Origin of the sequence: Paenibacillus sp. 1781tsa1, from assembly GCF_024159265.1 — a bacterium.
Taxonomy (GTDB): Bacteria; Bacillota; Bacilli; order Paenibacillales; family Paenibacillaceae; genus Paenibacillus.
The window spans coordinates 6,055,501-6,286,186 of sequence record NZ_JAMYWY010000001.1 but is presented as its reverse complement, the minus strand read 5'-3'; the positions used below and the strand labels follow the sequence as shown (position 1 = coordinate 6,286,186).

At 47.0% G+C, this 230,686-nt stretch carries 177 protein-coding genes, 14 tRNA genes, 7 rRNA genes, 2 pseudogenes, 1 riboswitch and 1 other annotated feature (2 of these 202 running past the window's edge); of the genes and pseudogenes, 172 read left to right on the top strand and 28 right to left on the bottom strand.

Annotated features, from left to right (window positions below; all coding sequences use genetic code 11):
- The 3 genes from NKT06_RS28280 to NKT06_RS28270 form a co-directional block, all read left to right on the top strand.
- Window positions 1-1,180, top strand: the 3' portion of a protein-coding gene (locus NKT06_RS28280; protein WP_091013080.1) for a murein hydrolase activator EnvC family protein. The gene continues 101 nt to the left of window position 1, outside the view; 1,180 of the gene's 1,281 nt are visible here — the last part of the coding sequence; its start codon lies beyond the left edge, outside the window; its stop codon occupies window positions 1,178-1,180.
- A gap of 135 nt (window positions 1,181-1,315) precedes the next feature.
- Window positions 1,316-2,788 (top strand): S41 family peptidase, encoded by a 1,473-nt coding sequence (locus tag NKT06_RS28275; protein ID WP_253441236.1) that lies wholly within the window; start codon window positions 1,316-1,318, stop codon window positions 2,786-2,788.
- Window positions 2,789-2,852: 64 nt separating this feature from the next.
- The gene (locus NKT06_RS28270) at window positions 2,853-4,181 is read left to right on the top strand and encodes a PDZ domain-containing protein (protein WP_253441234.1); all 1,329 of its coding nucleotides are present in this window, start codon (window positions 2,853-2,855) and stop codon (window positions 4,179-4,181) included.
- A gap of 90 nt (window positions 4,182-4,271) precedes the next feature.
- Here the strand turns inward: NKT06_RS28270 and NKT06_RS28265 are convergent, their stop codons facing one another.
- Together NKT06_RS28265 and NKT06_RS28260 are read right to left on the bottom strand one after the other, a co-directional pair.
- A complete protein-coding gene (locus NKT06_RS28265) occupies window positions 4,272-4,961 on the bottom strand; it encodes a response regulator transcription factor (RefSeq protein ID WP_253441232.1) in 690 nt (229 codons plus the stop codon).
- A 21-nt stretch (window positions 4,962-4,982) separates the two neighbouring features.
- Entirely contained in the window at window positions 4,983-6,194 is a 1,212-nt protein-coding gene (locus NKT06_RS28260; RefSeq protein WP_253441231.1) for a sensor histidine kinase, read from the bottom strand.
- A 209-nt stretch (window positions 6,195-6,403) separates the two neighbouring features.
- Between NKT06_RS28260 and NKT06_RS28255 the strand changes: the two genes are divergently transcribed.
- From NKT06_RS28255 to NKT06_RS28240, 4 genes are all read left to right on the top strand, one after another.
- Window positions 6,404-7,339, top strand: a complete 936-nt coding sequence (locus NKT06_RS28255) for an ABC transporter ATP-binding protein (RefSeq protein WP_301290180.1) — start codon at window positions 6,404-6,406, stop codon at window positions 7,337-7,339.
- A 12-nt stretch (window positions 7,340-7,351) separates the two neighbouring features.
- Window positions 7,352-8,548 (top strand): ABC transporter permease, encoded by a 1,197-nt coding sequence (locus NKT06_RS28250; RefSeq protein ID WP_253441229.1) that lies wholly within the window; start codon window positions 7,352-7,354, stop codon window positions 8,546-8,548.
- Window positions 8,541-9,719, top strand: a complete 1,179-nt coding sequence (locus NKT06_RS28245) for an ABC transporter permease (RefSeq protein WP_253441227.1) — start codon at window positions 8,541-8,543, stop codon at window positions 9,717-9,719. Before NKT06_RS28250 ends, NKT06_RS28245 begins: the two co-directional genes overlap by 8 nt.
- 291 nt (window positions 9,720-10,010) lie before the next feature.
- Window positions 10,011-11,714 (top strand): molecular chaperone HscC, encoded by a 1,704-nt coding sequence (locus NKT06_RS28240; protein WP_253441224.1) that lies wholly within the window; start codon window positions 10,011-10,013, stop codon window positions 11,712-11,714.
- Between the two features lie 113 nt (window positions 11,715-11,827).
- On the opposite strand, the gene NKT06_RS28235 is transcribed toward NKT06_RS28240, so the two are convergent.
- Window positions 11,828-12,670: a flagellar motor protein MotB gene (locus NKT06_RS28235; protein WP_253441222.1), complete on the bottom strand. Its 843-nt coding sequence runs from the start codon at window positions 12,668-12,670 to the stop codon at window positions 11,828-11,830.
- A complete protein-coding gene (locus NKT06_RS28230; protein ID WP_253441220.1) occupies window positions 12,654-13,451 on the bottom strand; it encodes a flagellar motor protein in 798 nt (265 codons plus the stop codon). The genes NKT06_RS28235 and NKT06_RS28230 overlap by 17 nt, the downstream gene beginning before the upstream one ends.
- A 169-nt stretch (window positions 13,452-13,620) precedes the next feature.
- Between NKT06_RS28230 and uvrB the strand changes: the two genes are divergently transcribed.
- The 15 genes from uvrB (at window position 13,621) to ligA (ending at window position 40,961) form a co-directional block, all read left to right on the top strand.
- Window positions 13,621-15,612 carry an excinuclease ABC subunit UvrB gene (uvrB, locus tag NKT06_RS28225; protein WP_091013102.1) on the top strand — a complete coding sequence of 664 codons (1,992 nt, stop codon included), beginning with the start codon at window positions 13,621-13,623 and terminating at the stop codon, window positions 15,610-15,612.
- 1,021 nt (window positions 15,613-16,633) lie between these two features.
- A complete protein-coding gene (uvrA, locus tag NKT06_RS28220) occupies window positions 16,634-19,492 on the top strand; it encodes an excinuclease ABC subunit UvrA (RefSeq protein ID WP_253441218.1) in 2,859 nt (952 codons plus the stop codon).
- Window positions 19,493-19,825: 333 nt separating this feature from the next.
- Window positions 19,826-20,038 carry a hypothetical protein gene (locus tag NKT06_RS28215; RefSeq protein ID WP_253441215.1) on the top strand — a complete coding sequence of 71 codons (213 nt, stop codon included), beginning with the start codon at window positions 19,826-19,828 and terminating at the stop codon, window positions 20,036-20,038.
- Between the two features lie 460 nt (window positions 20,039-20,498).
- Window positions 20,499-21,668, top strand: a complete 1,170-nt coding sequence (locus tag NKT06_RS28210; protein ID WP_253441213.1) for a S1C family serine protease — start codon at window positions 20,499-20,501, stop codon at window positions 21,666-21,668.
- A gap of 43 nt (window positions 21,669-21,711) precedes the next feature.
- Window positions 21,712-23,607 (top strand): stalk domain-containing protein, encoded by a 1,896-nt coding sequence (locus tag NKT06_RS28205; RefSeq protein WP_253441211.1) that lies wholly within the window; start codon window positions 21,712-21,714, stop codon window positions 23,605-23,607.
- 327 nt (window positions 23,608-23,934) lie between these two features.
- Window positions 23,935-26,448 (top strand): U32 family peptidase, encoded by a 2,514-nt coding sequence (locus NKT06_RS28200; RefSeq protein WP_253441209.1) that lies wholly within the window; start codon window positions 23,935-23,937, stop codon window positions 26,446-26,448.
- Between the two features lie 106 nt (window positions 26,449-26,554).
- Window positions 26,555-30,205, top strand: coding sequence for a DEAD/DEAH box helicase (locus tag NKT06_RS28195; RefSeq protein ID WP_253441207.1), 3,651 nt, complete (start codon window positions 26,555-26,557; stop codon window positions 30,203-30,205).
- Window positions 30,206-30,280: 75 nt separating this feature from the next.
- Complete coding sequence (gene galU / locus NKT06_RS28190; protein ID WP_253441205.1) at window positions 30,281-31,159, top strand: UTP--glucose-1-phosphate uridylyltransferase GalU; 879 nt, start codon at window positions 30,281-30,283, stop codon at window positions 31,157-31,159.
- Between the two features lie 181 nt (window positions 31,160-31,340).
- The gene (rfbC, locus tag NKT06_RS28185; RefSeq protein WP_091036460.1) at window positions 31,341-31,889 is read left to right on the top strand and encodes a dTDP-4-dehydrorhamnose 3,5-epimerase; all 549 of its coding nucleotides are present in this window, start codon (window positions 31,341-31,343) and stop codon (window positions 31,887-31,889) included.
- Between the two features lie 54 nt (window positions 31,890-31,943).
- On the top strand, window positions 31,944-32,969 hold the full coding sequence (gene rfbB, locus NKT06_RS28180) for a dTDP-glucose 4,6-dehydratase (RefSeq protein ID WP_253441204.1): 1,026 nt from the start codon (window positions 31,944-31,946) through the stop codon (window positions 32,967-32,969).
- Entirely contained in the window at window positions 32,966-33,835 is an 870-nt protein-coding gene (gene rfbD, locus NKT06_RS28175) for a dTDP-4-dehydrorhamnose reductase (protein ID WP_253441202.1), read from the top strand. Before rfbB ends, rfbD begins: the two co-directional genes overlap by 4 nt.
- A 147-nt stretch (window positions 33,836-33,982) precedes the next feature.
- Window positions 33,983-34,858, top strand: a complete 876-nt coding sequence (locus NKT06_RS28170) for a phosphatidylinositol-specific phospholipase C/glycerophosphodiester phosphodiesterase family protein (protein ID WP_253441200.1) — start codon at window positions 33,983-33,985, stop codon at window positions 34,856-34,858.
- 178 nt (window positions 34,859-35,036) lie between these two features.
- Window positions 35,037-35,732: a heptaprenylglyceryl phosphate synthase gene (gene pcrB / locus NKT06_RS28165; protein ID WP_253441198.1), complete on the top strand. Its 696-nt coding sequence runs from the start codon at window positions 35,037-35,039 to the stop codon at window positions 35,730-35,732.
- A gap of 636 nt (window positions 35,733-36,368) precedes the next feature.
- Window positions 36,369-38,723, top strand: coding sequence for a DNA helicase PcrA (gene pcrA, locus NKT06_RS28160; protein ID WP_253441196.1), 2,355 nt, complete (start codon window positions 36,369-36,371; stop codon window positions 38,721-38,723).
- Between the two features lie 216 nt (window positions 38,724-38,939).
- Window positions 38,940-40,961 carry an NAD-dependent DNA ligase LigA gene (ligA, locus tag NKT06_RS28155; RefSeq protein ID WP_253441194.1) on the top strand — a complete coding sequence of 674 codons (2,022 nt, stop codon included), beginning with the start codon at window positions 38,940-38,942 and terminating at the stop codon, window positions 40,959-40,961.
- A gap of 127 nt (window positions 40,962-41,088) precedes the next feature.
- Here the strand turns inward: ligA and NKT06_RS28150 are convergent, their stop codons facing one another.
- On the bottom strand, window positions 41,089-42,462 hold the full coding sequence (locus tag NKT06_RS28150) for a molybdopterin-dependent oxidoreductase (protein WP_253441193.1): 1,374 nt from the start codon (window positions 42,460-42,462) through the stop codon (window positions 41,089-41,091).
- A 715-nt stretch (window positions 42,463-43,177) separates the two neighbouring features.
- On the opposite strand from NKT06_RS28150, the gene NKT06_RS28145 reads away from it, so the two are divergent.
- From NKT06_RS28145 to pssA, 12 genes are all read left to right on the top strand, one after another.
- Window positions 43,178-44,729: ribosomal RNA gene (locus NKT06_RS28145) — 16S ribosomal RNA — on the top strand.
- A 108-nt stretch (window positions 44,730-44,837) separates the two neighbouring features.
- Window positions 44,838-44,913: transfer RNA gene (locus NKT06_RS28140), tRNA-Ala, on the top strand.
- A 210-nt stretch (window positions 44,914-45,123) separates the two neighbouring features.
- A 23S ribosomal RNA gene (locus NKT06_RS28135) occupies window positions 45,124-48,050 on the top strand.
- Between the two features lie 138 nt (window positions 48,051-48,188).
- A 5S ribosomal RNA gene (gene rrf, locus NKT06_RS28130) occupies window positions 48,189-48,305 on the top strand.
- Together the 16S, 23S and 5S rRNA genes with 1 tRNA gene alongside form the textbook arrangement of a ribosomal RNA operon.
- A 189-nt stretch (window positions 48,306-48,494) precedes the next feature.
- Window positions 48,495-49,670 (top strand): GNAT family N-acetyltransferase, encoded by a 1,176-nt coding sequence (locus tag NKT06_RS28125; protein WP_253441192.1) that lies wholly within the window; start codon window positions 48,495-48,497, stop codon window positions 49,668-49,670.
- A gap of 461 nt (window positions 49,671-50,131) precedes the next feature.
- A complete protein-coding gene (locus NKT06_RS28120; protein ID WP_253441191.1) occupies window positions 50,132-50,593 on the top strand; it encodes a CtsR family transcriptional regulator in 462 nt (153 codons plus the stop codon).
- 31 nt (window positions 50,594-50,624) lie between these two features.
- Entirely contained in the window at window positions 50,625-51,149 is a 525-nt protein-coding gene (gene mcsA / locus NKT06_RS28115; protein ID WP_253441190.1) for a protein-arginine kinase activator protein McsA, read from the top strand.
- 28 nt (window positions 51,150-51,177) lie between these two features.
- A complete protein-coding gene (gene mcsB / locus NKT06_RS28110; RefSeq protein WP_253441189.1) occupies window positions 51,178-52,248 on the top strand; it encodes a protein-arginine kinase McsB in 1,071 nt (356 codons plus the stop codon).
- 182 nt (window positions 52,249-52,430) lie between these two features.
- Entirely contained in the window at window positions 52,431-54,893 is a 2,463-nt protein-coding gene (locus NKT06_RS28105; RefSeq protein WP_253441187.1) for an ATP-dependent Clp protease ATP-binding subunit, read from the top strand.
- Window positions 54,894-55,153: 260 nt separating this feature from the next.
- Window positions 55,154-56,521, top strand: coding sequence for a DNA repair protein RadA (gene radA / locus NKT06_RS28100; protein WP_036671578.1), 1,368 nt, complete (start codon window positions 55,154-55,156; stop codon window positions 56,519-56,521).
- 13 nt (window positions 56,522-56,534) lie between these two features.
- Entirely contained in the window at window positions 56,535-57,611 is a 1,077-nt protein-coding gene (disA, locus tag NKT06_RS28095; RefSeq protein ID WP_062836168.1) for a DNA integrity scanning diadenylate cyclase DisA, read from the top strand.
- Window positions 57,612-57,656: 45 nt separating this feature from the next.
- Complete coding sequence (pssA, locus tag NKT06_RS28090; RefSeq protein WP_017692048.1) at window positions 57,657-58,388, top strand: CDP-diacylglycerol--serine O-phosphatidyltransferase; 732 nt, start codon at window positions 57,657-57,659, stop codon at window positions 58,386-58,388.
- A 126-nt stretch (window positions 58,389-58,514) separates the two neighbouring features.
- On the opposite strand, the gene NKT06_RS28085 is transcribed toward pssA, so the two are convergent.
- Window positions 58,515-58,910, bottom strand: coding sequence for a nucleoside triphosphate pyrophosphohydrolase family protein (locus NKT06_RS28085; RefSeq protein WP_017692049.1), 396 nt, complete (start codon window positions 58,908-58,910; stop codon window positions 58,515-58,517).
- A 173-nt stretch (window positions 58,911-59,083) separates the two neighbouring features.
- Here NKT06_RS28085 and NKT06_RS28080 point away from each other — a divergent pair, with 173 nt between their 5' ends.
- The 63 genes and pseudogenes from NKT06_RS28080 (at window position 59,084) to NKT06_RS27765 (ending at window position 107,319) form a co-directional block, all read left to right on the top strand.
- Window positions 59,084-60,169: a PIN/TRAM domain-containing protein gene (locus tag NKT06_RS28080; RefSeq protein ID WP_047841132.1), complete on the top strand. Its 1,086-nt coding sequence runs from the start codon at window positions 59,084-59,086 to the stop codon at window positions 60,167-60,169.
- Window positions 60,170-60,251: 82 nt separating this feature from the next.
- Window positions 60,252-60,947 (top strand): 2-C-methyl-D-erythritol 4-phosphate cytidylyltransferase, encoded by a 696-nt coding sequence (ispD, locus tag NKT06_RS28075; RefSeq protein ID WP_253441185.1) that lies wholly within the window; start codon window positions 60,252-60,254, stop codon window positions 60,945-60,947.
- Complete coding sequence (ispF, locus tag NKT06_RS28070) at window positions 60,944-61,420, top strand: 2-C-methyl-D-erythritol 2,4-cyclodiphosphate synthase (protein ID WP_253441183.1); 477 nt, start codon at window positions 60,944-60,946, stop codon at window positions 61,418-61,420. The genes ispD and ispF overlap by 4 nt, the downstream gene beginning before the upstream one ends.
- A gap of 33 nt (window positions 61,421-61,453) precedes the next feature.
- Window positions 61,454-62,911 (top strand): glutamate--tRNA ligase, encoded by a 1,458-nt coding sequence (gltX, locus tag NKT06_RS28065; protein WP_253441181.1) that lies wholly within the window; start codon window positions 61,454-61,456, stop codon window positions 62,909-62,911.
- Window positions 62,912-63,448: 537 nt separating this feature from the next.
- Complete coding sequence (gene cysE, locus NKT06_RS28060) at window positions 63,449-64,108, top strand: serine O-acetyltransferase (RefSeq protein ID WP_253441179.1); 660 nt, start codon at window positions 63,449-63,451, stop codon at window positions 64,106-64,108.
- A gap of 42 nt (window positions 64,109-64,150) precedes the next feature.
- A complete protein-coding gene (cysS, locus tag NKT06_RS28055) occupies window positions 64,151-65,551 on the top strand; it encodes a cysteine--tRNA ligase (RefSeq protein WP_253442852.1) in 1,401 nt (466 codons plus the stop codon).
- Window positions 65,548-66,027 carry a Mini-ribonuclease 3 gene (locus NKT06_RS28050; protein WP_036607160.1) on the top strand — a complete coding sequence of 160 codons (480 nt, stop codon included), beginning with the start codon at window positions 65,548-65,550 and terminating at the stop codon, window positions 66,025-66,027. Before cysS ends, NKT06_RS28050 begins: the two co-directional genes overlap by 4 nt.
- Window positions 66,028-66,070: 43 nt before the next feature.
- Complete coding sequence (gene rlmB, locus NKT06_RS28045) at window positions 66,071-66,817, top strand: 23S rRNA (guanosine(2251)-2'-O)-methyltransferase RlmB (RefSeq protein ID WP_017692057.1); 747 nt, start codon at window positions 66,071-66,073, stop codon at window positions 66,815-66,817.
- Between the two features lie 5 nt (window positions 66,818-66,822).
- Window positions 66,823-67,344, top strand: a complete 522-nt coding sequence (locus tag NKT06_RS28040; RefSeq protein WP_062836174.1) for an NYN domain-containing protein — start codon at window positions 66,823-66,825, stop codon at window positions 67,342-67,344.
- A 171-nt stretch (window positions 67,345-67,515) separates the two neighbouring features.
- Window positions 67,516-68,160, top strand: a complete 645-nt coding sequence (gene sigH, locus NKT06_RS28035) for an RNA polymerase sporulation sigma factor SigH (RefSeq protein WP_017692059.1) — start codon at window positions 67,516-67,518, stop codon at window positions 68,158-68,160.
- A 304-nt stretch (window positions 68,161-68,464) separates the two neighbouring features.
- Entirely contained in the window at window positions 68,465-68,614 is a 150-nt protein-coding gene (gene rpmG, locus NKT06_RS28030) for a 50S ribosomal protein L33 (protein ID WP_072735843.1), read from the top strand.
- A 17-nt stretch (window positions 68,615-68,631) separates the two neighbouring features.
- On the top strand, window positions 68,632-68,823 hold the full coding sequence (gene secE / locus NKT06_RS28025) for a preprotein translocase subunit SecE (RefSeq protein ID WP_017692060.1): 192 nt from the start codon (window positions 68,632-68,634) through the stop codon (window positions 68,821-68,823).
- Between the two features lie 21 nt (window positions 68,824-68,844).
- Entirely contained in the window at window positions 68,845-69,378 is a 534-nt protein-coding gene (gene nusG / locus NKT06_RS28020) for a transcription termination/antitermination protein NusG (RefSeq protein WP_024633599.1), read from the top strand.
- 68 nt (window positions 69,379-69,446) lie between these two features.
- Entirely contained in the window at window positions 69,447-69,872 is a 426-nt protein-coding gene (gene rplK / locus NKT06_RS28015; protein WP_017692062.1) for a 50S ribosomal protein L11, read from the top strand.
- Window positions 69,873-69,966: 94 nt separating this feature from the next.
- Entirely contained in the window at window positions 69,967-70,659 is a 693-nt protein-coding gene (rplA, locus tag NKT06_RS28010) for a 50S ribosomal protein L1 (protein WP_017692063.1), read from the top strand.
- Window positions 70,660-70,726: 67 nt separating this feature from the next.
- Window positions 70,727-70,874 (top strand) — a sequence feature (ribosomal protein L10 leader region).
- A 23-nt stretch (window positions 70,875-70,897) separates the two neighbouring features.
- On the top strand, window positions 70,898-71,401 hold the full coding sequence (rplJ, locus tag NKT06_RS28005; RefSeq protein ID WP_062836175.1) for a 50S ribosomal protein L10: 504 nt from the start codon (window positions 70,898-70,900) through the stop codon (window positions 71,399-71,401).
- Between the two features lie 72 nt (window positions 71,402-71,473).
- Window positions 71,474-71,833, top strand: coding sequence for a 50S ribosomal protein L7/L12 (gene rplL / locus NKT06_RS28000; RefSeq protein WP_062836176.1), 360 nt, complete (start codon window positions 71,474-71,476; stop codon window positions 71,831-71,833).
- 96 nt (window positions 71,834-71,929) lie between these two features.
- Window positions 71,930-72,550, top strand: coding sequence for a class I SAM-dependent methyltransferase (locus NKT06_RS27995; RefSeq protein WP_124118844.1), 621 nt, complete (start codon window positions 71,930-71,932; stop codon window positions 72,548-72,550).
- A 394-nt stretch (window positions 72,551-72,944) separates the two neighbouring features.
- Entirely contained in the window at window positions 72,945-76,490 is a 3,546-nt protein-coding gene (gene rpoB / locus NKT06_RS27990; RefSeq protein WP_091039164.1) for a DNA-directed RNA polymerase subunit beta, read from the top strand.
- 113 nt (window positions 76,491-76,603) lie between these two features.
- A complete protein-coding gene (gene rpoC / locus NKT06_RS27985) occupies window positions 76,604-80,218 on the top strand; it encodes a DNA-directed RNA polymerase subunit beta' (protein ID WP_253441177.1) in 3,615 nt (1,204 codons plus the stop codon).
- 204 nt (window positions 80,219-80,422) lie between these two features.
- Complete coding sequence (locus NKT06_RS27980) at window positions 80,423-80,671, top strand: ribosomal L7Ae/L30e/S12e/Gadd45 family protein (RefSeq protein WP_047841123.1); 249 nt, start codon at window positions 80,423-80,425, stop codon at window positions 80,669-80,671.
- A gap of 153 nt (window positions 80,672-80,824) precedes the next feature.
- A complete protein-coding gene (gene rpsL, locus NKT06_RS27975; RefSeq protein WP_017692070.1) occupies window positions 80,825-81,247 on the top strand; it encodes a 30S ribosomal protein S12 in 423 nt (140 codons plus the stop codon).
- 87 nt (window positions 81,248-81,334) lie between these two features.
- Entirely contained in the window at window positions 81,335-81,805 is a 471-nt protein-coding gene (gene rpsG, locus NKT06_RS27970; RefSeq protein ID WP_018753997.1) for a 30S ribosomal protein S7, read from the top strand.
- A 48-nt stretch (window positions 81,806-81,853) separates the two neighbouring features.
- Window positions 81,854-83,932: an elongation factor G gene (fusA, locus tag NKT06_RS27965; protein ID WP_253441175.1), complete on the top strand. Its 2,079-nt coding sequence runs from the start codon at window positions 81,854-81,856 to the stop codon at window positions 83,930-83,932.
- A gap of 95 nt (window positions 83,933-84,027) precedes the next feature.
- Window positions 84,028-85,218 carry an elongation factor Tu gene (gene tuf / locus NKT06_RS27960; RefSeq protein ID WP_062836181.1) on the top strand — a complete coding sequence of 397 codons (1,191 nt, stop codon included), beginning with the start codon at window positions 84,028-84,030 and terminating at the stop codon, window positions 85,216-85,218.
- A 437-nt stretch (window positions 85,219-85,655) separates the two neighbouring features.
- Window positions 85,656-85,964 (top strand): 30S ribosomal protein S10, encoded by a 309-nt coding sequence (gene rpsJ / locus NKT06_RS27955; protein ID WP_017692074.1) that lies wholly within the window; start codon window positions 85,656-85,658, stop codon window positions 85,962-85,964.
- A gap of 46 nt (window positions 85,965-86,010) precedes the next feature.
- Complete coding sequence (gene rplC / locus NKT06_RS27950; RefSeq protein ID WP_253441174.1) at window positions 86,011-86,634, top strand: 50S ribosomal protein L3; 624 nt, start codon at window positions 86,011-86,013, stop codon at window positions 86,632-86,634.
- A 25-nt stretch (window positions 86,635-86,659) separates the two neighbouring features.
- Window positions 86,660-87,283 (top strand): 50S ribosomal protein L4, encoded by a 624-nt coding sequence (rplD, locus tag NKT06_RS27945; protein ID WP_253441172.1) that lies wholly within the window; start codon window positions 86,660-86,662, stop codon window positions 87,281-87,283.
- A complete protein-coding gene (rplW, locus tag NKT06_RS27940; RefSeq protein ID WP_017692077.1) occupies window positions 87,283-87,573 on the top strand; it encodes a 50S ribosomal protein L23 in 291 nt (96 codons plus the stop codon). Before rplD ends, rplW begins: the two co-directional genes overlap by 1 nt.
- Before the next feature lie 30 nt (window positions 87,574-87,603).
- Window positions 87,604-88,434 (top strand): 50S ribosomal protein L2, encoded by an 831-nt coding sequence (rplB, locus tag NKT06_RS27935; RefSeq protein WP_017692078.1) that lies wholly within the window; start codon window positions 87,604-87,606, stop codon window positions 88,432-88,434.
- Window positions 88,435-88,505: 71 nt separating this feature from the next.
- Window positions 88,506-88,784, top strand: coding sequence for a 30S ribosomal protein S19 (gene rpsS, locus NKT06_RS27930; protein ID WP_062836183.1), 279 nt, complete (start codon window positions 88,506-88,508; stop codon window positions 88,782-88,784).
- Between the two features lie 35 nt (window positions 88,785-88,819).
- Window positions 88,820-89,152: a 50S ribosomal protein L22 gene (gene rplV / locus NKT06_RS27925; protein ID WP_024633583.1), complete on the top strand. Its 333-nt coding sequence runs from the start codon at window positions 88,820-88,822 to the stop codon at window positions 89,150-89,152.
- Window positions 89,153-89,167: 15 nt separating this feature from the next.
- On the top strand, window positions 89,168-89,833 hold the full coding sequence (gene rpsC / locus NKT06_RS27920) for a 30S ribosomal protein S3 (protein ID WP_145326569.1): 666 nt from the start codon (window positions 89,168-89,170) through the stop codon (window positions 89,831-89,833).
- 2 nt (window positions 89,834-89,835) lie between these two features.
- Window positions 89,836-90,270: a 50S ribosomal protein L16 gene (rplP, locus tag NKT06_RS27915; RefSeq protein WP_017692082.1), complete on the top strand. Its 435-nt coding sequence runs from the start codon at window positions 89,836-89,838 to the stop codon at window positions 90,268-90,270.
- A complete protein-coding gene (gene rpmC / locus NKT06_RS27910) occupies window positions 90,260-90,457 on the top strand; it encodes a 50S ribosomal protein L29 (RefSeq protein ID WP_017692083.1) in 198 nt (65 codons plus the stop codon). The genes rplP and rpmC overlap by 11 nt, the downstream gene beginning before the upstream one ends.
- Before the next feature lie 48 nt (window positions 90,458-90,505).
- Window positions 90,506-90,772, top strand: a complete 267-nt coding sequence (gene rpsQ, locus NKT06_RS27905) for a 30S ribosomal protein S17 (protein ID WP_017692084.1) — start codon at window positions 90,506-90,508, stop codon at window positions 90,770-90,772.
- A 34-nt stretch (window positions 90,773-90,806) separates the two neighbouring features.
- Entirely contained in the window at window positions 90,807-91,175 is a 369-nt protein-coding gene (rplN, locus tag NKT06_RS27900) for a 50S ribosomal protein L14 (protein WP_017692085.1), read from the top strand.
- 39 nt (window positions 91,176-91,214) lie between these two features.
- Window positions 91,215-91,568 carry a 50S ribosomal protein L24 gene (gene rplX, locus NKT06_RS27895; protein ID WP_017692086.1) on the top strand — a complete coding sequence of 118 codons (354 nt, stop codon included), beginning with the start codon at window positions 91,215-91,217 and terminating at the stop codon, window positions 91,566-91,568.
- 32 nt (window positions 91,569-91,600) lie between these two features.
- Entirely contained in the window at window positions 91,601-92,143 is a 543-nt protein-coding gene (gene rplE / locus NKT06_RS27890; RefSeq protein ID WP_253441169.1) for a 50S ribosomal protein L5, read from the top strand.
- 73 nt (window positions 92,144-92,216) lie between these two features.
- Complete coding sequence (locus tag NKT06_RS27885; RefSeq protein WP_013312154.1) at window positions 92,217-92,402, top strand: type Z 30S ribosomal protein S14; 186 nt, start codon at window positions 92,217-92,219, stop codon at window positions 92,400-92,402.
- Between the two features lie 32 nt (window positions 92,403-92,434).
- Window positions 92,435-92,833, top strand: a complete 399-nt coding sequence (gene rpsH, locus NKT06_RS27880; RefSeq protein ID WP_017692088.1) for a 30S ribosomal protein S8 — start codon at window positions 92,435-92,437, stop codon at window positions 92,831-92,833.
- A 30-nt stretch (window positions 92,834-92,863) separates the two neighbouring features.
- The gene (gene rplF / locus NKT06_RS27875) at window positions 92,864-93,406 is read left to right on the top strand and encodes a 50S ribosomal protein L6 (RefSeq protein ID WP_017692089.1); all 543 of its coding nucleotides are present in this window, start codon (window positions 92,864-92,866) and stop codon (window positions 93,404-93,406) included.
- Window positions 93,407-93,523: 117 nt separating this feature from the next.
- Complete coding sequence (gene rplR / locus NKT06_RS27870) at window positions 93,524-93,892, top strand: 50S ribosomal protein L18 (protein WP_253441167.1); 369 nt, start codon at window positions 93,524-93,526, stop codon at window positions 93,890-93,892.
- A gap of 27 nt (window positions 93,893-93,919) precedes the next feature.
- Complete coding sequence (gene rpsE, locus NKT06_RS27865; RefSeq protein ID WP_017692091.1) at window positions 93,920-94,417, top strand: 30S ribosomal protein S5; 498 nt, start codon at window positions 93,920-93,922, stop codon at window positions 94,415-94,417.
- 13 nt (window positions 94,418-94,430) lie between these two features.
- Window positions 94,431-94,616 (top strand): 50S ribosomal protein L30, encoded by a 186-nt coding sequence (gene rpmD / locus NKT06_RS27860; protein WP_017692092.1) that lies wholly within the window; start codon window positions 94,431-94,433, stop codon window positions 94,614-94,616.
- Between the two features lie 43 nt (window positions 94,617-94,659).
- Entirely contained in the window at window positions 94,660-95,100 is a 441-nt protein-coding gene (gene rplO, locus NKT06_RS27855; protein ID WP_062836188.1) for a 50S ribosomal protein L15, read from the top strand.
- The gene (gene secY / locus NKT06_RS27850; protein ID WP_047841120.1) at window positions 95,100-96,398 is read left to right on the top strand and encodes a preprotein translocase subunit SecY; all 1,299 of its coding nucleotides are present in this window, start codon (window positions 95,100-95,102) and stop codon (window positions 96,396-96,398) included. Before rplO ends, secY begins: the two co-directional genes overlap by 1 nt.
- 90 nt (window positions 96,399-96,488) lie before the next feature.
- Complete coding sequence (locus tag NKT06_RS27845) at window positions 96,489-97,133, top strand: adenylate kinase (protein ID WP_253441165.1); 645 nt, start codon at window positions 96,489-96,491, stop codon at window positions 97,131-97,133.
- A 3-nt stretch (window positions 97,134-97,136) separates the two neighbouring features.
- Window positions 97,137-97,889, top strand: coding sequence for a type I methionyl aminopeptidase (map, locus tag NKT06_RS27840; RefSeq protein ID WP_036607191.1), 753 nt, complete (start codon window positions 97,137-97,139; stop codon window positions 97,887-97,889).
- Window positions 97,890-97,899: 10 nt separating this feature from the next.
- Window positions 97,900-98,208, top strand: a complete 309-nt coding sequence (locus NKT06_RS27835; protein ID WP_091039171.1) for a KOW domain-containing RNA-binding protein — start codon at window positions 97,900-97,902, stop codon at window positions 98,206-98,208.
- A gap of 3 nt (window positions 98,209-98,211) precedes the next feature.
- The gene (gene infA, locus NKT06_RS27830) at window positions 98,212-98,427 is read left to right on the top strand and encodes a translation initiation factor IF-1 (protein WP_017692098.1); all 216 of its coding nucleotides are present in this window, start codon (window positions 98,212-98,214) and stop codon (window positions 98,425-98,427) included.
- A gap of 152 nt (window positions 98,428-98,579) precedes the next feature.
- Window positions 98,580-98,693 (top strand): 50S ribosomal protein L36, encoded by a 114-nt coding sequence (gene rpmJ, locus NKT06_RS27825; RefSeq protein ID WP_003333770.1) that lies wholly within the window; start codon window positions 98,580-98,582, stop codon window positions 98,691-98,693.
- Window positions 98,694-98,713: 20 nt separating this feature from the next.
- Window positions 98,714-99,082, top strand: coding sequence for a 30S ribosomal protein S13 (rpsM, locus tag NKT06_RS27820; protein ID WP_062329455.1), 369 nt, complete (start codon window positions 98,714-98,716; stop codon window positions 99,080-99,082).
- Between the two features lie 19 nt (window positions 99,083-99,101).
- On the top strand, window positions 99,102-99,497 hold the full coding sequence (rpsK, locus tag NKT06_RS27815; RefSeq protein ID WP_017692100.1) for a 30S ribosomal protein S11: 396 nt from the start codon (window positions 99,102-99,104) through the stop codon (window positions 99,495-99,497).
- Between the two features lie 136 nt (window positions 99,498-99,633).
- A complete protein-coding gene (locus NKT06_RS27810; protein WP_017692101.1) occupies window positions 99,634-100,578 on the top strand; it encodes a DNA-directed RNA polymerase subunit alpha in 945 nt (314 codons plus the stop codon).
- Window positions 100,579-100,612: 34 nt separating this feature from the next.
- Entirely contained in the window at window positions 100,613-100,978 is a 366-nt protein-coding gene (gene rplQ, locus NKT06_RS27805; protein ID WP_017692102.1) for a 50S ribosomal protein L17, read from the top strand.
- Between the two features lie 159 nt (window positions 100,979-101,137).
- Complete coding sequence (gene truA / locus NKT06_RS27800; RefSeq protein WP_253441154.1) at window positions 101,138-101,911, top strand: tRNA pseudouridine(38-40) synthase TruA; 774 nt, start codon at window positions 101,138-101,140, stop codon at window positions 101,909-101,911.
- A gap of 205 nt (window positions 101,912-102,116) precedes the next feature.
- Complete coding sequence (rplM, locus tag NKT06_RS27795; RefSeq protein WP_024633564.1) at window positions 102,117-102,554, top strand: 50S ribosomal protein L13; 438 nt, start codon at window positions 102,117-102,119, stop codon at window positions 102,552-102,554.
- 19 nt (window positions 102,555-102,573) lie between these two features.
- Window positions 102,574-102,966, top strand: coding sequence for a 30S ribosomal protein S9 (gene rpsI, locus NKT06_RS27790; RefSeq protein ID WP_017692105.1), 393 nt, complete (start codon window positions 102,574-102,576; stop codon window positions 102,964-102,966).
- Window positions 102,967-103,764: 798 nt separating this feature from the next.
- The gene (locus NKT06_RS27785) at window positions 103,765-104,457 is read left to right on the top strand and encodes a phosphoadenylyl-sulfate reductase (protein ID WP_253441153.1); all 693 of its coding nucleotides are present in this window, start codon (window positions 103,765-103,767) and stop codon (window positions 104,455-104,457) included.
- Between the two features lie 128 nt (window positions 104,458-104,585).
- Window positions 104,586-105,236, top strand: a pseudogene (gene sat / locus NKT06_RS27780) (sulfate adenylyltransferase); the annotation flags it as partial.
- A gap of 147 nt (window positions 105,237-105,383) precedes the next feature.
- Window positions 105,384-106,139 (top strand): N-acetylmuramoyl-L-alanine amidase CwlD, encoded by a 756-nt coding sequence (gene cwlD, locus NKT06_RS27775; protein ID WP_253441151.1) that lies wholly within the window; start codon window positions 105,384-105,386, stop codon window positions 106,137-106,139.
- Window positions 106,140-106,218: 79 nt separating this feature from the next.
- The gene (locus NKT06_RS27765; RefSeq protein ID WP_301290169.1) at window positions 106,219-107,319 is read left to right on the top strand and encodes an Mrp/NBP35 family ATP-binding protein; all 1,101 of its coding nucleotides are present in this window, start codon (window positions 106,219-106,221) and stop codon (window positions 107,317-107,319) included.
- A gap of 100 nt (window positions 107,320-107,419) precedes the next feature.
- On the opposite strand, the gene gerD is transcribed toward NKT06_RS27765, so the two are convergent.
- A complete protein-coding gene (gerD, locus tag NKT06_RS27760) occupies window positions 107,420-108,172 on the bottom strand; it encodes a spore germination lipoprotein GerD (protein WP_253441149.1) in 753 nt (250 codons plus the stop codon).
- A gap of 125 nt (window positions 108,173-108,297) precedes the next feature.
- On the opposite strand from gerD, the gene NKT06_RS27755 reads away from it, so the two are divergent.
- On the top strand, window positions 108,298-108,930 hold the full coding sequence (locus tag NKT06_RS27755) for a KinB-signaling pathway activation protein (RefSeq protein WP_253441147.1): 633 nt from the start codon (window positions 108,298-108,300) through the stop codon (window positions 108,928-108,930).
- A gap of 98 nt (window positions 108,931-109,028) precedes the next feature.
- On the opposite strand, the gene pdaB is transcribed toward NKT06_RS27755, so the two are convergent.
- Window positions 109,029-109,805 (bottom strand): polysaccharide deacetylase family sporulation protein PdaB, encoded by a 777-nt coding sequence (gene pdaB, locus NKT06_RS27750; RefSeq protein ID WP_091039181.1) that lies wholly within the window; start codon window positions 109,803-109,805, stop codon window positions 109,029-109,031.
- 122 nt (window positions 109,806-109,927) lie between these two features.
- On the opposite strand from pdaB, the gene NKT06_RS27745 reads away from it, so the two are divergent.
- The 19 genes from NKT06_RS27745 to NKT06_RS27655 all read left to right on the top strand — a co-directional run bounded on the left by NKT06_RS27745 (window position 109,928) and on the right by NKT06_RS27655 (window position 117,717).
- Window positions 109,928-110,545: a stage II sporulation protein M gene (locus NKT06_RS27745; RefSeq protein WP_253441145.1), complete on the top strand. Its 618-nt coding sequence runs from the start codon at window positions 109,928-109,930 to the stop codon at window positions 110,543-110,545.
- A 154-nt stretch (window positions 110,546-110,699) separates the two neighbouring features.
- Complete coding sequence (locus tag NKT06_RS27740) at window positions 110,700-110,930, top strand: hypothetical protein (protein WP_017692114.1); 231 nt, start codon at window positions 110,700-110,702, stop codon at window positions 110,928-110,930.
- Window positions 110,931-111,408: 478 nt separating this feature from the next.
- Window positions 111,409-112,960: ribosomal RNA gene (locus tag NKT06_RS27735) — 16S ribosomal RNA — on the top strand.
- A 105-nt stretch (window positions 112,961-113,065) separates the two neighbouring features.
- Window positions 113,066-113,182, top strand: a 5S ribosomal RNA gene (gene rrf / locus NKT06_RS27730).
- A gap of 36 nt (window positions 113,183-113,218) precedes the next feature.
- A tRNA-Ile gene (locus NKT06_RS27725) sits at window positions 113,219-113,295 on the top strand.
- 22 nt (window positions 113,296-113,317) lie between these two features.
- Window positions 113,318-113,393, top strand: a tRNA-Ala gene (locus NKT06_RS27720).
- Between the two features lie 206 nt (window positions 113,394-113,599).
- Window positions 113,600-116,526: ribosomal RNA gene (locus NKT06_RS27715) — 23S ribosomal RNA — on the top strand.
- Between the two features lie 81 nt (window positions 116,527-116,607).
- Window positions 116,608-116,724: ribosomal RNA gene (gene rrf, locus NKT06_RS27710) — 5S ribosomal RNA — on the top strand.
- Between the two features lie 84 nt (window positions 116,725-116,808).
- Window positions 116,809-116,884 (top strand) — tRNA-Asn (locus tag NKT06_RS27705).
- Between the two features lie 3 nt (window positions 116,885-116,887).
- A tRNA-Thr gene (locus NKT06_RS27700) sits at window positions 116,888-116,960 on the top strand.
- A gap of 10 nt (window positions 116,961-116,970) precedes the next feature.
- Window positions 116,971-117,042: transfer RNA gene (locus NKT06_RS27695), tRNA-Glu, on the top strand.
- A 7-nt stretch (window positions 117,043-117,049) separates the two neighbouring features.
- A tRNA-Val gene (locus NKT06_RS27690) sits at window positions 117,050-117,125 on the top strand.
- A gap of 10 nt (window positions 117,126-117,135) precedes the next feature.
- Window positions 117,136-117,210, top strand: a tRNA-Gln gene (locus NKT06_RS27685).
- 6 nt (window positions 117,211-117,216) lie between these two features.
- Window positions 117,217-117,292, top strand: a tRNA-Lys gene (locus NKT06_RS27680).
- Between the two features lie 6 nt (window positions 117,293-117,298).
- Window positions 117,299-117,379: transfer RNA gene (locus tag NKT06_RS27675), tRNA-Leu, on the top strand.
- Between the two features lie 10 nt (window positions 117,380-117,389).
- Window positions 117,390-117,464: transfer RNA gene (locus NKT06_RS27670), tRNA-Gly, on the top strand.
- Between the two features lie 6 nt (window positions 117,465-117,470).
- Window positions 117,471-117,547: transfer RNA gene (locus NKT06_RS27665), tRNA-Arg, on the top strand.
- A gap of 15 nt (window positions 117,548-117,562) precedes the next feature.
- Window positions 117,563-117,636: transfer RNA gene (locus NKT06_RS27660), tRNA-Pro, on the top strand.
- 10 nt (window positions 117,637-117,646) lie between these two features.
- Window positions 117,647-117,717, top strand: a tRNA-Gly gene (locus NKT06_RS27655).
- Window positions 117,718-117,932: 215 nt separating this feature from the next.
- Here the strand turns inward: NKT06_RS27655 and NKT06_RS27650 are convergent.
- Complete coding sequence (locus NKT06_RS27650; protein ID WP_253441143.1) at window positions 117,933-118,274, bottom strand: WGxxGxxG family protein; 342 nt, start codon at window positions 118,272-118,274, stop codon at window positions 117,933-117,935.
- A 580-nt stretch (window positions 118,275-118,854) separates the two neighbouring features.
- Here NKT06_RS27650 and ppc point away from each other — a divergent pair.
- The 8 genes from ppc (at window position 118,855) to NKT06_RS27610 (ending at window position 130,525) form a co-directional block, all read left to right on the top strand.
- The gene (gene ppc / locus NKT06_RS27645) at window positions 118,855-121,647 is read left to right on the top strand and encodes a phosphoenolpyruvate carboxylase (RefSeq protein ID WP_253441141.1); all 2,793 of its coding nucleotides are present in this window, start codon (window positions 118,855-118,857) and stop codon (window positions 121,645-121,647) included.
- 260 nt (window positions 121,648-121,907) lie between these two features.
- Window positions 121,908-122,474 (top strand): RNA polymerase sigma factor SigW, encoded by a 567-nt coding sequence (gene sigW / locus NKT06_RS27640; protein ID WP_017692117.1) that lies wholly within the window; start codon window positions 121,908-121,910, stop codon window positions 122,472-122,474.
- Window positions 122,475-122,610: 136 nt separating this feature from the next.
- Window positions 122,611-123,225 (top strand): zf-HC2 domain-containing protein, encoded by a 615-nt coding sequence (locus tag NKT06_RS27635; RefSeq protein ID WP_253441139.1) that lies wholly within the window; start codon window positions 122,611-122,613, stop codon window positions 123,223-123,225.
- 314 nt (window positions 123,226-123,539) lie between these two features.
- A complete protein-coding gene (gene cdaA, locus NKT06_RS27630; protein WP_017692119.1) occupies window positions 123,540-124,376 on the top strand; it encodes a diadenylate cyclase CdaA in 837 nt (278 codons plus the stop codon).
- Window positions 124,369-125,862, top strand: coding sequence for a CdaR family protein (locus NKT06_RS27625; RefSeq protein WP_253441137.1), 1,494 nt, complete (start codon window positions 124,369-124,371; stop codon window positions 125,860-125,862). Before cdaA ends, NKT06_RS27625 begins: the two co-directional genes overlap by 8 nt.
- Before the next feature lie 72 nt (window positions 125,863-125,934).
- Window positions 125,935-127,275, top strand: coding sequence for a phosphoglucosamine mutase (gene glmM, locus NKT06_RS27620; RefSeq protein ID WP_253441135.1), 1,341 nt, complete (start codon window positions 125,935-125,937; stop codon window positions 127,273-127,275).
- A gap of 740 nt (window positions 127,276-128,015) precedes the next feature.
- Window positions 128,016-129,848, top strand: a complete 1,833-nt coding sequence (glmS, locus tag NKT06_RS27615) for a glutamine--fructose-6-phosphate transaminase (isomerizing) (RefSeq protein WP_076217241.1) — start codon at window positions 128,016-128,018, stop codon at window positions 129,846-129,848.
- A gap of 164 nt (window positions 129,849-130,012) precedes the next feature.
- Window positions 130,013-130,525, top strand: a complete 513-nt coding sequence (locus NKT06_RS27610) for a cysteine hydrolase family protein (RefSeq protein WP_253441134.1) — start codon at window positions 130,013-130,015, stop codon at window positions 130,523-130,525.
- Window positions 130,526-130,732: 207 nt separating this feature from the next.
- On the opposite strand, the gene NKT06_RS27605 is transcribed toward NKT06_RS27610, so the two are convergent.
- Window positions 130,733-131,383, bottom strand: coding sequence for a nitroreductase family protein (locus NKT06_RS27605; protein WP_253441132.1), 651 nt, complete (start codon window positions 131,381-131,383; stop codon window positions 130,733-130,735).
- Window positions 131,384-131,512: 129 nt separating this feature from the next.
- On the opposite strand from NKT06_RS27605, the gene NKT06_RS27600 reads away from it, so the two are divergent.
- The gene (locus tag NKT06_RS27600) at window positions 131,513-131,878 is read left to right on the top strand and encodes a MerR family transcriptional regulator (RefSeq protein WP_253441130.1); all 366 of its coding nucleotides are present in this window, start codon (window positions 131,513-131,515) and stop codon (window positions 131,876-131,878) included.
- Between the two features lie 43 nt (window positions 131,879-131,921).
- On the opposite strand, the gene NKT06_RS27595 is transcribed toward NKT06_RS27600, so the two are convergent.
- Window positions 131,922-132,596 (bottom strand): VOC family protein, encoded by a 675-nt coding sequence (locus NKT06_RS27595; protein WP_253441128.1) that lies wholly within the window; start codon window positions 132,594-132,596, stop codon window positions 131,922-131,924.
- Window positions 132,597-132,616: 20 nt separating this feature from the next.
- Window positions 132,617-133,483, bottom strand: coding sequence for a LysR family transcriptional regulator (locus NKT06_RS27590; RefSeq protein ID WP_253441126.1), 867 nt, complete (start codon window positions 133,481-133,483; stop codon window positions 132,617-132,619).
- Between the two features lie 185 nt (window positions 133,484-133,668).
- On the opposite strand from NKT06_RS27590, the gene NKT06_RS27585 reads away from it, so the two are divergent.
- Complete coding sequence (locus NKT06_RS27585; protein WP_253441124.1) at window positions 133,669-134,853, top strand: MFS transporter; 1,185 nt, start codon at window positions 133,669-133,671, stop codon at window positions 134,851-134,853.
- Between the two features lie 38 nt (window positions 134,854-134,891).
- On the opposite strand, the gene NKT06_RS27580 is transcribed toward NKT06_RS27585, so the two are convergent.
- Window positions 134,892-135,878, bottom strand: a complete 987-nt coding sequence (locus NKT06_RS27580; protein ID WP_253441122.1) for a helix-turn-helix transcriptional regulator — start codon at window positions 135,876-135,878, stop codon at window positions 134,892-134,894.
- Window positions 135,879-135,965: 87 nt separating this feature from the next.
- Here NKT06_RS27580 and NKT06_RS27575 point away from each other — a divergent pair, with 87 nt between their 5' ends.
- From NKT06_RS27575 to mmuM, 8 genes are all read left to right on the top strand, one after another.
- Entirely contained in the window at window positions 135,966-136,409 is a 444-nt protein-coding gene (locus NKT06_RS27575) for a VOC family protein (protein ID WP_253441120.1), read from the top strand.
- A 315-nt stretch (window positions 136,410-136,724) separates the two neighbouring features.
- The gene (locus NKT06_RS27570; protein ID WP_253441117.1) at window positions 136,725-137,252 is read left to right on the top strand and encodes a VOC family protein; all 528 of its coding nucleotides are present in this window, start codon (window positions 136,725-136,727) and stop codon (window positions 137,250-137,252) included.
- A 367-nt stretch (window positions 137,253-137,619) separates the two neighbouring features.
- A complete protein-coding gene (locus tag NKT06_RS27565; RefSeq protein ID WP_253441115.1) occupies window positions 137,620-138,540 on the top strand; it encodes a methyl-accepting chemotaxis protein in 921 nt (306 codons plus the stop codon).
- 149 nt (window positions 138,541-138,689) lie between these two features.
- Entirely contained in the window at window positions 138,690-140,402 is a 1,713-nt protein-coding gene (locus NKT06_RS27560; RefSeq protein ID WP_253441113.1) for a spore germination protein, read from the top strand.
- A 40-nt stretch (window positions 140,403-140,442) separates the two neighbouring features.
- Complete coding sequence (locus NKT06_RS27555) at window positions 140,443-141,543, top strand: GerAB/ArcD/ProY family transporter (RefSeq protein ID WP_253441111.1); 1,101 nt, start codon at window positions 140,443-140,445, stop codon at window positions 141,541-141,543.
- Complete coding sequence (locus tag NKT06_RS27550; RefSeq protein ID WP_253441109.1) at window positions 141,540-142,742, top strand: Ger(x)C family spore germination protein; 1,203 nt, start codon at window positions 141,540-141,542, stop codon at window positions 142,740-142,742. Before NKT06_RS27555 ends, NKT06_RS27550 begins: the two co-directional genes overlap by 4 nt.
- A 70-nt stretch (window positions 142,743-142,812) precedes the next feature.
- Window positions 142,813-142,915: riboswitch (SAM riboswitch) on the top strand.
- Between the two features lie 91 nt (window positions 142,916-143,006).
- Window positions 143,007-144,419: an S-methylmethionine permease gene (gene mmuP, locus NKT06_RS27545; RefSeq protein WP_253441107.1), complete on the top strand. Its 1,413-nt coding sequence runs from the start codon at window positions 143,007-143,009 to the stop codon at window positions 144,417-144,419.
- Window positions 144,397-145,437, top strand: a complete 1,041-nt coding sequence (gene mmuM, locus NKT06_RS27540) for a homocysteine S-methyltransferase (protein ID WP_253441105.1) — start codon at window positions 144,397-144,399, stop codon at window positions 145,435-145,437. Before mmuP ends, mmuM begins: the two co-directional genes overlap by 23 nt.
- Before the next feature lie 91 nt (window positions 145,438-145,528).
- Here the strand turns inward: mmuM and NKT06_RS27535 are convergent, their stop codons facing one another.
- From NKT06_RS27535 to NKT06_RS27515, 5 genes are all read right to left on the bottom strand, one after another.
- Window positions 145,529-146,389: a DUF4097 family beta strand repeat-containing protein gene (locus tag NKT06_RS27535; protein WP_253441103.1), complete on the bottom strand. Its 861-nt coding sequence runs from the start codon at window positions 146,387-146,389 to the stop codon at window positions 145,529-145,531.
- Window positions 146,390-146,411: 22 nt separating this feature from the next.
- Window positions 146,412-148,814: an ABC transporter permease gene (locus NKT06_RS27530; protein ID WP_253441100.1), complete on the bottom strand. Its 2,403-nt coding sequence runs from the start codon at window positions 148,812-148,814 to the stop codon at window positions 146,412-146,414.
- A gap of 3 nt (window positions 148,815-148,817) precedes the next feature.
- On the bottom strand, window positions 148,818-149,576 hold the full coding sequence (locus tag NKT06_RS27525) for an ABC transporter ATP-binding protein (RefSeq protein ID WP_253441098.1): 759 nt from the start codon (window positions 149,574-149,576) through the stop codon (window positions 148,818-148,820).
- A gap of 146 nt (window positions 149,577-149,722) precedes the next feature.
- Window positions 149,723-151,162, bottom strand: coding sequence for a sensor histidine kinase (locus tag NKT06_RS27520; protein WP_253441096.1), 1,440 nt, complete (start codon window positions 151,160-151,162; stop codon window positions 149,723-149,725).
- Between the two features lie 21 nt (window positions 151,163-151,183).
- Complete coding sequence (locus NKT06_RS27515) at window positions 151,184-151,882, bottom strand: response regulator transcription factor (protein ID WP_253441094.1); 699 nt, start codon at window positions 151,880-151,882, stop codon at window positions 151,184-151,186.
- Between the two features lie 394 nt (window positions 151,883-152,276).
- Here NKT06_RS27515 and NKT06_RS27510 point away from each other — a divergent pair, with 394 nt between their 5' ends.
- Genes NKT06_RS27510 through NKT06_RS27475 form a run of 8 tightly spaced genes read left to right on the top strand, consistent with a single transcriptional unit; the run spans window position 152,277 to window position 191,524 of the window.
- Complete coding sequence (locus tag NKT06_RS27510) at window positions 152,277-153,233, top strand: ACP S-malonyltransferase (RefSeq protein ID WP_253441092.1); 957 nt, start codon at window positions 152,277-152,279, stop codon at window positions 153,231-153,233.
- Window positions 153,230-153,955: a thioesterase II family protein gene (locus NKT06_RS27505; RefSeq protein WP_253441090.1), complete on the top strand. Its 726-nt coding sequence runs from the start codon at window positions 153,230-153,232 to the stop codon at window positions 153,953-153,955. The genes NKT06_RS27510 and NKT06_RS27505 overlap by 4 nt, the downstream gene beginning before the upstream one ends.
- Window positions 153,942-155,207 carry a diaminobutyrate--2-oxoglutarate transaminase gene (ectB, locus tag NKT06_RS27500; protein ID WP_253441088.1) on the top strand — a complete coding sequence of 422 codons (1,266 nt, stop codon included), beginning with the start codon at window positions 153,942-153,944 and terminating at the stop codon, window positions 155,205-155,207. Before NKT06_RS27505 ends, ectB begins: the two co-directional genes overlap by 14 nt.
- 15 nt (window positions 155,208-155,222) lie before the next feature.
- Window positions 155,223-159,164 carry a beta-ketoacyl synthase N-terminal-like domain-containing protein gene (locus NKT06_RS27495; protein ID WP_253441085.1) on the top strand — a complete coding sequence of 1,314 codons (3,942 nt, stop codon included), beginning with the start codon at window positions 155,223-155,225 and terminating at the stop codon, window positions 159,162-159,164.
- A 15-nt stretch (window positions 159,165-159,179) separates the two neighbouring features.
- Window positions 159,180-171,050, top strand: coding sequence for a non-ribosomal peptide synthetase (locus tag NKT06_RS27490; RefSeq protein ID WP_253441083.1), 11,871 nt, complete (start codon window positions 159,180-159,182; stop codon window positions 171,048-171,050).
- 40 nt (window positions 171,051-171,090) lie between these two features.
- A complete protein-coding gene (locus tag NKT06_RS27485) occupies window positions 171,091-178,872 on the top strand; it encodes a non-ribosomal peptide synthetase (RefSeq protein ID WP_253441081.1) in 7,782 nt (2,593 codons plus the stop codon).
- Window positions 178,859-180,562 carry an ABC transporter ATP-binding protein gene (locus tag NKT06_RS27480; RefSeq protein WP_253441079.1) on the top strand — a complete coding sequence of 568 codons (1,704 nt, stop codon included), beginning with the start codon at window positions 178,859-178,861 and terminating at the stop codon, window positions 180,560-180,562. The genes NKT06_RS27485 and NKT06_RS27480 overlap by 14 nt, the downstream gene beginning before the upstream one ends.
- 24 nt (window positions 180,563-180,586) lie before the next feature.
- Window positions 180,587-191,524, top strand: coding sequence for a non-ribosomal peptide synthetase (locus NKT06_RS27475; protein WP_253441077.1), 10,938 nt, complete (start codon window positions 180,587-180,589; stop codon window positions 191,522-191,524).
- Between the two features lie 214 nt (window positions 191,525-191,738).
- On the opposite strand, the gene NKT06_RS27470 is transcribed toward NKT06_RS27475, so the two are convergent.
- Window positions 191,739-192,569: an AraC family transcriptional regulator gene (locus tag NKT06_RS27470; RefSeq protein ID WP_253441075.1), complete on the bottom strand. Its 831-nt coding sequence runs from the start codon at window positions 192,567-192,569 to the stop codon at window positions 191,739-191,741.
- Between the two features lie 197 nt (window positions 192,570-192,766).
- Here NKT06_RS27470 and NKT06_RS27465 point away from each other — a divergent pair, with 197 nt between their 5' ends.
- Window positions 192,767-193,543 (top strand): sugar phosphate isomerase/epimerase family protein, encoded by a 777-nt coding sequence (locus NKT06_RS27465; protein WP_253441073.1) that lies wholly within the window; start codon window positions 192,767-192,769, stop codon window positions 193,541-193,543.
- A gap of 87 nt (window positions 193,544-193,630) precedes the next feature.
- Window positions 193,631-194,650, top strand: coding sequence for a Gfo/Idh/MocA family protein (locus tag NKT06_RS27460; protein WP_253441071.1), 1,020 nt, complete (start codon window positions 193,631-193,633; stop codon window positions 194,648-194,650).
- Window positions 194,651-194,936: 286 nt separating this feature from the next.
- On the opposite strand, the gene NKT06_RS27455 is transcribed toward NKT06_RS27460, so the two are convergent.
- Together NKT06_RS27455 and NKT06_RS27450 are read right to left on the bottom strand one after the other, a co-directional pair.
- Complete coding sequence (locus tag NKT06_RS27455; RefSeq protein WP_253441069.1) at window positions 194,937-195,884, bottom strand: aldo/keto reductase; 948 nt, start codon at window positions 195,882-195,884, stop codon at window positions 194,937-194,939.
- 20 nt (window positions 195,885-195,904) lie between these two features.
- On the bottom strand, window positions 195,905-196,909 hold the full coding sequence (locus NKT06_RS27450; RefSeq protein ID WP_253441067.1) for a Gfo/Idh/MocA family protein: 1,005 nt from the start codon (window positions 196,907-196,909) through the stop codon (window positions 195,905-195,907).
- Between the two features lie 118 nt (window positions 196,910-197,027).
- On the opposite strand from NKT06_RS27450, the gene NKT06_RS27445 reads away from it, so the two are divergent.
- The 3 genes from NKT06_RS27445 to NKT06_RS27435 all read left to right on the top strand — a co-directional run bounded on the left by NKT06_RS27445 (window position 197,028) and on the right by NKT06_RS27435 (window position 199,043).
- On the top strand, window positions 197,028-197,867 hold the full coding sequence (locus NKT06_RS27445; RefSeq protein ID WP_253441065.1) for an AraC family transcriptional regulator: 840 nt from the start codon (window positions 197,028-197,030) through the stop codon (window positions 197,865-197,867).
- 106 nt (window positions 197,868-197,973) lie between these two features.
- The gene (locus NKT06_RS27440) at window positions 197,974-198,384 is read left to right on the top strand and encodes an RrF2 family transcriptional regulator (RefSeq protein WP_091019160.1); all 411 of its coding nucleotides are present in this window, start codon (window positions 197,974-197,976) and stop codon (window positions 198,382-198,384) included.
- Between the two features lie 209 nt (window positions 198,385-198,593).
- Window positions 198,594-199,043, top strand: a complete 450-nt coding sequence (locus NKT06_RS27435; RefSeq protein ID WP_074096526.1) for a nuclear transport factor 2 family protein — start codon at window positions 198,594-198,596, stop codon at window positions 199,041-199,043.
- 114 nt (window positions 199,044-199,157) lie between these two features.
- On the opposite strand, the gene NKT06_RS27430 is transcribed toward NKT06_RS27435, so the two are convergent.
- Complete coding sequence (locus NKT06_RS27430) at window positions 199,158-200,537, bottom strand: MFS transporter (RefSeq protein WP_253441063.1); 1,380 nt, start codon at window positions 200,535-200,537, stop codon at window positions 199,158-199,160.
- Between the two features lie 204 nt (window positions 200,538-200,741).
- Here NKT06_RS27430 and NKT06_RS27425 point away from each other — a divergent pair, with 204 nt between their 5' ends.
- The 6 genes from NKT06_RS27425 (at window position 200,742) to NKT06_RS27400 (ending at window position 205,135) form a co-directional block, all read left to right on the top strand.
- On the top strand, window positions 200,742-201,065 hold the full coding sequence (locus tag NKT06_RS27425) for an ArsR/SmtB family transcription factor (protein WP_253441061.1): 324 nt from the start codon (window positions 200,742-200,744) through the stop codon (window positions 201,063-201,065).
- Window positions 201,066-201,381: 316 nt separating this feature from the next.
- A complete protein-coding gene (locus NKT06_RS27420) occupies window positions 201,382-201,570 on the top strand; it encodes a hypothetical protein (RefSeq protein ID WP_076253532.1) in 189 nt (62 codons plus the stop codon).
- 83 nt (window positions 201,571-201,653) lie between these two features.
- Window positions 201,654-202,553 (top strand): helix-turn-helix transcriptional regulator, encoded by a 900-nt coding sequence (locus NKT06_RS27415; RefSeq protein ID WP_253441059.1) that lies wholly within the window; start codon window positions 201,654-201,656, stop codon window positions 202,551-202,553.
- Window positions 202,554-202,651: 98 nt separating this feature from the next.
- Window positions 202,652-203,650, top strand: a complete 999-nt coding sequence (locus tag NKT06_RS27410; RefSeq protein WP_253441057.1) for a cysteine peptidase family C39 domain-containing protein — start codon at window positions 202,652-202,654, stop codon at window positions 203,648-203,650.
- 24 nt (window positions 203,651-203,674) lie between these two features.
- A complete protein-coding gene (locus NKT06_RS27405) occupies window positions 203,675-204,697 on the top strand; it encodes a hypothetical protein (RefSeq protein WP_253441055.1) in 1,023 nt (340 codons plus the stop codon).
- 249 nt (window positions 204,698-204,946) lie between these two features.
- Window positions 204,947-205,135, top strand: coding sequence for an aspartyl-phosphate phosphatase Spo0E family protein (locus NKT06_RS27400; protein ID WP_253441053.1), 189 nt, complete (start codon window positions 204,947-204,949; stop codon window positions 205,133-205,135).
- A 62-nt stretch (window positions 205,136-205,197) separates the two neighbouring features.
- Here the strand turns inward: NKT06_RS27400 and NKT06_RS27395 are convergent, their stop codons facing one another.
- From NKT06_RS27395 to NKT06_RS27385, 3 genes are all read right to left on the bottom strand, one after another.
- The gene (locus tag NKT06_RS27395; protein ID WP_017692164.1) at window positions 205,198-206,076 is read right to left on the bottom strand and encodes a carbohydrate ABC transporter permease; all 879 of its coding nucleotides are present in this window, start codon (window positions 206,074-206,076) and stop codon (window positions 205,198-205,200) included.
- A 34-nt stretch (window positions 206,077-206,110) separates the two neighbouring features.
- Window positions 206,111-207,031, bottom strand: coding sequence for an ABC transporter permease (locus NKT06_RS27390; RefSeq protein WP_124118238.1), 921 nt, complete (start codon window positions 207,029-207,031; stop codon window positions 206,111-206,113).
- A 298-nt stretch (window positions 207,032-207,329) separates the two neighbouring features.
- On the bottom strand, window positions 207,330-207,608 hold the full coding sequence (locus NKT06_RS27385) for a hypothetical protein (protein ID WP_253441051.1): 279 nt from the start codon (window positions 207,606-207,608) through the stop codon (window positions 207,330-207,332).
- A gap of 162 nt (window positions 207,609-207,770) precedes the next feature.
- On the opposite strand from NKT06_RS27385, the gene NKT06_RS27380 reads away from it, so the two are divergent.
- The 4 genes and pseudogenes from NKT06_RS27380 to NKT06_RS27370 all read left to right on the top strand — a co-directional run bounded on the left by NKT06_RS27380 (window position 207,771) and on the right by NKT06_RS27370 (window position 212,990).
- Window positions 207,771-209,531: a sensor histidine kinase gene (locus NKT06_RS27380; RefSeq protein ID WP_253441049.1), complete on the top strand. Its 1,761-nt coding sequence runs from the start codon at window positions 207,771-207,773 to the stop codon at window positions 209,529-209,531.
- Window positions 209,506-209,793: pseudogene (locus NKT06_RS32040) on the top strand (response regulator); the annotation flags it as partial. The gene NKT06_RS27380 and the pseudogene NKT06_RS32040, both read left to right, overlap by 26 nt.
- A 447-nt stretch (window positions 209,794-210,240) precedes the next feature.
- Complete coding sequence (locus NKT06_RS32035; protein WP_483311637.1) at window positions 210,241-211,098, top strand: helix-turn-helix transcriptional regulator; 858 nt, start codon at window positions 210,241-210,243, stop codon at window positions 211,096-211,098.
- A 239-nt stretch (window positions 211,099-211,337) separates the two neighbouring features.
- The gene (locus NKT06_RS27370; RefSeq protein WP_253441045.1) at window positions 211,338-212,990 is read left to right on the top strand and encodes an extracellular solute-binding protein; all 1,653 of its coding nucleotides are present in this window, start codon (window positions 211,338-211,340) and stop codon (window positions 212,988-212,990) included.
- A 67-nt stretch (window positions 212,991-213,057) separates the two neighbouring features.
- Here the strand turns inward: NKT06_RS27370 and NKT06_RS27365 are convergent, their stop codons facing one another.
- Window positions 213,058-213,300 carry a DUF7662 domain-containing protein gene (locus NKT06_RS27365; protein ID WP_253441043.1) on the bottom strand — a complete coding sequence of 81 codons (243 nt, stop codon included), beginning with the start codon at window positions 213,298-213,300 and terminating at the stop codon, window positions 213,058-213,060.
- A gap of 331 nt (window positions 213,301-213,631) precedes the next feature.
- On the opposite strand from NKT06_RS27365, the gene NKT06_RS27360 reads away from it, so the two are divergent.
- From NKT06_RS27360 to NKT06_RS27350, 3 genes are all read left to right on the top strand, one after another.
- The gene (locus tag NKT06_RS27360) at window positions 213,632-215,347 is read left to right on the top strand and encodes a DUF6138 family protein (protein WP_253441041.1); all 1,716 of its coding nucleotides are present in this window, start codon (window positions 213,632-213,634) and stop codon (window positions 215,345-215,347) included.
- An 89-nt stretch (window positions 215,348-215,436) separates the two neighbouring features.
- On the top strand, window positions 215,437-216,489 hold the full coding sequence (locus tag NKT06_RS27355; protein ID WP_253441040.1) for a hypothetical protein: 1,053 nt from the start codon (window positions 215,437-215,439) through the stop codon (window positions 216,487-216,489).
- 33 nt (window positions 216,490-216,522) lie between these two features.
- A complete protein-coding gene (locus tag NKT06_RS27350) occupies window positions 216,523-217,203 on the top strand; it encodes a hypothetical protein (protein ID WP_253441039.1) in 681 nt (226 codons plus the stop codon).
- Between the two features lie 89 nt (window positions 217,204-217,292).
- On the opposite strand, the gene NKT06_RS27345 is transcribed toward NKT06_RS27350, so the two are convergent.
- Window positions 217,293-218,402 carry a stalk domain-containing protein gene (locus NKT06_RS27345; RefSeq protein WP_253441038.1) on the bottom strand — a complete coding sequence of 370 codons (1,110 nt, stop codon included), beginning with the start codon at window positions 218,400-218,402 and terminating at the stop codon, window positions 217,293-217,295.
- A 190-nt stretch (window positions 218,403-218,592) separates the two neighbouring features.
- Between NKT06_RS27345 and NKT06_RS27340 the strand changes: the two genes are divergently transcribed.
- Window positions 218,593-219,483 (top strand): phosphotransferase, encoded by an 891-nt coding sequence (locus NKT06_RS27340; protein ID WP_253441037.1) that lies wholly within the window; start codon window positions 218,593-218,595, stop codon window positions 219,481-219,483.
- Here NKT06_RS27340 and NKT06_RS27335 read toward each other — a convergent pair.
- The gene (locus NKT06_RS27335) at window positions 219,480-219,686 is read right to left on the bottom strand and encodes a hypothetical protein (RefSeq protein ID WP_091019193.1); all 207 of its coding nucleotides are present in this window, start codon (window positions 219,684-219,686) and stop codon (window positions 219,480-219,482) included. The genes NKT06_RS27340 and NKT06_RS27335 overlap by 4 nt on opposite strands.
- A 335-nt stretch (window positions 219,687-220,021) precedes the next feature.
- On the opposite strand from NKT06_RS27335, the gene NKT06_RS27330 reads away from it, so the two are divergent.
- The 10 genes from NKT06_RS27330 to NKT06_RS27285 form a co-directional block, all read left to right on the top strand.
- Entirely contained in the window at window positions 220,022-221,644 is a 1,623-nt protein-coding gene (locus NKT06_RS27330; protein WP_253442846.1) for a copper amine oxidase N-terminal domain-containing protein, read from the top strand.
- A 190-nt stretch (window positions 221,645-221,834) separates the two neighbouring features.
- A complete protein-coding gene (locus NKT06_RS27325) occupies window positions 221,835-222,284 on the top strand; it encodes a disulfide oxidoreductase (protein WP_124118173.1) in 450 nt (149 codons plus the stop codon).
- Window positions 222,285-222,303: 19 nt separating this feature from the next.
- Window positions 222,304-222,747, top strand: coding sequence for a FixH family protein (locus tag NKT06_RS27320; protein WP_253441036.1), 444 nt, complete (start codon window positions 222,304-222,306; stop codon window positions 222,745-222,747).
- A 92-nt stretch (window positions 222,748-222,839) separates the two neighbouring features.
- Entirely contained in the window at window positions 222,840-223,820 is a 981-nt protein-coding gene (locus NKT06_RS27315) for a LacI family DNA-binding transcriptional regulator (RefSeq protein ID WP_253441035.1), read from the top strand.
- 161 nt (window positions 223,821-223,981) lie between these two features.
- The gene (locus NKT06_RS27310) at window positions 223,982-225,310 is read left to right on the top strand and encodes an ABC transporter substrate-binding protein (RefSeq protein ID WP_253441033.1); all 1,329 of its coding nucleotides are present in this window, start codon (window positions 223,982-223,984) and stop codon (window positions 225,308-225,310) included.
- A 147-nt stretch (window positions 225,311-225,457) separates the two neighbouring features.
- On the top strand, window positions 225,458-226,342 hold the full coding sequence (locus NKT06_RS27305) for a carbohydrate ABC transporter permease (protein ID WP_091019202.1): 885 nt from the start codon (window positions 225,458-225,460) through the stop codon (window positions 226,340-226,342).
- The gene (locus NKT06_RS27300; protein ID WP_253442843.1) at window positions 226,342-227,169 is read left to right on the top strand and encodes a carbohydrate ABC transporter permease; all 828 of its coding nucleotides are present in this window, start codon (window positions 226,342-226,344) and stop codon (window positions 227,167-227,169) included. The genes NKT06_RS27305 and NKT06_RS27300 overlap by 1 nt, the downstream gene beginning before the upstream one ends.
- 42 nt (window positions 227,170-227,211) lie before the next feature.
- The gene (locus NKT06_RS27295; RefSeq protein ID WP_253441031.1) at window positions 227,212-228,774 is read left to right on the top strand and encodes a glycoside hydrolase family 32 protein; all 1,563 of its coding nucleotides are present in this window, start codon (window positions 227,212-227,214) and stop codon (window positions 228,772-228,774) included.
- 80 nt (window positions 228,775-228,854) lie between these two features.
- Window positions 228,855-230,351, top strand: coding sequence for an alpha/beta hydrolase family protein (locus tag NKT06_RS27290; RefSeq protein WP_253441029.1), 1,497 nt, complete (start codon window positions 228,855-228,857; stop codon window positions 230,349-230,351).
- Between the two features lie 26 nt (window positions 230,352-230,377).
- A protein-coding gene (locus NKT06_RS27285; RefSeq protein ID WP_253441027.1) for a MerR family transcriptional regulator crosses the window boundary here: on the top strand, window positions 230,378-230,686 show its 5' portion. 93 nt of this gene lie beyond the right edge of the window; only the first 309 of its 402 coding nucleotides appear in the window; the start codon lies at window positions 230,378-230,380; its stop codon lies off the right edge, out of view.

Genomic DNA, 230,686 nt, shown 5'->3' with positions numbered 1-230,686 from the left:
ACAGATTCAGCAACTGGAGAGCAAGGCGGCTTCTGCCAAGCAGGAGCAAAAAAAAGCAGCTTCCAACAAAAAGGAAGCGCAGCATTACAAGAACAAAACCAACGCTTATCTGAAGGTTGTCATGGAACAGATCAATGTCGTTAGTGATGAACTGGCCAGTGTATCCTTGCAAATCGAGAACACGGAGGAAGATCTCCGTACAACGAAGAAAGATCTGCAAGCGGCAGAAGAACGCATCGTTGCAAGGGAAAAATTGTTGGAGTCACGTGTACGCCTGATGTATACAGACGGTGCTGTATCCTATCTGGATGTACTGTTGTCCTCCACCAGCTTCACTGACTTTTTGACCCGTGCGGATTCACTCAAAACGATCGTGGACCAGGATCAGCATCTGCTGGATGAGCACAAAGCGGACAAGCAACTGGTCGTGGACAAAAAGGCAGAATTGGATGTGCAATATGCGGAAGCCAAGAGCCTGTATGCACAGAAGAAACAGCGCAAGTCCCAATTGAATGAAAAAGAAGCGGAAAAGCAAGTGCTTCTCGCTTCATATGATGCTAAAATTGAAGAATCAGAAGAGTTGACACAAGAGCAGGAAGACGTATTGATGCAGATTGCCAGCAAACGTTCGGCCCTTCTTCAAGAGAAAAATAAATTGCGTGAACAGCAGGCAGCCGCAGCGGCCAAAGCAAAAGCCGCAGCTGCTGCCCGGGCGAAAGCTGCAGCCAAGGCACCAACCAGAGTCAGCTCGGATAGCAGCAGTGAGGTTACCTATTCATCCGGTAATGGTATCTTCTCAAAACCAGTATCTGGAGGACGTATTTCTTCTGGATTCGGTCCCCGTACCCATCCAATTACGGGTGTAGTGGGTAAAATGCATGCCGGTGTCGATTTTGCTGTTCCCCAGGGAACTTCAGTTCATGCTGCGTCTGGCGGAATCGTGATCATGGCTGAATGGTATAGCGGTTATGGTTATACGGTTATTGTGGACCATGGCGGTGGACTATGGACTTTATATGGTCACTTGCGTGAGGGTGGATTCAAAGTCAGCAAAGGAGACACTGTAAGCAAAGGGGATACCATTGCTGAGTCAGGAAATACAGGAAACTCCACGGGACCTCACTTGCACTTTGAAGTAAGAGATAACGGTACCGCGGTAAATCCGATGAACTATTTGTAATTATTGCTCCATTGACCGAATGGAAAAAACATATTCCGTACAAGCTAGACATATACTAAGCTGGCATGTTCAGGGAATGGGTCCAAGAAACAATGGAATCGGACACGCTTTAAAACGAAAGGCGGTGACAAACGGATGATGAAAAAAAGATCGGCGCTACTGCTTGTCATTTTGGGTCTTCTGGGTGGTAGTTTGCTAACCCTGGTACTAATGACTTATCCGGGAATAGCGAACCAGACCACAGCTGGTGAGGGTCTGCTAGCCAGTGTAACCGGCAGTACGCAGCAGAAGAGCGATTTGAAGAAGATTGAAACCGCGATGGATTTGATCTCAAGCAACTATTATAAAGACGTGGATCAGACCAAATTGATTGACGGTGCGATCAACGGCATGATGGAATCTCTTGGTGATCCGTACTCCAACTATATGGGGCAGGAAACGGCTGCTCAGTTTGAAGAGTCGATCGAAGGTTCATTTACCGGTATTGGCGCAGAGGTATCCTCACAGGATGGAAATGTTGTTGTTGTTTCCCCCATCAAAGGATCACCTGCCGAAAAAGCGGGTATTCGTGCGAAAGACATGATTATGTCAGTCAACGGCGAATCCCTGCAAGGTTTGGAACTGAACAAGGCTGTCAACAAAATCAGAGGTCCCAAGGGCAGTGAAGCGAAGGTACAGGTCAAACGTGCCGGATCTACAGAACTGATTGAGTTTGTTATTGTACGGGATGACATTGATCTGGAGACCGTATATGCTCACATGGAGGATGGCGGAATTGGTGTCATTGCCATTACTCAATTCTCTTTGAATACAGGCGATCGCTTCAAGGAAGAGTTGGCGAAGCTTGAGAAGCAAAACATGAAAGGTCTGGTCATCGACGTACGGAATGACCCAGGCGGTGTATTGCAAGTCGTGATTGATATTGCTGAACAGTTTGTTCCTAAAGGCAAGGTTATTGTGCAAGTCGAAGACAAGAACGGCAAAAAGGAACAAAGCAAATCCAATGGATCAGCCAAAGCTTATCCAGTCACAGTCCTGATGAACAAAGGCAGTGCGAGTGCGTCGGAGATTTTGGCCGGTGCATTACAACAGTCAGCAGGTGCGAAGTTGATTGGTGAAAATTCCTTCGGTAAAGGAACTGTACAGACGAGTTATGACAAGCAAATGGGTGATGGCAGCTTGCTGAAGATCACTATTGCCAAGTGGCTTACTCCGAACGGGGACTGGATTCATGAAAAAGGAATCAAACCGGATATTGCGGTTGACCAGCCGGACTATTTCTCGGTGGCACCGATTAATAAAGAGAAGTTACCACTTAAATATGACAGCAATAGCGCGGATGTGAAAAGTGCGCAGACGATGCTGAGAGGTCTCGATTTCAAACCGGATCGTGTGGATGGATACTACGACCAGAAGACGGAAGAAGCGGTCAAGGCATTCCAGAAGCAAAAAGGCATTCAGGCCACAGGCCAGATTGACGAGAAAACCGCTGAATCACTGGAAGCGGCTCTGATTGAACGTATTGCCAATCCTCAATATGATGCACAGCTGAAACGCGCGATCGAAAATGTCTCAAAGGATATTTCGTCCGCTGTGTCGAAGCCATAAAGAAGGCTGATTTTCAGCCTTCTTTTTTTCTGAACCGGCTGAAAGAGAGGGGTGAAGAGCCACAATGGAATGGGTATGGCCGTGGTTAACTACATTAGGCGAAGCAGTGTTGCAGTTGTTTATTCAGCCGTTTTATTATATTGCGGTGATCCTGATTGCGCTCATCTATCATCGTCAGTTACTGCAGGAGCGTAAATTGTTTCATGTTCGTTTGCAAAGCTCGATAACACAGACGATTCGTGCCGTACTGGGAGGCATACTCATTGGTACTATCGTCTCGATTGTCTCCCTATTCCTGGGTGCACATCTTACACTGGGAAGCCTGATATGCATATGGGCTGCAACGTTAATTCTATCCTTGTTTCGTATCCGGTATTTGTGCTTTGCTTATGCGGCCGGGTTGCTGGGTGTGTTGCAATTTGGTTTGAATCTGGCTTCAGGCTGGCAACCATCAGGTTGGATGGGTAGTGTAACGGAAACGCTACGTTCCCTGGATATGCCTGCACTGCTTGTCCTGGCGGCCCTTCTACATATGGGTGAAGCCCTGTTGGTACGCATGCAGGGGGTATCGATGGCATCACCGCTTCTCTTCGAGGGAAAACGCGGGAAACTGGTTGGGGGATATCAACTTCAACAGTTCTGGGCCATTCCCCTACTGATTCTTGTCCCGGTCACAGGTAGTGGCGCGGAGCTGGCATGGAATCCACTCATGAATGCAGGTCAGAGTTACATGCTGGTTGCGTTGCCGATTATGCTCGGATTTGGTGAGATCACGCAGAGTATGCTTCCGGGACAAAAGGTGCAGATCTCATCCAAGCGGTTGATGATGTATGGGGCAACTTTGCTTGTGTTCAGTTTGCTTGCTGCATGGTGGTCTCCACTCATGGTGGTTGCTGCACTGATTGCATTTATTGGACATGAATTCCTGGTATGGTACAGCGCGTTTGAAGAGCAAAACCGCAGTCCGGTATTTGTCCATCCGCAGCATGGGTTGAAGGTATTGGCCGTTATACCGGAGAGTCCTGCTGCAGATTTGGGGATTGAAGCAGGGGAGACATTGTACAAGGTGAATGGTAAGTTGGTTCATTCACCGGAAGAGTTGCATCGTGCCCTGCGGATGAACCCGGCTTTTTGCAAGCTCGAGGTACGAAATCACCAGGGAGAAAGCAAGTTCATGCAACGAGCAATTTATGAAGGGGAACATCATCAGCTTGGGGTCATTATGGCACCGGACAATCACGAGGTCTGGGCGATTCGGTTACGTCCACTGACGCTGTTCCATATCATCAACCTCAAATTGCTTGCCCGTCTGAAAAAACCACACAGGGACGAAGCTCCATTGGCGTTACCGCCAGCTCCTGTGGCCAGTGATAAAGGGTCCGTGGAGATGTAACTAAACATAAGTGATGAAGTATGTTGCATAAATCAAGCAATGAAAAAGGTATTTCCGAGCGCCGTCGCAGGCGAGGGAAATACCTTTTTGTTATTTTTTCAACATAAAGATGGCGATCTGAGTCCGATCACGTAAACTCAGCTTGCCCAGAATATCGGTGACGTAGTTTTTGACCGTGCCTTCACTGAGGAACAGTTTGGCGGCAATTTCCTTATTGGATAACCCCTCCGATATGGCCTCGGCAACCGCCAGCTCCATACGGGTCAGTCCATAGGCTTCGATTGAATGATGTGTCTGGGGTGTTGGAGAAGGACGAAGAAGGCCTGTTAGCTTGCGGGCAATATCCGGATGGATTAACATATCGCCGTTATGTACGGTCTTGATGCCTTGAATGATCCGCTCAGGCGGGACGTTTTTGAGCAAATAACCGCTTGCCCCATTCTGTAATGCCTGAATAATATACTCATCATCGTCAAACGTAGTCAGCATGAGCACCTGGATTTCAGGAAAACGTACCTTGATAAGCCCAGTACCTTCGACTCCGTCACATTCGGGCATCCGAATATCCATCAAGACCACGTCCGCAGGTGTCCCTGTTTCAAGTAATGCCAAGGCCTCCTGTCCATTTGAGGCTGTGCCTGTAACGCAAATGCCGGAGTCCAGTTCAAGCAACACTTTAAGGCTTTCGCGAATGAAGTAGTCATCGTCAGCGAGAATCAGCCGAATAAGTGGGGACTGGGCTGCATTATTCTTGTTGTTCACATCATTCCGTTCGGACATGAGAACATTCACTTCCTTTTTTCAAAGTAGATCCATCTGGTTCGTTATTGGAATGCGTGTAATCACGGTATACGGATAAGCCGATTGGATCTCCAAGGTTCCTCCCACCATTTGTGTACGTAGACGCATGCTTTCCTGTCCTATCCCACTTGTCTTAGACGAATGCGGATTAATTTTGCCATCATTACTTACGCTCATACAGACTTCCTGATCCCCGAATACCAACTCCAATGTGATAGAAGAGGCATTTCCGTGCCGTAGTGCATTCGTTACGGCTTCTTTGGCATTTTTATATAAAACGATTTGAATGCTGGGGTACAGCACATGGGATGGGCCCTGAACTTCATATTGTGTCTTCACCCCGGTATCTCTGCCCACTTCCTCAAGAAGACGATCGAGTGCGTAGGCATTGGAACCATAGGAATCCGGTCGCAATTTGTGAAGTGTACTTCGCATATCATCCATACTGGTGGCCAATTGATCACGAATCTGTCTCACCATTTCCGTTCCTTTTTCCCGATCTCGGGGGAGAGTCATCAGAGCGGCTTCCGACATCATTTTGGTACGAATCAGTCGATGTCCGATATCATCATGAAGCTGTCTGGAGATACGAGTACGTTCCTCTGTCTGGGCTACTCCTTCAAGTTGCTTTGTAAATAATAGGAGCTGTGCACGTGCTTCTTGAAGCTCGTAATGTTTACTGCGGAGCTCGTCATAGACTTGTTCCAGTTGTCCACGGCTGCTCGCCGTTCTTGATCCCTGCCAGGAGAGGGCCGCTGTGATGAGCAGAAGCAGGTTGCCAAGAACCATCGCTGTTGCCTCTGCGGATAATAATGTGGCGGTGATTGTATTTGGTGTGGTTAACCCTGGCTGCGTTGCCTGTGGAACAGAATAATACCATCCCAAAGCGACATTGCTTGAGAAAAGCTGAATGGCAAACATCAACCATCTCCGGTTTCCTTCGAGTCTGTATATATACACGTAGAGCACGGATAGAGAAAGGAATACCAGGATTGGTCCATACGAAGCAATCAGCCAACAGCTCCAGAGTATTTCGGTCAGAAGCAACAGCCACTGCTGTGTACTTGAACGGTTGAAATCTTTCCACACGGAGAGTCCAAGGGCGATGATGATATACAGGGTGTAGACGGCTTCGTTTTCCAAGGGCAGCATCAACATGTACAGTACGGCTGGAACGATAATTAATCCGTATTGCAGAAACCGCATCGGCATAGGGCTGTGACATCCTTTATATAAAAAGTGGAGTAAAATCTCTCGGTAATGCGCCCTTGATTATACCATAAGCGGCATTCGAATCAGGAGATGACTTAAGTCACCTTCGATTCATGACTTTTCGTACCTTCGCTAAAGAGTGCGATCCGTTACAATACAGATATGAAATCCAGCGGCGAAAGCCGAAACGGAAGAGGGGCGTAAAAGGGATGGGTATACTTGAAGTGGATCATGTAGTGAAACGATACGGCAGTAAGCTGTCCGTGGATCATTTGAACCTTAGTGTTGGCAAAGGCGAAATTTTTGGATTGCTCGGTCCCAATGGAGCAGGAAAAAGTACCACCATTAGCATGATTGCAGGGCTCCTGAATATGGATCAGGGTGAAATCAGATTAGATGGGATATCGGTCAAGGAGCGACCGCTAGAAGTAAAGCGCAAGATTGGACTGGTTCCGCAGGATCTGGCTTTATACGAAACGATGACGGCTGCGGAGAATGTGACCTTTTTTGCCAGACTGTATGGACTGCGTGGAAAATTGCTTAAGGAAAGAGTGCAGGAGTCTCTTGAATTTGTAGGGTTGCAGGATAAAGCAAAGGATGCCCCCTCGACCTTCTCTGGTGGTATGAAACGCAGGTTAAACATCGCATGTGCGATTACACATCGCCCGGATCTAATTATCATGGATGAACCGACAGTTGGCATTGATCCGCAATCTCGAAATCATATCCTTGAATCGGTACGCACACTCAACAAGATGGGTTCAACGATTATATATACAAGTCATTACATGGAGGAAGTGGCGGCGATTAGTCACCGGGTTGCGATTATGGATCAGGGGCGAATCATTGCCTGTGGCACGGAAGCAGAGCTGAGAGAACGTGTAGCATCGGAGGAAAAAGTAGTGCTCTCCACTTCCGGTATCGGTCCCGACGTTGTGGAAGAACTGAAACTTCACCCTCGCGTTCGAATGGTAGACGTTTCAGAGAATACGCTGACCATTACGCTGCCTTCGGCACAGCAGGATCTCCAGGATCTGCTCTTCATTTGCAGCAAACATGAAATATCCATTCAGTCGCTCAAGGTCGAAGAGCCGGATCTGGAAACGTTGTTCCTCAATCTGACCGGGCGTACGCTGCGGGACTAGGGGGAGCAAGAGATGAATATATGGCATATTTGCATCTTTGAATTGAGGCGTATTCTTAAGATTCGATCTGTGGTGTTAAACCTGTTCATTCTGCCGTTGTTACTGATTTTTATATTGGGCACGGCTCTTTCCAGTACGATGGGGACGGCGGAGGATGTTATTCCAGATGCTGTACGTGTGGGAATCATCCATTTGAGTACTGAATCTGGTGGAGAATCAAGTACGCTTAATCAAGCACTGGATACATTCGTTCATTCCCCGGCGGTAGCTGAGATGGTCAAAGTGCAGGAATTCAAGACAGAAGAAGAGGTTGTCCATTCGCTGCGTACCGGTAAGCTGGACTTTGCTGTCATGATTCCTTCGGATTTTGAGCAGAACGTGATGATGGGGAAAGAGGCCAGGTTACAGTGGATACGTGGAAAGGACAGCACACTCAATACCTTGGGTGAAACCTTGTTCACACGTTTTACGGATGAATGGAACCGACAGATGGCGATTACCAAAGTGCTCGGTCCGGAAGTAATTGCTGCGATGGTCTCTTCTTCGGAAACTGGAGCGGCAAGTTCCACCAACATCACTGTCATCAATCCTGGAAAAACAGGCACGGCCTACAGTGCCACCCAATACTATGCAGCATCCATGCTGGCGATGTTCATGTTGTACTCGGGTATGACAACAAGTAGCAGCCTTTTTGGAGAGCGGGATAACCGAACGTTGATCCGCCTTCAGGCTGCGCCGATAGGTAATGGAGTTATTTTCGCTGGCAAAATTGCAGGCAATAGTCTGCTCGCTTTTTTACAGGCAACGACGATTATCCTTATGACATCTTGGTTCTACGGTGTGGATTGGGGAACCCATCCTTGGTATATTGTGCTGACTTGTGTATTCATTACATTGGCATCCATGACTCTTGGCGTGATCGTGGCATTGGTATGCAAAACCACGGCATCGGCCAGCGCAACCATCCAAGGTATCATCGTTGCAATGACATTCATCAGCGGTGGGTTCATGCCTATCCCGATTGATTTTATGCAACGGATTAGCCAATTTACGGTTAACCACTGGGCGCTCCAGAGTTTTCTGAGAATGATGCTGGATGCACCAGTAGGAGAGATTGTATATAACATTCTGATGTTAGGCGTGGTATGCGCTGTATTACTGTTGATCTCAGGATTGATTTATAGAAAGGCAGGATACCGATATGAATAGTCTACACATTGCCTGGTTGATGATTAGACGTACACTTGGCCGTAAAATGGGCTTTATTACGTTTCTGCTTCTGCCTTGCCTGGTGGTTACAGGAGCGGTTGCTCTCTTTGGAAGCGAGCAGAGTGCACGTACTGTTATTCCCTATGTCAATGAGGATGGAGGGGCAGCAGGAGCGTGGATGATTCAAGAACTTGCTGGCAACGAGGAGTACCTGCTCAAGCCGATGACAAACGAAGCAGAAGTGAAGGAAGCCATCGCTCAGCAAAAAGGAAGTTCTGGCATCATCATTCCGGTACATTATACGGAGGATCTGTTACAAGGAAAGCCAACCGAAATTCAATTGGTGGAACTGCTTATAAGTGAAAGTTCCTATACCCTCCGAGCAGCAGTTGAAGGTTTGACGAGCGGATTGCAACAATCTGCTTCAGCTGTTAAGGTGGCGGCAGGCCCTGTCTCAAGTGAGACTGATATACTGTCAAGCACACAGAAGCCATTTGAACAGCTTTTACAGGAGATCGGAAAACATCAGGTTGCTGGTGAAGTCACCGCTCTGCAGATCTATCCCAAGCCAGGCCTAAACAATGTGACTGGATTTACGATTATGTTTATGATGGGGCTGCTGACCAGTGCAGTGGCTGTGATCATGGAAGATCGCAGGAAACGTACGATGGCCAGAGTATACACGGCACCCGTCCGTGCGTATGAGATTGCGCTTGGTAATTTCCTGGGCAGCTTTGTCATTGGTATGATTCAGATTGTGATCGTTTTGGGAGTCAGCAGGTGGCTGATTCATTATGATGCCGGTATTCCTTTTGGCATTCATTTCCTGATCTTGGCAGCATTCATGTTGGTCTCTATGGGGCTCGCAAGTACCGTGGCAGGATTAATTCGTAATCCCAAAAATGCGAACATGCTGAATTCACTTGTCATTATGCCAACCTGCATGATAGGTGGTTGTTTCTGGCCAATCTCGTTGATGCCGGATTATATGCAAAAGCTCGCCAACTTTGTTCCGCAGAAATGGGCAATTCAGGCGGTGGAGACGATCTCTGCTGGCGGTACATTGTCGGATATCACATTGCCACTATTGATTTTGTTTGGCATGGCTACCATTTTGCTGACCGTAGGCTCTGCGATTCTGCGCCCTAGCCAGCCAGGAGTAGAGGCATAAGGTAAATACTAATTTTGAAGAAGCCGAATGCATAAGGGGGCATTCGGTTCTTTTATATTAAGGGCTCAATGAAACAGATGATTTGACTGAATTTATACACTACACTTGTACTTCATTGTATGGAGTTATACCTATGTTCTGTTGCTTTAAATCTATGGTAGATTATTCGTGTGGGCTGAACTAGACAGGTTACGATCTGTCACGTATGATATGTTGCAGTCGGCGCATAACAGCGCGTGGTTTCTACTATAGCAAGTGTAGATGTTAAACAGAAAGAGGGTTAGAAGCTTTATGACAATAATAGGAATAGATCTTGGAACAACAAATAGTTTGGTATCATGCTGGGTCAACGGGGAATCCGTTATTATCCCGAATGCTCTTGGGAATCGTTTGACACCTTCAGTGGTGAGTGTGGACGACAATGGGGAAATTTTAGTAGGGGAGATTGCCAGAGAGCGATTAATCACGCATCCAGAAAAAACAGCATCTGTATTTAAAAGATATATGGGAACAAACAGAACGTTTAGTTTGGGTACATATCAATTTTTGCCTGAAGAGTTATCCTCCTTTGTCTTGAAATCTTTGAAAGCGGATGCCGAAGCCTATTTAGGTGTTGAAGTAACAGAGGCTGTTATCAGTGTGCCAGCATATTTCAATGATACTCAGCGAAAAGCAACCAAACGTGCTGGACAACTGGCAGGAATTAAAGTCGATCGACTGCTCAGCGAACCAACCGCTGCAGCGATTGCGTATGGCCTGCATCAACAGAAACCAGAGACAAAATTCCTCATTTTTGACCTTGGAGGGGGGACCTTTGATGTATCCATCCTGGAATTGTTTGACGGAATTATGGAAGTGAAGTCAGTAGCAGGGGATAATTTTCTGGGAGGGGAGGATTTTACCGAACTGATTACGCATTGGTTTTTGAATCATTACCAAATTCAGCAGAATGATCTGTCTGACAAGACACAGATGGCGCTTTGGAAACAGGCAGAGCTATGCAAGCAGGCATTGAGCGAAGGGCGTGAAGGAACGATAACCTTGACACTTGAAGATGGTGTGAAAGAGGTGAGCATTGATCGCACCCAATTTGAACAGTTAGCGAAGCCGCTGCTTGCCAGGTTGCAAAAGCCTGTGGAACGTGCGCTCCGTGATGCCGCCGTGCAACTCGATGAATTGGATGCCGTTATTCTTGTTGGAGGAGCAACCCGCATGCCTGTAATCTACTCGTTTACGGGTAAATTGTTTGGCAGACTGCCAGCAAATTACTTGCATCCGGATGAAGCCATCGCCATTGGCGTAGGAATTCAAGCTGCTATGAAAGCCCGCCATGCGGATGTGCAGGAAGTTATTCTGACAGATGTATGTCCATATACTTTGGGGATTTCCATCTCGAAACCTTTAGGTGAAGGTCGATATGAATCGGGCATTTTTGACCCAATCATCGAACGGAATACGGTTGTTCCGGTAAGCAGGGTTCAACGTTACTGTACGTTAAGGGACAACCAAACTAAAATTACAGCTGATGTGTATCAAGGCGAAAGTCGCCTGGTCGAAAACAATATTAAACTTGGTGAACTGACGATTAATGTACCACCTGCACCGGAGGGGGAACAGGCTATAGATGTTCGCTTTACTTACGATATTAATGGCATCTTGGAAGTGGAAGTGTCTTCCGTGGATACGGGTGAAAAGAAAGTGGCGATCATAGAAGAGAAAGAAAGCGGTTTGTCCCACGAAGAGATTGCCCAACGTTTTAAAGAGTTGGAGTCTATCAAAATACATCCTCGTGAGCGGATGGAAAACCGGCATTTAGTGGCGCGTGGAGAACGCTTATACGAAGAATCTCTGGCAGAGCAACGTATGGTAATCTTAGATGCCATGTTGAAGTTTGAAGAGAAGTTAAAACAGCAAGAAGATCGTGAAATTAAGAAGGAAGCAGAAAAATTGAAAGTGACGTTGGATGAGATTGAAAATAGTCACCGATTATGGTGAGAAGTGTAACATCATAACGAAAAGCACGGTCTTGTTCGAAGAGGAACAGAGATCGTGCTTTTTCGATTGTTATAAAAGATGAGATAACATTAGACCATTTTAAGAAGTGAAGATTAAGGTTGGAGTTGACGCAAGACAGTTATTTCGACCCGACGGTTCTTTTGTCTTCCGGCCGCTGTGGTGTTGTCACCCGTTGGGCGAGTATCCGCATATCCAGCATACTGGAAGCTGTCCGGGTTAAGTTTCTCTGTATCCAGAAAAAATCGCAATACAGACAGTGCACGTTCCCCGGAAAGCTGCCAGTTATCGGTATAGGCAGAGTTTGCTCCGACAGGAACGTTATCGGTATGACCCTCAATGCTGACAACGGTATTTAGATCACGGAACAAGCTGGCAAGTTTACTGAGTGTTGGTGCTGCACCGTCCTTCAGAGCGGCCTGTCCCTGATCAAACAGGAAGCGGTCACTAAGTGTAATGGATAGGCCCTGTGGCTTGTCCGCAACAAAAATCTGATTTTCCAGTTTATTATCCTCGATATATTGGGTAATCACATTGAACAGATTTTGCAATTCCTGCTCCTGTGATCTGAATTGTTCTTCCCGTTCTGTGAGGGGCTTGTCATCATCATCTGGCGTTACAGTCCCGGAGTCGGAAGGGTTTCCTTCACCTTTTGAAGAATCTTCCCCTTGAATTCCGGATGGTGGAGTCTCTGTAATCGTCTGTCCAGGTTTCTCACCGAGTCCTTCACCAAGCTCAAGGATAGAGTCGGACGCATTGAATGTATTTTGTAACGATTGGGTAACGACGTCATATTTACCGGAATCCAGATTACTCATGGCGTACATGATGACAAAAAAGATCAAAAGCAGGGTTATGAGATCGGCATAAGTAATCATCCAGCGATCTCGATGATCGATAGTTTCACGTTTTCCGCGCCGTTTACTGCGCCGACTCATCCAATCCCTCCTTTGCTAGGGGGCGTATATGCTGACGATGCGTGAGGGTGAAAGACTCCAGTCTTTTGCGTACAAGCTGGGGATTCTCACCGTTCTGAATGGCAAGTACACCTTCAAGAAGCATTTCCATGGTCTGTACTTCGTCAGCACCTCTGGATTTGATTTTGGAGGCAATGGGCAAAAAGACAAGATTGGCACTGGCGACTCCATACAGGGTTGCTGTAAAGGCAACAGCGATGGCAGGACCGAGTCCGGTTGGATCCGTTAAACTGCCAAGTACCTGAATAAGTCCCATCACGGTTCCGATGATCCCCATGGTTGGGGCATAACCACCAGCAGATTCGAATATTTTGGCATACCCCTCATGTTTCTGTTCAATGGAGTCAATTTCCATCTCCAGGATCTGCCGAACCACATCCTGATCGGTACCATCAACAACCATCTGAATACCGTCTTGCAAAAATGGATGCGGATGATCCATAACCTTGCGTTCTAATGCAAGTACACCTGAGCGGCGTGCGATCGAAGACATCTCGACCAACTCTTCGACCCATATACCGGATTCATTATTGTGACGTCCAAAAGCCATACGCAGGGCAGCAGGAATCGTACGAAGGCGATGCGCCGGGAAACTGGCAACCACAGCAGCAATCGTTCCACCGAATACAATTAAAGCAGCCGTTTTTTGCAGGAGACCGGACAACTGGCCGCCTTCCCACAAAAAACCGCTAATGACTGCGGCAATTCCGGCAATAATACCGATAAGTGTCGCAATATCCATAAATTAACCCACTCCTATCTTCATTTCACGTTTGCATCACTAAAACGAACGAGGTATAATTAAACGGGAACAAATATTCCTATTACTATAAGTTTTCCCATATGAAAATTCGGGGAACTTCGACAATATATAGTGACTATTATTTTAGACGATAGGGTGAGATACGGCAATGAGCGATATTATAATGAGCGACAAAACGTTCGAAATCGAGTCAGAGTTTTCTCCCCAAGGTGATCAGCCTGCAGCCATTAAAGAATTGGTGAAGGGTGTTCAGGAGGGGAAGAGGTACCAGACACTGCTGGGTGCAACGGGTACGGGTAAGACGTTTACGATAGCCCAGACGATAGCCCAACTGCAACGTCCTACGCTGATTATTGCACACAACAAAACGTTGGCAGCGCAGCTTGCAAGTGAGTTCAAAGATTTTTTTCCTAATAACATGGTTGAGTATTTCGTCAGTTATTACGATTATTTTCAGCCAGAAGCATATATCCCGTCTTCCGATACGTATATCGAGAAGGATTCAAGCATTAATGAAGAGATCGACAAACTGCGGCACGCAGCGACAAGTTCGTTGTTTGAGCGCAGGGACGTCATCATTGTAGCGAGTGTTTCTTGCATCTATGGTTTGGGTTCACCGCACTCGTATTCAAGCATGTTGTTGTCACTTCGGGTAGGCATGGAGAAACCGCGGAATCAGATTTTATCCCGTCTGGTAGAAATCCAGTATCAGCGGAACGATATTAACTTTGTACGGGGTACGTTCCGTGTTCGTGGGGATGTTGTTGAGATTTTCCCTGCCTCCAAGGGTGAACATGCCATTCGTGTTGAATTGTTCGGTGATGAGATCGAGAAAATTACGGAGATTGATGTGTTAACCGGAGAACTGATTGGCGAACGTGAACATATTGCCATCTTCCCGGCGTCTCACTTCGTAACGCAAGAAGAGACGATGAAGGTTGCGTTGGTGAACATTGAGCGTGAACTGGAGGAGCGTCTTGAAGTGTTGCGTGAACAGGGGAAACTGCTGGAGGCACAGCGACTGGAGCAGCGCACACGGTATGATATCGAGATGATGAAGGAAGTCGGATTCTGTTCGGGGATTGAGAACTATTCCGGCCCATTGACTTTCCGTGAACGCGGCGATACTCCGTACACACTGATGGATTACTTCCCAGATGACATGTTGATCGTGGTCGATGAGTCTCACGTGACTCTGCCACAAATCCGTGCGATGTATAATGGTGACCAAGCGCGGAAGACAGTATTGGTTGAACATGGTTTCCGCCTGCCGTCAGCGCTGGATAATCGTCCACTCAAATTCGAAGAGTTCGAAGGCAAAATGGATCAGATTATCTATGTATCAGCCACACCGGGCCCATATGAGATTGAGCATACCGATACGATGGTGCAACAGATTATCCGTCCAACCGGATTGCTTGATCCAATCATTGAACTGCGTCCAACCAAGGGGCAGATTGATGACTTGATCGGTGAGATTAATGACCGGATTGCCAAAGACGAGCGTGTGTTAATTACAACATTAACGAAGAAGATGTCCGAGGACCTGACGGATTATCTGAAGGAAGTTGGAATCAAGGTTCGTTATCTGCACTCCGAGATCAAAACGTTGGAACGGATGGCGATTTTACGTGATTTAAGGTTGGGCGTTTTCCATGTCCTGATCGGAATCAACTTGCTCCGGGAAGGTCTCGATCTGCCCGAAGTATCCCTCGTCGCTATATTGGATGCGGATAAGGAAGGATTCCTGCGTTCCGAACGCTCACTGATCCAAACGATTGGTCGTGCAGCGCGGAACAGCGAGGGTCGTGTTATTCTATACGGTGACAAAGTGACGGATTCGATGGATAAGGCGATAAAGGAAACAGAACGTCGTCGTGCGATTCAGATTGAGTACAACGAGAAGCACGGAATTACACCGCAGACGATTCGCAAAAAAGTGCGTGATGTGATTGAGGCAACCAAAGTTGCCGAATCCAAGAAAGACTATCTCACAGGCGCAGCCGAGAAGATGTCGAAGAAAGACCGCCAGGCGCTTATTCAGCGCCTAGAGGTAGAGATGAAAGATGCAGCCAAAAACCTGCAGTTTGAGCGTGCTGCCGAGCTTCGTGATGCGTTGCTGGAACTTCGCGCTGAATAAGATACTGCTCATTCATATGCTCCAGTAAAGATGGATTTGTAACAAGAGAACGGCCAATTGGCCGTTCTCTTGTTGAGTAAGGAAATCATTGATATCTACCGATAAATAAGAGATGTTGAAATCTTGAATTCGGGTCTATACTGATAGAAAAGTTGAAATTGGTTAAAAGGTTTATAGGAAAGTAATTGGGAGTCGTGTCCCCCTGATAGCCAAGATCGCCCCGGTGTTGACCTCGGAGCCGAGCCAAAGGCAATGGCGACCTGACGCGACAAGGCGAAGCCGAGAGCGTCCCGCTCTTGACCTCGGAGCCGAGCCAAAGGCAATGGCGACCTGACGCGACAAGGCGAAGCCGAGAGCGTCCCGCTCTTGACCTTGGAGCCGAGCCAAAGGCAATGGCGACCTGCCGCGATCAATGCGAAGCCGAGAGCGTCCCGGTGTTGACCTTGGAGCCGAGCCGAAGGCAATGGCGACCTGCCGCGATCAAGGCGAAGCTGAGAGCGTCCCGCTCTTGACCTTGGAGCCGAGCCAAAGGCAATGGCGACTTGCCGCGACCAAGGCGAAGCTGAGAGCGTCCCGCTCTTGACCTTGGAGCCGAGCCGAAGGCAATGGCGACCTGCCGCGATCAATGCGAAGCCGAGAGCGTCCCGGTGTTGACCTTGGAGCTGAGCCAAAGGCAATGGCGACTTGCCGCGACCAAGGCGAAGCTGAGAGCGTCCCGCTCTTGATCTTGGAGCCGAGCCGAAGGCAATGGCGACCTGCCGCGATCAAGGCGAAGCTGAGAGCGTCACCTCGCAGTAGAGCGGTCTGATAAGGTTCCGGCAATAGGCTGGAACCTTATCAGAAACCGCGGGCACACGGCAACCCTTCACATAGCAAGACCCGACCCCTCACCGTTGTACCGCTTGTTTCGGGTGTCCAGAGGGCTGCGCCCTCTGGGGCCCTCCCTTGGAAGGGAGGGTTTGGGAGGGATCGAAAAGCCTTTATAAAGGTTGGATTAGAAAATTTGAGAGGATGAATACTATTGGCGAGCGATAACATTGTCATTAAAGGCGCAAGAGCGCATAACCTGAAAAATATCGACATTACCATCCCGCGTGACCGCTTTGTTGTATTGACCGGTCTGAGTGGCTCAGGCAAGTCCTCGCTGGCTTTTGACACCATCTACGCAGAAGGACAGCGACGGTATGTCGAATCATTGTCAGCTTACGCACGGCAGTTTCTGGGACAGATGGAGAAACCGGATGTTGATTCCATTGAAGGATTGTCTCCTGCGATTTCAATAGATCAGAAAACAACAAGCCGTAACCCACGTTCCACGGTAGGAACCGTGACCGAAATTTATGATTATCTGCGTCTGTTATTTGCACGAGTGGGCCATCCACATTGTCCGGACCATGGCGTGGAGATCAGTTCCCAGACCGTAGAACAAATGGTTGACCGTATTATGCAATACCCAGAGCGTACCCGGCTACAAATTTTGGCACCCATTATCTCTGGTCGTAAGGGTGAGCACAAAAGTGTGTTTGCTGATGTATCCAAGCAGGGCTTTGTCCGTGTGCGGGTGAACGGAGAACTGCGTGACCTGTCTGAAGATATTCAATTGGAGAAAAATAAAAAGCATACCATTGAAGTCGTCGTTGACCGGATTGTTGTTAAAGATGATGTACAGGCGCGTCTGGCCGACTCTATTGAAACAGCACTTAATCTGTCTGGTGGACAACTACTCGTAGACATTATGGGCGAAGAAGAATTGCGCTTCAGTTCCAACTTTGCCTGCCCGGTGTGCGGGTTCAGTATTGAAGAACTTGCGCCGCGGATGTTCTCATTTAACAGTCCTTTCGGGGCTTGCCCGGATTGTGACGGGTTAGGTGTCAAAATGATCGTTGACCCTGATCTGCTTGTACCGGATCGCAGCAAGACGATCGAAGATGGTGCTTTTGATGCCTGGACAGGTGGCACATCCACCTATTATCCGCAGTTCTTGAAGTCAGTATGTGAGCACTTCAACATTCCGCAAAATGTACCTGTCGAAGATCTGCCCGCTGAGCAGATGAACAAGTTGTTGCAGGGTACTGGTTCGGAGAAAATCCGTTTCCGATATGAGAATGATTTTGGACAACGCAAGGAAGCACTGGTTACCTTTGAAGGTATCGTGAACAATCTGGAGCGTCGTTACCGTGATACAGCTTCTGAAGGTATCCGTGAATTTATTGAGGGTTACATGAGTGCGAAGCCTTGTGGTACGTGTAAAGGTCAGCGTCTGAAACGCGAGAGTCTTGCGGTTACAATTAATGACCACAACATGGCCTATGTGACTAGTTTGTCCATTGGTGAGGCAGGCCGATTCTTCGATACATTGGAATTGACGGAGAAGGAGCAGACGATTGCCAAACTGATTTTGAAAGAAATCAACAGCCGTCTTGGCTTCCTGGTGAATGTTGGTCTGGATTACCTTACGCTGAGTCGTGCTGCCGGAACATTGTCTGGTGGGGAAGCTCAGCGGATCAGACTGGCTACACAGATCGGTTCCAGCCTGATGGGTGTACTGTATATTCTGGATGAGCCGAGTATTGGTCTGCATCAACGGGATAATGACCGCCTGATCTCAACGCTTGCACATATGCGGGATATTGGTAACACGTTGATCGTGGTAGAACATGATGAGGATACGATGATGGCTGCGGACTATATTATTGATATTGGGCCGGGTGCAGGTATCCACGGAGGTACTGTCATGTCACAGGGTACACCGGAGGAGATCATGAACGATGAGAACTCCTTAACCGGCCAATATCTGAGTGGACGCAAGTTCATTCCTGTACGTACAGAGCGCCGTAGTGTAGGAGACCGCTGGCTGGAAGTACGCGGAGCCAAAGAAAATAACCTTAAGAATCTGAACGTGAAGATTCCAGTGGGTGTATTTACTGCGGTAACGGGCGTGTCTGGTTCAGGTAAATCCACATTGATCAATGAGATTTTGTACAAAACGCTGGCACGTGATTTGAACCGTGCTCGGGTACGTCCGGGTCAGCATAAAGAAATTCGTGGTCTCGAACATATTGATAAAGTCATTGATATTGACCAGTCGCCAATCGGGCGGACACCACGTTCTAACCCGGCTACGTATACTGGAGTCTTTGATGATATCCGGGATCTGTTTGCCCAGACGAACGAAGCCAAGGTACGTGGATATAAGAAAGGCCGATTCAGCTTTAATATCAAAGGTGGACGTTGTGAAGCCTGCCGTGGAGACGGTATTATCAAAATCGAGATGCACTTCTTGCCAGACGTTTATGTTCCTTGTGAAGTCTGCAAAGGCAAACGATACAATCGGGAAACGCTTGAAGTAAAATATAAAAACAGAAACATTGCAGATGTATTGGAAATGACAGTTGAAGATGCAACCCAATTCTTCGAGAACATTCCGAAGATCCATCGCAAAATGCAGACATTAATGGATGTAGGCTTGGGTTATATCAACTTGGGACAACCTGCAACCACATTGTCTGGTGGTGAGGCCCAGCGTGTGAAGCTCGCTTCTGAGCTGTATCGCCGCAGTACAGGGAAAACCATCTACATCCTCGATGAGCCGACAACCGGTTTGCATGTGGATGATATCGACCGTCTGCTGAACGTATTGCACCGTCTGGTGGATTCCGGAGAATCGGTGTTGGTCATTGAGCATAACCTGGATGTTATCAAAACGGCGGACTATATTGTCGATCTGGGTCCGGAAGGTGGTAGCGGTGGAGGAACCATTGTTGCAACTGGAACACCTGAGGATATCATCAAAGTGGAAGCTTCCTATACGGGCAAGTACTTGAAGCCGGTTCTGGAACGGGATACCGAGCGGAGCAAAGCACTGCAATTGGTGGACTAAGATCCTCTAACCAGTAGTTATATTAATATGAATGCCAGTATTAGCCCTTCTTTCGAAAAGGTTGAGACGTTGGATTACGATCTGATGTGCTCTGCTTCCGGGAAGAAGGGCTTTCCATTTTGAATGATGCACAGTTTTTTTAAACTAAAGTTATTTCGTGAAAGTGTTTACATATGCATTATGACGAGCATTACAGGAATATTCGGCCAAATTGGCTTTTTTTCATTTTTATGGATGATAGGGCTTGCATTACAAGCAGGGTACGGATAACATAGAGGAAGATATTAGGGTATGCGTTAGCTGTTCAACTATGGTAAGGAGGTCTGTCTATCCATGCTGTTTGCAGAAGCTGCCACGGCGAGTACATCGAATTTTAATGCATTTGATATTTTTGTCATCTTATTTACAATCCTGATTTTCATCGGAGTCGTTCGGCTTCTTCGGGCACCCAAGAAGAATCTGTTTGCCATTGGATTTGCAGTAGTGAGCCTGCTTGTATTTCTGATGACGGACTATGCGATGATAACGGGTTGGTTTGGTCAGTAGAAAAGGCCACTGAAGTGAATGGAATATAAGCGATTAGTGCATGTCAAAAAGATCGGTTTTCAGTGCCGAGAAGATGGAATGAAGCTAGAAATGGAGTAGCGGAGCGTAGGCAAACTACGTGAGCAACGGACATTTCGGCTGAATTTCAACTTCGATGCTGATGATGCCACTAGGCATCCTTCGTAATCAAAAGCGAACTTATTGAACAACCTCTAAAAGAAGTATGAAGGAACACTTTCCACGGGAGACATGGAGGGTGTTTTTTTCGTTTATATCGAGCTGTTGATCAAGATTCTATCTTCTCTACTAAAATAGGACTTAAAACAATTGTATATCCAGATTCTGTATGATACATTGAGGGATACCGGAATTGCAGATGAGAGAAAGAGAGAATAGATTCAGCGATGAATCCGATGTCGAGTCGCGCAAGAAGGATGTATAGAGAGGGTCAGGTGAGAATATGAGCGTGTTGGGTAAAAAGGGGATAGCCATACTGATGGCTGCTGTACTCTCGATTAGTGTAGCGGCAACGGCCGGTGCAGCAGAATCCAAAGCGGCGATGCAAGCGAAAGTGGTAGACGGTCAAGTCTATGTGAACACCAAGGATCTGCTCAAGGCAGTTGGTGGAAGTGGACAATATGATGCCAAATCTGGAACATTCACGTACAAGGGAAGTGAAGCCATCCCCAAAGTGATCGAAAAGGTATCCCCTTCGGTCGTAGGCATTATTGGGAAATCTACCGAAGTACAGGAAGGTGCATCATCAGACGACCGCTATAATCTTGCACATGGTACAGGTGTCATTATCCGGTCCAATGGATGGATTGTAACGAATGCCCATGTGGTAGATGGATTAACAAACCCTGTGGTCGTAACGACGGATGGCAATACATACAAAATTACGAAAACATACAGTGATGCACTCAGTGATCTGGCGCTAATCAAAATCAATGCCAAATCACTCAAACCGGCGAGCTTTGCCAAAGCTTCACAAACCACTGTTGGAGAAACGGTGATTGCCTTGGGTACGCCGATTTCCTTTTCTTTGCGCAACTCGGCAACGGTAGGGGTCATTAGCGGCTTGAATCGTGGTGTTGAGGCGACCTACCGTTTGATTCAGACCGACACGGCCATTAATCCAGGAAATAGCGGAGGACCGCTGGTCAACCTGAAGGGTGAAGTGGTCGGTATCAATTCCATGAAATTTTCTGCGGTCGGCGTAGAGAGTTTGGGATTTTCGATTCCAGTGGATACCGTTCAATATATCATCGATCAGTTTTTTAAATATGGAAAAATAAAACGTGCAAGTCTGGGACTACAACTGGAAGAAAGCTGGTCTGCGATTGTGGGCCTGCCTACAGATGATCCCTTAACGATAACGGGCGTACTATCTCCTGGAGCAAAGAAAGCCAAAATCAAAGAGGGCGATGTCATCTATAGTGTGGCAGGTACACGTGTCTCCTCTGTAGTAGATATCAACGAGCTGCTCAAAACCTATCTGCCTGGGCAAAAGGTAAAGCTGTTGATGCAAACGGATGGCGATATCGTTACCCGCACGTTGGTGCTTGCTGATCGCGCAGACATCGTAGACGAGGAAGATGAAGCGTTCCTTGCAGATGAAGAACAATAAAGCCCGGCGATCAGCCCGGATGGAGAGAGGACGAAAGAACGGAATGAAAAAGTCATGGATACGTGTGCTAAGCACAGGTGTATTAACCGGGATGCTGACTATTGGAGCGGCATTACCTGTATGGGCATCTGATCTGACGACAAGTGAACTACGGGTCAAAGCGGGCAGCACGAGCGCTTATATTAACGGCGATAAGCAGGCTATAGCCAAACCTTACAAGTTCAAGGGTGTTACGATGGTGCCTGTTGGTGTGTTCAAGAAAGCTTTTGGCAGTGAAATCCGGTTGGAGAAAAATGATATTGTCAAAATCAAGGAAGGTCCGCACACGGTTACCCTAACGATTGGCAGTTCAATTGCCTGGGTAGATGGTGTAAAGAATGAGATGGGTGCTGCTCCCAAGATGGTGAATGGCGTACTTATGGTTCCACTTCGTCCGGTTGCTGCCGGTATCGGAGCGACGCTGGCTCCAAACAGTTCTGGAGAAATGGTCATTCGTCTGTTGCAAACCGATGATTCGATAGACGATGAGGACGACATTCATGCGGATGAAGGTAAGACCAGAATCGGCAACAGCTTTTACGGTTGGTCCATTAACTATCCGGCAGACCTTATGGTTTTCCAGACCGGTGAGCAGGAGCGTATGATGACTTTTGGCGCTGCAGACAACAGTTATTATCTTGAAGTGTATGTCAGCGATCAGGATGTGACTCTGGATGCGGATGATTTGTTGCAGCAACTCGTCCAGGAGGCGAAACAATCGGGAGATACGGTGCTGGATCGTGAAGCGGTGTCGAAAGGCAAAACGCCTCATGCACGGATTATCGTAAAAGATGTAGACGGCATGTTATGGGAGATGCGTCAGTATCTGAACGAAGGTCGTCAATATGATGTGTACCTCGCCGATTACGAAGCCCTGAATTATAAAGATCTGGGCAAACGTGCAGCGTTGCTCAATTCATTCCAGCCAACCTATGCGGAATCGGATCGAACGATCAAGGATCTGTCCACCGTAGATAATGGCATGCGCTCCGCGTGGAATGATGACTATGGTATTGAATTGAAGATTCCTGCCGGCTGGTCGATCGACAACAATCAGATGATCTATGAAGCCAAGGATGGTGCATATCTGCAATGGCGTGTCACTTCGGCGAAGGCAGGTACGACGGTAAAAGACTGGAGCGGCCAACTGGATAAGTGGATGCGCGAGACATTTACACCAGAGAGTTACGAGCCAATTGGCTCATATACGATGGATATCTCGGGAGAGACTGCCGAGGTGAATGAATTCCGTTATAACTTTGGCGGGGGCTGGCAGACCGAGTTCGATGTTCTTTTGCAGAAGAATGGGTATCGATATTATGCAGAGTACACGTTCCCTGAAGAGCAAAGTGCAGATCGGGCATGGTTTGAACGGATTATGAAGAGTGTCGAGATTGATTTTGATACGGTTGCCGATAATTTCGGTCAGCTGGATGAAGATCCTTATTTGACAGACAAAACGAAGACACTTACACGTACGTCCAAACGTTATCATTATAGTGTAGATATTCCGCGTTACTGGACACCTTACAGTGATCGATTCGAATATTCACCTGTGGTGTACACCTTCACGGGCGGAGAATTCTCCATTGCGGCGAGCGAAGACAAGTCGATCGAGATGACGGTCAGCCAACTGAGAGAAGCTTATGCCGAAGCCACCAAAACGCGGAAAAACTTTCAGCTGCTTCGCAGTGAGGAGCTGTCGTTTGCGGGTGTGCCTGCATTTTCCTTTACGTATCATGAGCTGGACAAAGGCGTGCCATATGCGGGTCGCCAGATTGTGTTTGAAAAGGACGGAACAACCTATACGATCACAAGTGGCTTGAATGATGCCAACAAGACAGATGTTCAGGCGGCAGCCTTGGAAAAAGCAGTGAACTCATTTACTTTTATTAAATAATTGTAGTAGAGCCGGAGGGTCAGACGACCTTTCGGTTTTTTCGCTGTGTTGGAAATGAAAATGGTAAACGGTTTTTTCAGGAAAACGTAGAAGAGTCGGTGCAGAAGTGGTACACTATACTAGTTCAGGAGTTATGACTGCTGATCTGGTGAATACGAATGACTGTAAGCTTGGAGTTCAGGCAATACAGACATAATAGATAGATATAGTAAATACCGTGACAATGCAGGTGTACCCGATAAGGTGCAGTCTTAAGCTTGGTATGTTCAGGCGTTTAAGGATATAGGGATGAAATCCGGCGGATAGCCGGCTATGGGGAGGATCTACATGAAAACAGCAACAATACGAAGAGAAGACGTTGAACTTCTGGCACCCGCTGGTGACTGGGATTGTATGCGTTCGGCGGTAGCCAATGGCGCAGATGCAATTTTCTTCGGAGTCGAAAAGTTTAATGCACGGGCACGGGCGAACAATTTCCGCATGGACGAGCTGCCGGAGATTATGGCGTTTTTGCACAGTTATGGCGTAAAAGGTTTTTTGACCTTTAATATATTGATTTTTGAAAATGAATTGACGGATGCCAAAGAACTGATTGATGCATGTGTCGATGCAGGTGTAGACGCTGTAATTGTTCAGGATTTGGGTCTGGTGAAGATGATCCGCGAGATCTCGCCGGATTTCCCGATTCATGGTTCAACACAGATGACGATTACGTCACCGGAAGCGGTCGAGTTTACGAAGCCGTTTGATATGGAACGTGTCGTTCTGGGACGGGAGAACAACCTGAAGCAGATTCAGAAAATCGGTGAACAGGCGAAGCTTCCAATGGAAGTATTCGTTCACGGTGCATTGTGTGTATCCTACTCTGGGCAATGTCTGACTTCCGAAATGTGGGGTGGACGTTCCGCCAACCGTGGGGAGTGTGCACAAGCTTGTCGTCTTCCATACGATCTAATGGTGGATGGAGTGCACAAACCGATGGGTGATGTAGCCTATCTGTTGTCACCGAAGGATCTGGCAGCGATTGATCTGATGCCGGAACTGATCGAAGCAGGAGTGACTTCTTTCAAAATAGAAGGACGTCTCAAAACGCCAGAATACGTAGCAAACGTCGTAAGTAAATATCGTAAAGCGATTGACCGTTATTTTGATGGAGATAACACACCGCCAAGCAAGGAAGAAGTTCGCGAATTGCAGCAAAGCTTCTCCCGTGGATTCACGCATGGTTTCCTGAGCGGTACAAACAACAAAGAACTGGTGGATGGAACGTTCCCGAAAAGCCGTGGTGTTTACCTCGGTCGTGTAGATCAAGTGTTGCGCGATGGTGTGGTCCTGAAGCTGGATGCACCCGTGAAACGTGGAGACGGAATTGTATTTGACGCTGGAGACCCAACGAAGAAGGAAGAAGGCGGACGGGTATACGATGTGCGTCGCAAAGGTGTAAAACTCGAAGGCGAAGCCGAAGAGGGCTGGATCGTTGACGTCGTGCCAGGCCGCAGTGATGTGGATCTGCGCCGCGTGAAAGTTGGCGACAAAGTCTGGAAAACGAATGACCCAGCGCTGGACAAACGTCTGCGTCAAAGCTTCGAGACAGAGAAACCGTTCCGTGTATTCCCGGTGAAGGTGAAAGTTATCGGCAGTCCGGGGCAGCCGCTTAGCACATGGTGGACAGACGTGCAGAAAGGCACAACCGTCCGGATTGATTCCGAGATGGAACTGGACATCGCGCAGAAGCGTCCAATGACACAGGAATTGCTCGAAGAGCAGTTCGGACGTCTGGGAGGCACCGTATTCCAGTTGGAAGGAATGGATGTCAACCTGCACGGTGACGTTATCATCCCGATGCGCGAGTTGAATAACATTCGCCGTCAGGCGGTAGAACAACTCGCGGGCGAACGTCCGAAACCACCCGTCTACGTGAAACGGGCGGTAGATGTGTACGGCGATTCGGTTAAACCGGCATCGCCAGTCGCTCGCGGTCAAGCCGAGTTGACCGCGCTCTGTCGCAGCCTGCCACAAGTGGAGGCAGCGATTGAAGCGGGCATCGGCATGATCTATGCCGACTTCGAGTTTATCAAACAGTTCCCGGCAGCCGTGGAAGCTGTGCATGCCGCTGGTCGCAAGATCGCGCTGGCAACACCGCGTATTCACATGCCTGGGGAGAACGGTTATCACAACAACATCCTGCGTCTGAAGCCGGATGCAGTGTTGGTACGTAATACAGGTGCACTGTACTTCTACCTTCGCCACCGGATGGAGAACCCGGATGCGACGCACCCGGAACTGATCGGTGACTTCTCATTGAACATCGCCAATCACAAAGCCGTTGAATTGTTCCTGGAAGCTGGATGTGACTGGATTACGCCATCCTATGACCTGAACATCCAACAAATGGTTGATTTGCTGGGCCACTCCCGTACAAGTCAGACCGAAGTGGTTATCCATCAGCATTTGCCGATGTTCCACACCGAGCACTGTGTGTATTGTACGTTTATGAGTGAAGGAACGGACTATACGAACTGTGGTCGTCCTTGTGAGGAACAACGTGCATCCCTGCAAGACCGGATCGGCATGTCTCACCCGGTACGTGTGGATGAAGGCTGCCGTAATACGGTATACAACGCAGTAGAACAGTCGGGTGCCGAGTATCTAACCAACTTTATGGATCTGGGTGTATCCCGTTACCGTGTGGAATTCCTGGAAGAGACACCGGAGCAGGTACGCGAAGTCATTGATCTGTACAACCGTGCATTGCGCGGCGAGATCAGTGGTACACAAGTGTGGAAAACACTCAAAGCAACAAATCAACTGGGAGTTACACGTGGTCAATTGGTGAAATAAACAGATTGTATGGTATAACAACAGTTACAAGCATGAAGGAACCCCAATCTCTGCTTCAAGGAGCTCTTGGGGTTTTTTTACATCATGACACAGGAGGCGGAGAAGCGTGGCGCCATTCACAATTATGGATATCAAATTGCTGTGCGGGGTCACGGCATTCAAGCGTGGAGAAGATTATAACCAATCCGGCAGGGTAACCAATCTGGTGGTCAGTAAGGATCAGCTTCATTATGAAGCGCAGGTACGTGGATCGGAGCGCTATCAGGTGACGGTGGATATAGATGAAGCGGGAGAGATTGTGGCAGGCTGCAGTTGTCCGGGTGACGGCAGACACTATGACTACTGCAAACATGTTGCCGCTGTCCTGTTGGCTATTCACGAATGGGGTGAGCAGCAGGAGCGGAATGCCACAGTTGCCTCTGGGAAGCCTCCTCAACCTGCTACAGGCCAAGGAGCCAACACTAGTTCCAACTTAGGTTCCAAGTCCAGGGTCGGGACGTTAGTGGAAGAGAGCGTGTGGGAGCGACCACAGTCTGATTCACAACGAGAGCAACTGAATGATGCTCCAGAGCGTCCTCCAGTTCATTTTGCCCAGGCAGATCGTCCAAGCTCAGCTTCGGGGTGGGGTCGCTCGGCAGATAAACCTTCTTACCGTACGGCGGATCAGATTTTGTCCATGTTTGCCAAGGATCGGAGACCGCTGCATGGAAATGACCGTAAATACACCGCCCCTGTCAACCGATCCTCCCTGCGGGAAGAGTTGCAGGTCCAGTTTATATGCAAGCTGATACAGGTTCATAAGGGTGGGGGGAAACTTGCTCTTGAACTGAAAGTGGGTAACAAACGTCTGTATGTGGTGCAGAAAGTGAAGCAATTCCTGAACTGCATCGAGAAGGGCGAGCCAATGTCATTTACCAAGCTGTTCCACTATGATCCACTGATGCATGTGTTCACTCCGCAGGATCAGGCCATTCTTTCGATGCTTATTCGAATGAGACAGAGTGAGGAGGCCTATCGCCAATCCATCTCCGGTTATCTTGGAGCTTCGGACGGACGGGATATACTGATTGCTCCGCTCGTATGGAAGCCATTGCTGGAATTGCTGCTACAGGCCGACAGTCGGATGGAGGGCACAGGATTTGCCAATGGACCACTCACACTGGGTGAGGGCGTATTGCCTTTATTTTACCGGATCGCCCAGGGAACGAATGAAGGATATCAGCTTGAAATTTCCGGACTGCGTGAACTGATTCTTCTCCCTGCTTATGATGCCGCTGTGGTGGAAGGACAGTTGCATATGTTGGAGCCGATGCAGATGCGAAGTCTGGAGGACTTGAGTGGGGCGCTCACCTCATATGGGATTAAGGAAAGCATCGATATCTCGACTCAGCAGGTGGATGAGTTTGTGCAGCATGTTGTGCCAGAACTGCGTACGCTTGGACATCTGTCCATTGACTCGCAGGTGCGTGAACAGATCGCGGAACCGGAACTAAGACCCAAGTTATACATCGACTTCTATCGTGAACGTATTACAGCACGTCTGGAATTCGACTATGAGGTCATGGTTATTAATCCGCTGGCAGAGTACTTGATAGATGAAGAAGAGAAAAAGGTTATTTTGGTGCGTGATCGATACAAAGAGAGAAACTTGATTGAACGGCTTGATCGATCCTTTCTCGAAAGAGACGGTAGTGTTTGGGCGAGTGAACGCGAAGATGCCATCTATGATGTCATGTACCATCTGTTGCCTGAGCTTGAGAAACAGGTAGATATTTATATGCCAAACGTCGTGAAGGCGATGGTGCAATCCTATCCAACACCGCCGAAAGTACGAGCGGATTTGGGAAGAGGATTGGACTGGCTGGAGATTTCATTCGAGATGGAAGGTGTGGACGAACAGGAACTTCAGGAACTCATGCGCCGCATTGTGGAAAAGAAACCGTATTTCCGTCTCAAGAGCGGTGTCTTTCTCTCGCTTGAAAATGAAGGTGCAGACAGCTTCGCTCACATGGCTGATTCACTGGGAATTGGAGCAGGTGACATCAAGAGCAGCCATATCCGGCTGCCAGCTGTTCGGGCGTTACAGTTGCCGGGCAGGGATGAAGTCTCCGGTCATGTGAAGTGGGGAGGTTCTCTGAAACGTTTCCTCGATGATCTCCGAGATCCCGAGCGGATGGATTTTGCACTGCCGGGATCTCTGACCCCCATCCTGCGGGATTATCAGAATAGCGGATACCAGTGGTTGCGTACCCTCGCTTATTATCGTTTTGGCGGCATTCTGGCGGATGATATGGGACTTGGTAAAACGTTGCAAAGCATCGCCTATATCACAGCGGTTCTTCAGGAGAAGCCTGAGTACAACATTGACCATACGGGCGGTGATAAATACCGGGAGAGCGGATCATTATGGGGTGGTGAAACATTGCCGACTTCCGACATCGATCCCGAAACTGGACTCCCATTGGATAAGATGGCATCAGAGAATACGGATGGTTCATGGTCCACGATGCTGAAGGATGGATTGACGGTCCGAACGAAGGTCATTCATCCTCCGGTACTTGTCGTGGCCCCTGCTTCGCTGACGTATAACTGGGCTAATGAGTTTGCGCGATTCGCCCCGCATTTGAACGTTCTGATCGCAGCCGGTCAGAAAGAAGAACGAGCCAGCATGCTTTCAGGCATGGATGAGGCAGATGTGATTGTGACGTCTTATCCTTTGTTACGCCGGGATCTGGACACCTATCTAGGCCGAACATTCCATACACTCATTCTGGATGAAGCTCAGGCGATCAAAAATGCTTCTTCCCAGACCGCGCAGGCAGTGAAACAAATTCAGGCGCCGCGCCGTTTTGCACTCACAGGAACGCCTGTAGAGAACTCGCTGGATGAATTGTGGTCCATTTTTGAAGCGGTATTCCCTGGTTTGTTTCCAAGCTACAGAAGATTCCGTGACCTTCCTCCAGAACGGATCTCGCGGATGGTGCGTCCGTTTATTCTGCGCCGCCTCAAGAAGGATGTGCTGGAAGAATTGCCTGATCGAATTGAAACGGTACAGCGGTCAGAGCTTACGGTTGAACAGAAGAAACTGTACGCCGCATACCTTTCCCAGCTTCAGGATGAAGCATCGAAGGACATGGAGGATAATGGATTCCAGAAGAATCGTATCAAAATTCTGGCAGGCATCACCCGTTTGCGTCAGTTGTGTTGTCATCCGGCCCTCTTTGTCGAAGGCTATCAAGGCGATTCCGGGAAAATGGAGCAGTTGCTAGAAACGGTCGAGGATTGTTTGGCTTCAGGCAAACGAATTCTGATCTTCTCCCAATTTGCGAGCATGTTGAACCTGATTCGTCAGACGCTGGCGGCACAGGGAAGAAACCTGTTCTACCTCGATGGTCAGACCCCTGCGCAGAGCCGGGTCGAGATGTGCCACAGATTTAACGAGGGTGAAGCTGAACTGTTCTTAATCTCCCTGAAAGCTGGAGGGACAGGGCTAAACTTAACGGGTGCAGATACAGTTATATTATATGATCTGTGGTGGAATCCCGCGGTGGAAGAACAGGCGATTGGCCGTGCCCATCGTATGGGACAGAAACAAGTGGTGCAAGTCATCCGTTTAGTTACCGAAGGTACAATTGAAGAGAAGATTCTGGAGCTACAGCAACGGAAGAAGGACTTGATTGCCGAAGTGATCGAACCGGGAGACGGCGGATCAACAACCTTATCCGAACAGGATATCCGCGAATTGTTGATGGTATAATGGAGTCCAAGCATCGTAGCAATAAGAATCATTAAATATATGAAAATATGTTTCTAGCAAAAGGAGTGGGTTCGTATGCGTATTCGCAAAGCGATTATTCCAGCCGCAGGGCTGGGTACCCGGTTTCTGCCTGCTACCAAGGCGATGCCTAAGGAAATGCTGCCCATCGTGGATAAGCCAACGATCCAGTACATTATTGAAGAAGCTGTCGCTTCTGGTATTGAAGATATCATTATTGTGACAGGTAAAGGGAAGCGGGCTATTGAAGATCACTTCGATTATTCATTTGAGCTGGAGCAGAATCTGGCGGACAAACAGAAGTGGGACTTGCTTAACGAAGTACGCAAACCCTCCGAGATGGCAGATATCCATTATATCCGTCAAAAGGAACCCAAGGGACTTGGTCACGCCATCTGGTGCGCCCGCAAGTTTATTGGCAACGAGCCTTTTGCTGTCCTGTTAGGGGACGACATCGTGGAAGCGAACCATCCCTGCCTGAAGCAGATGATCGATGTCTACGATGAACTTCAATCTCCGATTGTTGGTGTACAGCCTGTTGATTGGAGCGAGGTATCCCGCTACGGGATTGTAGACGGAGAATTGCTGACTCCTACCGATGAACGTGTCTTTCGCGCGCGCCGCTTAATTGAGAAACCAAAGACTGAAGATTCCCCTTCGAACCTTGCTATTATGGGACGATACATTCTTACACCGGATATTTTCGAAATACTAGGTCAGCAATCTGCTGGCGTTGGGGGCGAAATTCAACTCACGGATGCCTTGTCCCGATTGAATGAACAGCGGCAGATTCTTGCATATCATTTTGACGGACTGCGTCATGATGTTGGCGAGAAGTTGGGCTTTATTGAAACGTCCATACATTACGCGTTGCAGCGCCCGGATCTACGGAAGGATCTCTTAAAGTATTTGGAACAGGTCGTAAAGGATCAATAAATGGTTTTCCGCATACCCTTGAAGTCCAGCCGAAGAATGATATCGCGGCTGGGCTTTAATTTATTTTAAGGAAGTGTAAATATGAGGGTTATACAGGCCAATGAACAAACACATGCCCGACACTTTACATATACATAGTCAATATGAAGAAATGATGTCAACAGCAAAACGGAGGGATGTCATGAAGGTACTTCCGCTGTTTATGGATGGTGCTGCCATCTTGGAACCCAAGGTTTATGGTGATCACCGTGGATATTTTATGGAGAGTTATAATGAGCAGGTTCTGCATGAACAGGGGATACAGCACGTCTTTATTCAGGACAATCAATCCTTGTCGGCTGAAGCAGGTGTTCTGCGTGGGCTTCATTACCAGCTTCAGCCCAAAGCACAGACTAAATTGGTGAGGGTTATATCAGGGGCTATATATGATGTGATCGTGGATGTCCGCACGTCATCCCCCACTTTTGGCCAATGGAAAAGTGTCATTCTAAGTGAGTACAACCAGCGGCAACTGCTTGTTCCTCAAGGATTTGCTCATGGATTCTGTACCTTGGTGCCTCATTCCCAGGTAACTTATAAGGTAGACGCCTATTATTCACCTGAACATGACCGTGGAATTCTGTGGAACGATCCGGCGCTCGCCATTGATTGGCCTGTGACGAAACCTATATTATCGGAGAAGGATCAGAAGCATCCTTTATTGAAAGATGCTGAACTGAACTTCGACTAATTAATCAGACTTTTCAGATACTTCTGTATCTGGAGGCAGAGGGAGAGAGACAGCATGAAACTACTGGTTACGGGTGGGGCCGGATTTATCGGCAGCAACTTTGTGCTATATATGCTTCGTGAACATCCGAGTTATGAGATTATCAATGTGGATGCATTAACGTATGCGGGGAACTTGGAGAACTTGCATACGGTAGAGTCCAATCCCCGATATACCTTCATCCAAGCAGATATTGCAGATGTACAGCAGATGGAAGCTGTTTTTTCCCAAGGCATCGATGTGGTTGTGAATTTCGCTGCCGAGTCTCATGTGGATCGAAGTATTCTGTCCCCGGATATCTTTGTGCGTACCAATGTGATGGGTACTCAGGTTCTATTGGATGCGGCAAAGAAATATCAAGTCACCAAATTTGTTCAGGTATCGACAGATGAGGTATATGGATCACTAGGTGCAACAGGTTTATTTACTGAAGATACCCCTCTGATGCCTAACAGTCCTTACTCTGCAAGTAAAGCTGGCGGGGATCTGCTCGTAAGAGCCTATCATGAAACGTTTGGACTGCCTGTAAATATTACACGTTGCTCTAATAACTACGGGCCTTTTCAATTCCCGGAGAAACTGATTCCGCTGATTATATCCCGTGCATTGAATGATGAAGCCATCCCGGTATATGGTGACGGGCTCAATATTCGTGACTGGCTTTATGTCGAAGATCACTGCAGTGCGATTGATCTGGTGATTCATAATGGACAATCTGGAGAAGTATACAACATTGGTGGTAATAATGAACGTACTAATATATACATTGTGGAGAGCGTATTGGAGCAACTGGGTAAGCCAGCGAGTTTGATACAATATGTACAAGATCGGTTGGGACATGACCGACGTTACGGTATAGATCCTACCAAGATACGTACAGAGCTTGGCTGGCAACCTGCACACAATTTTGAGACAGGGATCAAGGAGACGATCCAATGGTATCTGAAACATCAAGATTGGTGGACGAGAATTCAAGCAGGCACATATCAGGACTATGTTCAGCTTCAGTACGGTAAACGGATGGGTGATTCATCCAAATGAACTATAGAGTTATGGTGACTGGCGCAGCGGGACAGCTGGGTTATGATGTGGTGAAGACCTTCCAAGCAGAGGGTCATCAGGTATTGGCCTGTGACAAGAACCAGATGGATATTACCGATCAACAGCAGTGCACAGATATAATTACAACGTTCCGACCGCACATCATTATTCACTGCGCTGCTTACACGGCGGTCGATCAGGCTGAGGTAGATGTAGATACAGCATACGCAATCAATGCATCAGGTACTAGAAATATTGCAGTTGCCGCCGAGAGTGTGAAAGCAAAACTGGTATATATCAGTACCGATTATGTATTTGATGGGAGCGGGACTACACCATACCGAGAATACGATGTAACGAATCCGCAGAGTGTTTATGGCAAGTCGAAGCTTGCCGGGGAACGTCTGGTTCAAAGTTTGTGTACGCAATGGTTTATCATTCGAACATCATGGGTGTTTGGCGTGCATGGCAGTAATTTTGTCAAAACCATGCTGGAACTTATGGCGAAGCGTCCACAACTGCAAGTTGTTCATGACCAACAAGGTTCGCCTACCTACACGGTGGATCTTGCACGATTCATCCATCTCCTTTCCGTAAGTGAAAAGTACGGCATCTATCATGCTTCCAATTCAGGAATTTGCACATGGTACGAGTTTGCACAGGTAATAAGAGAAGAAGCAAGTAAGCAGAGTGGGTTCGAGCCGACAGCTGAACTTACGCCATGCACAACCGATCAGTTTCCGCGTCCAGCCCCTCGTCCTGCATACTCGGTGATGGATCATCTGGCGATTCGAACGAACGATCTGGAACCTCTGAGACATTGGCGTGAGGCGCTGATTGCATTTTTGAAAGAGTTAAGTGTATAGCAAAAGGACTGAGCATCTTGATGGTCCGCGCTTTATCCTAAAAGTCTATCCACCTTTTAACAGCCGCTTTCGAGCGGCTATTTTGTTTTGCACCTCCTCAATTCGGGTAGTTAGCTAACAAAAAGGTACTGAGGATGTGAATGTGATATGAAACGCATTGCTGCCGTGTTAATACTACTGATCGTTACCGTGGGCACACTCTTTTTCGCCTATGAAAGCGAGAGTGAGGAACAACGGGACGGATTTACCGCCTATAGATTAATCGCCCATGCGATGGGCAGCATTCGGGATCAACCATATACCAACGCCTATGAAGCGATGATTGCCAATTACGAGAAAGGCACACGTGTATTTGAGATCGACTTTATGCTGACATCAGATCGCAAAGCCGTAGCCAGACATGAATGGACCGCAAATATGAGCAAAATGTTAGGACAAGACGAAGAACTTTCGGAGGATAAACAGGCCGGGGCGCTGACACATGATGAGTTCATGAATACACCTATTTTGGGTATGTATCAACCCATGGATGCCGATGGCATTATAGATGTACTGGCTAAATACCCGGATATGTATATCGTAACCGACACCAAGGAACAGAAGGATGAGGATATTCAGCAGGTGTTAAGATCCCTCGTGGATGCTGCAAAAGAACATGATCCCTCCGTGCTGGATCGCGTGGTTGTACAGATCTATAACGAACCCATGCTTGAAACGGTGAAAGAAGTCTATGCATTCCCTTCCATTATCTATACGTTATATGCCACACAGGATACAGAAGATCAGGTTGTTGATTTTGTGCAAAAGAATGATATTGATGCCGTGACTATGCCGGAATATAAAGTAAACCAGAATTTCGTCACCAAGCTGAATAGTGCAGGCTCAGTCACCTACGTGCATACCATCAATGACACTGAACAGGTAGCTAACTATGAGAAGTGGGGCGTGTACGGGGTGTACTCGGACGTGCTGACGGAGCAGGAACTGGATGAGATGAATACACGGTTTGCCTGGAAACCGTAAAATGTCGTAATTATAATCATTAAAAAATCAAAATCACAGGCTTTTCCCTACCAGGACCGGGAAATGTCTGTGATTTTCTGTTCCCCTTTTTATACGAACATTGACACTCACTGCCTGCTGACTTAGACTTAGTTTACAAGCTTTCTAGGATGCAGAAGAACCTCTGGAGGAATGTTCGTTGATAGACATGATTAAGCAGTGGAGACACGTATTTAAGCTTGACCCGGATCGGGAGATTACAGACGAAGAACTCGATCTGGTCTGCATGTCGGGGACCGATGCAATTATCGTCGGTGGATCTTCCGGAATTACTTATGATAACACGGTAGACCTGATGTCCCGTGTGCGTCGTTATGAGTTGCCCTGTGTGCTTGAAGTATCCGATCTGGAGGCTGTAGTTCCCGGGTTTGACGGATATCTCATCCCGATGGTCCTGAATGCAACGGACAGCAAATGGATGATTGGGCACCACCAGCAGGCCATAGAGCGTTACGGTTATCTAATCCCATGGGATCTGCTGATTGCCGAGGGTTATATTGTGCTTAATGCAAACTCCACGGTAGCGCGGTTGACCGGTGCAGATACGGATCTGACGACAGGAGCTGCGGTGGCATATGCCCAGGCCGCGGAGCGTCTGCTCCATCTTCCCATTGTATACATGGAGTACAGCGGAACGTTCGGAGATATGGAGCTTGTTGGGGAGACACACAGACAATTGGAGCGGGCACACCTTATCTACGGCGGCGGAATTGATGATCCGGAGAAAGCCGCGCAAGCTGCTCAGGTGGCAGATACCATCGTTGTAGGTAACATCGTGTATAGTGATCTGAACAAAGCACTTGAGACAGTGTTGGCTGTAAAAGGAACCATTTAATCGGTTTAGTTTACCATTCCCCCATTTTCCCCTTATGATCTGTTAAAATAGAACTTTGCCCTTACTAATTAAAGAAGTTATATGACCGTAATGTCGTTTACACGAGAACGAAGAGGAAAGAAGTGAGCTGGAGAAACGGAGTGCTCGTTAAAAGCTTTCTGTAAGAAAGCTAAATCCTAAGCATACTTTTATTACCCGATATTGTTCTTTTTTTACTAAGCAATTCGTATACAGGGACTATGTTTACACAGAAACGGAGAGTACAAAAGCAATCTGAAGAAACGAAGTGTGCTCTCTTGTAATTTCAACTACCCCTAAATATAAGCTAAACTAATTTTTACACGAGAACGAAGAGGACAGAAATAAGCTGGAGAAGCGGAGCGTTCGCCTTTATTACCTGATTTTTACCTCTTACTAACAATTCGTATATAGGCTATGTTTACACGGAAACGGAGAGTGCAGAAGCAATCTGAAGAAACGAAGTGTTCGTATTTATCACCGGATTTTCCCTTTGATAAAGGGAATCAAAAAATCTGGGGATAACGACGATCGGAAGATGCTGCTGCAATCGAAGTCCAAGTGTAACCAATAGCTCCCTTATACCGACTAACCAACCAACGAAAGGAGCATGCATGCATGCAACCTGTAAATATACATGATGCCGTTGCACGGCTTAACACCCCTCAACGGCAAGCCGTCGAGGCGACGGATGGCCCGTTGCTAATTATGGCCGGTGCGGGCTCCGGCAAGACCCGGGTGCTGACACACCGGATTGCCTACCTCATTGCAACACGGAAAGCACCCCCGTGGGGCATTTTAGCGATTACCTTTACGAATAAAGCCGCTCGTGAGATGCAGGACCGGGTTTCCCAACTCGTAGGTGGCTCCCAGGGCCGCGACATTTGGGTATCCACATTCCACTCCATGTGTGTGCGTATTTTGCGCCGTGATATTGAACGTATTGGCTTTACTTCCAACTTCAGTATTTTGGACTCATCGGACCAATTATCTGTTATTCGCAGCTGTATGAAAGACCAGAATATAGACACAAAGAAATTTGAACCCAAAGCAGTTCAGTCGATGATGAGTACAGCCAAGAATGAACTGATTAGTCCGGAGCAATATGAGAAGCAAGCAGGGGACTATTTCGAGGGTATTGTAGCCAAAATATATAAGATGTATCAGAAACGGTTAAGAGCCAACAACTCACTCGATTTCGATGATCTTATTATGCAGACTATTCAACTGTTCAAGGAAGTACCGGAAGTCCTCGACTTTTATCAAAAGAAATTCCAGTACATTCACGTGGACGAGTATCAGGATACGAACCGTGCACAGTACATGCTGTGCCGCATGCTCGCTGACAGCCACCACCGCATCTGCGTTGTAGGGGATAGTGACCAGTCGATCTATCGCTGGCGTGGAGCGGATATCAGCAATATCTTGAACTTTGAGAAAGACTACCCGGAAGCAAATACGATTTTGCTTGAGCAGAACTATCGTTCAACTTCCAATATCCTGAATGCAGCGAATGAAGTGATCGGCCTCAATACAGGGCGTAAACCGAAGAAACTGTGGACGGACAAAGAGGGTGGTTCGAAGATCAAGGTGTACCGTGCGGATTCCGAACATGATGAGGGGTATTTTGTAACCTCCGAGATTAGTAAAAATGTGAAAAACGGCAAATCCTATCAGAACCATGCCATTTTGTACCGTACCAATGCCCAGTCCCGGGTTATAGAGGAAATTTTGATCAAGTCTGATATTCCGTATCAGATTGTCGGCGGCATCAAGTTCTATGATCGTAAAGAGATCAAGGACATTCTGGCGTATCTGCGCCTGTTATCCAACCCCGACGATGATATCAGTCTTACCCGGATCATTAATGTACCGAAGCGTAGCATCGGGGATACAACAGTAGCGAAGCTGGCGGCTGCGGCAGGAGAGCGTGGAATTTCCATTTTCCGAGTACTTCAGGTCGTGGATGATCTTGGTTTTGCTGGTCGTACGCGTAATGCGCTGGTGGAGTTCTATGACATGATCGCTGCGTTGCATCAGATGGTAGAGTATCTGTCTGTAACTGAACTGACCGAGAAGATTCTTGAGATGAGCCAATATCGTCTTGAGATGCAAAATGAAAATACACTCGAATCCCGTGCACGGCTGGAGAACATTGAAGAGTTCCTGTCGGTAACGATGGAATTTGAGAAAAATAATGAAGACAAAACGCTCGTATCGTTCCTCACCGATCTTGCATTGATTGCTGACATCGACAGCATGAACGATGATGAAGAGGATCAAAGCGACGCTGTTACCCTGATGACCATGCATAGCGCCAAAGGTCTGGAGTTCCCGGTTGTCTTTATCGTGGGTATGGAGGAAGGTGTCTTCCCGCACAGCCGTGCCTTTATGGATAATGAAGAGCTGGAGGAAGAACGCCGACTTGCTTATGTGGGGATTACTCGTGCAGAAGAGCAACTTTTCCTGTCGTGTGCCCAAATGCGTACCTTGTTTGGACGTACCACGGCAAATCCACCTTCCCGCTTCCTGGACGAAATTCCGGATGAGCTGAAGGAAGACACCTCCATGGCTCGTGATCGTTACCGTCGTGGCAGTAGCGGAGGTGGCTCTTATGGTGGACGTGGACTAGGTTCCAGTGGAGGAAGTAACTTCGGTGGTGGCACCAAGCTCTTTGATCACCAAAGCAAGAGCGGGTCATCTGCTACCTCATCCACGCCAACTTCGCGTGTGACCACAAGTACTTCCCGCCCAACATACTCTACGCCATCATCTGCTTCCAAGCCTGCAGCTTCGAGTGGTGAAGCGGGATTCAAGGCGGGGGACAAAGTGCAGCATGGCAAATGGGGGACAGGCACGATTGTTGCAGTTAAAGGGACAGGGAATGATACTGAACTGCAGATTGCTTTCCCGGCTCCGGTTGGCGTGAAACGTTTGCTTGCCGGGTTTGCCCCGATTACCAAAGTAGAATAAGAACGAAACCTCCTTTTGTACGATAACGGAGAGTACAGAAACAACTTGAATAAGCAAAGCGTTCGCCTTTATCCCCGGATTTCTACCTTTTAACATGCATTAAAAGAAATCTGGGGATACCAGCGATTGAAAAGTTGTTCTGTCTATCGGAGTTTACGTGCAATAGGAGTGTTCGTTCTACATATATAGATCAAATTAACGGAGGGATGGCCCTGTATGGACCCGATGCACCGGATGGAGCAACTCGTTACCGAGCTGAACCAGCATAATTATCAGTACTACACGATGGATCAGCCACAGATCAGCGATAAGGAGTATGATCTTCTGTATGATGAACTGGTTACGCTGGAACAGGAAAGCGGCATGGTTCTGCCTGATTCTCCAACACAGCGTGTGGGCGGCGAACTGCTCAAAGGGTTTACCCCACATCGCCATTTATCTTCATTATGGAGTCTGGACAAAGCGCAGAATATTGAGCAGCTGCGCAGCTGGAATACCCGTGTACTGAAACTGATTAACGACTATAACAGTAAAAATCCCGATACACCTTTACCGGAACCAGGTTATGTCATTGAATTGAAATTTGACGGATTGACGCTGAACCTGACGTACACCAACGGTGAGTTGGTACAAGCCTCTACACGAGGGAACGGTACCGTAGGCGAAGGTATTTTGGCACAGGTGAGAACAATCAGATCTGTACCGCTCAAAATTCCTTACACAAGCGGCACGATTGAAGTACAGGGCGAAGGTATCATGAATCTGTCTGTCCTGGAGCGATACAACGAGACAGCGGCAGAACCGCTCAAGAATGCGCGGAATGCAGCAGCAGGAGCACTGCGTAACCTGAATCCAAAGGCGACGGCTGAGCGTAGACTGAATGCTTATTTCTATAACGTAGGTTATTCGGATGACATTCAGTTTGCCAATCATCAGCAGATGATGGATTTCCTGCGTGAGAACCGTTTTAAAGTGAATCCATCCATCACCTACTTCCATGAGTTTGATGATGTGATGGAACAATTGGCTGCGATTCAGGAGAACCGGGGTCAGTTAGACTATCTAATCGATGGGGCTGTTATCAAAATTACAGACATGCGTACCCGCGAGGTATTGGGTTATACCGATAAATTCCCTCGCTGGGCGGTAGCATATAAATTCGAGGCAGAAGAGACCACGACAGTTCTTAATGCTGTGGTATGGAACGTGGGCCGTACTGGCAAAGTAACTCCGCTGGCACGTGTAGAACCGGTTGAACTTGCCGGGGTAACGGTACAGAACTGTACCCTGAACAATGTTGGCGATATTGAGCGCAAAAATCTGAAGTTTGCTCTGGGCACTCGGGTCTTTATTCGCCGCTCCAATGATGTCATTCCAGAAATTCTGGGTAAAGTGACTGAGGAAAGTGATGGCGAGGAGATCGTCTTCCCTGAGCAGTGCCCAGCATGTGGATTCCCGCTCGAGCAACGTGGAGCGCACTTGTTCTGTAACAACAGACTGGCATGCAAACCGCAGACGGTGGCACGTATTTCCCATTTTGCTTCCCGTGATGCCATGGACATTGAGACATTCAGTGAGAAAACAGCGATTCAGCTCTACGATGAATTGAACGTGCGTGAGCCTGCTGATCTGTATACGTTACAGTTTGATGATCTGGTGAAGTTGGAACGGTTTGGTGAAAAGAAAGCGAACAACCTTCTCGCTGCGCTAGAGCTCAGTAAAGATCGAGACTTGGCTTCCTTCTTATACTCACTGGGTATTCCGAACACAGGTAAATCCACCACGCGCATGCTTGCGGATCATTACCGGAATCTGCACGCCATTATGAATGCAACCGTGGAAGAACTGGTTGAACTACCCGATGTGGGTGGTATTGTGGCAGAGAGCATCGTAACTTTCTTTGCAGATCCATTTACACAGGCTGCGATTGAGAAAATGCTCAACTTGGGTGTGAAAGCACAGGCACCTGAGGCGTCAGAAGTTGTTGTTGTGGAAGATTCCTTCTTTAGTGGCAAAACCGTCGTCCTGACGGGAACACTGCACCAACTGACGCGGGAAGAGGCTACGCAAAGACTGGAAGCGCTCGGAGCGAAGGTGACAGGCAGTGTGTCGAAAAAGACAGATCTGGTGATTGCCGGAGAGAAAGCAGGTAGCAAATTGACCAAAGCTCATAATCTCGGTATTCCAACGATTGAGGATGAGGACGAACTTGTACGTCTTTTGAATCCACAGGGTTAGAAGATAATCGAACAAAAAAGTTACTAATAAGAAAGCCCCCGAAGACACGGATACGTGGTCGGGGGCTTTTGCTGTTATTTGAATGATTAATACAACGAATGAACGCCACCAGTCTTAACTAAACGGATCATGATCCACTTATATTGTTAGGGATGCGCTGAGATGCGCCTGTAAGCCATGCATCCTTGTCATATCCTCGCTCTTCCCAGTAACCGATATGTTCGCTGGCGATGAGTTCAATGCGATTCAACCATTTTACTGATTTGTATGCATACATTTGAGGAATGACGAGCCGTACCGGACCGCCAAGATCAGCCGGGATGGGTTTGCCATCGTGCATGACAGCCACCATAATATCCTCCATTTGTGCTTGATCCATCGTAATCGCATCTGTATACACACCATCACCGGAATAAAACTTCACACTATGAGCTTCCGGCTTTACCCCCGCTTGTTTCAAAAGCTGTGCAAGTGAGATGCCTTCCCAGGTATTTTTATATACAGACCACCCTGTTACACAGTGGAAATCACTAACCTGTACGGTACGCGCGAGCTTCACGAACTGTTCCCAGTTCCAGACTTGTGCCCGTTCAACCAATCCATCAATTCGGAAAGACCAGTTAGCATTGGAGAAGGACGGTATAGGCGTAACCGTATATACGCGGAAATGACCTTCAGCCCCGCCTCCAATGGGAGGTGAAGAGGCAGACAGCGGTTGTGGCAAAGGAACCATACGGTTAGGATCGTTCTCCAGCATACTATCGATACTGTTATCAATCTTGAGATTTCGTCCTACCCAGGATATAAAAGTAGGTCCAAGCGTGACGGCGAGGCCAACACCTACAGCAGAACGGATGAAAGCTCGGCGTGTATACAGCGGCTGAGGTCGCTCCTCGGGTTTGAGAGAATCTCTCTCGGAACTATGATCAAATTGGGAAGAAGATATAGCAGCCGGAGTTTCTTTTTCATCCGATATTGAATCTGATGGATCAGCTGCATTTTGAGCTTGTGTTGAAGTTGTAGTGGTTTTAACCGCACGACGTGCAGGGTCCTTTAGCCACTTGGTCCGAGTTATTGAGTGATAGATGATATAAGGTAAGCCCACCCAAGTCAGCAGGTCATGGATCAGAAGTGCAGCGTTCGACCATCGAGGTCCAGCTAGCTTGAACTGCCATAACACAATACCCGAGAGTAGCCAGCCTACCAGCAGCGCAAGAACAAAGATGGTGTTCACCCTTTGCCAAGGTCTATTGCGAAGCTGCTTCCAGTGCTTTCCGGCCAAAATCAAGTAATATACCACGGGTGCCAGCATAGCTAGCCCAACGATGATATGTAGCCATTTTAACCAGACACGACCGATCCCGAGTATCTCTCGCCAAAAGCCGCCTACCAGCATAAGACCTGATATAGCAAGGATCACTACAATCCAGGCATTCCAAGCATGGATGGAAACCAACTTTTTGCCGTAACCTTTGCGTCTGTTCTTCAACCATTGTTTCAAGTGCGATCACCCCATATAGGTTAGTAATGAGTTTAACCAGAACTTTGTTATGTAATAGCCAGTTGTGAATGGAGTGCGTGTTATCTGAGTATAGATTCAGGCAGGCGAGATGCTAAACAATACTTCGTAGACTACTTATATAAGTAGAACACTTGATGGCTTAGCCTTATCCCTATATCTATATACCTTATTATAGAGTTTTTGGATCACTTTCTTCAAACCAACAGGAGGGCAGGGCTCATTATCCCCATCGGGGGCTCTAGCTGAGCTTCATCTGGATTCTTATTAATTATGAAATAGAGGTCGTATTATAGAAATAATCTGTTACATTAATATAGGGTAACCTTTAAAGGGTTCCATCTTGGCTTCAGATAAGGTGTTAATATGTCGCATATTGGCCTGAGGGCAAAGGTACCGTTAAGAAGAATTTCATGATAATAGATGGTTGATTAAAAATGCTTGCTAAATAATTCATGACATGATATATTATTTCTTGTCGCTTCAAACGAATGATTGTCATAATCATTTGAAAGGTGACGAAAACAAAGTGTTGACAGTAAGTTAGTTAACATGATACGATAAGATTCCTGTCCGGTTGACAAACGTCAACATATACGGACATACAAGTTCCTTGAAAACTGAACAAATGGATAGTAACTTTTGATTCACAATGAATCGTCAGATTCAAAATGAGCTTATCGCTCTTTTCAATACTTTATTGGAGAGTTTGATCCTGGCTCAGGACGAACGCTGGCGGCATGCCTAATACATGCAAGTCGAGCGGACTTGAAGAGAAGCTTGCTTCTCTGATGGTTAGCGGCGGACGGGTGAGTAACACGTAGGCAACCTGCCCTCAAGTTTGGGACAACTACCGGAAACGGTAGCTAATACCGAATAGTTGTTTTCTTCGCCTGAAGGGAACTGGAAAGACGGAGCAATCTGTCACTTGGGGATGGGCCTGCGGCGCATTAGCTAGTTGGTGGGGTAACGGCTCACCAAGGCGACGATGCGTAGCCGACCTGAGAGGGTGATCGGCCACACTGGGACTGAGACACGGCCCAGACTCCTACGGGAGGCAGCAGTAGGGAATCTTCCGCAATGGGCGAAAGCCTGACGGAGCAATGCCGCGTGAGTGATGAAGGTTTTCGGATCGTAAAGCTCTGTTGCCAGGGAAGAACGCTTGGGAGAGTAACTGCTCTCAAGGTGACGGTACCTGAGAAGAAAGCCCCGGCTAACTACGTGCCAGCAGCCGCGGTAATACGTAGGGGGCAAGCGTTGTCCGGAATTATTGGGCGTAAAGCGCGCGCAGGCGGTCATTTAAGTCTGGTGTTTAATCCCGGGGCTCAACCCCGGATCGCACTGGAAACTGGGTGACTTGAGTGCAGAAGAGGAGAGTGGAATTCCACGTGTAGCGGTGAAATGCGTAGATATGTGGAGGAACACCAGTGGCGAAGGCGACTCTCTGGGCTGTAACTGACGCTGAGGCGCGAAAGCGTGGGGAGCAAACAGGATTAGATACCCTGGTAGTCCACGCCGTAAACGATGAGTGCTAGGTGTTAGGGGTTTCGATACCCTTGGTGCCGAAGTTAACACATTAAGCACTCCGCCTGGGGAGTACGGTCGCAAGACTGAAACTCAAAGGAATTGACGGGGACCCGCACAAGCAGTGGAGTATGTGGTTTAATTCGAAGCAACGCGAAGAACCTTACCAGGTCTTGACATCCCTCTGACCGGTACAGAGATGTATCTTTCCTTCGGGACAGAGGAGACAGGTGGTGCATGGTTGTCGTCAGCTCGTGTCGTGAGATGTTGGGTTAAGTCCCGCAACGAGCGCAACCCTTGATCTTAGTTGCCAGCACTTCGGGTGGGCACTCTAAGGTGACTGCCGGTGACAAACCGGAGGAAGGTGGGGATGACGTCAAATCATCATGCCCCTTATGACCTGGGCTACACACGTACTACAATGGCCGGTACAACGGGCTGTGAAGCCGCGAGGTGGAACGAATCCTAAAAAGCCGGTCTCAGTTCGGATTGCAGGCTGCAACTCGCCTGCATGAAGTCGGAATTGCTAGTAATCGCGGATCAGCATGCCGCGGTGAATACGTTCCCGGGTCTTGTACACACCGCCCGTCACACCACGAGAGTTTATAACACCCGAAGTCGGTGGGGTAACCGCAAGGAGCCAGCCGCCGAAGGTGGGATAGATGATTGGGGTGAAGTCGTAACAAGGTAGCCGTATCGGAAGGTGCGGCTGGATCACCTCCTTTCTATGGAGAATCGTTTCCTGCAACGGAAACATTCAAATATGCAGGTTCATGGAATCTGCAACAGCAACACAGTTACTTATCCATTTGTTCAGTTTTGATGGAATTTGAGGGGCCATAGCTCAGCTGGGAGAGCGCCTGCCTTGCAAGCAGGAGGTCAGCGGTTCGATCCCGCTTGGCTCCACCAAACAATTTCATCTATTTGGCTTGTTCTTTGAAAACTAGATATCGAAACGAAAGTAAATGCGAATTAGAACATTCCTTTTTAGCTGAGCTTGTGTTGAACAAGTTTCAATAAAAACGGTAGATTGCATGAGCGAGTGATCGAAATGGAACGACTTTTGGCTTTGGACGCAGTCCAAAACAAGCGGAGTGACAGCTCGAACACGAGCGATATGGTTAAGCTACTAAGAGCACACGGAGGATGCCTAGGCGCTAGGAGCCGATGAAGGACGTGGCGAACAACGAAACTGCCTCGGGGAGCTGTAAGCAAGCTTTGATCCGGGGGTGTCCGAATGGGGAAACCCAGCTGGGGTAATTTCCAGTTACTCATAACTGAATACATAGGTTATGTAGAGGCATACCAGGGGAACTGAAACATCTAAGTACCCTGAGGAAGAGAAAACAATAGTGATTCCGTCAGTAGCGGCGAGCGAACGCGGAGAAGCCCAAACCAGAGAGCTTGCTCTTTGGGGTTGTGGGACGTCTCACATGGAGTTACAAAGGAACCGGTTAAGCGAAGAGGTCTGGAAAGGCCCGCCAAAGAAGGTAAAAGCCCTGTAGTTGAAAGTCTGTTCCCTCCGAGACGGATCCCGAGTAGTGCGGGGCACGTGAAACCCCGTATGAATCCGGCAGGACCATCTGCCAAGGCTAAATACTTCCTAGCGACCGATAGTGAAGCAGTACCGTGAGGGAAAGGTGAAAAGCACCCCGGAAGGGGAGTGAAATAGAACCTGAAACCGTGTGCTTACAAAAAGTCAGAGCCCGTTTTAGGGGTGATGGCGTGCCTTTTGTAGAATGAACCGGCGAGTTACGTTCCCGTGCAAGGTTAAGGTGAAGAGCCGGAGCCGCAGCGAAAGCGAGTCTGAATAGGGCGATGTAGTACGTGGACGTAGACCCGAAACCGGGTGATCTACCCCTGTCCAGGGTGAAGGTGCGGTAACACGCACTGGAGGCCCGAACCCACGCACGTTGAAAAGTGCGGGGATGAGGTGGGGGTAGCGGAGAAATTCCAATCGAACTCGGAGATAGCTGGTTCTCCCCGAAATAGCTTTAGGGCTAGCCTCGGAAAACAGAGTCGTGGAGGTAGAGCACTGATTGGGTGCGGGGCCCGCAAGGGTTACCAAGCTCAGTCAAACTCCGAATGCCATAGACTTACTTCCGGGAGTCAGACAGTGAGTGCTAAGATCCATTGTCAAAAGGGAAACAGCCCAGACCATCAGCTAAGGTCCCCAAGTGTGTGTTAAGTGGGAAAGGATGTGGAGTTGCACAGACAACCAGGATGTTGGCTTAGAAGCAGCCACCATTGAAAGAGTGCGTAATAGCTCACTGGTCGAGTGACTCTGCGCCGAAAATGTAACGGGGCTAAACACACCACCGAAGCTATGGCTTGATGCTTTGCATCAGGGGTAGGGGAGCGTTGTATAAGGGTTGAAGGTGTACCGTAAGGAGCGCTGGACATTATACAAGTGAGAATGCCGGTATGAGTAACGAAAAGATCAGTGAGAATCTGATCCGCCGAAAGCCTAAGGGTTCCTGAGGAAGGCTCGTCCGCTCAGGGTAAGTCGGGACCTAAGGCGAGGCCGAAAGGCGTAGTCGAAGGACAACAGGTCGAAATTCCTGTACCACCGTAAGCCGTTATGAGCAATGGGGGGACGCAGTAGGGTAGTGACGCGGACTGATGGATGTCCGTCTAAGCAGTGAGGCTGATGTGTAGGCAAATCCGCACATCATTAAGGCTGAGCTGTGATGGGGAGCGAAAATTATAGTAGCGAAGGTCATGATCTCACACTGCCAAGAAAAGCCTCTAGCCAGGTGAAGGTGCCCGTACCGCAAACCGACACAGGTAGGCGAGAAGAGTATTCTAAGGCGCGCGGAAGAACTCTCGTTAAGGAACTCGGCAAAATGACCCCGTAACTTCGGGAGAAGGGGTGCCCCGGTAGTGTGAATAGCACGAGGGGGCCGCAGTGAAAAGGCCCAAGCGACTGTTTAGCAAAAACACAGGTCTGTGCGAAGCCGTAAGGCGAAGTATACGGGCTGACGCCTGCCCGGTGCTGGAAGGTTAAGGGGAGTGGTTAGGAGCAATCCGAAGCTGTGAACCGAAGCCCCAGTAAACGGCGGCCGTAACTATAACGGTCCTAAGGTAGCGAAATTCCTTGTCAGGTAAATTCTGACCCGCACGAATGGCGTAACGACTTGGGCGCTGTCTCAACGAGAGATCCGGTGAAATTTTAATACCTGTGAAGATGCAGGTTACCCGCGACAAGACGGAAAGACCCCATGGAGCTTTACTGCAGCTTGATATTGAATTTGGGTACGATCTGTACAGGATAGGTGGGAGCCTTTGAAGCATGAGCGCCAGCTTGTGTGGAGGCAACGTTGGGATACCACCCTGATCGTATCTAGGTTCTAACCTGGTACCGTAATCCGGTGCGGGGACAGTGTCAGGTGGGCAGTTTGACTGGGGCGGTCGCCTCCTAAAGAGTAACGGAGGCGCCCAAAGGTTCCCTCAGAATGGTTGGAAATCATTCGAAGAGTGCAAAGGCATAAGGGAGCTTGACTGCGAGACCTACAAGTCGAGCAGGGACGAAAGTCGGGCTTAGTGATCCGGTGGTACCGCATGGAAGGGCCATCGCTCAACGGATAAAAGCTACCCTGGGGATAACAGGCTTATCTCCCCCAAGAGTCCACATCGACGGGGAGGTTTGGCACCTCGATGTCGGCTCATCGCATCCTGGGGCTGAAGTAGGTCCCAAGGGTTGGGCTGTTCGCCCATTAAAGCGGTACGCGAGCTGGGTTCAGAACGTCGTGAGACAGTTCGGTCCCTATCTGTCGTGGGCGTAGGAAATTTGAGAGGAGCTGTCCTTAGTACGAGAGGACCGGGATGGACGTACCGCTGGTGTACCAGTTGTTCCGCCAGGAGCACCGCTGGGTAGCTATGTACGGACGGGATAAACGCTGAAAGCATCTAAGCGTGAAGCCCCCCTCAAGATGAGATTTCCCAGTATGTAAGACCCCTTGAAGACGACGAGGTAGATAGGCTGGGGGTGGAAGTGCAGCAATGCATGGAGCTGACCAGTACTAATCGGTCGAGGGCTTATCCAATAGCAAGTGATAATTCGCATGTTTCGTTTCGAATCTAGTTTTCAGAGAACAACAACTCTGAATATGCGCTGAACCATTCATCCACACAGCCGTGTAGGACCGAATGGAACGCGAACGCATTTGTTACACAAATGCTCGTTTGGTGGCGATGGCGGAGGGGTTCCACACGTACCCATCCCGAACACGACCGTTAAGCCCTCTAGCGCCGATGGTACTTGGACCGCAGGGTCCTGGGAGAGTAGGACGCCGCCAAGCGAAGAACCACTGCCGATGTTATTCGGTGGTGGTTTTTATTTATTTATTTATTTATTTATTTTAGGGATGCGAAAGCATCTCTTATTTGACTTTGTAGGAATCCTCTGACACACTCAAAGGGGTACATATATCACATATCAGGCCAGATTTGGATTGATAATAACTCTAGCGAATGGGGTGTAGGGCGGTATGGAAATTCAAAAATTGACGGTAGATGATTTTGAACCGGCGATGGCACTCTCCGAATATGCTTTTCAAGTAGTAATGAGTGAAGAACAAAAAGAAAAACGGCGGAGTCAATTTTCGTCACAGGATATATGGGGTGTATATGAGGAAGGGCAGCTAGGAGCCAAACTTCACATTATTCCTTTTCAAACCTATATTCATGGTAGATCGTTCGAGATGGGCGGTATTGCGGGTGTAGCCACCTGGCCAGAGTATAGACGCAAAGGTTGGGTAGCGGGTCTGCTGAAGCATGCGTTGGAAGAAATGAATCGTAACAAACAAAGTATATCGTTCTTGCATCCATTCTCTTTTGGTTTCTATCGAAAGTATGGATGGGAGACGTATGTTGAATTTAAACGGTATAAAGTACCTACAGCTCATTTGCCTATGAAAAAAGCGACACCTGGAACAATTCGGCGTGGAGATCCGAGCCTCAACATATTAAAGGAAGTATACAGTGCTTATGCTGAGCGTTATAACGGAACTCTGGTTCGGGATGATGCAAGGTGGGAGAATTCAGTTTTGGTTAATGGAAGCAGCCAGAAGGCTGTATATTACGATAAAGCTGATGCAGCACAAGGTTATCTTTTATATGAGGTTAAGGAAAATAAGTTTACCATTAAAGAGATCATCTATCTGAACGAAGAGGCTAGGCAAGGACTGTGGACCTTCATTGCTAACCATGATTCCATGATCCAGGAAGTTACGTTGCAGGCACCTGCAAGTGATACGCTTGCTTTCCAATTGGATAACCCGCGGATTCAGCAGGAGATCGTACCTTATTTTATGGCGCGTATCGTTAGTGTGGAGCAGTTTATATCCCAGTATCCTTTTGCAAGCCAGGACTCACCGGTGCAGATTGTTCTACAGGTAGAGGATTCCCACGCTCCGTGGAATGAAGGAGTATGGCAATTGAACGTAGCAATGAATGGAACAGCATCCATATGGAAAACTTCGGAGCCAGTTACTGATGATCAGACTATTAAGGTAGATATTCAAGCCCTTACTGCGGTGCTGATGGGATATCGCAGACCAACGGAAATGGCACGAATGGGAAGAATTCACGGACCGAACACAGCAATCAAGGCTCTGGAACAAGCGATACCTGAACGGGAAACCTATTTACTCGATTTCTTTTGATGACTACTTCCACTGCTCGATTTAACTGGATTAGCTTATATAGAAATAAGGCGTAATTGAAAGACAAATGGACTTCTCCAGCGGTTTTGGAGAGGTTTTTTTGTGTCTGGGGAATATTTCGTGTAAAATCGTAAAAAATGAATAGTGACCCCACTTGGCAAACCCACAAAATATGCTATAATGTATATAAAGTCAAAGAAAGTCAAAGTCAACTAAAGGTTTAATACTTAAGTAGCTTTCTTTCTACAATCTGATGCATGATCGCCAATATACGGGATTCATTACATCGGAGGATCAAGGGAATATTAAAGGACCTTCGTGCTTCCTTCGCTCTCCTGTTGATACCTGTGGAAGCAAGATTCGCTGTTTTCCTGATTGGTTAAATGGGTAGAGAAGGTGTACTCTGTGGGGGCGTGTGGGTCCTTATTGACTTAACGTTTCAGACAGTGGAGGATGATTGGATGCGTAATATCTCTGATATTATCGAACGATATCTGAAGAGTATTTTGCATGAAAGTCCCGAAGGAATGGTTGAAATTCAGCGTAATGATCTGGCAGATCAGTTCTCATGTGTACCTTCCCAGATCAATTATGTCATCAGCACACGTTTTACACTCGAGAAGGGATACCTGGTAGAGAGTAAACGCGGTGGTGGTGGTTATGTTCGCATACAGCGCATTGAATTACCAGCCCATTCAGCTCTGCATAATCATTTGCACCATAGTATTGGTGATGAGATCGGGCAGACAGCTGCCGAAGGTCTGATTTATCAATTGGAAGAAGCACGTTTCTTGAGCAAGCGTGAAGCTGGGTTGATGCGAGCAGCTGTATCTAGAGAGGTTATATTGGTCAAACTTCCTTACCGGGATCAAATTCGTGCCAGAATGTTAAAGGCGATGTTAATATCTTTGCTCGGTAAATGAAAACTATCGGGGTCAAAGGAGGTACATCATTATGCTGTGCCAAGAATGTAATAAACGTCCGGCGACACTACATTTTACGAAGATTGTAAATGGAGAGAAGACGGAATTCCATATTTGTGAGTCATGTGCCCGCGAAAAAGGGGAAATGATTCCTGGAACAGCAGGTGGGTTTTCCATTCACAACTTGTTGTCCGGGTTGCTTGATTTTGATCCAGCCGGCAAAAGTGGATCGGCAGGAACACCACCTGCAAAAGCACTTCAGTGTGAAGAGTGTGGTATGACGTACGCACAATTCAGCAAGATAGGCCGATTTGGCTGCAGTTCATGTTATAAATATTTTGACAGCCGTCTGGACCCTTTGTTCAAGCGGGTTCATGGTAGTACGTCCCATGTAGGCAAAGTGCCTGCACGAGCTGGTGGTCGCATTAAGGTGAAACGGCAAATCGCTGATCTGAAGCGTGAGCTCCAGGAGAGCATCGCCCAAGAGGAATTTGAAGAGGCGGCTCAGATCCGTGACCAGATCAGAGGACTTGAAAAAGGAATAGCTCAGGAGTAAAGTTTGTCATGAGTAGGAGGGATGCGTAATGCCTAATCTGCGCTTTACAGAGAAGGCGCTCAGCGACTGGATGCGCAGTGATGCGGCTGATTCCGAAATCGTCATTAGCAGCCGTGTCCGGATTGCGCGCAACCTTCAGCATGTTCCGTTTCCGATGCTGGCTTCTAATGAGCAATCGGAAGAGGTGCTGAATAAGCTGAGCGAAGTACTTCAATACGATGACGTTCATGCCTTTGGGGATTTTCATACTTTGGATCTGATCGATATTGACGAACTCGACAAACGGGTGCTGGTGGAGAAACATCTCATCAGTCCAAGTCTTGCGAATGAATCCAGGAATGGTGCGGTTATTCTCAGTGAGGATGAGTCTGTCAGTATTATGATTAATGAAGAAGATCATCTTCGTATCCAGTGCCTCTATCCGGGGTTCCAGGTGAAAGAAGCCTGGGAGAAAGCTTCCGCAATAGATGATGCTTTTGAAGCGCACGTGGATTATGCTTTTGATGATCGCAGAGGATACTTAACCAGCTGTCCTACTAATGTAGGTACAGGTGTCAGAGCATCTGTCATGATGCACCTGCCTGCCTTGGTGATGACGCAGCAGATTGGCCGTATTTTAACCGCAGTTTCCCAAGTGGGATTGACTGTAAGAGGGATATACGGTGAAGGCAGCGAAGCTATGGGTAACCTGTTCCAGATCTCGAATCAGATTACACTGGGGCAGACCGAACAGGAAGTCATTGAGAACCTGCATGGTGTTGTTTTACAGATGATTGGTCATGAACGTACAGCCAGAGAACGGTTAATTACCGACTCCAGACTTCGAATTACGGATCGTGTCATGCGTTCTTACGGCATATTGTCTCATGCAGCTATTGTAGATTCCAAGGAAGCTGCACAACGCTTATCGGATGTACGCCTTGGCGTGGATCTCGGCTTGTTGGATGGACTGTCTATCACGGTAATGAATGAGTTGAATGTGATGACACAGCCGGGATTTTTGCAGAAAACATATGGCGAAGATATGCGGACAGATGAACGTGACATCTATCGTGCTCAGTTGATTCGTGATACGATCAATGCAGCGAAGCAGCCCTAGCTTAGCCTGATATTGTATTGAATTATGGTTTCATGCCGCATTGCGGCTTTTATATAATAAGGCATGTACGAATGCCGAATGACTTTATTCGCAGCACGGCTGCAAACAAAAATGATATGAAGAATACGACGGGGATGGTTTGGAACCCTCGTTTTATCCAAAACCATGGAGGTGCAGGAGATATGATGTTTGGAAGATTTACGGAACGGGCCCAAAAGGTGCTCGCACTCGCGCAGGAAGAAGCTGTCCGTCTCGGTCATAATAACATCGGTACTGAGCATATTTTGCTCGGCCTCATTCGTGAAGGCGAAGGCATCGCAGCCAAAGCACTGATCGGCCTGGGACTCGGATTGGAAAAAATTCAGGATGAAGTAGAAACGCTGATTGGCCGCGGCCAAGAGCAACCTACCAACATTGCATATACGCCACGTGCGAAAAAAGTAATTGAACTGTCTATGGATGAAGCTCGTAAATTGGGCCATACCTATGTAGGCACAGAGCATATCCTGCTCGGATTGATTCGTGAAGGCGAGGGTGTTGCAGCACGTGTGCTCAATAACCTGGGTATCAGCCTGAACAAAGCACGTCAACAAGTGTTACAGTTGCTTGGCAGCAGTGAAGCTGTATCCAGCCATAATGGAACACCTGCCAATGTCAGCACACCAACACTGGACAGTCTGGCACGTGACCTCACGGCATACGCCAGAGAGAATAACCTTGACCCAGTCATTGGGCGTAGCAAAGAAATTGAGCGTGTCATTCAGGTGCTCAGCCGTCGTACCAAGAACAACCCCGTATTGATCGGTGAGCCAGGTGTAGGTAAAACAGCGATTGCTGAAGGACTTGCACAAAAAATCATTGCGAATGAGATTCCGGAAACATTGCGTGACAAACGTGTAATGACTCTGGACATGGGTTCAGTAGTTGCTGGAACCAAATATCGTGGTGAGTTCGAAGATCGTCTGAAAAAAATCATGGATGAGATTCGCCAAGCAGGTAACATTGTCCTGTTCATTGACGAATTGCATACCTTGATTGGCGCAGGCGGAGCTGAAGGTGCCATCGATGCTTCTAATATTTTGAAACCGGCTCTGGCCCGTGGAGAATTGCAATGTATCGGTGCGACAACACTGGATGAATATCGCAAATACATCGAGAAGGATGCAGCGCTTGAGCGTCGTTTCCAACCGATTACTGTAGATCAGCCTTCTCCGGAAGAAGCGATTCAAATTTTGCACGGCTTGCGTGACCGTTATGAGGCGCATCACCGCGTGAAAATTACGGATGAAGCGATTGTGCAGGCGGTTAAGCTGTCTGACCGTTACATCACAGACCGTTTCCTGCCAGACAAAGCGATTGACCTGATTGACGAGGCGGGTTCCAAAGTAAGATTGAACTCTTACACGATCCCACCAAACCTGAAACAACTGGAAAGCCGTCTGGAAGATATTCGCAAGGAAAAAGACGCTGCAGTTCAAAGCCAGGAGTTCGAAAAAGCAGCCGCTCTGCGTGATACGGAACAAAAAATCCGTGAAGAGCTGGATGTAACGAAGAATCAATGGAAAGAAAAACAAGGTCGCACGGATTCCGAAGTAACACCTGAGGATATCGCACAAGTGGTAGCCAACTGGACAGGAATTCCGGTGAACAAGCTGAAAGAAGAAGAGACGCAGCGCCTGATGAATCTGGAATCGATTCTGCATGAACGTGTTATCGGCCAGGATGAGGCTGTGAAGTCGGTCAGTCGTGCGGTTCGTCGTGCACGTGCTGGATTGAAAGATCCAAAACGTCCGATGGGTTCATTTATCTTCCTCGGTCCTACAGGGGTAGGTAAAACAGAACTTGCTCGTGCTCTGGCTGAAGCGATGTTTGGCGATGAAAATGCAGTAATCCGTATTGATATGTCCGAATATGGTGAGAAGCATTCGACTTCCCGACTCGTCGGAGCGCCTCCAGGATATGTTGGATATGAAGAAGGTGGCCAGCTGACAGAGAAAGTTCGTCGCAAACCATATTCCGTTGTCCTGCTCGATGAAATCGAGAAAGCACATCCGGAAGTATTCAATATCTTGCTGCAAGTGCTTGAGGATGGTCGTCTAACGGATTCCAAAGGTCGCGTTGTTGACTTCCGGAATACGCTGATTATCCTGACATCCAACGTGGGTGCTGAAGCGATCAAACGTAACTCTACACTGGGCTTCACAGCAGTTGTGGATGCAGGTGCGGATTATGATAACATGAAGGGTAAAGTCATGGATGAGCTGAAGAAAAGCTTCCGTCCAGAGTTCCTTAACCGGATTGATGAAATTATCGTATTCCACTCTCTGGAACAGAAACACATTGCAGAGATTGTTACCCTCATGAGTGAAGAGCTTCGCAAACGACTGCGTGAATACGAGGTTGACTTCGAACTCACCGACAATGCCAAGGATTTCCTGGCCAAAGCCGGCTTCGATCCAGCTTACGGTGCGCGTCCGCTTCGTCGGGCGATTCAGAAGCATATCGAGGACAAATTGTCTGAAGAGCTGCTTACAGGTAACGTAACCAAGGGCGATTCATTACTCATTGACGAAGAGAACGGAGCACTGTCTGTAACGAAAAAAGACGTGATTGTTCCTTCTAATGAGGAAATCGAAACCAAATAATATGTAGCAAGCTATGGAGATGAACTTCAGCTTGTATTGATTCATAATCCTTCTCGGCTTCGGCCGGGGAGGATTTTTTGCATTTTGGACAGAAGACGGACATGATTATGTCAGGAACATGTGTAAAGTTTGCGATAATCCTTTACGAAAAATCTCAAACAATGGTAAACTTTTAGTAACCCTGCACGTCAGGGAGTTTGGGCAAAATTCGTCGAATAATGCAAAATGCTGTTATAAAACTAAATTATAGGAGTGCTGAAGTGGCCAAAGTTAAAACCAAGTTTCAATGTACGGAATGCGGCTATGAAGCCCCCAAGTGGTACGGCAAGTGTCCGGGTTGTCAGTCATGGAATTCAATGGTGGAAGAAACAGAGACGGTGGTCAAAACACAAGGGAGAAATTCTCCTCTGTTTGACAGTAAAGATAAACCGCTTCCTATCATAGATATAGATAGCGGTCAGGAACCGCGTGTACAGACTGGAATCGGAGAGTTGAACCGGGTATTGGGTGGCGGAATCGTTCCAGGTTCACTCGTTCTGGTGGGTGGAGACCCAGGTATCGGTAAATCAACGTTGATGTTGCAGACGTCCCATGCTTTGACGCATTCGGGTCTACGTGTGTTATATGTTTCAGGTGAGGAATCAGTCAAGCAAACCAAATTGCGGGCGGATCGTCTCGGGGCACTCTCTGCCGAGTTGTATGTGCTGTGTGAAACCAATATGGAACGTGTAGAGGAAGCGGTGGATCAGATCCAGCCGCATTTTCTTGTCATCGACTCCATTCAGACGGTGTATCTTCCCGAAGTTACCAGTGCGCCAGGTAGTGTAGCACAGGTAAGGGAATGTACGTCAAGGTTCATGCGGATTGCCAAAGGCAGAGGCATTGCAACGGTTCTTGTGGGGCATGTTACCAAAGAAGGTGCCATTGCCGGTCCACGTATGTTAGAACATATGGTGGATTGCGTGCTTTATTTTGAAGGCGAACGCCATCATACGTATCGCCTGCTGCGTGCGGTGAAGAACCGTTTTGGTTCCACCAATGAGATTGGCATTTTTGAAATGGGCGAGGATGGACTTCGTGAGGTGGGCAACCCGTCTGAACTGTTTTTGTCGGAACGCCCACTGGGTGTAGCGGGTTCTACGGTAGTTGCCAGTATGGAGGGCACACGTCCTCTGCTCGTGGAATTGCAGGCGTTGATCTCGACCACCCATTTCCCTTCTCCACGCCGTATGGCAACAGGGGTAGACCTGCATCGATTAAATCTGATCATTGCAGTGCTGGAGAAGCGGATGGGCATGTTTTTACAAACCCAGGATGCATATCTTAACGTGGCTGGTGGAGTAAGGCTCGATGAGCCCGCGGTAGATTTGGCGGTTGCGGTCAGCATTGCATCCAGCTTGAGAGATGTACCGACCAAGCCGGATGACGTCATCTTTGGCGAGATCGGTCTCACAGGTGAAGTTCGAGCCGTATCACGAGCCGAACAACGAGTGAAGGAAGCCGCGAAGCTGGGCTTCAAGCGTGTCATTTTACCAGAAAAAAGCTTAAAGGGCTGGAAACATCCTCGCGGGATACAACTGATCGGTGTGAATACCGTGGCAGATGCACTAGCGGTTGCTTTAGATTAGGGGGCATAACAAGATGAAAGATTCGAGCCAACTGGATAATATGAATGAATTATTAAGGCTGATCGCACCAGGTACACCTTTCCGCGAAGGTCTGGAAAATGTGCTGCGCGCCAAGACGGGCGCACTGCTTGTTGTAGGATACAGCCCTGAAGTCATGGAAGTGGTGGATGGGGGATTCTCGATTAACTGTGATTTCTCCCCCAACTATCTGTACGAACTCGCCAAGATGGATGGTGCCATCATTCTTAGCGAAGATCTGAAGCGTATTCTTTACGCCAATACCCAGTTAATCCCGGACTCTTCGATCTCTTCATCAGAGACGGGGATTCGTCACCGGACGGCAGAGCGTGTAGCAAAGCAAACGGGTAAATTGGTCGTATCCATATCACAGCGCCGGAATATCATTACCTTGTATCAGGGAACACTTCGTTATTCCCTCAAGGAAATCGGGGTTATTTTGACCAAAGCGAATCAAGCGATTCAAACCCTGGAGAAATACAAAGCTGTATTAACACAGTCCCTTACAAATCTGAGCGCCTCTGAATTTGAGGAACTGGTGACGATTCCTGAAGTGGTTAATGTGATTCAGCGTACCGAAATGGTGATGCGGATCAAAACGGAGATCAAACGATACATTCATGAACTCGGGAATGAGGGACGACTCATTTCCATGCAAATGGAAGAGCTTGTGGGTACAACGGAAGAAGAAGCCTGGTTGCTGTATAAAGACTATGCCCGTGACGACAGTGATGACAAAATCCGTGAAATTATCGTGGGACTGAAAAGATTGTCGGACGATGAATTGCTGGATGCACACCATATTGTCCGTCTGCTCGGTTATCCTTCATCAGCGGCCACTTCAGAGGATTCGGTTGCACCTCGTGGATTCCGGGTATTAAATAAGATCCCCCGCCTGCCCAATGTCATTATCCATAACCTGGTGGATCAATTCGAACAATTGCCTCATGTTATTATGGCTACAATTGAAGAACTGGACGAAGTGGACGGTATTGGTGAAGTTCGTGCCCGGACCATTAAGGAAGGCCTCAAACGTTTGCAGGAGCAGATGTTTATCGACAGGCAGATGTAAGGGTTTGCCTATATAAAGGCTTGAAATGGATGAGGTGAAACAACGATGCTAACCAGATTCATTCCGAATCTCTTTACCCTGGGTAATCTGTTTCTTGGAATGATGGCAATTTTGCTTGCGATTGATGGAAATTACAGTTTGGCTGCCATTATGGTCATTGTAGCGATGCTGCTGGATGGTCTGGATGGCAGAGTGGCACGTGCACTCAATGCCCAAAGCGAATTCGGCAAAGAACTGGATTCCTTGTCTGATATGGTTTCCTTTGGTGCAGCACCAGCCCTGATCATATTTATGGTGTCGTTTCAAGATTCGATGCCGATTCTCGCCTGGATCGCAACAGCGGCTTTTCCGATCTGTGGAGCCATTCGTCTTGCCCGGTTTAATGTTCGTCCGGGAATCCCCGGGTACTTCACAGGTTTGCCGATTCCGGCAGCCGGCGGAGTGTTGGCCACATTGTCCTTGTTTAACAAGGATATCGGTCCGGTCAGCATGATGATTGCTACGTTGCTGTTATCATACCTGATGGTGAGTTCGCTTAAGTATCCCAATTTCAAAAAGGTTGGTTTGCCGCGTAAGGCAATCTGGATTGCCCCATGGGTTGTGTTATTTGCGATAGCCGTAGCCGTGATTTTCCCGGAGCAGTTATCCAAATTGATTTTTATTCCGCTGGTGTTATACGCCTTGTATGGGATGAAGCATAACGTGCGAACAGCGGCCTCGCGTAGTCGGGCGAAAAAGCGCAAGGATGAGAAATCTTCACGTCCTTCCGATCGTTAAGTAACATTGGTGACAGACAATATACAAAGAAAGCACGTACTCTCCTGAACTGGAGAATGCGTGCTTTTTGTTTATTCAGATCTATTTACGGTAAAAGAAACCCTTGCGAACGACATACATATCTTCTTACGACAGATTAAACATCCCTAACGTTGAACACTTCTGTGATTCGTGATTTACGACCTCTTCCATGTTAATGTCCAGCAGATTGCAGAGAGCCGACATGTAGAACAGGTTCCGCCCTAGCTCAGAGCTAATGACCTCTCTGCAGTTCTCACACAACTCACCCTCCACATGCGTTTCCAGCAAACCCTTGGTTTGAGCGATGTCGCTCTCCGGGGCATATTTCTGCTTGGTGGCGTGCAGCTCGATGCAGCCGCATTCGGTAATGGCTTTGGACACGGCACGGTTAACAGACGCTCCGGCTTGTCCCGTTTTGGACAGTACATCAATCAGGCTGCGATGACGCAGCAACAGTTCAGAAACTTGATCCTGGAAAGCCTGTAAACTTAGCGTACTCATTTTGCCACTCACCTCGGGATATGAATTGAATTCATTATATGCCAATAATTTACCTACTTTCAACTGACGATTGCAACATTTCCAAAAAGTTCTTCCGGAAGGGATTAGCAATTCAGGAATTGGATCATACTGGATATCAAGATCAAGATACATTGAAGGAGGTGCAGGGACTAATGTGGAAAAAAGGCATTTTAACTTTTACAGGATTGTGCGGTGCATGGTTCGGCTACACGGCATATCATCTGGCAGGAAAATCGGTCCCATGGATGGCGGAGTGGATTCAGTCCGCAGGATTACTGGGAGCTGGTATATCGACGCTGCTGGGAGCTGTAATGTTTATGGCTGTATGTAATATTGGTGGAACATTGATGGCAGACAGGCTGCATAGTGGAATCGATTCATTGGCAAAAGTACCTATGAACGAACTGGCTGCAGGTGCCGCAGGTACCGTTGCTGGGTTGCTGGTGGCCTTATTGCTCTACCCTGTTGTGGGATGGATGGGAACGGCAGGAGAAGTGCTGCAAGTGGCGCTAACGGTGATTAGTGCTTATTCCGGCTACACCCTTGCCATGGCGAAGAAAGACGATCTGGGGGCCTTCTGGATGTCTGGGCGATGGGGTCATCCCGAGGTGGACGAGGATAGACGGATGGAAGAACATAAAATTCTGGATACCAGTGTTATTATCGATGGGCGTATCGCTGACATATGCAAAACCGGATTTATTGAAGGTACGATCGTAATCCCGGAATTTGTTCTGGAGGAGCTGCAGCATATTGCCGATTCATCGGATCTGCTCAAGCGGAACAGAGGACGGCGTGGACTGGACATTTTGAACAAAATCCAGAAGGAACTCGATGTAAAAGTCCTCATCTACGAAGGGGATTTCGAGGAAATTTCCGAGGTGGACAGCAAACTTGTCAAACTGGCTAAAGTGCTTCAGGGCAAAGTGGTCACCAATGACTTTAACCTAAACAAAGTGTGCGAACTCCAGGGTGTATCTGTGTTAAACATTAATGATCTCGCCAATGCGGTGAAGCCGGTTGTTCTGCCAGGTGAGGAGATCATGGTGCAGATCATCAAGGATGGCAAGGAGCATGGTCAAGGTGTAGCCTATCTGGATGATGGCACAATGATCGTTGTGGAGGGCGGACGCGAGTATATTGGCATGATGATGGAAGTGTTGGTAACCAGTGTGTTGCAGACTTCAGCGGGACGAATGATTTTTGCCAAGCCTAAACTGTTGGAAAAAGCCCAATAAAGCGGTATGATGGGTAGTGTATCGTTGAATGATATTGTATATCTTTGGACGATAAACTGACAGACAAGGCAGGGATTGCGGCATGGATAAAGGGTGGGGCGTTGTCATTGTGGCAGCAGGTCGCGGAACCCGGATGGGGACGACCGAGAGCAAACAGTTTCTGTTGCTGCAGGACAAGCCCGTTTTCATACATACGCTTGAGGTATTTGCTGCGCTGGACGAGATCCGCGAGATGGTGCTGGTCACAGGAGCTGCAGATGTTGAACGCTGCCAGGATTGGGTAAAAGAATACCAACTGGATTCACGTGTCCGTGTTATCCCCGGAGGGAAAGAGAGACAACATTCTGTCCATAAAGGCCTTGAGGCACTTGGGACGGATTGGGTTCTCGTTCACGACGGGGTACGTCCTTTTGTGAACCATGAGCAGATCAAGGGATGCATGGCGGCTGCCACATCCAGTGGTGGAGCTGCTGTACTGGCGGTTCCCGTGAAGGATACGATCAAACAAGTGAATGCGGAGGGAGTCGTTACGGCGACACCAGATCGTAGCAGTCTGTGGAGCATTCAAACCCCGCAGGCTTTTCGTCTTTCTTCCCTGCTCTCCGCCTACGAATCAGCCGAGCAGGACGGATTTCTGGGAACAGATGACGCCATGCTGGCTGAACGTCAGGGTATGTCGGTCAAGGTTGTGGAAGGCAATTATACGAATATCAAATTAACAACGCCGGAAGATTTGCAATACGCTGCGTTTTTGCTGGGGGGAGAGAAGAAGCGATGATACGTGTAGGACAGGGATTTGATGTTCATCAGCTGGTAGAGGGACGACCGTGTATTATTGGCGGAGTAACGATTCCTTATGAAAAAGGACTGCTGGGTCACTCGGACGCAGACGTGCTGTTGCACGCGATTAGTGATGCCATTTTGGGTGCGCTGGCACTCGGGGATATTGGCAAGCACTTCCCGGATACTGATCCGGAATTCAAGGATGCCGACAGCCTGAAATTGCTGGAGCATGTATGGCAGCTTGTGAAGGATCGCGGATATAAGCTGGGAAATATCGATTCAACGATTATTGCCCAGAAGCCGAAGATGGCTCCTTACATCCCACAGATGGCTGAGTTGATTGCCAAGGCACTGGAAGCGGATGTAACACAGGTGAACGTGAAAGCAACAACAACAGAGCAACTGGGATTCCCGGGACGGGGAGAGGGCATTGCCGCTCAATCCGTTGTTTGCCTTGTTCGTGTGTGATATCATCAATTAATTCGTGACGGAGGGGATCATATGAGCACGGAAATTCGTGTGCGTTACGCGCCGAGCCCAACAGGACACCTGCATATCGGGAATGCCCGTACGGCGCTGTTTAACTATCTATATGCCAAACATAATAACGGTAAATTCATTATTCGTATTGAAGATACGGACGTAAAACGGAATATTGCCGGTGGTGAAGAAAGCCAGCTGAAATACCTGAAATGGCTCGGAATCGAGTGGGATGAAAGTATTGATGTGGGCGGAGAATACGGACCATACCGTCAAACGGAACGTCTGGACCTCTATCGTAAATATACGCAGGAATTGCTGGATAAAGGTCTGGCGTACCCTTGCTTCTGCACGGAAGAAGAATTGGAGCAAGAGCGCGAGGAGCAGTCAGCACGTGGAGAAACGCCGCGTTATTCGGGCAAGCACCGTGATCTGACTCCAGAGCAGATTAGTGCGTTTGAAGCGGAAGGCCGCGTAGCGAGTATTCGTTTCCGGGTGCCGGAAGAGCGGATATATACGTTTGATGACATGGTTAAAGGTACAATCTCGTTCAACAGCAAGGAATCCGGTGACTTCGTCATTGTGAAAAAAGACGGCATTCCCACTTACAACTATGCTGTTGCTGTGGATGATCACTTGATGAAGATCTCCCACGTCCTGCGTGGGGAAGATCACATCTCGAACACGCCACGTCAACTGATGATCTATGAAGCGCTTGGCTGGGAGCCGCCGCAATTCGGTCATATGACGCTGATCGTGAATGAAAATCACAAGAAGCTGAGTAAACGGGATGAATCCGTTATTCAGTTTATTGAGCAGTATGATCAGCTCGGCTATTTGCCTGAAGCGATGTTTAACTTCATTTCCCTGCTCGGCTGGTCGCCGGAAGGGGAGGAAGAGATCTTCTCGCAAGAGCAACTGATCTCCATTTTTGATACGAAACGTCTGTCCAAGAGCCCGGCGGTATTTGATACGCACAAGCTGGCTCACTTGAACAACCACTATATCAAACATGCTGACCCGGAACGGATTGCCGAAATGGCCATTCCGCATCTGCAAAAGGCTGGACTTATTTCTTCCGAGCTGTCTGCTGAACAAAAAGAATGGGCTTATACGCTCGTACATCTCTATCAGGAACAGATGAATGCCGCATCCGATATCGTAGAATTGTCGGAAGTGTTCTTCCGTTCGGAGATTGAGTTGGAAACTGAAGGTGCCGCAGTTCTCGCTGAAGAGCAAGTGCCGACCGTGCTGAAGGCATTTGCGGATAAAGTGCAGGCAAGTGAAGAGTTCACGCCAAGCAAAATGGCTGCATTGATCAAGGAAGTACAGAAAGAAACGGGCTTTAAGGGCAAACAGCTCTTTATGCCAATTCGTGTAGCCTTGACTGGACAGACGCATGGACGGGATCTGAATCAAACGATCGTGCTTCTGGGTCGTGATACGGTGATCGAACGATTGCTCGCGCAAGTAAAATAAGATTATTCGAGGGCATTCCGTTTATTCGGAATCTCAACACAGTCCTATGATGTATGGATTACGTAGGAGGCTGTTGTCAGTCTGAGGCCTTTTCGCTATAATAACAACACAACGAATAATTGATATGATTTATCTAATAGAACAGCAAAGATCGGGAGGAGTAGACTGACCCGGACAGATTCAGAGAGGATGGTCCCGCAGCAAAGAAAGATTTCTTTGGTTGCGGTGGCTGTGAACCATCCGCTGTCCATTAGTCGAAATGCGCCCGTGAGCTGCACAGCCGAATCCAGCCCCGCCTTTGTCGATCATGACATGGGAAAACGTTAGGATAGGTTGTGACGATTGGTTTCCGTTACCAAACCGCTTGAGGGCTCATTCTATTTAAGAATGGACCGAGCAGAGTGGGACCGCGATAAACGCCTCTGCAGCTAAATGCTGCAGAGGCGTTTTTTGTTTAGGCGAGTGTGCAGTACACTACCAAGGAACGCGCCGTCCGGTAAGCCGGAGGACGAGAACCTGAACAAGAGGGGAACGAGCATGTTCAAGAAGATCAGATCAGATATCCAGGCGGTGTTTGAAAACGATCCGGCGGCCCGAGGTTGGTTTGAAGTGGTACTAACCTACTCAGGGCTGCATGCGATATGGGCACACCGGATGGCTCATTTTTTATACAAGCGAAGATGGTTCTCGGTGGCCAGGTTCATTTCGCAGGTTAGCCGTTTTATGACAGGGATTGAGATACATCCTGGAGCTACGATCGGGAATCGGTTGTTTATTGACCATGGAATGGGCGTCGTTATTGGAGAAACATGTGAGATTGGCGATGATGTTGTTATCTATCAGGGGGTTACGCTTGGCGGAACAGGGAAAGAAAAAGGAAAGAGACATCCGACCATTGGTAATAATGTGGTTATCTCATCCGGAGCAAAGGTGCTGGGTTCATTTAGCGTGGGGGATCAATGCAACATTGGTGCGAACTCCGTTGTGCTTAAGGAGGTCCCTTCCAATAGTACCGTGGTAGGTATACCGGGCAGAATTGTTAAACAGGATGGCCGACGGGTAGATCGCCTCAGTCAACAATTGCCCGATCCGGTCGTTGACTCCTTGCGTAGTATGCAAAAAGAACTTGAACGATTGCAGGAAGAAGTACGTACACTGCAGAATGCCCGCGCAAATGAGACTGTGCATGATACGTGATACAATAAATAAAGGCAGTATAGGATGAAAGGATAAGTGACCATGACGCTTCAGATTTATAATACGATGAGTCGTACAAAAGAAGAATTTGTTCCCCAAGAGCCAGGCAAAGTAAAAATGTACGTCTGCGGACCAACGGTATATGACTATATTCATATTGGCAATGCACGCCCGGTTATCTTTTTCGACACGGTTCGTGGATACCTGGAACAGACAGGACATGATGTAAACTATGTGGTGAACTTCACGGATGTGGACGATAAGCTGATTCGCAAAGCGGAACAACTTGGAACGGATGTTCCTCATGTCGCGGAGAAGTTTATTGCAGCCTATTATGAAGACCTTGAGGGATTGGGTATTCCTAAGGCAAGTAGCAACCCGAGAGTAACGGAAAACATGCCGCTCATTATTGAGTTTATCCGTGAGTTGGTTGAAAAAGGTTTCGCATACGAAAATGGCGGTGATGTCTATTACCGTACAGGCAAATTCAGCGAGTATGGCAAGCTCTCGAAACAAAATTTACAGGAGCTGCAATTCGGAATTCGTGTAGGTGTGGACGAGCGCAAAGAGCATCCCGAAGATTTCGTACTGTGGAAGGCTGCAAAACCAGGTGAGATCTATTGGTCCAGTCCTTGGGGCGATGGTCGACCAGGCTGGCATATTGAGTGCTCTGCCATGGCTAGGGAGTACCTTGGGGATACACTGGACATTCACGGGGGTGGACAGGATCTACAGTTCCCGCACCATGAGTGCGAATGCGCCCAATCCGAGGTATTAACAGGTAAACCACTTGCGAACTACTGGATGCATAACGGATTCATCCGGATTGATAACGAGAAGATGTCGAAATCCCTCGGTAATGGTGTTCTTGTTAAAGATTTGCGGAATCAATATAAACGCGAAGCGATTCGTTATTTTATGTTGTCTACCCACTATCGTAATCCGTTGAATTTCACGGATGATACGATGGAGCAGGCACAGAACAGTGTGGACCGGATTGCGAATGCTGTAGGTAACCTGAACCATCGTCTGAACGCAGTAACCGTAGATCAGGATATCACAGCAGAGTTTGCGGCAAGACTCGACCAAATTCGTCAGCAGTATCACGAGAAGATGCAGGATGATTTCAATACTCCTGATGCGATCACTGCTATGTTTGAGTGGGCAGGGGAAGCCAACCAACTGTTGCAGCAAGAAGTTGTCAATGCGGCAGACATTCGTGCGCTCCTCGAATTGTTCAGTGAATTGAATGCTGTGCTGCGCATTTACACGGATGCAGAGCCCGAACTTCTGGATGAGGAAGTCGAACATCTGATTGAAGAGCGTGTAGAAGCGCGCAAGTCCAAAAACTGGGCAAGAGCGGATGAAATTCGCGATGAGTTGTCTGCACGTGGCATTCTGCTTGAAGATACGGCGCAGGGCATGAGATGGCGGCGCAAATGAGCGAAGGACATCCAAATACACCAAAACAACAGGAGCAGGTCACGGAGGGAGGGTGGTTTCCGTATCCTCCATCCAGACCTGCGAGGTTGATTCCACCTATTGCACTGGCCTATATTGGTGATGCGGTATATGAGGTAGCTGTTCGTCAATATCTATTGTCGAAAGCCAACATGCGTCCCAATCATCTGCACCGTAGTGCAACTGGGTTGGTATCAGCGAAGGCGCAGAGCCGCATACTTACAACGATTGAGGCTGAACTGACAGAGGAAGAACGTGATATCGTCCGGCAAGGGCGGAATGCCAAGTCGGGTAGTGTACCCAAAAATGCAGATGTGTTGGAGTACAGACATGCCACAGCTTTTGAATGTCTTATTGGTTATCTCTACAGCAGTGGTCATCATGATCGCATGATTGAACTGATCGGGCTTGGCATTGAGCACGCGGAACAACAATCGCCATCGCCGACAAAAAAATAGAAATTTCAACAAAACAACGCATTACAGAGAGGATCGAACAACGATGGAAGAAGAATGGATCGCCGGTAAACACTCCGTGACGGAGGCGCTGCGTTCAGGCCGGACCATTAATAAAATATGGATTGCCGATACAGCACAGAAACATCTGACTCAACCTATTATCTCGGAAGCTAAAAAACTAGGTATTGTCATTCAACACGTGGACAAGCGTAAGCTGGATCAAACGGTACCAGGCATTCAGCATCAGGGGGTAGTTGCACAAGCTGCACCTTACGCTTATGTGGAGGTAGAAGACATTCTTGCTGCAGCGAAAGCGAAGAACGAGCATCCTTTCCTGATTCTACTGGATGAGATCGAAGATCCTCATAACCTGGGGTCGATTTTGCGGACAGCAGACTGCACGGGTGCGCATGGCGTCATTGTACCCAAACGTCGCTCGGCAGCGGTAACCGTAACGGTATCCAAAACGTCAGCAGGCGCCGTGGAGTATGTGCCAGTGGCTCGTGTAAGTAATCTTGGCCAGACCATCGATCGCCTCAAAGAGGAAGGTGTATGGGTTGTAGGGACAGATGTCACTGCTCATGAAGGTGTCTTTGGTAATGGAGTCTTTACTGGCCCTGTGGCATTGGTAATCGGAAATGAGAACAAGGGAATGGGACGACTTATTCGTGAGAAATGCGACGTACTGATCAAATTACCGATGCAAGGTCAGATTAATTCCCTGAATGCTTCCGTGGCAGCGGGTGTTGTCATGTATGAAGTGCTCCGCTCGCGTCAAGCGCAGGAATAGAAGGTATGGCTGATTCCCGTGATGTGCTTCTTGTAGACGGGTATAACATGATTGGCGACTGGCCGGAATTAACCAGACTGGCGGAAAGTGGACTCGAAGAGGCGCGCAACAGGCTCCTCTTTCGTCTTGCGGACTACCAGGCGTTCTCCGGCCGGCGAGTCATTGTTGTGTTTGACGCCTACCTCGTGCCTGGACTCGGTAAATCCTTTACTCAGAGCAAAGTGCAGATTTATTTTACAAAGGAAAAAGAGACGGCAGACGAATGCATTGAGAGACTCGTTCGGGAACTAAGCATGCGAAGACGCCAAATCTATGTGGCTACGAGCGATATGGTAGAGCAACATGTCATTTTCGGACAGGGAGCGCTACGCGTATCTGCAAGGGAATTGCTAATTGAAGTTGAGCAGAACGAAAAAGAATTAAAAAAACGACTGGAAGAAGATCAGGCGAAGACCACGCGTAACACACTCGGGGGCAAGTTGAGTCCAGATGTATTGAAAGAGTTTGAGCGGTGGCGCCGGGAATAACAGCTCGGTTTTACAAAAATTAGAATATTGAAACTCTTGACATTTATGTTATTGATGTTCTTTTTTAGGCAGAGCGTGGTTGACGGTGTGAGGTACCATCATATATACTGATCCTATATTTCATAGAGTAGAGTAACGGGGTACCTTGCGTTGCAGCCGGAGGGATTGTCTGTGAGTGTCGACCTCAAAGATATCATGTTATCTAAGTATGATTACCAAAGTGACGAAGACATTGTCGAAGCTTTCCGTGAAGGCGAAAGCGAAGCGTTAGAGTTTTTGATTAACAAATATCGTAACTTTGTACGCGCCAAGGCTAGATCTTATTTTCTGATTGGGGCAGACCGGGAAGATATTATTCAAGAAGGAATGATTGGCCTCTATAAATCCATTCGAGATTTCAAAGGGGACAAGCTGGCTTCGTTCAAGGCTTTTGCTGAACTCTGTATTACAAGACAGATTATCACGGCGATTAAGACAGCAACACGTCAGAAGCATATTCCGCTTAATTCTTATGTATCTCTGGACAAGCCTATTTATGACGAAGAGTCTGATCGTACGTTACTCGATGTGATTTGTGGAACCCAGGTCAGTGATCCGGAAGAATTGATCATCAATCAGGAAGAGTTTGTGGGCCTGGAAGATAAAATGTCCGAGATTCTGAGTGATCTGGAGCGTAAAGTATTGATGTTGTATCTGGACGGGAGATCTTATCAAGAGATTGCAGTTGATTTGGACAGACATGTGAAGTCCATTGATAATGCACTTCAGCGCGTTAAGCGCAAACTTGAAAAGTACCTGGAAGTTCGAGATAATTAAACACATGTTGTCGTTGAAGGAAAAGGCTCGGTGTTTGAGTCTTTTTTTACTGTCTCAAGTTTATAAAATCAAAGAATGTTTATACTAGTAATCGCTCGGTCCATGTAGGAGAAGAGAAAAACAGAGATGCGAAACGAATGTACGTTGTACGGAAGTAATACCCAATGAATGAAAGGCTATTCTTTCGTTGACATGGTTATACCCTTGTGATAAAGTGTTTTAGGTAGGCCTAAATTTATGGCTTTTTTTCAGGATCAATTTAGAGACTCTGCTTGAATGTGGAAGTCTTCGGGAGGTGTACATCATGCGGGTAATTATTACTTTGGCTTGTACTAACTGCAAACAAAGAAATTACACTACGACAAAAAACAAGCGTAATCACCCCGACCGCATGGAGATGAAGAAATTTTGCAAGTTTTGTAACGAGCAGACTTCTCATCGCGAAACCAGATAGTTTTTGGAGGTGTCGGCGTGAAACGAAGTTTCAAATCTCTGATTTCCTTTTTCTCAGAAAGCTGGGCTGAACTTAAAAAAGTTCGCTGGCCTAATCGTAAAGAGCTGACCAACTACACATTGATCGTACTTGGTACTGTTGTGGTTATGACGCTGTTTTTTTGGGTCATTGACATTGGCATCTCCTTTGTGATCGAAGCGATTATTTAAGAAGGGTTCCGGTGGCTTGATATGGAAAAAAGATGGTACGTCGTTCATACCTATTCAGGGTATGAGAACAAGGTCAAGGCCAATTTGGAAAAACGCGTCGAGTCTATGGGCATGGAAGACAAGATATTCCGCGTTCTTGTTCCTATGGAAGAAGAAGTGGTAAACAAGGACGGTAAGAAAAAAACCGTTATGCGTAAAGTTTACCCTGGTTATGTCTTGGTGGAAATGGTACAGACGGATGACTCTTGGTATGTTGTTCGCAACACACCAGGTGTTACAGGATTTGTCGGTTCGACAGGTTCTGGGTCCAAACCAACTGCTTTGTTGCCTGAAGAAGTGGAACAAATTCTGAAGCACATGGGTATGGTTGAACCTAAGCCGAAAATTGAGTTCGATATTAAGGAATCCGTACGTATTAAAGTCGGTCCTTTTGCGAATTTCGTAGGCTCCGTGGAAGAAATTTTGGTAGACAAAAGCAAGTTGAAAGTGCACGTGAACATGTTTGGACGGGAAACACCGCTTGAGTTGGAATATACGCAAGTGGAGAAGATATAGTTTCTTCAAGTTTCTTGTGGGAGGGCTGGAAGGCCCGTTAACCACTATTTTGCAAGGAGGTGTCAATCATGGCAAAAAAGGTAATCAAAATGGTAAAACTGCAGATTCCAGCAGGTAAAGCAAATCCAGCGCCACCAGTAGGTCCAGCTTTGGGTCAAGCAGGTGTCAACATCATGGCATTCTGTAAAGAATTCAACGCTCGTACAGCTGATCAAGCAGGATTGATTATTCCAGTTGAAATTTCTGTATTCGAGGACCGTTCCTTTACTTTCATCACTAAAACTCCACCAGCAGCAGTTCTGTTGAAAGTGGCAGCTAAAGTTGAAAAAGGATCCGGCGAACCGAACAAGAAAAAAGTTGCTACTGTTAAACGTGATGCGGTTCGTCAAATCGCAGAAACAAAAATGCCTGACCTGAATGCAGCAGACGTTGAGTCCGCTATGCGTATGGTCGAAGGTACTGCCCGCAGCATGGGTATCACCATCGAAGACTAATTTTCATAAGAAACATGGCTTCGTAAAACCGGTCGATTCGCGACCGGTTGATGTGGGAGGTATATCCGCTAACACCACAAAGGAGGAATAAAACATGGCTAAACACGGTAAAAAATACCTGGAAGCTGCTAAGCTGATTGACAGCGAAGCAACTTACGAGCCTTCAGAAGCTGTAGAGCTTGTGAAAAAGGCAGCTACTGCAAAATTCGATGAAACAATCGAAGCAGCAGTTCGTTTGGGTGTAGACCCTCGTAAGCAAGACCAGGCTGTACGTGGTGTTGTTGTCTTGCCACACGGCACAGGTAAAACACAACGCGTATTGGTATTTGCAAAAGGTGACAAAGCGAAAGAAGCGGAAGCGGCTGGCGCGGACTATGTTGGTGATGCAGACATGATCAACAAAATCCAACAAGGCTGGTTCGAATTCGACGTCTGCGTAGCGACACCAGATATGATGAGTGAAGTAGGTAAATTGGGCCGACTGCTCGGCGGTAAAGGTCTGATGCCTAACCCTAAAGCCGGAACGGTAACTTTCGATGTAACTAAGGCTGTTCAAGAAATTAAAGCCGGTAAAATCGAATATCGTCTGGATCGTGCAGGTCAAATTCATGCACCGATTGGTAAAGCTTCTTTCTCTTCTGAGCAACTTAATGAGAACTTCAAAGCTCTCATGGAAGCTCTGAATCGTGCTAAACCAGCGGCAGCAAAAGGTGTTTATCTGAAGAATGTTAGTCTTTCTTCCACGATGGGCCCTGGCGCACGCGTGAACGCAGCAGCTTTTAGATAATATCTATTGACAGGCTTGTCCTGTTTTGATAAGATATAAAAGTTGTGAGTCCGAGTGACTGACCGTTGACATTTGAATATGCTTGCCGTAGACAGTAGGTGCCAATTGGCTTAATTTCCTGCCGAGGTGTGATTATAGAACTTAGAACGATGCAAATCGGTTGTGAGTATATATCAAGCCTTCGTGATTCTACGGAGGCTTTTCTTAATGGGATAAATTTGATCAGGAGGTGTACAGATTGGCAAACGCAAAAGTGATTCAAGCAAAACAAGAGTCCGTTGATGCAGTAACAGCAAAATTGCGCGAGAGCGTTACAACTGTTGTTGTTGACTATCGCGGATTGAACGTTGCCCAAGTAACTGAGTTGCGTAAGCAACTTCGTGAAGCAGGGATCGAATTCCAAGTGCTGAAAAACTCGTTGCTTCGCCGTGCAGCTGCAGCAGCAGAACTGACAGAACTCGATAGTGTTCTTACAGGTCCTACTGCAATTGCATTCAGCGTAGATGACGTTGTGGCTCCAGCTAAAATTCTGAACGACTTCGCGAAAAAGAACGATGCATTGGAATTGAAAGGTGCTGTCGTAGAAGGTCGCGTAATCGGAGTACAAGAAGTTAAGGCGTTGGCAGAATTGCCATCCCGCGATGGACTCCTTTCCATGCTCCTCAGCGTGCTTCAAGCGCCAGTGCGCAACTTCGCGCTTGCGGTTAAAGCAGTTGCAGAAAAAGAAGAACAAGGCGCGTAAGCAACTTGATCTGAACGCTGCTTAGGCGGCAATTGAATTAAAAAAAATAATATTATATATGGAGGTTCACTCATGAGTAAAGAGCAAATCTTGGAAGCAATCAAAGGCATGACTGTACTGGAATTGAACGATCTTGTTAAAGCAATCGAAGAAGAATTCGGCGTAACTGCTGCAGCTCCAGTAGCTGCTGCAGGTGCAGTAGCTTCTGCTGAAGCTGAGCAATCCGAGTTCGACGTAATCTTGACTAACGCTGGTGCTTCCAAAATCAACGTTATCAAAGCAGTTCGCGAAATCACAGGTCTTGGCCTGAAAGAAGCAAAAGAACTGGTTGACAACGCTCCAAAAGCATTGAAAGAAAAAGTTGCTAAAGAAGAAGCAGAAGCGGTTAAAGCTAAGCTTGAAGAAGCAGGCGCTACAATCGAAGTTAAATAATTTAGCTTTTATAAGCTAGATGAACAAAACAACAAACCCCTTGACTTATATCAAGGGGTTTGTTGCTGTAATTGTAAATGGAAAGTGAGTGAGGGCATGTCCAATCATTATTATTCGGACAAACCGCAAGTAGCACATGATCGTAGAGCAACTGAAGCGGTTCTTCGCGGTTTCAGTCTGCGATTCGTGACGGACGCCGGTGTGTTTTCCAAAAACGGAATCGATTATGGCAGCAGAGTATTGATTGATGCGATAGAGTTGCCATCAGGGGCTCATGTTCTCGATGTGGGTTGTGGATACGGACCGATGGGTCTTACAGCAGCCAAACTTGTACCGGATGGGCATGTCACCATGATCGATATCAACGAGAGAGCCGTTGAACTTTCCAGGGAAAATGCAAAAGCGAACGGAATTAACAATGTTACTGTATTGCAAAGTAATCTACTGGCTGAAGTAAAAAAGCAAGATTTTGACGTTATCTTAACCAATCCGCCTATACGGGCTGGGAAAGAGACAGTTCATACTATTTTCGAACAGGCACATCGCCATCTGAAGGTAGGCGGTTCGTTGTGGATTGTCATTCAGAAAAAACAAGGGGCCCCATCAGCAAAAGCGAAATTGGAATCTTTGTTTGGAAGAGTGGAAGAAGTGACGAAGGATAAAGGCTACCGGATTTTCAAAGCGATGAAATCGGAAGAGGGTTCTACTAAAAGCTGAATCCGAGTTTGTAAAGTAAGCAGGGGATCATTTTTTTTGCAATAGGACTATTGACATGAAATTCAGGCCGTGGTATTATTGTAAAATGTCAGTATTAAGATGCCCTACTTGGCTTTAGCTAACTAAAAATGTCAACCTTTTTTTACGCCGAACGGGCTTATTATGCCTACGTTTGGCGTATAATATGTACATTTTGGGCAAACTGGGGATAAGAATGTTTTGGAAAGACATCCGCCGATCAAAGTTGCTCTTTTTTCGAACGACATTTCGAGTAAGGGCTTTTCTTTATTTGTGGATGCATTGCTTTGCTCTGTATGTGTACCATTATAAGGTTACAAACAGAGGTTCGCAACGAAATTTTTAAAGTGAGTAGACATTGAGGGGTGAGTTTAAGTTGGCAGGACATCTTGTTCAATATGGTCGACGCACTCGGCGCAGTTATGCACGAATTAACGAGATACTCGAAGTTCCTAACCTGATTGAAATCCAACAAAAATCTTATGATTGGTTTTTGGAGGAAGGGTTGCGCGAAATGTTCCAGGATATCTCGCCGATCCAGGATTTTACAGGTAACTTGATTTTGGAATTTATCGATTACAGTCTCGGTGAACCGAAGTATACAGTAGACGACGCGAAAGAGCGTGACGTTACTTATGCAGCACCGCTTCGGGTCAAAGTCCGGCTCATTAATAAGGAAACCGGCGAAGTCAAAGAGCAGGAAGTATTCATGGGAGATTTCCCGCTGATGACCAACACGGGCACATTTATTATTAATGGTGCGGAACGGGTTATTGTCAGCCAGTTGGTTCGCTCTCCTAGCGTTTACTTCAGTACCAAAGTAGATAAAAACGCCAAAAAAACGTATACCGCTACAGTTATTCCTAACCGCGGCGCTTGGTTGGAACTGGAGATGGACGCGAAGGATGTTGTTTACGTCCGGATCGACCGTACACGTAAAATACCGGTTACGGTTCTCCTGCGTTCACTTGGTTTTGGCACAGATGCTGAGATTCTGGATCTGCTCGGTAATGACGAATATATCCGCAACACACTGGACAAAGACAACACGGATTCCACGGAGAAAGCACTCATTGAGATCTATGAGCGTCTTCGTCCGGGCGAGCCACCAACGTTGGATAATGCGAAAAGCTTGCTCGTAGCACGTTTCTTTGATCCAAAACGTTATGACCTGGCTAATGTAGGTCGTTACAAAATGAATAAAAAACTTCACATCAAAAACCGTTTGTTTAACCAACGCTTGGCTGAATCACTTGTTGACGCTGAAACAGGTGAAATCATTGCTGAAGCAGGCCAAATGGTTGATCGTCGTTTATTGGATGAAATCATGCCGTATCTGGAGAAAAGCGTTGGATTCCGCACGTATCACGTGGGTAACGGCGTTTTGGATGCCAATGATATCCCTATGCAAACGATTGATGTGTTCTCACCAACTGAAGATGGTAAAGTGGTCAAACTGATTGCCAATGCAAACATTGACAAGTCCGTTAAAAACGTGACACCGGCGGATATCATTTCGTCCATCAGTTACTTCCTTAACCTTCTGCAGGGAATTGGTAGCACGGATGATATCGATCATCTGGGCAACCGTCGTTTGCGTTCGGTGGGTGAACTCCTGCAGAATCAGTTCCGTATCGGTTTGTCCCGTATGGAGCGTGTGGTTCGTGAGAGAATGTCCATTCAGGATGCCAACGTCATTACACCACAGGCATTGATCAACATACGTCCTGTTATTGCATCAATTAAAGAGTTCTTTGGTAGCTCTCAGTTGTCACAGTTTATGGATCAAACGAACCCACTGGGTGAGTTGACACATAAACGTCGTTTGTCCGCACTCGGACCCGGTGGTTTGACGCGTGAGCGCGCAGGTATGGAAGTGCGTGACGTCCATCCATCCCACTATGGCCGTATGTGTCCAATCGAGACTCCAGAGGGACCAAACATCGGTTTGATCAACTCCTTGTCTACGTTCGCCCGTGTGAATGAATATGGCTTCATTGAAGCTCCATATCGTTGGGTTGATCCGAAGACAGGTATTGTGACCGAGCAAATTGATTACCTGACAGCGGACGAAGAGGACAACTATGTCATCGCGCAAGCGAATGCGAAGTTGAACGAAGACGGTACATTTGAAGAAGAAGCGATCATTGTACGTTACAACAAACAGTCGGATAACATCCTTACGATGCCGAGTGAACGAGTTGACTACATGGACGTATCTCCTAAACAGGTTGTATCCGTCGCTACAGCGCTTATCCCGTTCCTTGAGAACGATGACTCCAACCGTGCACTCATGGGATCTAACATGCAGCGGCAGGCGGTTCCACTCTTGATTCCTAAAGCGCCACTTGTAGGAACAGGTATGGAGCACAAAGCTGCAAAAGACTCTGGTGTATGTATTGTCTCCGATTATGACGGAATTATTGAACGTTCTTCTGCGAACGAAATTTGGCTCCGTCGTGTTGAAGAAGTGGATGGTCAGGAAGTCAAAGGCGATATCGTTAAATATAAATTACACAAATTTATGCGTTCGAACCAAGGAACATGCATTAACCAGCGTCCGATTGTCAAAAGAGGTGCTGCTGTTAAAGCTGGCGATATCCTCGCTGACGGTCCTTCAACGGAAATGGGTGAATTGGCTCTGGGACGTAACGTCGTTGTTGCCTTCATGACTTGGGAAGGTTACAACTACGAGGATGCGATCTTGCTCAGTGAAAAACTCGTTAAAGAAGATGTATACACATCCATCCATATCGAGGAGTATGAGTCAGAAGCACGTGATACCAAGCTCGGACCTGAAGAGATCACACGTGATATCCCTAACGTTGGGGAAGAAGCGTTGCGTAACTTGGATGAGCGCGGTATTATCCGAATCGGTGCTGAGATCAGTGCTGGCGACATTCTGGTAGGTAAAGTAACGCCTAAGGGTGTAACAGAGCTGACAGCAGAAGAACGTCTCCTGCATGCAATCTTTGGTGAGAAAGCACGTGAAGTACGTGATACTTCCTTGCGTGTACCACACGGTACTGACGGTATCGTAGTAGACGTGAAAGTATTTACCCGTGAAAACGGTGATGAACTGCCTCCAGGTGTTAACCAACTCGTTCGTGTATATATCGCTCAAAAACGGAAAATTTCCGAGGGTGATAAAATGGCCGGACGTCACGGTAACAAAGGGGTCGTGGCCCGCATCTTGCCGGAAGAAGATATGCCTTTCCTGCCAGACGGTACACCGGTTCAAATCGTTCTTAACCCACTGGGCGTACCTTCCCGGATGAATATCGGTCAAGTACTTGAGGTTCACTTGGGTATGGCCGCGATGCAACTGGGTATTCACGTAGCAACTCCTGTATTCGACGGAGCGAAGGAGTATGACGTCTTCGATACGATGGAAGAAGCAGGAATGCAACGTAATGGTAAAACTGTCCTGTATGATGGTCGTACAGGTGAAGAGTTCGAACGTGAAGTTACCGTTGGTGTCATGCACATGATCAAATTGGCACACATGGTTGATGATAAAATCCATGCCCGTTCCACGGGTCCTTACTCACTTGTTACGCAACAGCCATTGGGTGGTAAAGCCCAATTTGGTGGACAGCGTTTCGGGGAGATGGAAGTATGGGCGCTTGAGGCGTACGGTGCTGCTTATACGCTGCAAGAAATCTTGACTGTTAAATCCGATGATGTTGTTGGTCGGGTTAAAACATATGAATCCATCGTCAAAGGCGAGAATGTTCCGGAACCAGGTGTTCCTGAATCATTCAAAGTATTGATCAAAGAGCTGCAAAGCTTGGGTATGGACGTTAAGATTTTGAGTGAAGATGAGCAAGAGATTGAAATGAGAGAAATGGACGATGAAGATGACGCTGCGAGCGATAAGCTCAGCCTCAACCTTGAGGGTACAGAGGTCGGAGCGGAATAAACCGCTTCGAGCGCATGATGACCGGCGTTTTTCATCAGGCTCGCGTCTTGCTCCGGCTTCGGCCGGAGAGGGCGTAACCTAGAATACAGGAATTGGTTAAGGAGGGTTGCTCCTTGTTGGACGTCAACAATTTCGAATACATGAAGATCGGGCTTGCTTCCCCAGAGAAAATTCGTTCTTGGTCCCGCGGAGAAGTGAAAAAACCGGAAACGATCAACTATCGTACGTTGAAACCGGAAAAAGAAGGGCTGTTCTGCGAAAAGATTTTTGGCCCTACAAAAGACTGGGAATGTCATTGCGGTAAATACAAACGCGTCCGTTATAAAGGCGTTGTCTGTGATCGTTGTGGCGTTGAAGTAACACGTGCGAAAGTACGCCGCGAACGGATGGGCCATATTGAGCTCGCTGCTCCGGTATCGCATATCTGGTACTTCAAAGGTATTCCGAGCCGTATGGGTCTTGCTCTGGATATGTCTCCAAGATCTCTTGAAGAGATTATTTATTTTGCATCATATGTTGTAACAGATCCAGGAGAAACTCCACTGGAGAAAAAACAGCTGTTGTCCGAGAAAGAATACCGCAGCTACCGTGAAAAATACGGTTATGGTTTCCAGGCTGGCATGGGCGCAGAAGCGGTTAAAAAATTGCTTCAAGACCTTGACATAGACAAAGAGCTCGAGTTCCTGAAAGAAGAGCTCCGGACTGCGCAAGGACAACGTCGTAATCGTGCAATCAAACGTCTGGAAGTTATCGAAGCATTCCGCAACTCCGGCAACAAGCCAGAGTGGATGATCATGGATGTACTTCCTGTTATCCCGCCGGAACTTCGTCCGATGGTACAGTTGGACGGTGGACGTTTTGCAACGTCTGACCTGAATGACTTGTATCGCCGTGTAATCAACCGGAACAACCGTCTGAAACGTCTGCTTGATCTGGGCGCGCCAGATATTATCGTGCAAAATGAAAAACGGATGTTGCAGGAAGCTGTTGACGCATTGATCGATAATGGTCGTCGCGGTCGCCCGGTAACGGGTCCTGGTAACCGTCCATTGAAATCTCTCAGCCACATGCTGAAAGGTAAACAAGGACGTTTCCGTCAGAACTTGCTCGGTAAACGGGTTGACTATTCTGGTCGTTCCGTTATCGTTGTCGGACCTTACCTGAAAATGTATCAGTGTGGTCTGCCGAAAGATATGGCACTTGAATTGTTCAAGCCTTTCGTTATGAAAGAGCTTGTAAATAAAGGGCTTGCCCACAACATCAAGAGCGCGAAACGTAAAGTTGAGCGTGTAAGTCCTGAAGTATGGGATGTTCTTGAAGAAGTAATTAAGGAGCATCCGGTTCTGTTGAACCGTGCCCCTACGCTTCACAGACTCGGTATTCAAGCGTTTGAACCGATTCTCGTTGAAGGTAAAGCAATTCGTCTTCACCCACTCGTATGTACGGCATACAATGCCGACTTTGACGGTGACCAAATGGCCGTGCACGTTCCGTTGTCCGCTGAAGCTCAAGCGGAAGCACGTATCCTGATGCTTGCATCAGGTAACATTTTGAACCCGAAAGACGGTAAACCGGTTGTTACTCCTTCCCAGGATATGGTGCTTGGTTCTTATTACCTCACTATGGACAACAAGGAAGAAAAGGGCACAGGTATGATCTTGCGTACAGTTAACGAAGCTGTATCTGCATACCAACGTGGTACTGCTGGTCTGCATGCTCGTGTAGCTATTCCGGTTAAGGCGCTTGGTAAAACAAGCTTCACGGAAGAACAACAAGAAGGCATGTTGTTGACAACTGTTGGTAAAATTATCTTCAATGAAATTTTCCCGGCAAGCTTCCCGTATATCAATGATGCGACTCGTGCGAACCTGTACCAAGGTACTGCAGATCACTCATTTGTATATGAAAAAGGTGCTGACCTAAGAGAGGCTATTATGAATGCTCCTCTGGCTGGCGGTGTCGGCAAAGAATACCTCGGCTCCATCATTGCGCGTTGTTTTGAAATTTATCACACAACGGAAACTGCCGTTATTTTGGATAAAATCAAACAGCTTGGATTCACCTACTCTACTCGTGCCGGTATCACGGTTGCGGTATCTGATGTTATTGTTCCGCCTGAGAAGTTTGAAATTCTTAGACAGTCTGAGGATAAAGCACAAATCGTTACGAATCAGTACCGTCGTGGTCTGATTACGAATGAAGAGCGCTATGACCGTATCATTGATATCTGGTCAAAATCCAAAGATGACATCACTGAGATTCTGATGAAGTCCATGGATCGTTACAACTCGATCATGATGATGGTAGACTCCAAAGCACGGGGTAACAAATCGCAAATCACCCAATTGGGCGGTATGCGTGGTCTGATGGCCAACCCATCTGGTCGAATCATCGAACTCCCAATCAAATCAAACTTCCGTGAAGGTCTGACGGTACTCGAGTACTTTATCTCCACTCACGGAGCGCGTAAAGGTTTGGCGGATACAGCCCTGCGTACAGCCGATTCAGGTTACCTGACTCGTCGTCTCGTAGACGTAGCCCAAGACGTAATCGTGCGTGATGATGATTGTGGTACAGATAAGGGCTTTACGGTAAGTCGTATCCAGGATGGTAAAGAAGTTATTGAAGATCTCTACGACCGTATTGAAGGCAGATACTGCTTCGAGACAGTTCGTCATCCGGAAACAAAAGAAATCATTGCAGGTCGGAATGAATTGATTGACTCCGATAAAGCAGAAGCGATTATCAAAGCGGGAATCACCAAATTGCAAATCCGCTCCGTACTCAGCTGCCGTGCAAGTCATGGTGTCTGCAAGAAGTGTTATGGTCGTAACCTTGCGACAGGTAAACACGTGGAGATTGGTGAAGCAGTTGGAATTATTGCAGCACAATCCATTGGTGAGCCAGGAACACAGCTTACAATGCGTACGTTCCATACCGGCGGTGTAGCCGGAGACGATATTACGCAAGGTTTGCCGCGTATCCAAGAGTTGTTTGAAGCTCGTAATCCTAAGGGTCAAGCAACGATCAGTGAAATTGATGGTGTAGTTAAAGAGATTCGCGAAGCGAAAGATCGTCGTGAAATTGAAATTCAAGGTGAAGCGGAGTCCAAAGTATACTCTGTTACCTACGGTTCCCGTGTGCGCGTAAGCGAAGGCATGGAAATTGAAGCTGGTGATGAGTTGACAGATGGTTCCATCGATCCAAAAGAAATGCTGCGCATTAAAGGCGTACGTGGCGTACAGAACTACATTTTGCAGGAAGTACAGCGCGTATACCGTAACCAAGGCGTAGAAATCAATGACAAACACGTTGAAGTTATGATCCGTCAAATGCTGCGTAAAATCCGCATCGTAGATGCAGGTGATACAACGCTGTTGCCAGGATCGTTCGTAGATACGCATGAGTACGAAAGAGCTAACAAAATTGCGATTCTTAGTGATAAAGAGCCAGCGGTTGCTAAACCAATCCTGCTCGGTATTACGAAAGCATCCCTGGAAACAGACTCGTTCCTCTCGGCGGCTTCGTTCCAAGAAACTACACGTGTACTGACAGATGCAGCGATCAAAGGTAAAGTCGATCAGTTGCTCGGTCTGAAGGAAAATGTAATCATCGGTAAATTGATTCCTGCAGGTACAGGTATGCACCGTTACCGCAGCATCAAATTTGCTGAGCCAGAAGATGGCCAATCTTCAGTAGAAGAACTCGAGCCAGTTTCGGTTGATTAAATAGATTTCTCCTCATTTAGAGGGAATGAAAGTTTTGTACGTCAGGAGGCGGACGCTTGTATAGTGCAGGCGGACGAATCCTGATGTGCGTAAACTTTTATAAAATCTTTTAGGATTAGCATTGACAATGCTTGCGCTAGATGCTAATATATCAAAGGTGCGTGGGCAGCTGATTGTACATGGTTCTATTCGGAGGAATGCACAATGTCTAATGAAAAAGCCTTGCAAGATGCTCATGTCAAAATAGGTACCAAACAGACCATGCGGATGGTGCAGACAGGTATGGCTTCCGAAGTCTATGTCGCAGAAGATAGTGATCCGCAGCTCACTTCCAAAATCATTGCTTTGTGTGAACAACACAATGTGAAGTACACGAAAGTGGATACAATGAAAAATCTCGGCAAAGCTTGCGGGATTGGAGTGGGAGCAGCTATGGCTGCTGTCGTAAAATGATAGTGTAAGGAACGTTTTTGTCCGAGAACTTTTAGGGATTCTCCAAGGCAAAAACTTTTCATTTGTCTTTTTATGAACCGCCTGGGTCTGTGGACTTAGCGAAAAGAGGTTTATAAAGAAACATGAATATTTGAGGAAGGGGGTGGCAATCACATGCCAACTATCAATCAACTGGTTCGTAAAGGACGTCAAGCAAAAGTTGAGAAGTCAAAATCTCCAGCTTTGCAAAAAGGATTCAACGCTTTGAAACGTGAATCCACTAACATCAGTGCCCCACAAAAACGTGGTGTCTGCACTCGTGTAGGTACAATGACTCCACGTAAACCAAACTCTGCACTTCGTAAGTATGCCCGTGTTCGTTTGACGAACCGTCTCGAGGTAACTGCTTATATCCCGGGAATCGGACATAACCTTCAAGAGCACAGTGTGGTATTGATCCGCGGAGGTAAAGTTAAAGACCTTGCAGGGGTTCGTTATCACATCGTTCGTGGAGCTCTCGATACTGCAGGCGTAAACAACCGTATGCAAGCTCGTTCGAAATACGGTGCAAAACGTCCAAAAGCTAAAAAAGCCTAAACCATTATAAGCGGAGAACCTGAAAGCCTTCTGGCTTAGGTCTGGAAGGTACAGGGTCTGCTGAACAAGAAAGAAAGGGGGATATCCATGCCACGCAAAGGTCCAGTTACGAAAAGAGACGTGTTGCCAGATCCGGTATACAACTCCAAGTTGGTTACTCGTTTGATCAATCGCATCATGCTCGACGGAAAACGCGGTGTTGCTCAAAGCATTCTGTATAATGCGTTCAAGTTGATTCAAGAACGTACGGGTAATGACCCGATGGAAGTATTTGAAGCAGCAATCAAGAATATCATGCCAGTCCTGGAAGTTAAAGCTCGCCGTGTCGGCGGTGCCAACTACCAAGTACCAATCGAGGTAAAACCAGAGAGACGTACAGCTCTGGGACTACGTTGGCTCGTGAACTACTCCCGCAACCGCGGTGAGAAAACAATGGAAGAGCGTTTGGCGGCTGAGATCATCGACGCTTCCAACAACACAGGCGCTTCCGTTAAAAAACGTGAAGATACGCACAAAATGGCTGAAGCGAACAAAGCGTTTGCTCACTACCGTTGGTAGGATTCAGTTCACAATAAAAAACTTCTATTTTGAAGGGAGACCCATTTCATGGCTAGAGAGTTCTCCTTAAAAAATACACGTAATATCGGGATCATGGCTCATATTGATGCGGGTAAAACCACGACAACTGAGCGGATCTTGTTCTACACAGGACGTACGCACAAAATCGGTGAAGTACACGAAGGCGCTGCGACAATGGACTGGATGGAACAGGAACAGGAGCGCGGAATTACGATTACTTCCGCTGCGACTACCGCTGCTTGGAAAGGCCACCGCGTTAATATTATTGATACCCCGGGACACGTTGACTTCACTGTTGAAGTTGAACGTTCCCTTCGTGTATTGGACGGAGCAGTTGGTGTATTCAGTGCGAAAGAAGGCGTTGAGCCTCAGTCTGAAACTGTATGGAGACAGGCTGACAAGTACGGCGTACCTCGTATCGCATATGTAAACAAAATGGATATCATCGGTGCTGACTTCCTGAATGTTGTATCCGACATGCGTGATCGCCTTCAAGCGAACGCTGTTGCGATTCAGCTTCCAATTGGCGCTGAAAATGATTTCATCGGTATTATCGATATCGTTGAACAAAAGGCTCATATGTACAAAGATGACCTTGGTCAAAATATCGAAGAAACAGAAATTCCTGCGGAATTCAAAGAGCAAGTTGAAGAACTCCGTAATGAATTGATTGAGCGTGTTGCAGAACTGGATGAAGAATTGACAATGAAATACCTGGAAGGCGAAGAAATCTCTATTGAAGAGATCAAAGGCGCTCTCCGTAAAGGTGTTGTAGATGTTAAGATCTTCCCGGTTATCTGTGGATCCTCATATCGTAACAAAGGTGTTCAACTGATGTTGGATGCTGTTATCGACTACTTGCCAGCTCCAACAGATGTACCATCAATCACTGGTCATCTTGAAGATGGAACTGAAGCAGTACGTAAGTCCTCTGATGAAGAGCCATTCTCCGCATTGGCATTCAAAATCATGACTGACCCTTACGTTGGTAAATTGACATTCTTCCGCGTATACTCCGGTGTTCTTCAATCCGGTTCATATGTATTGAATGCAACTAAAAACAAACGTGAGCGTATCGGTCGTATCCTTCAAATGCATGCGAACAGCCGTCAAGAGATCACTGAAGTTTACTCCGGTGATATTGCAGCTGCCGTAGGTTTGAAAGATACGGGTACAGGTGATACACTATGTGATGAGAAAAATCCGGTTATCCTGGAGTCAATGAACTTCCCTGATCCGGTTATCGAAATCGCCGTTGAACCTAAAACCAAAGCTGACCAAGATAAAATGGGTGTTGCTCTCGGTAAGTTGACTGAAGAGGATCCAACTCTTCGTGCTCATACTGACGAAGAAACAGGTCAAACAATCTTGGCAGGTATGGGTGAGCTTCACCTTGATATCATCATCGACCGTATGCGTCGTGAGTTCAAGGTTGAAACTACTGTGGGTAAACCACAAGTAGCTTACCGTGAAACATTCCGTGCTCCAGCGCGCGTTGAAGGTAAATTCGTACGTCAATCCGGTGGTCGTGGTCAATACGGTCACGTATGGGTTGAATTCGAACCTCTCGAGCCGGGTACAGGCAGCCAGTTCGAAAGTAAGGTTGTCGGTGGTTCCGTTCCTAGAGAATACATTCAACCTGCACTGTCAGGGATTGAAGAGCAAATGAAAAACGGCGTTATTGCAGGCTTCCCGCTTGTTGACGTTAAGGCTACAATCGTAGACGGATCTTACCATGATGTCGATTCCAATGAGATGGCATTTAAAATTGCCGGATCTATGGCGCTTAAAGCGGCTAAAGACAAGTGTAAACCAGTTCTGCTTGAGCCTATCATGAAAGTAGAAGTAACTGTTCCAGAAGAGTACATGGGTGACGTAATGGGTATGTTGAACTCCCGTCGTGGCCGCATCGAAGGTATGGATTCCCGTAGTGGAGCTCAAATCATCCGTGCGAAGGTACCTCTGTCTGAGATGTTTGGTTACTCTACAACTCTTCGTTCAGGTACTCAAGGACGCGGCGTATTCTCCATGGAACTCTCTCATTATGAAGAAGTTCCTAAGAGCATCGCTGAAGAAATCGTTGCTAAAACAAAAGGCACCGAGTAGTTTTCTCACACTGGATGCAAGTGCATAAGAATTTATTTCGAAGCACTTCATTCAGTGAAAACATAAAATTATAATTTTAAGGAGGCCACGTTCAAATGGCAAAGGCTAAATACGAACGTAATAAACCCCACGTTAACATCGGTACTATCGGTCACGTCGATCATGGTAAAACAACTCTGACTGCTGCAATCACAACTGTATTGTCCAAAACTTACGGTGGTGCTGCTGTAGCATTCGACCAAATCGACAAAGCTCCAGAAGAGCGCGAGCGCGGTATCACTATCTCCACAGCACACGTTGAGTACGAAACTGACACTCGTCACTACGCTCACGTAGACTGCCCAGGTCACGCCGACTATGTTAAAAACATGATCACTGGCGCGGCACAAATGGACGGAGCTATCTTGGTAGTATCCGCAGCTGACGGCCCAATGCCACAAACTCGTGAGCACATCTTGCTCTCCCGTCAAGTAGGCGTACCTTACATTGTTGTATTCTTGAACAAATGTGACATGGTTGAAGACGAAGAGTTGTTGGAATTGGTTGAGATGGAAGTTCGCGACCTTCTTAACGAATATGAGTTCCCAGGTGACGATACTCCAATCACTCGTGGATCTGCTCGTGAAGCACTGGCTAACCCAGATGGCGAATGGGCTCAAAAAATCGTTGAGATGTTCAAAGAGATCGACACTTACATCCCACTGCCTGAGCGTCAAACTGACAAGCCTTTCTTGATGCCTGTCGAGGACGTATTCTCCATCACTGGTCGTGGTACTGTTGCTACTGGCCGTGTAGAGCGTGGTACTGTTAAAGTCGGCGAAGAGATCGAAATCGTTGGTATCACTGAAGAAACTAAAAAATCTGTTGTAACAGGCGTTGAGATGTTCCGCAAATTGCTGGATTCCGCTCAAGCTGGTGACAACATCGGAGCACTTCTTCGTGGTGTTGACCGTAACAACATCGAGCGTGGCCAAGTTTTGGCTAAACCGGGTTCTGTTAAGCCTCATACAGAATTCACAGCTCAAATCTACGTTTTGACTAAAGAAGAGGGCGGACGTCACAAACCATTCTTCACTGGTTACCGTCCACAGTTCTACTTCCGTACAACTGACGTAACAGGCATCATCAACTTGCCTGAAGGTACTGAAATGGTAATGCCTGGTGACAACATCACAGTTACTGTTTCCCTGATCTCCCCAATCGCGATTGAAGAAGGAACTAAGTTCTCCATTCGTGAAGGCGGACGTACAGTAGGTGCCGGTTCCGTAGCATCGATCCAAAAATAGTTCGGCATAACGCTGAATAAACAATAAGCAACAGTGTACTGGAACGAGTAACATTGTATTGTAACGAAGCTTCGGAAGAGTTCTTTATCCGACATCGGATAAAGAACTCTTTTATTATGTGTAAAGTTTCGGAACCTGCGTCATACAAAATGAACATCATTTACGAGTTTAGAAGGATTGGCAAGGCAGCCTGGATATTAAAGATAAACACTGCAATAAACGAAGTCATTTCATTAGAAAAGATAAGTTTAAATGTTTTTCTTAAATATGCTTGCAATACGCCTATCTTTTCTATATAATAATGAATGTTGTTCTGTGACGTTGCGATGATGTGAGAGGTTACTGGCACACCCGGCCCCTTTGCCATGGGACAGTGGCTAGAAAATTTTCACGGAGTATGTCCGATAAAAAATTGGGCGATAGAAGGAGGGACTAAAATGGCAAAGCAAAAAATTCGTATTCGTTTGAAAGCTTACGACCACAGAATTCTTGATCAATCCGCGGAGAAAATTGTTGAAACAGCAAAACGTTCGGGTGCAGGTGTATCCGGTCCGATTCCGCTTCCTACTGAAAAACAAATCATTACTATTCTTCGTGCGGTGCACAAGTACAAGGATTCTCGGGAACAATTCGAACAACGCACACATAAGCGTTTGATCGACATCGTTAACCCGACTCCACAAACTGTGGATGCCTTGATGCGCTTGGATCTGCCGTCCGGTGTAGATATCGAAATTAAATTGTAATACAAGCTACAACAAAGACCATGTATAGAGGAAAAGAGGTGTCAACATGAAAGCAATCTTAGGAAAAAAACTCGGAATGACTCAAGTATTTACTCCTGAAGGTAACGTTGTTCCAGTAACGGTTATCGAAGCAGGCCCTTGTGTTGTTTTGCAAAAGAAAGACATTGAGAACGATGGCTACGAAGCAATTCAAATCGGTTACTCCGATAAGAAAGAGAAAAATGCTAACAAGCCAGAAGCAGGTCACGCCAAAAAAGCGAACACTGCCCCTAAGCGCTACGTTCGTGAAGTTCGCGGTATCAACATCGCTGAATATGAAGTTGGCCAAGAACTGAAAGCTGACATTTTCGCTGAAGGCGAATTCGTTGACGTAACGGGTGTTTCTAAAGGTAAAGGTTTTGCCGGCGTAATCAAACGTTGGGGACAAAGCACTGGACCTATGTCACACGGTTCGCGTTATCACCGTGGCCCGGGTTCGATGGGTTCGATCCAAGCTAACCGCGTTCCTAAAGGCAAACGCCTGCCAGGACACATGGGACATGATACAGTTACAGTACAACGTCTTGAAGTAGTTAAAGTAGACGCTGAACGTAACGTGTTGCTCGTGAAAGGTTCCATTCCTGGACCGAAAAACAGTCTCATTAAAGTTAAAGAAACGGTGAAAAAATAACCACTGAAGAAAGGAGGAACACAAAATGCCAAAAGTATCAGTTTACAATGTAGATGGTAGCCAAGTAGGCGAAGTTGAATTGAACGATGCGGTTTTCGGAATTGAGCCGAACCAACACGTTCTGTACGATGCAGTTCTTATGCAACGCGCTTCCCTTCGTCAAGGTACCCACAAAGTAAAAGGACGTTCTGAAGTACGTGGCGGCGGACGTAAGCCTTGGAAACAAAAAGGTACAGGTCGCGCTCGTCAAGGTTCAATTCGTTCACCACAATGGAAAGGCGGCGGTATCGTATTTGGTCCAACACCACGGAGCTATGCGTATAAACTGCCTAAGAAAGTTCGTCGTTTGGCGATCAAATCAGCCCTTTCATCTAAAGTGCTGGACAATGACATTATCGTTTTGGACGCTCTCACGTTGAGCACGCCTAAAACTAAAGAATTCGCAGCCATCTTGAACAACTTGAAAGTTGGACGCAAAGCTTTGATCGTAGCTCCTAGCTATGATGATAATGTAGCTCTTTCCGCACGGAATATTCCAGGCGTGAAATTCGTAGCTGCTGACGGCATTAATGTTCTTGACGTGCTTTCGCACGACAAATTGATCATTACGAAAGAAGCAGTTCAGAAGGTAGAGGAGGTGCTCGCGTAATGAAGGATCCTCGTGATATTGTAAAACGTCCGATTATTACGGAACGTACTGCTGACATGATGAACGACTTGAAATATGTATTTGAAGTCGATATCCGTGCAAACAAAACCGAGATCAAAAAGGCAGTAGAAGCTATTTTCAACGTAAAAGTGAAAAACGTGAACACGCTTCGTGTTCCAGCTAAGCCAAAACGGTACGGACGTTATTCCGGATATACTAGCGAATGGAAAAAAGCGTTTGTAACGCTGACAAAAGACAGCAAAACGCTTGAGTTCTTTGAAACTGTATAATTGAATTTTTGAAGTAAGGAGGGAAACCCAGTGCCAATCAAAAAGTATAAACCAACATCCCCGGCAAGACGGAACATGTCCGTTTCTACATTTGAGGAAATCACCACAAATCAGCCGGAGAAATCGTTGTTGGCCCCGTTGAGCAAACAAGCAGGCCGCAACAACCAAGGTAAAATTACAGTTCGTCACCATGGTGGTGGACATAAACGTAAATACCGTATCATCGACTTCAAACGTACTAAAGATGGAATACCGGGCCGCGTTGCTACGATTGAGTATGACCCGAACCGTACATCTAACATCGCTCTGATTCATTATGCTGATGGTGAGAAACGTTATATCATCGCTCCTAAAGGTTTGAAAGTTGGAGATCAAGTATTCTCCGGACCTGAATCAGACATCAAAATTGGTAACGCACTGCCACTCGAAAACATTCCAGTAGGTACCGTTATCCACAACATCGAGTTGAAACCAGGTAAAGGCGGACAATTGGTTCGTGCTGCTGGTACAGAAGCTCAACTGCTTGGTAAAGAAGAAAAATACGTTTCCGTTCGTCTCTCTTCCGGAGAAGTTCGCCGTATTTTGAAAGTTTGCCGCGCGACAATCGGATCCGTTGGTAACCAAGACCACGAGCTCATCAAAATCGGTAAAGCCGGTCGTAGCCGTTGGTTGGGTAAACGTCCTGAGGTTCGTGGTGTAGTAATGAACCCTAACGATCACCCACACGGTGGTGGTGAAGGTCGTGCTCCAATCGGACGTAAATCGCCAATGTCACCATGGGGTAAACCTACTCTTGGTTACAAAACGCGTAAGAAAAATAAAGCTTCTGATAAATACATCATTCGCCGCCGCACGAAGTAATACACACTGTGCATAACTTCGTGAGGCATCTGCGGATGCATAATAGCTACGTTTGAAGGGAGGATCTCCACATGGGTCGCAGTTTGAAAAAAGGGCCATTCATTGATGGCTACATGCTCAAAAAGGTAGAAGAGATGGAAGCTTCAGGTAAGAAGAACGTTATCAAAACCTGGTCCCGTCGTTCTACAATTTTCCCACAATTCATCGGACACACATTTGGCGTTTACGATGGTCGTAAACACGTGCCAGTGTATGTAACTGAGGACATGGTCGGACACAAACTGGGTGAGTTCGCTCCAACCCGTACGTACAAAGGCCATACTGATGATGATAAGAAAACAAGAAGATAAATGAACATCTTTAATGTTTGAGAGGAGGTTACACAATGGAAGCAAAAGCACATGCTAAGTTTATCCGGATTGCTCCTCGTAAAGTTCAACTCGTTGTTGACTTGATTCGCGGCAAGCAAGTAGGTGAGGCGGTTGCCATTCTCCGTCACACTCCGAAATCCGCTTCTCCTATCGTTGAGAAGTTGCTTAACTCCGCTATTGCGAATGCGGAACATAACTATTCTTTGGATGTTAATAACTTGGTTATCTCGCAAGCTTACGTGAACCAAGGACCGACAATGAAACGTTTCCGCCCTCGTGCAATGGGACGTGCAAGTCGTATTAACAAACGTACTAGCCACATCACTTTGGTGGTATCTGAGAAGTAGAAGGAGGGGAAATGTGTGGGCCAAAAGGTAAATCCAGTCGGACTCCGTGTCGGAATTATCCGTGACTGGGAATCTAAGTGGTATGCAGGCAAAGACTTCGGTGATCTTTTGATGGAAGACGTGAGAATTCGTGAATTCCTGAAAAATAAATTGAAAGACTCCGCTTTATCTCGTGTGGAAATTGAGAGAGCGGCTAACCGCGTAAACGTAACGATTCACACTGCTAAACCAGGTATGGTTATTGGTAAGGGTGGTTCGGAAGTTGAAAATCTTCGTAATCAAATTACGAAAATTGCTGGCGGTAAAAAAGTACACATCAACATTTCTGAAATTAAGAACCAAGACTTGGACGCTATTCTTGTAGCTGAAAGCATTGCACAACAATTGGAACGTCGTGTTTCTTTCCGTCGTGCTCTGAAACAAGCAATTCAAAGAACTATGCGCTCCGGTGCTAAAGGTATCAAAACTCAAGTAGGCGGACGTCTTGGCGGTGCTGAGATCGCACGTTCTGAAGGCTACAGCGAAGGAACTGTTCCACTGCACACACTGCGTGCTGACATTGACTATGGTACAGCAGAGGCTCATACTACTTACGGACGTATCGGCGTAAAAGTATGGATCTATCGTGGAGAGGTTCTTCCTACGGCTAAGAAACAAGCTGCTAAGGAAGGAGGCAACTAATCATGTTGGTACCAAAACGCGTAAAACACCGTAAGCAACAACGTGGACATATGAAAGGCCAAGCTAAAGGCGGAACGACTCTGAACTTTGGCGAATACGGTCTGCAAGCTACGGAACCGGCTTGGATTACGAACCGTCAGATCGAAGCGGCTCGTATTGCGATGACTCGTTACATCAAACGTGGTGGTAAAGTTTGGATCAAAATTTTCCCAGACAAACCAATCACTCAAAAGCCTCTCGAGGTTCGGATGGGTAGCGGTAAAGGTAACGTAGAAAAATGGGTTGCAGTAGTGAAACCAGGTAAGATCATGTTTGAACTTGCTGGTGTACCGGAGGAAATTGCTCGCGAAGCAATGCGTCTTGCCGCTCACAAACTGCCAATCAAAACGAAGTTCGTGAAACGTGAAGAATTGGGTGGTGAAGCAAATGAAAGCTAGTGAATTTCGCAACCTAACCTCTGCTGAAATCGAGCAAAAGATTGCCGGATTTAAAGAAGAACTCTTTAACCTCCGCTTTCAATTAGCTACCGGTCAGCTGGATAACCCGACTCGCATCCGTGATGTGCGGAAAGAAATAGCTCGTGCTAAAACCATTATCCGTGAGAGAGAATTGGGAATCGGTTAATTAGGGATAGGATGTACAGTCCGTCCGTAATCAGGAAGGAGGCCAACAATGAGCGAAGAACGTAACGCACGTAAAGTGCAAACTGGTAAAGTGGTCAGCGATAAAATGGACAAAACGATTGTTGTTGCTGTAGAAACTTACAAAAAACACAACTTGTACCATAAACGCATTAAGGTTACTAAAAAATTCAAAGCGCATGACGAAGAAAACACTGCGAAAATCGGTGACACGGTGAAAATCATGGAGACTCGTCCGCTTTCGAAAGATAAACGCTGGAGACTTACTGAAATCGTAGAAAAAGCGGTTATCATCTAATGCTCAGCAGCACTGCTGAAAGGAGGAATACTAAATGATTCAACCATTTACACGTTTGACTGTGGCTGACAACTCCGGTGCGAAGGAACTGATGTGTATTCGCGTACTCGGCGGTACGGGACGTCGTACAGCTCAAATCGGTGATCTGATCGTTTGTTCTGTTAAACAAGCAACACCAGGCGGCGTTGTCAAAAAAGGTGATGTAGTTAGAGCGGTTGTCGTTCGTACGAAACGTTCTGTACGTCGTAAAGACGGTTCCTACATCGGTTTTGATGAAAATGCAGCGGTTGTTGTAAAAGACGACAGAAGCCCACGTGGAACACGTATTTTCGGACCAGTTGCTCGCGAACTTCGCGATAAAGACTTCATGAAAATCGTTTCCTTGGCTCCAGAAGTTATCTAAAGCTTAATCTCGTGATGTTAGAAACAGGAGGTGTACGAAATGCCAAGAGTGAAAAAAGTTCTGGAATCCCATAACAACAAACTTCACGTTAAAAAGGAAGATACGGTTATGGTGATCAGCGGTAAAGACAAAGGTAAAAAAGGCCGTGTCATCGCTGCTTATCCTCGTGAGAACCGCGTCCTTGTGGAAGGTGTTAACATGGTGAAAAAACACCAGAAGCCTAACCAGCAAAATCCGCAAGGCGGCATTATCGAGAAGGAAGCTCCGATTCACGTTTCCAACGTAATGCACATCGATCCGAAGAGCGGAAAAGTAACCCGTGTAGGTTACAAAGTTTTGGATAACGGAAAGAAAGTGCGCGTTGCTAAACGTTCCGGAGAAATTATCGACTAATTGAACCGAATGAGAAAGGAGGGCTATGATTCATGGCATCAAGAATGAAAGAACGTTACCTGCAAGAAATCGCTCCTGCTTTGATGCAGAAGTTTAACTATACAACGGTAATGCAAGTGCCGAAAATCGAGAAAATCGTTATCAACATGGGTGTGGGCGACGCTGTCCAAAACTCCAAAGTGTTGGATTCCGCAGTAAACGATTTGCAACTGATCGCAGGTCAAAAACCTGTAATCACTCGTGCAAAAAAATCTATCGCAGGATTCAAACTGCGTGAGAATATGCCTATCGGTGTGAAAGTAACATTGCGCGGCGAGCGTATGTACTTCTTCCTCGATAAACTGTTCAACGTTACGCTTCCTCGTGTCCGCGACTTCCGCGGTGTATCGAGCAAAGCTTTCGACGGACGTGGTAACTACACACTGGGTCTGAAAGAGCAATTGATCTTCCCAGAGATCGAGTATGATAAAGTTGATAAAGTCCGCGGTATGGATATTGTCATCGTAACAACGGCGAAAACAGACGAAGAGTCCCGCGAATTGCTCACGCAAATGGGAATGCCTTTCGTTAAGTAATGTTGGCATAACGTTTCCGGGTGTCTGGAAAGACTCCCTTTTCTCCGAAATTATTTAGGAGGTGTCAGGCTAAGTGGCAAAAACTTCGATGAAAGTTAAACAACAACGTACACCAAAGTTTAAAGTACGTGCATATACACGCTGTGAGCGTTGCGGACGTCCACATTCGGTCCTGCAAAAGTTCAAAATTTGCAGAATTTGCTTCCGTGAATTAGCTTATAAAGGCCAGATCCCTGGCGTGAAAAAAGCAAGCTGGTAAAAAGTCCTGAACGGGAAGGAGGTTAACTCACAATGACTATGTCTGATCCAATTGCAGATATGCTTACTCGTATTCGTAACGCGAACACTGTTCGTCACGAAACGGTAGAAATGCCTGCTTCGACAATGAAAAAACAAATCGCCGACATCCTGAAGCGTGAAGGTTTCATCCGTGACGCTGAAGTTATCGATGATAACAAACAAGGGATTATCCGTGTTTTCCTGAAATACGGTCAAAATAACGAGCGCGTTATCACTGGTCTGAAAAGAATCAGTAAACCTGGTCTTCGTGTTTACACGAAAAGCAACGAAGTACCTCGTGTACTTGGTGGCCTGGGAATCGCGATCATCTCGACATCTAAAGGTATCATGACGGACAAAGAAGCTCGTCAATCGAAATCCGGCGGAGAAGTCGTTTGCTACGTTTGGTAATATAACGTCACAAGATAGGAGGTGCAACATATGTCTCGTATTGGTCGCAAACCAATCACAGTACCAAGTGGTGTAGACATCACCCTGGACAACACCGTTATTACGGTAAAAGGACCAAAAGGAACTTTGACTCGTGAGCTTCATAAAGACATGAAGGTTACAGTTGAAAATAACGAAATCACAGTTGTGCGTCCTTCCGATAACAAAACTCACCGTTCTTTGCACGGCACAACGCGTAGCGTTGTAAACAATATGGTGAGCGGCGTTACTGAAGGATTCGCGAAATCTCTGGAATTGGTTGGGGTCGGATATCGTGCAAGCAAATCCGGAGATAAAATCGTTCTGAACGTTGGTTACTCTCACCCGGTTGAAATTACACCGGAAGCGGGAATTGAATTCGAAGTACCTTCGAATACAAAAATCATCGTTCGCGGAATCGACAAAGAGCGTGTAGGTGCTTACGCTGCTAAAATCCGTTCCGTACGTGAACCTGAGCCGTACAAAGGTAAAGGTATTAAATATGAAGGCGAGCGTATCATCCGTAAGGAAGGTAAAGCCGGTAAGAAGAAATAAGATTTCTCTTACCGCCTTTGCGCGGCTTTCGGCTTGCTTGCTTCGTGTGTTTCTAATATACCCCGTGGCTTCTGTTTTGAAGCCAGCGAGGTAACCTGAAAGGAGTGAATCTTTGAGATGATTACGAAACAAGATAAAAACAAGGCTCGTCTGAAAAGACACCTGCGTGTTCGTAAGAAAATCCAAGGAACGGCAGCACGTCCTCGTTTGAACGTATTCCGTTCTGGTAAACATATGTATGCTCAAATCATCGATGATGTTGCTGGTGTAACAATCGCTTCCGCGTCTACTGTAGACAAAGAATTGAGCACTGACATCAAAAATGGTGCATCTGTTGAATCAGCTCGTAAAGTTGGCGAACTCGTTGCTAAACGTGCGAAAGACAAAGGTGTTTCCAACATCGTATTTGACCGTAGCGGATATCTGTACCATGGTCGTATCGCAGCTTTGGCTGAAGCGGCTCGTGAAGCAGGACTTGAGTTTTAAGATATTTTTCAAAAGGAGGTTAACGACTTGCGTGTAGATCCGAATACTTTGGAACTGACTGAAAGAGTTGTAAATATTAATCGCGTAGCTAAAGTAGTAAAAGGCGGACGCCGTTTCAGCTTTAGCGCACTGGTTGTAGTCGGCGACGGCAACGGCTGGGTTGGAGCTGGTATCGGTAAAGCGGGCGAAGTACCTGATGCAATTCGCAAAGGTATTGAAGACGCTAAGAAAAACCTTGTACACGTTCCACTCGTAGGAACATCGATTCCTCACTTGGTAACAGGTAAGTTCGGCGCAGGACGCGTGCTGTTGAAACCAGCATCTGAAGGTACTGGTGTTATCGCTGGTGGTCCTGTACGTGCGGTTCTCGAACTTGCTGGTGTGGGTGACATTTTGACAAAATCTCTGGGTTCTTCGAATTCCATGAACATGGTCAATGCGACTTTGGAAGGTTTGTCCCGTTTGAAGCGTGCTGAAGACGTGGCTAAACTGCGCGGAAAATCCGTCGAAGAGCTTCTGGGTTAAGGAGGGAATTCTCATGGCTAAATTAGAAATTACCCTCGTCCGCAGCTTGATCGGACGTCCGGAGACGCAAAGAACAACTGTGAAAACATTGGGTTTGCGCAAAATCAATAGCAAAGTGGTACAAAACGATAATCCTGCCATCCGTGGTATGATTAACAAAGTAAGCCACTTGGTTGCTGTTAAAGAAGTAGAAGCTTAAAAACGGGTTAATCCCACAAATCTTTAAGGAGGTGCAACGAACGATGAAGTTACATGAGCTTTCACCATCTCCTGGATCCCGCAAAGAACGTAAACGTCTTGGTCGCGGTCCAAGTAGTGGTACAGGTAAAACATCAGGTCGCGGTCACAAAGGACAAAACGCTCGTTCTGGCGGTGGAGTACGTCCAGGCTTCGAAGGTGGACAAAATCCATTGTATCGTCGCTTGCCAAAACGTGGTTTTGTAAACCCAACTCGCAAAGAATATGCAGTTGTGAATACTGAAGACCTGAACAGTTTTGCTGCGGGTACTGAAGTAACTCCAGAATTCTTGATGACGAATGGCGTAGTTAAAAACGCTAAATCCGGAATCAAAATCCTGGGTAACGGTGATGTCACTGTGAAGCTGACTGTTAAAGCTAATAAGTTTTCTCAATCTGCTATTGAGAAAATTGAAGCTGCCGGCGGTACAACTGAGGTGATTTAATGTTCAAGACCCTAAAGAATATCTGGCGGGTTGAAGATCTGCGCAAAAGGGTATTATTTACCCTTTTTGTACTGATCATTTACCGCATCGGATCCTTTGTTCCCGTACCGGGAGTTAACAAAGATGTGTTCGAAGCGACAAATTCTGCGGGTAAAGAAGTTTTTGGACTTCTCAATACGTTCTCGGGTGGAGCGCTCTTCCAGTTCTCGATATTTGCGCTCGGGATCGTGCCTTACATCACTGCGTCTATCATAGTACAGTTGCTTTCCATGGACGTTATTCCTAAATTAGCGGAATGGGCAAAGCAAGGTGAACAAGGTAAGAAGAAATCTGCACAGTTGACCCGTTATTTAACCATCGGGCTGGCATTGATTCAAGCGTTTGGTACGTCGATCGGATTCAACCGCTTGTACAATACAGAGATGGTGCCTAACGCTACATTTGCAGATTATATCTTGATCGCGATTGTACTTACGGCCGGTACTTCATTCCTGATGTGGCTTGGTGAGCAGATCACCGAGAAGGGCATAGGAAACGGGATATCGATCTTGATCTTTGCGGGTATCCTATCAACGGTGCCTAATATTATCAAACAAACCATCGAATCCGACTTCATTCAACCTGATCAACTGTTTATGAATATTCTTAAAGGTGTAATCATCGCAATTGTTATTGTGCTGATCATCATAGGGGTCATTTACATTCAGCAGGCGATTCGGAAAATTCCGGTACAGTACGCTAAACGTGTCGTAGGTAACAAAATGTACGGTGGACAGAATACACATATCCCGCTGAAAATTAATGCAGCAGGTGTTATCCCTGTCATCTTTGCTTCATCGCTGTTGATGTTCCCAACGATCATCGCCAACTTCTGGGCAGATCGCCTCTGGGCACAGTGGATCGGACAGAATCTGACTACACACAAACCTCTTGGTATGTTACTGTATGTTGTGATGATCTTCGGTTTCACATTCTTCTATACTTTCGTACAGATGAATCCACAGCAGATGGCTGATAATATGAAAAAGAACGGCGGTTACATCCCAGGCATTCGCCCGGGTAAAGCAACCGAGAAATATCTGACCCGTGTCATGACTCGTTTGACAATGGCCGGAGCCATTTTCTTGGCAGTCATTTCCGTTCTGCCTGTATTCTTAGGGGCACTTTCTGGTTTGCCTCAATCTGCGCAAATTGGAGGAACATCCCTCCTGATCGTTATCGGTGTTGCGCTGGATACGATGAAGCAAATCGAAAGCCAATTGATCAAACGCCACTACAAAGGTTTTATCAATAAATAGGCAATAGGTACCGGTCGAGTGAAGATTTACTTGCCGGCACCTATTGTGCTGTTTGTTGATGTAGGGTAGTCTTGGAGGGAGTGACATAACGTGAACATCCTATTCATGGGCCCTCCTGGGGCAGGAAAAGGAACGCAAGCAGACGTCATCGTGAAAGAGTTCGGTATTCCCCATATTTCAACAGGCGATGCATTTCGTCTCGCGATCAAACAGGGAACTCCCATTGGCCTGAAAGCCAAGGAATATATGGATCAAGGATTGCTTGTACCAGATGATGTAACCATTGGCATCGTTGAAGAACGTTTGCAGCAGCCTGACTGCAGAGAAGGTTTCCTCTTGGACGGATTTCCAAGAACTCTTTCGCAAGCAGAAGCGCTCGATGGCATTCTGGATCGATTGAACTCAGGTCTCGATCATGTAATCAACCTGAAAGTGGATCGCAACAAATTGCTCGCTCGTTTGACGGGTCGTCGAATTTGTAAAAACTGTGGTTCCACTTATCATGTGGTATTCAATCCGCCTAAGCAGGAAGGTATTTGTGATAAATGCGCTGGTGAGTTGTATCAACGCTCTGATGATAATGAAGAGAGTGTAGGTACACGACTGGACGAGTATATCAACAAAACAGCACCACTCCTCACGTTCTATGAGACTAAAGGTCTTCTTCGTCAAATGAACGGAGAACAGGATATCGATCAAGTTTCTCAAGAAATCGTGTCCTTACTGAGAGGTTAATTGATGATCATTGGTAAGTCCGAAACGGAACTGGGCTTGATGAGGGAAGCAGGGAGAATTGTTGCGGAAACGCATCGTCTCTTGGCAGAGCATATCGCTCCCGGTATTACGACTGGAGAACTTGACCATATGGCTGATCAATATATCCGCAGTCAAGGAGCTGTGCCGTCTTTCAAAGGTTATAACGGTTTCCCTGCCAGTGTGTGCGCTTCAGTAAATGAAGAGTTGGTACATGGATTTCCCGGCAAACGCAAGTTGAACGAGGGCGATATCGTTACGTTTGACATTGGCGCGCAGTACCAGGGGTATCATGGAGATTCCGCCTGGACTTATCCGGTCGGCCGTATTTCCGAAGAAGCCCGTCGTCTTCTGGACGTTACCGAGGCTTCGTTATACGCAGGTCTGGCGCTGGTAAAACCGGACGTTCGCTTGTTTACAATATCTCATGCGATTCAGAAATATATTGAAGATGAAGGGTTCTCCGTAGTTCGTGAATATGTCGGTCACGGCATAGGCGCAGATCTGCACGAAGAACCACAGATTCCGAACTATGGTCTTCCTGATCGGGGACCACGGCTTAAAGCGGGCATGGTGCTGGCCATAGAGCCGATGGTTAACGTAGGTAGACGGTATGTGAAAACGTTGGAAGATAACTGGACTGTCGTCACGGTTGATGGAAAGTTATGCGCCCACTTTGAACACACCGTAGCAGTTACACCAGATGGTATGGAAATTTTCACGAAACTGAATGCGTAGGTGATGAGGCATGAACAGTCAGTCTAATCCGCAGCTCGGTCAACTTGTGAAGATCCGTAAAGGCCGCAATGCGGACCAAGCCGCAGTAATTGTTGCTATAGCGGACAGTAAGTTCGTATATATCGCGGATGGAGACAAACGAAAGTTTGATCAACCCAAGAAGAAGAATCTTCTTCATCTTGAACTCCAGCCCATGATTAGCAGCGAGGTTGTGAACAGTTTAAACGAGAGTGGTCGGGTGACAAATGGAAAGCTCCGCTATGCGGTTCATTCATTTCTGGAATCCACCAACATTCAAGCTGAAGAGAAAGGAGACTGACTAATGGCCAAGGAAGATGTCATTGAAGTGGAAGGTACGGTTCTTGAACCGCTGCCGAATGCAACATTCAAGGTTGAGCTTGAGAACGGTCATCAAATTCTCGCTCACGTTTCCGGAAAACTACGGATGCACTTTATTCGTATCCTGACTGGAGACAAAGTAGTTGTTCAGTTGTCGCCTTATGATTTAACAAAAGGTCGCATAACTTACCGTAAATAGTAGTAGACAGTTGCAATGAACTGTGAAGCTTATGAAGCGGGTTTTGCCCGGCAAAACTTGCGAAAGCTTCGAAGCCGGTTTTACAATAGTAGAACAAGGTCAATGCTTACGAAGAGGGTTTTGCTTAGCAAAACTTTGAGGAGGTAATTCACATGAAGGTAAGACCTTCGGTCAAGCCGATTTGCGAAAAATGCAAAGTCATTCGCCGCAAAGGGAATGTTATGGTTATCTGTGAAAATCCGAAACACAAACAAAAACAAGGTTAAAGAAGGGGGTGTAGCGTAAAATGGCACGTATAGCTGGTGTGGATTTGCCACGTGATAAGCGCGTTGAGATCGCCTTGACTTATATTTTCGGAATCGGTAAAACGACTTCCCAGAAAATTCTGAGCACAACAGGCATCAATCCGGACACTCGTGTTCGTGATTTGACGGAAGATGAAGTCAGCAAATTGCGTGAAAGTATCGATAAAGAGGTCAAAGTAGAAGGTGACCTGCGTCGAGAAATCTCTTTGAATATTAAACGTTTGACGGAGATCGGTTGTTACCGTGGAGTTCGTCATCGTCGTGGTCTGCCTGTTCGTGGACAACGTACGAAAACGAATGCTCGTACTCGTAAAGGTCCTCGTCGTACAGTAGCGAACAAGAAGAAATAATAAGGGGGGATAAGAGAAAATGGCTAAACCGAAAAAAGTCGTACGTACTAAACGTCGTGACCGTAAGAATATTGAATCTGGCGTGGCGCATATCCGTTCCACTTTCAATAACACTATCGTTACTATTACGGATCCTCACGGAAATGCAATTTCGTGGGCAAGCTCCGGCGGTCTCGGATTCAGAGGTTCCCGTAAATCGACTCCGTTTGCTGCACAAATGGCTGCTGAGACTGCTGCCAAAGCTGCAATGGAACATGGGATGAAAGCCGTTGAGGTTATGGTTAAAGGACCAGGCGCAGGCCGTGAAGCAGCGATCCGCTCTTTGCAAGCTGCTGGTCTTGAAGTTAACCTGATCAAAGACGTAACTCCAGTCCCGCATAACGGATGCCGTCCTCCAAAACGTCGTCGTGTCTAATGAGATTTGCCCCTGCGTGTGGTATATTTCCGGCACAATCTGCTAATAATGGTTGTTTAGGCATACTACTACATGTTTTCGCAAGAGAAGGTAAATGTTTCATAGAGGACCGACGTTTTGAAGGAGGGGTATTGCAGTGATTGAAATCGAAAAGCCGAAAATTGAGACGGTAGACGTCAACGATGATGGCACCTATGGGAAATTCGTAGTAGAACCGCTTGAGCGCGGATACGGTACGACGCTTGGAAACTCGCTTCGCCGAATCTTGCTCTCGTCACTGCCGGGTGCGGCAGTGTCTTCGGTTCAAATCGATGGCGTTCTGCATGAATTTGCTACAGTTCCTGGCGTAATGGAAGATGTTACGGAGGTTATTCTTAACCTGAAAGCTTTGTCGCTTAAGATTCATTCGGATGAGGAGAAAGTGCTCGAGATTGATGCTGAAGGCGAAGGAGCAATTACGGCTGGAGATATCCGTGCTGACTCCGATGTGGAAATCCTTAATCCGGATTTGCACATTGCTACGCTCGGACCAGGTTCGAGACTTCACATGCGTATTTTTGCCAATCGCGGTCGCGGCTACGTCCAGGCAGATCGGAATAAACGCGATGACCAGCCGATCGGCGTCATCCCAGTCGATTCCATCTTCACCCCGATCAGTCGCGTTAACTACGCTGTGGAAAATACGCGTGTCGGTCAAGTGACCAACTATGACAAGCTCACGTTGGAAGTTTGGACTGATGGAAGTATTCGTCCTGAAGAGGCTGTAAGCCTTGGCGCTAAAATTTTGACTGAGCATTTGATGCTCTTCGTGGGTCTTACAGACGAAGCGAAAGATGCAGAGATCATGGTCGAAAAAGAAGAAGACAAAAAAGAAAAAGTACTCGAAATGACGATCGAAGAGCTGGATCTCTCTGTTCGTTCCTACAACTGCCTCAAACGTGCTGGTATTAATACCGTGCAAGAGCTGACTACGAAAACGGAAGAAGACATGATGAAAGTCCGTAACCTCGGACGCAAGTCTTTGGAAGAAGTTCAAGAGAAGCTTGAGGAACTTGGTTTGGGACTCCGTACAGAAGAATAGACAGCCGAGTGCTTGAAGTGAAGGAGGGAAAACAATGGCATACCAAAAGTTGGGCCGTAATTCCAGCGCACGTAAAGCTTTGTTCCGTGACCTGGTAACCGACCTGTTCTTATACGAACGCATTCAGACAACTGAAGCGAAAGCAAAAGAGGTTCGCTCTATTGCTGAAAAACTGATCACTAAAGCGAAAAAGGGAGATCTTCATGCCCGTCGCCAAGTGGCAGCTTATGTTCGCCGCGAAACTATCGATGGTGAGCAAGATGCAATCCAAAAACTGTTTAGCGAATTGTCCGGTCGTTACGCTGAGCGTCCAGGTGGATACACTCGTATCCTGAAACTGGGACCTCGTCGTGGTGACGCAGCGCCAATGGTTTACTTGGAACTGGTAGACCGCGCGTAAAACAGATGAGATGAGGAAAGGGGACAGAATCAACGATTCTGGATTAACCCTTTTTTTCTCTTCATTTCGGAATTCGTGCTGTAATAGAAGCTCCGTAAGGGGCTTCTTTTGCTGTTCGGGATAGGGATATGTATAGTATGGAACAAAGGTGTGGTATTAATGCGGAACTTATGTATGACGTTAACTTATGATGGCACTGCCTATTACGGCTTTCAAGTACAGCCGGGTGGGAATACCATTCAGGATCATCTTGAAGATGCGATTCGTGCTTTAACCGGTGAGAAGGTTAAAATTACAGGTTCAGGCCGAACAGATGCAGGTGTTCACGCTCGCAGACAGATCTTCAATTTTCCTACGGAATCCCAGATCCCGATTGAACGTTGGTGTATTGCGCTCAACTCCAGATTACCCTCCGATATTGTTGTTATTGATGCGATTGAAGTTTCGGCTGATTTTCATTCTCGCTATGCAGCGAAAAAGAAAACATATCGATATACAGTCAATGCGAATCAATTTCCGGATGTATTCAACAGAAGACTGCAGTATCATCATCATGCGAAGCTTGATATTATGGCAATGCAGGAGGGCTTACGGCATTTCATAGGGACGTATGATTTTACCTCTTTTGCTTCACGCAAGTCTCAGAAAGAGAATCATGTCCGTTCGGTATACGAAGCATGGATGGAAGTGGACCGATCAATGTGCAGAGACCATCCGCGCGATCAGGGTGTCATTCACATTTATGTGAGTGGTAACGGCTTTTTGCAGCATATGGTTCGTATTATTGTTGGGACACTGCTGGAGATCGGAGAGGGCAAACGGAAAGCCTCTGATGTACCGAATATGATTGCTGCATGTAATCGATCTGCTGCAGGACCTACTGCAGTTAGCTGCGGTTTAATGCTCTGGGATCTTGAATATACAAAAGATTAAATTTGGTGAGTGAAAAGCTTAATTAACACTTGCGATTTAATCGCCTATCATGTAATATAAAAGTTGTGTTTTCTTAATGGCTTTCCCACAGCCCCAATTAAGAGGTTCACATCAAATTTACAATCCATCAACACCTAAAGTTATAACTTAACGAACGAAGATAAATGAAAATGATGATTTTGAACATTTTAAGGAGGAACTTTTCATGCGTACTACGTACATGGCGAAGCCTAACGAAGTTGAGCGCCAATGGCACATCATTGATGCTGAAGGCAAAACCCTCGGACGTTTGGCGAGCGAAGCAGCTGCTTTGATTCGCGGCAAACACAAGCCACAATTCACTCCACATGTGGACACTGGCGATTTCGTTGTTATCATCAATGCTGAGAAAATTGTATTGACTGGTAAGAAAATGCAAGGTAAAAAATACTACCGTCACTCAATGCACCCAGGTGGTTTGAAAGTAACTACAGCTGAAGAGATGGTTAAAAACAAACCTGAGCGTATGTTGGAATTGGCTGTTCGCGGTATGCTTCCTAAAACTCGCATGGGCGAGAAAATGAAGTTGAGACTTAAAGCGTACAGAGGCACTGAGCATCCACATGCAGCACAAAAACCAGAAGTTTACGAACTTCGCGGTTAATTAAAAGGAGGACAGTTTCATGGCACAAGTACAATACTATGGGACAGGTCGTCGTAAACATTCGGTAGCACGTGTTCGCCTTGTACCGGGTGAAGGACGCATTGTCATCAATAAACGTGATATTAATGAATACTTCGGTTTGGAAACACTCAAACTGATCGTAAAACAACCACTGAACTTGACAGAAACGCTCAACAACTATGACGTTCTTGTTATTGCTCATGGTGGCGGAATTTCCGGTCAAGCCGGCGCAATCCGTCATGGTATCTCCCGCGCTCTGTTGAAAGCAGATCCGGAATACCGTGCATCCCTGAAAAAAGCAGGATTCCTGACTCGTGACCCACGTATGAAAGAGCGTAAAAAATACGGTCTTAAAGCGGCTCGTCGCGCACCTCAGTTCTCCAAACGTTAATATTAAAAGCCTTTGGCCTCGGCCAAAGGCTTTTTTATATATTCATGAAGGTTCCGCATATATATATCCGCTTGTACGATAGCTCTCATATCTCTCCGCATGTTTTTACATTGTCGCTTCATATATGTTAAGTATCTATGCTCTATGCATGTTAAGTATCCTCATTAATGTTCCTCAATACAGTTTTACATATGTGTGTTAATACTTCTTTCGGGACCTCACTAATCGTTTTTGATCATACGATTTGCTCTTTCCCATCGTTTTCCACACGTTCTATAACAAATCCTTATAAAATCATCCATCAGCGCTCACACAAAGTTTCTTGAATGTATTCGGTTTACTGTTTTGTACTGATTTCTTTACTGTAAGTCTCATCAGTATTTCTTATGGAAACGATAAAAGTCCCTTACATATCATTTGTTATATGTTGTCACTCTGATCCCATTATAACTTCTTCTTCTCTTTCGTTATTTTTAATCGATGAGTGATATTTGATGCTTTTCTTGGCGATATAAACTCTCCAAAGCCAGCAGCAGCAAAGCTTTCCGAGGCTAAGATATATATTTTAACTTGCCCAATGACTTGGACCAACATCATTGTTTTTATCTCATGAAGAGAGATATGGATAAATTGAACCAAATTATTGTGTAAGAGCAATGATCAACGAAGGGCAGAAACTGATTTATTTTACCATATGGAAGGCATTGACATACACAATGAAAGATTTATACTAAACATAATTCATATTAGATTAGTCGGCTTTAGGTTCCATTGAAATGCAGAATGGGGGAAACACAGATGAACTTGTTGGAGAAAGAAGAATTGGCACGGACGAAGGCTGAGGAACTGGAGCATGCTAGTCCAGAGGATATTATTCGGTATGCTATTGAAACATTTCCTAATATCACTTTTGCTTGCAGCTTTGGAGCAGAAGATGTTGTACTTGTAGATATGTTGCAGAAGATCAGCCCATCGACAGATATTTTTTATCTGGATACTGATTTTCACTTCAAAGAAACATACGAAACACGTGACAAGATGCAGGAGAACTACAATCTTGAATTTGTACGTGTATCACCTAAGATTACTCCGGAAGAGCAGGCAGCTCAACACGGTGAAGAGTTGTGGAAGTCTGATCCCAATGGCTGCTGTAACATTCGTAAAGTTGAACCCTTAACACGTATTCTTTCTCAGTATGATGCATGGATTACAGGTATTCGTAGAGATCAAGCACCAACTCGTGCTAATTCGAAAAAGGTTGAATACGATTCTAAATTTGGTCTGATGAAGTTTAATCCAATTGCACACTGGACGTCAGATGATGTATGGCAATATATCCGTGACAATAACGTAGTATATAACCCTCTTCATGATCAGAACTACCCGAGTATTGGCTGTGAGCATTGCACACGTCAGGTTATGCCTGGTGAGGACCCTCGTGCTGGACGTTGGTCTGGTAATGATAAAACGGAATGTGGCCTTCATAAATAATAGATACACAAGGAACTGACAAGATGACATCGATTCTGTCACATGTAGGTACGCTGGTTCAGCGTATCGTACAAGGAAAAGAACGGGAGCAATTCTTGCAAGACAGTAGAAACTTATCCTGTTAGCTTATAAATACCTGGACGATATATGATTTGGATCTGATTGGTGTTGGTGCGTTCTCACCACTTCAAGGTTTCTTAAATGAGGAAGATTACCTTTCGGTTGTGTCTCGCATGCGTCTCGCTGATGGAACGGTCTGGAGTATACCAATTACACTTGCTGTTGACGATAAACAAGCCGCACCCCTCCAGATTGGTGAACTTGTGAAACTTGTTGGTGATCAAGATGGAGTAACTTATGGACTGCTCGAAGTCCAAAGTATATACCAGGTGGATCAGGGTGTAGAAGCCCAGCGTGTATTCAAAACAGATGATCTTGAGCACCCTGGTGTTAAAAAACTATTGGAGCGCCCTGCAACATACGTAGGAGGTCCAATCCAAGTCTTGAACCGTCCAAAACCTTCGAAATTCGAGGAGTTCTATTATGATCCTGCAGATACCCGGAAGATTTTTCAGGAGAAGGGTTGGAAGACGGTAGTCGGTTTTCAGACGCGCAATCCGGTCCATCGGGCTCATGAGTACATCCAAAAGAGCGCTATGGAGATTGTAGATGCACTCTTCCTGAATCCGCTCGTTGGAGAGACGAAGTCGGACGATGTTCCTGCAGATGTTCGGATGAAGAGTTATCTGGTATTACTGGAGAACTATTACCCGGCTGATGTGCCCTCCTCCTGAATTTACACGTCCTGAGGTAGCTGAGGTGCTGATTGAAGGAATGGCGGAGCAAGTCCGCTCCTAGCGGTATAATTGTCCATCTTGTCCCATATAGATGATTAGAGTCATTTATAGGGACGAGGTGGTTTTTTTATGCGTAAAAATATGGGGAAACACTTTGTAGTCTGGATTAGGTTAAAAACAATCAAAAGGGTCATGCTGAGCCTCTGTCTGCTGGCCATGTTAGTGGCGGTCATGTCATATGAGCTACCTTCCGCCAAGACGTCAGGCTACTGGAGTTTGCCGATGGCAGGAAAAGTCATTGCTATTGATGCAGGACATGGAGGTCCAGATGGAGGAGCGGTAAGTAAACAGGGGGTTATTGAAAAAGATATCAACCTGGCTATCGCCTTGTATGTGAGAGATTATTTGCAACAGGCAGGGGCCTTAGTGGTGATGACACGAGAAATAGACACTGATTTGGCAGAATCGGACACCAGGGGGTACTCCAAACGCAAGACGGAAGATCTGAAACAAAGAGTACGGCGGATAGAGGATAAGCAAGCGGATCTCTTTATTAGCATTCACATGAACAGTGTCCCATCAAACCGCTGGAGTGGAGCGCAGGTTTTCTATACACCTAACCATCCGGATAACGAAGGTTTGGCTAATCTGCTTCAACAAGAGATGGTTCGTAATCTGGAGAATACAGATCGGATCGCCAAAACGGTAAATACGGTTTATCTGTTACAGGCTCTGAAGATTCCTTCAGCACTGGTAGAAGTGGGCTTCCTTTCTCATCCAGAAGAGGCACGTATGCTTGCCGATGAAGCTTATCAACGCAAGGTAGCTGCATCGATCTATAATGGGATTCTCAGATATTCCTCAGGAGAACGGCCTAAAAGTTAGTCAGAATAAGAAAGGTAATGATATAATTGGATCAGCATACCTAATTACATGCCAATAGATAAAGCTGAGGTGCTGTCTGATGTTATCAAAAGAACAGATACTTGAACTATTACAGCCATTACAAGAACCACAATTGGGAGTAAGTCTGACCGAACTGGAATGGGTTCGAGATATTATGGTGAAAGAAAATCATGTGGCTCTGACCATAGTGACACTGGAAAATCGATCTGAGGATTCAACAGCCTTGAGTGATGCAGCGCGTAATCTATTGTCCCAGCACGGACTGAAGGATGTACATATTCGTGTGCGTGCAGCTTCTGAGCATGATCGTGAGAGCCTGAATATGGGACAACCCGATGAAGAGCAGGATCGGGACGAAGTGCTCGTAAAAGGTCACGCAGCGGGCCTAGATGGACATGAGCTGTTAAGTCCTGAATCAGGTGTTCGTTTTATTGCAGTGGCCAGTGGTAAAGGTGGCGTTGGTAAATCAACGGTGACCGTTAATCTCGCTGCTGCCTTGGCTCGTCAAGGCAAGAAAGTGGGCTTAATTGATGCGGATATCTACGGCTTCAGTGTACCCGACATGATGGGGATTGAAGAATATCCGGTCGTTGAAGATGGCGTTATCCAAACGGTTGAACGTTTTGGAGTCAAAGTCATGTCCATGGGCTTCTTTATTCGGGAGAACAATCCAGTGATCTGGCGAGGACCCATGCTCGGTCGAATGCTGCGTCAATTCTTTACCGATGTCCAGTGGGGCGAATTGGATTATATGTTACTGGATTTGCCACCAGGTACGGGAGATGTCGCTTTGGATGTGCATCAGTTGTTGCCACAGAGTAAGGAAATTATTGTTACCACGCCACATGCAACAGCAGCTTTTGTCGCAGCACGTGCGGGTGCGATGGCCATTCAGACCGATCATGAGTTACTTGGTGTGATTGAGAACATGGCTTACTATGAATGTGGCAGTTGCGGCGAGAAGGATTATGTCTTTGGTCGTGGAGGCGGGGGAAGACTTGCGGAAAGTCTGCATACAAGCTTGCTTGCCCAAATTCCATTAGGCACGCCGGATAACCATCCTTCCGAGCCTGATTTCTCACCTTCTGTTTACAAAGCAGATTCTCGTATAGGGGCTATCTATGATGAAGTTGCCCGGTCCATTGAATCCAAATTCTAATGGTATGAGTGTGATAAATACAAGTAAAGCCTGCGTCCACTTGGATGCAGGCTTTTCAGTATCTGAGGTGTGTATTAACACCTGTATTAACACCTACTGTTTATGATCCTCCGCTGCCCGAATCTCCACTGCTTCCACCATCTCCGCCATCACTACCACCTTGGCCCTGACCGTCCTGCTGTCCGTCTTTCTCTTGCCCTTGTTGCCCGCCGCTTTCTACTTTTGGTTGCAATTCGTCCTGCACAACCTTCTTGAGCAAAGTGAGTACTTCCATGCGGAACAACGGGTTTTGCATCACTTCCTGCATGACAGTCATCGTCTGTTTACGATAATCCGGAGTCTTCGTCATATCCATGAACATTTTGGATACCTCTGGTGACTTCATGATGTCTTCAACAGACTTTTGATATGTGGGATCTTTAATCAATTGCATATGAAGTTGTTTACTTTGTGCGTTGATCACTTTGGCAAATTCACCTGCAAACTGCGGATCAGTCATGATCTTTTCGAATTCCTTCTTATATTCGGGAGCTGTGATGGTATCTTTTACTGCAATACGTATTTGTTCCGAAGATTGCACAGGCATTAACATTTTCATACCAATGGATCCCGAAGCACCACCCGAACCGCCACCTTCTTCCGAACCGCTGCTTCCGCTGGATGAGCTCTGACCTGTAAGAGCTTCCTCCACCGCTTTCTTGCCTTCGTCACTTTTCAAAATATCTACAACCATTGTTTTCATCTCTTTATAACTGCCCTGAGGAGGCGAAGAACTCTGATCTGAACCGCAGCCAGCAAGCATGACGGATAGCCCCAGTACGACACAGCATAGCTGCCACAAAGGCCGTTTCATGTGTACAATCCCTCCTTGATTAGATACTGGATGTAGTATGTGATGGGAAAGGGGGAAATATGTTGAGCAATGATGGTTTTTTGCTGAGAAGGTTGGTAAAATAAACACTCGGGGGTGGAAAACATTTGAATTTACGTAAATGGTTTTTCCTGTTTTGGACAGCCTTGCTTATTGGGGCCGCGGGAGCATTAGGTACAGGATTGATTATGATGCTGGTGAACGGGGAGAAAACAAATGGATTAAATGATTTTCTTCTGTATCTTTTGATCCTATTTGGATCAGGGGTTATGATCAGCGTGTATTCACAAATGGGTTTCTTTGCATATCTGATATTGAATTACATGGGTAAAGGTGTATTTCCTAAGCGTAGTTGGCAGATCGTGCAGATTGTACTAACGGTTCTAGCGCTGCTTGACGTGATGTTTTTACGCCTGTTTGTTGGCGGAGACCGGGAGCGTATGTCGGATATTGTATTGGGTATCATTATTTTGGCAGCTGCAATTGTTACCGCTTACGTTAAAGTAAAGCTGACTCATCTCTCCGCGCTTGTACCTACACTCTTTTTCATGATTGCCGTCACCATAGTTGAGACGATTGGCGTACTGCGTATTGATGTGAATGCGGCAACCATATTTATTGTGGTTCCCTTGCTCTTATGTAATGCATACCAAATGCTGATATTGCACAGGCTTGTGGATGTATCAACGAAGCACAGCGTAAGTGGAAAGGCAGAACAGCTGAAAGAAAGTCGAGCATAAATTTCGTTTAGTATAAAACATACCAAAAAGAGCTAACCTGGTTAGCTCTTTTCAAATTTTAAGCTCGTATAGAGGCTTTAGATCCAGCAATTTGCCAATTATTGACCACTGGCTTGATCACGAACTTCCTTACCTTCCACACTGGAATGGTTAAGCAATTCAGATACAGTTACGAATTCATAGCCCTGATTTTTTAATTTGTCGATAATGACAGGAAGTGCCTCATGAGTTTGTTTGGAAGAATCGCTTGCATGCAGCAGTACGATGTCCCCTGGATGTGCTTTGCTTACTACGCGATCAACAATGGTCTGTACTCCGGGGTTTTTCCAATCCAAAGAGTCGGTATCCCACTGAACAACCTGATAATTCAGACTATTGGCGACCTGAAGCACACGCTTGTCAAAGTCTCCATTGGGCAGACGAAGTAATTTCGGTTCTTTTCCCGTTAAATCGGTTAAAATGCTATGAGCTGTCGAAATTTCTTTGCGAATTTCTTCCTCGGTCAGGCTGCTGTAGTTCTCATGTCTGTGACCATGGCTGCCAATTTCATATCCTGCCTCTTTGATGGCAGTAACAATTTCGGGGTGTGTCTTGCTCCAGGGGGAGGAAAGGAAAAAGGTGGCCTTCTGCACTTTATTCTCCTGAAGAACTTTCAGAATCGGCTCTGTCCGTTTATCTCCCCAGCTAATGTCAAAGGTAAGTGCAATTACCTTCTTCTCGGTTGGAACGCTGTAGACGGCTGATGGTGCTTCCTCCGAGAATACGGAGACATTGCCACTCTCCAGATAAATAATACCGATCGCAAAGATGGCAGCAACGAGGACAATCAGGTACCGTTTAATCTTTTTGCCGCTAAATACATAGAACGAGTTCATTTCAATAAGCGCCCCTCTCCCATAAGAAATGCTTGTTTACTCTCCAATGTATGCTCGTACTCCCCAGTTATTCGTAACGGCAACTTGTTTGTCCATCATTTTAGATTCTACAGGAGGTTATTATGTTAAAATTCAGTACATTTCTTAGAGATCTTGGTTCCATCCGCAGTGCATTAATCTGGTCCGTGGTATTGTTTGCTGTTGGAATAGGGGCAGGATGGGTGAGTACAGGGCCACTGGAAGAACTGTTGTTGAATCAAATCGGAGGATTACGGGAAGTCAGTGAACGGCTGGAGCAGGGGGGCAATGTGCAATGGAACTTCTTCCTGTTTATCTTTTTCAATAATGCCATCAAAAGTGTACTTGTTATCTATGCCGGTATATTCTTCGGTATTCTGCCTGTCATTTTCCTGTTAATCAATGGGATGGTCCTTGGATTTGTAGTGCACACCACCATGAATTATGGCGCAAGTTTCTATGATATTGTGGTTAAAGGCTTGCTTCCGCATGGCATTATTGAGATTCCAGTCATTATTATTGCTTGCGCATTCGGACTGAAGTTTGGTGGTCTGGTTATTAAAAGTCTTGTACAACTTGGAAGTGATAAACGAAACACGTTGGGTACCCGGTGGAAAGCATTCATGAATAGGACGTTAACGGCATCCTTCTGGGTTGTCATCTTGCTTCTTGTTGCAGCAATCATCGAAAGCACACTTACGTATACTCTGGTGAGAGGATAAAATTTTGTCATGGTTGGCATTCATAAATTTTCAGAAAGTTGACCATAACAATAAAACGGGTTCCAGCAGCACTCACAAAAAGCGATTGCACGGGGTGCTGTATGGAACTTGTGTAAGTGTGATAAAGAGGCTATGCACAAAAAGGAGAACTCTAATGCTGGGTATGTTGTTTAACGAGAAGGAATGCAAAGAACTAGACTATGTGCTGCGTAAAGAATTAGATGAAATGCTGTTCGATCTGAGTGATAATCGTCTTGACCAAGAGATCAAATATGCTATCGCGAGCCGATATAAGACTGTGTTCCGCATGTATGCGCGCTTTGCCCCGCCAAAAGAGTTGTCCAAGTATGCAAGAGGTGGGAAGCTGAAAAAGTCGAAGCCTTAGTGCTGAAGCTGGTCATATATTCGATTTACAGTAGTGGAAGTGAGGTGCAGCTCTTCATAGTGGGTGCTGTGCCTCTGAACCATGAAAATGTGAAATTATTGAGGGGTTCATACTTTTTGTCGAAAAAGGGTTGACCTTTCTAAGTTCATATGGTAAATTAATTTTCGTTCCTTTTTTAGGAGCGGTTCACCAAAACAAGCATGAAAATGAAGCGATTGAAAATAATCGAAAAATAATGCTTGCAAAGAGAACTTCAACATGATATATTATAAAAGTCGCCGCTGAAACGACGACAACATGAAAAACAGCACTAAATTGAATGTTTGATCTTTGAAAACTGAACAACGAGTGAGTAAACATTCTGCTTGCAGAATGAACGCGAAAGTTTGAAACAAGCCTTGGCTTGAATCGGCTGGAGCACAAATGAGATTTTTAATCTCGTCAGATTCAAAATGAGCTTATCGCTCTTTTCAATACTTTATTGGAGAGTTTGATCCTGGCTCAGGACGAACGCTGGCGGCATGCCTAATACATGCAAGTCGAGCGGACTTGAAGAGAAGCTTGCTTCTCTGATAGTTAGCGGCGGACGGGTGAGTAACACGTAGGCAACCTGCCCTCAAGTTTGGGACAACTACCGGAAACGGTAGCTAATACCGAATAGTTGTTTTCTTCGCCTGAAGAGAACTGGAAAGACGGAGCAATCTGTCACTTGGGGATGGGCCTGCGGCGCATTAGCTAGTTGGTGGGGTAACGGCTCACCAAGGCGACGATGCGTAGCCGACCTGAGAGGGTGATCGGCCACACTGGGACTGAGACACGGCCCAGACTCCTACGGGAGGCAGCAGTAGGGAATCTTCCGCAATGGGCGAAAGCCTGACGGAGCAATGCCGCGTGAGTGATGAAGGTTTTCGGATCGTAAAGCTCTGTTGCCAGGGAAGAACGCTTGGGAGAGTAACTGCTCTCAAGGTGACGGTACCTGAGAAGAAAGCCCCGGCTAACTACGTGCCAGCAGCCGCGGTAATACGTAGGGGGCAAGCGTTGTCCGGAATTATTGGGCGTAAAGCGCGCGCAGGCGGTCATTTAAGTCTGGTGTTTAATCCCGGGGCTCAACCCCGGATCGCACTGGAAACTGGGTGACTTGAGTGCAGAAGAGGAGAGTGGAATTCCACGTGTAGCGGTGAAATGCGTAGATATGTGGAGGAACACCAGTGGCGAAGGCGACTCTCTGGGCTGTAACTGACGCTGAGGCGCGAAAGCGTGGGGAGCAAACAGGATTAGATACCCTGGTAGTCCACGCCGTAAACGATGAGTGCTAGGTGTTAGGGGTTTCGATACCCTTGGTGCCGAAGTTAACACATTAAGCACTCCGCCTGGGGAGTACGGTCGCAAGACTGAAACTCAAAGGAATTGACGGGGACCCGCACAAGCAGTGGAGTATGTGGTTTAATTCGAAGCAACGCGAAGAACCTTACCAGGTCTTGACATCCCTCTGACCGGTACAGAGATGTACCTTTCCTTCGGGACAGAGGAGACAGGTGGTGCATGGTTGTCGTCAGCTCGTGTCGTGAGATGTTGGGTTAAGTCCCGCAACGAGCGCAACCCTTGATCTTAGTTGCCAGCATTTCGGATGGGCACTCTAAGGTGACTGCCGGTGACAAACCGGAGGAAGGTGGGGATGACGTCAAATCATCATGCCCCTTATGACCTGGGCTACACACGTACTACAATGGCCGGTACAACGGGCTGTGAAGCCGCGAGGTGGAACGAATCCTAAAAAGCCGGTCTCAGTTCGGATTGCAGGCTGCAACTCGCCTGCATGAAGTCGGAATTGCTAGTAATCGCGGATCAGCATGCCGCGGTGAATACGTTCCCGGGTCTTGTACACACCGCCCGTCACACCACGAGAGTTTATAACACCCGAAGTCGGTGGGGTAACCGCAAGGAGCCAGCCGCCGAAGGTGGGATAGATGATTGGGGTGAAGTCGTAACAAGGTAGCCGTATCGGAAGGTGCGGCTGGATCACCTCCTTTCTATGGAGAATCGTTTCCCGCGTGGAAACATTCAAATACAAAATCTAGCCAGGTCGGCTAGTTACTCACTCGTTGCTCAGTTTTGAGAGCTCAAACTCTCAAACGTTTGGTGGCGATAGCGAAGGGGTTCCACACGTTCCCATCCCGAACACGACCGTTAAGCCCTTCAGCGTCAATGGTACTTGGACCGCAGGGTCCTGGGAGAGTAGAACGCCGCCAAGCGTAACCCATTTTGGGTTCAAATAGTATATATAATGTGGGCCCTTAGCTCAGTTGGTTAGAGCGCACCTCTGATAAGGGTGAGGCCGGTGGTTCGAGTCCACCAGGGCCCACCATCTATATCTTTAAATTTCATATGGGGCCATAGCTCAGCTGGGAGAGCGCCTGCCTTGCAAGCAGGAGGTCAGCGGTTCGATCCCGCTTGGCTCCACCAAAAATGATTTACAAGTTTGTTCTTTGAAAACTAGATATCGAAACGAAAGTAAATGCGAATTAGAACATTCCTTTTTAGCTGAGCTTGTGTTGAACAAGTTTCAATAAAAACGGTAGATTGCATGAGCGAGTGATCGAAATGGAACGACTTTTGGCTTTGGACGCAGTCCAAAACAAGCGGAGTGACAGCTCGAACACGAGCGATATGGTTAAGCTACTAAGAGCACACGGAGGATGCCTAGGCGCTAGGAGCCGATGAAGGACGTGGCGAACAACGAAACTGCCTCGGGGAGCTGTAAGCAAGCTTTGATCCGGGGGTGTCCGAATGGGGAAACCCAGCTGGGGTAATTTCCAGTTACTCATAACTGAATACATAGGTTATGTAGAGGCATACCAGGGGAACTGAAACATCTAAGTACCCTGAGGAAGAGAAAACAATAGTGATTCCGTCAGTAGCGGCGAGCGAACGCGGAGAAGCCCAAACCAGAGAGCTTGCTCTTTGGGGTTGTGGGACGTCTCACATGGAGTTACAAAGGAACCGGTTAAGCGAAGAGGTCTGGAAAGGCCCGCCAAAGAAGGTAAAAGCCCTGTAGTTGAAAGTCTGTTCCCTCCGAGACGGATCCCGAGTAGTGCGGGGCACGTGAAACCCCGTATGAATCCGGCAGGACCATCTGCCAAGGCTAAATACTTCCTAGCGACCGATAGTGAAGCAGTACCGTGAGGGAAAGGTGAAAAGCACCCCGGAAGGGGAGTGAAATAGAACCTGAAACCGTGTGCTTACAAAAAGTCAGAGCCCGTTTTAGGGGTGATGGCGTGCCTTTTGTAGAATGAACCGGCGAGTTACGTTCCCGTGCAAGGTTAAGGTGAAGAGCCGGAGCCGCAGCGAAAGCGAGTCTGAATAGGGCGATGTAGTACGTGGACGTAGACCCGAAACCGGGTGATCTACCCCTGTCCAGGGTGAAGGTGCGGTAACACGCACTGGAGGCCCGAACCCACGCACGTTGAAAAGTGCGGGGATGAGGTGGGGGTAGCGGAGAAATTCCAATCGAACTCGGAGATAGCTGGTTCTCCCCGAAATAGCTTTAGGGCTAGCCTCGGAAAACAGAGTCGTGGAGGTAGAGCACTGATTGGGTGCGGGGCCCGCAAGGGTTACCAAGCTCAGTCAAACTCCGAATGCCATAGACTTACTTCCGGGAGTCAGACAGTGAGTGCTAAGATCCATTGTCAAAAGGGAAACAGCCCAGACCATCAGCTAAGGTCCCCAAGTGTGTGTTAAGTGGGAAAGGATGTGGAGTTGCACAGACAACCAGGATGTTGGCTTAGAAGCAGCCACCATTGAAAGAGTGCGTAATAGCTCACTGGTCGAGTGACTCTGCGCCGAAAATGTAACGGGGCTAAACACACCACCGAAGCTATGGCTTGATGCTTTGCATCAGGGGTAGGGGAGCGTTGTATAAGGGTTGAAGGTGTACCGTAAGGAGCGCTGGACATTATACAAGTGAGAATGCCGGTATGAGTAACGAAAAGATCAGTGAGAATCTGATCCGCCGAAAGCCTAAGGGTTCCTGAGGAAGGCTCGTCCGCTCAGGGTAAGTCGGGACCTAAGGCGAGGCCGAAAGGCGTAGTCGAAGGACAACAGGTCGAAATTCCTGTACCACCGTAAGCCGTTATGAGCAATGGGGGGACGCAGTAGGGTAGTGACGCGGACTGATGGATGTCCGTCTAAGCAGTGAGGCTGATGTGTAGGCAAATCCGCACATCATTAAGGCTGAGCTGTGATGGGGAGCGAAAATTATAGTAGCGAAGGTCATGATCTCACACTGCCAAGAAAAGCCTCTAGCCAGGTGAAGGTGCCCGTACCGCAAACCGACACAGGTAGGCGAGAAGAGTATTCTAAGGCGCGCGGAAGAACTCTCGTTAAGGAACTCGGCAAAATGACCCCGTAACTTCGGGAGAAGGGGTGCCCCGGTAGTGTGAATAGCACGAGGGGGCCGCAGTGAAAAGGCCCAAGCGACTGTTTAGCAAAAACACAGGTCTGTGCGAAGCCGTAAGGCGAAGTATACGGGCTGACGCCTGCCCGGTGCTGGAAGGTTAAGGGGAGTGGTTAGGAGCAATCCGAAGCTGTGAACCGAAGCCCCAGTAAACGGCGGCCGTAACTATAACGGTCCTAAGGTAGCGAAATTCCTTGTCAGGTAAATTCTGACCCGCACGAATGGCGTAACGACTTGGGCGCTGTCTCAACGAGAGATCCGGTGAAATTTTAATACCTGTGAAGATGCAGGTTACCCGCGACAAGACGGAAAGACCCCATGGAGCTTTACTGCAGCTTGATATTGAATTTGGGTACGATCTGTACAGGATAGGTGGGAGCCTTTGAAGCAGGAGCGCAAGCTTCTGTGGAGGCAACGTTGGGATACCACCCTGATCGTATCTAGGTTCTAACCTGGTACCGTAATCCGGTGCGGGGACAGTGTCAGGTGGGCAGTTTGACTGGGGCGGTCGCCTCCTAAAGAGTAACGGAGGCGCCCAAAGGTTCCCTCAGAATGGTTGGAAATCATTCGAAGAGTGCAAAGGCATAAGGGAGCTTGACTGCGAGACCTACAAGTCGAGCAGGGACGAAAGTCGGGCTTAGTGATCCGGTGGTACCGCATGGAAGGGCCATCGCTCAACGGATAAAAGCTACCCTGGGGATAACAGGCTTATCTCCCCCAAGAGTCCACATCGACGGGGAGGTTTGGCACCTCGATGTCGGCTCATCGCATCCTGGGGCTGAAGTAGGTCCCAAGGGTTGGGCTGTTCGCCCATTAAAGCGGTACGCGAGCTGGGTTCAGAACGTCGTGAGACAGTTCGGTCCCTATCTGTCGTGGGCGTAGGAAATTTGAGAGGAGCTGTCCTTAGTACGAGAGGACCGGGATGGACGTACCGCTGGTGTACCAGTTGTTCCGCCAGGAGCACCGCTGGGTAGCTATGTACGGACGGGATAAACGCTGAAAGCATCTAAGCGTGAAGCCCCCCTCAAGATGAGATTTCCCAGTATGTAAGACCCCTTGAAGACGACGAGGTAGATAGGCTGGGGGTGGAAGTGCAGCAATGCATGGAGCTGACCAGTACTAATCGGTCGAGGGCTTATCCAATTGCAAGTTTGAATTCGCACACTTTCGTTTCGAATCTAGTTTTCAGAGAACAACACTCTGAAATGTAAGCACAGCTATGCGTTTGGTGGCGATGGCGGAGGGGTTCCACACGTACCCATCCCGAACACGACCGTTAAGCCCTCTAGCGCCGATGGTACTTGGACCGCAGGGTCCTGGGAGAGTAGGACGCCGCCAAGCGAACTCTTTCATCATACATAGAAAACAGGCTCTGCATGTGGACGTTGTACGATGAATTGCATTTGCCCTGCAAATGCATATTATTCCCTGATAGCTCAGTTGGTAGAGCACTCGACTGTTAATCGAGTTGTCACAGGTTCGAGCCCTGTTCGGGGAGCCATTTGCTCTCATAGCTCAGTAGGTAGAGTGCATCCATGGTAAGGATGAGGTCACCGGTTCGATCCCGGTTGAGAGCTTTGGAAATGGGGCCCGTTGGTCAAGGGGTTAAGACACCTCCCTTTCACGGAGGTAACAGGGGTTCGAATCCCCTACGGGTCATATAGATGGAGGCTTAGCTCAGCTGGGAGAGCATCTGCCTTACAAGCAGAGGGTCGGGGGTTCGATCCCCTCAGCCTCCACCATATAATTTATTGGGGATTAGCCAAGCGGTAAGGCAACGGACTTTGACTCCGTCATGCATAGGTTCAAATCCTATATCCCCAGCCATTTTATGAGTCATTAGCTCAGTTGGTAGAGCACCTGACTTTTAATCAGGGTGTCGAAGGTTCGAGCCCTTCATGACTCACCATTATATGCGCGTGTGGCGGAATTGGCAGACGCACTAGACTTAGGATCTAGCGTCTTTGACGTGGGGGTTCAAGTCCCTCCACGCGCATCCTTTATTTGCGGAAGTGGCTCAGCGGTAGAGCATCGCCTTGCCAAGGCGAGGGTCGCGGGTTCGATTCCCGTCTTCCGCTCCAATATTTGCGCCCTTAGCTCAGCTGGATAGAGCGTTTGACTACGAATCAAAAGGCCGGGAGTTCGAATCTCTCAGGGCGCGCCATTATTTTTTTAGTATCGGGATGTAGCTCAGCTTGGTAGAGCACCTGGTTTGGGACCAGGGGGTCGCATGTTCAAATCGTGTCATCCCGATTGTTGTTATGCGGGTGTAGTTCAATGGTAGAACTTTAGCCTTCCAAGCTAATAGCGTGGGTTCGATTCCCATCACCCGCTTACATTATTTAATAAGAAACTCTCCGCACATGTGGGGAGTTTTTTATTTGTTTTTCTATGCGGGAAGTAGCAGTTATATTATGTAGCTTTATAGGATTAAAAAGAGCCAAGACGCCCCTCTGTAAGCTAAATGAGGGGGTCTTGGCTCTTTTGTTTACTCTTTGGGAAGAAGATGCTTTTAGAGGCATCAGCTAAAGTAATGTGATTTGGCCCAATTAGCGCTCGTTGTGATCGGTCACTCTTCTACGCATGCCCGCTAAACCAAGGAGTCCTAGCAGACCGAGCCAGCCCCAATCCATGCCATTATCCCGATCGGTTGTTGCGGCGTTAGCACGAACACTGTTGGTACGATAGTCACCATTGTTGCGGTAGTTCCCGTCCATGTTCATGTTCATGTTGGTATTTGTACGATTCATGTAGTTGCTGTCCTGATAAGACTGGACACGTGAACCGTTGGTGTCCATTCCTTTGGTCATGTGATTATCAGCAGCAGCAGCAGGACCAGCTATAGAAGCGACGAGAAGCACAGAAGCAATAATCGTTGTAGCTTTTTTCATTAGATTTGAGTCCTCCTTTTTTTTAGAGCTATAAATTAATCTGCCCAAGAGGATAAGAAAATTATGTAGGGATGGTCTGTAAAGTTATGCCTTGATTACAGTATGTTAGGAATCATACATAAGAAACTTTTCTAAAAAGCAGACTGTAATGTGAAGAAAATTATATTTACATCTTTAATTTATTGCGTCACTGTGGTAAAGTATACAAAAGCTTGCTTTGCCGGTCATGTTTCTTTGTATGACATCTGGCTTCAAATAATACAATTATGCGGTTTTACCTAATAATCATGTACGGATACTCATGTCTAAATTAACTGTATATTTATGAGTTTTTAAGTATAGGTATGAGACATTAGATTTATCTAAAGTATGTGAAAAAGGTATCATGCGGCAGCATATGACCATTAATTGAAGCAGAACAAGAAAATGAATAAAAAAGCGTGTTTTTGTGCTGTAAATCGGGGATAATCCCCATTTTTTCTAGTAGAAAAATAAAGATTTTCGTACCATTTTATTGTATGATGTTATGAAGGTGTCAAATTTGCGTGTACGAATGGAACGATCAGATGGGAGGATAAGCATGACTGAAACTATGGTAACCGCCAGCAAAAGCCAATCCAACAACCTGCTTCGGCGAGACGTGCGGTTCCTGGGCAATATACTCGGAGAAGTTCTTGTCCATCAAGGCGGCACGGAGCTTCTAGATATCGTTGAGAAGATTCGGGAAACGAGCAAATCGTTGCGTGCAGAATTTCTGCCAGAACTCTATGCAGAGTTCAAAACGATGATCCAGGAATTAGACTCGGACAATCGTCATCAGGTTATTCGGGCATTCGCTATTTATTTTCAATTAGTTAATATTGCTGAACAAAACCATCGGATCCGGCGTAAACGGGATTATGAACGTTCTGCAGGGGACGCTGTGCAGCCAGGATCGATTGAGAAAGCAGTACAGGATCTTAAGGAACGTGGGTTGTCTCATACAGAGGTGGAAGAGATTCTCGACGATTTGTCGCTTGAACTCGTTATGACAGCTCACCCAACCGAAGCCATGCGCCGGGTTATTCTGGACATCCACAAACGGATATCCGAAGATGTCATGCTACTTGATAATCCTACGCTGACGTTACGTGAACGTGAACAGTTGCGTGAGAAACTGCTGAATGAGGTTATTACACTCTGGCAGACAGATGAACTTCGCGACCGCAAACCGACTGTACTCGATGAAGTGCGGAACGGGATGTACTACTTTCATGAAACGTTGTTCCACGTACTTCCGGATGTATACCAGGAGCTGGAACGCTGCCTGAACAAATTTTATCCTGACCATGACTGGCATGTGCCGACGTATTTGCGGTTCGGTTCCTGGATCGGTGGAGACCGGGATGGAAATCCTTCGGTAACTTCAGATGTAACATGGCAGACGTTGTTGATGCAACGCAAGCTCGCTTTGCGTGAATACCAACGGATTATGATTGAACTTATGGGCCATCTCAGCTTCAGCACGAACATCATCCATGTATCGGATGAGCTGGTGCAGTCGATTGAGCAGGACCGCAATTCTGTTACATTGAAAAAAGTGGATATCTGGCGGAATGAAAAAGAGCCATACCGCATCAAATTGGCCTATATGATTGCCAAGTTGAACAATGTACTGGATGAGAACAAATTAGGTCAGGCTGACCGTTATCATAGCGCTCAGGATTTGATTGATGATCTGATGATTATTGATCGAAGTCTGCGCCATCATTTTGCCGATTACGTAGCGGATACAACTATTCGCAAAATGATTCGTCAAGTCGAGTTGTTTGGTTTCCATACTGCAGCATTGGATGTGCGTCAGCACAGTCAGGAACATGAAAATGCGATGTCGGAGATTTTGGCAAAAATGAACATTGTAGAAGATTATGCGCGTCTGACTGAAGACGGTAAAATCGATCTGCTTGCTCGTTTGCTGGATGATCCGCGTCCGCTTACTTCTCCTTATCACCAATACACGGAGGGAACCAAAGAGTGTCTGGATGTCTTCCGTACCATTAAGCGTGCCCAGAACGAATTTGGGACCGGCTGTATCACAAGTTACCTGATCAGTATGACGCAGGGCGCAAGTGACTTGCTGGAGGTTATGGTATTTGCCAAGGAAGTAGGCTTATTCACCAAAGGAAACAATGGTGAGGTTGTATCTACACTTCAAGCGGTACCGCTGTTTGAAACGATTGATGACCTTCATGCGGCTTCGGACATTATGCAGAAGCTATTTAACCTTCCTGTATACCGCGCAAGCGTAAAAGGACGGAACGAACTACATGAAATCATGCTAGGTTATTCCGACAGTAACAAGGATGGCGGAGTGGTTACAGCCAACTGGGAACTGCGTGTAGCAATGAATGCGATCACGGCTGTAGGTAATGAACACGGCGTTAAGCTGAAGTTCTTCCATGGACGTGGCGGAGCTCTTGGACGTGGCGGCATGCCACTCAATCGCAGTATTCTTGCTCAACCACCGCATACCATTGGTGGAGGCATCAAGATTACAGAGCAGGGAGAGGTTATTTCTTCTCGTTACTCCCTTCAGGGAATTGCATACCGTAGTCTGGAGCAGGCAACTTCTGCACTGATTACAGCAGCACTGAATGGTCTTGAGCCGCAAGAATCAGAATCCGAGCGTCATTGGGACAGCATCATCAAAGATATTTCACAAGTATCTTTGACGAAATATCAGGATTTGATTTTCCGTGATCCGGACTTCTTTACCTTCTTCAAGGAATCCACACCGCTTCCAGAGGTGGGTGAACTGAATATTGGTTCGCGACCGTCCAAACGGAAAGGTAGCGACAAGTTCGAAGATCTGAGAGCAATTCCTTGGGTATTTGCATGGACGCAAAGTCGTTATCTGCTTCCGGCATGGTATGCGGCAGGAACAGGGCTGCAAAGTTTCTATCAGGATAAAGAGGAAAATCTGGTTGTCCTGAAAGAAATGTATGCAAGCTTCCCATTCTTCCGCACGCTGATTGATACGGTTCAGATGGCTGTAGCCAAGGCAGATCTGGTGATTGCCAAAGAGTACTCAGCCATGACTTCCAACAAGGAAGCACGGGATCGCATATACGGTCAAATTGAATCGGAATTCAAGCTTACAAAAGAGCTAATCCTGAAAATTACCGGAGAAGCTGAAATTCTGGATGATGTACCGGTTATTCAAGAATCTATCCGTCTTCGTAACCCTTATGTGGATCCATTGTCCTACATGCAGGTTCAACTTCTGAGCGAGCTCAGAGATATGCGTGAACGTGGTGAGGACGATACGGAACTACTCAGAGAAGTGTTGCTGACCATCAATGGCATCGCTGCAGGGCTGCGTAATACAGGTTGATTATTGAACTGCTGCATCAGAATAATTATATGTAACAAAGTACTCATTATTTTGTTGAATAAAAGCTCTATTCTCTGCTCTACGGAGTGAGAGATGAAACGGGACTCCTGCGGGAGTTCCCGTTTTTACTGTTTTTGGCGGATATTTGTCATACAGTCTTGATTTTTGACCAAAGTTGATTTACGATTTGATTGGTGAATTACAAGTGTGGACGGGTATCAGAAGACGGAAGACCCATCAGCATGTCTGGGGGAATAAGGGTGGACAATTTGGAGAATAGGCTTGTGAAACTGGTGCTCAAGGGTGACCAGAGAGCCTTCGCAGAAATCGTTGAACTATATAAGGACAAGCTATTTCATTTGGCATATCGGATGCTGAACAATCGTCATGAAGCTGAAGACGTTGTGCAGGAGACGTTTTTACGTGTGTTTCGTAATATGGAGAAGTATGATCCGAACCAGAAGTTTTCAACCTGGATCTACCGGATCGCGACCAATCTGTGTATTGACCGACTGCGCAGAAAGAAACCTTCGTATTCTTTGGATGCTGAACTGAATGATCAGGAAGGATCTGATGGTTATGCGATGCTCCCGAGTGATGATCGTACACCGGAGAGTGAAGCACTCCTGTCAGAGACGCAGACGCTCATTCGTGAAGCCATTGACAGTTTGCCAGCCAAGTATAAGTCCGTTATGATTCTGAGATATTTACAAGACTTGTCGCTACAGGAAATCAGTGACGTGACAGGTATGCCCGTAACAACGATCAAGACACGCGTTCATCGGGGCCGTGATTTTCTACGTAAAAAATTGGAGTATAAGTTATAAATGTTAAACGCCTTGAAATATGGGCGAAATTATTTGAAACATATCCGAAACGGATGCGTATGTAATGTATGCAAGTCTTATGCGTGCTTTTTAATGGCTCATGGACTAAGTGATTTAAGAAAGGATTGGCTCTCATATGGATTGCAACTCGGCCGTCTCTTTAATGCATGAATGTTTGGATGAGTCGTTGTCCCCGGCCCAGAAGGTTGAATTAAAAAGTCACCTTGTGATCTGTCCGGATTGTCGCATGCGCTTTAAAGAGTTGGAACAGACGGAAATGCTACTCTTTGCCATGAAACACTATTCACCGTCTGCCTCTGATGAGCTGACCAATCGAATTATGAATGCTCTGCCCCAGCCCAAGAGACAGCAAGTATGGCTCAAATGGGTCAAAGGACATCCCGCGCTGACGGCGGCAGCCTTCTTTTTGATCGTGATGCTCTTTAGCGCCTTGAATTTCTGGAATCAGAATAACGAAATGGTCGTTAAAGGAAATAATCTGGACCAGATCGTGATTCAGGGTAACACGGTTATTGTTCCTGAAGGTAAGTCAATTGCTGGCGATCTTACGATAGAAAATGGAACCGCGCAAGTATATGGTGATGTGAACGGCAATCTGACGGTTATCGACGGACAACTGTTTCAGGCTTCAACAGCGCATATTTCAGGTCAAGTGAAAAGTATTGATCAGGCGCTGGACTGGTTCTGGTACAAAATAACCAATATGGTAAATGAAGTGGCTTATCGCTAGAACAGGGTAAATTCTTCAATGGTATATACCAAGCAGGGTACCTCCAGATTGCATGGGGTACTCTTTTTTTATACGTAAACTTTGTAATTCATGGTAAATGTGATGTTTATGTGCAGTTTGAGACTGCCGTAACTTGCAACCTGAACGTTAACGTTATAACCTAGATACTAAAGAGAACATACTACTACATATAGATACGCATTTTGCACAAATCGAATGATGCAAAAATGCGGAGACAAAGGATTATATAAAATCCTAATGGGTTAATATGAGATCAGGGTTTACTCATCAATGGGGATAGCGGGGGCTGGCTTATGAATTATTTTGCTGACTTAACGTGGACAGAGTCCATTAAGGACGTTATCGATATATTGATCGTTACCTATATTATGTACAAACTGATTTTGCTTGTGCGGGGTACACGTGCTGTTCAGCTCCTGAAAGGAATTCTGTTCCTTGTGCTGATCTGGGCATTAAGTACGTGGCTAAACCTGTATACGCTCAAATGGTTAATGAACCAGATGTTTACGTTTGGTGTCGTTGCGGTGTTCATTATCTTTCAGCCGGAACTGCGTCGTGGTCTGGAGCAATTGGGACGCGGTAAGCTGTTTGGACGTTCAGCGGCAGCGAGTGATGAAGAATTAACGGTGTTAATTGGTGAGATTATTAAGTCTGTTAATTACCTGTCACGGCGTAAAATCGGCGCATTGGTCGTATTTGAACGTGAAACGGGTCTGAACGATTACACGGAATCGGGCATTAAGATGCACTCTCTGGTCAGCTCGGAGCTGATGATTAACATCTTTATTCCAAATACACCGCTCCATGATGGAGCCGTCATTATACAAGGAAAACAGATTTCGGCGGCAGCTTGTTATTTGCCATTATCAGAAAATCCGTTTATCAGTAAGGAATTGGGAACACGTCATCGTGCAGCAATCGGGATTACCGAAGTTGCAGATGCGATCTGTTTGGTTGTCTCCGAGGAGACAGGACAAGTGTCACTTGCAATGAATGGACAGGTCGTTCGTGATATTAAGGAAGAATCGCTGATTGCCAAACTGTATGAGGAGTTGCGCCCTACATCCAATCTGAAAAAGAATGGTTGGACAACCTTCTGGAAACGGAAGGGAGGACGTAACAATGGATAAGTGGTTTAACAATAATAACTTTGCCAAAATACTTGCGCTTGCGGTAAGCCTACTGCTCTGGTTCATGATTCATCTGGATGAAGTACCAACAACCCCTACGATTACAACAGGGACAACCAATAAGGTTGTGGAACGTACAGTGCCTGTTCAACCTTATGGATTAGACAGCAACAGCTATGTGCTTACTTCATTAAGTACAGATGAGGTCCGGCTGGAGATCAAAGGGCAGCGCTCGATGCTAACATCGATTTTTACCAATGACGATTACAAGGTACTGGTCGATCTGAGTCAGGTGAAAGATGGGTCGAATACACTGCCGCTGGTGCCTGATTTGCCTTCCGGGGTAGAAGTGGTCAGTATGGAGCCTTCTATGGTTACTGTGAATGTAGAAAAATTGGGCACCAAATCCTTCAATGTGAATATTGTACCCGAAGGGGAACCATCCGCCGGATACAGCGCTGGAACGCCCGTAATGGAACCTTCGACGCCGGTTAAGGTAACTCTGCCCGAAGGGCAACTCGAAGCTGTAGCGAAGGTCCAGGGCAGTGTGAGCGTGAAAGATGCCAAGGAAGACGTCATACAGAAAAAAGTGAAACTTCAAGCATACGATGCTGAAGGTAAGGTCATTGAAAACGCGATTATAACGCCTCAAACGGTTGAAGTCCGGGTTCCGGTCAATCAGCCCTATACATCTATACCCTTAAGAATCAAATATTCGGGACAGCTACCAGAAGGCCTGGTTCTCTCCACAGTAGAGCCTAGCGTGAAAGAAGTCTCGGTTTATGGATCTGAGGATGCGCTTGCGGGTATACAGTCCTACGACCAAGTGACCCTTGATCTTACACAGTTTGATCAGTCGGGTACATCGACAGTTAACGTGGACTTGACGCCGCCTTCCGGTTTTGAGAAAATCGAGCCTAGTTCGATTCAGATCAAGGTAACCATATCACCATTTGACGAGGCAGAGGAGACAACCAAAGTCTTTCCGAACGTCCCCATCACACTTACCGGTGCGGGGAATGGACTGGAAGGGACGCTTGTTACGCCTCGAAGCGGCGGTCTGAACCTTACACTCACAGGTTCACCAAGTATGCTTGAGGGTCTGAGTAGTGAGGATATCAAGTTGACAGGTGATCTTGCTGGACTTGCGGTTGGAACGCATGAGATCAAGCTTGAAGCCGACCTGCCCCGTTTTGCCAAGCTGGATGAATCATCCAATGCTCTGAGTGCAACGGTCAAAATTAGCGAAAAGGCCGAAGACACAACGACTACTCCTAGCGAAGATCCGACTGACGAGGGAACGGTAGCACCTGACCCTACACCAGCCGAGGTCGAAAATGGGGGAACTGAGCCTGTTCCTGATGAAGAAGAAACGGAATCGAATACGGATACTCAGGATCAGGGCCAACAGGGGAGCACAAGCAGTCGAGGTAATTTAAATAATAATAACAGCGGTACTGGCAGTAAAAGTGGCGCGAATCCGTAAACGTTCTAATTTTAAAATTCTCAAAAAATAATAATAGTGCTCGTATATGATGCGAATAGAAGGAGTTAAATCATGGGGAAATATTTTGGTACAGACGGTGTAAGAGGGGTTGCCAATAAAGAATTAACGGCAGAGCTGGCTTACAGCATTGGACGTTGTGGTGGTTACGTGCTTGCAGGTGGTGTGGAAAGACCAAAAGTGGTTATCGGCATGGATACTCGTATCTCGGGATTGATGTTGGAATCGGCACTGGTTGCAGGTCTGTTGTCCATTGGCGCTGATGTGATTCGTCTGGGCGTTGTATCCACTCCGGGAGTGGCGTATATTGCACGTTTGTTGAAAGCTGACGCGGGCGTCATGATCTCGGCTTCCCATAATCCGGTTGAGGATAACGGAATTAAGTTCTTTGGCGGAGATGGCTTCAAGTTGTCTGATGAGACAGAGAACCGGATTGAAGAGCTGATGGATGCGGAGACAGATCAATTGCCACGACCAGTTGGTGGCGGTCTAGGTACCGTAACGACGGATGAGGAATCTCGTTATCGTTACCTCGACTTCCTGAAAACGACTGTTAATGAGTCATTCTCTGGTCTTAAAATTGTTTTGGACTGTGCAAATGGAGCAGCTTATGAGCTGGCACCAAAATTGTTCAGTGAACTTGGTGCAGAAGTCATTGCCATTGGTGCTGAGCCTAATGGCCTGAATATTAATGAGCAATGTGGATCAACTCATCCAGAGAACCTGAAAAAAGAAGTGCTCAAACATAAAGCGGATCTGGGTCTTGCATTTGACGGGGATGCGGATCGACTGATTGCTATTGATGAGACAGGCGCTGAGGTGGATGGAGACTTCATTCTGTGTATCTGTGGTGATGCCATGAATCGTGCAGGCAAGTTGAAGGACAGCACCGTTGTATCAACGGTTATGAGTAACATCGGATTCTACAAAGCAACAGAGAAACTTGCACTGAAAACAGCTAAAACTGCAGTAGGTGATCGTTATGTGATGGAGGAAATGCGTCGCGGCGGTTACAACCTGGGCGGAGAGCAATCTGGCCATGTTATTTTCCTGGATTACAATACAACGGGAGATGGCATGCTGACTGCGATTCAACTCGTGGATACGCTCAAGGCTTCCGGTAAAAAACTGAGTGAGCTTAAAGCGCTAATGACTCAGTACCCACAAGTATTGGTGAATGTGCGTGTTGAAGATAAGAGCAAATACGAGGGAAATTCTGCAATCGAGCAAGCTATTGCTACAGTAGAACAACAACTTGGCGATAATGGACGTGTACTCGTTCGTGCTTCTGGTACAGAATCCCTGATCCGTGTTATGGCGGAAGGACCAGATAAAGACGAACTTGAACAATTTGTGTCTCAAATCGCAGATGTGGTGCAAAAAGAACTGGTGTAGGACTTGATCGATAGGCCTTCCAAACACAGTTGTTTCAAGGGAATCAATGTCTCATAAGGTTTAATCTAACAGGGTTTATGCCATACAAACCCATATTCCTACGTCCCGGCCTAGTGAGACCATGGGTCTGTTTATAAGGTCGGGATTGTGGGTAAATATGCCGAAATTGTCACAGGTACTTTGCTCCATTGCAAAATGAACCTAACGTGCATATAATGAGTGGAGTCGTCATTCAGACACAGAAAGTGAGGAACGTAAGGTTACAGTTACACAAGCGCCAGAGCTTGGAGTTGCGCGGGAAGATGTTGATCAGGATTTCTTCGATGCTGAAGGAAAGTTGACTAACATCAACGGCAATCAAGCTGACGAGGTGGAGGTGTTCGGATTGTTCGGCGGGGACCTCCCGGTGAAGCACCAGAGCCGTAAACCGGATTGCGGAAAATGGATAGGTGACTGTCCACACAACGCGCCGGTGCAGGTGCAAGAGTTAAACTAAAATTCAAATGAATGTGCGTGAAGAGCGTAAACAGTACGCGGACGGGAAAATGATGTACATTCATGATTGCATTCATAACAGCTTATGATGACAGCGGGGCGACACGAGGTCGCTCTGATCATTGATAATTGAATAGGTAACAGTATTCATGAAACGTTAGGCAATCACTCATTTTTCCGATATGCCGCCTCTGCCTGTTTCTCTTCGTGACACAGTATTCATATACAAACGGAGGAAATAAACTATGTGCGGTATTGTTGGATATATTGGTAATAAGAACACTCAATCGGTATTGGTCGAAGGATTGAAGAAACTCGAGTATCGTGGTTATGATTCTGCAGGTATCGCTGTATTCACACCGGAAGGTCTGCAAATCACGAAAGCGCTGGGTCGTCTTGCGAACCTTGAAGCCAAACTGGATGGCGCACCATTGGTAGGTAATGCCGGAATTGGACACACACGTTGGGCAACTCATGGTAAACCATCGGATGAGAACTCTCATCCACACACGGATGGAAGTCAGAAGTTCTCCGTTGTGCATAACGGTATTATTGAGAACTACCTGGATCTGAAAGACGAATTGATGGCTCAAGGTCACACATTCACTTCCGAGACAGATACTGAGGTTATCTCTCACCTGATCGCACGTGAATACAATGGTGATATCGTTAAAACAGTGCAAAAAGTGATCACGTTGTTGCGTGGCGCATTCGCACTGGGCGTATTGACAGAGCATGAGCCTGAGAAACTCGTAGCTGTGCGTCAAGCAAGCCCATTGATTATTGGTATTGGTGAAGGGGAGAACTTCATTGGTTCCGACATCCCGGCAATTCTGGAACATACACGTAACGTGTACATTCTGAATGATGGTGAGATGGCTGTATTGACACATGATGCTGTCGAATTGATGACGATTGAAGGCAACTTTATTTCTCGGGAAATGATTCGTGTCGATTGGGATGCTGTAACTGCAGAAAAAGGCGGATTCGAGCACTTCATGCTGAAAGAAATTCATGAGCAACCAAAAGCATATCGTGATACAATGCTGGGTCGCATCGATAATGAAGGCAAAAAGGTTCAACTTCCTGAGTTGAAAATGACTGAAGAACAAATTAAAAATATCCGTAACGTTCAAATCATTGCATGTGGTACAGCGTACCATGCAGGTCTGGTTGGACGTACAGTGATTGAGCAATTGGTGCGTATTCCGGTTGAAACAGATGTGGCTTCCGAGTACCGTTACCGTTCCCCAATCGTGCACAAAGATACACTCGTAATCGTAGTGAGCCAATCCGGTGAAACTGCCGATACGCTTGCTGCATTGCGTGAAGCACAATCCAATGGCGCACATGTACTGGCAATCACAAACGTAGTGGGCAGCTCCATTGCACGTGATGCAGATGATGTTATCGCAACATTGGCAGGTCCTGAAATTGCAGTAGCTTCTACCAAAGCGTATACTTCACAGTTGATCGCGTTCAACTTGCTTGGTCTGTACCTTGCACAAGTTCGTGGTACACAATCTGCTGAAGAGATTGCACACACGCTGGCTGCAATGCAAGCATTGCCTGAGCAAGTAGAATCCATGTTGGAGCAAGCAGAAGCAATCAAAGGATATGCAGAGCAAATCTCCAAACATGAACATCTCTTCTTCATCGGCCGCGGTCTTGACTATGCAGTAGCTCAAGAAGGATCGTTGAAACTGAAAGAGATCTCTTATATTCACTCTGAAGCTTATGCTGCAGGGGAGTTGAAACACGGTACGCTTGCATTAATCGAAGACGGTATCCCTGTTATTGCCTTGGCAACGCAGGAGAACGTACTTGAGAAAACAGTGAGCAATATCAAAGAAGTGAAAGCACGTGGTGCGGATGTACTGGCAATTACGTACGAAGAGCACGTAGCACCATTGCTGAAATCCGTAGACCAAGCGTTTGCGATTCCTAAGACGCTGCCACTCTTGAGCCCGGCTCTGTCTGTAGTTGCGCTGCAATTGCTGGCATACTATGCTTCTCTGGCACTGGGTCACGATGTGGATAAACCACGTAACCTTGCGAAAAGCGTAACGGTTGAGTAAGGTTGAATCTGAATTTATTTTTTAACAAGTAAATAGTTATTCGAAAAGATGATATGACCTGGTCATATCATCTTTTTTTGTTATCCAGTATACTGATCATAGGAATTTTCACATCAATAGATCTAAGTTGAATGGACATATCGCAAACGAAGAGAGGTGAAAGGATGGAGACTTGTATGGATGTATTGATCGTGGTCGATCTACAAAATGGCGTTTGTTATGATGGAAATCATTTGTATGATTTGAATAATCTACTCAATAGAGTAAATAGAAGAATTGCTTTGTATAGAGAACTACGTAAACCGATCATTTTTGTCCAACATTGTGATGAATCATTAGTGCCAGGAGAAGAACCATGGGCTATCCATGCTGATCTTGATGTTCAAGAGCAAGATTTTTTAGTGCGTAAAACACATGCGAATTCGTTTTACGAAACCAATCTGAAAAGTCTCTTGGACCAATTAGCTGTACGTCGTATCGAGTTTTGTGGTGCGCAAACAGAATACTGTATGGATGCTACAATAAAATATGCTCACGGATTGGGATACGACAACAATATGATACAGGATGGAACTTCCACTTTAGATAATCCATGGATGTCGGCAAAAGAGACGATTTCTTTTTATGAAAACATATGGAACCATAGATTCTTGAAATGGATAGATGGTGAATCGTAGAAAAACGGATCGTACAAACCCACCACATGAGAATTTTGAAAATAAAACCAAACATCTGTATGGTATTAACATAACATTGAAGGCATGTAGAGAGGGTCCTAATGACATAAAATATTGTCATAGGACCTCTTTTTATTATTTAAATACAAGTACGCGTTTTCTATATTAACAGTGGTTTAGATAAGAAAGAATGTGTAAAGTTATTGGTTACGCCCAAGTTGTAGTCGTTTCAACCGGGAGACGATACGAGAGGTAGCCTTCCTTGGCTGCTTTCCCTATGGAGATCAACATCACGGGCTGGAAACGCTCTTTATCCAGACCGAAGGTTTCAGCAATCTGGGCTTTATCATAGCCAGCCATAGGGTTTGTATCATAACCATGAGCACGGGCAACGAGCATGAGTTGCATGGATATGAGGCCAGAGTCAATGAGGTTCATATCACGCAGTTCGGCTGGAGTTATGTTCGCATAGTAAGGTTGTACCTGCTGCATCTGCATGTCCATAATGTCTTGTGGCATGTATCCAAGTTCCACCGATTTGCTGAAAATCTCCTCCATGTATTCAACATTGTTAGCATCGTAAAATACGGCAATGACAGCGGAAGACGTTAGTGCCTGTGTCTGGTTAAAAGATGCCAGTGGTGCAAGCTTTTCTTTGCCTTCAGCACTGTCGATGACAAGAAAACGCCACGGTTGCATGTTAATCGCCGAAGGGGCACGTGAAGCTTTTGCCAGTATTTCGGTCATCTCTTCGCGGCTGATTTTCACTTTAGGGTCGTAGGCTTTAACGGAATGGCGCTCCAAGACAATGGTATCAAAATCATTGGTTTTGTTGAATTGGCCGGTAATTGTATTCATATGGATATCTCTCCTCATATCTAATATTAGTGAGATTGGGGTATGGATTATACCTCCATCCGTCTCACTATGAGGATTGTAAACTATGAAGTATACTTTATAGCAAGAAGAAGAAACGGGGCGATTCAGATGAAGATTAGTGAAGTAGCGAACAGTGTAAATCTACCAATATCCACGATTCGGTACTATGAGAAAATAGGTATTATCACGGATGAACATGTGCTGAGAGATCAAAATAACTATCGGATCTATACGCAGAGCATTATTCAGCATCTGGAAGTAGTCAAACAATGTGTAGCTGTAGGTTTTACGATTCATGAGATCCAGTCTATGGTCTCTAAACAGGGACATTCAAGTAATGAACAAGCAAGCATTATCCAAGCGAAAATATCAGAAATAGAAGAGGCGCAAAAGAAATTAGAGAATTCCAAACAGAATCTGTACGAAATTCTTAAAGCGGATATCACGTGTGAAGATGGTTTTGGTAAGTATTGAGTTGCACGTTCCTCTTGAGCTTTTCAGTCAGTAGGTTTGTACTTCAAATGGAAACAATAGAGTACAGACCCTCTTGTATACGTAGATTACCGAGCTGCCCCGTTTCCACCTTAACCTCCGTGACAAATACACCAGGCATACGGCCATCAGGGAACCAGGGCATCTGTTTATCAATGACAATAAACATGCCTTCTGCGTCACCCGTAGGGGAGAATTGTTTTCCGTCTCCGGCAAAGGGTTCAAGTTGAAAATGCCCATTCAATGTGCTCATCGTCTCAGGAACATCATCCACAGGCAAGCCGATTTCACTAATACATAACAGATGCTTTGCTTCAAAAGCTTCATCGACTGCATTATCGAGTGAATGGTGAGCGATGAATTCCATCAAGTTGCCGTTTGGATCATAGAAATAGAAGGCTGTTGCATCCCAGTAGGGGAAATAAAATTCATCCTGTCCATCTTTGGAGAGCAATGAAATGTTACGGTATTGGGCCCATCTTTTCGCATCAGCGAGTTTATTCGTTGGAATCGTAAACGCTACATGATAGTAGGGACGCTCTTGTTCTGGCGCCTTCTTGAAAGCTAGGACCGAGTTGCCCGCAGTGAAAGAAACGAATGTTGTATTATCCTCCGCAAGTTCCAATTCCAGTAGTGTACCGTAAAACTCTCTCATGGCCTCGATCTGATGTGTGAACAAACCAACTTCTCTTATTATCATTACAATCTCCCCTTTTAAACTCACCTTTGATTGAAATACTCGATTGTCTTCTCAATAAATGCCTTGGCGGATTGCGTCAGGTAACGGTCGGAGCGATGGATGATCTCAAAGTGTCGGTATGGCGGATCGTCTGTAATTCGAATGCATCGTAACGAGGGTTCATTCATGGCTTGGATCAGAGGATAAGGCAGCAGTGTTCCTCCAACGTTGGCTTTGACCAGACTAATGATCGAGGTTGCCGAACTGGTCTCCATGATGGTATTGAGGGTGAATCCGTATTTACGGCAATAACCGTCAACCAATTCTCTACCCGTAAATCCTTCGGGGAACATCACCGTTTGAATATCACGCAGTTCCTGGATTCCAATCGTACCTCGTTCTGCCCAATCATGATTCTCGGAAACGACTAGTACATATTCTTCACTGCACAAAGGAATGCGTACAAGCCGATCATCAGGGGCAGATGTGATCTCAATGCCGATGTCAACTTCATTTTCCAACACTTGATTCACGACATAGATCGAAGATATAACCTTCAATTGCACCTTAGGGAATCGGGCATGAAAATCAACGAGCAATGGAGTGATACGGTAATCCAAATCGGATGGAAGAACACCAATGACTAACCGACCTCGCTGATCATTGCGGAATTCTGCTAGCGCATCTTGAGTATTCTGTAAATGCCGGATCATCTGTACACAGTGCTCCAGAAACAGAGTTCCTGCCTGGGTCATTACAATCTTTTTGCCGACACGGTCAAACAAAGGTACACCAAGTTCATCCTCCAACCCACGTATTTGTTGACTCAACGTAGGTTGAGATATGCCAAGTTTCTCAGCCGCCCGAGTAAAATGAAGCTCCTCACACACCGCAATAAAGTTTTCCATCTGACGAATCTCGATGGGGAATCACCTCACATCATTGGTTTTAGTAATCATTTTAATAGAAATAATAGTATTGTTCAATCATTCTAATGATTTTATACTTAATCCTATACCACTCGAAGATCATGTCATTAATGAATTGGATCTTGGATGAGGGCAAAGATATTACTACCATGAGGTGATTCATAATGAAACTTTTTTATATTGTATTGGCACTGATTCTGGCTTCACTAAACTTAAGACCACCCATTACCTCCATATCTCCTCTGATGAGCACCATACAAAATGATCTGGGTTTGAGTGGCATGATGGCCAGTCTGTTAACTACACTGCCGGTATTATGTATGGGCATATTCGCTCCGTTCTCCGTAAGATTAAGTCGAAGGTGGGGGAACGAAGGTGCCATTGTACTGGCTATAATCCTTATTGGGATAGGTACAGGATTACGATTGTTCGTGGGTGCAACTCCGTTAATGATGTTTACTTCTTTTTTGTCCGGTGTAGGGATTGCACTGGCAGGGCCGCTGTTATCCAGTTTCATTAAGCAGTATTTCCCTAACCGAGTGGCAGCCATGGTAGGCATCTACTCTACAGCGATGGTGATGGGGGCCAGCATTAGTGTGGGGTTATCGGTTCCGCTCCAGCATACGCTGGGTGGGTCTTGGAGAGGGTCTTTGGCCACATGGGCATTACTCGCAGCCATTGCATTGCCGATCTGGTTAAAGTTAGCCTGTTCTGCGCGTACAGATCGACAATCCGGACAAACTTCGTCTGTCATTCATGTACCACTTCCGGTGAAGAACAGGCGTGCATGGGTGCTGACATTGTTCTTTGGACTGATGGCAGCGATCTTCTATTCATTAACCGCTTGGCTTGCACCAGCCATTCAAAGTCAGGGATATAGCCAAGAGACTGCTGGCAACATTCAAACGTTATTCACATTGATATCGCTGCCCTCAACGTTATTCATTCCCATGCTTGTACACCGATACCAAAGACGTGTATTCTGGCTTGTTGGATGTGCGTTGTTGGAATTGATAGGTGTCCTGATGCTCAATCTCTCTGTCAGCCCGTGGCTCGCGGCGATTCCGCTTGGTATTGGTGCAGGTGGACTATTCCCGATCGCACTGATGTTGCCGATTGATGAGACAAGCAATGCTCAGGAAGCCAGCAGCTGGTCTGCCATGACGCAATCTGGTGGTTATATTCTTGGAGCCCTTGGGCCGCTGGCAATTGGTTGGCTTCACGATCTGACAGGCAGCTTCGTGCAAGCTTTCTACGGTTTGGCTATCATTATTGTGCTGCAGATGATCGTTCAGATAGCTATTGGCAATAAAAAAAGTTTAAAAGTTGTTGGCCAGGAGCGGAGCTAATAGTCATGTAAAGTTAAATGGGTGTAGAAATATAATCTTTATACATGATCTAACAAGTCCATATAGTACTGCCGCAATGATTCCTTTAACGTGTCGGGTTCCATAATTCGAATGGATTTACCGAATCCTGCGAGGTATCGAACAATGAAATCAAGTTCATGAGTCTCATACGAACCCACAAGAAGCATGTGTGCCGATTCATTATCCGATTCTTTGACTTGTAAGATCTGCATGGATGGAAAATGTTCTTGCTGGAAAAGTTCAACCCCGGCTTCGTCAATCCGACATTGAAATGGAATAGCATCTGGTGATGGTTCCCATAACGAATGGGTATCCTGTGGATGAAGTTCAATAACGTGAGCCAAAGGTTCAATGTAGGACACTTCGGCTGAAATGATCCGGTCGCAACGGAATACTCGGTACGCTTGTTTATGCAGATCATAGGCCTGGCAATACCAGTAGCCTTTCCTCGCATAGAGTGCGATGGGTTGAATGGTGCGGATATTGGTGTATGCAGAAGATGGCCTTTGATCATGGGATCTACGTTGATGAGCATATGTAATCTGGATCACTATATTCTGCACAGCAGCCATCAACAGAAGTTCCAAATGTGCACTATCTCGGATCTGCTCCGTATGTTGGAAGGAAACCCGGTGTTGGATGTTCTCAATATCCTGTCGCTGCTTGTCGGATAATGCGCTCATAAATTTTTCATGAATTGTACGGAAAGATACCTGAAAGGGTAAGCTGGAGAAGCTGCGGAGGGCCTGCATCGCAAAATAAAGGGCATGAAGCTCACCCGTATTGAACGAAATGGGAGGCAGCTGCATCTGTTGCAGCAGTCGATATCCGCCGTAGCGCCCATATTCGACATAGATGGGTGCACCCATCTCTTCCAATGAAGCGATATCTCTTATCGCGGTTCGTTTGGAGATCTGGAACTCCTGCATAAGATCTTGCAGGGTGAACTGTTGTTTTTGATTAATATAGCGCAGCATCTGATTTATACGTTCTGATTTTTTCATATCAAACCCTCTTAATGGTGCCATAGTTTGGCACCTTTCGTCGTTATAGTGATAAGTGTAATCCAATAGGAACGAGGAGGCAATAACATGAATTTTGAAGTGATACCATTTTTGTCGATGAACGGGGATGCGGCGCCAGCCATTGCTTTTTATGAGGAGTTTCTGGGCGCTAAAGTCATATTCAAGAAAAGTTATAAAGAGATGAAGGAGATGAACCCAGGCTTCGAGTACCCTGCCGGTCAAGATGAGTATATTACACATTCGGTACTTGAGATTGGGGTTAATAAAGTCATGATTGCGGAAGAAGCAATGGACACAGAGAGAGCATGGCAGCTGGGGAATAGCACGTCACTATGTATTCAATCCAAGGACAAACATACAATTGATCAACTTTATCATTCCCTGATGCAGCATGAGGGCGTGAAGGTACTGGTACCTTACGAGCAAAATGAATTTAGTCCAGGTTATGGCATTGTGCGGGACCCGTTTGGCATTGCGATTCAGCTATGTGTGACGGTGCATGATTTTTAAATTAAAAACATAAAAAAGAAGAGCCATGGATATCATGCGCTCTTCTTTGTTCGTTTCTATACAAGGTCGTTTGAGCAGCCAGAAGGTTTTGTAAGTCCAAACGTTACTTCATATCAAGGATCAGGCACTACCGTTCATTTATTTGCTAGGCGTCACCGCTTGAGCTAGTCATTTTTTCGCATCTGGAAATGTCAACCTTGATGGTGCATATAGGGTAATGGGTAATGGTTACAGCGACACTTTTTGTGTAAATCATATAGGTATGGATTTTGCAGTGTACAAATAAGTCAGTGGATAAAGGAAAGAAGGGATAACATGATTACGAGAGGTATCGACCATATTGGAATAACTGTACCGGACATGGAGCAGGCGACCCTATTTCTACAAGAGGCTTTTGGAGCTCAACTTGCCTATGACCATATAACGCCGGATGATCCGCCACAGGAAGGGCCTGAGGCAGAGCGTAAATTAGGACTGCGTTCAGGAGCAAAGGTTATTCATATTCGGATGTTATCGCTTGGAGAGAGCGCCAGTATGGAGTTATTTCAGTACGCGAATACAGCGCAATCAGAGCCAGTCAGGGCATCGGATTACGGATTGCAGCATATGGCGTTGTATGTGGACGATATGCAAGAAGCTGCACAACGCTTCAAGGAAGCAGGCGGGGTATTGCTGACAGAGCCTGGAGCACTGTCCGATCATATTGAAGGCGGGGAAGGTAATCAGTTTGTGTATGGAAGGGCGCCGTGGGGGATGCTGATCGAGCTGATCTCCTACCCTGCGGGCATAAAGTATCCGAATCACAGTGAAGCGAAGCGCTGGACACCACGAAAAAAGGAATAAAGATGAGAATAATTAAGAAACAGGGCGATGCGCGGTGAATCGTCCTGTTTTCCTAGTATATAACGGCCAGGCGGTTACTAAAAAACAGAAAAAATGTTAGAAATACAGAAGTGTATGCTGCTTTGCTTTATGTTACGATACGTAAAAGTAGATACAGAGACATATTACGGATGGGATAAGCCATTGTCAGCGGATATAGTGCAGCAGTTTCTCTTTTAAAAAATAAATGACAACAGGTGATCCAAAATGCTGCAAATCGGGTATCAATAGTAGAGTCATTAGAACCTGATGGGTACATATGTTGTTGCAATTGTTGTTTTGCTAGTTAAAGGCTGTCTATTATGGAATGAACTGTGGGGGTTATCAAGTGCCTATATTAGCTATGGAAAAGAAAGATGTTGTCACCGATGCACTGGTCATCAAGGCGATGGAGAAAAGTCTGGCTATTATTCGATTCGATCTGAATCGACGGGTAACTTATGTGAATGAAGTTTTTGCCCAGACCATGGGATATACGGTAGATGAAATGTATGGAATGAAGCATCAGCAACTATGCTTCGGCAATTTTGCAAATACCCCGGAATATGATGCTTTTTGGAATAGTATATTAAATGGTGTCAGCTTCCAAGATAAGGTTGAACGCAAGGATGCAAAGGGGAATTCCGTATGGCTTGAGGCGACGTATATGCCGGTGTACGATGAGATGAATCAGAAGATACTGGGTGTCTCCAAAATCGCCACCAACATCACCAACCGTCAGAACAACATTTCGGTCGTAGTGAATGAGCTGAAAACGATGTCACATGAGCTGAATGGGCAGGCAGATGTAGGCATTGAACGGAGCCAGGAATTAATGTCCAGTATCTCCTATATCTCAGAGGTGTCGGCTACTAATCGTGCAACACTGACTCATCTTCAGGAACAAGCGGGATCGATTCAGGGCGTGGTACGAACTATACGCGAGATTTCATCACAGACACAGTTGCTTGCATTAAATGCCGCCATTGAGGCTGCACATGCAGGGGAATACGGACGAGGATTCGATATCGTGGCTAAGGAAGTCAAGAAATTATCCGCAATGGTGGAGAGTTCGATCAATGAGATTCGTGATAGTGTGACTGGAATAACCAAGGAAATTGGTAATATTACAGGTGGCACGCAAAAAGTAGAGGAATACGTCGAGCGGAGCCAGAAGCAGATTGAGATCGCATTGAATGACTTTATGGCAATTGCTGCATCGGCTCACTTGCTGGATGCCAAGGCGGAGCATGTAACCAGAATCGTATAAGAATATATAGTGATGGCGGTTCCTTACACAAGGAACCGCTTTTTTTGTCGTTCAGCACACAAAAAAACGGGAATTATTGTGATCAAACGGGGACACAATACTTGGGAATACCTGCAGCTTCACATGCAGAGAAATGTAGGGGTGGGAACATGTGGTCAACAATTCTATCCTACGTGCCAGAAGGGCCCATATGGATTCAGGCATTCTTGGTTTTCATTATTCCGATTGCGATTACCATGACTACGCGCTGGATCAATGCCGCCATTAAGCGTGGAAGCTTCTCTCGTTCGAAGCAACCTACTATATCCTCGAAGGATATCTCGCCAGCAGCCAAAGGACAGGGCCAAGGAACCGAGACAGGCCATTATGCCAATATTAAATTAACGGAGAAGTATAATACAAATTTGATTAGCGTAAAAGAAAGCTTTGGCAAAAATGCAGATGTGCATATTCGGGAATTTACGATTAGGGGAACGAATACACGGGCTGCGGTCATCTACACCGAAGGCCTGGTAGATCAGGACTTAGTAGATGATCACTTAATTACACCGTTAATGTTAGAAGGTGTTCCCCTACTTAAGCAGGAGGGGTTCCTTCATCCAGACAACGCACACCTACTGTCGGCATACCTGAAGGATCAATTACTTCCTGTCAGCCTGGTTGAGGAGACCAAGTCTCTCCAAGAGCTCTCAATTGGGGTGCTTTTCGGAAAAAATGCACTGTTGGTTGATGGTTTACCAGGTGCTTTATTAATTGGAGGCCACAAGATCAAATCACGAGGCGTGAATGAACCTGTGTCCGAAGGATTAATCCGTGGACCTCGGATTGGTTTCACAGAGCAATTAAGCGATAATACAGGCATTTTACGTCGTTACGGAAGTGATCAGAGCCTGTTCATTCAGAAGTATGAAGTGGGTTCACGGATCAAAAAAGATTTGGCGATAGCCTATATTCAGGATATTGCCGATCCGAATCTCGTAACGGAGGTCTGCAAGCGAATCGAAGAGATGGATATGGATTCGATGCTGGAATCAGGTTATGTGGAGCAGCTCATTGAAGATAGTACCCTAAGTCCTTTTCAGCAGGTACTAAATACGGAAAGGCCTGACCGGGTAATCGGTGCTTTGCTGGAAGGTCGGGTGGCTATTCTGTTGGATGGGACGCCATTTGTGCTCGTTGTACCCGTGACCTTTAGCATGTTGCTCCAATCTCCCGAAGATTATTATGAACGCTGGATTCCAGGAACTTTTTTACGTGTGCTGCGTTTTATGGCTGCGATGTTGGCATTGCTCGCTCCTGCACTCTATATTTCGTTTATTTCGTTCCACCCTGGTCTTATCCCGACCAAGCTGGTTTTGACGATTATTGAAACGCGGACAGGAGTACCGTTTCCTTCGATCATTGAAGTACTGATCATGGAAATTTCTATTGAGATTCTGAGGGAGGCAGGGATACGGCTGCCTAAACCGATTGCGCCAGCGATGGGTATCGTTGGAGGTCTGATTATTGGGCAAGCAGCGGTACAGGCAGGAATCATAAGCCAATTCCTGGTTATTGTCGTTGCGGTTACCGCGATCTCTTCCTTTACGATTCCTGTCTATAGTGCAGGGTTAACGCTGCGAATTCTGCGATTTGCCGCGATGTTTAGTGCAGCCATTCTTGGTCTTTATGGTGTGGTTATGTTTTTCCTGCTTGTATGCACGCATTTGGCACGACTCTCCAGTTTCGGCGTACCTTATGTTGCACCAGCGGTTCCTTATCATTTGAATGACTGGAAGGATTTCGTTATACGTGCTCCGTTAAACATGATGAGAATGCGTCCCGATATGAATAAACCAATCGACAAGGATCGAAAAGAATAATTTGAATTCTTATGGACAAGAGGTCTGGAGGTGAAATGAAGTGAATGGCTCCCCACAAAAGATAACCACGACACAGGCCGTTGTCATTATTGTCAATTACATGCTTGGTGCCGGGATCTTGACGTTACCTCGAACGACCAGTAAGGCTGTCGGAACACCGGATGTCTGGATATCCATTATTCTGTCGGGACTGATTATTGCAGGTGTCGGAATTGTACTGGTAACCTTGTGTCGCAGATTTCCAGGGAAAACGGTATTCCAGTTCACCCGTGAAATTACGGGGAGCTGGATTGCTTACATATTAGGATTTGCCATGATTATGTACTTTATGGTGATTGCCGCATTCGAAATTAGAGTTATGGCTGAAGTAACAGGGATGTATCTGCTTGAACGCACCCCCACATGGGCGATTATTATGGTCTTCATGTGGATCGGTATATATATGATCTCAGGCGGGCTTGGTGTCATTGTACGTGTGTTCGAGATTATTCTGCCGATTACAATCATTATCTTTGTGATTGAAATTCTGCTGAGTAATCAGCTATTCGAGATTGGGAATCTAAGACCGGTGCTCGGGGAGGGGCTTATGCCCGTTTTCAAAGGACTGAAGCCATCTCTATTGTCATATACGGGGTATGAGGTGATGCTAATCATGACTGCTTATATGAAAAATCCGAAGAAGAGCAATATGGCAATGAGCTGGGGGATATTCATAACGACCGCAATCTATTTGATTACTGTTGTCATGGTTGTAGGTAGTCTATCCCTCGATGGAATCAAAACACGGACTTGGCCAACGCTGGATTTGGTAAGAAGCTTCGAGATACAAGGTTTGATATTTGAACGGTTCGAATCTTTATTGTTGGTCATCTGGATTATGCAAATCTTTTCGACTACAGCGATTACACATTATTGCGCGTCGGTGGGCATTCGTGATTTGTTCCGTTCAAAAAAAATCAAGGGCATTATGTATGGTCTGCTTCCGTTCATTTATGTGACAGCAATGATGCCTAAAACGGTGGATGATACCTTTACACTCGGGGATATGCTCGGCAATGTATCCGTGATACTATTCGCCATTTTACCTCTGGTCCTACTGTTGTTAAGTCTGATTCGCAAAAAAGGAGGCAAGCATGCATGATACCATTCCGTATTCTCTTACGTGTAGCTTCTGCCTTGTGCATTCTGTTATTGATATCCGGATGCTGGAGCAGTCGGGAAATAGAGGATCTAAGTCTTTATGTCGGTCTTGGAATTGATGTCGGTAAAGAGACAGCATTCGAAAAAGACATCGCTGAACAGGGAGGAACATATCCTAAGAAGAACTATGTAACCGCTACGGTGCAAATTGCTCCAGGCTTCACCAATAGTCAATCGAGCCAACAATCCGGTTCGCCTTCTTCCGGCAAAACATCCTACTCCAATGAACAGCTCAGTGGAGATTCCATGTTGCAAATCTTCCGTCAGTTTGCGTTAAGACGCGATCGCCCCCTCATTGGACATCATCTGAAGGTAATCGTTGTCTCCAAGGATATTGCCAAAAAATATGGTCTGGACCAATTACTTGATTTTGTACTACGGGATAATGATATTCGACCGAACTGCCTGGTGCTGATCAGTCATCATTCTGCATTAGATGTGTTGACTTCACAGGACCCGTCTCGGATTCCGGCTTTTTATCTCACAGGAATTACGAACAATTCGTACTTGTCCAACAAAATATTGGATCCTGTATTACTGTCTAAGTTAGATGCACAGATGCAGTCCGGTTCCAGCTTTCTGCTTCAAAATGTGTTGAATTCCCATGGAGAGGACAAGTTCTCTGGAGGCAGCATTTTTGATGGGAAAACAACCAAATTCATCGGAGAACTTAGTCAAACAGATCTTGAGGGTTTGTCATGGCTCAATTCCAAAAAAAAAGGAGGTGTCTTAAAGACACATAACAAGCAAGGATTCACCGTGGTATATGAAATCAAGAAGAAAAAGGTGAAAATTATTCCCAAGGTGGTTGGCAATGATATTTCATTCCATGTGAAGACTGAATCCGAAGGCTGGCTGATGGAGGATTGGCGCTCTCCGGAGGAAGAGGAAAAAGGTGAATATCTCAGAGAATTGGAAAAGGATTTTGCTGAGCTTGCCGAACAACAGATTCGACAGGTGTTATACAAACTTCAGCATACCTACAAAGTTGATGTTGCGGATTTTCGGGATAGCTTGCGTATCAAAGAACCTAAAACATGGAAAAAAGTTAAAGACGATTGGGATAAAATTTTTAGCACCGTGCCGATCACGTACGAGGTAAAGACCACCATTACCAATCCGGGGTCTTCTACCGAATAGCGAGGTGTGCCATTTATGATTTAAATGTTGACACATTCATGATAGATCGATATATTAGTAAAAAATCATTTTCTTATCCAGAGAGGTGGAGGGACTGGCCCTTAGAAACCTCAGCAACAGATCTGAAGGATACTGTGCTAATTCCAGCGGGTGAACAGCCTGATAGATAGGAGCGTTTGTTTTTATTTGTCAGTAACGGCGCACTCTTTAGGAAGAGTGGGTCTTTTTTGTTTTTTCTGGATGAAGAAGTAGGGAGCAGCAGGTATGGAGAACAACAACGACAAAGGGCATTTTCAGCGGAAAATGCAGGCACGGCATGTGGTCATGCTCTCTCTGGGTGGAGTCATTGGAACGGGATTATTCCTGAGCTCGGGCTACACAATCCAGCAGGCGGGGCCACTGGGAACCATTCTTTCCTACCTGATTGGAGCCATCGTAGTATATTTGGTCATGCTCTGTCTTGGTGAACTGTCTGTTCATATGCCGGAGACGGGAGCATTTCATAGTTATGCAGCTAAATATATCGGACCAGCAACAGGTTACACGGTGGCTTGGTTGTACTGGTTAACCTGGACTGTTGCGCTTGGCTCCGAATTCACAGCCGCCGGTCTGTTGATGCAGCGCTGGTTCCCATCGGTAAACGTATGGATATGGAGCGCGCTTTTTGCACTGATGATCTTTTTGTTCAATGCTTTAACGGTAAAATTATTTGCAGAATCCGAGTTCTGGTTCTCTTCTGTGAAAGTAGTTACCATCGTAGTCTTCATTATTATTGGTGGTGCAGCCATGTTTGGGTTCATCCCCATGGCGGATTCTGAACCGGCTCCATTCCTTTCCAATATTACAGCATCCGGGTGGTTCCCTCATGGGGCTACAGCGATATTGATGACCATGCTTGCTGTTAACTTTGCATTCTCAGGCACCGAGTTAATCGGTATTGCCGCTGGAGAAACGGAGAATCCGGAAAAGACAATTCCCAAAGCTATTCATACCACGCTGTGGCGGTTGGTCATTTTTTTCATCGGAACGATTATTATCTTGTCGGCTTTGCTGCCCATGTCGGATGCCAGTGTACTGGAAAGTCCGTTTGTAGCGGTAATGGAGCGGGTGGGTGTACCCTATGCAGCAGACATTATGAACTTTGTTATTCTGACGGCGATTCTCTCTGCTGCGAATTCAGGTCTGTATGCTTCGTCACGAATGCTCTGGTCTCTGGCAGATAAAAAGACAATCTCCCCTTGGTTTGCCAAACTGACCAAGCGCGGGGTGCCGCTGAATGCACTTCTGATCAGTATGGTGGGTGGTGCCTTGGCTTTGCTGTCCAGCATCATTGCACCTGGTACAGTGTATATTACGCTGGTCTCCATCTCAGGTCTGGCTGTTGTTGCCGTATGGATGAGCATCAGCGCTTCCCAGTACTTGTTCCGCAGACAGTATATCCGGGAAGGACATGCCGTCAAAAATCTGGTCTACCGCACACCACTGTATCCAGTGGTACCGATTGTTTCATTTATATTATGCCTGGCTTCATGCATAGGTATTGCCTTCGACCCAACACAGCGAATTGCGCTGTATTGTGGGGTTCCATTTATCGTAGTATGTTACGCAGCCTATTATCTAACAGAACGTGTGAATAAGAAAAGAGGACAAGTAGATGACGCAAACACAACAGACTAACCCCATAGAACAGATCCTGCGTGAACATCCGGTCATGATTCTGGATGGAGCGCTGGCAACAGAACTCGAACAGCATGGATGTGATCTGGATGATCCATTATGGTCGGCTCTTGTGTTGCTTGAGAATCCGGATGTTATTGTTCAGGTCCATGCGGATTATTTCAGGGCAGGAGCCGACTGTGCGATTACATCCAGTTATCAAGCCACGGTAGATGGCTTCCGCAAGAGAGGAATCGGTGAGCAAGAAGCGTTGGACCTGATTCGCAAGACGGTGGAGCTGGCTGTACAGGCGAGAGATGACGTATGGGCAGAAGTGCAGGAAGGCGGAGTAAATAATACGGAAGCCAAACTGGAGGGCAATCTGGTCCTCGGAACGGCACAACAAACGTCTGATGTCCTAGAGACAGTGGTCTTAGCTCGGCCACGACCGATGGTTGCTGCATCCGTTGGACCCTACGGCGCTTATCTAGCTGATGGATCGGAGTATATTGGTCACTACGGTGTGTCAGATGAGACTTTGACTGCATTCCATCGTCCGCGGATGGCCGCATTGCTTGAAGCGGGTGCTGATATTCTGGCTTTTGAGACCATTCCATCCTTGCAGGAAGCACAGGTGCTGATTGATTTGCTAAAGGAGTTTCCTCATGCGTATGCCTGGCTATCTTTCTCCTTGAAAGATGGGACGGCAATCAGTGAGGGCACGCCGATTGAAACATGTGCACAATTGTTTGGTTCCGAGCCGCAGATTGCTGCAATTGGCCTGAACTGTGCTCCCATGGAAGTGGTGACGGAAGCAGTGAGTATTCTCAGCCGTACCAGCGATAAACCTGTTATTGTGTATCCTAACTCGGGAGAAGTATACGATGCAGCAACGAAGACGTGGAGTGGACAGGGTACATGTGGCAGTATGAGTGATGCTTCGGAACAGTGGGTTGCTGCGGGGGCAAAAATTATTGGCGGCTGCTGCCGCACGACTCCACATCAGATTGGAGAGCTTGCGAAGAAGTGGCGGGGTTAAAGTATATCCAGCCGAGCCAGAACTGCATGGAAAAGCCCTTTCGTATCTTATAAAGGATACGAAAGGGCTTTTTGGATACTTCTTTTAATATTTACTTATTCTCTACCTTAATGGTTCCTACAGATGTGCTCAGGGAAAGCAGAGGTCCACCGCCATTGATATCACTCTTTCCCTTTGAAGCACCCGAGACCTTGCCCAGATCCGTTTCCGCTTTTAGTGTGTAAGCCAGATTGGAAGGCAGCAGGGCAGTGATAGTACCCAACTCAGTTGAAGCTTTGAGCTGGCTTCCATCATGCAGCTGATTCAGATCAAGACGGATGGTACCTGCATCGGATTTGATGCTGGATTTGCCTTGGGCTTGAATGTTCTTAAGATCAATGGAGCCTGTATTATTGGCAAGCTTATAGCTTCCTGTTAAACCTGCAAGTGAAATATTGCCAACTTCTGTAGAGATCTCATATTCAACGATATTGGCGGGAGCCTCAATCACATAGTTTACGATGAAATGGGAATTTCCTATATTTTTGTCGGCCCATGACCAAAGATCGGTTCCCGCCTTATCCTTGGGGTGGATCTCTACGGTGGTTGTTTTCCCTTTGGTCGTTAAGGAGACTTCGGCATTTTGAGCCAGTTCCTCCAATGTGGATTCACCGGTACGATTATTCAAAGCCTGAATGTACGTACGGACTTGAAGTTCACCATCTTCACTGCTCCGCACCTCGATATTACCTACAGGATGATCAACAACCAAGAGACTGGATGCGGATTTCTCGCTGACTTGATCAAGTTCCTTATCTATAGCATTATTGCTAATCAGCTTCATCCATTGGGACTCGGCGCCCTGGGCATTTCCGCTCTCTGATGAGGAGTTGAGAGGATTATTCGTACAGGCCGCAAGTAAGCCAACGGAGCCTAGAGCGGCGACCAGAAGCTTTTTGTATACGCTATGCATGAGTACTCCTTCTTTCTACATGTTATTCGACGACAAGAATACGCGGCGATGCCTGGCGAATCACCTTGGACGATACCCACGATCCTAGAGCTGCGGCAATAATACTCAGACAAGCAAAGAGTATAATGCCTCCCCAGTTCAAAATAAGAGGAATCTGTACGATACCGTATCCCGATAGGACTTTTTCAAGTAACAGGGGGAGAAGGTATACGCCTACAATGACTCCAAGCATTGAACCAATCAGAGCTAAAGCAGCTACTCCAGTAGCAATGGAGAAACGGATTTTTCCAGATGTCATTCCTATCGACTTATATATGCCATACGTCTTGCTCTCTTTGCGAATACTGATCCGGCAGGTGCTGAAGATAATGATAAATGTAACCAAAATGAACAGCAGACCAATTAGAGCCATGGGGTACACAAGAATGCTTGCAGCTTCTGCATAAACGGAATCCAGCAGCGTTTTTTGCGTGACGATGGAAGCAGAGTCTTTGAACTGTTCATTCAATTGGTTAGCAATGGCTCCCGCCTGAGAAGGATCGTTGACATTGATAAACGCGACATCTACATCTCCGTAATTCGGATTCACGCTTCGAAGCGCTTGAGCTGTGATTCTTCCGGATACCGACATGTCGGAGATGGCCTGATAGATGCCCGAGATCATGAACGTGCGTTTCTCTCCTTCAATGTAGAGATCAATGAGATCTCCCATATCCTTGTTTAACATCTTGGCAACACTAACCCCGATTGAAATTTCATTTTCGCGTTCCGGATTGTTTCCTCTCAACGTCTCAAAACCAAGATCTTGATAGCTTCCATCCAGTACTCTTAGATAAAGACTGGTAGATTGGCTGGCCACGTCGGTTGAATCATCTGGAAGGATAACTCCGGTGATGTTCCCTTGCCAGCCCACATTTTTGATGCGAGGATCTTCTTCCAATACGTTCTGCAGCTCTGCTCTCGGAAACGTAGCTTTGTTTACAACGACTGCGGCAATGTTAGCATTGTCATAACCCCATTTGGCCGCCGTCTGATAGATTCCGGTAATGCTGGTCAGTACAACATACCCGAGGACAAGTACGGAAGCAGCCATCGTTGTTAGCAATAACATCAGAACCGAGCTTTTGCTGTTTTTGATCAGATTGCGTATGCCGATGACAAAAGATACGGGCAATCGTCCAAACAAGGCCCGGTTTGCGAGAGGTGAATTCATTCGTCGCGCCATGCGTACATTGTCGCTCTCCGACATACCGTACCGAATGGCCTGAACAGGCTCGATCGTGCGAGCTTTTCTGGCGTATAACACGACGAATGCAATAACCAAGACGAGTAACAGTAGCCCTACAACAATAGCAGCTCCAATGCCCTCAATTGGAAGATCACCCTGGCCAGTCCGCAGGGACGATACGGAGATGTTGATGATGAATTTGGAGACGAATACGCTCAGTACCAGCCCGGGAAGAACGGCGATGATAGACAGCAGGGCATATTGAATGACGTAGGTACCAATGGTGCCCCGGGAAGTGAGTCCCAGCGATTTAAGGATACCTATCGTTTTGTAGTTGGCCAGAATGGCATCGGATATGGTGAAGCCAATCGTAATGAGGGCAATAATCATCATGACGGCCCCTAAGAATATCATAATGAACCCGACGATCTGATTGATGATCAAATAAAAGGATGAGATACTTTCAAATTCCATTTTGGTTTCCAGAAATGGGGCACCCGTCTCCCTTGTATAACGATCCCAGTAGCTGGAGTTCGTACTGTAATCATCAAAATGGATGCCCATCATGTGAATATCTTTTCCTGCAAGCGTACTTAAATCATTTTGGTAATCCGTACTGTTCATCCAAATTCTTGCCGTATTAGTGAACGGTGCTCCATAAGGAACATCCACAACAATAGCTGAGACTGCGAGGTCAAGTGTGGTTGATCCGGTTTTGAATTGAATGGTATCACCGACAGCGATGTTATAGCCATTCGCCATGGAGGTTGGGATCCATACGCTTCCTTGTTCAGGAGCCGAATGTTGTGTACCACTTGCAAATACAAGTTCATCTACACTCCACGGAGGAGGCGGGGTATTCATCATGTATAGATAAAGGTTAGGGATGTCAGTGCCCCCAAAAGTGATACCCGACAAGGTGCGGTAAGTAAGTAAAGGTGAGACTTGAACACCGTTCTGGGCAGCCCACCAGTCATGCACAGTTTGGGGATCATTCAGTCCTTTGTCGAACGTCAAGATCTGATGGGACCCGTTGGTCCGACTATGCATCTCCTCGAACTGGTTACCCGTATTGGCCAGAATGATGACAGATGTGGACACCAGAAGTGTAGACAGCAGAATGAGCAGGGTGATGAACAGGTTTTGAATTTTATTTTTACTCAGATAAGAGAAACTCAGCTTTAGAATGGCGGCCATAGGTTACTCCTTCCCCGACACAAAGGCGAAGACCATGGATTCCCGATTCTGAATCTGGGTTTCGTCATATTTATCGAACTCGAGAATACCTCCGACTTTACCATCTCGGACAAAGATCAGGCGGTCGGCCCGGCAAGCGGCCTTGATGTCATGTGTCACCATGACCACCGATTGTCCTTTCCGGTTAATATCTGTGAGGATGTCCAGCACCGCTTTCCCATGATCATAGTTCAAACTTCCGGTAGGTTCGTCGGCAAATATAATATCCGGTGAATTGATGAGTGCGCGTGCAATAGCCGCCCGCTGCTGCTGTCCCCCGGAAGTTTGGGAGGGCAGGCGATTGTTCTGACTGTCGATGTCCATAGCCTTCATAAGATGGGCTGCTCGAGCTTTTACTTCATTTTTTTTGTTCCCAGCAATATATCCTGGAAGAGCAATATTATCCTGAATGGAAAGGTCCGGAACAAGGTTGATGCTTTGATAGATGTAGCCAATTCGGCGGGTGCGGAAATCAGACATCTCCCGCTCACCGTAGGCATCAATGCGTTGATCCTGAAAATAAACCTCTCCAGCTGTCACGTGATCGAGTCCGCTAAGCAAATATAAAAGTGTGGATTTGCCTGAACCGGAATTACCCATGATCACTGTGAAGTCTCCTTCATAGATATCAAGATCGACATTACGAATAGCGTGATACTGTTCACTTCCGGTATTGTATGTCTTGCATAAGTTTTGAGCACGAATGATAGATGTTCTGGTCAAGTGGATCACTCCTCGTTGCAGTATACCATTCATATTAAAGGGAGGATGTTGAGGAAGAATTATCAAATTATGAATAAAGTATTACACCATTCCGGATATATCCGAAAACAGGAAGGTTCCCATAAAATGACGTGAGAGAGTGCGACTTAACATATGGGCAGGCTGAACTGAAAGAGGGTGCCCTGACCTACCTTGCTGGAAAAACTGATCTGCCCTCCATGTGCTTCAATGATGCTTTTGCAGATGGAGAGGCCAAGTCCCGTTCCTTCATGTATACCGGAAGACAAGGATGAGCTTCCCCGGAAATATCGTTCAAACACAAAAGGCATATCCTGAGCACGTATGCCTTGACCGGAATCGGCGATCGTAAGCTTGAATTGTCCCGAATCCAGTTCTGCACGAATGCGAATGTAATCCCCGGGAGCGGTGTGTTTAAGCGCGTTGGATACGAGATTGGAGACAACCTGTTCGATACGTACAGGATCCATTCGTATGAGCACATTTGGAATAACTTCGGACTCTTCGTATGTCAGTCCATTGATTCTTACGATATGTCTAATGGGCCTGAGCATGTTTTCAAATACGGCACGACTGTATACCTCTCGGGGCTCAACCGAAATCTGCCCAAGCTCCTGAAGCGCATGAACCAGCAAATCTTCAACGAGCCGTGCCGTTTTATCTGTATGAGTTCGCATAATTTCCATGTATTCCATCAGTGTTTCCTCATCCGCGCAAAGCCCTTCCGATATGGCTTCTATGTATGCTTTTACCGTTGTGATTGGGGTTTTGAGTTCATGAGATATGTTGGTGATGAGTTCTTTTTGGGCTTTCTCCTGCCGTATGCGCTGTTCACTCAAATGCATGATCTCCGTCCGCATCAAGTCAAGCATAGCGTAAAGGCCGCCCATCTCGTCGTTACGGTTATATTGAATCTGTTCATCATATTGTCCTTTGAGTATCAATTCGGCATGCTGTTTCAATTGGTTAACAGGAGTAAGCATACGTTCTCTGACCCTGCGAGTCATGATGATCAGAAGAAGCATCAGCATGAGGGATATGATGATCAGGCTGCCCAGGATGAATAACGGAAAAGTGACAGGCTGCTGAGCAAAAACAAGTGATTTGGGTACGGTAAAAATGGCGTTTCCGATCTGGCTGCCACCCGGGCCATCCATTATGGGAAATGCAATGCCCAGTGAATCATCTCCATCTGCGAGCTGCAATGCATCTTTCAGATTATAATGAAGGGCAGATCTAAGGTTCACTTGGGTGCCTTCGGACGAAGAAGCGGAGGACAGCAAAATCACCCCATCCAGTCCGACATAGGAAAATTGAATGTTCTTATCAATGGCTGCAGAACGCAGTTTGTCCCGAATCACCGGATCACGCAGCCTATGGCGGTTTTGCTCCAGTTCAAGCAGAAGCGGGTTAACCTTGAGCCGAACCTGATTGATGGTTGGGTTGGATTCATCTGCAGTTCGGCCGGCAAGCAGATCGAGAAACAAAACAACGCTGCAGATCATGACCATTATGAGAAGCGTCAAGGATGTCTTCAGCCAACGTGTGGACCAGGTGTGAAGTGACATGAAGTAGTCTCCATTCTAGCTTTATTCGTGATTGAATTTGTATCCGACCCCCCAGACGGTTCTTAGTAACGTGGGATGAGAGGGGTCTTCCTCGATTTTTTCCCGCAGTCTGCGTATATACACCGTTACCGTATTTTCGTCTCCATAAGCAGCATAGCCCCAAATGGCATCTAGCAATTGGGATTTTGAGAAAACCTGATTTTTGTTGCTGGCCAGATAATGCAGAAGTTCAAATTCCTTCGCAGAGAGAGAGACCTCGAAGCCCTTTAACGTAACTTTGTATGCTTTTTTGTCAATTTCGAGATCACCCAGACGCAGCGAATCAGAGGGAGCACGTTCCGAACCAAGGCTGTCATATCTTCTGAAATGCGCATGGATCCGGGCGAGCAACTCACTGAGTGAGAAGGGCTTGGTCATATAGTCATCTGCACCGAAGCCAAGTCCAAGCACTTTGTCCGTGTCACTTCCTCTTGCACTCAGGATGAGGATGGGAATGTTGTTCCGACGCCGAATCTCGCGGCATACATCGATGCCGTCCATATCCGGAAGCATAATATCGAGAATGATGTAATCCGGATGAATAAGCTCCATGATCTGAAGGCCATCCTGTCCGGTGGCAGCGACGGCAGCGTCATAATCATTTTTGATCAGGTAGTCTCGCAAAATGCGAGAAATATCATGTTCATCCTCGATGATGAGGACTTTGCGTTTAGAGTTCATTGTGATCGCTCCATGTATAAGATGCCAGAATGCAAGAATTTTAGAGATTCTAGTTTCTTCCTTATTTTATGTCATTTTTCACCATAATAATAGAGGAATCAAAGAATAAGAAATTGAATTGAAATATTGACTAAATATATTTGTATTGGTACTATTTTACTAAGTTTTGAATTGTAATTGTATGTACTATATTGAATTATATGATTTTAAAGTAAAAGTTTACATAAAAGTAGAGGTATTTTACATGAATAAAATACTAGTTTTACATTTATGTGATTCTATTTTCCCATTTATTTTCCAAGATTCGTGTTAACTCGATATTTATACGAATTGTTAGTTGCCGTCAGCCATCGTTTAGGAAAGAATTCATCCATTTGTGACGAGAGGTGAAAGCATGAACAAGTGTGCATTTATTTTCCCGGGGCAGTCTTCCCAGCGAAAAGGCATGTTACAGGCTCTGTACGACGAAAGTTCCACGGTCAGGCGAACATTCGAAGAAGCTTCCGACGTGCTCGGTTACGATGTAGCCGATATTTGTTTTTATGACCCCAAACAACAACTAACGGATATAACAATTAACGCTCCTCTTATCGTCACAGCCAGTCTCTCATGTTATAGACACATGCAGGAGAAATACGGATACTACCCTTCAGTCTTGGCAGGGCACAGTTTAGGAGAATATGCTGCCCTTACCTGTTCAGGTGCAATCGCATTTGAGGAAGTGCTGCCTTTGGTTGCTTTTCGCTCCAAACTGGCAGTGCAAGTCATGCAGGAGCAGGATGCTGTGATGAGTGTAGTGAACGGAATCAGCCATGTGATCAGCGAAGAATTATGCAGGAATATTAGAGCGAAGGGAGGCTCTGTATGGATCAGCTGTTATAACTCTCCCAATCAAGTCGCCATTGCGGGCAAACAACACGATATTGCCACTGTTGAAATGCAGGCTGTCCGACGAGGTGCTTACTGCAAGCGTCTTATCGGCAATGCCCCATACCACACACCACTTATGCAGGATGCTGTCAGAGAATTACATGCTCAGTTAAGACAATGCTCCATTGCATCACCTCAGGTTCCCGTCATCTCCAACGTATCAGCACAACCCTACACCAAGTACTCCATCATCGACAATTTACTCTTACAGCTTTGTATGCCTGTACGGTGGCATCAAAGTATCCAATCCATCCAAAAGCAAAATATTAATACCTTGATTGAACTCGGAAGTGGTCGGATCCTGACAAGGATTCTGCAAAAAAACGAGCCACATCTGCACACTTTCAGCTATGAATCTACAGATGAGAGATCCCAACTTGTTGCCTTTATGCCGACTACAAGCCGGGAGGCTGGAGCATGAAACTGTATACCATCCCTTACGCGGGCGGATTTTCCTTTACATATTTGAAATGGAAGAAATATCTTAACCCGGCAATCGAACTCATTGCAATTGAATTGCCTGGACGTAGCACACAGAATCGAAGCCTTCCATGCTCTACCATTCATCAGATGGCCGAAGATGTAGTGAGGCAGATCGATGATTCCGATGACTATTGCATCTTTGGGCACAGCATGGGGGCACTTGTTCTGCTAGAGGTATATGTGAAATTAATACAAACAAAACGGCGGTTGCCCAAACATGTCATTTTGTCCGGGATGAGACCCCCGCACTTGTATCAATCGAAAGGTCTCCATCTGCTGGACTCAGTCCGTTTTCGTGCCAAAATGTATGAGATGGGTGGCATCCCAGTAGCGTTAGTCCACGATCGGGAGTTCTCGGATTTTGTATTTGATCTTCTCCGCAATGATATTCGGGCTGTAGAGGAATATCGTCATGAAGGAGAGGCTCCGGTGTTTAGGAGTCAGGTCAGCCTTTTTAATAGTGAATCAGATATACCCGGCAGCGATATGCTGGAGTGGCAAAACTATGCCTTTTTACCCTGTTCCTATCATTCATTTCAGGGTTCCCATTTCTTTGTCAACGAACATACGGCGGAGATTGTGAACGAAATCAATCAAATTCTGATGTACTCCATAACTAATCTGATCGCTGGGGGAACTAATCATTATGCTGACTTTTGAAAAGCATGAGTCCAATGTTCGTTCGTATTGCAGAGTGTTTGAAGATGTTTTCGCGAAAGCGAAAAATGACAGAATTTATGCGGAATCCGGTAAGGCTTACATTGATTTCTTTGCAGGCGCGGGTGCGCTCAACTACGGACACAATAATGACTATATTAAAGCCGCTCTGTTGGACTATATCGAAAAGGACGGCTTAACACATGGTTTAGATATGTATACGGAAGCCAAAAGAATGTTTATTGACCAATTTGTCAGCAGCATACTGGAACCCCGAGGTTTGGACTACAAACTGCAATTTTGCGGGTCTACGGGGACCAATGCAGTAGAAGCCGCTCTCAAACTAGCAAGAAAGGTTAAAGGACGAACGAATGTGTTTTCCTTTATGGGAGCTTACCACGGTATGTCTATAGGCAGCTTGGCGGCTACAAGTGATGCCGGAAGCCGCAAAGGGGCGGGCTTGCCGCTGCAAAATGTGACATTTATGCCTTATTCTGACGGATGGATGGACAATTTCGATACGATTGAATACATCGAACGTATTCTGAACGATGATCATTCAGGCATTGATCAACCCGCCGCGATAATTCTTGAAACGGTGCAGGCAGAGGGCGGTGTGGTTCCAGCATCACCACTTTGGCTTAAACGGCTGGAACAGCTTTGCCGAGCACATGATATTCTCCTGATATGTGATGACATTCAGGTTGGATGCGGACGAACAGGCAATTTCTTCTCCTTTGAGAGAGCAGGCATCGTCCCGGACATTGTGGCATTATCCAAATCTATTAGCGGTTACGGTCTGCCCATGTCGATGCTTCTTCTGAAACCGGAATTGGACATTTGGGGAGCGGGCGAGCATAACGGTACATTCCGCGGCAATCAGTTGGCATTTGTAACGGCTAAGGCTGCTCTTCAATTCAGGGAAGACATACATATGGACGATCTTGTTCGGAAGCATGAGGGGATGATTGAGCAGACGCTGAGAAAGAACATTGCTGTCATTCATGAGCAGATTGAAATTCGCGGCCTTGGCATGATCTGGGGAATTGATCTGTCGAAGGTGGGAGGAAGCGATCAGGTTGAGCGGATTATTAAGGGATGTTTTCAAGCAGGGTTGATTATCGAAAGTGCTGGAAGAAATAATTCGGTCATCAAAATTCAGCCGCCGTTAACGATTAAACAGGAAAATTTGCAGGAGGGTCTTCGGATTCTGGAACAAGTGATGTTGGAGAATCTGGTCAGTGTAGTCTGCTAACAGGGAGTGAAAACTATGGAAAGTCTGTTCAAGCTGAGTGCGGTTACGTTGACGGAACTGTTTGTGGAGAAGAAGGACGAACAGTCCAGAGGTATTTATTTTGTCAGAAACCGATCCGAACAAATCTATCATTCTTATCAAGACATCTATAGGCGTTCAATAACATTGCTTGGATATCTGCAGAGCCATCATATGAAGCCGGGCGATCCGCTCGTGTTCCAATTGGAAGATAATATGGAATTCATACATATGTTCTGGGCTTGCGTTCTGGGAGGGATCATTCCTGTTCCTCTTGCTGCCGAAGGCAAGGAGGAGAATATGCGCAAGGTGTGCAGCATCCTGGGTGTGCTGAACAAGGCTGCAATTATAGGAAAGCAGAATGGTCTCGACAAGCTTATCTCATTTAGTGAAGACATCGGTCAAGGAGTGTCAGGGCTCATCAGCAGGAAGCTGGATATTGATGAAGCCTTCGGGTACTGCGGTAACGATGGGTGCATTCATGTCTCCCAACCGGATGATACGGTATTCATACAATTTTCCTCCGGTTCAACTGGGTTGCCAAAAGGCGTGGTTCTCACGCATCGAAACCTCCTAACCAACATCGATGCCATTATTGAGGGAGCTGCACTTGTCCCGGAGGATGTCATTGTATCCTGGATGCCGCTAACCCATGACATGGGATTAATCGGATGCCACTTGGCTGTAACTGCGGCCAATATGACGCAGTGCAGCATGGAAACCCGGCTATTTATTATGCGACCTGCTCTTTGGCTGGACAAAGTTACGGAACACAAGGCAACGATTCTGACCTCTCCCAACTTTGGTCTCAAGTATTCACTTATGGCCATGGAAAGGAACAAAAATAAGGTGTTTGATTTTTCTTCGGTGCGGTTGATCTTCAATGGCGCGGAACCAATCTCCGTTCAAATATGTGATGAATTCCTGACAGCCACGGCGAAGTATGGTATGAAGCCCAACGTCATGTTTCCGGTCTATGGCATGGCTGAGGCTTCTCTGGCTATTGCTTTTCCCGGATTACATGAACAGGATATTCACCGGATTATTGTGGACCGACATCAGTTGGTAGTGGGGCAAAAAATTGCCTATCTGACTGATGAAAAGCAGGAACAGGCAGCTTGTTATGTGGATGAAGGCTATGCTGTGAAACATTGCGAATTCAGATTAACGGATGAGACGGATCAGACTGTGGAAGAGGATACACTGGGTTTGATCCAGATCAGAGGCGGGAATGTAACAAAAGGATACTACAATAATGAACTGGCGAGTGCAAAAAGCTTTACCACGGATGGCTGGTTCAGAACGGGTGATATCGGATTTATGCATCATGGACGCCTGGTTGTCGTGGGGCGAATGCAGGATGTAGTCATCATTAACGGCCAGAATTACTTTTCAAATGATCTGGAGCGCGTAGCCAGTGAAGTGAAACAAGTTACCTTGAATAAGGTGGCTGCCTGTGCGGTACGAGATGACCTGAATCAGGAAAAACTCGCTGTATTCGTCGTTCATAAGGGGGATATGTTGAAATTCATCCCTACTGTACGGGCATTGAGGGAACAATTCTCCCGGAGCCTTGGCCTGGCGCTCGATTACATCATTCCCGTCCAGCAGATTCCAAAAACTTCAAGCGGTAAATTGATGAGATATGTTTTAATCCAGAAGTTTGAACAGCGGGAGTACACCGAGGTGTTGGAACATCTCCGCCAACTTGAACTGGAGCTGCGCCAATCTTCTGATCCGACTGAAGTTTTGCAGCCGGGTAAACACCCAGAATTGATTCATTATCAGCGAGACGAGACAGAACTGCATATTTTGAAAATATGCCATGAAGTGGCACCTGAATGGAATTTGGGCTTGCATGATAACTTTTTTGAACATGGAATTCATTCTTTGTTGCTGAATCAGATTGCCGCACAGGTAGAGGAACAGTATCCGGCTCGAATTCAAATCGAAGATATGTTTACATACTCAAGCGTTAGCAAACTGGCTGCCCATATATGCGGACTTTCAACTGTAGACAAGAAGAAGGACCTGCTTCCTGTGTCTGCTGGTGGAGTGAAGACAGAAAGTATACCCAATCAGACTATGCATTTTGCGATTATCGGTATAGCCGCTCATTTACCGGGGGCAAGCAATATTCATCAATTTTGGGCTAATCTGTGCGGTGATGTCGAAAGTGTCGGGCCGTTGTCGTCCTCAAGAAAGAAGGATGTCGATGAATATCTTGTTGAGAAAGGCGAGTCGGCTCCTTACTCTGTTCGAGACGGAGGATACTTGCATGAGATCGACAAGTTTGATCATGAGTTTTTCCGAATCATGAAGCGTGAAGCCATCGCCATGTCACCCTCGCAACGTCTTTTTATGCAGACGGCCTATACCTCTCTTGAAGATGCAGGTTATGGAGGAGACAGTCTTCGATCCACCAGAACAGGTGTATATGTCGGGTATATCTCCGATCTGGATGGTAGGCAGTACCAGGACATGTTGCGTCATTCCAGTGATAAACAGACGGCTACCGGAGCACTTGCGGCCAACATTAGTGGAAGAATGTCCTATTTCATGGATTTTAAAGGGCCCAGCATACTGGTCGACAGTGCCTGTTCTTCCTCCATGTCCGCCTTGAATCTCGCTTGCCAGGGGATAAGTAACGGGGATTGTGAGCAAGCCATCGTTGGTGGGGTTCAGCTTAAAGTACTACCTGTGATCGATCATGAGGATGTGGGAATTGAATCATCGGATGGACATACACGTCCTTTTGCAGAAGATGCCGATGGTACTGGTGAGGGCGAAGGGGTTGTATCCATTCTGGTCAAGCCTTACGATCAGGCAATTCGGGATAAAGATCAGATCTATTGCATCATCCGCTCGATTCATTCCAATCAGGATGGGAATTCGGTGGGCTTGTCTGCTCCAAATCCGGAGGCACAGGCCGAATTGGTCACACACGCTTTGCAGAAAGCAAGCGTACAGGCTGATGATATTTCATACATTGAAGCGCATGGAACCGGAACAAGTCTGGGTGACCCGATTGAGATCAGAGCTTTAACTAAAGCTTTTGATACAGCCCAGAATGAAGGGCAATTTTGTGCCATCGGGTCTGTGAAGTCAAACATTGGACATCTCTATGCCGCGTCCGGATTAGTCAGTGTGGTCAAATGCGCCTTGATGCTAAAAAGCAAAATGATGCCTGCAACGGTCAATGTGACTGCACTTAATCCCAAAATTCCGTTTGCCCAATCTCCGTTCAAGGTGAATCTGCACTATCAGCCGTGGGAGACAGAACGACTGCCGAGACGATGCGGCGTCAGTAATTTTGGATTTTCCGGAACCAATGTTCATTCCATTCTGGAAGAATATGTGGCGGAAGAACGTTCAGGTCATACGGAACCGTTCTATCCATTTGTTCTATCTGCGACAAGCCGAGCAGAGTTGTATCAAGCGGTTCAGTCGTATCATGAATATCTGGTCCTCAACCCGTCAACCCCAATATCAGATATCTGTTATACGAACTCTGTCGGAAGAGGGCATTATGCATATCGGCTAGCGATCCTGGTACAGAGCACCGGCGATCTGATCCACAAGCTCGGCCAGTTCCATTGGGCTAACGATACCGAGCAGCATATTTTCATCGGAATATCGAAAGTGGTGTCCGGATTACGCAATAAGAATCGTTGGGGAGAATGGACGGCAGATGAGAAGGATTCATTGGACCAAGCTATGCGGGACTGTATTCAAGAATGCTGGAATCCGGTTTCCAGCAAGGAACAACGACTCGTCCTGTTAAAAAGAATATGTTCACTTTATGTCAGAGGGGCAGCGCCGGAGTGGGAGGAATGGTTCAAGCAGGGAGATGTGCAAAGAATCAGCCTTCCAACCTATAGGTTTCAGTCGAATCGCTGCTGGCCGGAGTTTTTGAGTGTACATCAATATACCAACTGAGTATGGGGTGAAGGAATGGATTCCAGGAATTATGAGATGGTGTTGGAGAGACTGACGCAATTGATTGCAACGACAGCAAGAATGGACGTACAGGCGATTAACCCGGATGAGAATCTGATTGAATTGGGTGCGGACTCCATCATACTGACAGATGTGAATGGTTATATCCGTGAAGAATTTAATGTTGAGATTCCGTTAACCCTGTTCTTTGAACAGCTGACTTCTGTCGCTGATATCGCCGACTACTTGTATCCCTTATTGACTCCTGAGTATTTCACTGGACAGGTTGCACAGCATCTGGAAGAGGCAATCGTGGAAAAAATTGAGGAAAGTGCTGCTTACATTGTGAACGAATACAATCAGTCCCGAAGTGAGTTGGGGGCCATTGAACCGGAAGCATTCAATTTGCTGAAAGAGTCAGATGCCGGAATTGCCCAGCTTTTTGCTCAGCAATTGCAAATTATGAACAACCAAATTTTGCTGTTGTCCGGCAATCAGATCGCTGCGACTTCATCCTATACCTCTCCACCAACAGCTCCCAAACTTCCCGAGAAACAGAAGGATGATACGTATTCAGTTCAACCTGAGGGTATTCCGGTACGAGATTCAAGAATTGCTGACTCCCCTGTTCAAACGCTGTTAAAAGGGAATTCAACGGACGTTCAGCCCTACATAGCTTACAAACGTCTTGAAATGACCTCTAAACAAGTGGATGAGCAGCAGCAGAAACACATCCTTGAGCTGATGGAGAGATACACAGCCAAAACGAAACGATCAAAAGAATTTGCCTCCCGTTATCGATTGCCCTATGCGGATTGGCGAAATATTTCCGGGTTTCGCCCAGGCATCAAAGAAATGGTGTATCAGTTGGTATTCAGCCACAGTGAAGGCGCACATATCACGGATCTGGACGGAAATGATTACATTGACCTAACCATGGACTTTGGAGTCAGCCTGTTTGGGCACAACGCGGAATTCATCAAGGAAGCCATTCATGCAGAGATGGAGAAGGGATTTCCTTTAAGTTTAATCACTGAACTGTCTGGTGAAGTAGCGGCATATATCTCTGAGATGACTGGTGTGGAGCGGGTGTCCTTCTTCAACTCGGGTACAGAGGCGGTTATGGTCGCGATGCGTCTTGCCCGTGCAGCGACAGGTCGCAAGAAGATCGTTATCTTCTCGGGGGCATACCATGGGACGTTTGACGGAGTTTTGGGTATGCATCCCATGAACCGCGAGCCTGAAGCTGTATCGCCTATTGCTGGCGGTATCCTGCAACATTACGTAGATGATCTGTTTATTCTGGATTATGACGATCCGGCAGCACTCGATTTTATATCGAAGCATGCGGGGGATATCGCAGCGGTAATGGTAGAACCGGTTCAAAGTCGCAGACCGGATGTACAGCCGAGACAATTCCTGCATCAACTGCGGGAACTGACGCAACAGCTGGATATCAAGCTTATTTTTGATGAGATGATTCTTGGTTTCCGATTAGGTAAGGGCGGAGCACAGGCGTATTTCGGAGTGCAGGCTGACCTGGTCACCTATGGAAAGATTGTCGGTGGAGGTATGCCGATTGGAATTGTGGCTGGCAAGCAGGACGTTATGAATTGCATCGATGGCGGTGTATGGAATTATGGGGATGACTCTTTGCCACCCTATGAGGACAAACGTACCTTTGCTGGTGGAACTTTCTGTCACCATCCGTTAGCGATGGCTGCCGCCAAGGCAGTTCTCATGAAGATTAGAGATGAAGCAGACACCATCTATCCGTTAATTAATCAACGGACGCGCTATCTGGCGGAGGAACTCAATGCATTTTTCGCGGAGCATCAAGTCCCTGCCCAGATTGTGTATTGCGGATCGCTGTTCCGGTTTGTACTTAAGGGAAATATGGAAATGTTCTATTATCATCTTCTGGATCAGGGAATCTACATTTGGGAGGGGCGAAACTGTTTTCTCTCGGTTAGTCATACGGATGCCGATATGGATCGGATTATCACGGCTGTAAAGGAGACCTGCTTGGCAATGAAACATATCTTCTTCGCCAAACAAGATAGGCCTTCGGAGCAGGATCTAAAAAAAAAGACGATTGAGCTGACTGTGGAACAACAGAAAATGATCGCTTCCGATCTAATGCAACAGGGAACGAGTGCATTCCATCAACGAATATTGCTGCAAATCTCGGGCCGCCTTGACATTACGGATCTGCAAAAGGCTGCCGCAAAAGTTGCATCAAGACACGAGGCTCTTCGGTATACCTTTGCTGAAGATATGTCCGGGCTGGTTCTGAATGAAAAGATGAAGAGTGCTGTTTCGGTTATACGTACAACTCCCGACACGGAGTCCGAGCTCATCTCTGATCTGACGAACAAAGAGTTTGATTACATACAAGGGCCATTATATCGGGTCGTATGGCTTGAGCAGGATACTGTGCATAACGAAGCAAAGCTGCTTATTGTATTTCATCATTACGTTGCCGATGGGTGGTCCATGTCTCTTTTCTGCGAAGAGTTGATCGAGATTTATAACGAACTGCGTACTGGCACACAGGCCAAGTTAGGCGAGGTTATGGGGTATGGAGAATACACCCTGTACAAGGAAAACGTTATGAGAAAGATCAAGTTGGAGGATGCCGCTCAGTTCTGGAAAGCGTACTTATACGGATCTGACCAGGAACTGGCATTGCCAAGACAGCAAATGATGGCTCCTGAAACAGCAAGTGTAGGAAAGCGATTGACCCATATTACTGATGAGTTATGGCTAAAAAAGGTTAGGAAAGCTGCGGCTGTGGCCAAAAGCAGTCCTTTTATGCTTCTATTATCCTCCTATCAGGCTTTGCTTCATCAGATTACGGGCCAAACGCAGTTTGCAATTGGCATTCCTATGGCCGGGCAAGCTTTGGTTGCACCCAAAACAGTTATGGGGAACTGCGCCTCCATTCTGCCCATTGTAGCAACCTTTAATGAGAGCGCAACGTTAGCCACGCTGGCAGACGACAACAGGGAGATTTTTAGAAGAGTACATTCGTTTCATCAACTGATGCCAGAAGATGTAGGGATGGAACAGGATCATATTCCCCGTCTAAACATCATGTTCAATATGGACCGAATGCCGCAAAGTCATACTTTTGTGGATACACAAGTGCAAGTACTGCCCGTTGAAGTGGACAGTTCCATGTATGATCTGTTCTTAAATATTATTGAACATGAAGGTAAAGCGATTCTGGATATCGATTACAACCAGACGTTATTCACAGAAAGACTGGTTCGACGATGGCTTGAATCGTATCTGGAATTGGTTCAACAGTGGAGTGACCAACCCAATCAGTATCTGGAAGATATGCATCATTTCACTTCCAAAGATGAGCAAATGACAACAACGTTGATGAATGCATTGGATATAACCAAGCTTGAGAACCTGCTCGGTTTCCGAAAGGAAGACTTCGGAATAAGCAATGCGCCTGTTCACGGATTAATCATGGATCAAAAGGGGAGCCCTGTACTACCTGAGAGTCCGGGCGAGTTATATATAGGAAGAAACAGAATTGAACTATATCCTACCGGATGGACAGCAAGAATCAGAATACATGGAGAACTTGAAATTTTGGGTCCCTGCAGCCATTGCTATATAGAAAATGGAAGATTCCGCAGTCTGTGGCTTACGGAACAAGCGATCCTCGAGCATCCATCAGTTAAATCCGTCCGCGTTCGCTTAGATTCTGTAACGAAAGAACTTGAAGCGGTGATTGAATCAGTATCAGCATCACCTGAATTGTCTGCCAACGCTCTTTCCGAATGGTGCTTTCAGCGCATGCCGACCCAATGGATTCCAAGGCGGTTCTACCTTCAGGATGAAACACAGGAAGTCACCACGTTGCTGCACTATCAAACTGAAAGAATGACGGCTACGGAGAGAACCGTGTACGACACCATTTGCTCCTTATTAGGTTACGAGACATTTGGTCTTACGGATAACATTATTTCTCTTGGAATGAATTCGCTGAAACTGTTGCAGCTCTTATCTGCGATCCAGCATCAGCACCAGGGTTTAAGGTTGTCTATTACCATGTTCATGGATGCGCTTAACGTGTACGAGATCGCATCAGTTATTGATAAAGCTTCCATTACGGAGGATTCACTTGTTCCGGTGATGAGAAGGGCGGCAGAAGGGCAACGCGAATACGAGACTTCGGCTGTTCAAAAAAGAATGTACGTGCTGAACCAATTACAGCCGGAAACGTTGAACTATAACATGCCGTCGGTGGTGAAGATTCAGGGACGGTTTGATCCAGAACGATTTAAACTAGCATTGCAGAAATGTGTAGAACGGCATGAAAATCTGAGAACTTGTTTTAAAGAGACAGATGGTGAAGTTGTTCAACAGATTATACCTTCTAGTGAGCTGAATATAGCTTTAGATCATATAAATCTGAACGTGAATTTGAATGAGGATGAGATTATTGCGCTGCTAAAGGATGAATATATTCTGCCCTTTAGAATGGATCAGGCCCCATTAATGCGGGTGAGCGTACTGGAGTATGGACTTGAGAAAACCATGGTCTTCATGGATTTTCATCATATTATTTTTGACGGATCAAGTGCATTGGTCTTCGCGAGGGAGATCGTTTCGCTCTATCATCAGATCGAATTGACACCACTTTTATATCAGTATAAGGACTTTGTGTTATGGCAAAAAGATTGTTCTGCATCTGAAAGCATGTTGAGTCAAGAACGATACTGGAAGGAACAATTCGAGGATCTTCCGACGCCAAGCCATATCCCTTTTGACCACACTCGTCCGGTTGAGCGTACGTACGAAGGCAGACTGCTGGTGCAGCCTATTGGAGCAGAGTTGAAATCTCAGATCATTGCATTGTGCAAGTCGGCAGGCGTGACCGGTTATTCCTTCTTTCTAGCAGCGTTTAACTTGTTGTTATCCATGTACTCCATGCAAAAGGAAATCGTATTGGGCACGTTGGTGGAAGGAAGGAACCATGCAGAGCTTCAACCATTAATCGGTATGTTCGTTAATACGCTTCCTCTCAGACAAGTGATTATACCGGAACAATCCTTTGTTGATTGGATGAAAAATGTTCAACAAGAGGCCATGCGTTCGTTTGCTCATTCCGAAGTTCCTTTTGACCGCATCGTTGAATTATCAGGATCGCAGCGGGAGAGAGGCCGAAATCCGATGTTTGATATCCTGTTCTCTTATCAGGATTTTGGTCCTATTCAATTTGCAGACGGGGATCTTTCCTTTGAATACGAGGAACTTTGGACGAACGATTGTAAGTTTGATCTGGAGTTTGAGATTGTGGACAATCCAGACCATTATGAGATTGTTGTTCAATATGCCGCCGAATTGTATGAAGAGAGAACCATGAACTCTTTGATTGAACATTTCATGGCCTTGCTGAAATCCATTGTGGTTAACCCCGACAGCCAATTGTCCGAACTGTCGATGCTGACTGAGCCAGAGAAAACACAAATATTGACGGAGTTTAATCGCCCGGCTCAATCGTGGAAGGGAAAGGAAAAGGAGAATCTTGTTCAACTGTTCGAAGGATGGGCTAAACGGACACCTGATCGAACCGCAGTGCGGTATGAGGAGCAGGTGATGACGTATGGGGAGCTTAACGAACAGGCAAATCAGTTGGCACACTATCTTGTAAGTCTTGGTCTGACAGAGGAGGAGCCGGTCGGCATTATGCTGCAAAGGTCTCCACTAATGATTCAAAGTATTATGGGCATCTGGAAGGCAGGTGCTGCTTATTTGCCGCTTGATCTGGAGCATCCGGTTTCCCGACGCATGCACGTATTAAATGAAGCAGGGGTTAAGTGGCTGCTGACTTCTTCCGACTGTGTCAGCGAGGAGTTCCTCGACAGTTACGGGGGGACGGTTCTTTGTCTGGACACATTAGGCGATGCTTTGAGAATACAAAGCCAAGTTAATCCAAACAGGAACATAACATCTTACCAATTGGCTTATATTCTGTTTACTTCAGGTTCTACGGGTGTTCCCAAAGGAGTCATGATTGAACATGGAGGCATGCTGAACCATATTTTTGCTGAGCAGGAACTGCTCCAATTGGATGAACATTTGGTTTTTGCCCAGAATGCCAACCAATGTTTCGATATTTCCGTATGGCAAATGGCCGGGCCTTTGGCACTGGGAGGAACAACGGCGATCTATTCGGATGCATGTGTGTTTGAACCAGAACGGTTTATAGATCAGATGATGAAGGATGGAGTCACCTTGTTGGAAGTTGTTCCTTCGTATATGGCCGTGATGATGGACTGCGCTGTACGGCGTCACTGTGATTTGCGTTCAATCAGGCATCTGATTGTTACCGGGGAAACGGTAAGTCCTCATTTATTAAAAACATGGTTCGAACGGTTTCCACATATTCCAGTGGTTAATGCATACGGACCTGCCGAAGCATCTGACGATATTGCCCAATATATGATGCTTTCGTATCCAGAAGAACTTGCACGTGTACCCATTGGGAGGCCGCTTGCCAATATTCGGATTTATGTTCTGGACAATGAGGACAGGCTCTGCCCAGTGGGACTTGTAGGTGAACTCTGTGTGGCAGGGATAAGTGTTGGCCGCGGTTATGTGAATGATCCTGATAAAACCCAAAAGGCTTTTGTACGCGACCCCTTTGCGAATGGGTCAGACACAGTCAAGGGGCATGCACGAATGTATCGCACGGGAGATTTGGCTCGGTGGCTGCCGGATGGGACGCTGGAATATATGGGGCGGTCCGATGAGCAGGTGAAGATCAGAGGATATCGAATCGAACTCGGTGAGATTGAAAGTGCACTTCGAAAACAGGCAGGCGTGCTCGACGCCGCCGTAATTGCCAGAGGAGAGGCAGAGGGAGAGAAGTATCTTTGCGCTTATATTGTCAAGGAAAATCACGAGCATTGGAATGCTGGCGAAGCTCGTCTTCAGTTGGCGCAAAATCTGCCGGAGTATATGGTTCCAGCGTATTTCGTTTTGCTGAATGAGCTGCCAGTGACTCGTAACGGCAAACTGGACAGGAAAGCGCTACCTGAACCTGATCGCAAGTCCGTTCTTCCCGATAAGGTGGATCCACGTAATGAAACGGAAGCTTTGCTTGTTCAGGCCTTCAGCACAGTGCTGAATCTGGAAGATGTGGGCATCCATGATCACTTTTTTGAGCATGGAGGACACTCGCTGCGAGCCATTCGTGTCATAAATCTGATTGAAGGCGAGACGGGAATACGAGTGCCACTGAGGATTCTGTTTGAACATCCAACGCCTGCTGAACTTGGTCTATGGATAGGACAATCTTCGCAAGCAAAGGTGAAGCGAATTCCATTGGCTGAGCCTCAGGAAGTCTATCCAATGTCGTCAGCGCAGCAACGTCTGTATTTTATCCATGAGATGGATCCTTCAAGTACGGTATACAACATGCCAGGCTGGGTGGAGCTTCCTCCGGGAGATGTGGATATGCCGCGATTGACCGCTGTTGTCCATGAGCTGATGAATCGGCACGAAAGTCTGCGTACGAGTTTTCATATGGAGGCAGGCGAACCCATTCAGCGTATTCACGAACAGGTGAATCTGAGGATAGAGCACGAACAATCGCCGGTTTCTGGTGAAAACGAGTGGAACGTTCTGTTATCCCAATTCATTCGTCCGTTCGATGTCAGCCAGGCACCCTTGTTGCGAATGAAAGTGGTACAAATGAGTGCCAATCAACCTGTGTTGTTGTTTGACATGCATCATCTGATCTCGGACGGGACAACAATCAATATCATCACAAGGGAGTTCTCGGATCTGTACAATGGTGCAACTTTGCCACCCGTAACGGTACAGTACAAAGATTACAGCGAATGGCTGCGTATGCAGGACCGTGAGGCTGAGCGCTCCTATTGGTTGAATGCATATGCGGGAGAACTGCCCGTTCTGGATTTGCCGCTGGACTACCCGAGACCTCAGATCCAGCGTTTTGACGGCGAAGCGTTCGTAATGGAACTGGACAATGAACTCCGCAATCAGGTGCAAAAGCTGTGCCACCAAACTGGGGCGACAGAATACATGGTGCTTCTGTCAGGATTGATGATTTTACTTGGTCAGTACAGCAGGCAAGAGGATATCATCATCGGCAGTCCCGTATCCGGACGGGTGCACTCGGACACGGAATCAACAGTGGGCCTTTTTGTCAATACATTAGCGCTTCGAGGATATCCGGAAGTGTCCAAGCTGTACTTGGATTTCCTGACGGAAATCCAGGAAACCAGTCTCAAAGCCTATGAATACCAGACATACCCGTTTGAGGAACTGGTGGAGCAATTGCAGTTAGAGCGTGATCTATCGCGAAATCCGCTGTTTGATGTAGTGATGGTCATGCAAAATCAGGAAGAGGAACGTTCACATACAAGTGGATCCATATGGAGTGAGCATGAGGCAGAGGTGCAGACAGCAAAGTTTGATCTCACTCTAAATATTACTCCTGTTGCAGAAGGATATCATGCACAATGGGAATTTGCCCGGGGGCTGTTCAAGCAAGCTACAGTCGAGCGTTTGGCTTCCCATTATAAGCAGATACTTTCGGAACTGACCGAAAATCCGCAACGATCTTTGGGCGAATTCAGCATGGTTACGCCTCAGGAAAGAAAGTGGTTGCTGGACAACATTCATGTGACCCCTGCACGTTATCCCGAACAGGAAACACTGAAAAGTTTGTTTGAGGCGCAGGTGAGGCAGACCCCGGACCGGATTGCAGCAGTGGACGGGAACATCAGTTGGAGCTATACCGAGTTGAACCGGCAAGCAAATCGCATTGCCCATCAATTGCTGAAACACAAAGGGCAGGGTGAGACGGTTGTGGCCCTGTTATTGGAACGTAATGTGAAGATGCTTGCGGGTATTCTTGGTGTGGTCAAAGCAGGTGGAATCTATCTGCCCATGGACCCGGAAGCTCCGGTGGATCGAATTCAGTATATGCTTCAGGATAGCCAGGCTCAGATATTGCTGTCGGGAAGTGTGAACGAGGGCAAAGAAGAGTACTCTTTTGACGGGGTACGTCTGTGTATGGAGGACTTGCTGGAGGAGTCACATCAGACATCAACCTTGGCTGAATTAAATGATACTGAAGATCCAGAGGTGATGATTCAACCAACGGATGCCCTCTACATCATATACACATCGGGGACTACCGGACAGCCGAAAGGTACATTGGTAGAGCATCGAAATGTGGTGCGGCTGCTGATCAATGATCAGATGCCTTATGATTTTTCGGAAAATGATGTGTGGAGTTTGTTCCATGCGTATAATTTTGACTTTTCTGTCTGGGAAATGTACGGTGCATTACTTTATGGCGGGAAAGCAGTTGTAGTATCAAAAGAAACGGCCAGGGATAGTCAAGCATTCCTGTCCCTGCTGCGTGACGAGAAAGTCACTGTGCTGAATCAGGTGCCGTCCTCTTTCTATGAACTGATGCATGCAGAGAGGGCAGGCTCTTGGGAAGAAGAATTGTATGTTCGCTTGGTCATTTTTGGCGGAGAGGCCCTGAATACCCGGAAGCTGAAAGTTTGGCAGGAGAAGTATCCGCAGATTGCCCTGGTGAACATGTATGGCATTACAGAAACGACCGTTCATGTGACGTACAAACGTATTGAGAGCGAAGATATCGAAAGAGGCATCAGCAATATCGGAAAGGCGATTCCGACCCTGAAGTTATACATTATGAACGGAAATCGCCTGTGTGGTGTTGGCGTGCCGGGTGAATTGTGCATTGCCGGAGCGGGTGTAGCCAGAGGTTATGTGAATCGGCCGGAACTCACGGAGTCCAAATTTACGGAAAATCCGTTTGAATCCGGTGAGCGGATGTACCGGTCAGGCGATATCGCACGCTGGCTTCCCGATGGAAATGTAGAATATCTGGGACGGATGGACGATCAGGTGAAGATCCGTGGATACCGAATTGAACTGCAGGAGATCGAAAATGTGCTTATGAAACAGCCTGGTGTTCAAGATGCAGCGGTTATCGTCCTTAAGGATGCAGCGGGAGATTCTTATCTGAGCGGTTATGTGGTTGGTAAGCCTGAGAGAGAAGAAGAGGCACTGGATCTTGCATCAGTCAAAAAGGGACTTGCTCAGGCAGTACCCGGGTACATGGTCCCTGCGAGCCTGATAACGCTGGACAAGCTTCCGGTCACGAGCAACGGAAAGCTCGATCGCAGAAGTCTGCCTGAGCCTGATTTCACGGGTGCGCAGGTGTATGTGGCGCCAAGAGATGAGCGTGAGGCCCAGTTGGCAGAGATCTTTGGCCAGGTGTTGGGAATACAACAGGTGGGGATTGATGATAACTTCTTTGAACTGGGTGGAGATTCCATCAAAGCCATTCGGGTCATCTCCAAAATCAGGGAGGTTGGCTATGAGCTGAGTGTTAAAAACCTCATGCTGGGGCACACCATCCGCTGGATTTCGCCAAAAATGGAGAATGCAGATAGCATACGCACATATACACAGGAAGAGATTCAAGGAGAAGTGCTGCTGACGCCAATACAACAGGAATTCTACCAGTGGAATTTGGAGCAGCCAAACCATTTTAATCAAACCTTACTATTGAAATCGGCACTGCCATTAAACGAAGAAACATTGCGACAGGCACTGAAGGCCTGTGTCTCACATCATGACATGTTAAGAGCGATATATCCTGATCGTAATCGACAACTCATCCGAAGTTCAGCGGAGAGCGAAGGCTTTGATTTTACTTTTATTGCTGTGAAAGAAGAGCAGGACCTGGAGGAAGTTATTCTTACTACAGGAAACCAAATACAGGCAAGTATAGATCTCTCCGAAGGGCCGTTGTTAAAAGTTGTGCTTTTCCATTCAGGTGAGGGCGACTTTATATGGATCTGTCTGCATCATCTCGTGGTAGATGGGGTGTCATGGCGCATTCTGCTGGAGGATCTCCAAACTGCTTATGAGCAAACGGAGAAAGGTCTGAACATCAGTCTGCCAGCAAAGACAGCCTCTTATCAGGAATGGGCTGTGGCCCTAAGAGAGTATGCTCTCAGTGAAGAGTTGGAGCGTGAAATTCCTTACTGGATGACGGTTCTCCAACAGGCTGGAGGACACAAGACTGAGCTGCTGCTGACCGGAGTTGAAGGTTATGAGACGGATACCTTTGAACTGGATAACACCTTAACTTCACAGTTGATGTATGAGGCGAATCAGGCCTACCATACCGAAATGAATGATCTGTTGTTGTCTGCGTTTGTGAGAAGTCTGGCTCCTTGGACCGGTTACGCCGACGTGACGATAGATCTCGAAGGTCATGGAAGGGAGAGCATACACCAGCCTATGGATATTGATCGCACCGTGGGGTGGTTCACAAGCATCTATCCTGTTCATCTGCCTTACGATGCAGACATGGAACAGCAGGTGTGCCTGATTAAGGAACACATTCGGAAGATACCAAACCATGGCATGGGATACGGGGTCATTCGTCATTTCCGTGAGCAGACAATGCCCGAGTTTCATCCGGATTATTGTTTCAACTATTTAGGGCAGCTGGAACATGAAGGGGATTCAGACCCATTGTTTGAAATTTCAGAGTTGCCGACCGGAGACAGTACAGCTAAAGAAAATCACCATCCGCATTCCTTGACGGTCAACGCTAGTGTCGTGCAGGGCAGATTGATACTTGAAATCACGTATGATCAACGCTTTTATGCGGCCGAGCAGATCAAAGCATTTAAAGAGCGTTTCCTAACAAGTGCTGCTGAGATTGCAGCATTCTGTACAGCAGTTGAGTCTGGCAAGCATACAGCTTCCGATTACGGAGATCTGGATTTGGAATTCGACGAGTTGGACGAAATCATGAAAAGTTATTCCTGAACATGTAACGAGTCCTAGTTAGATTGGAGAGCAGCAAAACATGAACAGTAATGTAGAGAGAATCTACCCTTTGACGTCCATGCAGGAAGGCATGCTGTACCATAAACTTGTGGAAGACGCTTCAACCAGCTATGTGGTGCAAAATATGGTCCGAATGAAGGGATCGCTTGATCTCGATAAAGTGGAAGCTTGCCTGATGCTGCTTACACGCAAACACGCTGTATTAAGAACATCCATCTTCTATCGCAAGATCAGACAACCGAGACAGATTGTACTGAAAGAACGTGCCCTGGAGCTTTCGTTTATGGATATCAGTGATTGTAGTTTAGAGGAACAGCAGATCCGTCAGAAGGGTTGGAAGAGGGATGACCTGAACAGAGGGTTTGACCTTGAGAAAGATCCGCTGATGAGAGTTACCGTGATGAAGCTAAGCGAGTCCGAGTTCAAAATGTTGTGGAGTTTTCACCATATCATTATGGATGGCTGGTGCATGTCCATCATTGTTAAGGACTTCATGGCAAGTTATAACGCGATTAATCAGGGAAGAGCAATAAGCGACTTGACTGCCGAAGCTGAGGAAATGTCTAGGTTAAGTACCCAATATGAAGATTATGTAAAATGGTTGTCCGTACAAAATAAAAATAAGGCCATGGAGTATTGGACGCGATTGCTGGATGACTATGACTTACAGACGGGGTTCCATGCTTCTCGGCAACCAGAGAGAACACTGAAACAAGTGGACGTATGTCGACTGGATCTTGGTAAAGAAAACAGTCAGGCGGTTGCCCGCCTTGCTTCACGTCTGAATGTTACTGTCAATACGATTGTTGAAACCGCGTGGGGAGTACTGCTTCAGGCATATAACGGCACTGATGATGCGGTCTTTGGCAAAGTGGTATCAGGAAGAAATGCAAATCTGTCAGGTATTGAAGAAACAGTGGGATTATTCATCAACACCGTACCCGTTCGCGTTCAGTGTCCAGAAGGACAACTGATGACAGAGGTGATTCGGCGTGTTCAGGAACAAGCGATTGAAACGGGGCAATATGATTATTGTCCATTAACAGAAATACAGGATCAGAGCCTGCTTAAAGGTCGATTAATCCAGACGCTGGTGGCGTTTGAAAACTATCATTCCGACTTGGACTCTAGCAATATGGACGGTATTACAATGGAGATTGAAAGTCTTGAAGAGCAGACCAGTTATCCGGTCTCACTAGTAGTTTATCTGGATGACCTGCTTCAGATGGAACTCATGTATGATCCCAATCAGTTTATCCGCAGCGAGATGGAACAAGTCATGCGAGTACTTCAGATGATCCTGATTGGTATGGCCGAAAATGCTGAACGTAAAAAGTGGGAATTCAGTCTGCTTTCACCCGAAGAAGAACAGCAGATATTGTATGCATTCAATGATACACATCGGGCTTATCCTTCCGAACAAACGATTCATGGGTTGTTTGAAGAACAGGTGAGAGCGACACCGGATGCTCTCGCCGTCATCTGCCCGCAGGGGTCCATGACCTATAGCGAGCTGGATCAAGCGGCGAACCGGATTCGGGAGGCGCTCCGTCAGCAAGGGGTTCAGCCGGGCGAACGGGTCGGCATGCTGGGACAGAAGAGCATCTACACGATCGCGGGTCTGCTCGGGATTCTGAAGAGTGGTTGCGGATATGTGCCGCTCAGCAGCGAAGATCCGCCTGCCCGGCTGCAGTTCATGCTGGACGACGGCGGGATTGGCACGGTGCTGCACAGCGAGGCTTATCGTGATATCTTGACCGCTCCCGGCCTGGATACAGACCGGTTCCAGCGGGTTGAACTGGAGCAAGCCTGCGCGAATGGGGCGGTGGACTTCGGCTTCCGGGATAGGGGGCCGGTCCATGCCCATGAAGAGCTGGTAGCGGATGAAGCGGATGTTCGTCCAGAACCGGATGCGGCCAGTATCGCCTATGTGATCTATACCTCGGGGACGACGGGACAGCCCAAAGGGGTGATGGTGGAGCATCGGAATGTCGTCCGTTTGGTGCGAAATACGACCTATGTGCAGTTGGAGGGCGTACGGATGCTGCAAACGGGGGCGCTGAGCTTTGATGCGTCTACCTTCGAAATCTGGGGCGCCCTGCTGAACGGCGGCCGGCTGGTGCTGGCGGAGCAGGAGACCGTCACCGATGGCGAACGTTTGGCTCAGGTGATTCAGGAACAGGACATCCAGATGATGTGGATGACTGCCCAGCTGTTCAACCACCTTACCGATACCTATCTGGATGCTTTTCAAGGCTTGGTCCATGTGTTGGTCGGCGGAGAAACGTTGTCGGCCAAACATGTCCAGCAGGTACGAACGCGGTATCCGCAACTTCGCCTGACCAACGGGTACGGTCCGACGGAGAATACGACCTTTTCCCTCACGTACGAGATCCATACGGTCGAGGCCAACATTCCGATTGGTCAGCCGATCAGCCACAGCACCGCCTATATCATGCAAGGGCAACAGCTGTGTGGCATCGGCATGCCGGGTGAATTGGTGGTTGGTGGTGACGGGGTGGCACGCGGTTATCTGAATCTGCCGGCCTTGACGAAGGAGCGGTTTGGACCGGATCCGTATCTCCCGGGAGGGCGTGTGTACCGGACCGGAGATTTGGCCCGCTGGCGGCCGGACGGCACTGTCGAATATCTGGGCCGGCTGGACGAGCAAGTGAAGATTCGGGGCTACCGCATCGAACTGGGAGAGATTGAGCGAGCCCTTCGTGACCTGCCGGGGCTGGACGATGCCGTAGTGCTGGCCCGCGAAGATATGCCCGGGGAGAAGGAGCTTTGTGCGTATGTGGTGCCCACAGCAATCACCGGATGGGATGCCGCTGAAGGTCGTCAGCAGCTGAGGGCGCGGCTGCCCGTGTACATGCTGCCGGCAGATTGGGTGGTGCTGGAACGGCTGCCGATGACACGCAACGGCAAACTGGACCGGCGGGCCTTGCCTGCCCCGGATCGGAATGAGCGACACACGCTACGCGTGGCCCCGCGGAATGAGACCGAAGCGGAGGTCGTGGCGGTATTTCAGGAGGTGCTGGGCCTGGAGGAGGTTGGGATTCATGACCACTTCTTCGAACGTGGTGGACATTCGCTGCGTGCGATCCGGGCAGTGAATCAACTTGAAACCCGGACGGGGATGCGGTTACCCCTGCGGAGCCTGTTCGAACATCCGACCGCTGCGGCGCTGAGTATGTGCTTGGGCGGCGGTGCGGAAGCGGCTTATGAACCGCTGCCACGGGCCCCACTGCAGGAGACCTACCCGATGTCATCCGCCCAGCAACGGCTGTTTGTGATCCAGCAGATGGACCCAGCGAGTACGGTGTACAATATGCCGGGACGTCTGGATCTGCCGGGTTCTCTGGACCTGGCGCGGCTCCAACACGCGCTGCAGACCTTGGTGCAGCGCCATGAAAGCCTGCGAACCAGCTTCCATCTGGAGGCGGGGCAGGCTGTACAGCGGATTCATCCGGAGGTATCCGTGGCGATCGAATACCGCGACTGGAAGGAAGAGCCGGGTTCCGCCAGTGCTTCGGAGGTGGAGAACAATGAAGCTGTGCAGGAGGCGCTGTTGACGCAGTTCGTTCGACCGTTTGATGTGGGGAAGGCCCCGCTGCTGCGGCTGAACGTGGTGAAGACCGGAGCTGAAGAGCACGCCTTGTTGTTTGATATGCACCATCTGATCTCGGATGGGACCACCATGAATATCATGACCCGGGAATTGTCCCAATTGTATGCGGGGGAGAGCCTTCCACCGGTGATGGTGCAATACAAGGATTACAGCGAATGGTTGCGAGTGCAGGACCGGGAAGCGGCGCGTGCGTATTGGGTTGGAGAGTTTGCCGGTGAGCTGCCCATCCTGGATTTGCCGCTGGACTATCCGCGGCCGCAGATGCAGCGTTTCCGGGGCGGAGTGGTTTCAGTGGAACTGGGGGCGGACCTGCGCAGCCGGGTGCAGCGGCTGTGCCGTCAGACAGGAGCAACGGAATACATGGTGCTGCTGTCCGGGTTGATGATTCTGCTCAGTCAATACAGCCGCCAAGCGGATATTATTGTGGGCAGTCCGGTATCTGGACGCGTGCATCCGGATACGGAGTCCACAGTAGGACTGTTCGTGAACACCCTGGCTCTGCGAGGGAGGCCGGAAAGTTCGAAGCGTTATCTCGATTTTCTGCACGAGATTAAGGAAACCAGCCTGAAAGCACTGGAACACCAGACATATCCATTCGAAGAACTGGTGGAACAGGTGCAGGTCCAGCGCGATTTGTCCCGCAATCCGCTTTTTGACGTCATGTTTATCTTGCAGAATCAAGGGCAGGAGAACCTGATGGTTGATCATGTGCTTTCGAAGGAGCGAGATGAAGACCTGCAGAGCGTCAAGTTTGATTTAACTTTGAACATGAGTTTCTCTGCTGAAGGATATCTAGTCCAGTGGGAATTCGTTAGGGATCTGTTTGCAGAAGAGACGATCCAGCGGATGTCCGTTCACTATCAGCGCATCCTTCATGTATTGACTGAATGGCCCGAACAACCATTAGGACAGATGAGTCTGATGACACCGGAGGAATGCGCCGCAATGGTCGCTGATTTCAACCCGGCTCCTGTGCCGTATCCTTCGGAACAACCTGTTCATATCCAATTTGAGGAACGTGTTCGACTTACGCCTGAACGTATTGCACTTATATATAAGGAAGAGGAAATGACTTACGGTGATCTGAATCGCAGAGTTAATCAATTGGCCAGATCCATTCAGGATGCGACTAGTGAGCAGAACGAATTTGTGGGCATTCTGGTAAGCCGAAATATGGAGATGATCATCTCCATATTGGCTGTACTGAAGGCGGGTGCGGCTTATCTTCCGATTGATCCGGAATATCCGGCTGATCGAATAATGTACATGATGGAAGACAGTGGTGCTCGTGTTCTTTTAACTGAACCTGCTTATCGCTCTGCCTATCTTGGAGAATTCCAGGGCCATATGATTGATGTAACTTCAGCCTCCAATTATGGGGCGGATTGCACAAATCTCGAAATCCAGGTCGGGTCCGGGGACCGTGCGTATCTCATCTATACATCTGGTTCTACTGGCAAGCCGAAAGGTGTCGTGCTGGAACAACGTTCCGTCAGTAACCTGATCGCAGGGATGGACCAGATCATTCCGTTTCATGAGCGTCGAACCATATTGAATGTGACCAATATTTCATTTGATATTTTTGTGATTGAATCCATCGTTGCCCTAATCAAGGGACTGCGTATCGTCATTACAGACGAAAATGAACAGAAGAACCCGTTTGCGCTTCGAGCTTTAATTGAACAACATGCCGTCGATCTTATTCAGACGACACCTTCCAGAATGAAGATGATGCTTGAAGGCATGAACGACTACTCCGCGTTTCGGCAGGTGAAGGATATTATTTTAGCAGGTGAACCTTTGCCTGATCACTTGGCGGAGAACATTCTCAAACACATGAACTGTAGATTACTCAATATGTATGGTCCAACGGAAACAACGGTATACGCTACAGTGAAAGAGATCCAACTTGGGGAGCGGATCAGCATTGGAAAGCCTACACCCAACACAAGACTCTATATTATGAACGAGCAACGTCAGATGCTTCCTGCTGGGGTGCAGGGAGAATTGTTCATCAGCGGAGCAGGTGTGGCTCAAGGTTATTGGAACCGCCCGGATTTAAATCAACAAAAATTCATCTCGGACCCTTACGTTCCAGGAGCCAAGATGTACGCTACAGGTGACTTGGCCCGATGGCTGCCGAATGGCGATGTAGAGTATCTCGGCAGGCTTGATGATCAGGTCAAAATACGCGGATATCGAATGGAGCTTGGTGAGATTGAAGCAGCTATTCGCAGACAAGCCATGATTGACGATGCCGCTGTCATGGCCCGTACCGATCATGTGGGAGAACGATACATCTGTGCTTATGTGGTTACAAAAGCCAACGAGCCGTTGGACTCGGATCAATTCAAAGCTTTACTTCGACAAGAATTACCCGACTTTATGGTCCCTCCGTTTATCGTCAAACTGGATCGATTGCCTGTGAACCAGAACGGAAAGTTGGATCGCCATACTCTTCCCGAACCCGAACGTAAGACAAGCCGGGTACACGTTGCACCTCGTAATGAAACAGAAGAGTTGCTGGTTCAAGCTTTTCAGGATGTTTTGGGTGCCGCTGCAGTCGGAATAGACGATAATTTCTTCGAACTGGGAGGAGATTCGATTAAGGCCATTCGGATCATATCCAAAGCGAGGGAACAGGGAATTGTCATTGAAAACCGTATGCTGCTTCAGCATGGCGATATTCGGACGCTCAGCAGTATGCTGGAGATCGCATCCATTAGCCAGATGCAGCAGTATCAAGTGGAGGTAGAGGGTCCGGTCCAGTTAACCCCGATCCAAAAGGAGTTTTGGGAATGGAATCTGGCGGAGCCCGCTCATTTTAATCAGGCTGTCTTGATGCATTCATTGGAAAGACTGCACGATCAATATGTTGATGCAGCCCTGAGCCAACTGGTAATCCACCATGATGCTTTGCGTACCGTTTTTGAAACGGGCCAATTGCCAAGAGTTCGTCCTGTTACGGAAGGTTCAGGGCATGAGTTGGAGATTTATGAATATGCTGGCATGGCTGAAAACCAATTGGCAAGCTTGATTGAACAGAGCTGCAATCAGATTCAGCAAAGCATGGACTTGCATGCCGGTCCACTGATGAAGGCAGCCATCTTCCATACATCCAATGGCTCCCATATGTTCATCTGTATTCATCATCTGGTTGTCGACGGGGTATCATGGCGTATCTTGCTGGAGGATTTCAACTCCCTATACTTCGGTAGTCTAGCCGGTGAACGTGTGGAATTGCCAGCCAAGACGGCATCCATGCAGCTCTGGTCAGAACAATTGACAGCCTACGCGGCAAGTCATCACTTGAAAAGGGAAGTTCCATTCTGGAGCGACCTGATACAACAGATTAAGCAGGCGGAGGAGCTAGCTCCTGAAGGTCAGGAAGCAAATGCTTCTTCCATCAAGGTTTTAAATGAACAGGTTGAACTTACTGCAGAGCAAACCTACACCTTGGTACATGAATGCAGCAAGGCATACAACACGGAGATTAATGATCTGCTGCTTGTTTCTCTCGGCATGGCAATGAGAAATGGCTTTGGCAAGGAACGTATGGCCGTTGAACTGGAAAGTCACGGTAGACATCCGATTCACGTCGAGATCCTGACGGACCGTACAGTTGGATGGTTCACGAATATGTATCCAATTTTGCTGGAAGCTGAGCATGGTGCAGATATAGGGACCATTATTGCATCTACCAAAGATCAATTAAGAAAAGTACCTAATGGCGGGCTTGGTTATGGGTTACTCAAACACATGGACGAACCTGAGGTTTTTCTGAATGCAGAAGATTTGAATGTTCAAGTAAGTTTCAACTATCTGGGAGATATGGATCAGGAAGCAGGAGCTTTCACATTCTCCCGATTAAGCTCAGGCCTCATGAATGCAGCAGAAAATGTGATCCCCAAGCTGCTGACAATTGACGGTCTGATCGAAGGCGGGCAGTTGAAATTCACAGTTGGTTATGACTGTAATGCGTTGAGACAGGAAGCCATCCGGCATTTCTGTACATGCTTCCAAGCGGCTCTGATCGAAGTCATGAATCATTGTTCCGGCAGCAATGAGACCCGGTACACGCTCACGGACTATGGAGATGAACTGGAATGGGATGAGAGTGAGCTGGAGGGTGTGTTGCAGTTATATAACGGAGGTGAGGAGCATTAAGACTACTACGCTTAAACATTATTTATTTAAGAACAAACATCTGTTTGTTGGAGCTATTGTCCTGTCTTTAATTATAGCTGCGATGAACGTGGGGCTCGCCTTTATCCTCAAAATTCTGATTGACACCGGGGTATCCGGGGGGACAGGTGAATTAGTTCGAATGATGTGGATTACCGGAGGGCTTCTTGCCCTCTATCTTCTTCTCAATGTGGCCCATTATCATTTGAAAAACAAATATATTACCCGAGCCCTTTTTGGTTATAAGGATGCCATCCTACAAAGGATCATTCAAAAGGATCTGGCTGATTTTCGCAAAAAGAATACAGGTAGTTATATCTCTGTGATTAACAATGACGTGAAAACCATTGAAGTTGATTATGTTGGTGGAAATCTGATTATCATCTCTCAGATTGCATTGTTCATTATGGGGCTGTCAGCCATGTTCTATCTAAACGCGGCCATAGCAATCGTGGTCATCGTACTGAGCATTTTGCCCATTTTGGCAACGGTTTGTTTCAACGGAAAGGTAGAGCGAAGTCAGACAGAAGTATCTCATCGTAACGAAGGATTTACGACCTCCATCAAGGATATATTCAATGGCTTTACCGTAATTAAAAGCTTTGGGGTTGAGCGGGAGGTAGCCAAAGCTCTCTCTGTCATGAACGGTGAGCTGGAAGGCAAAAAAAGAAAGCTGTATGATGTCCAGGGCCTGATTCAGACGCTCACAGAAGTGACCGGATTTATCATGTTTATCGGAACGATCGCTTTCGGGGTGCTGCTGGCTATTCAGGGCAACATTACCGTTGGTGAGGTGATGGCATACATTCAATTGATCAATTATATGCTTGGCCCCATTATCATTCTCTCGGAAGCTGTGAACAAGCGAAAAGCAGGGGCTGTGCTCATCGACAAGATCGACAGTATGATGCTGAATACCGAAGAGAAGGAGCAAGGGCTTGCGATGGAACGTTTTAACAACAAAATTACATTTGAGAACGTGTCTTATTCGTTTGATGGTGAGAAGAATGTATTGTCCGATTTGAATTTTGTTATTGATAAAAACAAATCTTACGCAGTCGTCGGGCTAAGCGGGAGCGGTAAATCTACCCTGCTAAATCTGCTGATGGGATATTACGATGCTTACCAGGGCTCTATCCAGTTTGATGATGTTGAACTTAAATCCATTGCTCCTGCGAGCCTTTACGAGAATGTATCCGTCATTCAGCAAGAGGTATTTATGTTTGATGCTCCGTTGAAGAGCAACATTCTGTTATATAAGGATTATTCCGAGGAACGTTTGGCGAAGGCTATCTCCATGTCCGGATTGAACGAGTTCATTGAGCGGAGAGGGGCAGATTTCGATTGTGGGGAGAACGGTATTCATCTATCGGGCGGAGAAAAGCAACGTGTATCCATTGCACGGGCATTGATCAAGGATACGCCCGTACTTCTTCTGGATGAAGCGACTTCATCACTCGATAACGAAACATCACGTGCCATTGAGAATTCGATTCTGAAACTGGAGAACACAACGAGGGTCGTGGTCACCCACAAGTTGAATGCCACAACGCTGGTCATGTATGACGAAATTCTGATGATGAAAAACGGGCGTTTGGTGGAGAAAGGTTCCTTTGAAGAACTTTTGGAAAAACAAGGCGTATTCTACTCCTTGTACAATGTTACGTTCTAATCCGTTGATGAAGGAAGGTCGAACATGCAGAAAACAAAAAATAGGGTTATTGAGCGCGTGTACCCTTTAACTTCAACGCAAGAAGGTATGCTTTTCCATAAGATCTGGGATGAGCAGTCTACAAGCTATGTCGTACAGGAAGTGATGACCCTTCAATCCGATTTTCAATCTGAATGGGCGAGACAGGCACTGGATTTGTTGGCTGAGCGCCATGCCATGCTTCGTACCGCGATTGTGTACCGTAAGGTATCCAAGCCGCAGCAGGTTCTCTTTTATCAGCGGAAAATCGAATTCGAGGAAATGGACCTGAGTGCTCTGAGCCAAGAAGAACAGCACCGTGCAATTCAGGAGTGGAAAGAAGCCGATGTAAGACGTGGTTTTGACCTGGAGCAGGATTCGCTTTTGCGAATAAAAGTGCTTGCCTGCGGAGAACGACATTTCAAAATGATCTGGAGTTTTCATCATATCATTATGGATGGCTGGTGCCTGTCGATCGTATGTTCTGACTTTGTTCAATACTATACGGCATTGCGGAACGGAACATCCTACGCTGCTCTGTTGGCGGCTGTCCAGGAAGAGAAGGTCCGTTCCGGGAGTTATGAGGATTATGTAAAGTGGATCAAACGACAAAATAAAGAGGAAAGCTTGGCATACTGGAAGTCGTTGCTATCTGATTATGAAACCGTTGCTGAAGTAGGCTCCAACGGCAGTGACCCGTCCACGAGTCTGGACGTCCAACGAATTTCAGTGCCATTGACACAGGAGATTAGTGAGCAGATTGCGCGATTGTCCGCACAGCATCAGGTAACTGCCAACATCTTCTTTGAAACGGTATGGGGAACGCTGCTTCAGCGTCATACAGGTACCAAAGATGTTGTATTTGGTAAAGTGGTTTCCGGCCGGAATGCGCCCCTTAGAGGGATTGAAGAGATGGTGGGTCTGTTTATTAATACCATCCCGGTAAGAGTGAAAAGTGAACAAGGCTACAGCTTCACCCGCTTGGCCAAACAGCTTCAATGGCAGGCCGTTGAGTCAGGCAAACATGACTATTGTTCTTTAGGCGAGGTTCAGACATACAGCGAAGTGGGTTCGGACACCATTCGCACGTTGATGATTTTTGAGAATTTTCATGAGAAATCAGAGGCCGAACAACTGGAATCCATCTTCCAGATTGAAACGGACGTTTACCGGGAACAGACAAACTATGCTGTTAATTTAATGATTAGCTTTACGGATGTGTTCTCGTTAGATTTGATGTACGATCCATCCCGTTACACGGAACAGAACATGGAGCAGCTTATGGAACAGTTGCTTCGACTTATTGATGGGATAGTACAAAAGCCGGACCAAGCTTTGGATGAGATTGCTTTAATTTCGGATCAGGAACTGAAACGGATTGAAGAAATGAATAGGGAGACTGTCACACCCTATGCGCAAGATCAGACAGTCCATGCCCTGTTTGAGCAACAAGTTAGCCGCTCACCCGAAGCTATTGCACTTGTTGACAGTGACCATTCATTGTCCTATGTGCAGTTGAACGAAAAGGCTAATCAACTGGCAAGGGCGTTACAGCTTCAAGGGTTGAAGCCTGGAGAAGTGGTTGGGATTCTGGTCGGACGCACCGCAGACATGCTGGTTTCCATGCTGGCTGTTCTGAAGACGGGAGCAGCATATCTGCCCATTGATCCGGAGCACCCTGCAGATCGGGTTCAATATATGCTGGAGGACAGTGGTACTCGTTTTTTACTAGTGAATCAGGAAAAATCGGATGCCATAGAGCTTCATTTTGCGGGAAAGTGTCTGAATCCTGGTGAGTCATTATACGCCGATTTCAGTCCTTTCAATTTAGATACAAAAGTATCAGCTGATGATCTGGCGTATCTGATCTATACATCCGGGTCAACGGGCAAGCCAAAAGGAGTTATGCTGGAGCACAGATCCGTACATAACTTTATCGTTGGAATGAATCAAGAGATTGGTTTTGAAGCCGGAAAGACCATGCTTAATTCAACGAGTATGGGATTTGATATTTTTGTCGTCGAGTCTCTTCTGTCACTAATTAAAGGATTGCGTATCATCATTGCAAGCGAGAATGAGCAGAAAGATCCTGCTCTAATGAGGAAGTTGATTGAGAAGCATGCCATCGATATGATGCAAATGACACCCTCTAGGCTGAAAATGCTCATCAGCGGCATCACAGACTTTTCACAGCTACAATCACTGCAACAGATTTTGGTGGGTGGTGAGGCACTTCCCGGACATTTGGCAGCGACCCTGCTCAGTCAATGGAAGGGGCAGCTGTACAATATGTATGGCCCGACCGAAACGACGGTGTGGTCCACCATTCAACTTGTTCATGAGGGTGAACCGATAAGTATTGGCAAGCCAATAGTGAATACGCGGATATTTATTCTGGATTCGAATCTTAATGTACAACCGGAAGGGCTTCGAGGAGAATTATGCATCGGCGGCGATGGGCTTGCCCGTGGATATTTGAACCTGACAGAGTTGACAGAGGAAAGATTTATTCAAGACCCATACAAACCAGGAGAGCGTCTATATCGAACCGGTGACCTGGCTAGATGGCTGCCAAATGGCACCATTGAGTATTTAGGACGGATGGATGAGCAAGTTAAAATTCGCGGATATCGTATTGAATTGGGAGAAATAGAGAGTGTGCTCCGCCTGCAGAGCGAAGTGGCCGATGCTGCCGTGGTAGCCCGGGAGGACAGTTCAGGGGACAAATATCTTTGTGCTTATGTTGTGCCCGTTAAGTCTATTGCCTGGGATTCATTCTCCTGCCGCAGCCTTTTGGGGGAAGTGCTGCCTGATTATATGATCCCAACATACATTATCGCGCTTGATCAACTTCCCCTTAACCGAAATGGCAAGTTGGACCGCAAAGCACTTCCTGAACCGCAGTGGGCTACTGCAGCAAAGGAATGGATTCCACCACGTAATGAGACTGAACGACAAGTGGTTGAAGTGTTCCAGGAGATATTGGGTGTACCCAGCTTAGGAATCCACGATAACTTTTTTGAGTGTGGAGGGCATTCTTTGCGGGCCATCCGTGTGATGAATCTAATTGAAAGTCGTGTGGGTATTCGTCTGCCTCTTCAAGCTATATTTGATCATCCTACACCAGAAGAATTAAGCCGACTTCTCATCCATAAGCCTGAAAATGAATACCAGTCCATTCCCGTCGCACCACAGTGGGAAGACTATCCTATGACGCCAGCACAAAAGCGTCTGTTCTTCATACATGAAATGGATCCTTCAAATACGGCATATCATATGCCCGGCAGCATAGAGCTGAACAGCAGTGTAGATGTACCGCGTTTAAGACATACGTTAAATCAGTTGATAGAGCGGCACGAAATTTTGCGTACCAGTTTTCATCTAAAAGATGGCGAACCAGTACAGCGCATCAGTCCTGCAGTAGACATTGAACTGGAGATCGTTGACCGGACCACGCAAGCAAAAGATAGTAAACGAAGCAACGATATGTTATTGGATTTTGTTCGTCCATTTAATGTAAGCCGGGCTCCATTATTTCGCCTTCGGCTGGTGAAATGGGATGAAACCAAACATGTATTGTTGTTTGACATGCACCACCTGATCTCTGACGGTACAACTATTCATCTCATCACCCGTGATTTCTCCATGTTGTATAACGGGGAAGCATTACCTCCAATTACACGGCATTACAAGGACTATAGTGAATGGTTGCGCGGGCGTGATCTCAGTCAGGAAAAGACGTATTGGCTAAAGCGTTTTGAAGGCGAACTACCTGTGTTGGACCTGCCACTCGATTACACTCGACCGCAGATACAAAGTCCCCGCGGGGCGGCAATTACCTGGAACATGGATAGTCACTTGCGGAATCGTATACAGGAGCTGTGCCGCAAAACAGGGACAACAGAGTATATGGTTCTTTTATCGGGTTTGATGATTTTGCTCCGGCAGTACAGTAGACAGGAAGACATTATCGTTGGCAGCCCTGCATCGGGTCGGATACATCAGGATACGGAGCAGATGGTTGGTTTATTTGTTAATACGCTTGCTATGCGTGCACGTCCAGAGGCTGAAAAGACGTATCTTGAATTTCTAACAGAAGTTCAGAAGGCGAGTCTGGAAGCTTACGAACATCAAACCTATCCTTTTGAAGAATTGGCAGATCAGGTTCAGATGGAGCGCGATCTATCACGCCATCCTCTGTTTGATGTCATGTTTGTATTGCAAAATCAGGAAGAAGAGGAACTCACTGCGGAAGGAATGTCATTTGGTGAAAGCGAAGCAGGAGAACGCTCGGTAAAGTTTGATCTGACCCTTCAATTCACATCTTCACTTCAGGGCTATCAAGTCGATTGGGAATATGGACGGGATTTGTTTAAGAAAGAGACTATTCTGCGAATGGCTTCACATTTGGAATTTGTTCTAAAGTCCATTGTAGAGACGCCTTCACAAAAACTGGGGGATGTCTCCTGTTTGAACGATGAGGAGGAGACGCAGATATTGTATCAATTCAATGATACACACCGGCCTTATCCTTCCGAACAAACGATCCATGGGTTGTTTGAAGAACAGGTGAGAGCGACGCCGGATGCTCTCGCCGTCATCTGCCCGCAGGGGTCCATGACCTATAGCAAGCTGGATCAAGCGGCGAACCGGATTCGGGAGGCGCTCCGTCAGCAAGGGGTTCAGCCGGGCCAACGGGTCGGCATGATGGGACAGAAGAGCATCTACACGATCGCGGGTCTGCTCGGGATTCTGAAGAGTGGCTGTGGATATGTGCCGCTCAGCAGCGAAGATCCGCCTGCCCGGCTGCAGTTCATGCTGGACGACGGCGGGATTGGCACGGTGCTGCACAGCGCGGCTTATCGTGATATCTTGGCCGCTCCCGGCCTGGATGCAGACCGGTTCCAGCGGGTTGAACTGGAGCAAGCCTGCGCGAATGGGGCGGTGGACCTCGGCTTCATGGATAGGGGTCCGGTTCATGCCCATGAAGAGCTGGTGGGGGATGAAGCGGATGTTCGTCCAGAGCCGGATGCGGCCAGTATCGCCTATGTGATCTATACCTCGGGGACGACAGGACAGCCCAAAGGGGTGATGGTGGAGCATCGGAATGTCATCCGTTTGGTGCGAAATACGACCTATGTGCAGCTGGAGGGCGTACGGATGCTGCAAACGGGGGCGCTGAGCTTTGATGCGTCCACCTTCGAAATCTGGGGCGCCCTGCTGAACGGCGGCCGGCTGGTGCTGGCGGAGCAGGAGACCGTCACCGATGGCGAACGTTTGGCTCAGGTGATTCAGGAACAGGACATCCAGATGATGTGGATGACTGCCCAGCTGTTCAACCATCTTACCGATACCTATCTGGATGCTTTTCAAGGCTTGGTCCATGTGTTGGTCGGCGGAGAAACGTTGTCGGCCAAACATGTCCAGCAGGTACGAACGCGGTATCCGCAGCTTCGCCTGACCAACGGGTACGGTCCGACGGAGAATACGACCTTTTCCCTTACGTACGAGATCCATACGGTCGAGGCCAACATTCCGATTGGTCAGCCGATCAGCCACAGCACGGCCTATATCATGCAGGGGCAGCAGCTGTGCGGCATCGGCATGCCGGGTGAATTGGTGGTTGGCGGTGACGGGGTGGCACGCGGTTATCTGAATCTGCCGGCCTTGACGAAGGAGCGGTTTGGACCGGATCCGTATCTGCCGGGAGGACGTGTGTACCGGACCGGAGATTTGGCTCGCTGGCGGCCGGACGGCACTGTCGAATATCTGGGCCGGCTGGACGAGCAAGTGAAGATTCGGGGCTACCGCATCGAACTGGGAGAGATTGAGCGAGCCCTTCGTGACCTGCCGGGGCTGGACGATGCCGTGGTGCTGGCCCGCGAAGATATGCCCGGGGAGAAGGAGCTTTGTGCGTATGTGGTGCCCACAGCTATCACCGGATGGGATGCCGCTGAAGGTCGTCAGCAGCTGAGGGCGCGGCTGCCCGTGTACATGCTGCCGGCAGATTGGGTGGTGCTGGACCGGCTGCCGATGACACGCAACGGCAAACTGGACCGGCGGGCCTTACCTGCCCCGGATCGGAATGAGCGACACACGCTACGCGTGGCCCCGCGGAATGAGACCGAAGCGGAGGTCGTGGCGGTATTTCAGGAGGTGCTGGGCCTGGAGGAGGTTGGGATTCATGACCACTTCTTTGAACGTGGTGGACATTCGCTGCGTGCGATCCGGGCAGTGAATCAACTTGAAGCCCGGACGGGGATTCGGTTACCCCTGCGGAGCCTGTTCGAGCATCCGACCGCTGCGGCGCTGAGCATGTGCCTGGGCGGCGGTGCGGAAGCGGCTTATGAACCGCTGCCACGGGCCCCACTGCAGGAGACCTACCCGATGTCATCCGCCCAGCAACGGCTGTTTGTCATCCAGCAGATGGACCCAGCGAGTACGGTGTACAATATGCCGGGACGTCTGGATCTGCCGGGTTCTCTGGACCTGGCGCGGCTCCAACACGCGCTGCAGACCTTGGTGCAGCGCCATGAAAGCCTGCGAACCAGCTTCCATCTGGAGGCGGGGCAGGCTGTACAGCGGATTCATCCGGAGGTATCCGTGGCGATCGAATACCGCGACTGGAAGGAAGAGCCGGGTTCCGCCAGTGCTTCGGAGGTGGAGAACAATGAAGCTGTGCAGGAGGCGCTGTTGACGCAGTTCGTTCGACCGTTTGATGTGGGGAAGGCCCCGCTGCTGCGGCTGAACGTGGTGAAGACCGGAGCCGAAGAGCATGCCTTGTTGTTTGATATGCACCATCTGATCTCGGATGGGACCACCATGAATATCATGACCCGGGAATTGTCCCAATTGTATGCGGGGGAGAGCCTTCCACCGGTGAGGGTGCAATACAAGGATTACAGCGAATGGTTGCGAGTGCAGGACCGGGAAGCGGCGCGTGCGTATTGGGTTGGAGAGTTTGCCGGTGAGCTGCCCATCCTGGATTTGCCGCTGGACTATCCGCGGCCGCAGATGCAGCGTTTCCAAGGCGGAGTGGTTCCGGTGGAACTGGGGGCGGACCTACGCAGCCGGGTGCAGCGGCTGTGCCGTCAAACGGGAGCAACGGAATACATGGTGCTGCTATCCGGGTTGATGATTCTGCTCAGTCAATACAGCCGCCAAGCGGATATTATTGTGGGCAGTCCGGTATCTGGACGCGTACATCCGGATACGGAATCGACGGTAGGAGTGTTCGTTAACACCCTGGCTTTAAGAGGTTACCCAAAGGGAGCCAAGTCCTATGTTGATTTTCTAATGGAAATTCAGGAAACCAGCCTGAAAGCACTGGAACACCAGACATATCCGTTTGAAGAACTGGTGGAACAGGTGCAGGTCCAGCGCGATTTGTCCAGAAATCCGCTTTTTGACGTCATGTTAGTACTGCAAAATCAGGAAGAAGAATCACCAATCAAGGGCAATCTTGATTTCACAGGGGTACAGGGCAATACAACAACGGCCAAATTTGACTTAACGCTTAACATTACATCCTCTGCGGAGGGTTATCTGGTGCAATGGGAATATATGCGAGATCTGTTCCATGAGGACACGGTCCGTCGAATGGCTGCTCATTATGAACAGGTTATTCAAGAGGTAACCATGGCCTCGGATCTGCGGCTGGATCAGCTGAGTATGGTTACTACAGAAGAGCGAGAGTGGTTGTTTAATAATGTACACGAGATTCCGGCGCAATATCCGGAGCAGGCAACCATCAAAAGTTTGTTTGAAGAACAGGTCAAACGCGCTCCGGGCCGCATTGCTGCCACTGACGGAGAAATAACATGGACATATGCCGAGCTGAACCGACAAGCAAATCTTGTTGCTCACCGGTTATTGGAATGCAAAGGGCCTGAGGAAACAGTGGTTGCTCTGTTGCTTGAGCGAAATGTTGGCATGTTAGCTGGAATTTTGGGAGCTGTCAAGGCAGGGTGCACATATCTACCCATGGACCCGGACGCTCCTTCGGAGCGAATTGGATACATGCTTCAGGATAGCCAAGCGCAGATGCTGCTGACTACAAGCAAGTGTCTTGAAGAGTCCACATTTCGTTATGAAGGAACAATCATCGTTCTGGATAAAGGGCTTGCTGATTTCTCTGCTTCGGACATATCGCACACGCACACATCCCGGAATGAAAATCCCATTGTGAGTATTGTGCCATCGGATGCCCTATATATTATCTATACTTCAGGAACAACCGGACAGCCCAAAGGAACGCTGATTGAACACCGGAATGTCGTGCGGCTCATGGTCAATGACCAGATGCCATTTGATTTTATGGAAGACGACGTATGGAGTCAGTTTCATGCGTATAACTTTGATTTTTCCGTCTGGGAAATGTACGGTGCACTGTTGTATGGCGGGAAAGTGGTTATCGTATCCAAAGAAATTGCGCGAGACGCACCGGCGTTCTTGAAGCTGCTGCGGCAGGAAAAGGTGACTGTACTCAATCAGGTACCTTCTTCCTTCTATGAGCTAATGCACGCGGAGTTAGCGGAACAGTGGGATGAGCAATTGCATGTCCGCATGATTATATTCGGTGGGGAGGCACTTCATTTCGGTAAACTTGGAAAATGGAAAGAGCAGTACCCCGAGATGGAACTCATCAATATGTATGGAATCACGGAGACTACAGTGCACGTCACCCATAAGCGAATTGGCTCTGGTGAATTGGCCCTGGGTTTGAACAATATTGGGCGAGCGATTCCAACTTTAAGGTTATATATCCTGAACGGAGATCGACTATGTGGTGTCGGCATGCCTGGTGAATTGTGCGTTGCTGGAGCGGGCGTAGCCAGGGGGTATGTCAATCGTCCGGAGTTAACACAGGTTAAATTTGTAGAGAACCCGTATGAGCCCGGAGAGCGGATGTATCGTTCGGGGGATATCGCTCGGTGGTTGCCGGATGGGAACGTGGAGTATCTTGGACGATTGGACGATCAGGTGAAAATCAGGGGTTACCGGATCGAACTGAAGGAGATCGAAAATGTACTGATGAAGCAACCGGGTGTGCAGGATGCTGTTGTCATTGTGCAGCAAGATCCAACCGGGGACCGATACCTGAGTGCATACGTCGTTGGCGGGGGATCTGGAGGGCACCCCCTTGATTTGGGATCTATCAAAACAGGGCTGAGTCAGGCTATGCCGAGTTATATGGTGCCGGCAAGTCTGATGGTACTGGAAAAACTGCCGCTGACAAGCAACGGTAAGCTGGATCGCCGCAGCTTGCCTGAACCAACATTTAACAGTCAGCAAGCTTACGTAGCGCCGAGGGACGAACATGAAATTCATATAGCAGGATTATTTTCACAGGTGCTTGGCACGGAACAGATCGGCATCCATGATGATTTCTTCAAACGAGGGGGAGATTCAATCAAAGCGATGCGGATTTTGGCAAAATTGCGTGAGGAAGGTTATCGAACTACCATTGTCCATTTATTGAATCATCCTTCGATTGCGATGTTTAGCCAGCATTTGAAGAGTTTGAATAGAGATGGCATGTTAGTACCGAACTTGGGGAATTCACAGAAAGGGAGTCCTTCTGAGTCCCTGCTTGAGGGGAAATACCTGCCTAGTGAGTTGAGCATTGGGGAAGAAGATATCCGTAAGGCTCTAATTGAATATGCCGGTCGGGTCTCATCGCAACCTTTCGAAAGCATTATACCCATGTCGCCAATTCAGAAGTGCTCCTACGATATGGGGATTAGATCGAGCATGGCTGAGATCACATTTGCCGAGCCACTCGATTCGAAGCGATTGAATAGAGCTGTGCGACACATGATGTATCGACATTCGTTATTAAGAGCAGTCATACAAAAACAAAATAACGAAATTCATATTTTGTCATGTCCGGATGAGGTGCACATTCCTTTACTTGATCTGACGCGACATACAGAAGAGGAACAGCAATCCGTTATAAACCATGCGCGAAGCTTATACTCCATCTATGATTTGGATGAACAGTATACTGGATTATTCCCGACTCAAACTATGATGTTAATCAAGACCTCAACGAATACCTTTACTTTGTTGATGTTGTGTACGCATCTTGTGTTTGACGGAATGAGTCATGAGAGCTTCTACAGTCAGTTGACAGAGTTATATCAAGACCGCGATGAAGCACCGAGAGAGCAAGAGACTCCATCGCTCGTATACGATTACATGAAATATGTTCAGCAGGTAGAGCAAGGCCCCGTCAATACCACACAAGAAGAGATTCATTCTGTATTGCGATTGGGTGAATTCGTTCAAGCTGTACAACAATATCAACAGTTTGCAGAAGAGCATGAGTGGGAGACGTTCAGCTACACGTATAACATGGATGTCCTTGCATCCAGTCATGTGCACTCGCTTGCGTGGGAACTGCCAAGCAGGGTATATGGTGAAATGTTAAAACAGGTCTATCCGAATGCCCGTATTCCGGTTCTTCTTGTGCAAGCGGGCCGAGCCTACGATCAGGAGCATTATCATGATTATATTGGTGAATTTATCGATTTTGTACCGAGTGTGGTAGACACCCAGTTAGAGCAACCATGTATTAGTCAGATGGAGGAGCAGATCCGGTTCTTGAGAAAGCATAAAATCAACATGGCTTCCTTGCTGACTGAACCTCATATTCGGGATCGGTATCCAATGGTATCCTCTGTCTTCGAGGCTGTTTACCCAGGCAAAATGAATATACCCATCTATAACTATCTTGCAGTGTATCAACATGCCACAACCCAAATCGCCGCTTCGCCGGAGACAGTGGATGTTGCCGGGCAGGCTGGTGGGATGATAACGAATGTCTACCTGACGCCGCTTGGCGAGTTCCAGATGAGTTCTTTTTGCAGAAAGGGACAGGGGAACGCCTTGAAGAATTACCTGGATGTTTGCATCTCAGATTTGTTAACGGAGAGAGTCTAGTTCAATCATTCAGTCGATTTATATAAAGGAACGTCAAACAACAGTTTTCTTTCACGCATTTGTGAGGGAGAACTGTTGTTTAATTTAGATTTCTTTTGTCCTTTTTTGAGTCCTGAAAATATTGTAGAAACTTGTCATATGTTGCCCAAGGCGTTTGTTTATACGCTGTATGGGTTTCACTCTCAGGAAGAATATCGCCATGAAACCGAACGTATTACACATGCTCCAGATCATCGATAGGCTCATGCTGTCGGGATTTGAGATACTCCGCCGGAGACACACCGAAGTGCGCCCGGAATACCCGGTGGAAATAGGAGTAGCTCGCAAAACCGCAGGATTCCGCAATATGCTCCAGGGTCATTTCACTGTATTTCATGCGTTCCAGCGCCGCATTCAGACGAATCTCAATCGCGTATTGAATCATGGTCTGATTGTAATGTTCCTTGAATAAGCGGACTGCACGCGACAGGCTGAGTCCGGCATAACGTGCCGCTTCCTCAAGCTTGAACGTAACCGTGGCATGCTCCTCAATATAACGTTTTAATTTCAGCGCAGAGGAAACTGCCCGATCAGTCTGAATATTCTCTTTAATTGCTCGGTCAATGTATAGACATAATCCGCGCAGTAACGCATCCTTTAGCTCCGCATTTTCCTCAAGAGGTCCACGACGTTTCTCAAGTAACATATTTCTCCACAGGCTGATGAGTTTATCATCAAGTCCAATTCGGCTCACGGTAGATCGTTGCTGCCTTTTCCACCAGTTCTCGATCCAGCTGCCCTCGCAGAACAGATAATAATCTCCGCTGGACAAGCGTCCTTCCTTATGTGGTTCATCGACCACGAGATGATAGTCATCACCAGGCTTTAAGAGCAGCAAGTCCCCGCTTGTCATCCTGAATTCCTCATCCTGTACATACACTTTGCACGAGCCTTCGGTCTGCAGACGGAACAGATAGGTTTGCAACTCGCCCTTCATATTATGAGTGAACGCCTTATAGTGATATGAGTAGTCACAGATCAGTACAGATGTCTCTAACGTATCCAAAGATAAAATCCCCCAATATGTACATTCTGCATGCAATCAAATGGGTACATTCAATAGATGCAAAATGATGGAAATAAAATTTGACCAGATAGTTCATGTTCTGACTATATTGTATATGTTCATTCTAGCCTGTTTTGCGTTAGGATGATACCAGATAGAGCAATGAAAGCAAATTTGAGAACAGAGGTGTATCCTACATGAAAAAACTTAATATTGGTTTGCAATTGTTTACACTCCGTGATGAAACTGCAGCAGATTTTCGTGGTACGTTGCGTAAGGTAGCGGCCCTTGGATATGAAGGTGTGGAGTTTGCCGGATATGGTGATATTCCAGCTGAGGAAATGAAAGCGCTACTAGATGAACTTGGATTGAAAGGATTCAGCAGTCACGTTTCACTACATGCGATGCGCGAAGACTTGCAAAAACAAATCGATTACCTGAAAACAATTGGTGCACAATATATCATTTGTCCGTACCTGATGCCTGAGGATCGTCCCGAGAATGCAGAAGGCTGGACCAAGCTGTTCGAAGAATTGCAACAATATGGAGCTGAAGCAGCGAAGCAAGGGTTGATCTTCGGATACCATAACCATGACTTTGAATTCCATGGTCAGGTTGGCGATGCCAATGCTTTTGACGCCATGTTCGCTCAAACATCACCGGAAGCGGTAAAAGTGGAAATGGACGTATGTTGGGTACAATTTGCGGGACAAAATCCGATCGAGTATATTAATAAATATGCGGGTCGCTTGCCGCTGCTTCATCTGAAGGACTTCAGCAAAGACGAACAGGGCCAGATGAAAACGCTGGAACTGGGACAAGGTTCGGTTGACCTGCCAGCTGTTATTGAAGGCGCTACGAATGCAGGCGTGGAATGGCTGATCGTGGAACAAGACGTATGTCAGAATCCACCGCTTGAGAGCGTATCCAATAGCTACAACTGGCTGAAACAGAACTATTTGAACCAATTTTAATCTAAGCATTTAGCCTAAATCCAAAGAGTGAATTGAATCGAATTATGAAAAATGCTGAATCTTATTTGTCAAAGGAGACTTATATACATGAGTAAAATTAAAGTTGCTGTATTCGGCTGTGGAGCCATCGCCGAGCGCAGACATATTCCAGAGTACGCTGCCAATGAGAACGTAGAACTTGTCGCTTTTGCCGATCCGATTGTGGAGCGTGCGGAGAAGATGGCCGAGACTTACGGCGGTAAAGCGTATTCCAGTTACGAAGAATTGCTTGCAAACGAAACGGTGGATGCCGTTAGCGTGTGTACACCAAACTATCTGCATGCGCCAATGGCGATTGCTGCTGCAAATGCAGGCAAGCATGTGTTGGTTGAGAAACCAATGGCCGTTTCCACTGAAGAAGGCGAGCAAATGATCGAAGCTGCCAAGAAAAATGGTGTGTATCTGATGGTTGGACACAACCAGCGTCTGATGCCTCCTCACGTCAAAGCAAAAGAAATTCTCGACTCCGGCAAACTTGGTAAAGTCCTGAATTTCCGTACATCTTTTGGCCACCCGGGTCCGGAAGGATGGAGTGTGGACGGTGCTGAAAGCTGGTTCTTCCGTAAAGAAGAAGCTATTATGGGCGCGATGGGTGACCTGGGCGTGCACAAATCAGACTTCATCCGTTACTTGCTGAATGATGAAGTATCTGAAGTGGCTGGTTTCATCAGCACACTGCACAAGGAAGGTACTCAAGTTGACGATAACGCAACTTGTCTGCTGCGTATGAAGAGCGGTGCGATCGGAACGCTGGTAGCAAGTTGGACGCAATACAGAGCTGGAGACAACAGTACCGTGCTGTGGTGTGAGAATGGCGTTATGAAGATCGGAACAGTGGAAGGCGATGAAGTGATCGTTGAGCTGACCAATGGTACAGTTGAGACGTACAAAGTTGGTGCCATGGCTACTAACGAGAAACAAGTGCCGAGTGGTGTAATTGACGCATTTGTAGAGTCCATTGTAACGAAAACACCTCCAGCGATTTCCGGGGAAGAGGGCTTACGTTCCCTGCAAGTGATCCTGGCAGCATTCGAATCCGAGAAAACAGGTCAGATCGTTAAACTGTAATCCATACGAATGACAGTGCAATTTCTAACATTTTATATGTCTTAATTCATGATATAAGGGACTTACCTTCAGAGATGTGTTCTGGGGTAAGTCCTTCTATATTTCTCCCCAACCGAGTAGGGGAAAGAGAACAGTAACAGTAACAGTAACAGTAATACGGTAATTGTGCAGCAGGGTTTACATATTGGATCGCTTTTACACAACAGAAAAGGCTGATATTCCGCGCTATCACGGAATATCAGCCCCTTATACTCATTAAAGTTAATGATAGAATGATTAATTTTCTTTAGATGCCAGCAGGTACATCACTGCCCAGATCCAGCCATGCGATTTCAGCAGGAGTCAGTGTGATACGGGAACCTTCGTCACATGACAGCAGTTCCGCCTGATTCTGAGCACCGATCAGGGCACAGGTTGGGAACGCCTGATTCAATACATAAGCGAGTGCAATCTGAATAGGTGATGTTTTCTTCGAATTAGCCAATTGTTCAGCCCGGCGTAACCGTTCCCAGTTGCCATCACTGTAGAATACACGCACCAGATCTTCGTTATCGCGAACTTCAGGTGTGAATCTTCCCGTGAAGAAACCGCGCGCTTGGGAGGACCAGGATAGCAATGGCAGCTTGGTTTGTTCATGCCATGCCAGTGTCTCTGCATCTGCCGACACACAGCCTGCCCAGAAAGGTTCGTTTGCTTTGGCGAGACTGAGGTTCGGACTGCTGAATGTGAAGCCCTTCAAGCCATTTGCCGCAGCGTACGCATTGGCTTCCTCGAGGCGCTGCCAGGTCCAGTTGGAGGCGCCAATTGCGCCGATTTTGCCGGAATCAATATGTTCGTTTAATGCTTCAAGAATAACACTGACAGGGGTATTAGGATCATCCCGGTGCAAGGCATACATCTCTACGTGATCTGTCTGAAGACGCTCCAGACTTTCCATCAAGTCACTGCGGATAGCATCAGCGTTCACGCGTGGTCCATTCTGGTCATGATGCGCGCCTTTGGTAAGAATGACGATCTGGTCACGGTTACCGCGTTCCTTCATATAACGACCAAGGACTTCTTCACTCTGTCCACCACAATAAATATGTGCTGTATCGACAGTGTTACCGCCAATCGACAGAAAAGCATCCATGTTCGTAGCTGCTTTATCGTAAGCACTATGCACGAAATAATCGGTTCCTTTAATCAATCTGGAGACGCGTTTACCTGCACCAGCAATTTCGATATATTCCATAAGTCAGTTCATCCTCTCAATTATAGTGTAATTCGTGTACGTTCTTCCGCTGAACGAAGGCAAGCTTCCAGCACTTTCATATTAGCTACTGCATCGGAAGGGGCGAAGCGCAGATCCTTGCCTTGAAGTACGGCACGTGCCATGTCATCTCCCTGCAGAGAGTAGTGGTTCACTTGCGGAACTTCAATCTCTTTGCGTTCACCGCCAGCCGTTACATAGAAGTTGGAACTGCGATCCTGACGACCGATAAAGGCCGATGGTACCTCAATGATGCCATCAGAGCCTAGAACTTCGAGCGTGTTGCGGAAGGCTGCCCACATGCTGCTGTCAAACGTCACACCAACGTGATTATCGAATTCCAGCAATCCGGAAGCCATCATATCGACCTGATCATGCTGTGGGGAGAACATGCCAATAACGGTAACTGCGTTTGGTTCCTGACCAAGTAGCAGACGTGCTACGCTGATGGAATAACATCCGATATCATACAGTGCACCTCCGCCCCACTCCTTCCGAAAGCGGACATTGCCGGATGCATTGGAGTTATTAAATGAAAATGTGCTGTGAATACCACGGATCTCACCGATCTCACCGCTGGCGATGATATCCCTGATCTGCTCATAACGTGGATGATGACGGTACATGAATGCTTCCGCGAGATGCACACCTGCATCTGCACAAGCTTGAACCATCTCCTGAGCTTCCTGCTCTGTCAGAGCCAGTGGTTTTTCGCACAAAATATGTTTGCCTGCTTCTGCAGCCCGGATCGTCCATTCCCGATGCAGATGATTCGGCAGTGGGATATATACGGCATCAATGGAATCGTCAGCGAGCAAAGCTTCATAACTGCCATAAGCCTTATCGATCCCAAGTTGTTCGGCCGTTTGTTTGGCTTTATGTTCGTCTCGACTGGCAATCGCGGTTACTTCATTCAACTCGGATTGCTGCAAGCCAGGAATGACGGATTCCACAGCAATGCTAGCGCTACCAAGAATGCCCCAACGCAATTTTTGAACTGAATTCATGTGTTGTATCCTCCTGTGTATAAATGTATATTGTGATTATAATGAATAGACCAATGAATTAAAATGATAATATATTGAATTTAGTTAACACAATATTGTTGATCAAGGAGAACCGGCTATGATGAGACAAACCGTATTGCTTACCCTGCAGGATATTCCATATTTTTGTTATCCCGAATCCGTTGGACACTATATGGATCATCCCCAGCATTCCGTATTACGGGAGGCAGGTGTGCTGAACAATTTTAATATTCACTATGTTGCTTCGGGCAAGGGATATGTGGAAGTGGACGGGGTAGAGCATGAACTTCGTGCAGGTCAGGCCGTACTTTATTTCCCGCAGCAGCGACAACATTATTATAGTAGTGAAGATGATCCATGGGATGTACGATGGGTTCATTTTTACGGTGAACGTCTGCATGATTATATGATTGAACGGGGGTTACATCGTAATCTGTTATGGACATTGCGTCAGCGTAGCTCTTGGGAAGAGGCTCATCTGGCCTTGCTGACTGAAGCGGAACAGAATACCATGCTGCGTCCGGCTCAGCTATCCACATTGACCTATTCCGTACTCGCCGAGTTCGTGCAGCATGCGGTACCTTTAAAGAACACACGTACCACAAGTAAGGCGGAGAGTCGGGTACTTGCGCTTCTTCCACAGATGCAGCAAGAGGCCTGTCAACCTTTCCTGTTACAGGACTGGGCAGATCTTGCAGGTGTGAGTTCGTATTACTTTTGCAAGATGTTCAAGAGTGCCGTAGAGATGACACCTATGGAGTTTATCACTCGTTCACGACTACAGATGGCGAAGCAATGGTTACTGGAACGTCCCTCGGCCAACATTGGACAGATTGCAGAGGAAGCGGGATATCCCAATGCCAGTTATTTTAACCGCCAGTTTATGGCTCATGAGGGGATGACACCTACGGATTATCGCGGATTGTATCACAATTAACCCGTATCCATTCGATGTTGTCAGCGCTTTAGGTATAGTGGTTTGACAGAGAGCTCAATCAAGTCTATTATGGATAAATTAAATCCGTGTATAATGAGGTGCCCTCATGAAATATTCAAAAGCGACAAATTATGCTTTGCATACGATGCTTCATCTTGTAAGTACTGCCCCTGAGCAGCTGGTTAGTGTACACCAACTTGCAGAATTGCAGAAGGTATCACCAACCTATCTGTCCAAAATTTTGACCAAATTGGTTAAGGCGGGCATGATTGAATCGACTTCTGGTGCCAATGGTGGCTACCGACTTAGTCGTAAAAATCCGGACCCTTCTTTCCTGGAGATCATTCATGCGATTGAAGGTCAGGCGTCCCTGTTCGAATGCTCCCAGAATCATAACGCAGGCTGTTTGATCCAGCAGGTAATGGTTCAGGCGGAAGAAGAGATGGAGAGTTTCCTGAACAATAAGAAAATGTCAGAACTCGCTTCCCAGATGAAGAGTTGGAGTGCACAGCAGTAGCTTGGGGCTAGAAGTGAGGCTTGAATTGATGGGATTAACTTGTCTACCATAGGTATATCCAGATCTTTCCCCAACCTCGCGAGAGGTAAGGAAAGATTTTTTGTATCGTTGTGCCTAATAGAAGTGGAATGGTACAATAAGGAAGGTATAGGTGCATACATACTTGATCCAATCTTACATCACATTTTACATCTCTGGAGGGACAACACATGAGCCAATCAACGATTACAGGACTGGAACAATTGCTTGCGCTGGAAAACATTCGGAACACCAAGGCGCGTTATTGTCGCTATATTGATACGAAACAATGGGACACCTTGGGTGATGTGTTTGCTCCCGATGCAGTGGCTGATTTCAGCACAGAAGGCAATCCAATTCCGGTATTAACCGGTCGCGACACCATCGTACAAGTATTCCGTGATCTGGTGGATGTTGCCGTAACCGTACATCATGTTCATAGCGCCGAAGTTGAATTTGTATCCGAGAATGAAGCGAAGGTCATCTCTCCAATGGAAGATTGGGTAACGTTCCCGGAGGGCAATGAGAACAAATCTTTCCACGGATTTGGGCACTACCACGAAACTTTTGTCAAGATCGACGGTCAATGGTACATCAAACATACAAGTCTGAAACGTCTTCGTCTGGACCTGTTTGAATAGTATAATCAGTGTAGAAGAATAGAGAAGTCGATCAACCCAAAAACAGCCCCGAGTAACGCAATGAATGCGCCCTTGGGGCTGTTTTTTTTGGTTAGTGGAGTAGAGCAGCTGACTTTAGATCCGACTAGTTGATTCTGTGACTTTCCGTGACTGCATTCTAAGATACACCTGAGAGAAAATAACGGATGCCAGTGCGACCACGGTCATACCCCAGAAAATATTGGTGTACGCCGAGGAGAGCGGCAAGTTCTGCATCGCCGTTAAGGCTACGCCAGTAACAGCAACGCTGAAAGCACCGCTGAAGAACTGACTGAGTTGGAACAGTCCCATACCTGCGCCCACCTGATCCATGGTCAGGTTACCAGACAATTCATTGGACACGCTGGTGGTCAGCGATGAGAAACCAACGCTGAGCAGGACATACACAGCCATAATGGCGTAGATGTTATTGTCTGCAAATAAGGCGAACAATCCGGCAGCGGCTAGTAGCAGCCATGGTGCAAATTTCAACAGCAACGTATTGCCATGTCGGTCAATCATGCGGCCGATCCGGTTGGACAGCAGCATGGACACGACTGCACCCGGGAAGATGACTAGCCCGGATTGAGCAGGGGTCAGTCCATATAGATGTGCCAAAATTTGCGGCAGCAGGAACAATGTTGAGAAGTTATTGATGTACGATACAATCCCCAGCGAGCTGAGCATCATATATTTTTTGTTTTTGAACAAAGCAGGCTGAACAAATGGATCTGCCGCGCGCCGAATTCGGAGCCAGAACAGAAGCAGTGCCGCTGCACCGATAACAAGCGTGAACCACTGACGTGAAGTCAGGAATAACAATACACCGGTAGTACCGATGGCGAGAAGCACGGCACCCAGCAAGTCAAATGAACCTTTTTGGGGTGTTTCCCGCGGAAGCAGTTTGAAGAATACGGGAATCAGGAATAACGTTAATCCCGTAACGATAAACAGATCATGCCATCCCAGAAACTGTGTAATGCTTCCTCCAATGACGGGACCGAGTCCAAGACCCAGTGAACTGGCGGACATGATGACAGCCATTGATTTCCCCCGGCGATCATTGGGAATGTACCGTGTAATCAGCACAATGGCGAGCCCCGGAACAGAAGCAGCACCCGCAGCCTGAATAAGACGTGCAATAAGCAATATGATGAAATGATTACTGAAGAATCCGAGAACGGATGCTGCACCAAGTAACGTAAGCCCGGTCGTGAATAAGGTACGAATGGGTATGAAATCCGATAGACGTGAGAACGTAATCGAGGAGATGGCAAATACAATGGAATACCCTGTAACAATCCATGAGGAAGCGACGGATGTAAGCATGAATTCGGCTGCAATTTTGGGTAGCGCCAGATTAAACATCATTGTATTCATAACAACGAGTACAACGGTGAAGCCAAGCAAGCTTACAATTAATCCTTCCTGTATTCCGGTCCGTTCCCCTGATGATGCGGTTGCGGTGTTGTTCATAAAAACCTCCTAAAGTGATGTGTATTTCGCAACATTTCAGAAACGGCGTGTAACATTTGCAAAATGTAGTATGATGTCAATCCCGTGCCTAACAGCAGGGGTTACATAACGAATCATTAAAGTTCGATTGGTGTCGAACATTAGAAATATATCATGGATCTGTGTTAGAATACAATGCATAGTCTGAAAAAAGGAGACTACCGTATGAAAATTTTACATCATCCACAGGTGTCAGATATTGAACTTTCCTCCGTACTGTATGCGCTGAGTGACCCGACTCGCCTTGGGATTGTTGCGGAAGCAGCCAGAAGTGGGGAGCAGCCGTGCAGTCATTTTCATGCACCTGTTGTGAAGTCAACGATGTCACATCACATTCGAACCCTGCGGGAAGCCGGAGTTATTCGGGTCAGAGTGCAAGGTACCCAGCATTTTCTCACCCTGCGGTCTGAAGATTTGGAAACGCGCTTTCCAGGACTCTTGCAACCATTATTGCAGGCCGCAGCTCAGTCGAGCACAGATCTTTCCTAAATGGTGTCCTTTCTTCAGGTTGAAGAGGGGACATTTTTTATTTTCTAATACTGCATGTTCAAAAAGTTAACGATTCAGCACCGAGAAGGTTGTGAGAACCTGAAGGAGGAGGAGCGGAGTGTAGGCAAACCTACATGAGCACCGGACTCCGAAGGTGAACGCAAGATTCGATGTCGAGTTCGCTTCTTGGGCTGCTTCGTGATCAATTGGGGGCTTTTTGAACAACCTCTAATACTGCTGCGACATTCTGTGTCGTACCATGCCCTATATAATAACGGTGAACACACAAACCATATTGAAAAGAGGTTCACAACCATTGGCAAAAACCAAAAGAGGACGCGTCTTGTGGAGTCTTCCTTCCAGGGGCCGGGGAACATGCCCGGTATGTAGCAGTACCCGAATAAAATTGTTGTATACGCAAACAAAAACAGACGGTACAAGTCTGAAAGTATGCAAGAAATGCTCCAAAGCAGTGCAATCCAGAGTGGATAAGGCACACGTCTGACATATCAGGCCTGTTCTTCGGAACAGGCCATGTCTTTTGATATAATAAGTGAAATAGGATCGGAAAAGATCGGGGGCGGGAAGATGAGTAACATGCATCGGATTCACTGGTTTGACGAACAGATTCGGGGTGGACGTTTTCCGAATAGCAGCTGGCTTGCCCGTGAATTTGAAATCTCCCGTCGTCAGGCTCAGCGTGATATTGAATATATGGCAAGTTCCTTGCGAGCCCCTTTGGTGTATATGGCAAAATATCGGGGCTATTGTTATGAGGATCAGACTTTTCGATTGCCCCATTTGTATATGACAGAAGAAGAGCAACGTGTGTTGAAATATCTGGCGCATCGATATCGACATTACGATTATGATCAAGCAGACGCGGTGAAACGTGTAGCACATTTGCTGGAGCGTTTTACGTTGGAGGAACAACAGATGGGAAGTAGCGAGCTTCCGGTGTTTTCGGCGCAACCGAAGCAACTGCAATTCTTTGAATTATTGTCCCATGCCATAACTGACTTGCGCAGAGTACATATTCATTACAGGGATCATGATGGAGAACGGCAGTTTTCCTTGTGCCCATTAAAGATGATATCCCAGTTTAACGCCGATTACGTGGTGGGTTATGAAGCAGACCCAGTACAGCAAGTGGCCATTCGATTGGAGGGTGTTGTCCATGTATCAATATCGGATGAGAGATTTGAGTATAGATCAGACGCCTTGCTAGGTGGATGGGAAGAATCATTGCCTGTGCGAAAACCGTTTGTAGCTGAGATTCGTTTGAAGGAAGTGCAGCAAATGGGGATGTGGCAGGGGTATCGTATTCGGGCAAGCCACGATCGGATTTATTCGGTTGAATTTTATGACACGGACGCTTTCTTGCAGCATTTGTTTATTAGCGAATGGGAAGAGCTTTTGTCTCCTGGGTGGCTTAGACGCAAGCTTCAGCAAAGCGCAGAAGGGTTGATCCACAGGCTTGGAACATAGAGTGAGTCTGTAAACAGGCAACAAACGAGCAGATGCAGAGCAAGCTGCTGTTTCTCGTAAATACATCAGGCAAACCACCATGGAGAGGAGCTTTTTCTTTGGCTGAAGTCGTGTTAAATAACCTCATCATGAAGCGGGAGTCCAAATCATACGTGGATAGTCTGCATGCGATACTAACCCATACGGGCCAGTTTCAAGGTTCCAAATATGTACTTGCCGGATATACAGGCATGGCTTTCAAGCTGGCGGTGCATCGCCGGCTACTTCCCATGTCGGTTACAGCGTATGGACAATGGGGGGAAGCACATCGTCCCGGAGTTGATAACCTGGGGATATTTACGATCTGGGATGGGGGACGTACACGTCATTCCACGTTTGGTTATTACCAGCAGGATGCAGTGAATTGGGTGAGACGCAGTATTGATGAAGGCACTGGTGTGATCTACTGGATTCCTGAGTTCGGTGTTATTTCTGGATATGATGACCGTGACCGCATCTTTTATGTGCAAGACGGATGGAGCAAGGAACCGCAGATTTTGTTGTATGACAATTTCGGTTTAAACTTTACCGGATTTTGGTATTGTCAGGTATTTGGTGGTCAGGTCCGCATTTCTGAACAACAGATGCTGCTGGAATCCCTGCGACTGGCGATAGAGGATTGGGATATTCCCTATCGTCTGTTACCTGATCAGAATATTGCTTCAGGTAGAAAGGCATATGATGAGTGGGTGCTGGCTTTACGGAGTGGGGATTTTGATGAGTCGGGTGCGGGTTATATTTTGGAATCCTTCTGCCATTCGCGAACCGAAATAAGAATGTATCTGCAGGATGTTCGAGGGATATGGAACGAACTGGATCAGGCTTATACATGCTATGAACAGCTTGGGACGTTAATTGACCAAATGAAAGGATATATGGTTCAGCAGGAGAATAGACGTGTCTTGAGACCAGATATCACAGAAGATCTAGCACAGTTACTAGTGAAGGCGAAAGCACTGGAAGAGCAGGCTATTGATTATTTTCGATTGATATCAAGGAAGTATCCTGACCGTAAAAGGTCTACTATACCACGGTGGGGAGCACATTCAGCACGATAGGATGAGAGAGGAAGGGAGTGAAGGATGATGGCGACAAAAGTAGTATTGCAGGACTGGATCCGCTTCCCGCAAGCCCCAACCTCTGCTGATGCACACCTATCATGGAATGGTGTGGGTTCGTATACAGATGCGATGTACCGTATTTTATTGCACACACAGTGGATGGATTTCCCTCGCCACATGATTGCAGGTATGACGGCAAGTGCATTCCGATTAGTGGTGGATCGGCGTCTGACCGCAGAATCAATCTCGGCATACAACTGGATGGCAGAGAACTTTGTGGCGGCTGATTTTCTTGGCGTAACAACGGGACAACATGGTGGATTTTCATTTGAACCGACTTTTCCGCTCTATCAGAAGCAGGCCGTGCTGGACATCAAGGCGTCCATTGACCGGGGCGTAGGTGCGATTCTCTGGCATGATCAATTTGTCATTGCAGCCGGATATGATGATGCGGAGCAGGTGCTATTCATCTGTGAAAGTAAAGGCAATGAAATCATTCGTCTTTCTTATGATTCATTTGGCAGGAACAGTACGCCATACTGGTACTATCAGGTGCTGGAATCTCATGAATCGGTGGATCTATGGGAAGTTTGCAAGGAATCATTAATTCAGGCCGTATACAAATGGGAAACCCATGACTACATGCTGCCCTCCCAGGATTATGCCTGTGGAGCGGCTGCGTATACGGTTATGGCTGCTACTTTGCAGGCTGGAGCATATGATAAAGAACAAGCGGCGACTGTACTGCGCTATTATGCCAGATCAAGACTGGACATTGCTTCTTATGTTGCAGGGCTGGCGTACCTATCAGATCGGATGGTTTATGTCATGCATGAGTATGCATTGCTCGCAGAACTGTATTCGCGGATTGTTGATGTAGTTAATGATTCGATCTCATGGAATACGAAGGAACCGAAATGTATGCAAAACGTGATTGAGCTTATCCGAAAGGCAGGAGTGACCGAACAACGTGCCATTGATGCCATTAAACGTGCCTTTCCAGAGACGATACACAATCGCTTTGATGACGTAGGTTTAAGATGAATGAAGCATGATAGCTAACATATTGAAAAGCTCAGCTGAATAAAACCGGAGAGGCGACAGCCGATCCGGTTTATTTGATTTGAACAGATGTGTAACATCAGTTCATGTGAACCCCGCCATAATAAATTTCACAAGAAAAAATAACCAAAATTTTAATTTTGGGGTAATCCAAACCCCCTATTGTTCCGAATATTATATTAGATGGTCTTTTTTGGATGATGATATTCAAGGATAACAGGGGGCGGGAGTATGGTACATAATCCGGAAACCATTCAGGAATGTATCGAACATGCACGGCAAAGGCTCTACCAGATTGCTGATCAATATGCGGAACTGTGGCATCCGGAGGTTATTCGCCAATCCATGGTGCTGGATGAATTAATTAATGAATATAACAACGCTATTCGCGGCAGAAAAATCCCAAAACAACTGAAATAATGAGCTTATGGAATGCACTTATAGAACGAAGAAGAATCCCATAACGGGATTCCGTGTTTGCCTTACTCTTTTACCGCCCCGAGCACAATTCCCTTTACGAAGAAACGCTGCAAGAACGGGTACACGAGCAGAATCGGCAGAGCGCCAATAAAGATTTGAGCCGCATTCACCGTACGTTGAGACATGTTCTGGAGCTGTGTGGCATCCACGTTCATGTTGGAGAAATCCTGCTGTACGATTATGGTCTGCATTAACGTGGCGAGTGGGTATTTGGAAGCATCATTCATATAGATCAGCCCGTCGAACCAGGAATTCCACTGACCTACCATCGTGAATAAAGAGATCGTCGCAATCGCTGGCATGGATACAGGCAGATAAATTTTGAACAGGGTCGTGATATGATTGGCCCCATCAATAAATGCAGCTTCTTCCAGCTCTTTCGGTACGTTGCGGAAAAAGTTCATCATCAGAATCAGGTTCCAAACAGCGACCGCTCCTGGCAAAATCAGTGCCCACATCGTATTAATCAGTCCAAGCTTCTGAATCAAAATATAGGACGGAATCAATCCCCCGCTGAACAGCATCGTGAAGATGAAAAACCATGCATATAACGAGCGCCCCTTGAAGTGCAGACTTTCCTTGGATAACGGATAAGCCGTCAGGAAGACAAGTGTCATACTGAGCAGTGTGCCAAGAACCGTACGCTGGACTGAAATCCAGAGTGCACTGAGAAAGTTACTGTTACCAAATGTTTTGGTGTACGCGTCCACCGTAAAATCAATCGGCCAAAGTGTCACCAGATTGGCGGATGCTGCCGCCTTACCACTGAAGGAAACCGCCAGAATATGGACCAGCGGCAGGATGCACAGGATGGAGACGGCCGCGATGAATATCAGGTTGAAACCATTGAATATACGGTACCCGGTTGTTTTGTGATACACCTTGATTCCTCCTTAATGCATTATGCTAACCCTTTTAGAAAATACGATAATTGGCGATTTTGTACGCCATCCGGTACGCAGAGATGACCAGGAACATCGCGACAAATGATTTGAATAGTCCAACAGCGGTCGCAAAGCTCATTTTGCCATTCAGAATTCCCATCCGGTAGACAAAGGTATCGATAATATCGCCTTTCTCATACACCAGTGGATTGTACAGGTTAAAGATCTGGTCAAAGCCTGCATTCAGAATATTGCCCAGCGATAACGTACCTACCACGATAATCATCGGTACGAGCGCAGGCAGGGTAATGTGTAATGTCTGTCTGAGTCGTGTTGCTCCATCTACCTCAGAAGCCTCATACAATGCGGGGTTAATGCCCGCAAGTGCTGCCAGAAATACAATTGTGCCGAATCCAAATTCCTTCCATACATCACTGACAACCACCGTTACACGGAACCAGTCGCCATCCCCCAGAAAGAAAATCGGTTCAACACCGGCCGCCGCTAACACCTGGTTTACCAGTCCACCTTCTGGTGATAACATATCGAGCAGAATGCCGCCCAGGACAACCCAGGACAGGAAATGGGGCAGATACACCAAGGTCTGTGAGAAACGTTTGAATGTGGAGTTCCGAACCTCATTCAGTAAAATGGCGAACACCACAGGGGCGATAAGTCCGGCCACAATTTTCATTGAAGCGATCAGTACCGTGTTCCAGATGACCTGAACGCTGTCGGGATATTCGAACATGAACCGGAAGTTGTCCCAGCCCACCCATTTGGAGCCAGTGAACCCCAGCCACGGTTTAAAATCCTGAAAAGCAATAATAATGCCGCCCATGGGCACATAGGCGAACAGCAATGTGAGCAGTACAGCAGGCAGCAGCATCAGATGCAGCGGCCACGTACGTTTGAAATTCCAGCGGGTACGTTTGCGTGGATGGGGTGTCATTTTTCGCACCGGCGTATGGGTTGTTAACGGTTGTTCGATAGCCATCAGGGTCCCTCCTTTATCTCGTCCAACCCTGGCAACATGAGGCGAGAAAGCCTCTGCACAGAGTGGAGCAACTGAATTATAGCAACGGAAAAGGGCTGACTATAGAACAACATTTCAATGCGGATGTTGAAATATTAACTTGTTGATGAAAACAGCAAAAAAGAGCATCCGACTCGAAAGTCCAATGCTCCTGTCATCAGGTCAGCTCCTGTTGTCCGTCATCTAAATACTTGTTAAGCTGAACGTCCCTATATCATTTCACAATCGAGCCATCATACTGCGCATCAACGGTACGAACCGCTGACTGCACCTCGGCCACTAGACGTTCCCTTTCTTCATAGAGGGGGGCCTCTTCTTCCTCAAAATCAAACTGAATCCCACGAACGCTGCCAGGTGGCAACGTTAATCCCTGAAGCTGTAACTCAAACAGGAACGAAACATCAAAAGCCATGCCATCCATGTCCCGATAACAGTACAAGCTGGAGATATCTTCTTCTTCAATATGCAAAATGCCTTGTTCTGTCAGTTGCATCACAGAGCCCCCTCACGAAATGTTGATTTCACTCCCAGTATAAGGGGATTTCAGATCACAGGAAAGCGTGCGAATATAAAATCAACTAGAAATGTAAGGGTTTTCAATATAAAATAGGACTTCGGTATAGAAGGACTTCAAATTCAGGGACAGGGTGAAACGATGAAATTCACAGTATTTGCGAAGACGGTCATTCTCTTAATCTGCCTGCTTGTACCCATTCTGCTGCTCTATACGTACGCGAACCAGGCAAATGTGGACATGGTCGTTGAAGAGAAACAACAGTCGAGTCTGAACCAGTTCAATTATTTCAGTTCCCAGGTGGATAAAAATATCGAGCAGCTCTCGCTGTATGGCCTGACGTTGCTGCGAGATCCGAGTATCCTGCACTACCGTTACATGACGGACTCCACCAGCCAATATGAGAAAAACAGCATTTATCTGGATATTCTCGACAAATTATCGTTGTACCAATCCACCAGCCGTTGGAAGAACGATATTACGATTGTGCTGCCACAAGCGGAACTTGTGTTGTCCACTATGTCCAGCCGGACGGTCTACGATGAGAAGATGTTGACGTTCCCGCAACCTGGCCAATGGCAGCTGGAGAAGGGGAGTTTCACCTACTTTTTCACGGATAACTACGAGTGGAATGAAAAACCGGTGAACACAGGCGTGCGAACGGTGATGGAGATTAATTTTGACCCGATGAACGTGGTTGCCATGTTGGATGATTTCAAAGAAACGCAGGGCGGAGATCCTTTCTTGCTCGTACCGGGTAATGATCCGTTGCTGAACCGTACGGCGGACCCCGAACTGGTCGAAGCGATCATGCGTGATATCCCCTTTAACGGACCGGAGAGAGAAGGTAATCATCAATTGGAGGTGGGCGGTAAACAATATCTGGTCAGTTACGTGCACTCCAAACAACTGCAAGCAGTATACGTGAACCCGGTGGTGTTGGATGATTTGCTAACCCCGATGGACAAGAGCCGAAATATGTTTATTACCTCCATTCTGCTATTGCTTGTGCTGAGTATCGGGGCTGCATTGCTTTTGTATCGAAAAGTTCAGGTGCCCATTCATCGCTTGATGAGAGGGCTGCAACAGATTCGCAAAGGTCAGTTGTCCACGCGGATTCCAGTCGATCACTCCCGTGACGAATTCGCGTATCTGACCCAGAGCTTCAACCATATGGCGGAGCAGATTCAGGAATTGATCGAGAAGGTATACGAGGAACGTATCCGCTCACGGGAAGCCACACTGAAACATCTGCAATCACAGATCAATCCGCATTTCCTGTACAACTGCCTGTTTTATATCAAAAATATGACCCAGCTTGGCAACCGAGAAGCGGTTATTGCCATGTCGCTAAGTCTGGGAGATTACTATCGCTACATTACGCGTGGCGAGAATGACATGACAACAGTGGAGGAAGAGATCCGGCTGCTGGATCATTATCTGTCCATCCAGCAGATGCGGACCAACCGGCTGACCTACGAGATCGCCGTACCGCAGCAATTGATGCAGCTTCATATTCCGCGACTGCTCATTCAGCCCATTGTAGAAAATGCGGTGATCCACGGCATTGAGCCGATGGAAGGCAGTGGGCATGTCGTCGTAACGGGGATGGCGGTACCCGAACATATTGAGGGACGGAAATATACAAGATATAGCCTGTTTGTAGACAATGACGGTGTCACGCTGACAGCGGAAGAGATTGCGGAATTGGAACGGGAGATTAATGAACCGATGGGCGAAGAGATTGGAACGGGTACATGGAATGTACACCAGCGTCTCATTACGCGATATGGGCTGTCGTCCGGCCTTCATTTTGGAGCGATTCCCTATGGTGGACTTAGTGTAGAAATTCGATGGTTTGAGGAGGAACAACCGCATGATGAATCTGATGGTCGTGGATGATGAACATTCCGCAGTAGAGTCAATCGCTGTCTCCATACCGTGGAGAGAACACGGGATTGGCCAGGTATTCAAAGCTTATTCAGTCAAAGAGGCACTGGAACATATGGCAGCACATCAGGTCCATATTATTATCACGGATATCCGCATGCCGGGTCTGTCCGGTCTGGATCTGGTCAGTCACATTCGGCAGAAGTGGGAACAGACCAAATGTATTATTTTATCGGGGCATGCTTCCTTCGATTATGCGAAGCAGGCGCTCAAACATGGGACAGTCAGTTATCTGCTCAAACCGGTCAGGGATGAGGAACTGATCGAATCCGTGCAGCAGGCCGCCGTGCAGATTCGCCTGGAGGGTGAGAAACAAATGCTTCATCAGCGGGCCATGTATTCAGTGAGGGAACATCTGCCGGAGAAGCGGGCGGAGCTGATGAAGGATGTACTGTTAGGGCATAAATTTGCGAATGACGAACTTGTAGGCAAGCTGGAGCAACTGGAGATCGGGTTCCGTCCACAGGATAAAATGCAACTGCTGCTCATCCGGTATGATGACCATCAACCTACACATAAAGCGTTTCGACTGATGAAATACGCCATCTCAAATGTGGTGGAAGAGATCTACGGGAGTACTTATCATCTCTGTCATACGGATGACGCTTATGATGATCTGGTCTTTATGGCTAGTCCCAAACAAACCCAATCCGAACCGGAAATGCTAATGGGACGACTTGGAGAGCGGTTGATCCACAGTGTAAGGCAGTATCTGAACGCCACCATTTCCCTGTCCGTTAGTCGTATGGGACGTTTCCCTGATCAGGTGCCCCAGCTATATCATCAAGCCGTGAGTGCACTTCGCAAGCAGGCAGAGGCGGGCAAAGGCTTGCACTTGAATGCGGCGGCAGGAACCAGTGGGGCCACGTTGAAGTCACTAGCTGCACTGTATGAACCGCCGGGACTAACGACATTAATGGAAGCGGGGCGCATGGAGGATGCACACCGCAAGATTGATCAGATCTTTGCCGAACTGTCGAACAGCGTGTTCCCGGAGCATGTGTATGTGGCCTTTCATTATCTGGCGGCAGCATTCTCAACGATGGCTCATCGGGAAGGAAGACAGTTAACCGAAGTGCTTGGCGAGCAGTACCAGCAGTTGCTCAAGGATGGTTATGGCATCTCACTGCGTAGTCTGGAAACGTGGACTCGGTCTGTGATGCAGCAGTGGGAAGAGAGCACGAGCGATGCGGGACAGGATGCCGGATCAACGCTGATTCGGCAGGTGCAGCAATGGATTGACCATCATCTGGGCGAGGATTTATCGTTGCAGGTCATTGCCGGAGAGGTGCATCTGCACCCGGTATATCTGTCGAAAATGTATAAACAATCCACAGGGGAAGGCATTAGTGATTACATTATCCGTTCCAGAATGGAACGTGCGGTTCATTTGCTCAAGCATACGGCGATGAAGATCTATGAAGTCGGTCAGGAAGTGGGATACAACAACACCCCTTATTTCATTCAGGTGTTCCGCAAACATTATGGACTGACCCCGCAGGATTTTCGGAACGGTTAACAAATCGATATGAACATTGAAATTGTGATATATGTTTGCCTCCCCGGCTGCACTATTCTTTTCATGTAAGGTGCATTTGGCATCAATTCAATCAGCGGCTTGCATCAGCAAAATAAGGATCGATATGGTGTTGTTCGTCCATATTTTGTACCCGTGAGCGGTTGAAATCGAATGATGGCAAATGCAGAGGTGCATTTGGCACATAAGGGTATCCAAGTTACCTGAGGAGGGGTTAGTTCATGTATAGAAAAATGATGACGGCATTACTCGCAATAACGATGGTTGCTGTAACGGCATGCAGTTCGGGGGCCAAGGAAGAACCGGCCAAGGAAGCTGCTGCACCACTTGCTCTGCAAGACGGGAAGTATGAACCTGCGGTACAGATGAGTTATCTGCGGGCCTGGAATGATGATACGAAGTTCAAGAATGGGGAAACGGCACAGAACAATGTGCATTCGAAATGGGCCAAGGAACGACTCGGCATCGATCTGACTACACCGTGGGCTGTATCGGTAACGAATGATGCATTTTACACGAAATTGCGCCTGTCCCTGTCGGCTAACGAAGAACTGCCGGATATTGTATCCATTCGGGGGGACTACAATCTGGTGCGGGAATTAATTGAGTCCGGCAAGTTTGCCAATGCAGGTGAGTTGTTTGACAAGTATGCTTCGGACACCTGGAAACAGGCATCTGAATCGGCACCGGAAGAATGGTATCCGTACATGTATGAGGGCGAGCGTTACGGCATTCCAATCTTCGATTATGCCTACAATGGCGATTCGGTCATGTTTATCCGGGAGGACTGGCTGAAGAAGCTGGGACTGGAAGAACCGAAAACGATCGATGAACTGGTTACGGTCATGGATGCTTTTACAAATCAGGACCCCGATGGGAACGGCAAGAACGATACGTATGGTCTGACCGTGGGCATGAAGAATGCACTTAATACCTGGATGACGGAATCCGGCTGGATCTTCGGCATGTACAACACGATGCCTGGACAGTGGAATGATGCCGGAGACGGAACACTGCAATATGGTTCCATTCAGCCAGGTGTGAAGGAAGGCCTTGCGACGATGAAGGATTGGTTGTCCAAAGGTTACCTGCCCAAAGAAGCTGGCGTTTATGACGAGATCAAGGCAGCAGAACTGTTCACCGCAGGTAAAGCAGGCATTATCGTGGGACCACACTGGATGCCGAACTGGCCGATTGATGATGTGAAGAAAAATGTGGATGGTGCCACGTACAAAGCCATTGCATTACCTACAGGGCCAACAGGTGAGAGCCACCAACATGGATCTGGTGCAAGTAACGGCGTTGTGCTGATTAACAAAGATATGGCGAACCCGGAGATTTTCTTCACTTATCAGAATTATCTGTTCGACAATTTTGCCAACCCGGAAGTGGGCAGCGAGTTCGAGCATGGATTTGCGCAAGGATATGACTATGACATCGTGGATGGCAAAGTCGTTGGTGAAGCTGAGGTGAAGGACGGCGTATCACCACTCAAATATACGATTACGTATGATGGTGCACGGATTCCGAATCTGATGATGGATACGCTGGCGGAACTTGCGAAGGGCAAAGAGCCGGAGACGCCTTTTGAGAAAAATACGAAGATTGCGAACAAACCTGAAGTATTTGCGGCCGCTGAAGTGGTCGTTGCGAATAAAGATAATGCGATCAAGAACAAGTTCACGGGAGCTCCAACCGAGACGATGAAAATGAAGAAGGACGCGATCGACAAGCTGGAGAAGGATACGTTCAGCAAGATCATCTATGGTCAGGTGGGCATTGAGGAATTTGATGCGTTTGTGACAAAGTGGAAATCCATGGGCGGCGATGATATTACCGCCGAAGTGAACGAGTGGTATAAGACAGTCAATTAAACAAAAAAAGCAGGGTAGAACTGATGAATTCATCAGTCTAACCTGCTTTTTTTGTGTCTCAGATATATTATGACTCGCAGCGGACAAAAGTAACGTTTTTGCCTAAAATCACGTTATCCACCTTCCATCCGGCATTTAACCAGGATAGTGCCTGTGTATGATTCATGGCATTATTGACCCACCATTGCTCGCGATTATACGCTGTAGGGGGGAACGTAAATCCGAGAATTTCCTCAAGCTCTGCATATGTAAGGGTGATTGAAACCTGATTCAAATAGTTTTCCAAGGGGAAGTATTTGCTGTAGCTCATTTCGTCTGACCTCCTGAAAAGGAATACAATGATTATACAACGTGGGGATGATGATAGCGAGGGCATACCGAGAGCCTACATAGATGTGAAAGGCATCTGTAGATCTCTTTGACTAGGGCGTGTCTTAAATACCACTTATGGGCATCTTTCACCACCTTTTCTCCCCCTGCTGCCTTATTGTTCCCGGTGTACTTGAGAGAGTAAAATAATAGGTAGTATACGAACATCAATACGTATTTATAACATAGATGCCCCGGATTGATCCGGGATTCATAGAGGTTCAAGTGTGGTTGGTGAACATCATTAGATGCATGGGAAGGCAGGAGATTAGATGAGTACACTTTATGACCAGGCAATGGAAGAGATGATGACGACAATTCATGAATGGTTTGATGAACAGGAACAGCGGGATGACTTGGAAAATGTTACGAAGCGAACTACGCTGCAAATAGGCATCTTCAATGATATTTTGCTGGATTATAGACCTGGACGGACTACATTAGACAGTGTGGATCTGGGTTTGGATGATGGTCTGAAATCGAAGCAGGCAGGAGCCTTTACCGAGGAACAGGTTCGTAATGAGATTGGACCTAAGCTTGTAGAGGTTGTTCAGGGAAGACTGGACAAGCTGGCCGATTCCCCGTTGATTGACTATCGATTTACCTTCCGTGGTAAATTCCCTACAACAGAAGGAAAGCTGCAACTGACTTTGCTGGAATATATCAATGAAGAGAAAAAGCAGCAGTTGCTTGAGCGTATTCATACATACATTGATCAGAAGCTGGAGAACGGTGCATATCCAACAAAGCCGTTGGAATCCTTCTTTTTGACGCGTCATCTGCTTGACCCTACACTGTTTCCTGAGCTGGATGTAGCATGGATCCTCAGGCAGTATGACCGGATTCAAGAGTTGAATCAGGGTCGCCCGGAGGCACTTGCCGAGCATCGTGGTGATATTACTCGTGCGTTGAAGGCATGGGCGGAGAGTCAGTTCTTGCCACAATATTATGATGTGCAGTCTTCTGCATATCGTACCAATGAATATTCGCTTAAGCCAGGAGCGACGTTGGAATGGGATGTTGAATCACAGACAGATCAATCGTCGGATAAGAAGCAGAAGGCGCAAGTACCCGGGACTCAACCCATAGATCTGCTGTTATACGCGGCAGTGATGATTTTACGATTTGAGCCGAATTATAGCAAAGCCCAAGGTCAGACTTATCTGGAACTCGCGAAGCAACTCGGCAGCAGACGTGCGGCACTGATGATGACGGAAGGTAGCGGGACGTATGCGAAAGAGGATATTCATGTGAAAACGGAAGAAGTGGAATGCAAAGCAAATGATGTTTTTGCTCTGATAACCATTCTCATTCGGAAGGAAGAGGTGAGTGCCTATCAGCAGGCACTTACCTTTATCACGCATTTATTGAAACAGGGCTTTCCGAAAAGTTATAAGATCAAGCTCAAGTCCAGCGTAAAACAGTATTTGCCGATCAAAGGACTCGCGAAGTCGGATACACACCGATTCTTTGCCAATGCACTGGAGTACTCGGAGTTGCACCTACTCCTGGAAGAGTATGCGCGTGAGGCTATCCAGGAGTTTGAGTTTTATGAGGATACCGAGGGCGAGAAAAGCTGTATGCCAGGCAGTTATGCAACCTTTGGGCTGGGGCTCGTGGATGAGCGGTATTTCCCGCTGGTTGAATATTACATGGGCGAAGTGGATGATGAGCATCAGTTAATTCAGGATAAGTTCATTGCGGCATTTGTGGAACAACAGGGTGTAACAGCACAATCCATACCTGCGTTAGTCGCCAGCTTGCGTCGTTCGACCGACAGTCTGAAGCTGAAGATTCAGACTGAGCTGGAGAATGATGAAATATTCGAACTGTTGGTTAGGCAGATTCAAGGACTTGAGCATTACGAAGTGGAACGTGTACTTTACCCGATCTTCGGCAAGATGGAAAAGCTTGCAACGCTGGCTCGCAAAGCGGAGGGAAGACGGAAGGAATTACTGCTAAAACTGTTGCAGGCCGCAGGGAAATAGAATGCAAACAAGGCAAGTCAGATTGTGCTGTGCCAGCCAGTAAAGCATTTTAGAGAAGTGGAAGTATATAAGTAAAGGTGGGGAGAGTTATGGAAGCATTAAAACGAGACATGTGGCAGGGGTTGAATGCTCAGGACAAAGAGGCCTGGATGCGTAAGCTTGTTCGTCAATTACCGGAAGGTATGGTATATGAGGGTCTCGAGACATTTGAACGATTTGGTCAGCGAATCGAGACAGGAGTGTTTAGGCATGAGGAGGAGAGGTTTGTATTTGTACCTGGGGACCGCATAACCCTCGGCTGGGATCGTTGGCAGCATGGTATGAACGAAGAAACCTCAGCCGACCTGCATGAAACGGTCACTGAGTATGGTGTAGAGGACGTGGATTCGTTTCTGGCGAGTCAGATGTCACCTGTGAGAGAAGTTACTATTGCGCCGATGCTTGTGGAATGTGAACTGATCTCGCTTGGATGGATTGAAGTATCGGAGGAGGAAGCATTCGCACAGGAAGACCCAGATTTCCCTGCGGCACTGGAGCAGTTTAAGCAATCGGATATACGTGAATATGAATTGCACCAACAATTCCGTCTGATTCGCCAAAGTGAAGATGCAGTGCGAATCCTGTGGTTTAACGAAGGAATAGAGCTGGAAGACGTTGTGAGAGAGGAAGCAGCGGCGGGCTTTGGTTTGCTGACTGAAGATGAATGGGAGTATATCTATGGTGGCGGTTGTCGCACGTTATTTCCCTGGGGGGACAGCTTCGACTACACGATGAAACTGAGGCATTTTGGAAGTCTGGAAGGCATGGATGAAATTGTGGATGGATCGGCAGAGACGGCTTCTTCACGAGTTGAAGAAAAGGATGATCATTCTTATGATTTGGAAATGCCGAATTTCTTTGGCATAAAGTTTGCTGGTGATCCCTACAAATATGAGCTTACGCTCGATTCGGCCGGGGATGTGATGCCCAAGGGCGGAGACGGCGGGAGTCTGATATGTGGTGGTACAGGGCCGCTGGTTGGCTTCTTGCCTGCTGCTGCGGTGTATTATCGAGACGTTAATGCTAGTGAACTCGACTGGGAGGATTTGATGGATGCGATGTACTATCGCAGGGTTGTTCGGTTGCCGGAAGTGGCACTGTAATTATGACGAAACCTATCTATCAAGGAAGCTATTATGGCGAACAATAAACGTTCAAAACCGTATGAAGGTTCACCTTATGTTATCTATGCAGTAGATGGTATTCGGCTGAGTGCAGGTATACTTGTCCTGTTTTTTCTTAACGTATTTCTGCTTATTCCCCTGTTCAGTGTCCCGTTCCAATCGCTGTATGCGTATATTCTCGTGCCACCGCTAGCCTTTATGAATATATGGGCGATTGCCCTGATTGTTGCCCCACGCAGACTCCAACTGAATTATGTACTGTTCCGAGGCGTATTTGGCATCGTTTGTTCTGTGGGATTTATGGTAACTATACAGAAGTTTGCCTACGGGACACTTGGTCTGTCGACACCTTGGTACGCCATTGGATCATTTGCGGTATATGGTTTTGCCTTATTCCAATACGTGAAGTTTCGTTTGCGTAGGTTGCAGCAGCCTCCTCAGCGTAGAAAAGGGGATAAGAGCACGGGTGTGCCTGTTGCCACATTAACGATGATTACGGGCGGAACATATCTTCTGGCCAATATTTCACTGGCCTTTGTTACACAGCAGACTGTGGCTGTTGTGCTAATGTGTATATACATTATGCTGGCTTTTGTCGTGTTTCACTTTATCATGGACTTGCATCGGTATTACTGGCTTCGCCAGGTCATGAATAAGGCAGAGGTCTTTGAAGCAGAGCTTGAGAATACGTAATACACATCAAATCAGCCCCAACTCATAGAGCGGGACCGAAATGATGTGTGTTTTTATTTTCTATTCCGATGATAAGAATCGTGCATCGATTATTTCACTTTTTGTACAGATACCGCCATTTGCTCCAGCTGAGTGTGAGTCAATTGGTTATTCGGTGAGCTGATGGTTACATAACGATCATCCAGTTTGAACGTGAGCATATCCGTTTGGTCTGGTGTATACCATTTGGCTGATATGCCATTAGGCAGTTTGACCGTTTTGCCATCATAGCTGAACGAGTAGTCTTTAGGAGATACCGTGATATTCATGCGATTAAAAACAAAGTTTACACCATCGCCGCCTGCACCTACGCTTTTGAACGTGTCTCCAGCAACCATATGTTGTGGGGCATAAGCTGTTGTGAACCCGTCAAACTTCGCAAATGCTTTGCGAATGTTATCCAATTGTTGCTTGCTATAGTTCACATCAGCGAATGCGGTGATCCCTTGATCGTTGTTGCCAGTTACCTTTTGAACAGAGACCGCGACTTGTTGCAACTGAGCTTGACTCAACTTATGATCCGGCGAGCTAAGGGTAACATAGCGATCATCCAGTTGGAACGTGAGCATGCCCGTTTGGTCTGGTGTGTACCATTTGGCCATCACGCCATTGGACAGTTTCACGTCTTTGCTCGTATAACCGTCTGAATAATCTCTTGGAGACACATCCACTTTCATATGGTTGAAAACAAAGCTTACGCCGTCGCCACCCGCACCTACACTTTTGAACGTGTCACCTGCAATCATCTGCTGAGGGGCATAAGCTGTCTCGAACCCATCGAATTGTGCAAAAGCCTTTTGAATTGCCTCTTTCTGTGTTGCGCTATACGTTACATTCGTCAATGCAGATGGATTACTTGTCGCTTGGCCAATAATGACCTGACCTTTTTTGCCGTCATAGGATACAGGCACATGAAGCGCATCGGCAAGGGCACGTACAGGCAGATAAGTAGAGTTGTTATAGGTAATTGGAGCGAGTTTGTTGCCATTGCCATCGGTTGGTGAGTAAGCCGCTCCATCGACATTGAAGCTGATTCCATGGTTAAGGTATGCAGAGATTTTCTCAAGCTGCGTTCCGGCAAATACGCCCGTTGCTCCTGTTAATGTCATGCCCAGTACCATCATCGTTGCTACGGATTTCTTCATGTTTTTTTTCATCATATATCTCTCCTTCAAGTTGGGGGTTGGTTTTGTTTAATGGGCTCGCTGTCCCTTATGGCTTTATATTAAACCCCGAACATATCCAGAATAATTCTGAATTATCTCCAACTTGTAAACATGTGTATAGAGACAGGAGACTAGCATCTGTCTGTTGAATAGATCGCTTAGGATCAGGAAACGAGGTGAAGGCATGACAATTTTTCATTACGTGGCAGTTCATTATGATATAGGGAATATTGTAGGATTTAATGCCATAGAACACGGTAATAGTTCTAAAGCGATGTTAATTGAGGCTACACAAGGTAAGTTCGTTTTACGTAAACTGAGGAACGAACAACAGGCGTGGATTGAGTATGAAATGGTTCAGGCATTGGCATCGGTAAACATTTCACCATCCATGATACAGACAAAATACAAGATTCCGTATATTACATATAATAATGAGTTTTATAATTTGCAGATATACATAGAGGATTTGCTTCCGCGTTCCCAAAGTGAAATTGACTTTGTCCGGTTAGGTCAGGTGATCGGTCTTTTTCATCGTACGACGAATCATCTTAAGGTTGCTGGTATGGAAGATCGTTTCGAGTTATCTCAATTATGGGGTGAGGTTTCCAATGTAGTGTTAGCTTCGTCATCTGAACAAGTTCGTACGTTAGCCCAGCTTACAGAGGAGTGTCTGGAATTTCGCAAGACGAACCATTCAGTCATTCATGGGGATCTAGGCATGTGGAACTTGTTGTTTACAAAAGAGTCCATCTACATTATTGATTTCGGTGAAGTAAGAATGGATGATCATCATTTTGATCTGGCAGCTGTACTGACTTCTACAATTCCCGCATCAACACATAGGCAAGAACTTGGAAAGATTATGGCTGACTTTGAAGAGGGTTATGTGCAGGAGAATGCTAATTTTAACAGGAGGCAGCTATACGATCAGTTACAAGTATGGATGTTACGCGGATTTTTGGCAGTAATCAGGGAGAGGGGAGATGGCCCCTCAACCATTGGATATGTAGAACGAAAACTTAAGCTGCTAGGCATGTTTGAACGTATTCTTTGCCGAATCGAAACATTTTAGTTGAAAAGATAGAGGACTAGTCCGCCAAAACCAAGTACAATTGCACCAACGTATACATAGGAAAGTTTACTGAGGTTTTGCTTTGTGCGGCGATCATATTCGGGGTTGCTGGTCTGATTGGCTTTGGAATTTCCGATAATCAGGGTAGCAATACCTCCAAATAGGGCGATTCCTACAATTAAAACATAAGGCAACCAGGTCATGAATGAACCTCCTTCGCGAATAAGTTGATATGTCTTTATTGTACTTCAAGATAACCTTTGATGTAAGCTATAGTTGAGAAATAAAGGGAAATGAAGTAATTGTCTTACAGTACGTAGGTAGTCATTGATCAGAAAGATCACTATAATTTTATTATTTTTTAATTCAAAAAAACCTTGATACAACAGGCATTCGCAGCTTTCTTCACTGAAGGCTGCGTTTTTTTTTGCCCACAGAGTGATCCAGATTAGTGAACCCTGCGTTACACCCTATGAAGACGACGACGAGGAAAGAAATTATACACAAAACATAATCGAGGAGTGAACACGTAATGAAAATGAAAATGAAGAAGTTTATCGCACCAGTACTTAGCTTGACACTGTTGATGCCGGGGATCGCTGGAGCAGCTTCCGCCCCACAGACACCAATGACAATGATGAAAGCATCCGTAAACACACCTGCGGCTGACTTGAGAGCAAACCTGGACCACCTGCTGTCCGAGCACTTTGCACTCGCAGTAACGGCAATGGCAAAAGCATATGACGGAGCAAAAGATGCAGATGCAGCCTACAAAGCACTCGACCAGAATGCACTGGATATGCAACCAGCGATTGCTTCCCTATATGGTGAGGCAGGTGCCAAAGAATTCGAACGCATCTTCCGCGCTCATAACAAATACACCGATGATCTGGTGAAAGCAACCAAAATGAGCAACCAGGCTGGGATCAAACAAGCACAGGCAAACATCAACGGTTTCGTGGATGAGTTCTCCACGTTCCTGAGCACAGCTACCGAAGGCAAATTGCCAAAAGCAGCAGCCAAACAGGCGCTGAAAGTACATGAAGATCTCGTGCAAAAAGTTTTTGATGAGTATGTAGCTGGAGATTACGCTGATGCATACAAGGCTTATCGTGAAGGTTTCAAAGAAATGTTCGACGTAAGTAAGGCACTTTCCACAGCAATTACTACACAAATGCCTGAGAAATTCCAAAATACCAAAGCGGATACCAAAGCAGCTGATCTGAGATCTGCACTCAACCACCTGGCTTCCGAACACTTTGCGCTTTCGGCTCTGCAAATGCAAGAGGAGTTCGATGGACGTACAGCCGCTTCCAACGCACTGATTACAGCTGAAGCTGGAAACACAGCTGACTTCAAAGCAGCGATTGCTTCCGTTTACGGTAACGATGGTGCCAATGCTTTCGAGAAAATTTGGGTTACCAATCACGTTAATGCGCAAAGCGACTATGTAAAAGCCGTGAAAAACAACGATGCTGCGGCTCGTGCAGCAGTAGAGAAACGTATTGACGGATTTACAACAGAATTCGCTACATTCCTGGATTCGGCAACAGCTGGCAATCTGCCAAAAGCAGCAGGACAACAAGCACTGACAACACATGAAAATCAAGTGCAAAACGTATTGAATCAATATGCAGCAGGCAACTATGATGCTTCTTACACAACCAATCGTGAAGGCTTTAAAGTGATGTTTGGTGTAGGTCAAGCCTTGGGTAACGCGATTGTGACTCAATTTAACGACAAATTCCAAGAGCCAGCAACACCTGCACCAGCGCCAGAAATGACAACGGTGTGGATGCAACTGAACAGCAAAATGCTGAAAATTAACGACAAAACAACCAACATGGACACCACACCAGTGCTCTGGAAAAACACAACTTACATTCCACTGCGTTTCTTAAGTGAAGGTATTGGTGCAACAGTGAAATGGGACAAAAAAGCACAACAAGTAACGGTAATGGCTGGCGATGATACCCTTGAATTCTGGGTGAACAACAACGTTATGGAAGTGAACGGCGTGAAGAAAAACGTGGGTGCTACGGTATTTGTCAACAAAGATGGACGTACGCAAGTACCTCTGCGTTTCATTGCTGAACTTCTGAACTGGGACGTGAAATGGGCACAAAAAGATGGTTCCATTACGCTGACTAAATCCATGTAATAGGTAGATTTAAATAAGATGAAACCATAAAGAGCTGCCCCATACGGCAGCTTTTTTTGGTTTCACCCAAAAGTTCAAATATTTGGTATAATCATCGGGTAATGACCTACATAACAGCTGGGATAGCCGATGGAGTCTAGAATGAGGTATGATAATTTGGTATAAGCAAAATGAAGAGGGGGACAGAGGAATGAGTACATCATCAAAATCGGAGCGTCCAGCGAGAAATGTGGATACCCGGTTATTTGTTGCTTGGGCCGTTTCCGTTATTGCAACAGGGGGGAGTCTCTATTTCAGTGAGATCAAGGGATATCTACCATGTGATCTGTGCTGGTATCAGCGTATATTCATGTATCCACTAACCATCTTGCTGGGCATTGCTTACTTCAAGGATGACGTGGGCATCACGAAATACGTACTCCCACTTAGTTTTGTCGGGGGCGGCATTTCGTTATATCACGTAACGATCCAGCGTATTTTCTCGGCTACAGGCAACGCCGTTGCATGCGGCAAGGTTCCGTGTTATACCGATTATCTGAACTGGTTTGGTTTTATCACCATTCCACTACTCGCACTGATTGCCTTTATTATCATCATTGTGATGCTCTGGGGTATCGGCAAAACACCAAAATCTTCTTGATAAGAAAGGACAGATGGTGATGAGTGGACAAGCTCGTTGGTTCATGCCCTTCATTGTTCTGGTCCTCCTGACAGTGGGATGCTCCTATGAGGAACAGTCACAATCGGGTGAGATGCCAGAGATGATCAAAGTGAAACTTGTCGTTCCGGAGAAGGCTACTCTTCATAAACCAATACAGTTGCAGGTGAAGCTTACACAGGGAGATGCACCGTTAAGCCATGCCGACAATGTGCAATTTCAGGTCTGGAATGAGCTTGATGATCCGCCTTCTGTATCTCCGGAACAAGGTATGATGACAGCGGACGAACTGGAGAATCAGGGGGCTATTACTGCCAATGAGACAGAGGAAGGGCTGTATGAAATCCAGCATACCTTTGAAGAACCAGGCACGTATGTCGTACAGGTCCATGTTACGCACGGAGCAATGCATAGCATGCCCAGAGCAAGAATTGTAGCGGAATGAAGCAGCGGGCGGATACCCAGGGTTTGGATCAGGGTTAGCAATAGGTTTATAATATTAACAGTATGAAGAATGTTGTAGGAAAAGAGGCTGTTATGGCAACTATTCATGATGTTGCACTCAGGGCAGGAGTTTCTGTAACTACCGTCTCGCGTGTATTAAACAACCGGGGATATATCAGTCAGAAGACTCGGGACAAAGTGTATCAAACCATGGACGAACTGAACTATCGACCCAACGAAATTGCCCGTTCTCTTCTGCGTAAGCAATCCAATGTTATAGGCTTGATTATTCCCGATGTATCCCATCCGTTTTTTGGAGAACTGGCTAACTATGTCGAGTACCATGCATACCAGAATGGATTTAAAATTATGTTATGCAATTCCCACATGGACCCTTCCAAAGAGCGTGAATATGTGGAAATGCTCAAGGGTAATCGCGTGGATGGCATTATTATGGGAAGTCATACACTGGAAGTCGATGAGTATATGAACCTGCATTCCCCAATCGTGACCTTTGATCGTAAGATCGGTGAAGACATCCCATTTATCTCATCGGATAACTATCAGGGAGGGGTTATGGCTGCTGAGTTGCTGCTCTCGAAGAACAGACGGCATTTGGCACATATTTGCGGTAATTTGGAATTGCAAATGCTGTCCAATCGCCGGACGACAGGTTTCGTTGATACATTGCAGGCTCATGGAGTCAAGCCGGTCATGATTCATGAAACCGATCTGAATGTGTTTGATCAGCATCAGTATACGGAATTGGTGGATAAGCTGCTTGCACAACACCCGGAGGTGGATGGGCTGTTTGTAACGAGTGATCTGATGGCAGTGCATGCGCTGAAGCAGATCGTGTTGGGTGGGCGCAAGGTACCTGATGAGATCGCTATTGTAGGTTATGATGACAGTCGTGCGGCAGGGTATACGGTGCCTGGCATAACAACGATTAGGCAGCCGGTGGAGGACATGGCTAAGCTTGCGATTGATCTGATTCGGCGCCAGATCGCGGAAGAGAAGATCGGAATGGAGCATATTCTGCCAGTTGCCTTAGTGGAGAGAGAGACGACCTGATAAAGGTCGTTTTTTCCTATTTGTCCTTTTGCCTCGAAAAAATCAAGGCGCAATATTTTTTTTAAAACGATATGTCAAACGATTGACATGTCAAACCTTTGACATTATAATTCGATTTGTAAGCGTTTCCTTTTAAACTATCGATCGGGGGCCATAACAAGATGAAAAGAGAACAGAGATGGATGATGAAATTATCGGTATTGTCTTTGATTATGATGCTTGTATTGTCGGCATGTGGAAGTAAAGCAGCGACGGAGTCCAACTCCTCCTCGGAGGGGAGCAGCAGTGAGAGTGTCAAAATCACCTTGCTCAATTCCAAGTCGGAAATTAACACTCAGCTGGAGCAAGCGGCTAAAGACTTCCATGCCGAAAATCCAAATGTCACACTTGAAATTGTACCTGTAGGCAGTGGACAGTCTCCGTTTGAAAAAGCGTCTGCTTTGTATGCATCTGGCAGCCCTACAACGATGATGATGCTGGATACAGGGGATGTCGAGAAATTCAAGGATCGTGTTCTGGATCTCACATCCGAGTCTTGGATGAAGGACGCTGTGGAGAATAGCACAGCGGCTACAACGTTTGATGGCAAAAATTATGCCTTCCCGTTCTCTATTGAAGGATATGGATTCATCTATAACCAGAATGTTTTGGATCAGGCGGTAGGTGGGACATTCGATCCAAAGTCTGTACAGACCACTGCACAGCTTGATGAGCTGTTCCAAAAGATCGCTGCTACTGGAAAATCACCTTTGATTGTATCTCCGATGGATTGGTCGCTTGGTGCGCATTATCTGGGGCTTGCATATGGTGGGCAGTCGCCGGACCGTGCGAAGGTGGATCAATTCATTACTGATCTGAAGGCAGGTCAAGTGGACCTTGCTTCCAACGCCGTGTTTAATGGCTTGTTAGATACATTTGATCTGATGAAAACCTACAATATTGACAAGGCTTCTCCCCTGTCCGGAACTTATGAGCGTGGACCTGAGGTGCTTGGCAAGGGTGAGGTTGGCATTTGGTTCCAGGGCAACTGGGCATGGCCGCAAATTTCAAGCTTTGATACAGCAGATGGAAAATACGGCTTCCTGCCGGTACCTGTGAGCAATAATGCGGATGATTTCGGTAATACGCAAATCTCTGCTGCCGTATCCAAACGAATATTGCTGGATAAGGAAAAGAGCACACCAGCGCAGCAGGAAGCGGCAAAGAAATTTTTGGAGTGGATTGTTTATAACGAAAAAGGTCAGGATTTCCTGGTGAATCAAGCCAGTATTATTCCGGCATTCAGCAACATCACACTGGAGCCAACCGATCCGCTTGGCAAGTCCATTAGTGAATACATCAAGGCAGGCAAAATCGAGGAATCAATGAGTACACTTCCTGCGGATCACTGGTCCAAACTGGGTGCATCCATGCAGAAATACTTGGCTGACGTCATTGACCGTGCCGGACTTGCCAGCGAAATTCAGGCTTACTGGAGCAACGTGAAATAAAGGAATTCATTTTAGCCCTGAGCAGCACATAGAGAGAGACTTGCGGTACGTCGGAAATGATGAATGTACAGCTTCCACATGAGGTCTGTTCGACTTGTTTCCGGCACAACCGTTAGGCTAATTATTTGGATAGAGTGGAGGTTGACAATGCTGACCGAAAAAGGATTATGGACACGTCTGCGAACCCGCCTGATCTTTACTGGCCCAACATTATTTGCGTTTGCTACAGTGATGATTATTCCATTTTTGTATGGTATTTATTTGACGTTTACGAACTGGGATGGCATTGCCATCGATCAAAACTTTGTTGGCTGGGATAATTATATTGGTGTGTTCAAGGACACCGTGTTCTGGAAATCATTCGGGATGACACTGGAGTACGTATTTATTACCGTTGTGCTGACCAATGCGGTTGCCTTCCTGCTCGCTTATGCGGTGACCCGGGGAATGAAGGCGCAGGGCTGGTTTCGGGCCGGATTCTTCCTGCCGAATCTGGTGGGTGGAATCGTGCTTGGTTTCATCTGGCAGTTTATTTTTAATCAGGTACTCGTCTTTGCGGGACAAAAAATGAACCTCACTCTGTTTTCCACCTCCTGGCTGGCTGACCCGGATAAAGCGTTCTGGGCACTCATTGTGGTGACTGTTTGGCAGTATGCCGGCTATATGATGGTTATCTACATTGCAGGACTGATGAATGTGCCGAAGGATGTTATGGAAGCAGCCAGCATAGATGGGGCAAGTAATCGGAAAATGCTGGCGCGCATTGTATTGCCGCTGATGGTTCCTTCGTTTATTGTCTGCATCTTTTTGTCACTGCAACGGGGTTTCATGGTGTATGATCTGAACGTCTCCCTGACCAGTGGCGGGCCCTTCAAGAGCACCGAGATGGTATCCATGCATGTCTATGAGCAGGCCTTTCTTGCTCGTGACTACGGATTGGGGCAGGCAGAAGCCTTTGTGCTGTTTATCCTTGTAGCCGCCATCACACTGCTCCAGGTTTATTTCAGCAAAAAACTGGAGGTCGAGGCATGATGGCTGGACAATCGCGCATTCTCAACTGGATGAAGTTTATTGCATTAATCATTGTGATGATTTTGTTTGTATTTCCGTTTGTACTTCTCATCGTCAATTCGTTCAAGGCTAACCAGGCAATTACTTCCGATCCGCTGGGCTTGCCAAGCTCCTTTCAATTCGATAATTACGTCAATGCGTTTGACAAAATGGGATATGTATCCGCCTTCAGCAATTCGTTGCTCATAACCATTGCAGGTGTATTGCTGATTGCTCTTTTTGCGGCGATGACAGCCCATTACTTTGTTCGTCACAATAGCAAGGTGAATCAGTATCTCTTTTTCCTGATGGTAGCTGCGATGATTATTCCGTTTCAGGCTATTATGATTCCGCTGGTTAAAATATACGGATCGCTCAGCCTGCTGGATAACAAGTGGTCGCTAATCTACATGTATATTGGCTTTGGCAGTCCGCTCGCCGTATTTATCTATCATGGCTTTATCAAAAGTATTCCCTTGGAGCTTGAAGAAGCGGCTCTAATGGATGGCTGCGGCAGAGTGCAAACCTTTTTTCGAATCGTACTGCCGGTGTTACTGCCAACAACCGTAACGATTAGCGTGCTGAATGTATTGTGGATATGGAATGATTTTCTGCTGCCTTCCCTGGTGCTGACTTCATCCGAGCAGCGTACACTGCCGCTGTCCACGTTTTATTTTTATGGGACATACACTGTCGATTACGGTCCATTGATGGCTGGTCTGGTCTTGACCCTGCTGCCAGTACTGATCGTGTATCTGTTTGCGCAGAAGTACATTATTCAGGGGGTCATGCAAGGGGCTATCAAATAAGTTCAGTTGGGTGATATAGAGAGAGACAGGAGTGAAGGACATATGAACCAGGAACGATACCAGAAACAGGACATAGACACAAGGCAAGAGGCAGACCTTGGACTGACGAGTTCTTCGGCTCACCCGAAGGAGAGTTATACAATCGCCCGGGCCAACGCATATATCAAGGAACATCGACATCAGGTTGATCCAACCTATCGAATGGCCTATCATTTGATGCCAGAGGTGGGCTGGATGAATGATCCCAACGGCTTCATATACTTTGGTCGGATGTATCATATGTTCTATCAGCATTATCCCTACGAACCGGTATGGGGGCCGATGCACTGGGGCCATGCGGTGAGCCGTGATTTGGTTACGTGGTCGTATCTGCCGGTTGCACTGGCACCCGATCAGAGCTACGACAGTGGAGGCTGTTTCTCTGGAAGTGCAATCGTGCAGGACGGCAAGTTAGTGCTGATGTACACGGGGCATGTCGTGACTGGACCCGACAAGGATAACGATTACTTGCAGACACAGAATATCGCTGTCTCGGACAATGGAATTGATTTTGTCAAAAGCGCGATGAATCCGGTCATTCGGCTGGATCAAATCCCAGCGCATACCAGTCCCAAGGACTTCCGTGATCCAAAAGTGTTTGAACGAAACGGTGTGTACTATTGCGTCCTTGGATCGAATGATGCTGGGGGCAAAGGTGTCATTCTGTTGTACCGTTCAGCGGACTTGCTGGATTGGAGTTATGTTAACATTATGGCCCAGAGTGACGGAACGCTTGGTGACAATTGGGAATGTCCCGATCTGTTTACACTGGATGGCCGAGATGTGCTGATCATGTCTCCGCAGCGTATGCCTGCTCAGGGAGATAACTATCGCAACTTGCATTCGACCGTTTATATGATGGGAACGCTGGATGAAGACCAAGGTGTACTGAAGTACGAGCAGTACGTTCCGCTGGACTGTGGCTTCGACTTTTACGCACCTCAGACAATGGAGGATGCACAGGGACGACGAATCATGGTGGCCTGGATGGATACGTGGGAAACGGAAATTCCGACACAACAGTCTCATGCCTGGGCTGGAGCGATGACCTTGCCGAGACAACTAATTCGTAGGGGAGACCGATTGATATTCCAGCCGCTTCCCGAACTTATACAGTACAGATCGGAAGATAATGAGCAGTATGGTATACATCTAAATGGTGATGAACATGATCTTGATCTTGGAATCAGCGGAGACCGCTACGAGATGTATGCTGTATTCGAAGCGGAACAGGCACGACAATTCGGGTTGAAGCTGCGCACGGGTGAGGATGAAGAAACAGTGATTTCCTATGATGTGCAGCAGCGTCGTTTATGCTTAAATCGCGAGCGGGCCGGACAAGGGCCGGGGGGAGAACGTGCTGCGACAGTGGAACTGCTTGACGGGAAACTGGAACTTCATATTTTTATGGATGTCAGCTCCATTGAGTTGTTCATCCAGCAGGGAGAGCAGGTAATGACAGGGCGGATATATCCTGGGCCAAACTCAACAGGTATTAAGGCTTTCGCGTCCGGAACGTGTACATTGACCGAACTTCGCAAGTGGGATATACGAATTCCTCAATAAATTGTTTCTGAAATTCAGCCTTGACCTTGAAGTATACTTCAAGGTTTATTCTGGTTTCATCAACAATGTTTGGAGGATAAATGATGAAACTAATTGAATGGATACTGGTACTTGTAACGATTGGCGCAGCGTTGTGTATACCTATGTACTCAAAGCGTCGGAAACTTGCGGCAGGGATGTCGGCTGCCTTGATATTAGCATTGCTGCTTCACGGTATATTAGATTCGTTTCGCGTGATGCTGCTGCCAACGTATCTTGTTGCAGGCATAATCTTCATCGTATTAATCATTAAGGTAGTGAAAGAGTATCGTAACAGAGTCACTGGGCATTTTGCAGAGAAGCAGAAACCGAAATGGCGTTCTTGGCTTCAACTTACGCTGGTTGCGATGCTAGCGCTGGTCTCTGGCGCTGGCTCAGGACTGCTCACTTGGTATTTTCCAGCATTTACAATACCTGATCCTACGGGGCAGTTTGCGATCGGTACATTTTCGCAACAATTGGTGGATGAAACCCGTGAAGAGACGTTTACACCCGAAAGCGGGGACAAACGTGAACTGATGATTAACGTGTGGTATCCAGTGAACCCGGAGGATGCCAAGGGGATAACTCCTGAGTCTTACCCGGCTGAACTTGGAGAAGCCATCAGTCTGGTATTTGGTATCCCGCCCAAGGTGTTCAGCTACCTTGATACCATTCCGACACATGTGGTTAAAGGCGCAGCCATATCAGACGCAAGCCCTTCTTATCCGGTGGTGCTGTTCTCTCCTGGTGTCCGTTCTGCCCGTTTCCAGAGCATGACTGCTGTCGAGGAACTGGTCAGCCATGGCTATATTGTTGTAGGTATGGATCATCCGTATACCTCAGCTCGCGTTACCTTCCCCGATGGGCGTAAAGTGTCTTATGAAGCCGGACCTGAATTTGCAACGTCAGAAGAACTGTATCAATATAATGTGGAGGGGGTAGGCATTCGTGCAGCAGATGCACGTTTTGTACTCGACACGCTTGAACAGTGGAACCGGAATGATCCCAATCAGGTGCTGGAGGGCAGGCTTGACCTGAATCATACAGGCATTATGGGGCACTCTTATGGCGGGGCTACAACAGCCGAAGCACTCGCACAGGATGAACGTTTACATGCAGGACTCAGTCTGGAAGGCGGCTTCTGGGGCAGCGTCTCCAAGACATCATTAAAACAACCTTTTATGTACATCATGTCTGGTGAAACGGCTAAAAGCTTCGATCCGAATGCGACATCCAAAGATAATGTGTTCTACCCTGAGTTTGAGCCGGATCTGGACCATGTGATGACGAGCAGTCTGAATGATACCTATTATCTGACGGTGGAGAATTTCTTCCATCAGAGCTTTACGGATATTTCATTAATTTCCCCGAAACTATTTGCCAGAGGCATGACGCCAGAACATAATGTGGATATAACAAGATCCTATGCGCTCGCATTCTTTGACCGTTATCTCAAAGGGGAGGAGCAGTCGTTATTGCAAGGCCCTGCATCTCCATTTCCTGAGGTCACTTATGATACCAAATATACCAAGATACGCAACGAACAAGCACAATAAGTGTGCAGAAGGGTGGAGGGGGAGGCATGGAAACCATGACAAGAGGAATGTTGGCCAAGCGTACAGGTGTGAGTATGGCAACCCTCCGTTACTACGAGGATAGTGGAATTCTGCCTGCTCCCCGTCGTTCCTCCAATGGATATCGGGTGTATACCGAGGATTATCTGGTCAAAATCAAGTTCATTAAGGATGCCCAGTTGCTGGGTTATTCCTTAAAGGAGATACAAGAGACCCTGCAACTGCTCAGCCAGGAAGACATGGAAAAGGATACGTTAAAAACACTCGTCCGTGACCAAATCGCTGACATTCAGAAGCATATTGACCATCTGGAACAG

Excerpts from the sequence above, each read along its gene's own strand:
- uvrB (WP_091013102.1), top strand. The coding sequence starts at position 13,621 with ATGAGCGATATTATAATGAGCGACAAAACGTTCGAAATCGAGTCAGAG.
- NKT06_RS28265 (WP_253441232.1), bottom strand. The coding sequence starts at position 4,961 with ATGTCCGAACGGAATGATGTGAACAACAAGAATAATGCAGCCCAGTCC.
- tuf (WP_062836181.1), top strand. The coding sequence starts at position 84,028 with ATGGCAAAGGCTAAATACGAACGTAATAAACCCCACGTTAACATCGGT.
- pdaB (WP_091039181.1), bottom strand. The coding sequence starts at position 109,805 with ATGAACTCGTTCTATGTATTTAGCGGCAAAAAGATTAAACGGTACCTG.
- rpsS (WP_062836183.1), top strand. The coding sequence starts at position 88,506 with ATGGGTCGCAGTTTGAAAAAAGGGCCATTCATTGATGGCTACATGCTC.
- rplR (WP_253441167.1), top strand. The coding sequence starts at position 93,524 with ATGATTACGAAACAAGATAAAAACAAGGCTCGTCTGAAAAGACACCTG.
- NKT06_RS27765 (WP_301290169.1), top strand. The coding sequence starts at position 106,219 with ATGTTATCAAAAGAACAGATACTTGAACTATTACAGCCATTACAAGAA.
- rpsK (WP_017692100.1), top strand. The coding sequence starts at position 99,102 with ATGGCTAAACCGAAAAAAGTCGTACGTACTAAACGTCGTGACCGTAAG.
- NKT06_RS27440 (WP_091019160.1), top strand. The coding sequence starts at position 197,974 with ATGAAATATTCAAAAGCGACAAATTATGCTTTGCATACGATGCTTCAT.
- NKT06_RS27785 (WP_253441153.1), top strand. The coding sequence starts at position 103,765 with ATGAACTTGTTGGAGAAAGAAGAATTGGCACGGACGAAGGCTGAGGAA.
- gerD (WP_253441149.1), bottom strand. The coding sequence starts at position 108,172 with ATGAAACGGCCTTTGTGGCAGCTATGCTGTGTCGTACTGGGGCTATCC.
- NKT06_RS27530 (WP_253441100.1), bottom strand. The coding sequence starts at position 148,814 with ATGGCCGCCATTCTAAAGCTGAGTTTCTCTTATCTGAGTAAAAATAAA.
- NKT06_RS27325 (WP_124118173.1), top strand. The coding sequence starts at position 221,835 with ATGAGTACATCATCAAAATCGGAGCGTCCAGCGAGAAATGTGGATACC.
- NKT06_RS27625 (WP_253441137.1), top strand. The coding sequence starts at position 124,369 with ATGGATAAGTGGTTTAACAATAATAACTTTGCCAAAATACTTGCGCTT.
- NKT06_RS27590 (WP_253441126.1), bottom strand. The coding sequence starts at position 133,483 with ATGGAAAACTTTATTGCGGTGTGTGAGGAGCTTCATTTTACTCGGGCG.
- NKT06_RS27745 (WP_253441145.1), top strand. The coding sequence starts at position 109,928 with ATGTTAAAATTCAGTACATTTCTTAGAGATCTTGGTTCCATCCGCAGT.
- rpsI (WP_017692105.1), top strand. The coding sequence starts at position 102,574 with ATGGCACAAGTACAATACTATGGGACAGGTCGTCGTAAACATTCGGTA.
- NKT06_RS27320 (WP_253441036.1), top strand. The coding sequence starts at position 222,304 with ATGAGTGGACAAGCTCGTTGGTTCATGCCCTTCATTGTTCTGGTCCTC.
- NKT06_RS28050 (WP_036607160.1), top strand. The coding sequence starts at position 65,548 with ATGAGCGAAGGACATCCAAATACACCAAAACAACAGGAGCAGGTCACG.
- NKT06_RS27505 (WP_253441090.1), top strand. The coding sequence starts at position 153,230 with ATGAAACTGTATACCATCCCTTACGCGGGCGGATTTTCCTTTACATAT.
- NKT06_RS27405 (WP_253441055.1), top strand. The coding sequence starts at position 203,675 with ATGATGGCGACAAAAGTAGTATTGCAGGACTGGATCCGCTTCCCGCAA.
- NKT06_RS28275 (WP_253441236.1), top strand. The coding sequence starts at position 1,316 with ATGATGAAAAAAAGATCGGCGCTACTGCTTGTCATTTTGGGTCTTCTG.
- NKT06_RS28105 (WP_253441187.1), top strand. The coding sequence starts at position 52,431 with ATGATGTTTGGAAGATTTACGGAACGGGCCCAAAAGGTGCTCGCACTC.
- rplC (WP_253441174.1), top strand. The coding sequence starts at position 86,011 with ATGAAAGCAATCTTAGGAAAAAAACTCGGAATGACTCAAGTATTTACT.
- ispF (WP_253441183.1), top strand. The coding sequence starts at position 60,944 with ATGATACGTGTAGGACAGGGATTTGATGTTCATCAGCTGGTAGAGGGA.
- fusA (WP_253441175.1), top strand. The coding sequence starts at position 81,854 with ATGGCTAGAGAGTTCTCCTTAAAAAATACACGTAATATCGGGATCATG.
- NKT06_RS27465 (WP_253441073.1), top strand. The coding sequence starts at position 192,767 with ATGAAAAAACTTAATATTGGTTTGCAATTGTTTACACTCCGTGATGAA.
- NKT06_RS27355 (WP_253441040.1), top strand. The coding sequence starts at position 215,437 with ATGGAAGCATTAAAACGAGACATGTGGCAGGGGTTGAATGCTCAGGAC.
- NKT06_RS27595 (WP_253441128.1), bottom strand. The coding sequence starts at position 132,596 with ATGATAATAAGAGAAGTTGGTTTGTTCACACATCAGATCGAGGCCATG.
- NKT06_RS28170 (WP_253441200.1), top strand. The coding sequence starts at position 33,983 with ATGAAACGCATTGCTGCCGTGTTAATACTACTGATCGTTACCGTGGGC.
- NKT06_RS27300 (WP_253442843.1), top strand. The coding sequence starts at position 226,342 with ATGGCTGGACAATCGCGCATTCTCAACTGGATGAAGTTTATTGCATTA.
- rplD (WP_253441172.1), top strand. The coding sequence starts at position 86,660 with ATGCCAAAAGTATCAGTTTACAATGTAGATGGTAGCCAAGTAGGCGAA.
- NKT06_RS27295 (WP_253441031.1), top strand. The coding sequence starts at position 227,212 with ATGAACCAGGAACGATACCAGAAACAGGACATAGACACAAGGCAAGAG.
- galU (WP_253441205.1), top strand. The coding sequence starts at position 30,281 with ATGCGTATTCGCAAAGCGATTATTCCAGCCGCAGGGCTGGGTACCCGG.
- rplP (WP_017692082.1), top strand. The coding sequence starts at position 89,836 with ATGTTGGTACCAAAACGCGTAAAACACCGTAAGCAACAACGTGGACAT.
- NKT06_RS27740 (WP_017692114.1), top strand. The coding sequence starts at position 110,700 with ATGCTGGGTATGTTGTTTAACGAGAAGGAATGCAAAGAACTAGACTAT.
- NKT06_RS27330 (WP_253442846.1), top strand. The coding sequence starts at position 220,022 with ATGAAAATGAAGAAGTTTATCGCACCAGTACTTAGCTTGACACTGTTG.
- NKT06_RS27455 (WP_253441069.1), bottom strand. The coding sequence starts at position 195,884 with ATGGAATATATCGAAATTGCTGGTGCAGGTAAACGCGTCTCCAGATTG.
- NKT06_RS27380 (WP_253441049.1), top strand. The coding sequence starts at position 207,771 with ATGAAATTCACAGTATTTGCGAAGACGGTCATTCTCTTAATCTGCCTG.
- NKT06_RS27340 (WP_253441037.1), top strand. The coding sequence starts at position 218,593 with ATGACAATTTTTCATTACGTGGCAGTTCATTATGATATAGGGAATATT.
- rlmB (WP_017692057.1), top strand. The coding sequence starts at position 66,071 with ATGGAAGAAGAATGGATCGCCGGTAAACACTCCGTGACGGAGGCGCTG.
- NKT06_RS28250 (WP_253441229.1), top strand. The coding sequence starts at position 7,352 with ATGAATATATGGCATATTTGCATCTTTGAATTGAGGCGTATTCTTAAG.
- NKT06_RS27350 (WP_253441039.1), top strand. The coding sequence starts at position 216,523 with ATGGCGAACAATAAACGTTCAAAACCGTATGAAGGTTCACCTTATGTT.
- rpsQ (WP_017692084.1), top strand. The coding sequence starts at position 90,506 with ATGAGCGAAGAACGTAACGCACGTAAAGTGCAAACTGGTAAAGTGGTC.
- NKT06_RS27600 (WP_253441130.1), top strand. The coding sequence starts at position 131,513 with ATGAAGATTAGTGAAGTAGCGAACAGTGTAAATCTACCAATATCCACG.
- map (WP_036607191.1), top strand. The coding sequence starts at position 97,137 with ATGATCATTGGTAAGTCCGAAACGGAACTGGGCTTGATGAGGGAAGCA.
- ligA (WP_253441194.1), top strand. The coding sequence starts at position 38,940 with ATGGACCCGATGCACCGGATGGAGCAACTCGTTACCGAGCTGAACCAG.
- ispD (WP_253441185.1), top strand. The coding sequence starts at position 60,252 with ATGGATAAAGGGTGGGGCGTTGTCATTGTGGCAGCAGGTCGCGGAACC.
- rpsG (WP_018753997.1), top strand. The coding sequence starts at position 81,335 with ATGCCACGCAAAGGTCCAGTTACGAAAAGAGACGTGTTGCCAGATCCG.
- NKT06_RS28270 (WP_253441234.1), top strand. The coding sequence starts at position 2,853 with ATGGAATGGGTATGGCCGTGGTTAACTACATTAGGCGAAGCAGTGTTG.
- NKT06_RS27415 (WP_253441059.1), top strand. The coding sequence starts at position 201,654 with ATGAGTAACATGCATCGGATTCACTGGTTTGACGAACAGATTCGGGGT.
- NKT06_RS27495 (WP_253441085.1), top strand. The coding sequence starts at position 155,223 with ATGGAAAGTCTGTTCAAGCTGAGTGCGGTTACGTTGACGGAACTGTTT.
- NKT06_RS27305 (WP_091019202.1), top strand. The coding sequence starts at position 225,458 with ATGCTGACCGAAAAAGGATTATGGACACGTCTGCGAACCCGCCTGATC.
- NKT06_RS27650 (WP_253441143.1), bottom strand. The coding sequence starts at position 118,274 with ATGAAAAAAGCTACAACGATTATTGCTTCTGTGCTTCTCGTCGCTTCT.
- rplO (WP_062836188.1), top strand. The coding sequence starts at position 94,660 with ATGAAGTTACATGAGCTTTCACCATCTCCTGGATCCCGCAAAGAACGT.
- NKT06_RS32035 (WP_483311637.1), top strand. The coding sequence starts at position 210,241 with ATGCTAATGGGACGACTTGGAGAGCGGTTGATCCACAGTGTAAGGCAG.
- NKT06_RS28260 (WP_253441231.1), bottom strand. The coding sequence starts at position 6,194 with ATGCCGATGCGGTTTCTGCAATACGGATTAATTATCGTTCCAGCCGTA.
- NKT06_RS27435 (WP_074096526.1), top strand. The coding sequence starts at position 198,594 with ATGAGCCAATCAACGATTACAGGACTGGAACAATTGCTTGCGCTGGAA.
- NKT06_RS28215 (WP_253441215.1), top strand. The coding sequence starts at position 19,826 with ATGCTGTTTGCAGAAGCTGCCACGGCGAGTACATCGAATTTTAATGCA.
- NKT06_RS27390 (WP_124118238.1), bottom strand. The coding sequence starts at position 207,031 with ATGACACCCCATCCACGCAAACGTACCCGCTGGAATTTCAAACGTACG.
- rpsL (WP_017692070.1), top strand. The coding sequence starts at position 80,825 with ATGCCAACTATCAATCAACTGGTTCGTAAAGGACGTCAAGCAAAAGTT.
- rplQ (WP_017692102.1), top strand. The coding sequence starts at position 100,613 with ATGGCATACCAAAAGTTGGGCCGTAATTCCAGCGCACGTAAAGCTTTG.
- rfbC (WP_091036460.1), top strand. The coding sequence starts at position 31,341 with ATGAAGGTACTTCCGCTGTTTATGGATGGTGCTGCCATCTTGGAACCC.
- cwlD (WP_253441151.1), top strand. The coding sequence starts at position 105,384 with ATGCGTAAAAATATGGGGAAACACTTTGTAGTCTGGATTAGGTTAAAA.
- NKT06_RS27610 (WP_253441134.1), top strand. The coding sequence starts at position 130,013 with ATGGAGACTTGTATGGATGTATTGATCGTGGTCGATCTACAAAATGGC.
- NKT06_RS28200 (WP_253441209.1), top strand. The coding sequence starts at position 23,935 with ATGAAAACAGCAACAATACGAAGAGAAGACGTTGAACTTCTGGCACCC.
- NKT06_RS27520 (WP_253441096.1), bottom strand. The coding sequence starts at position 151,162 with ATGTCACTTCACACCTGGTCCACACGTTGGCTGAAGACATCCTTGACG.
- rfbD (WP_253441202.1), top strand. The coding sequence starts at position 32,966 with ATGAACTATAGAGTTATGGTGACTGGCGCAGCGGGACAGCTGGGTTAT.
- NKT06_RS27485 (WP_253441081.1), top strand. The coding sequence starts at position 171,091 with ATGAACAGTAATGTAGAGAGAATCTACCCTTTGACGTCCATGCAGGAA.
- NKT06_RS27570 (WP_253441117.1), top strand. The coding sequence starts at position 136,725 with ATGATTACGAGAGGTATCGACCATATTGGAATAACTGTACCGGACATG.
- NKT06_RS27450 (WP_253441067.1), bottom strand. The coding sequence starts at position 196,909 with ATGAATTCAGTTCAAAAATTGCGTTGGGGCATTCTTGGTAGCGCTAGC.
- ppc (WP_253441141.1), top strand. The coding sequence starts at position 118,855 with ATGACTGAAACTATGGTAACCGCCAGCAAAAGCCAATCCAACAACCTG.
- NKT06_RS27345 (WP_253441038.1), bottom strand. The coding sequence starts at position 218,402 with ATGATGAAAAAAAACATGAAGAAATCCGTAGCAACGATGATGGTACTG.
- nusG (WP_024633599.1), top strand. The coding sequence starts at position 68,845 with ATGGAAAAAAGATGGTACGTCGTTCATACCTATTCAGGGTATGAGAAC.
- NKT06_RS27605 (WP_253441132.1), bottom strand. The coding sequence starts at position 131,383 with ATGAATACAATTACCGGCCAATTCAACAAAACCAATGATTTTGATACC.
- NKT06_RS27370 (WP_253441045.1), top strand. The coding sequence starts at position 211,338 with ATGTATAGAAAAATGATGACGGCATTACTCGCAATAACGATGGTTGCT.
- gltX (WP_253441181.1), top strand. The coding sequence starts at position 61,454 with ATGAGCACGGAAATTCGTGTGCGTTACGCGCCGAGCCCAACAGGACAC.
- rpmG (WP_072735843.1), top strand. The coding sequence starts at position 68,465 with ATGCGGGTAATTATTACTTTGGCTTGTACTAACTGCAAACAAAGAAAT.
- NKT06_RS27575 (WP_253441120.1), top strand. The coding sequence starts at position 135,966 with ATGAATTTTGAAGTGATACCATTTTTGTCGATGAACGGGGATGCGGCG.
- NKT06_RS27490 (WP_253441083.1), top strand. The coding sequence starts at position 159,180 with ATGGATTCCAGGAATTATGAGATGGTGTTGGAGAGACTGACGCAATTG.
- NKT06_RS28040 (WP_062836174.1), top strand. The coding sequence starts at position 66,823 with ATGGCTGATTCCCGTGATGTGCTTCTTGTAGACGGGTATAACATGATT.
- mmuP (WP_253441107.1), top strand. The coding sequence starts at position 143,007 with ATGGAGAACAACAACGACAAAGGGCATTTTCAGCGGAAAATGCAGGCA.
- NKT06_RS27635 (WP_253441139.1), top strand. The coding sequence starts at position 122,611 with ATGGATTGCAACTCGGCCGTCTCTTTAATGCATGAATGTTTGGATGAG.
- NKT06_RS27510 (WP_253441092.1), top strand. The coding sequence starts at position 152,277 with ATGAACAAGTGTGCATTTATTTTCCCGGGGCAGTCTTCCCAGCGAAAA.
- rfbB (WP_253441204.1), top strand. The coding sequence starts at position 31,944 with ATGAAACTACTGGTTACGGGTGGGGCCGGATTTATCGGCAGCAACTTT.
- NKT06_RS27310 (WP_253441033.1), top strand. The coding sequence starts at position 223,982 with ATGAAAAGAGAACAGAGATGGATGATGAAATTATCGGTATTGTCTTTG.
- rpmJ (WP_003333770.1), top strand. The coding sequence starts at position 98,580 with ATGAAGGTAAGACCTTCGGTCAAGCCGATTTGCGAAAAATGCAAAGTC.
- cdaA (WP_017692119.1), top strand. The coding sequence starts at position 123,540 with ATGAATTATTTTGCTGACTTAACGTGGACAGAGTCCATTAAGGACGTT.
- mcsB (WP_253441189.1), top strand. The coding sequence starts at position 51,178 with ATGCCTAATCTGCGCTTTACAGAGAAGGCGCTCAGCGACTGGATGCGC.
- NKT06_RS28240 (WP_253441224.1), top strand. The coding sequence starts at position 10,011 with ATGACAATAATAGGAATAGATCTTGGAACAACAAATAGTTTGGTATCA.
- rplK (WP_017692062.1), top strand. The coding sequence starts at position 69,447 with ATGGCAAAAAAGGTAATCAAAATGGTAAAACTGCAGATTCCAGCAGGT.
- NKT06_RS27515 (WP_253441094.1), bottom strand. The coding sequence starts at position 151,882 with ATGAACTCTAAACGCAAAGTCCTCATCATCGAGGATGAACATGATATT.
- rplW (WP_017692077.1), top strand. The coding sequence starts at position 87,283 with ATGAAGGATCCTCGTGATATTGTAAAACGTCCGATTATTACGGAACGT.
- NKT06_RS28080 (WP_047841132.1), top strand. The coding sequence starts at position 59,084 with ATGTGGAAAAAAGGCATTTTAACTTTTACAGGATTGTGCGGTGCATGG.
- infA (WP_017692098.1), top strand. The coding sequence starts at position 98,212 with ATGGCCAAGGAAGATGTCATTGAAGTGGAAGGTACGGTTCTTGAACCG.
- rplN (WP_017692085.1), top strand. The coding sequence starts at position 90,807 with ATGATTCAACCATTTACACGTTTGACTGTGGCTGACAACTCCGGTGCG.
- NKT06_RS27290 (WP_253441029.1), top strand. The coding sequence starts at position 228,855 with ATGATGAAACTAATTGAATGGATACTGGTACTTGTAACGATTGGCGCA.
- NKT06_RS27445 (WP_253441065.1), top strand. The coding sequence starts at position 197,028 with ATGATGAGACAAACCGTATTGCTTACCCTGCAGGATATTCCATATTTT.
- NKT06_RS28235 (WP_253441222.1), bottom strand. The coding sequence starts at position 12,670 with ATGAGTCGGCGCAGTAAACGGCGCGGAAAACGTGAAACTATCGATCAT.
- NKT06_RS28255 (WP_301290180.1), top strand. The coding sequence starts at position 6,404 with ATGGGTATACTTGAAGTGGATCATGTAGTGAAACGATACGGCAGTAAG.
- mmuM (WP_253441105.1), top strand. The coding sequence starts at position 144,397 with ATGACGCAAACACAACAGACTAACCCCATAGAACAGATCCTGCGTGAA.
- rpmC (WP_017692083.1), top strand. The coding sequence starts at position 90,260 with ATGAAAGCTAGTGAATTTCGCAACCTAACCTCTGCTGAAATCGAGCAA.
- NKT06_RS27335 (WP_091019193.1), bottom strand. The coding sequence starts at position 219,686 with ATGACCTGGTTGCCTTATGTTTTAATTGTAGGAATCGCCCTATTTGGA.
- NKT06_RS28125 (WP_253441192.1), top strand. The coding sequence starts at position 48,495 with ATGGAAATTCAAAAATTGACGGTAGATGATTTTGAACCGGCGATGGCA.
- NKT06_RS28120 (WP_253441191.1), top strand. The coding sequence starts at position 50,132 with ATGCGTAATATCTCTGATATTATCGAACGATATCTGAAGAGTATTTTG.
- rplA (WP_017692063.1), top strand. The coding sequence starts at position 69,967 with ATGGCTAAACACGGTAAAAAATACCTGGAAGCTGCTAAGCTGATTGAC.
- rplV (WP_024633583.1), top strand. The coding sequence starts at position 88,820 with ATGGAAGCAAAAGCACATGCTAAGTTTATCCGGATTGCTCCTCGTAAA.
- NKT06_RS27560 (WP_253441113.1), top strand. The coding sequence starts at position 138,690 with ATGTGGTCAACAATTCTATCCTACGTGCCAGAAGGGCCCATATGGATT.
- NKT06_RS27365 (WP_253441043.1), bottom strand. The coding sequence starts at position 213,300 with ATGAGCTACAGCAAATACTTCCCCTTGGAAAACTATTTGAATCAGGTT.
- NKT06_RS27980 (WP_047841123.1), top strand. The coding sequence starts at position 80,423 with ATGTCTAATGAAAAAGCCTTGCAAGATGCTCATGTCAAAATAGGTACC.
- NKT06_RS27315 (WP_253441035.1), top strand. The coding sequence starts at position 222,840 with ATGGCAACTATTCATGATGTTGCACTCAGGGCAGGAGTTTCTGTAACT.
- rplL (WP_062836176.1), top strand. The coding sequence starts at position 71,474 with ATGAGTAAAGAGCAAATCTTGGAAGCAATCAAAGGCATGACTGTACTG.
- NKT06_RS28210 (WP_253441213.1), top strand. The coding sequence starts at position 20,499 with ATGAGCGTGTTGGGTAAAAAGGGGATAGCCATACTGATGGCTGCTGTA.
- secY (WP_047841120.1), top strand. The coding sequence starts at position 95,100 with ATGTTCAAGACCCTAAAGAATATCTGGCGGGTTGAAGATCTGCGCAAA.
- disA (WP_062836168.1), top strand. The coding sequence starts at position 56,535 with ATGAAAGATTCGAGCCAACTGGATAATATGAATGAATTATTAAGGCTG.
- rplF (WP_017692089.1), top strand. The coding sequence starts at position 92,864 with ATGTCTCGTATTGGTCGCAAACCAATCACAGTACCAAGTGGTGTAGAC.
- NKT06_RS27835 (WP_091039171.1), top strand. The coding sequence starts at position 97,900 with ATGAACAGTCAGTCTAATCCGCAGCTCGGTCAACTTGTGAAGATCCGT.
- NKT06_RS27425 (WP_253441061.1), top strand. The coding sequence starts at position 200,742 with ATGAAAATTTTACATCATCCACAGGTGTCAGATATTGAACTTTCCTCC.
- NKT06_RS27585 (WP_253441124.1), top strand. The coding sequence starts at position 133,669 with ATGAAACTTTTTTATATTGTATTGGCACTGATTCTGGCTTCACTAAAC.
- NKT06_RS27535 (WP_253441103.1), bottom strand. The coding sequence starts at position 146,389 with ATGCATAGCGTATACAAAAAGCTTCTGGTCGCCGCTCTAGGCTCCGTT.
- NKT06_RS27995 (WP_124118844.1), top strand. The coding sequence starts at position 71,930 with ATGTCCAATCATTATTATTCGGACAAACCGCAAGTAGCACATGATCGT.
- glmM (WP_253441135.1), top strand. The coding sequence starts at position 125,935 with ATGGGGAAATATTTTGGTACAGACGGTGTAAGAGGGGTTGCCAATAAA.
- NKT06_RS27460 (WP_253441071.1), top strand. The coding sequence starts at position 193,631 with ATGAGTAAAATTAAAGTTGCTGTATTCGGCTGTGGAGCCATCGCCGAG.
- cysS (WP_253442852.1), top strand. The coding sequence starts at position 64,151 with ATGACGCTTCAGATTTATAATACGATGAGTCGTACAAAAGAAGAATTT.
- NKT06_RS27475 (WP_253441077.1), top strand. The coding sequence starts at position 180,587 with ATGCAGAAAACAAAAAATAGGGTTATTGAGCGCGTGTACCCTTTAACT.
- rpsJ (WP_017692074.1), top strand. The coding sequence starts at position 85,656 with ATGGCAAAGCAAAAAATTCGTATTCGTTTGAAAGCTTACGACCACAGA.
- NKT06_RS28230 (WP_253441220.1), bottom strand. The coding sequence starts at position 13,451 with ATGGATATTGCGACACTTATCGGTATTATTGCCGGAATTGCCGCAGTC.
- NKT06_RS27360 (WP_253441041.1), top strand. The coding sequence starts at position 213,632 with ATGAGTACACTTTATGACCAGGCAATGGAAGAGATGATGACGACAATT.
- mcsA (WP_253441190.1), top strand. The coding sequence starts at position 50,625 with ATGCTGTGCCAAGAATGTAATAAACGTCCGGCGACACTACATTTTACG.
- glmS (WP_076217241.1), top strand. The coding sequence starts at position 128,016 with ATGTGCGGTATTGTTGGATATATTGGTAATAAGAACACTCAATCGGTA.
- NKT06_RS27385 (WP_253441051.1), bottom strand. The coding sequence starts at position 207,608 with ATGCAACTGACAGAACAAGGCATTTTGCATATTGAAGAAGAAGATATC.
- NKT06_RS27550 (WP_253441109.1), top strand. The coding sequence starts at position 141,540 with ATGATACCATTCCGTATTCTCTTACGTGTAGCTTCTGCCTTGTGCATT.
- NKT06_RS28085 (WP_017692049.1), bottom strand. The coding sequence starts at position 58,910 with ATGAGTACGCTAAGTTTACAGGCTTTCCAGGATCAAGTTTCTGAACTG.
- rplE (WP_253441169.1), top strand. The coding sequence starts at position 91,601 with ATGGCATCAAGAATGAAAGAACGTTACCTGCAAGAAATCGCTCCTGCT.
- pcrA (WP_253441196.1), top strand. The coding sequence starts at position 36,369 with ATGCAACCTGTAAATATACATGATGCCGTTGCACGGCTTAACACCCCT.
- ectB (WP_253441088.1), top strand. The coding sequence starts at position 153,942 with ATGCTGACTTTTGAAAAGCATGAGTCCAATGTTCGTTCGTATTGCAGA.
- rplX (WP_017692086.1), top strand. The coding sequence starts at position 91,215 with ATGCCAAGAGTGAAAAAAGTTCTGGAATCCCATAACAACAAACTTCAC.
- rpsM (WP_062329455.1), top strand. The coding sequence starts at position 98,714 with ATGGCACGTATAGCTGGTGTGGATTTGCCACGTGATAAGCGCGTTGAG.
- NKT06_RS28245 (WP_253441227.1), top strand. The coding sequence starts at position 8,541 with ATGAATAGTCTACACATTGCCTGGTTGATGATTAGACGTACACTTGGC.
- NKT06_RS27580 (WP_253441122.1), bottom strand. The coding sequence starts at position 135,878 with ATGAAAAAATCAGAACGTATAAATCAGATGCTGCGCTATATTAATCAA.
- rpmD (WP_017692092.1), top strand. The coding sequence starts at position 94,431 with ATGGCTAAATTAGAAATTACCCTCGTCCGCAGCTTGATCGGACGTCCG.
- rpsH (WP_017692088.1), top strand. The coding sequence starts at position 92,435 with ATGACTATGTCTGATCCAATTGCAGATATGCTTACTCGTATTCGTAAC.
- cysE (WP_253441179.1), top strand. The coding sequence starts at position 63,449 with ATGTTCAAGAAGATCAGATCAGATATCCAGGCGGTGTTTGAAAACGAT.
- rplM (WP_024633564.1), top strand. The coding sequence starts at position 102,117 with ATGCGTACTACGTACATGGCGAAGCCTAACGAAGTTGAGCGCCAATGG.
- NKT06_RS28205 (WP_253441211.1), top strand. The coding sequence starts at position 21,712 with ATGAAAAAGTCATGGATACGTGTGCTAAGCACAGGTGTATTAACCGGG.
- pssA (WP_017692048.1), top strand. The coding sequence starts at position 57,657 with ATGCTAACCAGATTCATTCCGAATCTCTTTACCCTGGGTAATCTGTTT.
- truA (WP_253441154.1), top strand. The coding sequence starts at position 101,138 with ATGCGGAACTTATGTATGACGTTAACTTATGATGGCACTGCCTATTAC.
- NKT06_RS27400 (WP_253441053.1), top strand. The coding sequence starts at position 204,947 with ATGGTACATAATCCGGAAACCATTCAGGAATGTATCGAACATGCACGG.
- NKT06_RS27430 (WP_253441063.1), bottom strand. The coding sequence starts at position 200,537 with ATGAACAACACCGCAACCGCATCATCAGGGGAACGGACCGGAATACAG.